This window comes from Corynebacterium sp. LaCa54, from assembly GCF_046717495.1.
Lineage (GTDB): Bacteria > Actinomycetota > Actinomycetes > Mycobacteriales > Mycobacteriaceae > Corynebacterium > Corynebacterium kefirresidentii.
Genome location: NZ_CP177115.1, coordinates 169762 through 393435, shown reverse-complemented (window position 1 = coordinate 393435; position 223674 = coordinate 169762). Strand labels below are relative to the sequence as shown.

At 61.3% G+C, this 223674-nt stretch carries 219 protein-coding genes, 10 tRNA genes, 1 other RNA gene, 8 pseudogenes and 2 riboswitches (1 of these 240 only partly in view); of the genes and pseudogenes, 95 read left to right on the top strand and 143 right to left on the bottom strand.

Going from position 1 to position 223674, the window contains the following annotated elements:
• The 3 genes in view from ACLI1M_RS02025 to ACLI1M_RS02015 are tightly spaced (at most 5 nt apart) and all read right to left on the bottom strand, a layout consistent with a single transcriptional unit that may run on beyond the window.
• Positions 1–181, bottom strand: the 5' end (the start) of a protein-coding gene (locus ACLI1M_RS02025) for a FecCD family ABC transporter permease (protein ID WP_248100350.1). 854 nt of this gene lie to the left of the window's left edge; 181 of the gene's 1035 nt are visible here — the first part of the coding sequence; the start codon lies at positions 179–181; the stop codon falls past the left edge of the window.
• Between the two features lie 5 nt (positions 182–186).
• Positions 187–1269: a FecCD family ABC transporter permease gene (locus tag ACLI1M_RS02020; RefSeq protein ID WP_248100351.1), complete on the bottom strand. Its 1083-nt coding sequence runs from the start codon at positions 1267–1269 to the stop codon at positions 187–189.
• Positions 1270–2217: an ABC transporter substrate-binding protein gene (locus ACLI1M_RS02015; RefSeq protein ID WP_248100352.1), complete on the bottom strand. Its 948-nt coding sequence runs from the start codon at positions 2215–2217 to the stop codon at positions 1270–1272.
• 100 nt (positions 2218–2317) lie between these two features.
• Here ACLI1M_RS02015 and ACLI1M_RS02010 point away from each other — a divergent pair, with 100 nt between their 5' ends.
• Positions 2318–3139 carry a siderophore-interacting protein gene (locus ACLI1M_RS02010; RefSeq protein WP_248100353.1) on the top strand — a complete coding sequence of 274 codons (822 nt, stop codon included), beginning with the start codon at positions 2318–2320 and terminating at the stop codon, positions 3137–3139.
• 72 nt (positions 3140–3211) lie between these two features.
• On the opposite strand, the gene rpsQ is transcribed toward ACLI1M_RS02010, so the two are convergent.
• From rpsQ to rpsJ, 11 genes are read right to left on the bottom strand one after another with little or no spacing between them, the layout of a single operon-like run.
• Complete coding sequence (gene rpsQ, locus ACLI1M_RS02005) at positions 3212–3520, bottom strand: 30S ribosomal protein S17 (RefSeq protein ID WP_023020554.1); 309 nt, start codon at positions 3518–3520, stop codon at positions 3212–3214.
• Between the two features lie 2 nt (positions 3521–3522).
• Positions 3523–3753 (bottom strand): 50S ribosomal protein L29, encoded by a 231-nt coding sequence (gene rpmC, locus ACLI1M_RS02000; RefSeq protein ID WP_005322842.1) that lies wholly within the window; start codon positions 3751–3753, stop codon positions 3523–3525.
• The gene (rplP, locus tag ACLI1M_RS01995) at positions 3753–4169 is read right to left on the bottom strand and encodes a 50S ribosomal protein L16 (protein ID WP_023020553.1); all 417 of its coding nucleotides are present in this window, start codon (positions 4167–4169) and stop codon (positions 3753–3755) included. Before rplP ends, rpmC begins: the two co-directional genes overlap by 1 nt.
• Positions 4170–4172: 3 nt before the next feature.
• A complete protein-coding gene (gene rpsC, locus ACLI1M_RS01990) occupies positions 4173–4916 on the bottom strand; it encodes a 30S ribosomal protein S3 (RefSeq protein ID WP_248100354.1) in 744 nt (247 codons plus the stop codon).
• Positions 4916–5278: a 50S ribosomal protein L22 gene (gene rplV / locus ACLI1M_RS01985; RefSeq protein WP_005276938.1), complete on the bottom strand. Its 363-nt coding sequence runs from the start codon at positions 5276–5278 to the stop codon at positions 4916–4918. The genes rpsC and rplV overlap by 1 nt, the downstream gene beginning before the upstream one ends.
• Before the next feature lie 3 nt (positions 5279–5281).
• Positions 5282–5560 carry a 30S ribosomal protein S19 gene (rpsS, locus tag ACLI1M_RS01980; protein ID WP_005276936.1) on the bottom strand — a complete coding sequence of 93 codons (279 nt, stop codon included), beginning with the start codon at positions 5558–5560 and terminating at the stop codon, positions 5282–5284.
• Between the two features lie 13 nt (positions 5561–5573).
• A complete protein-coding gene (gene rplB, locus ACLI1M_RS01975) occupies positions 5574–6410 on the bottom strand; it encodes a 50S ribosomal protein L2 (protein ID WP_023020551.1) in 837 nt (278 codons plus the stop codon).
• A 35-nt stretch (positions 6411–6445) separates the two neighbouring features.
• Positions 6446–6748: a 50S ribosomal protein L23 gene (rplW, locus tag ACLI1M_RS01970; protein ID WP_023020550.1), complete on the bottom strand. Its 303-nt coding sequence runs from the start codon at positions 6746–6748 to the stop codon at positions 6446–6448.
• Positions 6748–7401: a 50S ribosomal protein L4 gene (gene rplD / locus ACLI1M_RS01965; protein ID WP_005322847.1), complete on the bottom strand. Its 654-nt coding sequence runs from the start codon at positions 7399–7401 to the stop codon at positions 6748–6750. Before rplD ends, rplW begins: the two co-directional genes overlap by 1 nt.
• Complete coding sequence (gene rplC, locus ACLI1M_RS01960; protein ID WP_023020549.1) at positions 7398–8054, bottom strand: 50S ribosomal protein L3; 657 nt, start codon at positions 8052–8054, stop codon at positions 7398–7400. Before rplC ends, rplD begins: the two co-directional genes overlap by 4 nt.
• A gap of 23 nt (positions 8055–8077) precedes the next feature.
• Positions 8078–8383 (bottom strand): 30S ribosomal protein S10, encoded by a 306-nt coding sequence (gene rpsJ, locus ACLI1M_RS01955; protein ID WP_003848085.1) that lies wholly within the window; start codon positions 8381–8383, stop codon positions 8078–8080.
• Positions 8384–8738: 355 nt separating this feature from the next.
• Between rpsJ and ACLI1M_RS01950 the strand changes: the two genes are divergently transcribed.
• The 7 genes from ACLI1M_RS01950 to amaP are packed head-to-tail and all read left to right on the top strand — an operon-like array spanning position 8739 to position 12224.
• A complete protein-coding gene (locus tag ACLI1M_RS01950; protein ID WP_248100355.1) occupies positions 8739–9053 on the top strand; it encodes a hypothetical protein in 315 nt (104 codons plus the stop codon).
• 49 nt (positions 9054–9102) lie between these two features.
• Positions 9103–9582 (top strand): Asp23/Gls24 family envelope stress response protein, encoded by a 480-nt coding sequence (locus ACLI1M_RS01945; protein WP_086589073.1) that lies wholly within the window; start codon positions 9103–9105, stop codon positions 9580–9582.
• Positions 9583–9587: 5 nt separating this feature from the next.
• Positions 9588–9935, top strand: coding sequence for a hypothetical protein (locus ACLI1M_RS01940; RefSeq protein ID WP_049358636.1), 348 nt, complete (start codon positions 9588–9590; stop codon positions 9933–9935).
• Positions 9936–9937: 2 nt separating this feature from the next.
• Positions 9938–10132 (top strand): hypothetical protein, encoded by a 195-nt coding sequence (locus ACLI1M_RS01935; protein ID WP_005322852.1) that lies wholly within the window; start codon positions 9938–9940, stop codon positions 10130–10132.
• A complete protein-coding gene (locus ACLI1M_RS01930; RefSeq protein ID WP_248100356.1) occupies positions 10132–11097 on the top strand; it encodes a lysophospholipase in 966 nt (321 codons plus the stop codon). Before ACLI1M_RS01935 ends, ACLI1M_RS01930 begins: the two co-directional genes overlap by 1 nt.
• The gene (locus tag ACLI1M_RS01925) at positions 11090–11656 is read left to right on the top strand and encodes a DUF6286 domain-containing protein (RefSeq protein WP_248100357.1); all 567 of its coding nucleotides are present in this window, start codon (positions 11090–11092) and stop codon (positions 11654–11656) included. The genes ACLI1M_RS01930 and ACLI1M_RS01925 overlap by 8 nt, the downstream gene beginning before the upstream one ends.
• Positions 11649–12224 (top strand): alkaline shock response membrane anchor protein AmaP, encoded by a 576-nt coding sequence (amaP, locus tag ACLI1M_RS01920; RefSeq protein WP_248100358.1) that lies wholly within the window; start codon positions 11649–11651, stop codon positions 12222–12224. Before ACLI1M_RS01925 ends, amaP begins: the two co-directional genes overlap by 8 nt.
• On the opposite strand, the gene ACLI1M_RS01915 is transcribed toward amaP, so the two are convergent.
• A complete protein-coding gene (locus tag ACLI1M_RS01915) occupies positions 12213–12911 on the bottom strand; it encodes a hypothetical protein (RefSeq protein WP_248100359.1) in 699 nt (232 codons plus the stop codon). The genes amaP and ACLI1M_RS01915 overlap by 12 nt on opposite strands.
• 331 nt (positions 12912–13242) lie before the next feature.
• Here ACLI1M_RS01915 and ACLI1M_RS01910 point away from each other — a divergent pair.
• The 11 genes and pseudogenes from ACLI1M_RS01910 to ACLI1M_RS01860 form a co-directional block, all read left to right on the top strand.
• Positions 13243–13752 (top strand): annotated as a pseudogene (locus ACLI1M_RS01910) (ABC transporter permease); the annotation flags it as partial.
• A gap of 18 nt (positions 13753–13770) precedes the next feature.
• Positions 13771–14220: pseudogene (locus ACLI1M_RS01905) on the top strand (helix-turn-helix domain-containing protein); the annotation flags it as partial.
• Between the two features lie 19 nt (positions 14221–14239).
• Positions 14240–15459 (top strand): annotated as a pseudogene (locus tag ACLI1M_RS01900) (IS30-like element IS1513 family transposase).
• Positions 15460–15534: 75 nt separating this feature from the next.
• Positions 15535–16719, top strand: a complete 1185-nt coding sequence (locus ACLI1M_RS01895; RefSeq protein ID WP_248100434.1) for an Nramp family divalent metal transporter — start codon at positions 15535–15537, stop codon at positions 16717–16719.
• A gap of 20 nt (positions 16720–16739) precedes the next feature.
• Positions 16740–17129 (top strand): NUDIX hydrolase, encoded by a 390-nt coding sequence (locus tag ACLI1M_RS01890; RefSeq protein WP_005292595.1) that lies wholly within the window; start codon positions 16740–16742, stop codon positions 17127–17129.
• A 62-nt stretch (positions 17130–17191) separates the two neighbouring features.
• Positions 17192–17767, top strand: a complete 576-nt coding sequence (locus ACLI1M_RS01885) for a TetR/AcrR family transcriptional regulator (protein WP_005292598.1) — start codon at positions 17192–17194, stop codon at positions 17765–17767.
• On the top strand, positions 17764–18126 hold the full coding sequence (locus tag ACLI1M_RS01880) for a DoxX family protein (RefSeq protein WP_005292602.1): 363 nt from the start codon (positions 17764–17766) through the stop codon (positions 18124–18126). Before ACLI1M_RS01885 ends, ACLI1M_RS01880 begins: the two co-directional genes overlap by 4 nt.
• A gap of 88 nt (positions 18127–18214) precedes the next feature.
• Entirely contained in the window at positions 18215–18457 is a 243-nt protein-coding gene (locus ACLI1M_RS01875; protein WP_005292604.1) for a CopG family transcriptional regulator, read from the top strand.
• A 139-nt stretch (positions 18458–18596) separates the two neighbouring features.
• Positions 18597–19046: pseudogene (locus ACLI1M_RS01870) on the top strand (helix-turn-helix domain-containing protein); the annotation flags it as partial.
• 19 nt (positions 19047–19065) lie between these two features.
• Positions 19066–20285: pseudogene (locus ACLI1M_RS01865) on the top strand (IS30-like element IS1513 family transposase).
• On the top strand, positions 20266–21378 hold the full coding sequence (locus tag ACLI1M_RS01860) for an ABC transporter family substrate-binding protein (protein WP_248099153.1): 1113 nt from the start codon (positions 20266–20268) through the stop codon (positions 21376–21378). Before ACLI1M_RS01865 ends, ACLI1M_RS01860 begins: the two are co-directional and overlap by 20 nt.
• Before the next feature lie 229 nt (positions 21379–21607).
• Here the strand turns inward: ACLI1M_RS01860 and tuf are convergent, their stop codons facing one another.
• The 15 genes from tuf to rplJ all read right to left on the bottom strand — a co-directional run bounded on the left by tuf (position 21608) and on the right by rplJ (position 41206).
• On the bottom strand, positions 21608–22798 hold the full coding sequence (tuf, locus tag ACLI1M_RS01855) for an elongation factor Tu (protein ID WP_023020538.1): 1191 nt from the start codon (positions 22796–22798) through the stop codon (positions 21608–21610).
• Positions 22799–23190: 392 nt separating this feature from the next.
• A complete protein-coding gene (gene fusA / locus ACLI1M_RS01850; RefSeq protein ID WP_023020537.1) occupies positions 23191–25320 on the bottom strand; it encodes an elongation factor G in 2130 nt (709 codons plus the stop codon).
• Between the two features lie 322 nt (positions 25321–25642).
• Positions 25643–26110: a 30S ribosomal protein S7 gene (rpsG, locus tag ACLI1M_RS01845; protein ID WP_005322865.1), complete on the bottom strand. Its 468-nt coding sequence runs from the start codon at positions 26108–26110 to the stop codon at positions 25643–25645.
• A gap of 6 nt (positions 26111–26116) precedes the next feature.
• Positions 26117–26488: a 30S ribosomal protein S12 gene (gene rpsL / locus ACLI1M_RS01840; protein ID WP_005322866.1), complete on the bottom strand. Its 372-nt coding sequence runs from the start codon at positions 26486–26488 to the stop codon at positions 26117–26119.
• A 230-nt stretch (positions 26489–26718) separates the two neighbouring features.
• On the bottom strand, positions 26719–27270 hold the full coding sequence (locus ACLI1M_RS01835) for a hypothetical protein (RefSeq protein ID WP_023027806.1): 552 nt from the start codon (positions 27268–27270) through the stop codon (positions 26719–26721).
• Between the two features lie 26 nt (positions 27271–27296).
• Complete coding sequence (locus ACLI1M_RS01830) at positions 27297–28067, bottom strand: energy-coupling factor transporter transmembrane component T family protein (protein ID WP_248099154.1); 771 nt, start codon at positions 28065–28067, stop codon at positions 27297–27299.
• Complete coding sequence (locus tag ACLI1M_RS01825) at positions 28060–29487, bottom strand: ABC transporter ATP-binding protein (RefSeq protein WP_248099155.1); 1428 nt, start codon at positions 29485–29487, stop codon at positions 28060–28062. Before ACLI1M_RS01825 ends, ACLI1M_RS01830 begins: the two co-directional genes overlap by 8 nt.
• Positions 29488–29501: 14 nt before the next feature.
• Positions 29502–30113, bottom strand: a complete 612-nt coding sequence (locus ACLI1M_RS01820; RefSeq protein WP_248099156.1) for an ECF transporter S component — start codon at positions 30111–30113, stop codon at positions 29502–29504.
• Positions 30104–30234: riboswitch (TPP riboswitch) on the bottom strand. Its footprint overlaps the gene before it by 10 nt.
• 170 nt (positions 30235–30404) lie before the next feature.
• On the bottom strand, positions 30405–34400 hold the full coding sequence (locus ACLI1M_RS01815) for a DNA-directed RNA polymerase subunit beta' (RefSeq protein WP_200288280.1): 3996 nt from the start codon (positions 34398–34400) through the stop codon (positions 30405–30407).
• A gap of 107 nt (positions 34401–34507) precedes the next feature.
• Entirely contained in the window at positions 34508–38002 is a 3495-nt protein-coding gene (locus ACLI1M_RS01810; protein WP_200288281.1) for a DNA-directed RNA polymerase subunit beta, read from the bottom strand.
• Between the two features lie 384 nt (positions 38003–38386).
• Entirely contained in the window at positions 38387–39403 is a 1017-nt protein-coding gene (locus ACLI1M_RS01805; protein WP_248099157.1) for a DUF3068 domain-containing protein, read from the bottom strand.
• Positions 39404–39475: 72 nt separating this feature from the next.
• The gene (locus ACLI1M_RS01800) at positions 39476–39808 is read right to left on the bottom strand and encodes a HigA family addiction module antitoxin (RefSeq protein ID WP_023020529.1); all 333 of its coding nucleotides are present in this window, start codon (positions 39806–39808) and stop codon (positions 39476–39478) included.
• Between the two features lie 40 nt (positions 39809–39848).
• Positions 39849–39992 carry a type II toxin-antitoxin system RelE/ParE family toxin gene (locus ACLI1M_RS01795; protein ID WP_248099380.1) on the bottom strand — a complete coding sequence of 48 codons (144 nt, stop codon included), beginning with the start codon at positions 39990–39992 and terminating at the stop codon, positions 39849–39851.
• A gap of 214 nt (positions 39993–40206) precedes the next feature.
• Positions 40207–40596, bottom strand: a complete 390-nt coding sequence (gene rplL, locus ACLI1M_RS01790; RefSeq protein ID WP_005322882.1) for a 50S ribosomal protein L7/L12 — start codon at positions 40594–40596, stop codon at positions 40207–40209.
• 88 nt (positions 40597–40684) lie between these two features.
• On the bottom strand, positions 40685–41206 hold the full coding sequence (gene rplJ, locus ACLI1M_RS01785; protein WP_005322886.1) for a 50S ribosomal protein L10: 522 nt from the start codon (positions 41204–41206) through the stop codon (positions 40685–40687).
• Between the two features lie 313 nt (positions 41207–41519).
• Here rplJ and ACLI1M_RS01780 point away from each other — a divergent pair, with 313 nt between their 5' ends.
• Genes ACLI1M_RS01780 through ACLI1M_RS01765 form a run of 4 tightly spaced genes read left to right on the top strand, consistent with a single transcriptional unit; the run spans position 41520 to position 46556 of the window.
• Positions 41520–42824, top strand: a complete 1305-nt coding sequence (locus tag ACLI1M_RS01780; protein WP_248099158.1) for a cryptochrome/photolyase family protein — start codon at positions 41520–41522, stop codon at positions 42822–42824.
• A gap of 32 nt (positions 42825–42856) precedes the next feature.
• Positions 42857–43873, top strand: a complete 1017-nt coding sequence (locus ACLI1M_RS01775) for a pyridoxal-phosphate dependent enzyme (RefSeq protein WP_248099159.1) — start codon at positions 42857–42859, stop codon at positions 43871–43873.
• Positions 43870–45171 (top strand): FAD/NAD(P)-binding protein, encoded by a 1302-nt coding sequence (locus ACLI1M_RS01770; protein WP_248099160.1) that lies wholly within the window; start codon positions 43870–43872, stop codon positions 45169–45171. The genes ACLI1M_RS01775 and ACLI1M_RS01770 overlap by 4 nt, the downstream gene beginning before the upstream one ends.
• Positions 45168–46556, top strand: coding sequence for a Y4yA family PLP-dependent enzyme (locus tag ACLI1M_RS01765; RefSeq protein ID WP_248099162.1), 1389 nt, complete (start codon positions 45168–45170; stop codon positions 46554–46556). Before ACLI1M_RS01770 ends, ACLI1M_RS01765 begins: the two co-directional genes overlap by 4 nt.
• A gap of 85 nt (positions 46557–46641) precedes the next feature.
• Here the strand turns inward: ACLI1M_RS01765 and rplA are convergent, their stop codons facing one another.
• The 7 genes from rplA to ACLI1M_RS01730 all read right to left on the bottom strand — a co-directional run bounded on the left by rplA (position 46642) and on the right by ACLI1M_RS01730 (position 50051).
• Positions 46642–47346, bottom strand: coding sequence for a 50S ribosomal protein L1 (rplA, locus tag ACLI1M_RS01760; RefSeq protein ID WP_411706644.1), 705 nt, complete (start codon positions 47344–47346; stop codon positions 46642–46644).
• Between the two features lie 68 nt (positions 47347–47414).
• Positions 47415–47858 carry a 50S ribosomal protein L11 gene (rplK, locus tag ACLI1M_RS01755; protein ID WP_005327961.1) on the bottom strand — a complete coding sequence of 148 codons (444 nt, stop codon included), beginning with the start codon at positions 47856–47858 and terminating at the stop codon, positions 47415–47417.
• Between the two features lie 172 nt (positions 47859–48030).
• Positions 48031–48972, bottom strand: a complete 942-nt coding sequence (gene nusG / locus ACLI1M_RS01750; RefSeq protein WP_248099164.1) for a transcription termination/antitermination protein NusG — start codon at positions 48970–48972, stop codon at positions 48031–48033.
• A 126-nt stretch (positions 48973–49098) separates the two neighbouring features.
• A complete protein-coding gene (gene secE, locus ACLI1M_RS01745) occupies positions 49099–49431 on the bottom strand; it encodes a preprotein translocase subunit SecE (protein WP_023020522.1) in 333 nt (110 codons plus the stop codon).
• 223 nt (positions 49432–49654) lie between these two features.
• Positions 49655–49727: transfer RNA gene (locus tag ACLI1M_RS01740), tRNA-Trp, on the bottom strand.
• A gap of 139 nt (positions 49728–49866) precedes the next feature.
• Positions 49867–49938: transfer RNA gene (locus ACLI1M_RS01735), tRNA-Met, on the bottom strand.
• Between the two features lie 37 nt (positions 49939–49975).
• Positions 49976–50051, bottom strand: a tRNA-Thr gene (locus ACLI1M_RS01730).
• Positions 50052–50490: 439 nt separating this feature from the next.
• Here ACLI1M_RS01730 and deoD point away from each other — a divergent pair.
• The 4 genes from deoD to ACLI1M_RS01710 are packed head-to-tail and all read left to right on the top strand — an operon-like array spanning position 50491 to position 54838.
• The gene (gene deoD, locus ACLI1M_RS01725) at positions 50491–51216 is read left to right on the top strand and encodes a purine-nucleoside phosphorylase (protein WP_200288289.1); all 726 of its coding nucleotides are present in this window, start codon (positions 50491–50493) and stop codon (positions 51214–51216) included.
• A 15-nt stretch (positions 51217–51231) separates the two neighbouring features.
• Entirely contained in the window at positions 51232–52599 is a 1368-nt protein-coding gene (locus tag ACLI1M_RS01720; RefSeq protein ID WP_411706643.1) for an MFS transporter, read from the top strand.
• 10 nt (positions 52600–52609) lie between these two features.
• Positions 52610–53257 (top strand): deoxyribose-phosphate aldolase, encoded by a 648-nt coding sequence (gene deoC, locus ACLI1M_RS01715; protein ID WP_239208171.1) that lies wholly within the window; start codon positions 52610–52612, stop codon positions 53255–53257.
• 3 nt (positions 53258–53260) lie between these two features.
• Positions 53261–54838 (top strand): phospho-sugar mutase, encoded by a 1578-nt coding sequence (locus ACLI1M_RS01710; protein ID WP_248099168.1) that lies wholly within the window; start codon positions 53261–53263, stop codon positions 54836–54838.
• Here ACLI1M_RS01710 and ACLI1M_RS01705 read toward each other — a convergent pair.
• The 3 genes from ACLI1M_RS01705 to ACLI1M_RS01695 form a co-directional block, all read right to left on the bottom strand.
• Positions 54835–55419 carry a DUF2335 domain-containing protein gene (locus ACLI1M_RS01705; RefSeq protein WP_200288293.1) on the bottom strand — a complete coding sequence of 195 codons (585 nt, stop codon included), beginning with the start codon at positions 55417–55419 and terminating at the stop codon, positions 54835–54837. The genes ACLI1M_RS01710 and ACLI1M_RS01705 overlap by 4 nt on opposite strands.
• Positions 55420–55912: 493 nt before the next feature.
• Positions 55913–55994: transfer RNA gene (locus tag ACLI1M_RS01700), tRNA-Tyr, on the bottom strand.
• Positions 55995–56100: 106 nt separating this feature from the next.
• The gene (locus ACLI1M_RS01695) at positions 56101–57105 is read right to left on the bottom strand and encodes a polyprenyl synthetase family protein (protein WP_316327557.1); all 1005 of its coding nucleotides are present in this window, start codon (positions 57103–57105) and stop codon (positions 56101–56103) included.
• A 98-nt stretch (positions 57106–57203) separates the two neighbouring features.
• Between ACLI1M_RS01695 and ACLI1M_RS01690 the strand changes: the two genes are divergently transcribed.
• A complete protein-coding gene (locus ACLI1M_RS01690; RefSeq protein ID WP_411706642.1) occupies positions 57204–58493 on the top strand; it encodes a geranylgeranyl reductase family protein in 1290 nt (429 codons plus the stop codon).
• A 20-nt stretch (positions 58494–58513) separates the two neighbouring features.
• On the opposite strand, the gene ACLI1M_RS01685 is transcribed toward ACLI1M_RS01690, so the two are convergent.
• The 6 genes from ACLI1M_RS01685 to ACLI1M_RS01660 form a co-directional block, all read right to left on the bottom strand.
• Positions 58514–59203, bottom strand: coding sequence for a demethylmenaquinone methyltransferase (locus ACLI1M_RS01685; protein WP_023020512.1), 690 nt, complete (start codon positions 59201–59203; stop codon positions 58514–58516).
• A gap of 11 nt (positions 59204–59214) precedes the next feature.
• Positions 59215–60414: a glycosyltransferase family 4 protein gene (locus tag ACLI1M_RS01680; protein WP_239208776.1), complete on the bottom strand. Its 1200-nt coding sequence runs from the start codon at positions 60412–60414 to the stop codon at positions 59215–59217.
• A 60-nt stretch (positions 60415–60474) separates the two neighbouring features.
• Positions 60475–60945 carry a DUF3592 domain-containing protein gene (locus ACLI1M_RS01675; RefSeq protein ID WP_239208774.1) on the bottom strand — a complete coding sequence of 157 codons (471 nt, stop codon included), beginning with the start codon at positions 60943–60945 and terminating at the stop codon, positions 60475–60477.
• Positions 60946–62568: a 2-succinyl-5-enolpyruvyl-6-hydroxy-3-cyclohexene-1-carboxylic-acid synthase gene (menD, locus tag ACLI1M_RS01670; protein WP_411706641.1), complete on the bottom strand. Its 1623-nt coding sequence runs from the start codon at positions 62566–62568 to the stop codon at positions 60946–60948.
• A gap of 57 nt (positions 62569–62625) precedes the next feature.
• Positions 62626–63372, bottom strand: a complete 747-nt coding sequence (locus ACLI1M_RS01665) for a hypothetical protein (RefSeq protein WP_411706639.1) — start codon at positions 63370–63372, stop codon at positions 62626–62628.
• 78 nt (positions 63373–63450) lie between these two features.
• Entirely contained in the window at positions 63451–65853 is a 2403-nt protein-coding gene (locus tag ACLI1M_RS01660; protein WP_411706637.1) for an excinuclease ABC subunit A, read from the bottom strand.
• A gap of 348 nt (positions 65854–66201) precedes the next feature.
• On the opposite strand from ACLI1M_RS01660, the gene ACLI1M_RS01655 reads away from it, so the two are divergent.
• Positions 66202–66972 carry a hypothetical protein gene (locus ACLI1M_RS01655; RefSeq protein ID WP_411706636.1) on the top strand — a complete coding sequence of 257 codons (771 nt, stop codon included), beginning with the start codon at positions 66202–66204 and terminating at the stop codon, positions 66970–66972.
• Between the two features lie 3 nt (positions 66973–66975).
• Here ACLI1M_RS01655 and ACLI1M_RS01650 read toward each other — a convergent pair whose 3' ends face one another.
• A complete protein-coding gene (locus ACLI1M_RS01650; protein ID WP_411706635.1) occupies positions 66976–68016 on the bottom strand; it encodes an o-succinylbenzoate synthase in 1041 nt (346 codons plus the stop codon).
• Between the two features lie 75 nt (positions 68017–68091).
• Here ACLI1M_RS01650 and ACLI1M_RS01645 point away from each other — a divergent pair, with 75 nt between their 5' ends.
• The 9 genes from ACLI1M_RS01645 (at position 68092) to menE (ending at position 75136) form a co-directional block, all read left to right on the top strand.
• Positions 68092–68553, top strand: coding sequence for a DIP1984 family protein (locus tag ACLI1M_RS01645; RefSeq protein ID WP_023020504.1), 462 nt, complete (start codon positions 68092–68094; stop codon positions 68551–68553).
• Positions 68554–68846: 293 nt separating this feature from the next.
• On the top strand, positions 68847–69815 hold the full coding sequence (locus ACLI1M_RS01640; RefSeq protein ID WP_284835587.1) for a 1,4-dihydroxy-2-naphthoyl-CoA synthase: 969 nt from the start codon (positions 68847–68849) through the stop codon (positions 69813–69815).
• A gap of 15 nt (positions 69816–69830) precedes the next feature.
• Positions 69831–69980, top strand: a complete 150-nt coding sequence (locus ACLI1M_RS01635) for a hypothetical protein (protein WP_005322953.1) — start codon at positions 69831–69833, stop codon at positions 69978–69980.
• A gap of 91 nt (positions 69981–70071) precedes the next feature.
• Positions 70072–70260 (top strand): hypothetical protein, encoded by a 189-nt coding sequence (locus ACLI1M_RS01630; RefSeq protein WP_005322954.1) that lies wholly within the window; start codon positions 70072–70074, stop codon positions 70258–70260.
• A gap of 169 nt (positions 70261–70429) precedes the next feature.
• Positions 70430–71596 carry a metal ABC transporter substrate-binding protein gene (locus ACLI1M_RS01625; protein ID WP_316360513.1) on the top strand — a complete coding sequence of 389 codons (1167 nt, stop codon included), beginning with the start codon at positions 70430–70432 and terminating at the stop codon, positions 71594–71596.
• Positions 71597–71602: 6 nt separating this feature from the next.
• Positions 71603–72289: a metal ABC transporter ATP-binding protein gene (locus ACLI1M_RS01620; RefSeq protein WP_023020501.1), complete on the top strand. Its 687-nt coding sequence runs from the start codon at positions 71603–71605 to the stop codon at positions 72287–72289.
• The gene (locus ACLI1M_RS01615; protein ID WP_023020500.1) at positions 72286–73119 is read left to right on the top strand and encodes a metal ABC transporter permease; all 834 of its coding nucleotides are present in this window, start codon (positions 72286–72288) and stop codon (positions 73117–73119) included. The genes ACLI1M_RS01620 and ACLI1M_RS01615 overlap by 4 nt, the downstream gene beginning before the upstream one ends.
• Positions 73119–73946 carry a metal ABC transporter permease gene (locus ACLI1M_RS01610; RefSeq protein WP_023020499.1) on the top strand — a complete coding sequence of 276 codons (828 nt, stop codon included), beginning with the start codon at positions 73119–73121 and terminating at the stop codon, positions 73944–73946. The genes ACLI1M_RS01615 and ACLI1M_RS01610 overlap by 1 nt, the downstream gene beginning before the upstream one ends.
• A 56-nt stretch (positions 73947–74002) precedes the next feature.
• The gene (gene menE, locus ACLI1M_RS01605; RefSeq protein WP_411706634.1) at positions 74003–75136 is read left to right on the top strand and encodes an o-succinylbenzoate--CoA ligase; all 1134 of its coding nucleotides are present in this window, start codon (positions 74003–74005) and stop codon (positions 75134–75136) included.
• Here the strand turns inward: menE and ACLI1M_RS01600 are convergent, their stop codons facing one another.
• Entirely contained in the window at positions 75137–75808 is a 672-nt protein-coding gene (locus tag ACLI1M_RS01600; protein ID WP_034656208.1) for a metal-dependent transcriptional regulator, read from the bottom strand.
• Positions 75809–76022: 214 nt separating this feature from the next.
• Between ACLI1M_RS01600 and ACLI1M_RS01595 the strand changes: the two genes are divergently transcribed.
• The gene (locus ACLI1M_RS01595; protein WP_411706633.1) at positions 76023–76913 is read left to right on the top strand and encodes a 1,4-dihydroxy-2-naphthoate polyprenyltransferase; all 891 of its coding nucleotides are present in this window, start codon (positions 76023–76025) and stop codon (positions 76911–76913) included.
• Here the strand turns inward: ACLI1M_RS01595 and ACLI1M_RS01590 are convergent.
• Positions 76910–77236 (bottom strand): DUF4229 domain-containing protein, encoded by a 327-nt coding sequence (locus tag ACLI1M_RS01590; protein ID WP_411706632.1) that lies wholly within the window; start codon positions 77234–77236, stop codon positions 76910–76912. The two genes, ACLI1M_RS01595 and ACLI1M_RS01590, sit on opposite strands and share 4 nt — an antisense overlap.
• 38 nt (positions 77237–77274) lie before the next feature.
• On the opposite strand from ACLI1M_RS01590, the gene ACLI1M_RS01585 reads away from it, so the two are divergent.
• Entirely contained in the window at positions 77275–77574 is a 300-nt protein-coding gene (locus tag ACLI1M_RS01585) for a hypothetical protein (protein ID WP_411706631.1), read from the top strand.
• Here ACLI1M_RS01585 and ACLI1M_RS01580 read toward each other — a convergent pair.
• The 8 genes and pseudogenes from ACLI1M_RS01580 to ACLI1M_RS01545 form a co-directional block, all read right to left on the bottom strand.
• Complete coding sequence (locus tag ACLI1M_RS01580) at positions 77516–77776, bottom strand: helix-turn-helix domain-containing protein (protein ID WP_005327923.1); 261 nt, start codon at positions 77774–77776, stop codon at positions 77516–77518. The genes ACLI1M_RS01585 and ACLI1M_RS01580 overlap by 59 nt on opposite strands.
• Entirely contained in the window at positions 77777–78796 is a 1020-nt protein-coding gene (gene ccsB, locus ACLI1M_RS01575; protein WP_411706630.1) for a c-type cytochrome biogenesis protein CcsB, read from the bottom strand. It lies immediately after the preceding gene.
• Between the two features lie 94 nt (positions 78797–78890).
• Positions 78891–80522: a cytochrome c biogenesis protein ResB gene (locus ACLI1M_RS01570; RefSeq protein WP_411706629.1), complete on the bottom strand. Its 1632-nt coding sequence runs from the start codon at positions 80520–80522 to the stop codon at positions 78891–78893.
• Between the two features lie 7 nt (positions 80523–80529).
• Positions 80530–81333, bottom strand: coding sequence for a cytochrome c biogenesis CcdA family protein (locus tag ACLI1M_RS01565; protein WP_049377860.1), 804 nt, complete (start codon positions 81331–81333; stop codon positions 80530–80532).
• Positions 81334–81945 (bottom strand): TlpA disulfide reductase family protein, encoded by a 612-nt coding sequence (locus ACLI1M_RS01560; RefSeq protein ID WP_411706628.1) that lies wholly within the window; start codon positions 81943–81945, stop codon positions 81334–81336.
• The gene (locus ACLI1M_RS01555) at positions 81945–82553 is read right to left on the bottom strand and encodes a histidine phosphatase family protein (protein ID WP_239283012.1); all 609 of its coding nucleotides are present in this window, start codon (positions 82551–82553) and stop codon (positions 81945–81947) included. The genes ACLI1M_RS01560 and ACLI1M_RS01555 overlap by 1 nt, the downstream gene beginning before the upstream one ends.
• A gap of 22 nt (positions 82554–82575) precedes the next feature.
• Positions 82576–83877: a glutamate-1-semialdehyde 2,1-aminomutase gene (gene hemL / locus ACLI1M_RS01550; RefSeq protein WP_411706627.1), complete on the bottom strand. Its 1302-nt coding sequence runs from the start codon at positions 83875–83877 to the stop codon at positions 82576–82578.
• Between the two features lie 526 nt (positions 83878–84403).
• Positions 84404–84717: pseudogene (locus ACLI1M_RS01545) on the bottom strand (DMT family transporter).
• Between the two features lie 8 nt (positions 84718–84725).
• A riboswitch (guanidine-III (ykkC-III) riboswitch) is annotated at positions 84726–84792 on the bottom strand.
• Positions 84793–84823: 31 nt separating this feature from the next.
• On the opposite strand from ACLI1M_RS01545, the gene ACLI1M_RS01540 reads away from it, so the two are divergent.
• Positions 84824–85672: an NAD(P)-dependent oxidoreductase gene (locus tag ACLI1M_RS01540; protein WP_200288311.1), complete on the top strand. Its 849-nt coding sequence runs from the start codon at positions 84824–84826 to the stop codon at positions 85670–85672.
• 116 nt (positions 85673–85788) lie between these two features.
• The gene (locus tag ACLI1M_RS01535; protein ID WP_411706626.1) at positions 85789–86862 is read left to right on the top strand and encodes an HNH endonuclease signature motif containing protein; all 1074 of its coding nucleotides are present in this window, start codon (positions 85789–85791) and stop codon (positions 86860–86862) included.
• Positions 86863–86961: 99 nt separating this feature from the next.
• Here the strand turns inward: ACLI1M_RS01535 and ACLI1M_RS01530 are convergent, their stop codons facing one another.
• The 9 genes from ACLI1M_RS01530 to ACLI1M_RS01490 all read right to left on the bottom strand — a co-directional run bounded on the left by ACLI1M_RS01530 (position 86962) and on the right by ACLI1M_RS01490 (position 96030).
• Entirely contained in the window at positions 86962–88341 is a 1380-nt protein-coding gene (locus ACLI1M_RS01530) for a protoporphyrinogen oxidase (RefSeq protein ID WP_200288313.1), read from the bottom strand.
• Entirely contained in the window at positions 88342–89376 is a 1035-nt protein-coding gene (gene hemE, locus ACLI1M_RS01525; RefSeq protein WP_239208697.1) for a uroporphyrinogen decarboxylase, read from the bottom strand.
• 37 nt (positions 89377–89413) lie between these two features.
• A complete protein-coding gene (locus ACLI1M_RS01520) occupies positions 89414–89905 on the bottom strand; it encodes a tellurium resistance protein TerC (protein WP_239208699.1) in 492 nt (163 codons plus the stop codon).
• Positions 89902–90585: a hypothetical protein gene (locus tag ACLI1M_RS01515; RefSeq protein WP_239208701.1), complete on the bottom strand. Its 684-nt coding sequence runs from the start codon at positions 90583–90585 to the stop codon at positions 89902–89904. Before ACLI1M_RS01515 ends, ACLI1M_RS01520 begins: the two co-directional genes overlap by 4 nt.
• 9 nt (positions 90586–90594) lie before the next feature.
• Positions 90595–91578: a porphobilinogen synthase gene (hemB, locus tag ACLI1M_RS01510; RefSeq protein WP_411706625.1), complete on the bottom strand. Its 984-nt coding sequence runs from the start codon at positions 91576–91578 to the stop codon at positions 90595–90597.
• A 28-nt stretch (positions 91579–91606) separates the two neighbouring features.
• Entirely contained in the window at positions 91607–93283 is a 1677-nt protein-coding gene (locus ACLI1M_RS01505) for a uroporphyrinogen-III synthase (RefSeq protein ID WP_234288131.1), read from the bottom strand.
• Positions 93284–93491: 208 nt separating this feature from the next.
• Positions 93492–94379: a hydroxymethylbilane synthase gene (gene hemC / locus ACLI1M_RS01500; RefSeq protein ID WP_411706624.1), complete on the bottom strand. Its 888-nt coding sequence runs from the start codon at positions 94377–94379 to the stop codon at positions 93492–93494.
• A complete protein-coding gene (locus ACLI1M_RS01495) occupies positions 94380–95714 on the bottom strand; it encodes a glutamyl-tRNA reductase (RefSeq protein ID WP_411706623.1) in 1335 nt (444 codons plus the stop codon).
• Positions 95715–95787: 73 nt separating this feature from the next.
• The gene (locus tag ACLI1M_RS01490) at positions 95788–96030 is read right to left on the bottom strand and encodes a glutaredoxin family protein (protein WP_005323004.1); all 243 of its coding nucleotides are present in this window, start codon (positions 96028–96030) and stop codon (positions 95788–95790) included.
• A gap of 88 nt (positions 96031–96118) precedes the next feature.
• Between ACLI1M_RS01490 and ACLI1M_RS01485 the strand changes: the two genes are divergently transcribed.
• On the top strand, positions 96119–97156 hold the full coding sequence (locus tag ACLI1M_RS01485; protein ID WP_005327220.1) for an HAD family hydrolase: 1038 nt from the start codon (positions 96119–96121) through the stop codon (positions 97154–97156).
• Between the two features lie 86 nt (positions 97157–97242).
• Here ACLI1M_RS01485 and ACLI1M_RS01480 read toward each other — a convergent pair whose 3' ends face one another.
• The 5 genes from ACLI1M_RS01480 to ACLI1M_RS01460 all read right to left on the bottom strand — a co-directional run bounded on the left by ACLI1M_RS01480 (position 97243) and on the right by ACLI1M_RS01460 (position 100832).
• Positions 97243–97344 carry a 30S ribosomal protein bS22 gene (locus ACLI1M_RS01480; protein WP_003855542.1) on the bottom strand — a complete coding sequence of 34 codons (102 nt, stop codon included), beginning with the start codon at positions 97342–97344 and terminating at the stop codon, positions 97243–97245.
• 250 nt (positions 97345–97594) lie between these two features.
• Positions 97595–97783: a helix-turn-helix domain-containing protein gene (locus ACLI1M_RS01475; protein WP_005276651.1), complete on the bottom strand. Its 189-nt coding sequence runs from the start codon at positions 97781–97783 to the stop codon at positions 97595–97597.
• Between the two features lie 225 nt (positions 97784–98008).
• Entirely contained in the window at positions 98009–98800 is a 792-nt protein-coding gene (gene proC, locus ACLI1M_RS01470; protein WP_302259068.1) for a pyrroline-5-carboxylate reductase, read from the bottom strand.
• 73 nt (positions 98801–98873) lie between these two features.
• On the bottom strand, positions 98874–99893 hold the full coding sequence (locus tag ACLI1M_RS01465) for a tripartite tricarboxylate transporter TctB family protein (protein WP_411706622.1): 1020 nt from the start codon (positions 99891–99893) through the stop codon (positions 98874–98876).
• Between the two features lie 9 nt (positions 99894–99902).
• Positions 99903–100832: a Ppx/GppA phosphatase family protein gene (locus ACLI1M_RS01460; RefSeq protein ID WP_179387330.1), complete on the bottom strand. Its 930-nt coding sequence runs from the start codon at positions 100830–100832 to the stop codon at positions 99903–99905.
• A 33-nt stretch (positions 100833–100865) separates the two neighbouring features.
• Here ACLI1M_RS01460 and ACLI1M_RS01455 point away from each other — a divergent pair, with 33 nt between their 5' ends.
• Positions 100866–101792 (top strand): hypothetical protein, encoded by a 927-nt coding sequence (locus tag ACLI1M_RS01455; protein ID WP_411706621.1) that lies wholly within the window; start codon positions 100866–100868, stop codon positions 101790–101792.
• Here the strand turns inward: ACLI1M_RS01455 and ACLI1M_RS01450 are convergent.
• From ACLI1M_RS01450 to mshA, 4 genes are all read right to left on the bottom strand, one after another.
• Positions 101789–102496 (bottom strand): response regulator transcription factor, encoded by a 708-nt coding sequence (locus tag ACLI1M_RS01450; RefSeq protein WP_005327214.1) that lies wholly within the window; start codon positions 102494–102496, stop codon positions 101789–101791. The genes ACLI1M_RS01455 and ACLI1M_RS01450 overlap by 4 nt on opposite strands.
• Positions 102493–103755 (bottom strand): sensor histidine kinase, encoded by a 1263-nt coding sequence (locus tag ACLI1M_RS01445; protein WP_179387328.1) that lies wholly within the window; start codon positions 103753–103755, stop codon positions 102493–102495. Before ACLI1M_RS01445 ends, ACLI1M_RS01450 begins: the two co-directional genes overlap by 4 nt.
• Positions 103756–103818: 63 nt before the next feature.
• On the bottom strand, positions 103819–104565 hold the full coding sequence (locus ACLI1M_RS01440) for a phosphoglyceromutase (RefSeq protein ID WP_200435960.1): 747 nt from the start codon (positions 104563–104565) through the stop codon (positions 103819–103821).
• Positions 104566–104604: 39 nt separating this feature from the next.
• The gene (gene mshA, locus ACLI1M_RS01435) at positions 104605–105870 is read right to left on the bottom strand and encodes a D-inositol-3-phosphate glycosyltransferase (protein WP_411706620.1); all 1266 of its coding nucleotides are present in this window, start codon (positions 105868–105870) and stop codon (positions 104605–104607) included.
• Positions 105871–105936: 66 nt separating this feature from the next.
• Between mshA and ACLI1M_RS01430 the strand changes: the two genes are divergently transcribed.
• The 4 genes from ACLI1M_RS01430 (at position 105937) to ACLI1M_RS01415 (ending at position 111460) form a co-directional block, all read left to right on the top strand.
• Entirely contained in the window at positions 105937–107652 is a 1716-nt protein-coding gene (locus tag ACLI1M_RS01430; protein WP_411706619.1) for a long-chain-fatty-acid--CoA ligase, read from the top strand.
• A 1-nt stretch (position 107653) separates the two neighbouring features.
• Positions 107654–108139, top strand: coding sequence for a methylated-DNA--[protein]-cysteine S-methyltransferase (locus ACLI1M_RS01425; RefSeq protein WP_023020466.1), 486 nt, complete (start codon positions 107654–107656; stop codon positions 108137–108139).
• A gap of 70 nt (positions 108140–108209) precedes the next feature.
• Positions 108210–109919: a long-chain-fatty-acid--CoA ligase gene (locus tag ACLI1M_RS01420; RefSeq protein WP_023020465.1), complete on the top strand. Its 1710-nt coding sequence runs from the start codon at positions 108210–108212 to the stop codon at positions 109917–109919.
• 11 nt (positions 109920–109930) lie between these two features.
• Complete coding sequence (locus tag ACLI1M_RS01415) at positions 109931–111460, top strand: AMP-binding protein (protein WP_248099215.1); 1530 nt, start codon at positions 109931–109933, stop codon at positions 111458–111460.
• Here the strand turns inward: ACLI1M_RS01415 and ACLI1M_RS01410 are convergent.
• Positions 111457–112695 (bottom strand): YihY/virulence factor BrkB family protein, encoded by a 1239-nt coding sequence (locus ACLI1M_RS01410; protein WP_248099217.1) that lies wholly within the window; start codon positions 112693–112695, stop codon positions 111457–111459. The genes ACLI1M_RS01415 and ACLI1M_RS01410 overlap by 4 nt on opposite strands.
• Before the next feature lie 71 nt (positions 112696–112766).
• Here ACLI1M_RS01410 and ACLI1M_RS01405 point away from each other — a divergent pair, with 71 nt between their 5' ends.
• Entirely contained in the window at positions 112767–113243 is a 477-nt protein-coding gene (locus ACLI1M_RS01405; protein ID WP_238800542.1) for an S-ribosylhomocysteine lyase, read from the top strand.
• A gap of 142 nt (positions 113244–113385) precedes the next feature.
• Here ACLI1M_RS01405 and ACLI1M_RS01400 read toward each other — a convergent pair whose 3' ends face one another.
• Positions 113386–114492: a UDP-N-acetylmuramate dehydrogenase gene (locus ACLI1M_RS01400; protein ID WP_200288326.1), complete on the bottom strand. Its 1107-nt coding sequence runs from the start codon at positions 114490–114492 to the stop codon at positions 113386–113388.
• Between the two features lie 24 nt (positions 114493–114516).
• Here ACLI1M_RS01400 and ACLI1M_RS01395 point away from each other — a divergent pair, with 24 nt between their 5' ends.
• The 3 genes from ACLI1M_RS01395 to ACLI1M_RS01385 all read left to right on the top strand — a co-directional run bounded on the left by ACLI1M_RS01395 (position 114517) and on the right by ACLI1M_RS01385 (position 116802).
• Positions 114517–115008: a DUF2505 domain-containing protein gene (locus tag ACLI1M_RS01395; RefSeq protein ID WP_005327201.1), complete on the top strand. Its 492-nt coding sequence runs from the start codon at positions 114517–114519 to the stop codon at positions 115006–115008.
• 20 nt (positions 115009–115028) lie between these two features.
• A complete protein-coding gene (locus ACLI1M_RS01390) occupies positions 115029–115841 on the top strand; it encodes a hypothetical protein (RefSeq protein WP_023020459.1) in 813 nt (270 codons plus the stop codon).
• 109 nt (positions 115842–115950) lie between these two features.
• Entirely contained in the window at positions 115951–116802 is an 852-nt protein-coding gene (locus ACLI1M_RS01385) for a DUF2993 domain-containing protein (RefSeq protein WP_034655702.1), read from the top strand.
• Here the strand turns inward: ACLI1M_RS01385 and ACLI1M_RS01380 are convergent.
• The 8 genes from ACLI1M_RS01380 to ACLI1M_RS01345 form a co-directional block, all read right to left on the bottom strand.
• Positions 116799–117302, bottom strand: coding sequence for a deoxyribose-phosphate aldolase (locus tag ACLI1M_RS01380; RefSeq protein WP_248099219.1), 504 nt, complete (start codon positions 117300–117302; stop codon positions 116799–116801). The two genes, ACLI1M_RS01385 and ACLI1M_RS01380, sit on opposite strands and share 4 nt — an antisense overlap.
• Entirely contained in the window at positions 117302–117592 is a 291-nt protein-coding gene (locus tag ACLI1M_RS01375) for a DUF2516 family protein (protein ID WP_248099221.1), read from the bottom strand. The genes ACLI1M_RS01380 and ACLI1M_RS01375 overlap by 1 nt, the downstream gene beginning before the upstream one ends.
• A gap of 5 nt (positions 117593–117597) precedes the next feature.
• Positions 117598–118035 (bottom strand): CGLAU_01105 family protein, encoded by a 438-nt coding sequence (locus ACLI1M_RS01370; protein ID WP_200288330.1) that lies wholly within the window; start codon positions 118033–118035, stop codon positions 117598–117600.
• A gap of 19 nt (positions 118036–118054) precedes the next feature.
• Complete coding sequence (locus ACLI1M_RS01365; RefSeq protein ID WP_200288331.1) at positions 118055–119389, bottom strand: DUF445 domain-containing protein; 1335 nt, start codon at positions 119387–119389, stop codon at positions 118055–118057.
• A 250-nt stretch (positions 119390–119639) separates the two neighbouring features.
• Positions 119640–120014 (bottom strand): hypothetical protein, encoded by a 375-nt coding sequence (locus ACLI1M_RS01360; protein ID WP_200288332.1) that lies wholly within the window; start codon positions 120012–120014, stop codon positions 119640–119642.
• Positions 120015–120070: 56 nt separating this feature from the next.
• Positions 120071–120820 carry a succinate dehydrogenase/fumarate reductase iron-sulfur subunit gene (locus tag ACLI1M_RS01355; protein ID WP_023020452.1) on the bottom strand — a complete coding sequence of 250 codons (750 nt, stop codon included), beginning with the start codon at positions 120818–120820 and terminating at the stop codon, positions 120071–120073.
• Positions 120820–122835, bottom strand: a complete 2016-nt coding sequence (locus tag ACLI1M_RS01350; protein WP_200288333.1) for a fumarate reductase/succinate dehydrogenase flavoprotein subunit — start codon at positions 122833–122835, stop codon at positions 120820–120822. Before ACLI1M_RS01350 ends, ACLI1M_RS01355 begins: the two co-directional genes overlap by 1 nt.
• A 15-nt stretch (positions 122836–122850) precedes the next feature.
• On the bottom strand, positions 122851–123606 hold the full coding sequence (locus tag ACLI1M_RS01345; RefSeq protein ID WP_023020450.1) for a succinate dehydrogenase cytochrome b subunit: 756 nt from the start codon (positions 123604–123606) through the stop codon (positions 122851–122853).
• Between the two features lie 369 nt (positions 123607–123975).
• On the opposite strand from ACLI1M_RS01345, the gene ramB reads away from it, so the two are divergent.
• Entirely contained in the window at positions 123976–125385 is a 1410-nt protein-coding gene (ramB, locus tag ACLI1M_RS01340) for an acetate metabolism transcriptional regulator RamB (protein ID WP_200288334.1), read from the top strand.
• Between the two features lie 135 nt (positions 125386–125520).
• On the opposite strand, the gene lpdA is transcribed toward ramB, so the two are convergent.
• On the bottom strand, positions 125521–126933 hold the full coding sequence (gene lpdA, locus ACLI1M_RS01335) for a dihydrolipoyl dehydrogenase (protein ID WP_200288335.1): 1413 nt from the start codon (positions 126931–126933) through the stop codon (positions 125521–125523).
• 534 nt (positions 126934–127467) lie between these two features.
• Between lpdA and ACLI1M_RS01330 the strand changes: the two genes are divergently transcribed.
• The 7 genes from ACLI1M_RS01330 (at position 127468) to rfbA (ending at position 136224) form a co-directional block, all read left to right on the top strand.
• Entirely contained in the window at positions 127468–128844 is a 1377-nt protein-coding gene (locus ACLI1M_RS01330) for an alpha/beta hydrolase (RefSeq protein WP_023020446.1), read from the top strand.
• Positions 128845–128895: 51 nt separating this feature from the next.
• Positions 128896–129975: an alpha/beta hydrolase gene (locus tag ACLI1M_RS01325; protein WP_200288336.1), complete on the top strand. Its 1080-nt coding sequence runs from the start codon at positions 128896–128898 to the stop codon at positions 129973–129975.
• Between the two features lie 45 nt (positions 129976–130020).
• The gene (locus tag ACLI1M_RS01320) at positions 130021–131346 is read left to right on the top strand and encodes a M1 family metallopeptidase (RefSeq protein WP_248099223.1); all 1326 of its coding nucleotides are present in this window, start codon (positions 130021–130023) and stop codon (positions 131344–131346) included.
• A 120-nt stretch (positions 131347–131466) separates the two neighbouring features.
• Positions 131467–132948, top strand: coding sequence for an HNH endonuclease signature motif containing protein (locus ACLI1M_RS01315; protein WP_248099225.1), 1482 nt, complete (start codon positions 131467–131469; stop codon positions 132946–132948).
• A 73-nt stretch (positions 132949–133021) separates the two neighbouring features.
• A complete protein-coding gene (rfbB, locus tag ACLI1M_RS01310; RefSeq protein WP_248099381.1) occupies positions 133022–134017 on the top strand; it encodes a dTDP-glucose 4,6-dehydratase in 996 nt (331 codons plus the stop codon).
• Between the two features lie 2 nt (positions 134018–134019).
• Positions 134020–135375: a sugar nucleotide-binding protein gene (locus ACLI1M_RS01305; RefSeq protein WP_248099227.1), complete on the top strand. Its 1356-nt coding sequence runs from the start codon at positions 134020–134022 to the stop codon at positions 135373–135375.
• Positions 135376–136224 (top strand): glucose-1-phosphate thymidylyltransferase RfbA, encoded by an 849-nt coding sequence (rfbA, locus tag ACLI1M_RS01300; RefSeq protein ID WP_248099230.1) that lies wholly within the window; start codon positions 135376–135378, stop codon positions 136222–136224.
• 3 nt (positions 136225–136227) lie between these two features.
• Here the strand turns inward: rfbA and ACLI1M_RS01295 are convergent, their stop codons facing one another.
• Genes ACLI1M_RS01295 through ACLI1M_RS01285 form a run of 3 tightly spaced genes read right to left on the bottom strand, consistent with a single transcriptional unit; the run spans position 136228 to position 138795 of the window.
• Positions 136228–136842: an MBL fold metallo-hydrolase gene (locus ACLI1M_RS01295; protein ID WP_023020439.1), complete on the bottom strand. Its 615-nt coding sequence runs from the start codon at positions 136840–136842 to the stop codon at positions 136228–136230.
• Positions 136842–137927, bottom strand: coding sequence for an S-(hydroxymethyl)mycothiol dehydrogenase (locus tag ACLI1M_RS01290; RefSeq protein ID WP_248099231.1), 1086 nt, complete (start codon positions 137925–137927; stop codon positions 136842–136844). The genes ACLI1M_RS01295 and ACLI1M_RS01290 overlap by 1 nt, the downstream gene beginning before the upstream one ends.
• Before the next feature lie 52 nt (positions 137928–137979).
• Entirely contained in the window at positions 137980–138795 is an 816-nt protein-coding gene (locus ACLI1M_RS01285; RefSeq protein WP_248099232.1) for a GDSL-type esterase/lipase family protein, read from the bottom strand.
• Between the two features lie 101 nt (positions 138796–138896).
• Between ACLI1M_RS01285 and ACLI1M_RS01280 the strand changes: the two are divergent.
• Positions 138897–140563: pseudogene (locus ACLI1M_RS01280) on the top strand (AMP-binding protein).
• A gap of 66 nt (positions 140564–140629) precedes the next feature.
• Here the strand turns inward: ACLI1M_RS01280 and ACLI1M_RS01275 are convergent.
• Together ACLI1M_RS01275 and ACLI1M_RS01270 are read right to left on the bottom strand one after the other, a co-directional pair.
• Positions 140630–140705, bottom strand: a tRNA-Thr gene (locus ACLI1M_RS01275).
• An 87-nt stretch (positions 140706–140792) separates the two neighbouring features.
• Positions 140793–141992: a DNA polymerase III subunit delta' gene (locus ACLI1M_RS01270; RefSeq protein ID WP_411706618.1), complete on the bottom strand. Its 1200-nt coding sequence runs from the start codon at positions 141990–141992 to the stop codon at positions 140793–140795.
• Between the two features lie 37 nt (positions 141993–142029).
• Here ACLI1M_RS01270 and ACLI1M_RS01265 point away from each other — a divergent pair, with 37 nt between their 5' ends.
• Entirely contained in the window at positions 142030–143562 is a 1533-nt protein-coding gene (locus ACLI1M_RS01265) for an adenylate/guanylate cyclase domain-containing protein (protein WP_034655698.1), read from the top strand.
• A 12-nt stretch (positions 143563–143574) separates the two neighbouring features.
• On the top strand, positions 143575–144813 hold the full coding sequence (locus ACLI1M_RS01260) for a DUF418 domain-containing protein (RefSeq protein WP_248099234.1): 1239 nt from the start codon (positions 143575–143577) through the stop codon (positions 144811–144813).
• On the opposite strand, the gene ACLI1M_RS01255 is transcribed toward ACLI1M_RS01260, so the two are convergent.
• Both ACLI1M_RS01255 and topA read right to left on the bottom strand, forming a co-directional pair.
• Positions 144763–145344 (bottom strand): hypothetical protein, encoded by a 582-nt coding sequence (locus tag ACLI1M_RS01255; protein ID WP_248099235.1) that lies wholly within the window; start codon positions 145342–145344, stop codon positions 144763–144765. The genes ACLI1M_RS01260 and ACLI1M_RS01255 overlap by 51 nt on opposite strands.
• 18 nt (positions 145345–145362) lie before the next feature.
• Complete coding sequence (gene topA / locus ACLI1M_RS01250; protein WP_248099236.1) at positions 145363–148338, bottom strand: type I DNA topoisomerase; 2976 nt, start codon at positions 148336–148338, stop codon at positions 145363–145365.
• Between the two features lie 248 nt (positions 148339–148586).
• Here topA and ACLI1M_RS01245 point away from each other — a divergent pair, with 248 nt between their 5' ends.
• Complete coding sequence (locus tag ACLI1M_RS01245) at positions 148587–149216, top strand: DedA family protein (RefSeq protein WP_023020430.1); 630 nt, start codon at positions 148587–148589, stop codon at positions 149214–149216.
• A gap of 17 nt (positions 149217–149233) precedes the next feature.
• Here the strand turns inward: ACLI1M_RS01245 and ACLI1M_RS01240 are convergent, their stop codons facing one another.
• Positions 149234–149437 carry a cold-shock protein gene (locus tag ACLI1M_RS01240; RefSeq protein WP_023020429.1) on the bottom strand — a complete coding sequence of 68 codons (204 nt, stop codon included), beginning with the start codon at positions 149435–149437 and terminating at the stop codon, positions 149234–149236.
• 177 nt (positions 149438–149614) lie between these two features.
• Between ACLI1M_RS01240 and ACLI1M_RS01235 the strand changes: the two genes are divergently transcribed.
• Positions 149615–151978, top strand: a complete 2364-nt coding sequence (locus ACLI1M_RS01235; RefSeq protein WP_200288346.1) for a Zn-binding domain-containing protein — start codon at positions 149615–149617, stop codon at positions 151976–151978.
• Positions 151979–152001: 23 nt separating this feature from the next.
• Here ACLI1M_RS01235 and ACLI1M_RS01230 read toward each other — a convergent pair whose 3' ends face one another.
• From ACLI1M_RS01230 to ssd, 7 genes are read right to left on the bottom strand one after another with little or no spacing between them, the layout of a single operon-like run.
• The gene (locus ACLI1M_RS01230; protein WP_023020427.1) at positions 152002–152328 is read right to left on the bottom strand and encodes an Rv3654c family TadE-like protein; all 327 of its coding nucleotides are present in this window, start codon (positions 152326–152328) and stop codon (positions 152002–152004) included.
• A complete protein-coding gene (locus tag ACLI1M_RS01225; RefSeq protein WP_023020426.1) occupies positions 152321–152635 on the bottom strand; it encodes a hypothetical protein in 315 nt (104 codons plus the stop codon). The genes ACLI1M_RS01230 and ACLI1M_RS01225 overlap by 8 nt, the downstream gene beginning before the upstream one ends.
• Positions 152636–152691: 56 nt before the next feature.
• On the bottom strand, positions 152692–152880 hold the full coding sequence (locus ACLI1M_RS01220; RefSeq protein WP_023020425.1) for a DUF4244 domain-containing protein: 189 nt from the start codon (positions 152878–152880) through the stop codon (positions 152692–152694).
• A 24-nt stretch (positions 152881–152904) separates the two neighbouring features.
• Positions 152905–153501, bottom strand: coding sequence for a type II secretion system F family protein (locus tag ACLI1M_RS01215; RefSeq protein ID WP_248099238.1), 597 nt, complete (start codon positions 153499–153501; stop codon positions 152905–152907).
• Complete coding sequence (locus ACLI1M_RS01210) at positions 153498–154286, bottom strand: type II secretion system F family protein (protein WP_200288348.1); 789 nt, start codon at positions 154284–154286, stop codon at positions 153498–153500. The genes ACLI1M_RS01215 and ACLI1M_RS01210 overlap by 4 nt, the downstream gene beginning before the upstream one ends.
• Positions 154279–155457: a TadA family conjugal transfer-associated ATPase gene (locus ACLI1M_RS01205; RefSeq protein WP_248099240.1), complete on the bottom strand. Its 1179-nt coding sequence runs from the start codon at positions 155455–155457 to the stop codon at positions 154279–154281. Before ACLI1M_RS01205 ends, ACLI1M_RS01210 begins: the two co-directional genes overlap by 8 nt.
• Entirely contained in the window at positions 155454–156521 is a 1068-nt protein-coding gene (gene ssd / locus ACLI1M_RS01200; RefSeq protein WP_239207849.1) for a septum site-determining protein Ssd, read from the bottom strand. The genes ACLI1M_RS01205 and ssd overlap by 4 nt, the downstream gene beginning before the upstream one ends.
• A gap of 459 nt (positions 156522–156980) precedes the next feature.
• Here ssd and ACLI1M_RS01195 point away from each other — a divergent pair, with 459 nt between their 5' ends.
• Complete coding sequence (locus ACLI1M_RS01195; RefSeq protein ID WP_248099242.1) at positions 156981–157862, top strand: HAD family hydrolase; 882 nt, start codon at positions 156981–156983, stop codon at positions 157860–157862.
• Here the strand turns inward: ACLI1M_RS01195 and ACLI1M_RS01190 are convergent.
• Positions 157859–158575: an oxidoreductase gene (locus tag ACLI1M_RS01190; RefSeq protein ID WP_411706617.1), complete on the bottom strand. Its 717-nt coding sequence runs from the start codon at positions 158573–158575 to the stop codon at positions 157859–157861. The two genes, ACLI1M_RS01195 and ACLI1M_RS01190, sit on opposite strands and share 4 nt — an antisense overlap.
• Before the next feature lie 109 nt (positions 158576–158684).
• Here ACLI1M_RS01190 and ACLI1M_RS01185 point away from each other — a divergent pair, with 109 nt between their 5' ends.
• The gene (locus ACLI1M_RS01185; RefSeq protein WP_023020417.1) at positions 158685–159188 is read left to right on the top strand and encodes a phage holin family protein; all 504 of its coding nucleotides are present in this window, start codon (positions 158685–158687) and stop codon (positions 159186–159188) included.
• A 136-nt stretch (positions 159189–159324) separates the two neighbouring features.
• Positions 159325–160239 carry an alpha/beta fold hydrolase gene (locus tag ACLI1M_RS01180; protein WP_200288351.1) on the top strand — a complete coding sequence of 305 codons (915 nt, stop codon included), beginning with the start codon at positions 159325–159327 and terminating at the stop codon, positions 160237–160239.
• Here ACLI1M_RS01180 and ACLI1M_RS01175 read toward each other — a convergent pair.
• Genes ACLI1M_RS01175 through nth form a run of 4 tightly spaced genes read right to left on the bottom strand, consistent with a single transcriptional unit; the run spans position 160236 to position 163417 of the window.
• A complete protein-coding gene (locus tag ACLI1M_RS01175) occupies positions 160236–161432 on the bottom strand; it encodes a MarP family serine protease (RefSeq protein ID WP_200288352.1) in 1197 nt (398 codons plus the stop codon). The two genes, ACLI1M_RS01180 and ACLI1M_RS01175, sit on opposite strands and share 4 nt — an antisense overlap.
• 57 nt (positions 161433–161489) lie before the next feature.
• Positions 161490–162191, bottom strand: a complete 702-nt coding sequence (locus ACLI1M_RS01170; RefSeq protein WP_200288353.1) for an NUDIX hydrolase — start codon at positions 162189–162191, stop codon at positions 161490–161492.
• Positions 162188–162751, bottom strand: coding sequence for a TlpA family protein disulfide reductase (locus tag ACLI1M_RS01165; RefSeq protein ID WP_200288354.1), 564 nt, complete (start codon positions 162749–162751; stop codon positions 162188–162190). Before ACLI1M_RS01165 ends, ACLI1M_RS01170 begins: the two co-directional genes overlap by 4 nt.
• Before the next feature lie 9 nt (positions 162752–162760).
• The gene (gene nth / locus ACLI1M_RS01160; protein ID WP_200288355.1) at positions 162761–163417 is read right to left on the bottom strand and encodes an endonuclease III; all 657 of its coding nucleotides are present in this window, start codon (positions 163415–163417) and stop codon (positions 162761–162763) included.
• A gap of 341 nt (positions 163418–163758) precedes the next feature.
• On the opposite strand from nth, the gene glxR reads away from it, so the two are divergent.
• Positions 163759–164442 carry a CRP-like cAMP-activated global transcriptional regulator GlxR gene (glxR, locus tag ACLI1M_RS01155; protein ID WP_005323128.1) on the top strand — a complete coding sequence of 228 codons (684 nt, stop codon included), beginning with the start codon at positions 163759–163761 and terminating at the stop codon, positions 164440–164442.
• A gap of 175 nt (positions 164443–164617) precedes the next feature.
• Here the strand turns inward: glxR and ACLI1M_RS01150 are convergent, their stop codons facing one another.
• From ACLI1M_RS01150 to ACLI1M_RS01135, 4 genes are read right to left on the bottom strand one after another with little or no spacing between them, the layout of a single operon-like run.
• Entirely contained in the window at positions 164618–165433 is an 816-nt protein-coding gene (locus tag ACLI1M_RS01150; RefSeq protein WP_248099244.1) for an MBL fold metallo-hydrolase, read from the bottom strand.
• A gap of 18 nt (positions 165434–165451) precedes the next feature.
• Positions 165452–165910: a RidA family protein gene (locus ACLI1M_RS01145; RefSeq protein WP_023020409.1), complete on the bottom strand. Its 459-nt coding sequence runs from the start codon at positions 165908–165910 to the stop codon at positions 165452–165454.
• A complete protein-coding gene (locus ACLI1M_RS01140) occupies positions 165911–166069 on the bottom strand; it encodes a DUF4177 domain-containing protein (RefSeq protein WP_005323131.1) in 159 nt (52 codons plus the stop codon).
• 45 nt (positions 166070–166114) lie between these two features.
• Entirely contained in the window at positions 166115–166438 is a 324-nt protein-coding gene (locus tag ACLI1M_RS01135; protein WP_023020408.1) for a WhiB family transcriptional regulator, read from the bottom strand.
• 144 nt (positions 166439–166582) lie between these two features.
• On the opposite strand from ACLI1M_RS01135, the gene ACLI1M_RS01130 reads away from it, so the two are divergent.
• Entirely contained in the window at positions 166583–169072 is a 2490-nt protein-coding gene (locus tag ACLI1M_RS01130; RefSeq protein ID WP_200288357.1) for a transglycosylase domain-containing protein, read from the top strand.
• Positions 169073–169102: 30 nt separating this feature from the next.
• Here the strand turns inward: ACLI1M_RS01130 and ACLI1M_RS01125 are convergent, their stop codons facing one another.
• On the bottom strand, positions 169103–169567 hold the full coding sequence (locus ACLI1M_RS01125; protein WP_023020406.1) for a GatB/YqeY domain-containing protein: 465 nt from the start codon (positions 169565–169567) through the stop codon (positions 169103–169105).
• A gap of 33 nt (positions 169568–169600) precedes the next feature.
• Between ACLI1M_RS01125 and ACLI1M_RS01120 the strand changes: the two genes are divergently transcribed.
• Together ACLI1M_RS01120 and ACLI1M_RS01115 are read left to right on the top strand one after the other, a co-directional pair.
• Positions 169601–170491 (top strand): metallophosphoesterase, encoded by an 891-nt coding sequence (locus ACLI1M_RS01120; RefSeq protein ID WP_200288358.1) that lies wholly within the window; start codon positions 169601–169603, stop codon positions 170489–170491.
• A 78-nt stretch (positions 170492–170569) separates the two neighbouring features.
• Positions 170570–170646 (top strand) — tRNA-Pro (locus ACLI1M_RS01115).
• A gap of 34 nt (positions 170647–170680) precedes the next feature.
• On the opposite strand, the pseudogene ACLI1M_RS01110 reads toward ACLI1M_RS01115, so the two are convergent.
• Positions 170681–172045: pseudogene (locus tag ACLI1M_RS01110) on the bottom strand (CitMHS family transporter).
• A gap of 457 nt (positions 172046–172502) precedes the next feature.
• On the bottom strand, positions 172503–173951 hold the full coding sequence (locus ACLI1M_RS01105; protein WP_248099245.1) for an ABC transporter permease: 1449 nt from the start codon (positions 173949–173951) through the stop codon (positions 172503–172505).
• Positions 173952–174036: 85 nt separating this feature from the next.
• Here ACLI1M_RS01105 and ACLI1M_RS01100 point away from each other — a divergent pair, with 85 nt between their 5' ends.
• Positions 174037–174624 (top strand): hypothetical protein, encoded by a 588-nt coding sequence (locus ACLI1M_RS01100; RefSeq protein ID WP_248099246.1) that lies wholly within the window; start codon positions 174037–174039, stop codon positions 174622–174624.
• 91 nt (positions 174625–174715) lie between these two features.
• On the opposite strand, the gene ACLI1M_RS01095 is transcribed toward ACLI1M_RS01100, so the two are convergent.
• Entirely contained in the window at positions 174716–176266 is a 1551-nt protein-coding gene (locus ACLI1M_RS01095; protein WP_200288362.1) for a catalase, read from the bottom strand.
• Positions 176267–176371: 105 nt separating this feature from the next.
• Between ACLI1M_RS01095 and ACLI1M_RS01090 the strand changes: the two genes are divergently transcribed.
• Together ACLI1M_RS01090 and ACLI1M_RS01085 are read left to right on the top strand one after the other, a co-directional pair.
• Entirely contained in the window at positions 176372–176914 is a 543-nt protein-coding gene (locus ACLI1M_RS01090; protein WP_034655687.1) for an RNA polymerase sigma factor, read from the top strand.
• A gap of 284 nt (positions 176915–177198) precedes the next feature.
• Positions 177199–178605: a hypothetical protein gene (locus tag ACLI1M_RS01085; RefSeq protein ID WP_248099249.1), complete on the top strand. Its 1407-nt coding sequence runs from the start codon at positions 177199–177201 to the stop codon at positions 178603–178605.
• Positions 178606–178713: 108 nt separating this feature from the next.
• Here the strand turns inward: ACLI1M_RS01085 and ACLI1M_RS01080 are convergent, their stop codons facing one another.
• A complete protein-coding gene (locus ACLI1M_RS01080) occupies positions 178714–179745 on the bottom strand; it encodes an aspartate-semialdehyde dehydrogenase (RefSeq protein ID WP_411706616.1) in 1032 nt (343 codons plus the stop codon).
• A 32-nt stretch (positions 179746–179777) separates the two neighbouring features.
• Complete coding sequence (locus ACLI1M_RS01075; RefSeq protein ID WP_023020397.1) at positions 179778–181043, bottom strand: aspartate kinase; 1266 nt, start codon at positions 181041–181043, stop codon at positions 179778–179780.
• Between the two features lie 224 nt (positions 181044–181267).
• Between ACLI1M_RS01075 and ACLI1M_RS01070 the strand changes: the two genes are divergently transcribed.
• The gene (locus ACLI1M_RS01070; protein WP_200288367.1) at positions 181268–182146 is read left to right on the top strand and encodes a DMT family transporter; all 879 of its coding nucleotides are present in this window, start codon (positions 181268–181270) and stop codon (positions 182144–182146) included.
• Here the strand turns inward: ACLI1M_RS01070 and ACLI1M_RS01065 are convergent.
• Positions 182143–183270, bottom strand: a complete 1128-nt coding sequence (locus tag ACLI1M_RS01065) for a mannosyltransferase family protein (RefSeq protein ID WP_239204849.1) — start codon at positions 183268–183270, stop codon at positions 182143–182145. The two genes, ACLI1M_RS01070 and ACLI1M_RS01065, sit on opposite strands and share 4 nt — an antisense overlap.
• A gap of 219 nt (positions 183271–183489) precedes the next feature.
• On the opposite strand from ACLI1M_RS01065, the gene leuA reads away from it, so the two are divergent.
• The 7 genes from leuA to ACLI1M_RS01030 all read left to right on the top strand — a co-directional run bounded on the left by leuA (position 183490) and on the right by ACLI1M_RS01030 (position 193152).
• Positions 183490–185307, top strand: coding sequence for a 2-isopropylmalate synthase (gene leuA / locus ACLI1M_RS01060; protein WP_248099251.1), 1818 nt, complete (start codon positions 183490–183492; stop codon positions 185305–185307).
• A 44-nt stretch (positions 185308–185351) separates the two neighbouring features.
• Positions 185352–186128: a hypothetical protein gene (locus ACLI1M_RS01055; protein ID WP_248099253.1), complete on the top strand. Its 777-nt coding sequence runs from the start codon at positions 185352–185354 to the stop codon at positions 186126–186128.
• A gap of 108 nt (positions 186129–186236) precedes the next feature.
• Positions 186237–188420 (top strand): hypothetical protein, encoded by a 2184-nt coding sequence (locus ACLI1M_RS01050; RefSeq protein ID WP_248099255.1) that lies wholly within the window; start codon positions 186237–186239, stop codon positions 188418–188420.
• A gap of 51 nt (positions 188421–188471) precedes the next feature.
• Positions 188472–189872: an exonuclease domain-containing protein gene (locus ACLI1M_RS01045; protein WP_248099257.1), complete on the top strand. Its 1401-nt coding sequence runs from the start codon at positions 188472–188474 to the stop codon at positions 189870–189872.
• Positions 189873–189899: 27 nt separating this feature from the next.
• Positions 189900–191177, top strand: a complete 1278-nt coding sequence (locus ACLI1M_RS01040; RefSeq protein ID WP_239207834.1) for a Mur ligase family protein — start codon at positions 189900–189902, stop codon at positions 191175–191177.
• Positions 191170–191943, top strand: a complete 774-nt coding sequence (locus tag ACLI1M_RS01035) for a type 1 glutamine amidotransferase (protein WP_248099259.1) — start codon at positions 191170–191172, stop codon at positions 191941–191943. Before ACLI1M_RS01040 ends, ACLI1M_RS01035 begins: the two co-directional genes overlap by 8 nt.
• A gap of 108 nt (positions 191944–192051) precedes the next feature.
• Positions 192052–193152, top strand: coding sequence for an HNH endonuclease signature motif containing protein (locus ACLI1M_RS01030; RefSeq protein WP_248099260.1), 1101 nt, complete (start codon positions 192052–192054; stop codon positions 193150–193152).
• A 48-nt stretch (positions 193153–193200) separates the two neighbouring features.
• On the opposite strand, the gene recR is transcribed toward ACLI1M_RS01030, so the two are convergent.
• The 6 genes from recR to ffs form a co-directional block, all read right to left on the bottom strand.
• Positions 193201–193857: a recombination mediator RecR gene (gene recR / locus ACLI1M_RS01025; RefSeq protein WP_248099261.1), complete on the bottom strand. Its 657-nt coding sequence runs from the start codon at positions 193855–193857 to the stop codon at positions 193201–193203.
• A gap of 71 nt (positions 193858–193928) precedes the next feature.
• Complete coding sequence (locus ACLI1M_RS01020; RefSeq protein ID WP_023020386.1) at positions 193929–194297, bottom strand: YbaB/EbfC family nucleoid-associated protein; 369 nt, start codon at positions 194295–194297, stop codon at positions 193929–193931.
• A gap of 62 nt (positions 194298–194359) precedes the next feature.
• Complete coding sequence (locus tag ACLI1M_RS01015) at positions 194360–196651, bottom strand: DNA polymerase III subunit gamma and tau (protein ID WP_248099262.1); 2292 nt, start codon at positions 196649–196651, stop codon at positions 194360–194362.
• An 18-nt stretch (positions 196652–196669) separates the two neighbouring features.
• On the bottom strand, positions 196670–197251 hold the full coding sequence (locus ACLI1M_RS01010) for a hypothetical protein (protein WP_239207830.1): 582 nt from the start codon (positions 197249–197251) through the stop codon (positions 196670–196672).
• A complete protein-coding gene (locus ACLI1M_RS01005) occupies positions 197214–198485 on the bottom strand; it encodes an aminotransferase class I/II-fold pyridoxal phosphate-dependent enzyme (RefSeq protein ID WP_023020383.1) in 1272 nt (423 codons plus the stop codon). Before ACLI1M_RS01005 ends, ACLI1M_RS01010 begins: the two co-directional genes overlap by 38 nt.
• Before the next feature lie 60 nt (positions 198486–198545).
• Positions 198546–198644: signal recognition particle sRNA small type (gene ffs, locus ACLI1M_RS01000), an RNA gene on the bottom strand.
• Between the two features lie 179 nt (positions 198645–198823).
• Here ffs and ACLI1M_RS00995 point away from each other — a divergent pair.
• Positions 198824–198912 (top strand) — tRNA-Ser (locus tag ACLI1M_RS00995).
• Between the two features lie 90 nt (positions 198913–199002).
• On the opposite strand, the gene ACLI1M_RS00990 is transcribed toward ACLI1M_RS00995, so the two are convergent.
• The 3 genes from ACLI1M_RS00990 to gluQRS are packed head-to-tail and all read right to left on the bottom strand — an operon-like array spanning position 199003 to position 201834.
• The gene (locus tag ACLI1M_RS00990; protein WP_200288376.1) at positions 199003–199338 is read right to left on the bottom strand and encodes a hypothetical protein; all 336 of its coding nucleotides are present in this window, start codon (positions 199336–199338) and stop codon (positions 199003–199005) included.
• A 10-nt stretch (positions 199339–199348) separates the two neighbouring features.
• Complete coding sequence (locus ACLI1M_RS00985) at positions 199349–200929, bottom strand: cation:proton antiporter (RefSeq protein WP_248099263.1); 1581 nt, start codon at positions 200927–200929, stop codon at positions 199349–199351.
• A gap of 11 nt (positions 200930–200940) precedes the next feature.
• On the bottom strand, positions 200941–201834 hold the full coding sequence (gene gluQRS / locus ACLI1M_RS00980) for a tRNA glutamyl-Q(34) synthetase GluQRS (RefSeq protein WP_248099264.1): 894 nt from the start codon (positions 201832–201834) through the stop codon (positions 200941–200943).
• A gap of 33 nt (positions 201835–201867) precedes the next feature.
• Between gluQRS and ACLI1M_RS00975 the strand changes: the two genes are divergently transcribed.
• On the top strand, positions 201868–202542 hold the full coding sequence (locus tag ACLI1M_RS00975) for a queuosine precursor transporter (protein WP_369707467.1): 675 nt from the start codon (positions 201868–201870) through the stop codon (positions 202540–202542).
• On the opposite strand, the gene tgt is transcribed toward ACLI1M_RS00975, so the two are convergent.
• From tgt to ACLI1M_RS00945, 6 genes are all read right to left on the bottom strand, one after another.
• Positions 202527–203771 carry a tRNA guanosine(34) transglycosylase Tgt gene (gene tgt / locus ACLI1M_RS00970; protein ID WP_248099266.1) on the bottom strand — a complete coding sequence of 415 codons (1245 nt, stop codon included), beginning with the start codon at positions 203769–203771 and terminating at the stop codon, positions 202527–202529. The two genes, ACLI1M_RS00975 and tgt, sit on opposite strands and share 16 nt — an antisense overlap.
• A 2-nt stretch (positions 203772–203773) precedes the next feature.
• Positions 203774–206311 carry an MMPL family transporter gene (locus tag ACLI1M_RS00965; RefSeq protein ID WP_248099268.1) on the bottom strand — a complete coding sequence of 846 codons (2538 nt, stop codon included), beginning with the start codon at positions 206309–206311 and terminating at the stop codon, positions 203774–203776.
• A gap of 204 nt (positions 206312–206515) precedes the next feature.
• Positions 206516–206603, bottom strand: a tRNA-Ser gene (locus ACLI1M_RS00960).
• 90 nt (positions 206604–206693) lie between these two features.
• Positions 206694–206894 carry a CsbD family protein gene (locus ACLI1M_RS00955; protein ID WP_005323174.1) on the bottom strand — a complete coding sequence of 67 codons (201 nt, stop codon included), beginning with the start codon at positions 206892–206894 and terminating at the stop codon, positions 206694–206696.
• A gap of 51 nt (positions 206895–206945) precedes the next feature.
• Complete coding sequence (locus ACLI1M_RS00950; RefSeq protein ID WP_200289076.1) at positions 206946–207377, bottom strand: nucleoside deaminase; 432 nt, start codon at positions 207375–207377, stop codon at positions 206946–206948.
• Between the two features lie 25 nt (positions 207378–207402).
• Positions 207403–207882 carry a tRNA adenosine deaminase-associated protein gene (locus ACLI1M_RS00945; protein WP_239207824.1) on the bottom strand — a complete coding sequence of 160 codons (480 nt, stop codon included), beginning with the start codon at positions 207880–207882 and terminating at the stop codon, positions 207403–207405.
• Between the two features lie 39 nt (positions 207883–207921).
• Here ACLI1M_RS00945 and ACLI1M_RS00940 point away from each other — a divergent pair, with 39 nt between their 5' ends.
• Entirely contained in the window at positions 207922–208950 is a 1029-nt protein-coding gene (locus ACLI1M_RS00940; protein ID WP_248099271.1) for a prephenate dehydrogenase, read from the top strand.
• On the opposite strand, the gene ACLI1M_RS00935 is transcribed toward ACLI1M_RS00940, so the two are convergent.
• The 8 genes from ACLI1M_RS00935 to ACLI1M_RS00900 form a co-directional block, all read right to left on the bottom strand.
• Positions 208947–209987, bottom strand: coding sequence for a trypsin-like serine protease (locus ACLI1M_RS00935; RefSeq protein ID WP_248099273.1), 1041 nt, complete (start codon positions 209985–209987; stop codon positions 208947–208949). The genes ACLI1M_RS00940 and ACLI1M_RS00935 overlap by 4 nt on opposite strands.
• A gap of 2 nt (positions 209988–209989) precedes the next feature.
• Complete coding sequence (locus ACLI1M_RS00930) at positions 209990–210913, bottom strand: DUF418 domain-containing protein (protein WP_248099276.1); 924 nt, start codon at positions 210911–210913, stop codon at positions 209990–209992.
• A 420-nt stretch (positions 210914–211333) separates the two neighbouring features.
• A tRNA-Arg gene (locus ACLI1M_RS00925) sits at positions 211334–211406 on the bottom strand.
• Between the two features lie 120 nt (positions 211407–211526).
• Entirely contained in the window at positions 211527–212600 is a 1074-nt protein-coding gene (locus ACLI1M_RS00920; protein WP_411706615.1) for a GTP-binding protein, read from the bottom strand.
• A gap of 41 nt (positions 212601–212641) precedes the next feature.
• Positions 212642–214216: an SLC13 family permease gene (locus ACLI1M_RS00915; RefSeq protein ID WP_086588616.1), complete on the bottom strand. Its 1575-nt coding sequence runs from the start codon at positions 214214–214216 to the stop codon at positions 212642–212644.
• Positions 214217–214474: 258 nt separating this feature from the next.
• On the bottom strand, positions 214475–215839 hold the full coding sequence (gene mgtE, locus ACLI1M_RS00910) for a magnesium transporter (RefSeq protein WP_023020367.1): 1365 nt from the start codon (positions 215837–215839) through the stop codon (positions 214475–214477).
• A 138-nt stretch (positions 215840–215977) separates the two neighbouring features.
• Positions 215978–216286 carry a DUF202 domain-containing protein gene (locus ACLI1M_RS00905; RefSeq protein ID WP_200288386.1) on the bottom strand — a complete coding sequence of 103 codons (309 nt, stop codon included), beginning with the start codon at positions 216284–216286 and terminating at the stop codon, positions 215978–215980.
• A complete protein-coding gene (locus tag ACLI1M_RS00900; RefSeq protein ID WP_049359000.1) occupies positions 216279–216641 on the bottom strand; it encodes a YidH family protein in 363 nt (120 codons plus the stop codon). Before ACLI1M_RS00900 ends, ACLI1M_RS00905 begins: the two co-directional genes overlap by 8 nt.
• Positions 216642–216758: 117 nt before the next feature.
• Here ACLI1M_RS00900 and ACLI1M_RS00895 point away from each other — a divergent pair, with 117 nt between their 5' ends.
• The 3 genes from ACLI1M_RS00895 (at position 216759) to ACLI1M_RS00885 (ending at position 218237) form a co-directional block, all read left to right on the top strand.
• Positions 216759–217520 (top strand): hypothetical protein, encoded by a 762-nt coding sequence (locus ACLI1M_RS00895; protein ID WP_248099281.1) that lies wholly within the window; start codon positions 216759–216761, stop codon positions 217518–217520.
• Positions 217521–217548: 28 nt separating this feature from the next.
• Positions 217549–217932 (top strand): NUDIX hydrolase, encoded by a 384-nt coding sequence (locus tag ACLI1M_RS00890; RefSeq protein WP_239207816.1) that lies wholly within the window; start codon positions 217549–217551, stop codon positions 217930–217932.
• 80 nt (positions 217933–218012) lie between these two features.
• The gene (locus ACLI1M_RS00885; protein ID WP_239207815.1) at positions 218013–218237 is read left to right on the top strand and encodes a hemolysin III family channel protein; all 225 of its coding nucleotides are present in this window, start codon (positions 218013–218015) and stop codon (positions 218235–218237) included.
• A gap of 77 nt (positions 218238–218314) precedes the next feature.
• Here the strand turns inward: ACLI1M_RS00885 and ACLI1M_RS00880 are convergent.
• Positions 218315–218403: transfer RNA gene (locus ACLI1M_RS00880), tRNA-Ser, on the bottom strand.
• A 108-nt stretch (positions 218404–218511) separates the two neighbouring features.
• Here ACLI1M_RS00880 and hisC point away from each other — a divergent pair.
• Entirely contained in the window at positions 218512–219564 is a 1053-nt protein-coding gene (gene hisC / locus ACLI1M_RS00875; RefSeq protein WP_248099283.1) for a histidinol-phosphate transaminase, read from the top strand.
• Positions 219565–219957 carry a phage holin family protein gene (locus tag ACLI1M_RS00870; RefSeq protein WP_411706614.1) on the top strand — a complete coding sequence of 131 codons (393 nt, stop codon included), beginning with the start codon at positions 219565–219567 and terminating at the stop codon, positions 219955–219957.
• Here the strand turns inward: ACLI1M_RS00870 and ACLI1M_RS00865 are convergent.
• Positions 219954–220214: a MoaD/ThiS family protein gene (locus ACLI1M_RS00865; RefSeq protein WP_049358915.1), complete on the bottom strand. Its 261-nt coding sequence runs from the start codon at positions 220212–220214 to the stop codon at positions 219954–219956. The two genes, ACLI1M_RS00870 and ACLI1M_RS00865, sit on opposite strands and share 4 nt — an antisense overlap.
• A 58-nt stretch (positions 220215–220272) precedes the next feature.
• On the opposite strand from ACLI1M_RS00865, the gene ACLI1M_RS00860 reads away from it, so the two are divergent.
• Genes ACLI1M_RS00860 through ACLI1M_RS00845 form a run of 4 tightly spaced genes read left to right on the top strand, consistent with a single transcriptional unit; the run spans position 220273 to position 223340 of the window.
• The gene (locus ACLI1M_RS00860; protein WP_239207813.1) at positions 220273–221409 is read left to right on the top strand and encodes a molybdopterin molybdotransferase MoeA; all 1137 of its coding nucleotides are present in this window, start codon (positions 220273–220275) and stop codon (positions 221407–221409) included.
• Positions 221406–221885, top strand: a complete 480-nt coding sequence (locus tag ACLI1M_RS00855) for a MogA/MoaB family molybdenum cofactor biosynthesis protein (protein ID WP_239207812.1) — start codon at positions 221406–221408, stop codon at positions 221883–221885. Before ACLI1M_RS00860 ends, ACLI1M_RS00855 begins: the two co-directional genes overlap by 4 nt.
• Positions 221875–222336, top strand: a complete 462-nt coding sequence (locus ACLI1M_RS00850) for a molybdenum cofactor biosynthesis protein MoaE (protein WP_239207811.1) — start codon at positions 221875–221877, stop codon at positions 222334–222336. Before ACLI1M_RS00855 ends, ACLI1M_RS00850 begins: the two co-directional genes overlap by 11 nt.
• Positions 222333–223340, top strand: coding sequence for a ThiF family adenylyltransferase (locus ACLI1M_RS00845; protein WP_248099285.1), 1008 nt, complete (start codon positions 222333–222335; stop codon positions 223338–223340). The genes ACLI1M_RS00850 and ACLI1M_RS00845 overlap by 4 nt, the downstream gene beginning before the upstream one ends.
• 19 nt (positions 223341–223359) lie before the next feature.
• On the opposite strand, the gene ACLI1M_RS00840 is transcribed toward ACLI1M_RS00845, so the two are convergent.
• Positions 223360–223614: a PLD nuclease N-terminal domain-containing protein gene (locus ACLI1M_RS00840; protein WP_023020355.1), complete on the bottom strand. Its 255-nt coding sequence runs from the start codon at positions 223612–223614 to the stop codon at positions 223360–223362.
• Positions 223615–223674 lie beyond the last annotated feature (60 nt).

The following is a 223674-nucleotide window of genomic DNA, read 5'->3' as shown; positions in this document are numbered from 1 at the left end:
TCTCGCTGCCGCCGCCGGTGAGAACATCGATGACTTGACGTGGGCTCAGTTCCACGGAACCTTGCCCCAACAATACTAAGTACGCGATAAGGGCGATAAGGATAAATGCCAACGTGGAAGCGAGCACGCGCGCGTGCCGACGGCGTTGCTGCGCTGTTAAAATTGTGCTGATCGTGGTCATGCGTTTTACCCCCACGTTCTGCCCATTCCTCGGTGGGCACCCCAAATGAGGAAGGGTGCGCCCACTACCGCGAGGACGATGGACATCTCCAGCTCCGAGTTACCCACAATGAGGCGGCCGATGATATCGGCGGCAAGCACGGCACAACCACCTAAGAGCGCGGAGGGCAAAAGCATGGTAGCAACGCTAGGGCCCACCACCCGCCGCACGATGTGAGGAATGGCAAAGCCGACGAAGGCAATGGGCCCCGTTGCCGCCGTTGCACTGCCGGCCAGCACCACGACGCTGAGCGCCGCGCCCACCCGCGCGGTGGTGGGGGACCCGCCCAAGGCGAGGGAGGACTCCTCCCCCATAGCCAAAAGATCGAGGGGTCTGGCTGCCATCGCCGCGCACGCTAGGCCGATAACAAGCCCTATGCCCGCGATCGCGACGTCTTCTGGGCCGCGGCCAAAGGTGGATCCGATGGTCCACCGCCGCATGCTATCGAGGACGTCCGTGGAATAAAGGCCGATGATCATCGCGCCCGATCCCAAGGCGGCGGAGACGCCGGCACCTACCAGAACGAGCGTCAGAGGATCCTGAAACCGCCGCGATACGGCTAAGACCAGCAGCGTGGTAATACCCGCGCCAGCGAGCGCGAGGGTAGTCCGCATACCGGTGGAGGTAGCAATGCCGATGGCCGTGCCTATGGCAACAAAGAATGACGCACCCGCGGTAACGCCAATAAACCCTGGATCCGCCAGCGGGTTTCTGGTCCACGATTGCGCCAGTACACCGGCCACAGCAAGGGCCGCGCCGGCGAAATAAGCCAGGAAGGTGCGCGGCATGCGCAGGTTCCACACGATATCGTGGATATCCTGCTCCCCTGCTCCGTGCAGGGCGGCGATGACCTCCCCGGGCGGAATCGAGCGGGATCCTAGCGTCAAGGACGCCACCGCCAACACCAGGCTGGCGAGGATGAGGGCAACAAGGAGCAGCTTGTGACGAGGTGCCCGCGTCATTACCGGTGCGGCGGCGCCGGTGGCGGTAGGACTATCTGCGGTGTTATCCGTCTGGATTTTTTGGCCGACTTTCGTGGTTGCTGACAATTACAGCTTCTCTTCAAACTTATCTACTGCCCAGGGGATGGTCACCGGGTTCGGCATACTCATGGCATTACCGGTATCCGTATCCAGGTAGCGCACGCGACCATCCTTGACAACGTCGAGGCCTTGGAAGGTCTTATCCTTCTTCAAGGCTTCGGAGGAACCGTTGTAGTCCAGGACAAAGAGGTAATCAACCTGGTTAAGTTTTGCGTAATTTTCTGGGGCAATGTCAACGAAGAAGCTGCTGCCATCGCCCTGCAAGGCATCGGGGATCTCCATGCCAAGATCCTCGATGAATTGTCCGCGCCCGTCCTCCTCGGTGTAGAGGCCGATTTTGCCGTCATAAGGCATGACGATGGCCGCAGATTTATCCTGCAATTCCGTGTGCTCGCGGCGGAATTCCTCGAAGGCCTTTTCGGTGTCATCGATAAGCTTATCGCCTTCGTCTTCCTTACCCACCGCGTCTGCAATGGTTTCTACCTGCTTTTCCCAGGGCACCTGCCAGTCTTCATAGCCATCTGGCTTGACGGTGGTAGGCGCGATGTCTTCCAGGGATTCCTTCGTATGCGCATCCACGGCCTGGTTCACCGCAATGATCTGGGTGGGGTCTGCCGCGGTGATCTGCTCAAAGGTATCCGCGGTGAATCCGGTTGCGGTGTTATAAATCACCTCAGGCTTTGCATCGCCCAAAAGCTTCTCTGCCCAGGGGCCGACGCCGGAGGGATCGCCATCGCCCTCAGCACCCCACGGTGCCACCGCCACGGGAGTGATCCCCAGGGCAAGCAGCGTATCGGCGTCACCCAGGCCCAGGCTAGCCACCCGCTGCTCGCTGGAAGCGTCAGTAGTCTTAGCCGTTTCATCGCCTTCACCGCGGGAGCAGCCTCCTAAGGCTACGACTCCGGCAGAAAGCACTGCTACTGCACCCAAACTACGACGGCCGAAAATCTTCACCAGGCTAGCCCTTTCAAGAAGGAGGAAAATAACTTTGCTTAGCCTATACCGCAAAGAGTAATTTAGGCAAGCCTTAGTTTATTATGAGTATATTAGACGCATGAACTCTTCCCCACAATCCGCCACGATGCGTCAACACGAACTCATCCCCGTTATTCTGACCGCTAATAAACGGATCCGGCCGCGCCTGCACCGCCTGACGTTTTATGCCGAGGCATTCCGGACATACACCCTCTCCGGACCCGATGAATTCTTTGGACTCGTCATGCCACAAGCCGGACAGGAATTTAGGCCCTTCCCCGTCGACGGCATAAACCTCCGCTCGGCGGTAAGCGCGATTTGCGAGGAGAGGCGGCCGGACCTGCGCTGGTATACCATCCGCGCGCTCCATTCAGAAGAGGCCACAGTCGATGTCGACGTGGTCACCCACGGCGATTCCGGACCTGGCTCGCGGTGGATTCGCCGCGCACGAGCCGGCGATACGGCGGGATTCTTTACGTGCAACGACTTGTGGCGACCAACCGAGTCGGCACAACTTCTAGTCGCCGATGCATCCGCCCTGCCCGCCCTGCGGCACATCTTGGCCTACCAAGAAAACCATAACCCGGCGACGCTTCGAGCCACCGATGTTATGGCCGTGGTAACCAGCGAGGACGAGGTAGAGCCGGGCCTTGCAACTCGGTGGGAGACGAGCGTCCGCAGCCTGCGCATCATTTATACCCAGCCGCGTCAGGAGGCGGATGCTGTCGTAGCCGCTCTAAGAGCGGACTATGCCCGTGCGCCGGGGCCAGGGTACGTGTGGGCTTCCGGCGAGGGGGAGCTAGCAAAGAGCGTACGAGGCCTCGCGGTGAATGAGTGGGGCCTGGATACCACCGCCGTCACGTGGGTTCCCTACTGGTTTTATGGACGGGCCCGACCGTAGCGAAGCCTTAAAACGGCGAAGGCCCCTACCCCGAACCATAAGATTCGGAGCAGGGGCTGCGCTGGCTAGTTTTTACTTAGCCTTCTCGATGATCTCAACGAGACGGAAGTGCTTGTCCTTGGACAGCGGGCGGGTCTCAGCGATGCGTACGAGATCGCCGATGCCTGCGGTTTCTTCCTCGTCGTGCGCCTTAACCTTCTTGTTAGAACGCATGATCTTGCCGTACAGGGCGTGCTGCTTGCGGTCTTCCAGCTCGACAACGATGGTCTTGTTCATCTTGTCGGAAACTACATAGCCGGTGCGAACCTTAGGAGCGCCCTTGACCTTCTCCTTCTTCGGAGTAGGTGCCTTCTTGGAATCAGTCACGTTAGCCTCACTCATGATTAAGCCTCAGCTCCCGGAGCAACGGACAGGCCCAGCTCGCGCTCGCGCAGAACGGTGTAGATGCGGGCAATGTCGCGCTTAACCGTGCCGATGCGGCGGTTGTTGGTCAGCTGGCCGGTGGCCTTCTGGAAGCGAAGGTTGAACAGTTCTTCCTTCGCATCCTTCAGGCGGGACTGCAGCTCAGCATTGTCGAGCTCACGGAACTCGTGGGCGGGGGTACCGGTTGCCATTAGAACTGGTCCTCCTTCTTGATGATACGGACCTTGCAAGGAAGCTTCTGGCCAGCGCGGCGCAGAGCCTCAATTGCAACGGCATCGTTCGGATAGCTCATCTCGAAAAGTACGCGGCCCGGCTTAACGTTAGCCACCCACTTCTCAACCGGGCCCTTACCGGAACCCATACGAACGCCGAGCGGCTTCTGGGTCAACGGACGGTCCGGGAAGATGTTGATCCACACCTTGCCACCACGCTTGACGTGGCGGTTGATGGCAATACGTGCGGCCTCAATCTGACGGTTGGTGATGTACGCCGGCTCGAGAGCCTGGATAGCGTAATCGCCGAAGTTGATGCGGTTACCGCCCTTGGACACGCCGCGACGGTTCGGGCGGTGCTGACGGCGGTACTTAACACGCTTAGGAATCAGCATGGATTAGCCCTCCTGCTTCTGCTGTGCACGCTGGCGGCGCTGGCCACCGCGGCGGGAGCGACCATTGCGGTCACGGCCACGGCCCTGTGCCGGAGCGTTCAGTTCGGACTCGCGTACGCCACCGACGACGTCACCCTTATAGATCCACACCTTGATGCCAATGCGGCCGAAGGTGGTGTGGGCCTCTGCGGTGCCGTAATCGATTTCGGCGCGAAGAGTGTGCAGCGGAACGCGACCCTCGCGGTAGCGCTCAACGCGGGACATTTCAGCACCACCCAGGCGGCCGGACAGCAGAATCTTGATGCCCTTAACCTGTGGCTGGCGCATAGCGGACTGGATAGCCTTGCGCATTGCACGACGGAATGCGACGCGGTTAACCAGCTGCTCCGCGATGGAGTGAGCAACCAGGGTTGCGTTTGCGTCTACCTGCTTGACCTCGAGGATGTTGAGGGCAACCATCTTGCCGGTGAGCTTTTCCAGCTCGCGGCGGATACGGTCAGCCTCAGCACCGCGGCGGCCAATCACGATGCCCGGGCGGGCGGTGTGAATGTCGACGCGGACGCGGTCGCGGGTGCGCTCGATAACGACGTCGGCAATGCCGGCGCGCTCGAGGCCCTTGTTGAGGTAGTTACGAATCTTGATGTCTTCGGCTACGTAGTTCGCGTAGTCCTTATCGGCGAACCAGTGGGTCTTCCAGTCGGAAGTGATGCCCAAACGTAGGCCGTGAGGATGGATCTTCTGGCCCATTACTTGGCCCCTTCCTGCTGGCTTTCGACCACCACGGTGATGTGGCTGGTGCGCTTACGAATCATGAATGCACGACCCTGTGCACGCGGCTGGAAACGACGCATGGTCGGACCCTCGTTGGCATAAGCCTCGGAGATGACCAGGGTACGTGGGTCGAGGCCGAAGTTGTTCTCAGCGTTAGCGGCTGCAGAAGCAACGACCTTAGCAACTGGCTTGGAAGCACCCTGCGGTGCGTACTTCAGGATAGCCAGGGCTTCGCTTACGGACTTGCCGCGGACCAGATCGAGCACGCGACGTGCCTTCATCGGGGTGACGCGGACGTAGCGGGCCGTGGCGGATGCGGAGGTGATGGTCTCACTCATCGCTTATCGACGTCCCTTCTTGTCATCCTTGACGTGACCCTTAAAGGTCTTGGTTGGTGCAAACTCGCCCAGCTTGTGGCCGACCATGGAGTCCTCGATGAAAACCGGCACGTGCTTGCGGCCGTCGTGGACGGCGAAGGTGTGACCGATGAAATCGGGGAGAATGGTCGAGCGGCGAGACCAGGTCTTGATGACCTGCTTGGTGCCTGCATCGTTCTGAGCATCCACCTTGTTGAGGAGGTGCTCATCGACGAACGGGCCCTTCTTAAGGCTGCGTGGCATTGTTTACCTCCTCTTAGCGCTTCTTGTTCGGGCGACGACGGCGCACGATCATGTTGTTGGAGTAACGGTTCGGGTTGCGGGTGCGACCCTCCTTGTGACCCCATGGGGACACAGGGTGGCGACCACCCGAGGTCTTACCCTCACCACCACCGTGTGGGTGGTCAACCGGGTTCATAACGACACCGCGGACGGTCGGGCGAACGCCCTTCCAACGCATACGGCCGGCCTTGCCCCAGCGGATGTTCATCTGCTCGGCATTGCCAACCTCACCAACGGTGGCGCGGCAGCGGATATCCACACGGCGGATTTCGGAAGACGGCATACGCAGAACTGCGTACTTGCCTTCCTTACCCAGCAGCTGAATGGAAGCACCAGCGGAGCGAGCCAGCTTAGCGCCAGCGCCCGGCTTGAGCTCAACAGCGTGGATGGTAGAACCGGTCGGGATATTACGCAGAGGCAGGTTGTTGCCAACCTTGATATCTGCATTCGGGCCGGACTCTACGATGGTGCCCTGCTTCAGGCCTTTAGGGGCGATGATGTAGCGCTTCTCGCCATCAACGTAGTGAAGCAGTGCAATGTTTGCGGTGCGGTTCGGGTCGTACTCGATGTGAGCGACCTTTGCCGGGATGCCGTCCTTGTCGTTACGACGGAAGTCGATCAGACGGTAACGGCGCTTGTGGCCACCGCCGATGTGGCGGGTGGTAATGCGGCCGTAGTTGTTACGGCCACCAGTCTTGCTCAGCGGGCGCAGCAGGGACTTCTCCGGAGTAGAACGAGTGATCTCGTCAAACTCAGAAACGGAGGATGCGCGGCGACCCGGAGTTGTCGGCTTGTACTTACGAATAGCCATAATTCTTCCTTTTCCTTTCGGCTCTCCGGTGACGCTTAAGCGCCGCCGCCGAAGACGTCGATGGAGTCGCTGCCTTCACGGAGCGTCACATATGCACGCTTGGTGGACTTACGCTGACCGTAACCGGTGCGGGTGCGCTTACGCTTGCCTGCACGGTTCACGGTGTTCACGGAGTCGACCTTGACGTCAAAGATCTGCTCTACGGCATCTTTAATCTGGGACTTATTGGAGTCCGTGGAGACGTAGAACGTGTACACGTTCTGCTCCATCAGACCGTAGGACTTCTCGGATACAACCGGGGCGATGATGATATCGCGTGGGTTAGAAATCTTAGCCATTAGTTCTCCTCCTTATCCGCGCCGGTTGCGCGGTTGATGAAGGTGTGTAGCGCCTCAACGGAGAACACAACGTCATCGGAGTAGAGAACGTCGTAGGTGTTGAGCTGGCCAGCGTCCAGGATCTGAACGTTAGGCAGGTTATTAGCGCTACGACGAGCGTTGATGTCCTCGCGGCCGATGACCAGGAGCACGTTCTTGCGCTCGGTCAGGGACTCGAGGAAGGCCTTAGCCGACTTGGTGGACGGCTTCTGGCCCGGTACGAGCTCTTCGATGACGTGGATGCGCTCGTTGCGAGCACGGTCAGACAGTGCACCGAAGAGAGCAGCCTTGATCATCTTCTTAGGGGTGCGCTGTGCGTAGTCGCGCGGCTGTGGGCCATGGACGGTGCCGCCACCGGTGTAATGCGGTGCGCGGATGGAGCCCTGGCGTGCACGGCCGGTGCCCTTCTGACGGAAAGGCTTGCGACCACCACCGCGGACATCGCCGCGGGTCTTGGTTGCGTGGGTGCCCTGGCGTGCAGCAGCAAGCTGAGCGTTAACAACCTGGTGCATCAGAGCAATGGATGCCTCGGTGTCAAAGATTTCAGCAGGCAGGTCTACAGAGCCGTTGGTCTTACCCTCGGAAGTGTGGACGTCTAGCTTGAGGTTGCTCATGCGTGTGCACCGCCCTTCACTGCGGTCTTAACGGTGACGAGGCCGCCGCGCGCACCAGGGATAGCACCCTTGATGAGCAGCAGGTTGGACTCGGCATCGATTTTCTGAATCTTCAGGTTCTGGGTGGTCACGCGGTCCTGGCCCATACGGCCAGCCATGCGCTTGCCCTTGAAGACGCGGCCCGGGGTAGCAGCGCCGCCGATGCCACCAACGCGGCGGTGAGCGGCCTGGTTACCGTGAGCTGCGCCCTGGCCTGCGAAGCCGTGGCGCTTCATGGCACCAGCGTAGCCGTGGCCCTTGGTCTTGCCGGTGACGTCAACGAAGGTGATGCCCTCGAAGATGTCAACCTTGACCTCTTGGCCAACCTCATAAGCAGAGGTGTCGTCCATGCGGATTTCCGCAACGTGACGGCGTGGGGTTACGCCAGCCTTCTTGAAGTGACCACCAACCGGCTTATTTGCCTTGCGTGGGTCGATTTCGCCAAAGGCGATCTGGATGGCGCTGTAGCCATCGGTTTCGGGGGTGCGAATCTGGGTGACAACGCATGGCCCTGCCTCGACGACGGTAACCGGTACAACGCGGTTGTCCTCGTCGAAGACCTGGGTCATGCCGAGCTTCTTGCCCAGAATGCCCTTGATCTCGTTTTCACTCATTATTTGTTCTCCACCAAAGTCGCTTACTGGATGTTCACGTCGACGCTTGCCGGAAGATCGATGCGCATAAGAGCATCAACGGTCTTCGGGGTTGGGTCGAGAATGTCGATCAGGCGCTTGTGAGTGCGCATCTCGAAGTGCTCGCGAGAGTCCTTGTACTTGTGCGGAGAACGAATAACTGCGTATACGTTCTTCTCGGTTGGGAGCGGCACTGGGCCGACTACACGAGCACCGGTACGGGTAACGGTCTCGACGATCTTCTTTGCAGAAGCGTCGATAGCCTCGTGGTCATAGGCCTTCAGCCGAATGCGGATTTTTTGTCCCGCCACGCTTATCCTCTTCCTCGCTTCCCCACTTTCACATTCCCGGCGTTTCCGGGGCGTGAAGCGGTGGGAAATTGCTTCTCGATTTCTCTATAACGTTGTCCGGGCTTGGGGGCCTGACACAACGCCAGTGGTCTGACTGTCATGACGACCAAGAGTTGCGGTACATGGCAAGTGCCAGAACGCAGTGCTCTCGACGGGGTACAAGACCCGTAGTCAAAGTATTGTGAAGAGGACGGTTTTCACGCATTACACGTGGAGAGTGTCCAATTCGTCTACTGCCGCTGTTTATTTGCCATGCCCCTTCTCCGGTCCATCTTCTCGGGGTGTCACTGCTCTAACGCGGACCTAGCCCGATCGGATGACCTTCCAGTCAATGTTTCAAGTTCCCCTGAAACATGGCGACAACGAAGGTGTCATGTTCGCTTTACCAGCTCAGCGTCTCCCCAAGACTGTGCTTGACGACGTCCGTCGCTCGCACCACATCTCGGTTCTCGCTGCCCTGTTAAAGCAACCTTTGTATTTAAGCATGTTGGGCTGCGGTTTTTCAAGCCGCGTATTAAACCGTGCCAAAAATCACGTTTTGGATAATTTTGTTGCTCCGCACCCCACGATTGCCGGAGAAGTATCTAAGCTCGGTGTCATTGGCTATGGACAATTTGTCCTGCCTAGATAGTTGAATACCGCTTTCTCACAGCACTCGATAAAGAAAGGCACAAACACTTATGTCTGAAAACAAGACTCCTGCACAAAATACCGATAACCAGGTTCCGGCTTCCGAGGAGCGCGAGGTAAATAACAACCTGGAAACCCAGTACGGCACCACCACCATCGACGATGTCGTGGTCTCCAAGATTGCCGGCATCGCAGCCCGCGAGGTTTCCGGCGTGGATTCATTGGGTGGCGGCGGCGCCCGCATGATCGGCAATATTCGCGAGTCCTTCGGTGCTTCCGAGGACGTCCGCCAGGGCGTAGACGTAGAGGTAGCAGAAGGCTCCGCCCGCATCGAGATTGCAATTACGGCTGAGTACGGCGTGGCCATCCACGAGCTCGCTGAGGCTATCCGCCGCAACATCATGAATGCTGTAGAGCGCATGACCGGCCTGAGCGTCGAGCGCGTCAACGTTGTTGTTCACGATGTCAAGCTGCCGAAGGATGAGTCCGAGTCTGAAGACCAGGCTGCTTTGAACCAGGGTCAGGCCTAAGCCCAATGCCTGAGCCCCGAGCACATTTCGAGCTCGAGGTAAGCCACGCCCGCGCTATTGCAGAGGCCGTCACGAAAGTCCGCGGCGTCGCTGCACTCGACGGCGGTTCGTTCGGTTCGGTGAGTTTGTACCTCCCAGGCGAGCGCATCGTCGGCATGCGGCGACCCAATCCGCGCGATGATCGCCACCTGCAGATCAACATCCGCGTCGATATCAGCGCGGCGCCGGACCTTTATGCCTTGGCAGAAGATATCCGGTCCGCCGCACGTGGGGCATGTCCCGAACTGCAGCGCATTGACGTTGAGTTTTCTGACGCCGTGGATGGCTTATCCGCTGCTCCATCGAAGGAATAGATATGAAAAATTACACCACTTTGGGCATCATTTCCGGCCTTATTCTTGCCTTCTTTTTGTACCTAGGCTGGGGTCCTACTTTGCTCGCCGTACTCCTTGCTGCCATTGGCGGAATCGTGGGAGCACACTTTGATGGCCGTATCGATCTCACCTCTGTGTGGAATGGCCTCATTGGTAAGGAGAAAGGCCAAGGTTAATGACAGATAGTTCCACTCAGGGCCACACGCGTATCTCGCTGCGGACCATGGAACACATCGTTACCGCCGCGATCGCTAGCGTGCCCGGCACCAAGGCCATAGAGGCCAAGCTAGCGGGCATCGGCGGCCGCGGTTTTCCACGGGTCTCGGTCCAAATGGACTCGGAGCGCGAGGTAGCGGCCGTCAACGCCACTATCGGCGTGGTGTGGCCCTCGCCGGTTACTACGGTGGCGGAGCATACCCGCACCGCCATTTCAGAAGCCATCGCGGCACATACCGGTTATTCCACGACACGCGTTAATGTCACCGTTGGCGGTTCCGTTCCGGGCAATCGGGTCACAGCGGCAGAAGTGGAGCAGCGCCAGGTTGCTGCTGCCGTCGCGCCGCACATCACGCCCTCGCCGGTCTGGCAGCCGGTCACTGCCGAGTCGGTCAACGTACGCAGCATTGCCACGCCGCAGAAAACACCGGTGCGCAGCGTCACTGCCCTGGACTCCGACATCGCGGTGCGGTCTGTAAACACTCCGCGCGAGACTGAGGTACGCAGTGTCTCTGCTGACCTCCCTGACCACCACTTGCGCGAAGTCTCTTCCCCGGGCGAACCTGCGCTGCGGCCTCTCAAAGAGCCTAAGCCGGTACACGTTCACAGCGTGGCGGCACCGCGCCCAGCCAAGCTGGTCCCCAGCGGACAGGTTCGCCCGCTGTCGCGAAAAGTACAGGTATCAACTCCTCGGCCGCAGCCGCTGCGTGATATCGAGATCCGCCACGAATGGTCACCGCGCCGCGTGCAGACCCCTAAGTCCACGCCTGTGCGAAAGGTACAAGCCCCTCGACCACAAGCACTCAAACGTATTGAGGTCACCCCGGCCAACCCTCGCCCACTGCACGTGGATGCGCCGCGGCCGGAACCGTTGCGCGCCATTTCCATAAACCCCTACCGCCCACAAGGAGGCAACCATGGCTGAACAGCACATGCCTGAACACTTTGGGCAGCAGCCGAAGGCGTCTCCAGCGGCGCGAACGTGGGCTGTCATTCTAGGGCTGCTTCTGATCGTCGCGGGCGTCGTCGGCGTGCGCGAGACGTGGCTTGTAGGTTCCGGTTCCGATGCCCAATCATGGGTACAGCCAGTACTTAACCTCATCGCCACTGAACAGCTGCAGACCTGGATGATTTGGGCCGGTGTCGCATCCATTATCGTCGGCCTTATCTTCCTATTTGCAGCGCTAAAGACGCGCCGCACAACGCACCTGCAGCTGGCTTCCGATACCGCGTCCATGTGGATGCGGCCGGTAGATATCGCTCGCCTATCTTCGGCGACTGCTCGCCGCGTGCCGGGTGTTGCCTCCGCACAGACCTCAGCGGATAAAAAGACCGCTAAGGTCACCGTCAATGGTGATACCGACGATGCCGAGCTGCAGGGCCGAGTAGAGACCGCGGTTACGCAGTGCCTGGCGCACTTAAAGAATCCGCCACAGGTCACCGTAGCTGTAGAAAAGATTCCGGAGTTGGATAACAATGTCTAGAAAACTTGCTACTTTTGACCGTATCCTGCTCGGCCTGCTGGGAATTATCCTCATCGCTTTGGGCGTGTGGCCCATCCTTATCCACTTCAATGTGGAGTTTGCCAAGTATTTAGCCCTGTGGGTAGACCACGATGCATGGAAGACGTTGGCGGACAATGACTGGTGGGTCTGGGCGCTGGCCGGTGGTTCCGCACTACTGCTTATCGTAGGCCTGTGGCTCGTGGTAGCTAACCTGCGCCACCGTCGCTTTAATAACGTGGAGTCTGCATCGTCTAATGACAAGGGATCTATTACGACGTCGATGAACGCTATTGCCGGTGCTGTGGCCCAGGATCTGGATGGGATTAAGGGCGTCGAGCACGTGGAGCGGCTCGTGGCTTATGACCGCGCCCGCCCTACCCTGCAGTACACGGTCACGGCCAATCCGGATACCCCGGTGGAGCGCCTTACTGGCACCGTGGAGACCAATGAACGCGATTTCCGCGCGGCTTTCCCGGACGCGGATTTGGACACCATTTACAAACTGCAATTCAGCAAGGTTGGGCCTCTGAAGGACCTATCCGAATAGCGGGTTCGGGGTCTCTGCCACTAGGACCTCTTCAATGGCCCCCAAACGGGCCGATTCGCCGCCCCCGAGGATCACTTCCAGTTCCTCTCCGGGGCGGCATTTTTCTATTCGCTGCCAAGAATAATCCTGGCGAGTAACGCGGCGATTTTCCTTGGCAAATAGGTGTAACCCATGGTCAAGAACACCAATGGCCCCGGAGAAGCGAAGAACAAAGACGAAATCGCCTAACTCCTGCCGCTTCAGGCCCTTGAGGTCTGGGCGCTTAGTACTCAACCGCATGAGGCTGGTAACCACGCCAAAGCGGTGCTCGAAGCCTTCTGTATCACGAATGGTAAAAGGCCGGCCGGGCCCGGTTGGGCGAATGGAATCATATGCCCATACCACGGGTTGAGCTTGTGGACGGCGCACGATGACGTGGGTGGGCGTAGCAGTAATGCGGTTAGTGGGGGCTTCGGCAAGCACCAGCCACTCCCCTTCCGCAATGCGTCCGTTATCCAAGGGCAGAAGCGGTGGATGCACGGCCGCTTGTCGCTGCAACTCCGCTACCAGCTCCGCATCGCTCGCACCCCAACCGATGCCCCGATTAGCCAGCATGGCAAAGAAGGTGGCGAGGCTGAGGTCGGGTTGGCCTTCCCAGGCGCGACGGAGGGACTCAAGAGTGGGATCGATGCGGGTGGGGTCATCCATATCCGCCAAGACTACCCAGCGCCGGCGACAGGCAAGAGGTCGGGGCGCGGGCGAAGATATTCACCCCCGAGTTAATTTCATTCAATTAAATAAATACTATAAGTGTTCAACAATCGCGAACGCCATATCCCTGTTCATCGGCGCTTTATTGCACCATTTTCCCACCTCGCCACCTCCGCCAATACCTATCAAGTTAAAGGGGATTTACATCACGGGGCTAATTCGATTGTGTCCTGCACAACCGATTATTAAATTGGTCACATACAACGATTCGCTCGTTGGAACCACATTTGCATCCCGTTTCCTGCTTAACCACGCACGGAGAATCTCTATGACTAAATATCTGATCAAAAAGACCCTGGGCTGGTTACTCATGATCTTTTTGGCTACCAACCTCGCCTATCTCTTGGCGGCCAGCTTTCTGGACCCACGGTCCAATTACATCGGCCGCCGCCCGCCGCTTTCGGCGGAGGAAATCAATAACCTCCTCGAACCCTATAACCTCAGCCCCGATACCCCATTAGTGCAACGCTGGTGGACCTGGCTGACCAATATCCTCACCAAATGGGACTGGGGCCAATCCCCAGTGGGCGAGGTGGTGAACTCAGAAATTAGCTACCGCATCTGGGTCTCCGCGCAGCTGCTCTTGCTTTCTACTATTTTGTCCATCCTCATCGGCGTGGCCGTGGGTGTTTATACTGCTTCGCGCCAGTACAAGACCGGCGACCGCATCTGGCAGGGCATTTCCATCATCGCAATGAATACCCACGTGGTGGTCGCTTCTATCGCTGTGGTGTGGGGCGCGCTCAAGATCAACGAGCTCACCGGAAAGAAGATTTTCCGTGCTGTCAAGGGGTGAATGCGCCACTTCGACCGGGAGGTAGTTGTGACGCGTTGGACTCCGAAGGATGTTAAGGATGCTGCTGTTGAGCGCGTGGTGGCAGGCGAGGCAGTTAGCCTGGTCGCGCGTGATGTGGGTGTAGGCCCCGAATCGGTTTACGGTTGGTTGAGGGTAAGAGGTGTCGAACCTCCAGGCAGGCGTGCGAGTCGTTTGCGTGATCCGTTTGTCCGTGAGGCTGTTGGGTTGGTGCGTGCAGGTATGTCGATCAGTCAAGCAGCACAGACTGTTGGAATATCGACTGGCTTGCTTCACAGCAGGTTAAAGAAAGCTGGTGTAATCGAAGTGCGGCCTAGACGCGCCCACTTGTCACCTGATAAACGTGCCCAGGCCGTGGAGCGAGTGCTTGCTGGTGAGAGCTGTCAGACAGTGGCTGATGCTATCGGTATGCATCCTTCTACCGTGTATGGGTGGATAAGGAAGCAGCGGTATGCGAAGTTACGCCGGCAGCGACATCGTCGAACGCCTGATGAGGCGGTGGTGTCTTTGCCAGATACAGGCAAGAAGCTGGGTAAAGATTCTGTTATACCAGCACCGATGAAAACTCAAGCCGTTGATGGATTTCCTAGCGGCGTATTCGACAAACACGCCTTAGTAGGGCGTGGTCGCAGGCTTACTGTTGAAGACCGTGTTGCTATTGAAGCGGGATGTCGTGTCGGTGATTCGGCACGAGCCATCGCGCAGAAAATAAATAGGCACCACAGTGTCGTCGCTCGTGAAATCACCCGTAATGGTTGGAAGATCGTCGATGAGGACGGCACAGAGCAGCTGCGGTATAACGCCCACAACGCTGCTGTTTCTACTGCTGGTCGGATGGTGCGGCCAAAACTACGCAAGCTCGATGAAAGCCCAACGCTTCGGGGTGTAGTAGTCGATTGCCTTGCCCGCAGGTGGTCACCTGGGCGCATTAGTGCATGGCTTGAGCATGCTTTCAGCGATGATGAAAGCATGCGTATTTCCCACGAAGCGATCTACAGTGCCTTATACATTCAAGGCAAAGGCAGCCTGCGAGCCGAGCTTGAAGAAGTCATGAAGACTAAAGACGTACTTATCCGCGGCGGCTCAACACGCAAGCGTCGTGCCCGAAACGCTGGCGTGTTAACCGGTCGCCCTTGGATCAAAGGTGCTGAGATCACCCACCGCAGCCCGGAAGCTGATGACAGGGCTATTCCCGGGCACTGGGAGGGCGACCTTGTTATTGGTAAAGGTGGCAAAAGCGCGCTGATTACCCTAGTAGAGCGCACCAGCCGTTACACCCTGCTTGGACACCTTCCCGATGAGCACAGTTCACACACCGTGGTCGCAACCCTGCAGGACATGGTCAAAGACCTCAACACCGAGCAGCTAAAGACCATCACATGGGACCAAGGCGCAGAAATGGCTGTCACAGCACAAGTCCAGATTAAAGACGGCTGCCAGGTGTTTTTCTGTGAACCGCACTCACCGTGGCAGAGACCAACCAACGAGAACACCAACGGCGAGATCAGGCGCAGGTTCTACAAAAAGGGCACCGACTTTGCCACCGTCACACCCGAACATGTCGCGTGGGTGCAAAATGAGCTCAACGAAACACCCCGACAAATCCTCGGCGGCGCAACCCCACGTGAAATACTTAACGAACTATTCAAGCGTGGCGCATCCACCGCTTGATTCCGCCCCCTGGCTTGAACATATGGCGATGAAAACTAGACTTCAAGTAGTTGAACTTTTGGTATGGAGATGCCTATGCGTAAGACCTTAATCAGCCTCACCGGCCCCGCCTTCGTTGCTGCAGTGGCTTACGTCGACCCCGGCAACGTAGCCGCCAACATCAGCGCCGGCTCCCACTACGGCTACCTCCTGGTGTGGGTACTCGTCGTGGCCAACCTCATGGCCATGTTCATCCAGTACCACTCCGCCAAACTGGGCCTAGTCACCCACCGCTCCCTGCCGGAAATCATGGGCGAGCGTCTCTCCCGCCGCGCGCGCCTAGGCATGTGGGCCCAGGCCGAGCTCATCGCCGCGGCCACCGACCTCGCCGAAGTCATCGGCGGCGCCATTGCCCTGCAACTCCTCTTCAACCTCCCCCTGTTCGCGGGCGCGCTCATCATCGGCGCGGTCTCCATCATTCTCCTCATCTTCCAGAAGAAGAACCAGTGGTTCGAGGGGCTTGTCATCGGCCTGCTCCTGGTCATCTGCATCGGCTTCCTTGCCGGCCTCGCCATCGCCCCGCCCGACCCCGCCGACGTGGCCGGCGGCCTCATCCCCCACCTAGAGGGCAAGGACAGCATCCTGCTGGCCGCCTCCATGTTGGGCGCCACCGTCATGCCGCACGCCATTTACCTACACTCCTCCCTGACCAAGCAGCGCTACCCCGACCTGGAAATCCCCCACGTGCTGGCCGGCACCCGCGCGGACATCGCCGTGGCGCTGTCCATCGCCGGGCTCGTCAACGTGGGCCTGCTGGTCCTGGCGGGCTCGGCCCTCTACGGCGTGGACGGCACAGAGACCATCTCCGGGGCCCACACGGCGATTGCCAGCCACCTCGGCCCGCTGGCCGGCGTTCTCTTCGCCATCGGCCTGCTGGCCAGCGGCCTCGCCTCGACGTCAGTGGGCGCCTACGCCGGCTCCGAAATCATGGACGGCCTGCTTCACATCAAGGTCCCCCTACTAGTCCGCCGCCTGGTCACGCTCATCCCGGCGCTGGTCATCATCGGCTGCGGGGTCGACCCCACTATGGCACTGGTGGTCAGCCAGGCACTTCTTTCCCTGGGCATCCCCTTCGCCATCATCCCGCTTTTCCGCTATGCCGGCTCCCGGGACGTCATGGGTGAGTTCGCCGCGAAACCCTGGTCTATGGCCGTGGGCTGGACGCTTGCCGCGCTGGTCATCGCACTCAATCTCGCCCTCGTGCTCCTGCCGCTGCTCTAGGCCGCCTACAATCAGCAGCCATGATTGAAGTAGCAGCCGTCGTCATCCGCAACCCACAAGGCCACGTGCTTACCGTGCGCAAGAAGTCCTCCACCAAGTACCAACTGCCCGGCGGCAAGCCCGAGGCGGGCGAGGCGCTTGTCGACGCCGCCCTGCGCGAAGTTGCCGAAGAAGTAGGCCTCACCCTCGACGCCGAGAGCCTCAACAAACTCGGCACCTTCGACGCTCCCGCCGCCAACGAACCGGGCGAGGTCGTCGTCGGCACCATCTTCACCTACACCCGCACCGTCACCGCCGACGAACCCCATGCCGCCGCCGAAATCGGCGACACCGCCTGGGTCAACCCAGCAGCCCCCGACCGCGAGCTTGCACACCTGCTGCGCGACCGCGTCTTCCCCACGCTGGCCTAGCGCCAACTGTCAACACTTCGGCGTCATTGACCTCGAAACCATCAAGAGCTACCCTTTTGAACATGTTCACTGAACACGTTCACTCATCGCGCTCGGCCGCCAAAGCTGGCACCGTCAGCAAGGTCCTAGCCACCGCCTACGAACTCTTCCTCACTCAGGGCTACGCCACCACCAGCATCCGGACTATCGCATCCGAAGCTGGCGTTAGCGTGGGAACCGTCATGGGAGTCGGCGACAAACAAACGCTGCTCATCCGCACCATTGGCCAACACATTTCAGAACTCCACGATGACATCCGGGGACAATCCGATAGCCTTCTCGATGTCCTGAGACCTTTCCTCCAGATGTTTACCGGCCACGAAGAGCTCTCCCGCGCCTTTGGCGCAGCACTCATCCAACAAGGCAATCAAGGCGAAGCGCTCACCGCACTCAAAACGCTCCTGACCGATGAAATCACCCTGCGACTCGGCACCAGGCTCAGCAGCGCCGATGCGGCCGAGTACGCCGACCTGCTGTACAACGTCTACCTCGGCTTACTCATCGGCTGGGCCGCCGGAATCTACGACACCGAGCACCTCACATCCCAAGCCGCCTCATCGATCGAACGCCTCAACACCGCATTCGGAGTAACCCAATGATCCTAGAATCTTCCCCAGCCTGGCCCTCCCTTCTACTAGCAGCCATTCTGCTTGGCGACGCCGCCCTCTCCCTCAAACCAGTCCCCTTCATCGAAGCCTGCCTCAGCGGCGTCAAACTCCCCAAGGACTGGTGGTGGGCGCTCATTGTCATCAAGTGCCTCGCCGCCGTAGGACTCATTGCCGGCCTCTGGTTCCCCGGCGTAGGAATCACAGCCATGATTGGAGTCATCGCCTATTTCTGCGCGGCCGCAGCAGCCCATGTCCGCGCCCACTTCCTCGGTAGCGCATTCTGGATCAACTGCTTAGGCATGCTCGCATTCTCCATCGGAGTACTGATCCTGACGCTCGCACTGAATTAAGACACCAGTCAACCTTTCACGGCTTCCTGAAGGCAGATACATCATTGCACCTCTTGAATGATGACTTGATGCTTTCTACCCTAAAGGTATGCGCACGACGATAAACCTCCCGCCGAAACTCCTTGAAGAAACGAAGGTCCAAGCCAAAGCCAACAATGTCACTTTGAGCTCATACGTCGAAGAGGCGGTCCGCGCTGCCCTCAAGAAGGAAGCCCGCATCAGTACCGAAGACACCCCCGTTAACCTGCCCTCCTTCGATTGCGGCGGACCGGCTCTAGTTGATCTCAGCAACAAAGAAGCTGTGTGGGCGGTACTCGATGATCATTCCTGATGTCAACATTCTCGTTTATGCCTTCCACTCCGCTGCACCGCAACATAAACCCGCTCAACAATGGCTAAGTAGTGCTCTAAATCGGCATGAAACAATTGGACTCCTGGATGTTGTGGCAGGGCGTGCTGTCAAGGGGTGAATGCGCCACTTCGACCGGGAGGTAGTTGTGACGCGTTGGACTCCGAAGGATGTTAAGGATGCTGCTGTTGAGCGCGTGGTGGCAGGCGAGGCAGTTAGCCTGGTCGCGCGTGATGTGGGTGTAGGCCCCGAATCGGTTTACGGTTGGTTGAGGGTAAGAGGTGTCGAACCTCCAGGCAGGCGTGCGAGTCGTTTGCGTGATCCGTTTGTCCGTGAGGCTGTTGGGTTGGTGCGTGCAGGTATGTCGATCAGTCAAGCAGCACAGACTGTTGGAATATCGACTGGCTTGCTTCACAGCAGGTTAAAGAAAGCTGGTGTAATCGAAGTGCGGCCTAGACGCGCCCACTTGTCACCTGATAAACGTGCCCAGGCCGTGGAGCGAGTGCTTGCTGGTGAGAGCTGTCAGACAGTGGCTGATGCTATCGGTATGCATCCTTCTACCGTGTATGGGTGGATAAGGAAGCAGCGGTATGCGAAGTTACGCCGGCAGCGACATCGTCGAACGCCTGATGAGGCGGTGGTGTCTTTGCCAGATACAGGCAAGAAGCTGGGTAAAGATTCTGTTATACCAGCACCGATGAAAACTCAAGCCGTTGATGGATTTCCTAGCGGCGTATTCGACAAACACGCCTTAGTAGGGCGTGGTCGCAGGCTTACTGTTGAAGACCGTGTTGCTATTGAAGCGGGATGTCGTGTCGGTGATTCGGCACGAGCCATCGCGCAGAAAATAAATAGGCACCACAGTGTCGTCGCTCGTGAAATCACCCGTAATGGTTGGAAGATCGTCGATGAGGACGGCACAGAGCAGCTGCGGTATAACGCCCACAACGCTGCTGTTTCTACTGCTGGTCGGATGGTGCGGCCAAAACTACGCAAGCTCGATGAAAGCCCAACGCTTCGGGGTGTAGTAGTCGATTGCCTTGCCCGCAGGTGGTCACCTGGGCGCATTAGTGCATGGCTTGAGCATGCTTTCAGCGATGATGAAAGCATGCGTATTTCCCACGAAGCGATCTACAGTGCCTTATACATTCAAGGCAAAGGCAGCCTGCGAGCCGAGCTTGAAGAAGTCATGAAGACTAAAGACGTACTTATCCGCGGCGGCTCAACACGCAAGCGTCGTGCCCGAAACGCTGGCGTGTTAACCGGTCGCCCTTGGATCAAAGGTGCTGAGATCACCCACCGCAGCCCGGAAGCTGATGACAGGGCTATTCCCGGGCACTGGGAGGGCGACCTTGTTATTGGTAAAGGTGGCAAAAGCGCGCTGATTACCCTAGTAGAGCGCACCAGCCGTTACACCCTGCTTGGACACCTTCCCGATGAGCACAGTTCACACACCGTGGTCGCAACCCTGCAGGACATGGTCAAAGACCTCAACACCGAGCAGCTAAAGACCATCACATGGGACCAAGGCGCAGAAATGGCTGTCACAGCACAAGTCCAGATTAAAGACGGCTGCCAGGTGTTTTTCTGTGAACCGCACTCACCGTGGCAGAGACCAACCAACGAGAACACCAACGGCGAGATCAGGCGCAGGTTCTACAAAAAGGGCACCGACTTTGCCACCGTCACACCCGAACATGTCGCGTGGGTGCAAAATGAGCTCAACGAAACACCCCGACAAATCCTCGGCGGCGCAACCCCACGTGAAATACTTAACGAACTATTCAAGCGTGGCGCATCCACCGCTTGATTCCGCCCTCCACCCCGCTATTGATAGCCCAGAGAAGTTTGACAAGGCCTACCTGGGCAAACTGAACCCGCAGTACGGCGCCGGCCCATTCAAGGTAGACAACGTGGACTTCAAGGGTGGGACCCTCACCCTCGTGCCAAATGAGAAGTGGTGGGGCGATAAGCCGAAACTCAAGAAGGCAAGCTTCCGCGTCATGGAATCCCAGGCCACCATTAACGCCTTCCAAGCCGGGGAAATTGACGCGGCTGGCGTGGCCGATAAGAACAGCCTCACCATTGCCAGTGAAATGGGCGAGGACATCGATATCCGCGCAGCATTGCGCCCTGCCAATGTCATCCTCACCCTCAATTCCAAGGCGCCACAGCTCAAGGATGAGGATGTGCGCCACGCCGTCTTCTCCGCCATCGACCGCGATCAGCTGGCCGAGATCCGCTATAACGGCCTGGGCTATGAAGAAGAGATGCCGGGCTCGCTTACCCTCTACTCCACCCAGGAGGGCTACAAGGACAATATCAAGGACGTCATCAAGTTCGACCCCGAGCAATCCAAGAAGCTGCTCGAGGATGCCGGATATCAACAAGGTGATGACGGAATCTTTGCTAAAGACGGCGAAAAACTATCCCTGCGCTATATCCTCATCGGCGACGATGAGGTATCCAAGTCCCTTGCCGCCGCACTTCAAAAGATGCTCAAGGACGTCGGCGTTGACCTCAAGATTGAAGAGCGCCCTTCTGCTGAGTTCTCGAAGGTAACCTCTGAGCGAGACTTCGATCTCTTCCTGTCCGCCATTGCTTCCTCCGATCCATTTGGAGTCGCCTACTTTGGCCAGTACTACGCCAGCGATTCCACACTAAATATGTCCAGCACTGGCACCAAGGAATTTGATAAGAAGATTGAAGAGCTGCAGAAGCTTCCTTCCCAGGACGAACAAATCGACCGCGTGAATGAGCTCGAATCGGAGGCCTTCGGCCACTACGGTATCCTCCCCTTCGCCAACGGTCCGCAAATGGTCGGCGTAAAGAAGGGCCTGGCCAACTACGGTGCCAACGGCTTCGCCATCCTCCCCAAGGAAGACATCGGCTGGGAAAAGTAGCAACTCCCTGCACGCCTAAAAGCGCAATGCGCTGAAGCCTCCCGCAGCATCAATCAAACAGGATGCAGCGGGAGGCCTCTTTTATAGGCCAGCACCGCCCGGCCAAGGCAGCAACGGCTATTGCCGACGCTCGTGCATCGCGGAGAAAGTGGGTTAAGGTCAAAAAATCCGCCCCACCGAAAGTGAAGCGGATTTTTTATAGCCCTACTGAGCGGTTACTGGGTATCGACTAGTCGATAACCTTGGTAACGCGGCCAGCGCCGACGGTGCGGGAGCCTTCGCGGATAGCGAAGCGCAGGCCCTCGTCCATAGCGACCGGCTGGATGAGCTCAACGGACATCTCAACGTTGTCGCCAGGCATAACCATCTCGGTGCCCTCTGGCAGGTGAACAACACCGGTAACGTCCGTGGTACGGAAGTAGAACTGCGGACGGTAGTTGTTCATGAACGGGGTGTGGCGGCCGCCCTCTTCCTTCTTCAGGACGTAGACGGAACCCTCGAACTTGGTGTGCGGGGTGTAAGCGCCCGGCTTGATAACAACCTGGCCACGCTCAACGTCCTCACGCTTGGTACCACGCAGAAGCAGACCACAGTTGTCGCCAGCCTCGGTGTAGTCCATCATCTTGCGGAACATCTCGATACCGGTAACGGTGGTGGTCTGGGACTTCTCCTGGATACCGATGATCTCAACGTCCTCGTTGACGTTCAGACGGCCACGCTCAACACGGCCGGTAACAACGGTGCCGCGGCCGGTAATGGTGAAGATGTCCTCGATAGGCATCAGGAACGGCTGGTCGGTAGCGCGCTCCGGATCCGGGATAGCGTTATCGCAGGCTTCCATCAGTTCAACGACGGACTGTACCCACTTGTCATCGCCCTCGAGAGCCTTCAGAGCGGAGATGTGAACGATAGGAGCTTCCTCATCGTAGTCCTGCTCTGCGAGCAGCTCACGGATCTCCATCTCAACGAGCTCGATGATTTCCTCATCATCAACCATATCGCACTTGTTCAGTGCAACGAGGATGTAAGGAACGCCAACCTGGCGAGCAAGCAGAACGTGCTCGCGGGTCTGCGGCATCGGGCCATCGGTTGCAGCAACAACCAGGATAGCGCCGTCCATCTGAGCAGCGCCGGTAATCATGTTCTTGATGTAGTCGGCGTGGCCCGGAGCGTCAACGTGTGCGTAGTGGCGCTTCGGGGTGGAGTACTCAACGTGGGAGATGTTGATGGTAATACCGCGCTCCTTCTCCTCAGGAGCTTTGTCGATCATATCGAACGCGAATGCCTGGTTCTCCTCAGGGTACTGGTCAGCCAGAACCTTGGTGATCGCTGCGGTGGTGGTGGTCTTGCCGTGGTCGACGTGTCCGATGGTGCCGATGTTCACATGCGGCTTCGTACGCTCGAACTTCTCCTTTGCCACTGTATGTCCTCCTGGACTATATGGTGGCTACGACCTTCGCAGCCACGTGGTTGACAGTTGTCATTGGCACCCGACCCACAGTATGTGGGGCAAAGCGCTAATGACGCTTTCTTTACGTGCCAGTTACACGATCCTAGATTTATGCCACGGTTTTTTCAAACCGCCGTTATAGGAGGTAACCCCGCGAAATATCGCGGCCATTTCCCTCGACAAGAATCTTCTAAAAAGGATCCTGGGAGGGTAACGGCCGGCTCAATTCACAACCTAAATGGTTAAGCTGCAAACTCAGCCCGCCGCTACCCTGGCCCAGTTGTCCCGCTCCGCGGCGGGTCTGGCATCTACTGGCGAAGATTACCAGCCCGGACAAACCGCGGGTGGAGCGGGGCTACTGCTTAGTTAGCGCTGCCGGTGCGCTCCTCGATGATCTCCTGTGCAACGGAGGATGGAACCTCTGCGTAGGAATCGAAGACCATGGTGAAGTTTGCGCGGCCAGCGGTGGAAGAACGCAGGTCACCGATGTAACCGAACATCTCGGACAGCGGCACCTTAGCCTTAACGACCTTCGCGCCGGAACGGTCCTCCATAGCGAAGACCTGGCCACGACGGGAGGAGATGTCACCGTTAACGGTGCCCATGTACTCCTCAGGGGTGACAACCTCAACGGCCATCATCGGCTCCAGCAGAACTGGCTTTGCCTTGGCCATTGCTTCCTTGAAGACCTGGGAGCCGGCCAGCTTGAAGGCCATCTCGGAGGAGTCGACGTCGTGGTAAGCGCCGTCTTCCAGGGTGGCCTTGATGTTAACCATCGGGAAGCCTGCCAGGTAGCCGTACTGCATTGCGTCCTGGATACCAGCGTCAACGGAAGGAATGTATTCCTTCGGAACGCGGCCACCGGTGACGGCATTCTCGAATGCGTAAGTTGCGGACTCGCCCTCTTCCAAGGTCTCTGGGTCCGGGTTGTACGGCTCGATGGTGCAGATAACCTTTGCGAACTGACCGGAACCACCGGTTTGCTTCTTGTGGGTATACTCCATGGACTCAACCTTCTTACGGATGGTCTCACGGTAAGCAACCTGCGGGTTACCGATGTTCGCCTCAACCTTGAACTCGCGCTTCATGCGGTCAACAAGAACGTCGAGGTGGAGCTCGCCCATGCCGCCGATAACGGTCTGGCCGGTCTCCTCATCCAGCTCGACGGTGAAGGTTGGGTCCTCAGCTGCGAGCTTCTGGATAGCGGTACCCAGCTTCTCCTGGTCAGCCTTGGTCTTCGGCTCGATGGAAACCTTGATAACCGGATCCGGGAAGTCCATGGACTCGAGGATGATCTGGTTATCCTTGTCACACAGGGTGTCACCGGTGGTGGTCTCTTTCAGACCGATAACAGCATAAATGTTACCGGCGTCTGCCTGCTCAACAGGGTTTTCCTTGTTGGCGTGCATCTGGAAGAGCTTACCGATGCGCTCCTTCTTGCCCTTGGTGGAGTTCATAACCTCGGTACCCGGGGTGACCTGGCCGGAGTAGACGCGGGTGAAGGTGAGCTGGCCAAAGAACGGGTGAGCAGCAATCTTGAATGCCAGTGCGGAGAACGGGGACTCAACGGAAGGCTTACGGGTAAGCTCCTTGTCCTCGTTTCCTACCTCGTGGCCGATAACCTCGCCGACGTCCAGCGGGCTTGGCAGGAAGTCAACCACAGCGTCGAGCAGTGGCTGCACGCCCTTGTTGCGGTAGGCGGTACCGCAGTAAACCGGGTAGACCTCGGAGTTGATGGTGAGCTTACGGATGCCGGCCTTGAGCTCGTCAATGGTCAGCTCCTCGCCGCCGAAGTACTTCTCCATGAGCTCTTCGTCGGACTCAGCAACGGTCTCAACCAGCTTCTCGCGGTATTCTTCCGCCTTGTCCTTGAGGTCCTCTGGGATTTCCTCGTAGGTAGGCTCAGCGCCGGTCTCGACCTTGCCACGCCAGGTGATTGCCTGCATATTCAGCAGGTCGACAACGCCGTCGAAGTCATCCTCAGCGCCGATAGGCAGCTGCATAACCAGCGGCTTAGCGCCCAAGCGGTCAATGATGGTCTGAACGGTGAAGTAGAAGTCAGCGCCCAGCTTGTCCATCTTGTTAACGAAGCAGATACGCGGAACATCGTACTTAGCAGCCTGACGCCACACCTGCTCGGACTGCGGCTCAACGCCTTCCTTACCGTCGAAGACTGCGACGGCGCCGTCAAGAACACGCAGGGAACGCTCAACCTCAACGGTGAAGTCAACGTGACCCGGGGTGTCAATGATGTTGATCTGGTTGTTATTCCAGAAGCAGGTCACGGCAGCGGAGGTAATGGTGATGCCGCGTTCCTTCTCCTGCTCCATCCAGTCAGTAGTGGACGCACCGTCGTGGGTCTCGCCCACCTTACGGTTGATACCGGTGTAGAAGAGAATACGCTCGGTGGTCGTCGTCTTACCAGCATCGATGTGGGCCATGATGCCGATGTTGCGGACCTTGTTCAGATCCTTAAGCACTTCTTGTGCCACGTTTATACCCCAACTTAATAGTCGTCGACGCCGTGACCAGGTTTCTGGCTATGACGCCTGCATGGATAAGGTCTTTTAATTTTTGCCACTATTGGCCGTCCTAGGTGCACGCATGCCCCTAGACTTCCATCGCTTCAGTGTACTGGACACTCCACGATGCCGCTGGACCGGGCGGGCATACCGCCCAGAAATCACACCCATTAGGGCAAAAAATGACCCAAGCAAGAGATATGTAGTTTTGTGTCGCCGCCGGAGAAAACCTGCCGGCAGCCAGCGCGAAACTTTCTTCTCGTTGCTTGGGCCATTGAAATGAGTGCTGAAATTACCAGCGGTAGTGAGCGAAGGCGCGGTTAGCCTCAGCCATCTTGTGAGTATCCTCACGACGCTTAACGGAAGCGCCGAGGCCGTTGGAGGCATCCAGAATCTCGTTTGCGAGACGCTCAATCATGGAGTTCTCGCGACGCTGGCGGGTGAAGGTCACCATCCAGCGCAGTGCCAGGGTGTTTGCACGGTCAGGGCGAACCTCAACCGGCACCTGGTAGGTAGCGCCACCGACACGGCGGGAGCGAACCTCAAGGTCTGGGCGGATATTGCCCAGTGCCTTCTCCAGGGTGCCAACCGGATCGGTACCGGTCTTCTCGCGGCAAGCCTCGAGAGCGCCGTAGACGATACGCTCTGCGGTGGACTTCTTGCCGTCCTGGAGAATCTTGTTGACGAGCATGGTTACCTGCTCGGAGTTGTATACCGGGTCCTTGACTACAGGACGCTTCGGAGCAGCATTCTTACGCATTGTTTATTACTGTCCCTTCTTTGCGCCGTAACGGGAACGTGCCTGCTTACGGTCCTTGACACCCTGGGTATCCAGAGCGCCGCGGATAATCTTGTAACGAACACCAGGAAGGTCCTTCACACGGCCGCCGCGAACGAGGACCATGGAGTGCTCCTGCAGGTTGTGGCCCTCGCCCGGAATGTAGGCGGAAACCTCAATACCGGTGGTCAGGCGAACACGAGCAACCTTACGCAGTGCGGAGTTCGGCTTCTTAGGAGTGGTGGTGTACACGCGGGTGCATACACCGCGACGCTGCGGGGAACCCTTCAGCGCAGCGGTGGAAACCTCTTTACGCTTATCGTGGCGGCCCTTGCGGACCAGCTGCTGAATAGTTGGCATTTAACAGTCTTTCTGTCGAATTGCACCAATACCGAAGGAAAAACCAAACATGCAAAAATGGGCGCTCTTTCCCGGGGCGCTGCCGCATGTCCAGAACTCTTCCCAAGGTCGGTGCCTTGTTAAGGATCAGACTCTTCACCGCGCGCCAGCAAGGCACGCATAGTGAACTGCCGTTTAGACTAGCAAACCGATTACGCTTTATACAAAACGCGATCGGCACCTTCTTCCTGCTAGGACCATTCCCAAACTAAATCAGCCTCAGCAGCCTTGGTGGCAAAGTAGTCCTTTTCCTGTGCTTCCCAGGTTTCAAACCACTGCTCGTAGTCGGGCTCGCGGGCGATGGCGCGTTCGCGGCGTTGGTCCCGGGGGCCGTCGATAAGCACGCTAACTACCGTTCCCCTCTCCTTTGCGGCTGCGATATTGGCCGGGGTTACGGAGCCCACCCCTTCCACGATGAGATCATCGCGCACGTCGAGGCTAGCCCAGTCTCCAGGGCTGTCCGCCTCCCAATCCCAGCGCCAATAGCCGGGATTCATGGTGCGCAATACCTGTTCTGCCACCATGTCAGAGCCCTTGTCCAGGCCGTGCCAGCCGGGGTAGAACTCATCGAGGTGTACCACGCGCCAGTTGGTGCGCTCGGCCAGCGCGGCGGAAGTCCAGGTTTTTCCGGCACCCGAAGGGCCGTCGATAAGCACGGTCACTGGCTTAAAGGCACGCTTTCTGGCTGCCGCCAGCTTGACGACGTCCTCTAGAAGGCGCTCTTGTTGGCTATCAAAGTCCATGGTCGCTCAATCACTGCTTTCGCGGTTTATAGGCCGAAGAATCTCCAGGCCCCAGTGAGTACCGAAACTACCACCGGTACAAAAGCGAGGACAGTACCTATGGCCATAATCCACCCATCGCGGGCGTGCAGCCGGGAGGAACGCGCCCACGTGCGTGCCCCTCCTCCGGGTGGGGTGCGCCCAAATCCGCGCGCCTCCATAGCCGTGGCCAATTTGCCACCGCGGCGCAGCGCGATGACCAATAGCCCGAAGGACATAGTAAGCAGATGCTTCAGCTTGCCGACGTCCGTCAGCCCCCTCGCCCTGCGCGCCATCCCCAGCGACTGCCAATCAGATTGAAAAAGCGTCATCATGCGCACACCGGCCACTGCACCAATGACAAAACGCGAAGGCAGCTTCAAGATCTGCGAGAGAGCATCACCCAGCTCCGTAGGGTCGATATCACGGGCGAGCACCACCATGGGCAAAGCTACGGCAAAGACGCGCAACGTAATAGCAATGGCCAGGCTAAGGGAATTTTCGGTGACATGAATAAGCCACCAGTGGAAGTATTCGGTGCCGCTGGGCTCACCATAAAGCAGCATGGAAATGCCGGAAATCGGGGCGACCAAGAAGAGGAACCATCCGGCCTTAAAGACTCGCGCCCACGATACCCCGCATAACGGGGCGAAACTCAGAGTAAGCACTAACGATACCGCTGCCGAAACCCAGTCAATGGACGCCAAAATGGGAGTGACCCAGATAAACATCATAAACACTCGGGTAAGCGGATTGGCTCCGTGTAAAAGGTTAGGCACCCTCCACCTCCACATGATGATCCCCTAAAGCCTGGATAAACAAAGGATCGTGAGTAATGGAGGCAACGGTGGTGCCACCATCGGCTAGCTCGCGTAGCAAGCGCACCAGCTCCACAAAGGTCTGCGGGTCCTGTCCAAAAGTAGGCTCGTCAAGAAGTACTACCTCAGGTGACGTTACCAACGCAGTAGCTACCGAAAGGCGGCGCTTCTCGCCTCCAGAAAGCGTGAAGGGATTAGCCTCCAAAAGGTGCTCCAGGCGCAGGGAATCCACCAATTGGTCTATGCGCTCTTCCGGGGGTTTTACTCGCATGACTTTTGGTGCCACGCGCAGCTCTTCCGCTACGGTGCGCGAAACGAACTGGTGCTCCGGGTTTTGGAATACGAATCCAATGCGGTCTGCCAACTCACGAGATTTCCACCGAATCGGTGGCCCTTTCACCCCACGGCGCACAAAGTCTGCCACTCCGATCTCGCCGAAGATAGCCGGCAGCAAGCCCGCCATGGTCATCAACCATGTCGATTTTCCTGCACCATTAGGACCTGTAATCACAGTCGAAGCGCCCGCCGGCAGGGAAATCGTGCGCGGTGGGCCGAAGCGAGTAACCAAATCCTTGCTCCAGAGCGCAGCGTCTCCTTCCCTAGCTGCGCCATCACCCAACTCGCGCGCCTGCGGGAGCTCTTCGACACGGCGGCGTCGTGCTATCTGCTCAAAGGGACCATCGGCCACGATGCGCCCATGCGCAATTTCCACGGCACGGTCAAGCAATCCTTCCCATGCCGTATGCTGGTGTTCTACCACCACAAGGGTAGCCCCAGTCTCTTCTACCAGTGCAGAAACGGCGCGAACCACATCGCGTGCGCCGGCAGGGTCAAGATTGGCAGTGGGTTCATCGAGCAGCACCACACCGGCACCCATAGCGATTACCCCCGCTAAAGCAAGGCGTTGCTTTTGCCCACCAGACAGGCGCTCGGTGGGGAAATCCAAATCTACGAACGGGCCGACCAGATCCTTGGCCGCGGCTACGCGGCGCCAAATCTCTTCCCTCGGATACGCTAGGTTCTCGCAGCCGAAGGCAATATCGTCTCCCACCCGAGCTGAGATAACCTGCGAATCTGGGTCTTGCAACACCAGCCCTACGGGAATGGAATGTCCCGGTTCTTCCACTGCGCCAGTGGAATCTTCCAAGAGGATCTCTCCGGTGCGGGTTCCCTCTTCATCGGAACCCAGTACCCCGGCTATAGCAGCTAGGAAGGTGGATTTTCCGGATCCAGAGTCGCCGCAAAGCAATACCCGCTCGCCCGGTTCAATAACCAGGTCAATATCAGCTAACGCTGGCTGGGTGCGCCCGGAATGCGTCCAGCCAAAACCGCGGGCGGTAATTTTTGTGGGCCTTCCCGCCAGAGTGGAAAAGTCAGTCACAGTGCCAATACGCCCTAAGCGCGCTGTTCGCGGCCTGCGGCGAAACGATCCAAAGCGCCTGTCTTCGCTAGCGCCTTCACCACGAAAAAGCCCAAAGCACCGGCGAGGAGCGCACCGGAGATAGTCAGCGTAACCAAATAAATCATTTGGAACTCGAAGGAGCGAGCCAAGTTACCGGAAAGGAATAGCTCGAGAATAAAAGCACCCCAGCCAGCCGCCATGCCGGCTAATACCGAAACTCCAAAGCCAAACCTGCGGTACAGGAAGATAGCCAGGATGATTTCCACGCCTAGCCCTTGTGCCAAGCCGGAATACAGGGTTTCAATGCCCCACTGGGAACCCAGCACTGCGGACACAGTGGCCGCTAGGACCTCAACGTATACAGCTGCACCTGGCTTGCGGATGATAAGGCCACCCAGCACGCCACCAATGAGCCAAATGCCGGTGGCTATACCGCCCAAGCCCGGGGTAATAGCATCCATAGCTTGGAACCAAGCATAGCCCACTGCGTTCCAACCCAAGAATACGAAGCCGCAAGCTACACCCAGAACAGATGCAACCACGATATCGACCACGCGCCAATTCAAACTGCGCTTCGGGGCAGCGGACGCACTTGTAGTAGACATAATTTTCCTCCCTCTCGCCGGCATTATCCGGATCAGGTTCTACGGTTCACCGCGCATGTGGCGGCATCTCAGCCAGTCTCGGCTACACAATGGCAGCTGACAAGCACCCGTGATGTGTGCATTTTTCAACTACTTAGGCAGCGCTCCCCTAAAGGCGCCTTGCCAAAAGCTGCATTCATACTAGCAGAGCAGTTTAGCGGTACACCCTAAACATGGAAACAGCCCCGCCTTCCTGTCATTCAGGAAGGCGGGGCCATCAATATCCCGCGTTAACGCAGATTCAGCTGCACCCTAGAAAGTGAAGTCCTCATCCAGCGGCACGGAGGCACCGGTGAACTCACCGAAGCCGTCATCGCCATAGATGGAATCGCCGTAAGTCGGAATCGAGTATGCAGCGTTGCGCGCAGCCTCGGTCGGCTTGACGGAAATATTGCGGTAGCGGGAAATACCGGTACCGGCCGGGATGAGCTTACCGATAATCACGTTCTCCTTGAGACCGATGAGCTTATCGGAGCGCTTGTTAATAGCGGCGTCCGTAAGCACGCGAGTGGTCTCCTGGAAGGATGCAGCGGACAGCCAGGACTCGGTAGCCAAGGAAGCCTTGGTAATACCCATGATCTCCGAGCGCAGCTGAGCCGGCTCGCCACCTTCTGCAACCTGAGCAGCATTGAGCTGCTTAGCTTCAGAAAGGTCGATGAGGTTACCCGGCAACAAGTCCGTAGTACCCGCATCAATGACGGTACCGCGGCGCAGCATCTGGCGGATGATGATCTCGATGTGCTTATCGTGGATAGCCACACCCTGGGTACGGTACACAGCCTGCACCTCGTTGATGAGGTGCTGCTCCACGCCACGGCGGCCGAGGACCTCGAGCACGTCGTGCGGGTCAGCCGCACCGCGCATCAGGCGGTCACCGGTCTCGACGTGGTCGCCGTCCTTGAGGGAACGCTCGATCATCGCATCCGGGTTGGACTCCATCGGGCGACGGACCTGAGCCAGGCCCTGACGCTTGGAGAGCTTCTCATAGACCACATCATCCGAACCGTCATCCGGGGTGATGGTCAGGGTCCAGAAGTTGCCCTCATCGGACAGGGATACGGTGCCGTCAACGGAAGCGATAGGAGCGCGGTTCTTCGGGTTACGGGCCTCGAAGAGCTCCTGAACACGCGGCAGACCGCCGGTAATATCGCCACCGACACCACCCTGGTGGAACGTACGCATGGTCAGCTGGGTACCCGGCTCACCAATGGACTGTGCCGCCACGATGCCGACGGCCTCGCCGATATCGACCAGCTGGCCGGAAGCCATGGACTTGCCGTAGCACTTGGCACACACGCCAGCCGGGGTCTGGCAGGTCAGCACGGAGCGAACCTTGACCTCAGTAACCTTGGAGTCCAACAGCTTCTGGGTGAGTTCCTCGGTGAGGTCGGAGCCGGCCTCGGCCACGACCTCCCCGTTGGCGTCCTTGACATCGGTCGCGAGAACGCGGCCGGATGCGGAGGTCTCCCACAGCTCGGAGAGAACCACCTTGTCGCCGGAAACCTCGCCGATGGGGACGCGAACGCCCTGGCGGGTGCCACAGTCCTCTTCGCGGACGATGACGTCCTGGGCCACGTCCACCAGACGACGGGTGAGGTAGCCGGAGTCAGCGGTACGCAGCGCGGTATCGGCCAGACCCTTACGGGAACCGTGGGAGTTGTTGAAGTACTCCAGCACGGACAGGCCTTCACGGAAGGAGGTCTTAATCGGACGGGTGATGTAATCACCGTGCGAGTTCACAACCATGCCCTTCATACCGGCCAGCGTCCAGATCTGACGCATGTTACCGGCCGCACCAGACTTCACAATCATCGGAATCGGGTTGTGGTCAGGGTACATGTTCTCGACGGCCTCACCGACGGTATCGGTAGCGTCCTTCCACAGCTCAACCAGGCGATCGTAGCGCTCGCGCTCGGTCAGAGCACCCTGCTCCCAGTACTTACGCTCGATGCGCTCTGCTTCCTTCTCATAAGACTCGAGGATCTCGGTCTTATTCGGCAGAACCAGAACGTCAGACATAGTGATGGTCACGCCAGAACGGGTTGCCCAGTAGAAGCCGGCATCCTTCATGTTGTCCAGCACCTGAGCCACGGTGATCATCGGGTACTTATTGGCCAAGTCATTGACCACGTCACCGATGAGTACCTTGTTGCCAGAGCCGCCGCCCTTACGGACCATGATGCCCTCGAGGTACGGGTAGTTCCATGGCAACAACTCGTTGAACATGACGCGGCCAATGGTGGTGTAGCCCATCCATGCCTGGCCCTTGGTCCAGCCATCTGGGAACTGCTCCTCCTCGATCTCCTTCGGCGGGCGAAGGTGATCGATGCGGACCTTGATCGGGGCCTGCAGGCCAACGGTGCCGCGGTCATAGGCCATGAGGGCCTCGGCGTAGGAGGAGTAAACGCCGGTTGCTGGCTTGTCCTCTTCTGCCTCGCGGAAGCGGCCGTTGCCACCGATCTCGTCCTCGGACTTGTCCATCGTTAGGTAGTACAGGCCGGTAACCATATCCAGACGCGGCATAGCCAGTGGCTTACCGGATGCCGGGGACAGAATGTTATTGGACGCCAGCATCAAGACGCGGGCCTCAGCCTGTGCCTCAGCGGACAGCGGCAGGTGGACTGCCATCTGGTCACCGTCGAAGTCGGCGTTGAACGCCTCACAAGCCAGCGGGTGCAGCTGAATAGCCTTACCCTCAACCAGCTTCGGCTCGAAGGCCTGAATGCCCAGGCGGTGCAGCGTAGGTGCACGGTTGAGCATCACAGGGTGCTCAGAAATGGCCTGCTCCAGAACGTCCCACACCTCTGGGCGCTGGCGCTCAACCATGCGCTTGGCGGACTTGATGTTCTGGGCATAGTCGTTTTCTACCAAGCGCTTCATGACGAACGGCTTGAATAGCTCGAGCGCCATGAGCTTCGGCAGCCCACACTCGTGCAGCTTCAGCTGCGGTCCAACGATAATAACGGAACGGCCGGAGTAGTCCACGCGCTTACCCAGCAGGTTCTGGCGGAAGCGGCCCTGCTTGCCCTTGAGCAAGTCAGACAGGGACTTCAGCGGACGGTTGCCCGGGCCGGTAACCGGACGGCCGCGGCGGCCGTTATCGAAGAGTGCGTCCACAGACTCCTGCAGCATGCGCTTCTCGTTGTTCACGATGATCTCTGGAGCGCCCAGATCGATCATGCGCTTCAAACGGTTATTGCGGTTGATCACGCGGCGGTAGAGGTCATTCAGGTCGGAGGTAGCAAAGCGGCCACCGTCCAGCTGCACCATTGGGCGCAGCTCTGGCGGGATAACCGGGATGGCATCCAACACCATGCCGGCCGGATCGTTGCCGGAGCGCAGGAAGGCAGCAACGACCTTCAGGCGCTTGAGGGCACGCATCTTCTTCTGGCCCTTGCCATTGTTGATGATCTCGCGCAGCTCCTCGGCCTCAGCCTCGAGGTCGAAGTTGCGGACCAGGGTCTGGATGGCTTCTGCGCCCATGCCGCCGGTGAAGTAATCCTCGTAGCGGTCAACCAGCTCTTCGTAGATGGTCTCATCGATGATCATCTGCTTTGGAGCCAGCTTGATGAAGGTATTCCAGATTTCATCCAGGCGGGCGATTTCGCGCTCGCCACGCTCGCGGATGTGCTGCATTTCCTTATCGGCAGCGTTCTTTACCTTCTTACGGGCATCGGCCTTGGCACCGGCTGCTTCCAGCTCAGCCAGGTCAGACTCCAGCTTGGAGGCGCGCTCTGCGATCTCGGACTCGGTATCGTCCTCAACGTCCTTCTTCTCCAGGAGCATTTCTGCTTCCAGGGTGGACTGATCGTTGTGGCGAGCCTCTTCATCCACGGAGGTGATGATATTGGCGGCGAAGTAAATGATGCGCTCGAGATCCTTCGGAGCCAGGTCCAGCAGGTAGCCCAAGCGGGAAGGAACGCCCTTGAAGTACCAGATGTGGGTTACCGGAGCGGCCAGCTCAATGTGGCCCATGCGCTCACGGCGAACCTTGGACTTGGTGACCTCAACGCCACAGCGCTCACAGATGATGCCCTTGTAGCGGACGCGCTTGTACTTACCACAAGCGCACTCCCAGTCACGGGTGGGGCCGAAGATGCGCTCACAGAAGAGGCCGTCCTTCTCCGGCTTCAGAGTGCGGTAGTTAATGGTCTCAGGCTTTTTGACCTCGCCCTTGGACCAGCGACGAATATCGTCTGCGGTGGCCAGACCGATGCGGAGCTCGTCGAAGAGATTTACGTCAAACACGTAATGTCTCCCTTTCATCCTCGTTGTCGAGGAATTGATGGCTTTGTATGAATGGAACGTTTACGCCCTACCACGGGGACTTACCCCGCGGTGGACCAAGAAACTAATTAGGCGATGTCAGCGGAAGAGCCCTCATCGCGGGACAGGTTAATGCCAAGCGATGGGCTATCCATGTCATCGTCATCAGAGCCAGACAGCTCCATCGGCGTGCCGTCGGTGGAAAGAACTTCCACGTTCAAGCACAGGGACTGCAGCTCCTTGAGCAACACCTTGAAGGACTCAGGGATGCCCGGATCTGGAATATTGTCGCCCTTAACAATGGCTTCGTAGACCTTCACGCGGCCGACGACGTCATCGGACTTGATGGTCAGCAGCTCCTGCAGGGTGTAGGCAGCGCCGTATGCCTGCATTGCCCACACCTCCATCTCGCCGAAGCGCTGGCCACCGAACTGGGCCTTACCACCCAGCGGCTGCTGGGTAATCATGGAGTAAGGACCGGTGGAACGGGCGTGAATCTTCTCATCGACCAAGTGGTGCAGCTTGAGCATGTACATGTAGCCAACCGAAATTGGGTACTTGTACGGTTCGCCCGAGCGGCCGTCGAAAAGCGTGGCCTTGCCGTGCTCATCCACCAGCACATCGCCGTCGCGGTTAGGACGGGAGGAAGCCAGCAGGCGCTCGATCTCGTGATTGGTAGCACCGTCGAAGACCGGGGTCGCGGTCAAGGAATCCGCAGGAACGTCATAGAGCTCCTCCGGCAGGGTCTTGAGCAGCTCGGCGTTCTTCGGATCCTCGGTGTCAACCTTCCAGCCGGCGTGTGCCAACCAGCCCAGGTGAACCTCGAGGACCTGGCCGATGTTCATACGACGTGGCACACCGTGGGTGTTCAGCAGGATGTCTACCGGGGTGCCGTCTTCCATGAACGGCATATCCTCTGGCGGCAGAATCTTGCCCACAACACCCTTGTTGCCGTGGCGGCCGGCCATCTTATCGCCGTCCTGGATCTTGCGCTTCTGGGCCACGTAGACGCGAATCATCTCGTTGACGCCAGGGGCCAGATCGTCATCATCATCGCGGGAGAAGCGGGCAACGCCAATGACCTTGCCTACCTCACCGTGCGGCACCTTCATGGAGGTATCGCGAACCTCGCGGGCCTTTTCACCGAAGATGGCGCGCAGCAGGCGCTCCTCCGGGGTCAGCTCGGTCTCGCCCTTCGGGGTGACCTTACCCACCAGGATGTCGCCGGCGCGGACGTCGGCACCGATGCGGATGATGCCGCGCTCGTCCAGATCGCTCAAGACGTCTTCAGAGACGTTCGGAATCTCGCGGGTGATTTCCTCCGCGCCCAGCTTGGTATCGCGAGCATCGATCTCGTGCTCTTCGATGTGGACGGAGGTCAAGATATCCTCTTCCACGATGCGCTGGTTGAGGATGATGGCGTCCTCGTAGTTGTGGCCTTCCCACGGCATGAAGGCAACCAGCAGGTTGCGGCCGAGGGACATCTCACCATTGTGGGTACCAGGACCATCGGCCAGAACCTGGCCGGCCTCTACGCGCTCGCCCATAGAAACCAGCGGGGTCTGGTTGTAGTTGGTGCCCTGGTTGGTGCGCTCGAACTTACGCAGGATGTAGGTGTCGCGCTGGCCCTCATCATCCATGATGGTGATGACATCAGCGGTGACGTTTTCTACCACACCGGCCTTCGGGGTGATAACAACGTCGCCAGCGTCATAAGCAGCGCGCTGCTCCATGCCGGTACCTACCAGCGGAGCCTCGGAGCGAACCAGCGGCACGGCCTGCTTCTGCATGTTCGCACCCATCAGGGCACGGTTAGCATCGTCGTGCTCCAAGAACGGAATCATGGCGGTACCCACGGACACCATCTGGCGTGGGGAGACGTCAACGTAGTCCACACCAGAGGCATCGGTAAGTCCAATATCGCCGTCCTTTAGGCGGACCTCAATACGCTCGCCGGTGAGGTTGCCCTCTGCATCCTGCTCGACCTCAGCCTGAGCAATAGCGAAGCGATCCTCTTCATCAGCGGTGAGGTACTCCACCTGATCGGTAATCTTGCCGTCCACAACCTTGCGGTACGGGGTCTCGATGAAGCCAAAGGCATTCACGCGGGCATAGGAAGCCAGCGCGCCAATCAGGCCAATGTTCGGCCCCTCAGGAGTCTCAATCGGGCACATGCGGCCGTAGTGAGAAGCGTGAACGTCTCGCACCTCAATGCCGGCGCGCTCACGGGACAGACCGCCCGGGCCCAGCGCGGACAAACGGCGCTTGTGAGTCAGGCCGGACAGCGAGTTGTTGTGGTCCATGAACTGGGACAGCTGCGAGGTGCCGAAGAACTCGCGGATAGCAGCAGAGACCGGGCGCACGTTAATCAGGGAGGTCGGAGTGATGGACTCCGCGTCCTGGGTGGTCATGCGCTCGCGCACAACGCGCTCCATACGGGACAGGCCCACGCGGACCTGATTCTGGATGAGCTCGCCTACGGTGCGCAGGCGGCGGTTACCAAAGTGGTCGATGTCATCCGTGTGCAAGGAGATCATCTCGCCGTTTGGCGCCTTCATCTCGCGCTCGCCTACGTGCAGGCGGACCAGGTACTCGAGGGTGACGGCAATGTCTTCCTCGGTCAGGGTCATCAGACCATCGTGGTCGCCGCCCAGACCCAGCTTGCGGTTGACCTTGTAGCGGCCGACCTTTGCCAGGTCGTAACGCTTCGCACGGAAGAAGGAGTTATCCAGCAAGGACTGTGCCAATTCACGGGTTGGCTGCTCGCCTGGGCGCTGCTTACGGTAAATCTCCAGCAATGCCTCATCGGTATTTGCCACACCATCAGATTCCAGGGTGGACATCATAAGCTCGGAAAAGCCGAAGCGATCCTTGATCTGCTCCTCGCTCCAGCCCAGTGCCTTAAGCAGCACGGTAACCGGCTGGCGGCGCTTGCGGTCAATGCGCACGCCGACGGTATCGCGCTTGTCGACGTCGAACTCCAACCATGCACCGCGGGAAGGAATAACCTTCACGGAGTGCAGCGGACGCTCGGTGGACTTATCGATCGAGCGATCGAAGTACACGCCCGGGGAGCGCACCAGCTGAGAGACGACGACGCGCTCGGTACCGTTCACGATGAACGTGCCCATATCCGTCATCATCGGGAAATCGCCGATGAAAACGGTCTGCGACTTAATCTCTTGGGTGTCGTTATTGATAAACTCTGCGGTCACGTACAGCGGCGCGGAGTAGTTGATGTCCTTTTCCTTGCACTCATCCACGGTGTTTTTCACCGGTTCAAAGCGCGGCTCCGACAAGGACAGGGACATATTGCCCGAGTAGTCCTCAATCGGCGAGAGCTCTTCGAGGATGTCCTCGAGGCCGCTCGTTACGCGGGCATCATCGCCACGCGCAGCCTGCTCGCGCTCGCGCCATTCCGGCGAGCCGACGAGCCAAGCAAAAGAATCAAGTTGTACGTCAAGGAGACCCGGCAGGGCGATGGGCTCGCTAATTTTTGCAAACGAGTATCGCTTCGGGGCTCCGGGGATATTGGCCACTGACTTGGTCTGGCGGGAGACTGCCAAGATGGGTCCTTCCAGCACCTCACGCGGATTGCCTGCTCGCCCTGGCCGACGAGCCGCAAAACCGCTGGTAATTCTAGCATTCGGTCTACTGTGGAGTGTCTGGGTTCAGAATGCACAAAATCACCTTGTCAAGTCGGTTTTGCCATCACCGGCCTGAAAGGCTAAATGTGCACCGAAGATCCAGATTCCAGCGCAACGAAATAGCTTATAGGAAAAGACCTGTCATGTAAAGACACACCACTATTGGGGCGTGTCGCTACCACGCTAGGGGGCAAGTTCGTGCTCGCCGCGGCGCTAACGCGTCCACACCGCGCAACTCCGCGCGGTAACCAGTGAGCACCCTACCACTAAAATCTCTCTATACCGCAACCCTGCCGGCGATCGAGGCTCCTAGCTGCTCTTTTAGCGGCTCACCGGCACCGCGCTTCCACCGTTGTGCGCGTGGTGGCCACACCGGCGGGCGTGCTTATTCTTTCCGCCAAATAGCCCCAGCGCACCGATGATTCCTAGTAACGCAAGCAGCGCGCCTACTCCAATGACTATCCAGCGGACAATCTCCGCCACGCGATCGCGCGGGAATTCTGCGGCTTCCTTCAGCAGCTCTTTTTGGTCCTCTTCGGAGGTAGAACTATCAAAGACGAAGGCACGCACGCGCCCCACGCCTTCGCGGTCTGCGTAGTAGTCATCGATGTCTACATCCATGCCCACCACGAGTCCGGTTTGTTGGTCTACATAGAAGTCACGGTTACCGGAGTGGGTCAAGTACCCCTGTTCCTCGCCGCCGCCCTCCTTGGGCAGGCTGGTGGTATTCCCATCGGCTGCATAAAGCTGCGCTACGTTCGTCGGCTCAATTTCTTGGTGATAGCGATAGACCGTACGGCCATCCATCGTGGTTTCTTCTTCAAAGACCGCATCGACGGCCTTGCGCAGGGTCGGGTCAAAGACTGGGTAATTGGTCTTTTCGGCATCCGCGGGGAACTTGAGCCAGTAGCCGTCTATGGTCACCGTATCTGATGGAGTCGCGAGCGTATGGCTCAACGAGGCCTCCCCCATAGCTTCACCACTCAGGCGGTCCACCGGGTAGGTCCACACCTGGGCCTGGCTCAAGTCGTTTAAGCCTTCGCCCTCGCCGCGCATACGCGTCTCACCGATGCGCACGGTAGCCTTCTCTTCGTCCGAGGGCTCTTGGATATCCATGTTGATCTGGTAAGTCATGGGGCCTGAATACGGCGCGGAACCATCCTTGGACAATTGCTGGGAATCCGCGGAATCATCGTGCAATGTCCAGGTGCTGTTTTTCAGGTTCAGCGGCAGCCGCGGGGAAAAATCCAAAAATGCCGGCGCCACAACACCAGCGGCGATCAACGCGACACCGAGGCCTAGGAGCAGGACGGAAAAAATGCGGGACTTGGGCAGCATGGGGGCTAATTCTACAGCCCTTGGCGGAAATTCCTGGTTTCTACAGGCCACCCCGCCGTGCCGGATTGATTTCTAAGCAGTGTGCTTATTCCAAGCAACGATACTGCTAGTATCCGTGGTTTGGCGCGCGCACCAAAGATCAAACTCTTCCTGCAGTCCCAGCCAAAACTCCGCCGAATTGCCAAAATAGGCAGAGAGACGAAGCGCCATTTCCGCACTAATCCCAATGCGTCCACGGACCAGCTTTGAAATTTGGGATTTGGAGCTAAAAATATCCCTGGCTAAGCGGTATTGAGTAAGTCCGAGCGGCTCCAGAAACTCCTCGCGCAGAACCTCCCCAGGGTGTGGAACGGATATGATATCCGAAGCTTCCTCTCCCTCATTTGTGATAATCGATGAAGTCAACGTCCACAGCTCCTTTCCCTGTCCATCGAAAGACTACTCTTCACTGCGCGTTAACGCGGATGGAATAAAATCCGTCCCACTGCCCTTTCAGTCTCTCCAAACGATTTGCTGGTGGAATCCTTAAATCAGCTAGGGAAACGGACCGGTCAATCATGATGAGTTTGCGGCGCAGGATCTTCCGCAGTTCAGGAGGTACATACTTTGGCGCCTTACCATCTGTGTGAAAACGCTCTAAGCTACCCTCCTAAACTCCACAACGCCATGGTGTCATACTTTGACACTATTGGCCATTGCTGCACTCCACGCACTACGCTCGCAAACACAAAACGAGGAAATCCCCAGCTCCCACCGCGTGCAGCGGTAGAAGTGGGGATTTAAAAGCGGAAAGCTCAGTGAAATTACTTGAGCTCGACGGAAGCGCCAGCCTCTTCCAGCTTGGTCTTAGCAGCCTCAGCGTCGTCCTTGGAAGCGCCCTCGAGGATAGCCTTAGGAGCACCCTCGACCATTTCCTTAGCTTCCTTCAGGCCCAGGCCGGAGACGATCTCGCGGACAGCCTTAATAACGCCAATCTTCTTAGCGCCAGCGTCGGTCAGAACGACGTCGAACTCGGTCTTCTCCTCAGCGGCACCAGCGCCGCCCTCAGCCGGAGCGCCAGCTGCAACAGCAGCAACCGGAGCAGCAGCCTCAACGTCGAATACCTCTTCAAATTCCTTAACGAATTCGGACAGTTCGATGAGGGTCATTTCCTTGAAAGCTTCAATGAGCTCGTCCTTGGTGAGCTTAGCCATGATGGCAAGTCCTTTCTGTGTTGTGTGAGCGCTGCACCTACATTAGGCAACGCGCACGGTGTTGTAATTGTGCGTCTTTTGTGACGACTTAAGCTTCTGCTTCCTTCTTGTCCTGCAGGGCTGCGACGGTACGTACAGCCTTGGTTGCAGGAGCGTTGAAGAGAGCGGCTGCCTTCGCCATAGAACCCTTCATAGCGCCAGCCAGCTTTGCGAGGGTGGTCTCGCGGTTGTCCAGCTTGGCGATGGCCTCAACCTGGTCGGCAGACAGTGCGTTGCCGTCCATGTAGCCACCCTTGATGATGAGTGCCTTGTTGTCATCAGCGAACTTGGTGATGACCTTCGCAGCATCCACTGCCTCGCCCTTGATGAACGCAATTGCGGTCGGGCCAGTCAGCAAATCATCAAGACCTTCGATGCCAGCTTCCTTGGCAGCGATCTTGAAAAGGGTGTTCTTGGCGACGGAGTATTCAACGTCAAATCCCAGATCGTTACGCAGCTCCTGCAGCTGGGATACGGTCAGGCCGCGGTACTCGGTCAATACAACAGAGTTAGCGCCAGCCAGCTTCTCCTTCAGCTCTGCCAGGTCTGCAGTGTTCTTTGGGTTTGCCATTGTCTCTCGCCTCCTTCCAAAACATCTCTTTTATTATTCCGCCGGGACCTTCCTTATTTCGGTTACCCGAAATAACAAAAGCCCCGTGCAAGAGCACAGGGCGCGCGACATAAGAGAATGCCGCGAATAATCGCAAAGTGTCTCCTGCGTGGGCCGCCTCCTAGGATGGAGAACCTTCGATCCAAATGGATGACCAACGGTCTTCGGTGAACTTTGACTCGGCCTGAAGCGGCCGTTCAAACTTCGTGGAAAACACTACCTTCCCACCAACGGTTTCTCCAAATCCCCGTTTTCGCCGCGTAGGATAGCCGACATGACCTGCCTGATGTGGTTTCGCGATGACCTGCGCCTACACGATAACCAGGCCCTTCGCCGCGCGGCCGAAGCCGCCTCGCTTACAGGCGTTCCCTTGATCGCCGTCGTGCTCGACGAGCCGGCATATCCGGGCACCCGCCCACTGGGCGGCGCCACCACGTGGTGGCGCGAGCGCTCCCTTTATGCCCTTGCACACGACCTCGCCGAGCACGGCGTGGAGCTCATTCGCGTCGCCGGTGATGCCCGCGTGGAAATCCCCCGCCTAGCCGCCGAACTCGGCGCCACTACCGTCACGTGGACGCGCCGCTACCACGGCCCGCTGCGCGAGGTTGATGCCGCCGTCAAGGAAAACTTGACTGCTCGTGGCATTACCGCCACTTCTTCACCCGGCTTCACCCTGGTCGACCCCTGGGAGGTCACCAATGGCCAGGGCCAGCCCTATAAGGTCTTTACCCCCTTCTCCAAGGCCGCCTCCTCCCAAGTGGCAGGCGATGAACCGGAGGGGGTGCCGGAGATGGGGGCGTCGGCAAGCATTGCGTGTTCCTGGCCCAAGCCCACCGAGCCGGCGTGGGCCGCATCCCTGGCCGAGCACTGGACGCCCGGGGAAGCCGGAGCGCGGGAGCGCCTAGCCCAGCTGGATCTGGCCAACTACGCCAAGGAACGCGATATCCCCGCGCTTAATGCTACCTCTCTACTTTCTCCCCACCTGCGCTTCGGCGAGGTCTCCCCGCGCGAAGTGTGGTTCGCCGCGGCCGAGGAGCCGGAGTGCGCCAAGTTCCATTCCGAGCTACTGTGGCGCGACTTTGCCTGGCACCGCCTCTACCACCTGCCCAACCTTGCTACCGAAAACGTACGGGAAAAATTCGACCGCTTCGATTGGTCCTGGGATGACCCACGCCTGACAGACTGGCAGTCCGGTACGACGGGCATTGCGCTTGTCGACGCCGGAATGCGCGAGCTATGGGCCACCGGCTATATGCACAACCGCGTACGGATGGTGGTGGGATCCTTCCTCACCAAGAACCTCGGTATCCACTGGCGCCTGGGCGAGGAATGGTTCTGGGATACGTTGGTAGATGCCGATGCCGCCTCCAACCCCTTCAATTGGCAGTGGGTGGCTGGCTGCGGCGATGACGCCGCACCATTTTTCCGCATCTTCAACCCCGAAACCCAAGCCAAGCGCTTCGACCCCGACGGCGAATATGTGCGCCGCTGGGCACCCGCGCTGTCTGGCCCACCCATAGTGGACCTAAAGGAATCGCGCCAAGCCGCCCTCGACGCCTATGCGGAGATCAAGGACTAGGTCGGCGGAAGAGGCAGAAATAAAGGTCTACCATGGGGCCAATGATGAGCCCTAGGATTTATTCTCAAGCGCACCCGCCCATCGGCAATACCCCACTCATGCGAGTGGAGGCGATCAATCCTCGGCCGGATGTCCACCTCTATCTCAAACTCGAACAGTTCAACCTCGGCGGCTCTGCAAAAGACCGTACCGCCCGAGCACTAATCCAATCGGCCCTTGCCGCCGGCGATATCCGCCCAGGGTCGACGTTGGTGGAATCTTCCTCCGGCAACCTGGGCATGGCTCTAGCTCGCCAGGCCCCACTGCAGGGGATGAAGTTCCACTGCGTGGTGGATCCGCGCGTCAACGCTTCTACGGTGGCCACCATGCGGGCCTATGGCGCACACGTGGAATTGCTCGACCACCCAGATCCCGAAACCGGCGATTGGCTTACCGCCCGCCGCACCCGCGTGGCCGAGCTATTGGAAGAGATCCCCGATTCTTTCAACCTCAACCAGTATTCCAATGAAGCCGCCTTTCACGCCCACGCGGAGGGCACTATGACTGAGATCCTGGATCAACTCGGGCAGGCACCCAGCCATGTGCTCGTGGCTATGAGTACCACCGGAACCCTTGGCGGCTGTGTCCGCAAACTTTCCGAGGTGGGAGCCAGTACCCAAACAATCGGCGTTGATGCAGAGGGCTCCGTACTTTTCGGCGGTGAGCGTGGCACCCGCATGCTGCCCGGCTATGGCGCAGGTATCGTGACCGACCTATCCACCAAATTTTCGCCCTCCTCCGTCGAGCGGGTCCCCGATCTCGAGGCCATCGTGGCCGCCCGCAGGCTCGCCCGGGCCGAGGGTTTGCTGCCGGGTGCTTCCGGCGGTGCTGTTATCGCAGCCTTCCAGCGCCTCGCGCCTTCCCTGCCGGCGGGGGCGGAGGTGGTTGCCGTGCTACACGACGCCGGCCAGCCTTACTTAGACACTATCTATAACGATTCCTGGGTATGCGAAAACTTCGGCATTTCACCTGCGGAACTTGCCGCGCGCAGCGAAGGGACGGCGCAGTGACTTCCCCTAAGCCTGCCCGACGCATTGCCATCATCGGAGGCGGCCCGCGCGGTCTCTGGGCCGTAGAGGAACTCATCGAGCGCGCCCGCATCCCCATTTATGTCACGGTCTTCGACCCGTATCCGGCCGGTGCAGGCGCTGTCTACCGCCCGCAGCAGCCGCCGCACTGGCGCCTCAACGTCAACTGCGCCATCGTCACCACCGCCCACGATAATTTCAACGCATGGCGCGCCCGCCGCGGTGGGGACACCACCGATGCCTTCCCACCGCGCGCCGAAGTGGGCCAATTCCTCGCCGATACCTGGTCCGCCGCATTGCAGCGCGCGCCGGCGCACATCCGCATCCGCCACCTGCCGCACCGCGTGAGCGAAGTGAGCAGCGACGGAGAAGGCTTCGTGGTCGATGGCACCTCTTTCGACGACGTCCTAGTCTGCACCGGACACGACCATTTGCATGCTGGTTCCTTGGTCCACGAAGCTTCGCGTGTGCCCGTCACCGGTCTTTATTTCGGCGCCGACCTCCCTAGCGCTCCACGGCGAGTCGGCGTACGCGGTGCCGCCTTAAGCTTTATCGATGTATGCCTGCTTTATGGCGATACCGCCGAGGTCATTTATCCGGTGAGCCGCAGCGGGCGATTTATGGAGGTAAAGCCTTCTCCGGAGACACCGCTGCCGGAGGTTTCGACGCAGTGGCGGCAGGCCTGTGCGCATATCACTAACGCCACAGACTTGCGCAAGATCCTCATCGGGGCCGCAGACGAGTTCGGCGACTTCACTAGTGCGGAACTAACAGCCGTTATTGATGGTCAGGATTTCACCGGCGATGCGCTCGCTGAGCTCGAGGCTTCCCTACGTGCGGCCGAGGGCACTGGTCCTCTGACTCCGGCCATGGCCGTGGGCGCGGCTTTTCGTGGGGTCTTCCAAGACTGCGTCGATTGGCACCAGGCGCACGGCCCAATGCCCGGGTTCCGCGAGCTCTCACGCACCCTCGAGCGGGTGGCCTTTGGCCCGCCACCGGTCACAGCCAGGCGCCTGCTCGAGCTCATCCACTCCGGGGTGGTGGATACCCAGTATCTAGGCACTCCTGAGCAGATAGATTCCTGGCGGGAGAAGGGCGGCGTGGACCTGCTTATCGACGCCACTGTGGCTCCCCAAGCCACCCCCTCCCCCTTCCATAACGTTCCTGGTGTGGTGGAAATTGGCCGCATGAATGAGCTCTCCCTGCCCGGGCATGACTCTCTTAACCGTTTAGTACACGATGACATCCCCCGCTGGGCGGAGAAAGTAGGAAACCCATGACCACCCCTCCCATTGCCCCACTGCCGGTCCACGGCACCGTGCCGCTGCGTGCCCGATGGGAACGGTGGTTGCAAGAGCTCGTGGAGAACCCGCAAGAAGTGACCGCACTAACCTCGCGCTATGGCTCTCCGGTGAACGTGCTCAATCCCGCGCCACTGCGCCACAATGCCCAAGAGCTACTAGACGCCGGTGCTTCGCACGACGTGAAAACTCGGGTATTTTTCGCCCGCAAAGCCAATAAGGCGCTGTGCTTTGTTGATGCCGCTCGCGAGAGCGGACTCGGCGTGGATGTAGCCAGTGAGAACGAGCTACGCCAAGTACTCGAGCGCGATGTAGCCCCAGAGCGCATCATCCTCAGCGCTGCTATCAAAAGCGATGGTTTGCTCCGCCTCGCGATTTCGCGTGGCGTTACTATATCGTGCGATTCTCGCGCAGAATGCGGCCGCATCGCCGCCATCGCGCGAGCTTTAGAAACCACCGCCCGCGTAGCGCCACGCCTTGCTCCAGATCCAGACGCCTTACCACCGACCCGCTTCGGGGAAAGGCTGCCTATATGGCAGGAAACGGAGTGGCCCGCAGATCTTCGTGCGGTGGGTGTACACGTTCACCTGCATGGCTATAGCGAGGCGGATCGCCGCACCGCCCTTGCAGAGGCCATTGCTCTAGTCGAGCACCTACGCGCAATGAACCAACCCGCTAATTTCATCGATATCGGCGGCGGCGTGCCCATGAGCTATTTAGAATCCCGCGAGCAGTGGGAAAACTACACAGCACGTATCTCTGCGCAACGAGCTGGTACCGGTGCCCCCTTTACCTGGAAATCGGATCCGCTCTCCAATACTTATCCTTTCTGGCAGGAGCCGACACGCGGTCAGTGGCTGAACCAACTTCTCTCCGGTGAGGTCCCCGGCTACGGCAACGCCGGTGGTGCCCTGCGCGAGCGGGACATCGCCCTCCATCTAGAACCGGGCCGCAGCCTCCTCGACGGCTGCGGTGTCATCCTCGCCGAGGTGAGCTTTCTCAAAGAACGTTCTGATGGCCTGCCCCTTATCGGTGTGGCGATGAATCGCACGCAGTGCCGGACCGCCGCGGATGACATCCTGCTAGACCCCCTCCTCGTGCCTACAGCCGGTTCAGCAAAGGAGGTCTCCCGCGAGCGACGTACCGGCTTTGTAGTCGGTGCCTACTGCATTGAAGACGAGGTGATTCTGCGCCGCGAAATGGACTTTCCAGCGGGCATTGCCGTAGGAGATACCCTCGCCATTCCCAACACGGCCGGATATTTTATGCACATCCTCGAGTCTGCTTCGCACCAGATCCCCTTGGCTCGAAACGTCTACTACGACGGCGGCGAATGGGTGCCAGACGATATTGACGCCACATAACTACTAGTGGCTCGAGATATAGAAAAAGGGCTTCGAGGAATTGCCTCGAAGCCCTTTAGCCTTAAACGCAGTGCGTCAGAACTGCTTAAGCGGTGTAATCCTTGACCACGGAACCGTCAACCGGGATGCCCGGGCCGGAGGTGGTGGAGATGGTAGCGCGCTTGATGTAAATGCCCTTAGCGGAAGAAGGCTTCAGGCGCTGGATCTCATCCATGAGTGCGCCGTAGTTCTCAGCCAGCTTCTCAGCATCGAAGGAAGCCTTACCGATGATGGCGTGCAGGTTAGCAGCCTTATCAACGCGGAAGGAGATCTTGCCGCCCTTAACCTCAGAGATTGCCTTAGCAACGTCTGCGGTAACGGTGCCGGTCTTCGGGTTCGGCATCAGACCACGTGGGCCCAAGACGCGGGCAACGCGGCCAACCTTGGCCATCTGATCCGGGGTTGCGATAGCAACGTCGAAGTCGATGTTGCCCTCGTTGATCTGCTCGATCAGTTCAGCGGTGCCGACGATGTCAGCGCCAGCTTCCTGAGCGGCGGTAGCCTTCTCGCCCTCAGCGAAGACAGCAACGCGAACGTCCTTACCGGTGCCATTAGGCAGGGAAACGGTGCCGCGAACCAGCTGGTCAGCCTTGCGCGGGTCAACGCCCAAACGGAAGACAACATCAACGGTGGCGTCGAAGTTCTTGGAGGAGGTCTTCTTAGCCAGCTTGGTGGCCTCGATCGGACGGTACAGGCGGGACTTATCTACCAGTTCCGCAGCGGCCTTATAAGCCTTAGACTTAGTGCTCATTTAACAATTCCTTTTCTGGATTGGTGTGGTGTTCGGCGGGCCGTAGCTGGCCCTACCACATAAAGTTTTTACTTCTCCGGTGCGCCATCAACGGTGATGCCCATGGAGCGGGCGGTACCGGCGATGATGCGAGCGCCGTTCTCGATGTCACGTGCGTTCAGGTCCGCAAACTTGGTCTCTGCGATTTCCTTGCACTGGTCCCAAGACACAGAGCCGACCTTGTCGGTGTGTGGAACGCCGGAGCCCTTCTTGATGCCAGCGGCCTTCAGCAGCAGCTTAGCTGCCGGCGGGGTCTTCAGCTTGAAGTCGAAGGAACGGTCCTCGTAGACGGTGATCTCAACCGGAACCACGTTGCCACGCTGGTTCTCGGTAGCGGCGTTATAAGCCTTGCAGAACTCCATGATGTTGACGCCGTGGGCACCCAGTGCCGGGCCAACTGGCGGTGCCGGGTTAGCGGCGCCTGCCTCGATCTGCAGCTTGATGAAGCCAGATACCTTCTTCTTAGGAGCCATCGAATTACCTCTTTCCTGTGTTACCGGGATAGCCGCCACGATGAATAACGGGATCCCGTCCGGATGCTCACCTTCAGTGGGCCACCGGAGGATGAAACGTTTTTCTTATACGCACGCCCAAGGCGCACGGCGTTCTAGTTTAGAACACCGTGCGCCCTGCACAAAATCACTTTTAGGAGATGCGCTCGATCTCGGTCGGCGACAACTCCACTGGGGTCTCGCGGCCAAAGATGGATACCAAGCCCTGCATCTTGCCGGTCTCTGGGTCGATCTCGGAAATGGTGGCGGAGACTGCGGCCAGCGGGCCGGACAGGATGGTCACTGCCTCGCCTACCTCGAAGTCGTGGGCGTACTTCTTTGCCACTTCCTTTTCTGGCATGGCCACGACCTGCTCGCCCTCGGCCTCATTCGGGGCGGCATCGCCCTTGGTGGACGGTGCTTCGTTCGGCATCAGGAATTTAGCCACATCGCGGGTCTTAACCGGGGTGGCGTTGCCCTCGTTGCCCACGAAGGAGGTCACACCAGGGGTTTCACGGATGACGGACCAAGCGGCGTCATTGAGTTCGGCGCGGACGAGGACGTAGCCCGGCAGCAGCTTGCGCTTCACAATCTTCTTCTTGCCGTCCTTGTTCTCGAGCACCTGCTCAATAGGAACGACAACCTCAAAGATAGAGTCCTCCACCTCGAGGGTCTGGGCACGCATGTCCAGGTTGGTCTTTACCTTGTTTTCGTAACCGGAGTAGCACTGAATGATGTACCACTGGCCCGGCTGCTTCTTCAGCTCGCGGGTAAACGCACGCAGGCGCTTGCGGTAGGCGGCGTCTTCGGACTCATCCTCGCCAGCCTCTGGAGCTGCGGTCTCTGCCGCTCCTTCGGCCTCCGCCCCCTCGGCGTCGGCCGCTGCCGTTTCCGGTGCCTCGGCTGCCTCAGCAGGCTCAGCTGCGGCGTCGGTGGACTCTGCTGCTTCTTCTGCTGCGGGCGCGCTTGGGGTAGCGTCCTCCTGCTGTGCTTCTTCAACGGAGCTAGCGTGCTCTGCCGCCTGCTCCTGCACGTTGGCCTGCATAGCCTCCTCGAGGGAAGTGCCTACGGTTTCGACGTTATTCTCGTCGCTCATGATTCTTACTCCAAAAATTCCTCGGCGCGTTGCGTAGGACCAGCCTACCCGCCCGCGTATGGGCAAAAAGTATCCCGCCGTTCCTTCAGCGGAAACAGCGGGATAAAAGATTATGCGGCTATCTTACTAATCAGAGAGAACCTGCTCAACTCCGAGACCAGCCAGAGCGTCCACGCCCCACACCAAAACGGTCATGACGATGAGGAACGCAAAGGTAATGAGGGTGTACTGCAGCATCTCCTTAGCGGTCGGCCACACCACTTTCTTCATCTCAGTTGCCACCTCGCCAGGGAAAGCGGCTACGCCACCACCTGGGGTGTCATCGTGATTCTTATCCTCTACGCGGACGACGTGCTTATCGGCGTAATCCGCGGAGGACGTGGTAGCCGCACCAGAGAGCTGACGCTTACCGGTCGGGCGCGGTGCACCCGAATTCTTCGGCTGCTGCTCATCGCTCACAGCTAACCCTCCTTGGGAACTAAATCTAATAGGGCGCTTAACGCGCACCTCCATAACTTTGTCAACCCTAGCAAAGCTTGCACTGCATGAAAAGCTGACCACCGCATTTATAAGACGTGGCCTTGGATACATTGGGCGAGCACAGCGGCGAGCAAGGCTCGACCGGGAAAATATGGCATGAACAAACCCCGCCACCTGAAATCAAGTGACGGGGTTTACTGTGCAGGGGCGACAGGACTCGAACCTGCAACCTACGGTTTTGGAGACCGTTGCGCTACCAATTGCGCCACGCCCCTATTCTTTTATCTCTTAATGCCTCAGCATCAAGCGTTGAAGACCTTACCAGAGCCATAGTTCCAATCTGAAACCAGGCGGGTCTGCAAAGCCTTCAGCGCGGTAATAAAAAAGCGCCCTGCGGGCGCCTTTCTTTCCCGGTAGCGATGGCGAGAATTGAACTCGCGACACAGCGATTATGAGTCGCTTGCTCTACCACTGAGCTACACCGCCATATTCACCTTGGGGAATTTCTTCCTCCGAACATGAATGGAGCCCCCTGACAGAATCGAACTGTCGACCTTTTCCTTACCATGGAAACGCTCTGCCGACTGAGCTAAGGGGGCACATCCTAGCGTTGAACACATCGCTATTTCGTTGTGCTCTCCGTTGCGGACTCCAATAATCTAACCTGCTTGCAACGTTTTACACAAATCGCCACGTCAGAGCGTAAAAATGCATAGACCTTGTGAGGCCTTTTCGCACCTTTTGAATGCTGTTAGAGAAACGGCATGGCAGTCCACCGCTGCGGACTGCTCGGCCACGCTTTTTACCGTGTACCGGCAGCCGTGCGAAGGCATGTGGATTGGGGGGTGTGGGAAAAGGGGCGTCGGCAAGCGTGGCAATGCTTACTGCGTGCAGTGACCTCGGCACGGATGCTGGTGGCTGAGTCCAGTGAGGCTCTCCACAGTTGTTGACCAGCCGCAAATACGGCCATTGACTCGGGGTCCTGAGGGTTTAAGCTTGGTCTATAAAATCCCCCACCCCATACCGAGGAGCGAAGCTATGTCCGCTACCGATATTGCCACCCCACACATCAACCCGCAGGGCGCGCCCATTGCAGAAACCATCTTGCTGCCCGGCGACCCACTGCGCGCACAATTCATCGCCGAAAACTTCCTGGAAGACACCGTCCAGTTCAACGGCGTGCGCAATATGCTGGGGTTTACCGGCACCTATAAAGGCAACCCCGTTTCGGTCATGGGCACCGGCATGGGTATTCCCTCCATCGGCATCTACTCCTGGGAGCTCATCCACAACTACGGCGTAAAGAAGCTCATCCGCGTCGGTTCCATCGGCGCTATGCAGGAAGACATCGAGCTACACGATGTCATCGTCGCCTCCTCCGCCTCCACCGATTCCAATTTCTTGAGCCAGTACAACCTGCCGGGCAGCTACGCTCCGACCGCCTCGTGGAAGCTCCTCAAGGCTTTGGTGGATGAATCCGAGAAGCAGCAGGCACACATTCACGTGGGCAATATCTTGAGCTCGGATATCTTTTATAACTTTGACCAATCCGTCAACGAACGCTGGGCGCACATGGGCGTGCTCGGCGTAGAGATGGAATCCGCAGCGCTTTATGCCACCGCGGCCGAAGCCGGCGTCGACGCGCTGGGGCTTTTCACCGTATCCGACAACCTCGTGCACGGTACCAAGCTTTCCGCCGAAGAACGCCAAACCGCTTTCCGCACCATGATTGAACTCGCGCTGCCGCTTAACGCGCTCGACTAAAAGGACGCCTTCCCCGTGACTACTTCTACTACTTCTGCTTCCCCGCAGGACAAGCGGCCAGGCTCCGCGGTAAACCCCAAGGTTGCCGTCCCCATCCTGCTCTTCGTCTTCGTCTTCTCATTGGTTATTGATAACGGCTTTAAGACGATGACCATGCCGATTGCCCAGGCGCTCGACCTTTCCGTTAAGACCGCCTCCCTGCAGGCTTCCCTCGCCGGCGTCATCATCGGCATCGGCGCCGTGGTCTATGCCGCGCTGGCGGATTCCATTTCCATCCGCAAGCTCATGCTCACCGGCGTCGTCCTCATTGCCGTGGGATCGATCTTAGCCTTCGCCTTTTCTAGCTTCTGGCCCATGGTGCTGGCCGGTCGCCTCATTCAAACCGCCGGCCTCGCCGCCGCGGAGACGCTTTATGTCATTTACGTGACCAAGCACTTGAGCGAGGCCGATCAAAAGACCTACCTGGGCTTTTCCACCGCCGCCTTCCAAGCCGGCCTGCTCATCGGCGCGTTGACCTCTGGCTTTATTTCCACCTATGTCTCGTGGACGGCGATGTTCCTCATCCCGCTCATCCTCATTCTGACCATCCCACCAATCATCAAGCTGGTGCCAGAAGATGAGGCCGTGGAGGGACACCTCGATGTGCTCGGCCTATTTTTCATCGCCGTCTTTGCCACTGGCCTGACCTTATTCATGCAGGAGTTCGACTGGGTATATCTCATCGTGGCTGTCCTCGGCGTGGTGGGCTTTGTTTACCACATCGGCCACGCCAAGTATCCCGTGGTCACCCCGGAGTTTTTCACCAACGGCCGCTACGTGTGGACCATCCTCATGGTCTTCTTCGTCTATTCCACCCAGATGGGCTTCATCTTCTTGCTGCCTTTTGCGGCGCATGACCTGCACGGCATGAATATCGATAAAGCCTCCCTGTTGATGATCCCGGGCTATATCTGCGCCATCCTCATCGGCATCTTCTCCGGAAAGATCGGCACCGTTTTATCCTCCCGCGCCACCATCTACACCGCCTTCGCCTTAGTTGCCGGCGCACTGGTGATGGCCGCGCTTTTTGTGCAACTCCACGTCGCTATTCTCATCGCAGCCATCGTGGCCTTCGCCTCCGGCTTTTCACTGATGTACGCGCCGCTGGTTAATACCGCGCTGCGCAATATCAGCGCCGTCAAGTCCGGCATCGCCATTGGTTTTTATAACCTGACCATCAATATCGCCATCCCGCTGGGCATTGCCTATACCGCCAAGCTGCAGGACCTCGCCAGCTATAACACCGTGCTGTGGATCCTGGCCGCCGTGGCTGCTATTGGCATTGCCCTATACGTAGTTTCTGACCTCAAGATGGCCCGTTCCGAATCCCGCCCAGCCCGTTAAGGAGAAAATTATGACTTCCCGCACCGACGTTGCATCCATCATCGATCACACCCTGCTCAAGCCGGAGGCCACCCCGGAACAATTCCGCGCCCTGGTAAATGAGGCAGCCGAGCTGGGCACCTACTCCGTATGCGTTTCCCCCTCCGCCTTGCCCATCGAGGTTCCTGACTCCCTGCACATTGCCACCGTCGTCGGCTTTCCCTCCGGTGCCGTAAAGCCGGAGATCAAGGCCGCTGAGGCAGCCCGCGCGGTTGCCGATGGCGCCGAAGAGGTGGACATGGTCATCAATATCCCGCTAGCCATTGAGGGCCGCGCCGAGGATCTGCAGGCCGAAATCCAGGCCGTGCGCGATGCCATCCCGGGCAAGGTTCTCAAGGTCATCATTGAATCCGCCGCGCTTTCCGAAGACGCCATTGTCCTCGCCTGCAAGGCCGCTGCAGCCGCCCAGGCGGACTTTGTCAAGACCTCCACTGGTTTCCACCCGGCCGGCGGTGCCTCTGTACATGCCGTAAAGCTCATGCGCGAGACCGTAGGCGATAAGTTAGGCGTGAAAGCCTCTGGCGGCATCCGTACCGCACAGGACGCCCTAGCCATGATTGAGGCTGGCGCGACCCGCTTGGGCCTGTCCTCCTCCGCCAAGATCCTCGAGGAGCTCTAGTCCATGTCGAACGCCGCCGTAGATTATGACTACGCCCGTACGTGGGCCGAGCACGACCCTGATCCGGATACAGCCCGCCGGGTAAACACCTGGATTGAGGAGGGCAATACCGCTGAGCTCGCCTCCGCCTTCGCCGGCCCCCTGGCCTTTGGCACCGCGGGCCTGCGCGCCGCCGTGGGCCCGGGTGAGTCCCGCATGAACCGCGCCGTGGTCATCCGCACCACCTACGGGCTCATCACATGGCTCAAGCAGCAGGTCGATACCCCAGTCGTGGCCATTGGGTGCGATGCCCGTCACGGCTCCGCGCAATTCCAGCGCGATGCGGCTCAGGTCATCTCCGCGGCCGGCGGCCGGGCCCTGGTTCTGCCCGCACAAAACCCCACCCCGCTGACCGCTTTCACGGTACGCAAGCTCAAGGCGGATGCTGGCATCATGGTTACCGCCTCACATAACCCGCCGGCCGATAATGGCTACAAGGTGTACTTGGGCGGCCGCATCGCCACCGGCCCTGCGGAAGGCGTGCAGCTTATCTCACCCGCCGATGCCGAAATCGCGGAAGCCATCGCCGCGGCACCTCATGCCGATGAAATCCCGCTTTCTGCGGCGAATGTCGAGAACGTCGATACCCGCGCCGACTACCTCGACCGCGCGGCACAACTCGTAGGCGAAAGCTCCGATGTCACCATCGCGCTCACGGCCATGCACGGCGTTGGTGCTGCCTTGGGCAAAGAACTTCTCACCCGCTGTGGCTTCCGCGTCTCGCTAGTTCCTGAGCAGACCCAACCGGATCCGGATTTCCCCACCGTCTCCTTCCCCAACCCGGAAGAGCCCGGCGCCCTTGATCTGGGTATCCGCCACGCTGAGGAGATCGGCGCCGATATCCTTATCGCTTATGACCCCGACGCCGACCGCTGCGCCGCCGCCGTACCTACTGCTTCTGGCTCCTGGCGCCAGCTCACCGGCGATGAAACCGGTGCCCTTTTGGGCGACTATCTGGCCCGCCGCGGGGCGACCGGCAATTTTGCCAATTCCCTCGTCTCCTCCCGCCTGCTCGGGCGCATCGCCGCGCACTACGGCCTCGGCCACGAGGAGACGCTGACCGGCTTCAAGTGGATCGCACGAACCCCGGATCTCGCCTTTGGCTACGAGGAAGCCATTGGATTCTGCCCCGATCCCACCGCTGTCCGTGACAAGGACGGCATCGCTACCTCCGTAGTGCTCGCCAGCCTCGCGGCCGAGTGCAAGGCCGCAGGAACCACCCTGCTGGAGCGCTTGGAGGGCATCTATGCCGCCGTTGGGGCCCTGTATACCCAACCGCTGACCTTCCGTGTGGATGACCTCAGCATCATCGCTCAAGCGATGGATAAGGTCGCATCTACCCCGCCCACCGAACTGGCTGGCTCGCCCGTGGCGAAGGTAGAGAAATTCGCCCAAGGATCCAAGTTCTTCACGGACAACGATGACCGCGTCATCGTTCGCCCCTCCGGCACGGAACCGAAGCTCAAGTGCTACCTCGAGTCCCCCGACGCCGACCGCCTCGATGCTATTGCGGCCGACCTGCGCGCCTACTTCGAGATTTAAACCCCTCCCCGCTCCACGCTCTCTAACTGGTCCTTCTGAGATTGCTTAGGGCCAATGAGGGTGCGGACTAGTGGGCTTGCTGCCGCCAGGCCCACCGCCGCAGTACCAACTATCGATTCCGGTGGGTCAAAAAGAACGAGTATCGCCGGTATAAGGATGAGCGCGCCGAAAATGACACCTACGGCCGTAAAGAGCCGTACTTTTGATTCAAATATCGCGTACTCGAAAGATTCTGCTGTAACTTTCCTATCGAGGACAATATCTGCATGAGCGTCCTCCATAATCCGATCGCCTGCGCCCGGCTGAATGTCATTGTGCTGTTTGATTATCTGTGGATGCGGAGTTGGCCCCTGATGCGCCCACACAGCAATTTGGTCGTCAAGGTTAGAAAGTCTATTTACGCCAGGGAGCGCTCCTCCAACTGGTGGGAAATCGCTGCGTTTATTTTCCGGTGCGCCCGATAACTGCGAGTCCGATTGCGCAGATGCGCTTGCTGCGCTGCCTGCGCTACTCGCTGGCTTTGAAATAGGTGAATCTCGTTTACCCCGTCCAGCATCGTTCGGATCTTCTTCATATCCCATATCCTATCGCTAAACCTCATACCTTCATCTCTACAGTGACTTTCTGTGACTGATGGTATGGCTACCGAGCACGCCTGTTTGTACACAGCACCTTAGGAAGGTGTAGTTTGCTGGTCCTGAAGGCCAAAATGAGAGGAGTTAAAGATTACAGAACCCCGCCATTCATCCTTAACAGTTCTGCTAAAGATTGCAGTTGGTATTTCATCATTGCTCTGCCTCGGCTATTTCATTGGCGGTTTGAATGCGGTATACGTTGCCAAGGCCCTGGCGGGATCGGATTCCACCTCATTGCCGGATATTTCTCGTAGGTTAGGAAATGGATTTTTCTACTTCACGGCCGCTGGGATATTCCTAGCTGTATCCCTCATCGGTGCCTATGCGGTGTTCCACAGGGCTCAAAGGTCCCGCAGACAGGAGCCCTGCCGGTAGCACCCGTCTCACGACTGCAGGTACGACGAAACCCCGCAAGCATCTGCTTGCGGGGTTCATTCTGTGCCAGGTAGAAGATTCGAACTTCTGAAGGCAATGCCGGCGGATTTACAGTCCGCTCCCTTTGGCCGCTCGGGCAACCTGGCATGCACTGTGTGGTGCGAGTAAGTACTTTACTACGAACCACCCACCTACCTACAAATCGCCAGCACATAAGGGGAAAAGACGATAGAGGAGGGCGTCGCCAAGCAGCTAGCCCACGCGGCGCACAGTGTAATCCGCCAATTGGCGCAGGGCCTGGCTGGCCGAATTCTCCGGCAGCACGGCGAGCTGCTCCTCTACCACGCGCAAGTAGGCAGTGATGTCCTCCAGCGCCTTCTGTCGGCCGCCAGATTGGCGCAGGAGCTCAATGGCACGCTCCACCTCGGCGTCGGAATGCAGCGGCCCAGTGAGCAGCTCACGCAGCTTATCGCCCACCTCACCCTCTTCTTCCAAGGCATAGAGAACCGGCAAGGTAAATACGCCCTCGCGCAGGTCCGTGCCCGGGGTCTTGCCGGATTCCTTAGGGTCGGAGAAGATGTCGATGACATCGTCCACAATCTGGAAGATCATGCCGATGGCACCACCAATGCGGTGCAGGGCTGCGGCATGCTCGGCCGAGGCACCGGAGTGATAGGCGCCCAAGTAGCCCGCAGAGGCAATGAGCACGGCGGTCTTTTCGCGGATAACCGCCGTATAGTGCTCCACGGCATTAGCCTCGCCCGCGCCGATGGTCTCGCGCATCTGGCCGGTAACCAGCTCTTCAAAGGTATCGGCAAAGTGGCCTACGGTGTGGGTATCCAGCTCGCTCATCAGGCGGGAGGCATGCGCCAAGAGCGCATCGCCGGCGAGGATGGCCACGGAATTATTCCACCGCGAATTCGCGGATTCCACGCCCCTACGGCGGTCTGCCTCATCCATGACATCGTCATGATAAAGAGTGGCCACGTGCACCATCTCCACGACGGTGGCGGCCTTAACAACCTCTTCGCAGCCCGGACGCGAACCATACTCGGAGGCCAATAGCGCCATCATAGGGCGAAAGCGCTTGCCACCGGCCTTGGACAGGTGGCTGACCTTATCCTTTAAGAAGTCCTGGCCGCGGTCGATTTCACTGCGCAGCTTGTCTTCTACTGCTTCCATGCCCGCACCAATGCGCTCGTTGAGCTGCGGATCACCAAGATCCACGTGCGTGGCATGCGATTGACCGTGAGTCATTAAATAGTGTTCCTTGCAACTAAAAGCCAGAGATAATCGATTACCTACCGTAGTCCAATCCGCGCCCCTAAACACACTCGAGGGGGCGAACTCATGCAATGATAGTCCTCATGTCGGAGCAGATCGATTCCCAAACCTATGTCGAGGTCGCCATCATTGGCGCTGGACCTGCCGGAGCCGCCGCCGCGATTCACGCCGCACGCGCGGGCTTTGACACCCTCCTTATTGATTCCGCGACGTTTCCCCGCGATAAAACCTGCGGTGACGGTCTCACACCGCGCGCGATGCATCAGCTCGACGAGCTGGGCCTTAAGGTCAACGCCTCCTACCGCAATCGCGGCCTGAAGCTGCACGGATACGGCGGCGATATTACCGCGCCGTGGCCGAAGACCTACCCTTCCCAGGTGGGTACGGCCCTGCCACGCTATCGCTTTGATGCCCTGCTTGTCGACGCCGCCGTAGACGCCGGCGCCACCCTTATCACCGGCACCCCCGCTACCGATCCCATGCTCGAAGGAAACCGCGTGACGTCTTTCCGCGTGGGCGAAGCCACCGTACACGCCACGTGGGTCATTGTGGCCGATGGCGTGCGCTCTACCTTTGGCAAGAAACTTGGCCGCACCTGGCACCGCGAGGAAGTCTATGGAATCGCCGCACGCTCCTATGCTTCTTCCACGCATGCCGATGAGCCCTGGATGCACTCCCACGTGGAGCTTAAAGACGAAGACGGCGAGGTGCAGCCGGGCTACGGGTGGATCTTCCCGCTCGGCCTTGAGCTCGGCCAGGTCAACATCGGCCTTGGCGCGCTCTCGACCGCGCAGCGCCCCGCCAAGATCAACACCAAGAAGCTGCTCGAGTTCTACGCCGCCCAGCAGCGCCCCGAGTGGGGACTAGGGGGGATTGAACACGTCACCTCTGCTCTACTGCCCATGGGCGGCGCTGTTTCCAACGTGGCCGGTGCCAATTGGATGCTCATCGGCGATGCCGCCGCCTGCATCAACCCCCTCAACGGCGAAGGCATCGATTATGGCTTGGAGACTGCCGCGCTTGCCGTGGATCTACTCGGCCCAAAGGATTTCACCCTCGCCTGGCCAGCCGTCCTGCGCGAACATTACGGCGAATCCTTCCTCCTCGCCCGCACGGCCGCGCGCCTTTTGACCTACCCGCAGTTCCTCCCGATTGCCGGTCCGCTGGCCCTGCGCGGGCCCATCGGCCGCATGCTCATGCCGGCCGCCGCTCGCCTGATGGGAAACCTCATTACTGACGATGACCGCGACCTTATCGCGCGCACCTGGCGCGCTGCTGGCCGCACCGTATCGTCTCTCCGCCGCGATACTCCCCTGTGGGATTCCACCGCGGCTTGGTCCCCGTCCCCCTCATGTCTCTAGGCGTGGGCCCAGGCCCGCACCTAGGCGGGCTTGACCGCCGAGTGCAGCGCCACGATGCCAAAGGTAAGGTTCTGCCAACCAGCCTCGGCCCAGCCATTGCGATTGATAGCCGCCGCGAGCTCCTCTTGCCCCGGCCATGCACGAATGGACTCCGCGAGGTAGATATAGGCATCCGGATTAGAAGAAACCACGCGCGCCACCGGCGGCAACAGGCGCATTAAGTATTCCTTGTACACGGTGCCAAAAATCGGCACCACCGGGGTGGAAAATTCCGCCACCGCTAGACGCCCGCCTGGCTTGGTCACGCGCGCCATTTCACGCAGCCCGAGCTCAAAGTCGTGGATATTGCGCAGTCCATAAGAGATGGTCACCGCATCAAAAGTATTATCCGCAAACGGCAGCTTCATGCCATCGCCGGCCACCTTGGGTACGTCACGCTCACGGCCAGCGGCCAACATCCCGCGGGAGAAATCGCACGCCACGCACCACGCACCGGACTTGGACAATTCCACGGTGGATACGGCGGTGCCGGCCGCAAGATCGAGGACCTTCTCCCCCGGCTGTAGGTTTAGTCGCTCGCGGGTACGCTTGCGCCAGTGCGCGTCCTGCCCGAAAGACAAGACGGTATTGGTGAGGTCGTACTTCTCGCCCACGGCGTCAAACATGCGCGCCACATCGAAGGGCTTTTTATCCAGATCTGCCTTAGACACAAATGATCAGTTTAGGCCACGCGGGCGCCGAGGGCACGAGCCGCCCACCGCGGCAGCTCCGGGCGCTGCCCCAGAATGGTCAGGGGCACCCGGCGGGTATCCTCCAGCACCTCTTCGTAATAGCCCACGAGCTGCTCGCACAGCGCCTTCCACGTCTTGGAAGAAATGGACTCGCGGGCATTATCGCGCATCTCCTGATGGATCTCTGGATTGAGCAGCGCATCCACCGCATTGGGGAGGTCTTCCACAAAGGTCTTCACGTCCAACAAAAGCCCGTTATAGCCCTCCTCAATGAGGTCTACCGGACCACCGGCACGCGGCCCAATGGTCGGCACGCCGGAGGCCTGCGCCTCTTGGATGGACTGGCAGAAGGTCTCAAACTCACCGGCATGGACAAAAACGTCCAGGGAGGCATAGGCCGCTGCTAGTTCTTCGCCGGACAGAGCGCCAGTAAACACGGCCCCAGGAAGCTGGGCTTCCAATAGGGGCCGCTCCGGCCCATCGCCCACGATGACCAGCTGGATATCTTCGCGTCCATTGAGCGCCGATAACCGGTGCACACCCTTTTCCGCAGCCAAACGCCCAACGAAGCCGACGATATTCTTCGTGCCGCTCGGCTCCCAGCTGCGGCGCAGCTCAGCAGAGCGCTTGGATGGGTGGAAAAGCTCCGCATTCACGCCGCGTCCCCAATGGCGCACGTTTTTAATGTGGTGCTTTTCCAGATCCCGGATGGTCAGCGAGGACGGTGCCAGGGTCATCTGGCAGGAGTTGTGGATGGTGCGCAGCCACTCCCAGACGCCATAGGCCAGCGCGGAAGCATGGTATTTGGTGGCGAAACCGGCGACGTCAGTCTGGTACAGCGCCACGGCCGGCACGCGTTGCTGACGGGCGGAGAAGGCACCTGCCGCGCCGAGTACGAAGGGGCTGGCTAGGTGGATGATATCCGGCTTGAAATCACGCAGCGCCTCATCCACCGCCGTTGTAGGAACTCCCACCGGAAGCGAATCCACCAGCGGCACGCGCACGGTGGGCACGCGGTAGATGGGGAATCCGAGGTAGTCCGGAATTTCCTCTTGGCCTTCGCGGGCGCCCGGCGCGATAACAATGGCCTCCTGCCCCGTCTCGTGCAGATGCTCCAAAACGCGCAGCACTGAGTTGGTCACACCATTGACATTGGGAAGGAAGGATTCAGCCACGATCGCAACACGCATGCCACCATAATGACCTATTTTCTTAAGTTAATGGTGAAGCTAGTGGAAAATCTTGGTTAATTATTTCTCCGCACGGCGGGTAAAGAAGCTAATCAGCTTCCACAAAGCGGCCGCAATAAGTGTAGCCACCACCCCTACCGAAGCCGCTGGGATGATAGCCAGCGTCCACTTACGGCCTTCTACCTTGACCAGATCAGGGTCATCGAGGGCGTATTGCACCCACACCTGCTGCCCCTCACCCAGGCCGCTGGGATAAAGCAGCCCGTGCTTCGGGGTGTGGTAAATCCCCTCACTGTCTTGGAAATCCACCGTGGTGCGCAGCATTCCCACGTCTTTGACCGTGGCCAGAGCACGCGCGGGATGGGCGGCGATGGCGTGATCATTAAGCGCCGGTCCGATGACCATGCCTACCGCACCCACGAGTGCGGCCAGATACAACGCCAGCGTCAGCTGGTGCAGGCGGCGACGATAGACCGCAGCCGTATAGCGCGGCACCACGGCTGCATGCGGTTTATGCTGCGGCGAAGCCACTTACTGGCCCACCTTTGCGGTCAACTTCTCAGTGAGCGCCCGGCGCGTGGCACGGGTGGTCTTTGCTTCCACGATGGTGATACCGGTGGAGTATTCCTTAAGTTCCGCCAGCGTATCCAGCAGCTCCTGCGGGGTAGTGACCTCGCGGTAGTCTGCCTCGTAGGCTTCTGCCAGCTTGCCGACGTCCACCCCATGCGGCGTCCCAAACGCCGGCTCGAATGACGCGCGCAGCGCATCGGCCCCCTGCTCAAGGGTCTCGAAGATGCCGCCACCATTGTCATTGGCTACGACGATAGTGAGGTTTTCCGGCCGCGGTTGGTCTTCCGGAATGAGCAGGCTATTCGCATCATGCAAGAAGGTGACATCACCCATCAGCGCCATAACGCGTGGGGCACGCCAATTGGTGGGATCCAGCGATTGCGTGGCCAAGGAAATACCGATGGCCTGGGCAATGGTTCCGTCAATACCGGCCGCCCCGCGCGGCGAGTACGTATCGACACCGTCGAAGGGCAGGCCCACTAATGCAGCATCGCGCACCGGGTTCGAGGCGCCAAGGACCAGGGTGTCGTTGACGGAGAGCGTATCGCCCACCGCGGCCGCCACGTGCAGCCCGGTAAATCCCAGTTCCTCGTCCTCAAGAGTCTCGCGCACGGCTTGCCCCGCCATGTCGGTAGCACCCTCGCAGATCTTCATCCACTCGCGGCTCGGCTCGCCGGTGACCTTGACGGTGGTGCCAAGGCGGGCGTCCTCACCACGCTGGTTGGTGAAGTCCTTGGTGCGCGAGAGCACCACCAATTCAATATCCGGATCATTCATCAGCGCCAGCACACCGCGGTGCAGCGTCGGATGCCCGACGACGATGACCTGTTCCACCTTGGTATTGACCACATAATCGTTCGCGGAGACCTGCGCCTTGCGGAAGATATGCGCCGCCGCTGGATGCACCGGATGGTACGGGCCCGGCGCGCTTGGCTCTGCGATGGTCGGCACGTCTTCTAAGCCTTCTACCTCCCAGGCTTCATCACCGGCAATGACCAGTGTGTTCTTGCTCAAGTCCACCGCTACTTCGCCGTGGTCCACAAAGGACGGTGCAGGCTCGCGCACGCCGTCGCCGGAGGTACGGGCGGGCAAGGCGGCGTCGACAAGCGGGGCATCAAAAGCCACATTGATGTGTACTTGCAGGTCTGCGCGGAAGCGCTGGGACATCGCCTCCAGATCAGCTGCGCTGGTGACCTGGGTGGTATCCGCATAGACGCCAAAGATGCCCTGCTGCTCGATGGTCTGCGATGCCCCCGTGCCCACCAGGCGCTCCGGCCGATCCGCGCTAATGATCGCCAGCGGCGTATGGGAATAGTGTGCCTCCACCACGGCCGGCAGGGTATTGGCCACGGCAGTTCCCGAGGTCATCACCACGCCCACGTGGCGGCGCTGCACTCGCGCCATGCCTAGGGCGGTAAACGCTCCCCCGCGCTCATCGAGGCGGGTGTGAACGCGGATATCATCACGTGCTAAAAGCGCCAACGACAGCGGCGCGTTGCGCGAACCAGGGCACAAGACGACATCCGTGAGGTGGCGCGCCAGTTGGGCGGCTACCTTCTCAGCCAACTGCATCGATTCATTCATGCCGCCCGATTTTACCTGCCCGCGCGCCATTTCCCTTACCGGGCAGGTGGCTGGCACTTAGTTCTGAGTGCCCTGCTGGCCAGCCGGCTGCTCGCCGCCGCCCAGGAGGTCATTGAGGAGGCCCTCTACGTCCACATCGGCACCTTTATCCAGCTGGTCTTGCACCTCTGGCGGTAGTTCGGTCGGAATATCGGAGGGCAGCTCATTTTGGAAATCCGGCAGCTTCGGTAGCTTATTGGAATTTTCATCCTGCGTATCCGGCTCATTGGTCTGCGTCACGGTAGTGGGAACCTGCGTGGTCAGTGTCTCCGTCACGGGCTCTGGATCCGGCTTATCTGCCTCGTCCGCGGCATTGCGCCACAGGAAAAACAGCACGGCCGCAGCCAGTACGGCTAGCACCGCAATAGCCGCGAAGACGCCGGCCATGGCGCCGCCACCGCCGCTTTTCTTTTTCCGCTTTTCCGGCTGGTCCGGATCATAGTTCGACGGCACCGGCTCGTACTCGGGCTGCTGCGCGTATTGCTGGCCATATGCCTGCCCGGCCGGCTGCTGATAGTTCTGGCCGTAGCTTTGCTGCTGACCGTAGCCCTGCTGGTAGCCGGCGGCCGCATCGAATTGACGCGTCTCATTCTGCGGCTGCTGCTCGCCTGGGAAGTACTGCTTGGGGTGCTCGCGGCGCGCGTGGTCGCGGCTGGAGCCGGCGGCATTATCGGGCACGCGGCCTATCTGGCGCGTGGCATCATCCGCCGGGCTGGACCAGCTGCGGGTTTCATTATTATCGCCATGAGGGCCTTTAGTAGTCATACCCTCTACCTCTACCCCATTTTGCTGTGAGATCCTAGAGAGGACTCCCACAGCTAACGGGCAGCGGAGGCTCGCCGCTTAGTGCGCTTGGCGTGCGCTCAAGGCGCGGCCGGTGGCGGTATCCTCTGCGGCGACCTGCGCCGGGGTGGCATCCGCGATGATGCGGCCGCCATCTTCGCCAGCGCCCGGGCCCATCTCGATGATGCGGTCCGCATGCGCCATGACCGAAAGATCATGCTCGACGACGATTACCGTATGGCCCGCATCCGCCAGCTTGTGCAGTTCGGTATTGAGCAGGTCGATATCGGCTGGGTGCAGGCCCGTGGTGGGCTCGTCCAGCAGGTAGACCGTGTGGCCGCGGCGAGAGTTACGAGAACGCTGCAGCTCCGTGGCCAGCTTGATGCGCTGGGCCTCTCCGCCGGACAGCTCCGGCGCGCCTTGACCCAAGCGGAGATAACCCAGGCCGACGGCCTGCAGTGTGGCGATAGCGCGGTAAATCTTTTCTTCTTCGGCGAATACCTCTGCGGCTTCGTCGACGGTGAGCTCCAAGATATCCGCGATGGTGCGGCCCTGCGAGGTCACCTCCAGGGTCTCGTCGTTAAAGCGCGCGCCGCCGCACTCCGGACAGGTGGTGTACGAGCCCGGCAAGAAGACCAGCTCCACCTCGATCTTGCCCGCGCCGCCGCAGGTGGGGCACTGGCCTTGCTTTACGTTGTAAGAAAAGCGCGAGACCGTCCACTTGCGCTGCTTGGCCTCGTCGGTGGAGGCGAAGAGCTTGCGGACGTTATCGAAAAGCCCGGTATAGGTTGCCAGCGTGGAACGCGGGGTACGGCCGATGGGCTTCTGGGTAATCTGCACGACGCGCTTTACTCGGTCAAAGCCCTCCGTGCTCTCTACGGACCAGCCCTTGTCCTCGGTCTCTTCCTCATCGGAAACGGCCGTGGCGGACTGTCGCAGCAGGCCAGCCAGCACCGCGCTGACCAGGGTGGATTTACCCGAACCGGAGACACCGGCGACCGCCGTGAATTGGCCCAAGCCAAAATCCACATCCAGGTTGTCGATGCTGCGTGCGTTGATGCCGCGCAGGGCGAGGTGGGAGGAGGGGGTGCGGGGGTCGTCGGCAAGCGCGAGCGTGCGGTGAGCCAGCGCATTGGCGGTAGGGGTGTCCGCGTCATAGTCTTCGACTGGGCCCGAATAGACCACGTTGCCGCCGCGCTCGCCGGCCAGCGGGCCGACGTCAACGAGCCAATCCGCTTGCGCGACCAAATCCATGTCATGCTCCACCAAGAGCACAGAATTGCCGGCCGCGATGAAACGGCGACACATATCCATGACCGCGTCGCGCTCATCGGGGTGCAGGCCGGCCGAGGGCTCGTCGAGCACGTACGCCACGCCAAAGAGGCCGGAGCGCAGCTGCGCCGCCAAACGGATGCGCTGCATCTCGCCGCCGGACAGGCTTTGCGTCGGCCGATCCAGGCTTAGGTGCGCCAAGCCGAGCTCGAGCGCCGAGGTCAACGCAGGCAGAATCTGCCGCAGGAGCAAATCCTCGGCCGAATTCTCCTCCGGGTTCTGCTTGCTGAGCACCTCATGCACCCTATCCAGCGGCAGCGCGCCCAGCTCATCAATCGGCATGCCCGCATAGGTGACCTTCAGCGCGGCCGGGTTGAGGCGGCGGCCGCCACAGGTCTCGCACTCGCGCGATTCCATATAGGACAGGGTGCGCTTGCGCAGGGTATCCGATTGGGTCTCCGCAAGCGTCTTATTGAGGTAGCTGGCCACCGAGCGCCACGTGCCCTCATAATTGCGCTGAATCTGATCCTTGCCACGCAGCGGCTTCACCGTGACGACGGGGCGCTCTTCCGTGAAGAGGATCCAGTCGCGGTCTTCTTGCGGCAGGTCCTGCCAAGGCGAATCCAGGTCATAGCCCAGATTCATCAGGATGTCGTGGAAGTTCTTGCCGGCCCAGGCGCCGGGCCATGCTTGGATGGCGCCTTCTTCGATAGAGAGGGTGGGATCCGGGACCATGGAGTCCTCGGTCGGCTCGTGGACCACGCCCGTGCCGTGGCACTGCGGGCACATGCCCTCTGGGGTATTCGGAGAGAAAGAATCCGAGTACAGGCCCTCCGGGTTATCCCCGGCGCGCGAATAGAGCAGGCGCACGCTATTCGAGAGCGCGGAGACGGTGCCAACCGTGGAGCGCGCACCGCCGCCGGAGGTGGATTGCTGCAGCGCGACCGTCGGCGGTAGGCCCTCTACCTGGCTGACCTGCGGGTCGACGGCCGAGCTAATGAGGCGGCGGGCGAAGGGCGCTACCGATTCGAGATAGCGGCGCTGGCCTTCACCGTGAATCGTGCCGAACGCCAGCGAAGACTTGCCGGAACCAGACACTCCCGTGACCGCAACGAGCTTGCCGCGGGGCATATCGACGTCGACGTTGCGCAGGTTGTGCAGGTGGGCATCGCGGACCTTGATAGTAGACATGTCCTCTAGCGTACGCACAGGTGGTGGGTTGGGCAGTCTGAAGCCTGACAGCAGTTTTTAACGGCTCTCTCTAGCGGTTCACCGGCTTTCAACGATTTCGTCCACCCATATGGCGAAAACCGTCGACGGTTTAGGTGTTCTAGATGGACGAAATCGTTGAAACTAGGAAGGTGGAACCTTTCCGGAAGATTTCCAGTCCAATGAGTCATGTGGACGAGAAATGAATTACTAGATTTAGGCCTTACTGACTATCAAATCCGCAGCAGGATTAGTGGGGGAACACTTTTGCGCTTGCGGCGCAACTGTTATATCGCTGCAGAGGCGAGCGCGAAAGATAAAGTAGCCGCGGTGGCGCAGCTTTATCCGGATGCGGTGTTTTCGGGGACGGCGGCGCTCGCGGCCTACGGCTTATGCGAGGTGCAGCTGCCGGCGGTGATCCGGGTGGATAAAAACTGCCGGATTCGAGCGGATGATGTGGTGTATACGGTGAGGTCGCGGCCGGTGCCGGCGAATCGGATAAAGGGTGTAAGGATGGCGTTGCCGGCACAGGCGGTAGCAGATGCATTGAGCTTCGAGCGCTGCAGCGAGTGGCTGCTGAAAGAAGCGCTGGCGCAGGCGTATCGCGGGCTCAACGGAAGGGGGAGGTTCGCGGCCGATTTAGAGCTGGTGATCAGTAAGAAAAGGGACGCGGTGCGCGAGTTAGCAGAAATGGCACCGGTGGGGACGGCGTCGAAATGGGAGCAGCGGATGTACCACGAGATGCGGCGGGTGGGGCTCAAGCCGGTGCCAAATTTCCGGCTTGGGCCGTATACCTGGGATTTAGGCTTCGAAGCGGGGACGACGGTGGTGGACTTGGACTCGCTTTATTATCACGCGCCGGAGAATAATCACCGGGAATTCCTCATCGGGACGTGGAAGACCAATCACGCGGTGCAGCACGGATGGGCGCCGCTGAAGTTTACGGATGAGTGCACCGACTACCACCTCAAACTAGTGGTGGAGACGGTGCAGGAAACGGTGGCGCATCGGCGCAGCGTGCGCGGGCTAAAGAGCCGGCCGCAAAAGGTGCGTCGGGCGCTGGCGACCCCGGCGTGGAGGTTTCACCAGAGTTTGCTCTAGGCCCTAGTCAGAAGGGTGCGATTCAGAAAGGTGCGGCCAGCAGGCGCGAACGCGGTCGAACCACCAGTCGCGGCGGTCGGCGGGGGCGGCGAGCGCAGCGAGACGGTCTGGGTCGGGGGCGAGGATATCGGCGGGAAGGTGGCCGTCGATAAGCGGGCGCGGGGCGGTGACGTCTTCTTCGAAAAGGGAGCCGGTGGCAAGGCCGGCGGCGGCTGGGGTGACGTCGATGTCTTCATCGTCGTAGATGCGCGGGAGGGCGGCGACGGCCGCGAGGCCCATGTTGATGCCAATGGAGGTGTCGAGCGCGGAGGCCACCGTGATGTCCATGTGGCGCTGGCGCAGGTGTTGGGCCACTTCGAGGACGCGGCGTACGCCGCCAAGCGGGGCGGGCTTGACCACGGCGACATCCGCGGCCTGCAACTCGGCGACGCGATAAGGGTCGGCGACCTTCCGGATGGATTCATCGGCGGCGACGCGCACAAAGAGGCCGGCGCGCATAAGGCGGCCGCGGACCTGGGCGAGCTCCTCGGTGGTGGCGCAGGGCTGTTCCATATAGTCCAGCGGCATCATCATCTGCGCGGCCTCGACCGCCTCATCGACGCTCCAGCCGCCGTTGGCATCCACGCGCAGAATAGGGATATCGCCGCGTTGGGTGACGGCGTCGCGGACGGCGCGGACGCGAGCGGCGTCGTCGGCAAGCGTGTGCCCCTTCTCCGCCACCTTGATTTTGAAGGTGCGGCAGCCGGGGTAGCGCTCCACCACGGCCGGGACCTCGCTGGCGGGCACGGCCGGGATGGTGGCGTTGACCTCGATGGAATCGCGTACCGGCTCTGGAAAGCCCTCGTAGGCGGCCTCGAGCCCGGCGCGCAGCCACGCGGCGGACTCGGCCGGGCCGTATTCCAAGAAGGGCGCGAACTCGCCCCAGCCGGCCGGGCCCTCGATGAGCAGGGCCTCCCTCGTGGTGATGCCGCGGAAACGCACGGCAAGCGGGAGGGAGACTACGTGGGCGCGGTCAAGGACGTCATCGATATGCATGGTCTTCATGGTAGCGCCCGCCGGCCATTGACCCCTCCCCCGCTCTGCGCTACTTTGGAAACCTATACCAATAAAGGAGGAATTATGCTGCTAGCTGAGGCATTGGCGGAGCGCGCCCAGGCACAGGAGCGCCTCAATAGCCTGCACGAGCGGCTGCTCACCGTGGCCCGCGTGCAGGAGGGCGATACCCCGGATGAGGATCCGCAGGAGCTGCTGCGCGAGCTCGACGGCGTGGCCGGGCGCATCGATGAGCTGGTGCAGGCCATCAATGCGACGAATATCGCCACCGCCTTTGATGAGAAGAGGAACTTGATGGAGGCCCTCGCGCTTCGCGACGGCCTCTTGCGCAAGCGCCGGATCTACCACGACCTGGCGCAGCGGGCGGGCACGCGCTCGGATCGCTATTCCCGCACCGAGATCAAGTTTGTCTCTACCATCCCGGTGGCGGAGCTGCGCAAGCGCGTCGATGATTTGTCTAAGCAGTACCGTGAGCTGGATACCCGCATCCAGCAGCTGAACTGGAATACCGAACTGAAAAACGGATAGTCATATCGCGCGCTGCTTAATGCGCGCGATGGTAGCCCACACACCTGCAGCGAGCAGGCCCCCACCCTGGAGGGGAAAATCCTGGGACCCTGGCCCCCTTTAGCGCTTTAAGGGGCGGGGAGTTCAAGTCTCCCCATGGCATGGAGTACCGCGCTGGTATGGCGTACACGGGTATTGTGCGGGGCAACAACCTCGCAGTATCGCGTATTGATTATTACCGGCCTGCTGGGCAGCGTGTGTGGGTGAGGGTTGGGAATGGGGACTATTCTTCTTTTGCCACTAAGCTGGCCTTTATGAGCGAGCAGAAAAAATACAGCACCGATAATCCCTTTCGGCCGGAACTGTGGCATTCCGTAGAGGGGTTTGAAGACCTCACGGATATCACCTATCACCGGCTCAACGGCGAGGGCCGCAAGAACGGCATCGTGCGCATCGCCTTCGACCGCCCAGAGGTGCGCAATGCGTTTCGTCCGCATACCGTAGACGAGCTCTACCGCGCCCTCGACCACGCCCGCCGCACGCCGGATGTGGGAACGATTTTGCTCACCGGCAATGGTCCCTCCGAAAAGGACGGCGGCTGGGCGTTTTGTTCCGGCGGCGACCAGCGCATTCGCGGCCGCTCCGGGTACCGCTACGCCACCGAGCACGCCCATGATGACGCCACCGCGGATGAATCCACCGTGGACACCGCCCGCGAGAAGGTGGAAGGCGGCCGCCTACATATCCTCGAGGTCCAACGCCTTATCCGCACCATGCCCAAGGTGGTTATCGCCGTGGTCAATGGTTGGGCGGCCGGCGGCGGACACTCGCTGCACGTGGTCTGCGATATGACGGTCGCCTCCCGCCAGGAGGCGCGCTTCAAGCAGACGGACGCGGACGTGGGTTCCTTCGATGCCGGCTATGGTTCGGCCTACCTAGCTAAGATGGTGGGCCAGAAATTCGCCCGCGAGATCTTCTTCTTGGGTCGCACCTATGATGCCCAGCGGATGTATGAGATGGGCGCGGTCAATGAGGTTGTCGATCACGCCGACTTGGAAGACGCCGCAATCCAGATGGGCCGCGAAATCAACGGCAAGTCCCCAACAGCCCAGCGCATGCTGAAGTTCGCTTTCAACCTGACCGATGACGGCCTCATGGGCCAGCAGGTCTTCGCCGGCGAGGCGACCCGCCTGGCGTACATGACCGACGAGGCCGTCGAGGGCAAAGAAGCATTCCTCGAAAAGCGCGACCCGCAGTGGGAGCAGTTCCCGTATTACTACTAGCCAGGAGTTAGCACGATGTGGATTTTCGCCATCGGCTTGGCCACACTTGCACTGGCGGGCGTCATCGTCTCGCGAGTGTGGATGCTCAAGCGTATCAAGGATGCGCAGGACAGCGGGGAGCGTCCCTTCGATCAGGAGGACACCCCGCGCAATCCATACATGTAGCGGAGTAAATGGCGTGGGACGCCCTCGGACCGGAGTGAGACATCTCAAGCAATTGTGGACATGCCCATAGTTAATACTTAAAGTGTCGAACATGAAACTCTGCAACTCATTCGTCATGCTCGCAGCACGCGTCGCCCTGGGCGTAATTCTCATCGCCCAGGGCTGGCAAAAGTTCTCCGAATGGACCGTCGCCGTCGCGGGCCTGATGCTCGCCGCCGGCCCCGGCATACGCTCCCTGGATCAGCTCCCCTTCAGCAAAAAGGCAAAAGTAGCCAAATAAGGCCACCGCTTCCTAGCCTCTCACTTCACTCATTGAAGTGAGAGGCATTTTTAAATTTTGGCAGCTTAAGGAAGAGATAGGACCACCTAAGTTCATTACGTTGAACAATCTAGTTCAAGGGTGCTAGTGTTTGTTGAGTTCACTTCTCCTAATACAAAGGAAGTTCATTATGAACTCAAATCACAGCACCCCACGCCGGCCCCTACAGCGCATTCTCGCAGGCACCTGCGCCCTCGCACTCGGCGCCAGCCTCGCCGCTTGCAGCGCCTCGAAGGAATCCATCGACGCTGCAAAGCCGAAGGACGGCGACACCGTCAAGGCCGTGGCCACGACTACCCAGATCTGCGACTACCTCACCCAGGTAGCCGCCGGCGGCCTCAAGCTCCACAAGGTCGACTCCCAGGGTGCGGAGACCAACTCCGGCGAGGGCCCAGTGACCCTCGACCTCACCTGTTTGCTCGCCCCCAACGCCAGCGCCCACGAGCACGAGATGACCCCGCAGCAGATGCAGGCGCTCTCCCAGGCCGACTACATGTTCGTCAACGGAGTCGACCTCGAGCACTTCCTCGACCAAGCCGTGGACTCCTCCGGCTTCCACGGCGTCATGGCCGTGACCTCGGGCGTCAAGAGCGAAGGTATGGGCGATGGCAACGGCAAGTACACCATCGACGAGGGCATCGAACACGTGAGCCCGCGCCCGTGGCCTTTCCCGGGGGAGGACGGCGAGGCCCCAGAATTCAAGTACGACCCGCACGTGTGGACCTCCCCGAAGCAGGCCAAGATTCAGGTCGACAACATCGTCAACACGTTGTCCCAGGCCTCCCCGCAGGCCAAGGACGCCTTCACCGCCGCCGGCAAGAAGTACACCGACCAGCTGGAGGACCTCGACAAGTGGGCCAGCGATTCCATGTCCGCAGTTCCTGAGCAAGACCGCGTGCTCTTCTCTTCCCACGACGCCTTCGGCTACTTCTCTAACGAGTATGGCGTGAAATTCATCGGCTCCGCACTGTCTGACTTCAACCACCAGCAGGACGCCACCTCGAGCCACATCGATGAGCAGGTAAAGAAGGTCCGCGAGTCCGGTGCCAAGGCCATCTTTGCGGAGAATTCCAACAGCTCGAAGTCCATCGAGGCCATCGCCCGCGCCGCAGGCGTCAAGGCGGTTACATCCGACGACGCTTTGTACGGCGACTCGCTAGGTGTGCCAGGCAGTGAGGGCGAGACCTACATCGGATCCATCGTCCACAACATCAACACCCTGGTCAGCGCCTGGGACTCCAAGCAGCAACCGTTGCCAGAATCGCTGCAGGAATTCGACTTCGCCAAGCGAAAGTAGCTCTTTATGTCTTCCCCATTAGTCACTCTGCACAATGCCACCTGCGGCTATGGCGCCCGGGATATCCTCACCGACGTTGACCTTGAGATCCGCGCGGGCGAGGCCGTGGCGCTCCTAGGTTCCAACGGCGCGGGCAAATCTACCCTGCTCAAGGCAATCACTGGCCTGGCTGCCTTGCGCGGCATGGCCACCATCGACGCCTCGCTCGGATACGTCCCGCAGTACCAAGACTCCGACCTGAGCTTTCCCGTCACGGCTTACAAGGTCGTGGAAATGGGCCTTTTGCCCTCAGTGAGCTGGTGGCACAGGTGCACGAGCATGCGTAGCTACCGCGACTGCGTACTCAATGCCCTGCGACAAGTGGGGATGGAGCACCTCGCCGAGACGCGGTTTGGCCAGCTCTCGGGTGGGCAACGCCAGCGCGTGCTCATCGCGCGCGCGTTGGTTTCGGCCCCGGAGCTGGTGCTTCTCGACGAACCCTTCAACGGGCTTGATCAAGAAAGTCGCCGAATCCTGATTCAGATCATTGCGGATCTCAAGGAAGCAGGAATCGCCCTGCTCGTCTCCACTCACGACCCCATCTTGGCGCAGCACACCTGCGACTGGGCGGCGTTTGTGATCGACGGCAAGGTCCGCACCATGGGAACCGAGGAAGCAGTGGAAACCTATATGGAGCAAGGCGCGCGACTGTGATAGAGCAGATTCTCTTCGCCCCGTACCTGCGCAATGCTTTCCTCTTCCTGCTGTGCCTATCGATTGCGGGAGCTGCCATTAGCGTCCTCGTTAATCTCCGCCGCATGGAATTTACGGTGGAAGCCCTCGTGCACTCGGTTTTTCCGGGCATCGTGGTAGGGCTCATCGTGGGCGGCATCCCGGGCATCGTGCCGGGTGCGGCCGCGGTGGCCACGGTGACGGTGCTGGTGCTGGCTTCTCTGGGTTCTGGGCAGGGCCAGTCAGCGCAGAAGCTGGATATGGAAGCCGGAACGGCCGTGGTGCTGACCTTTATGTACGGCATCGGCGTGGTCATCAGTTTGGCCTATGGCGACAAGTCCGGGCAGCTGGAGGCCCTCATGTTTGGCCGGCTTCTCGACGTCACGCAGTCCAGGCTGGCAACCTCCGTCACGCTCTGCGTGATTGCGGCACTACTCATCCTGACAACCTGGCGCATGCAGATTCTCGTCGCTTTCGATACCACAGCGGCCCGCGCCATGGGCATCAACGTGGCGGCTTATGAGCTCATTGCGAATATCGCGGTTGGCCTAATCGTGGTGGCGGCTAGCTCGGCAGTGGGTGTGTTGCTGGTTATCGGTTTTATTGTCATTCCAGGCCTCTCGGCGCGCTTGATCGCAGGATCCCCGCGCAGCATGTGCTTCTGGGCTGCGGGTTTGTCCACGCTGGCAGTGGTGGTTGGATTTGCCATCATGCTGTCCCAAACCACGCACCAGATTTCGCCGCAGGCAATCGTCAGCTTGATGCTGGTTGCCACCGTGCCGCTAGCGGGCTTGAAGGGGGTATTTAGCTAATGGGACTGTCTCATCTTGATCCAGAGATCCTGCGGATGCCCCTCCTTGAGGCCATCGCTGTGGGATGTTTATCTGGCTTAGTTGGAACCTTGATGGTCATGGGCAAGCGCGTCTTTTTCGCTGAGAGCCTGTCGCACGGAATCTTCCCCGGCGCGGTGCTCGGTGTAGTAGTGGCCAACCTTCTGAGCTTGGATCTCTCCACGGGTTTGATGGTGGGGGCGGCACTGTTCTGCCTGCCTTTGGCCTGGCTTATGCGGTGGTTGAGTACCGTCGAGGGCATTTCTTCGACCGCTGCCGCCGGCGTGACGCTCACCTTGGGATTTTCCCTGGGCATCTTGTTGCTGCGCTGGTTCCAACCGCTACCTATCCACGTGGATAGCTTTCTCGTGGGCTCGCTGACCACTGTCAATGCGCAGGATGTCTGGTTTGTCGGCGCCCTGGTGGTGGTCAGCCTTGGCGTGCTGGTGGCATTTCGCCGGACGTTGGTCTCCTTCTACTTCGACCAGACGTCCTTCCGCGCACAAGGCGGAAAGCCCGGCCGCTATGACTTGCTTACCCTCACGCTTATCAGCGTGACCATGGTGGTGGTGATTCCCGCAGTGGGCACTATCTTGTCCCTGGCGCTGCTGGTAGCCCCGGCGGCGGCGTTGCAGCCGTGGATCAAGCGCCCGACCCAGCTCATGCTCGGTGCCGGTATCGCGGGCATTGCGCTGGCATGCGGCGGGCTCTGGCTGGCGGCCGCACTCAGTTTGTCGGCGGGCGGCTGCATCGCGGTGCTGGCGGGTGTGTTCTATTTGCTCAGCATGGGGCTGCGCGCCTTGCTCTAAACGCCCGGCGCGCCGCCTCCCGGGACGAGCGATATGCCCGGGTAACCTGATTATTCGTGACTCATATCCTCGCCCCACTCCCAGTCGATCCCCGCAATCCCGCAGGAATTTTGGATGACCTCGAGAAGGCCATCGCTGGGCAGTCCACGCTCTTACCCCTTCCCGCAGCGGACCGCACGCGGACGGAATTGCTGCGCAACCACATGCGCGCGGGCGAATCGATTGCTGAGGACATTGCTTTGGTGGTGTCCACCTCGGGTTCCACGGGCACACCGAAGGGTGCGCAGCTAAGCCCGCTTAACCTGGTGGCGAGTGCGGATGCCACCCATTCTTTCCTGGGTGGCCCCGGCCAATGGCTACTGGCCATGCCCGCCCACCACATCGCGGGCATCCAGGTGCTCGTGCGTTCGTTGGTGGCGGGTGTGGAGCCACTGTGCCTCGACCTGTCCCAAGGCTTTAACATCACCGAGTTCGCCCGCGCAGCAGAAGAACTCGCCCACACCGAGGACCGCATGTACACCGCGCTCACACCGATGCAGCTGCACAAGGCACTCGATTCGCTGGACGGCATCCAAGCACTGCGCCGTTTCAACTCCATCCTGGTAGGTGGAGCAGCGCCACATCCCCAGCTATTGGAATCTGCGCGCAAGCTCGACATCACCGTGGTAACCACCTATGGCTCCTCGGAGACTGCGGGCGGTTGCGTCTACAACGGCACTCCCCTGCCCGGCACCGAGGTGCGCATCGGGGAAGATAACCGCATTTTCCTGGGCGGGCCGACCATTGCGCAGGGCTACCGCAATGTGGAATCGCGCGACTTCGTCGGTGGCTGGTTCGCAACTTCCGACGCCGGGGAGCTCGACGCCCACGGTCAACTCACCGTCACTGGACGTCTGGACAGCATCATCAACTCGGGCGGGTTGAAGTTGCACCCAGAACAACTGGAACAGCTCTTGTTGCAGGTACCGGGCGTCGACAGTGTATGCGTGGTGGGCATCCCTGATCCACGTCTTGGCCAGATGATCGCCGCAGCTTACACCGGCTGGGCCTCGCGCACCGACATCCTCGAAGCGCTCGATGACCTGCCTCGGTGGCAGATTCCGCGCGAGATTATCCGCATTGCTGAGATGCCGCTGACCGGCCCCGGCAAGGTGGACCGTCGTGGTGTCGCAGGGCTCTTTAAGAACTGATTAGACTTCGTTAGCGCGCACCGTCACGTCGGCGGCCGCGACTTCCGCAAGAGAGAACTCCTCGTCCCCTGCGTGCAGGTTGAGCAGGCCCGCAACGCGGGAATCGACTACGACCTCGACGCCCAGGCCGACGCCATGGCTGTCGAGGTAGCGCAACAGCTCGGTGTCTCCGTCGCATACCCGCTCGATGGTGACAGGGGTGTGAAGGGGGACGTCGTCAAGCGTGAGCGTGCCAAGGTCCTCGATGCTGCCCTGCGCGTCGGGGATGGGATCGCCGTGGGGATCGCGCTGAGGATGGCCCAGGTGCTGATCGAGTCGATCGATGAAGCGATCGGAGCATGCATGCTCGAGGAGATCGGCATCCTCGTGAACCTCGTCCCAGGTGTACCCCAGCTCTTTGACCAAGAAGGTCTCGAGGAGACGATGGCGGCGGACCATGCCCATGGACAGTGCCTGGCCCTCTGGGGTCAGCGAAACGCCAGCGTAGCGCTCATGTTCCACCAGCCCTTGGGCAACGAGACGCTTTACGGCTTCCGACGCCGTGGGCACCTTTTGGTTCAATCGCCCCGCCAGCTCCTTGAGCGCGATGGGCGCGCCGCCGGAGTGCTCGGAGAGGTCCCACAGGACTTTGAGGTAGTCCTGGGTACGTTCAGGGAGATCGCTTAAATGCATGACATTCATCGTAGTAAAGGCCTTGCCCCGCGAGCGATTCACATGATAACTTTAAGAAAGTTCAACGCATTGAACTTTTGTCACGGGTGTGGCCCACAGCCGTCCTTTCTTGGGTACGTACGACGCGCTTCCGCCATACCCGTGGCTTTTATATATCCGCCGTGTACGTCCCTTGTGCACAGCATGCCCGCGGTGGCGTGGCACAATAACTGACATGTCACTTTCTGCCTATCCCGCAACTGCCAAAGACTGGCTCCAAGGCGCACGCCCGCACACGTGGGCTAATGCCTTCGCCCCAGTCATCGCTGGTACTGGTGCCGCAGCGGCTGCCGACGGCGCGCACTTCGGCCGCGCGCTCCTCGCCCTCATCGTGGCGTGGGCACTTATCATCGGCGTGAACTATGCCAATGACTATTCCGATGGCATCCGCGGCACCGACGATGACCGCACCGGTCCGCAGCGCCTCACCGGCGGCGGCCTGGCCCGCCCGCAGCAGGTGAAACTCGCGGCCTTCGCCGCCTTCGCCGTGGCCGGGCTCGCCGGCATCGCGCTCTCCTTCGCGGCGCATGCGTGGTGGCTCATCCTCGTCGGCGCGCTATGCATCGCCGGCGCGTGGTTTTATACCGGTGGCAAGAACCCGTATGGCTATCGCGGGCTCGGCGAGGTCGCCGTCTTTATCTTCTTCGGGCTCGTCGCTGTGCTCGGCACCGAATTCACCCAGGCCGGCCGCCTGTCGTGGTCGGGCCTCGCGCTGGCCGTGGGCATCGGCGCGATGAGCTCCGGGGTGAACTTAGTCAATAATATCCGCGATATTCCCTCCGACGCCGAAACCGGCAAGATTACGCTCGCCGTACGCCTCGGAAACGAGAAGGCACGCCTGCTCTTTACGGTGCTGCTCCTTCTGCCATTCCTGCTGACCATTGGCATTGCCTTCAGCAGCTGGCTCGCACTCGCCGGCTTGGTCTACTTCCCCTTCGCGCTGCGTGCCATTCGCACCGTCAATCGCGGCGCTCAAGGACCAAAGCTTATCCCCGTGCTCGGCCTGACCGGCCGCGCGATGCTCCTGTGGGCGATTATCGAGGCCGCCGCACTCATCCTCGTCTAGTCCTGCGCGCCGCGGCCTTCCAGCTCCGCCTGCACCCAGCGTTTGTGGGCCTTGCGCTGAGCGGAGTACTCGGCCAGCGTCTGGGTGGCCTCTATGCGCCACTTTTTAAAGATCAGCATCGATAGCGGCAGCGCCACGAAGAGCGCCAACAGTGCCGAGACGAGCACCGGGATGGGAAAACCGATGGCGATGGCCAAAAGCTCAATCACCACGGTCAATGCGATAAATAGCACTACGCGGGCGAGCCCGTACTTCCACAGCGCCGCGCGCGAACGGCGGCGCAGTTCTGGGTCCGGCTTGGGTGGCTCAGGGTTATGCGTCATGGGGGTTGATTGTACGCGGTGCAGGTAGAATCGCACGCATGGGCCGAATCATCCTCCTCCTACTCTTTGTTCTCGCTGCCTACCTCGTCTGGAAGGCCTTCGGGCCCTCGACATGGAAAAAGCACGAGGTGGACCAACCCCGCGCTATCAAGGGCCCCGACGATGACGAGGAATTCCTCTGGAACTTGGAAAAGGAGCGCTTCAAGCAACGCCGCGCACAGGAGGCAGAAGAAGAAAACGCCGCCAGCGCCGCAAACGCGACGCCGACGGCGAGAAGGACTAGGCTTCCTTCGGCACGAACCGCATCTCTAGGCCTAAGGCCTCGGCCACGGCCGTGATCTTTTCCCACCGCACGCCCGCACCACCGTGTTCGATGGTGTGGAGGGTGGAGCGGGAGATACCGGCGGCGTCGGCAAGCTGCTGCTGCAAAATGCCCAACTCGCGGCGCCGCTCGGCAAATTGGGCGCCTAGGCCCAAAATCACGGCATTATCGCCGGCCGGCTTTCCCTGCTTATGGCGCGGGCTCGTATGCTCCGCCATCTAGTTCAGCCCCGCATAGGAATGCAGGCCGGAGACGACCATATTGATAAAGATCAGGTTGAAGACCATCAGCGCCATCGCCATGACGTTGATCCACGGCGCCGCCTTGCGGAAGGCCGGCGTCGCACGCGCATGCAGGTACGCGGCATACAGGATCCAGGTGGCAAAGGACACGGTCTCCTTCGGGTCCCAGCCCCAGAAGCGGCCCCAAGCGGACTCAGCCCAGATGGCGCCCAGGATGATGCCCAGACCCAAGGTCGGCAGGGTGATAACAGCCAGGCGGTAGGCCAGCTGGTCAATCTTCGCGGCCGAAGGCAGCGGGCGGGCCACCGCACCGAAGAAGCCATGCTCGGCATGCTTCGGTTGCGCCATACGGAACAGCGTCAGCAGCGAGACAATGCCGGAGATAATACCGATGGACGCGCCCAAAGAAACCACGGTGACGTGGATGGGCAGCCAGTGCGACTGCAGCGCCGGCACCACCGGGGCGGACTCGGCATAGAGCTTGGTGGAACCATAAAACATCAGCGCGAGGGTCGGGGTGAGCAGCCACGGCCACACGGTGCGCCATTCCTTGCGCTGCATAGCCATATTGCCCACCAGCAGCACACCGAAGCTCACCATCAGCACGTACTCGTACAGGTTGCCAAACGGGAAGCGGCCGGTAGCCAGGCCACGCAGCACAATCGCCGCGGCGTGCAGGGCAATGCCCACCCACATCAGCGCGCTGGTCATGCCGCCGAGCTTATCGGCCTTGCGCTCCTTTTCCTGCAGCTCATCGGCCGTGATTCCGGAAGAGGACTGGGCAACCTCGCCGGCATAGCTGTGCTTGTCGACGCCCCCAGCGCCCGCCCCCACCAAGACCTTCGCGGCCTCGGACTTCACGGCGCGGCGGCCCTCGATGATGCCCTGCATGCGGCCGTAGTAAAACAGCGACAAAAAGAGCGCGACGCAGTACACCACAAAGGCGGTCTGCACCGCGATATCCGAGAAATTAGACAGATTCTGATCGATCTGCATGAATGCTCCTAGCCTTCACACGTGCGGGGTAAGTGCTGATTACCTTACTCAGCGAAACGGCCCAATCCAACTTTTGTTGGATCGGGCCGGGGCGCTAGTCATCGGTATAAAGTTCGTCTTCTTCGACCTCGTCTGGGTCCGGCAGCTCCAGCAGCGCTCGGTGCAGCTCGTGGAACTCCTCGGACCAGCCGGCGCGGTCGGTGCGGGCGAGGCCGCCCATCTCCACGTCGGTGCCGCCAGCCGCGTTCGGCCGCAGGCGGATGTAGACGCGGCGGCGCTTAATCACCAGCGATCCCACCAGGGAAATGAGCATCACCAGCGCGGAGGCCAGCACCCACTTCTGGAAAGGATCATAAGAGACCTGGTAATTGGCGAACTCGCTGGCGCCGTCGAAGGTGATCTTCGTGCCATCGTCCAGGGTGACGTCCTCGCCCTGGTTGAGGTTCACGCGGTCAATCTTTTGCAGCTGGCCGGACTGCACCAGGTTCGGGTCCAGCGAGAAGAAGGACTGCGGGGTGCCGGTGTCCAGGCCGGCATCGCCGCGGTAGATATCGATGGCCATCGCCGGATCCTGCAGCCCGGGGTATGCGGACTGCAGCAGCTTGCCGTTCTCGCCGGCCCACTCGGCCGTGGGCGCAAACAGGCCCTGGATGGCGATCTGGTTCTGGCGGCGGTCATAGAGATCCGGGTGCATGCCTGCCGGTGGGTCGAAGCGCATCGCGCCGGAGGATAAGAAGAAGGTCGTGTCATTCGGCTGGAACTGAATGGTCTGGGTGCGCTTTTCGCCATTGGGCCATTCCACCGTGACCGTCGGCGCGTAGCCGTGGCCCTGCAAGTAGACGCGGTTGTGCGCCAAGCGCAGCGGGTGGTTGACCTTAAGCTCATAATCCTTCCACTCGGAGTCATCCTTGTAGATGTCCTCGCCCTCCGCGTAGGAAACGTTGGAGGTAAACATCTCCGCCTGGCCGTTGGGCAGGTATTCGGCCGCGAAGTCATGGGCGATGAGGCAGAAGGGGTGGAGACCGGTGCCGTCGAAAAGCGGGCCGGCGCGGAAGGAGTCAAAGTTGGACGTGGAGGTATTGCAGAACTCCGTGGACTGATCCAGGGTCTGGCCGCCGCCCTGCGAGCCGGACTCGGTAACCACGATGACCTGGCCCTCGTAGTTGACCAAGCGGCCGGCGGCGACGGTGACCAAGATGGCCACCAATGCCACGTGGAAGATCAGGTTGGCCAGCTCGCGGCCGTAGCCGCGCTCTGCGGAGAAGGTGTGCACGCCGGCGCGGTCTTCCTCGGGGGAGTACTCGGCCACGCGCCACTTCTTCAGGCGCTTTTTGATTTCCGCGGAGAGCTCTTCCTCGCTCTTATCCGAATGCCCCTCGGCCGCCAGTGGCAGCTTGTGGAGGTACTTCGGCGCGCGTGTTGGCGGGGTCTTCCACGCCTTGTAGTGATCCCAGGAGCGCGGCAGGATGCAGCCCACTAGGGAAATGGCCAAGAGAATGAAGATGGCCTGGAACCAGACGGAAGAAAAGACGTCGAAAAGCTGCAGCTTGTCGTAGATCTTCGCCACGTTGCCGTTGGACTCGATGAAGTCCTGCACGTTCTGCTCGTTGAGGTCACGCTGCGGCAGCAAAGAACCGGGAATCGCGGCCAGCGCCAGCAAGAAAAGCAGCGCTAGCGCGGTGCGCATACTGGTCAGCCAATGCCAGGCTTTGCGGAAATATTTCACGTCTCTCCTAAATCAGGGTTGCGCCAAAGTTGCCGGTCCACTGGCGGATGAGGCTAATGAACTCGCCCCACAGGCCGGTTACCAGTGCCAAGCCGACGAGGATCATGGCCACGCCGCCGATTATCTGGATGGTATGCGAGTGCTTGCGGGCCCACGAAATCGAGCGCATCGCCCGCGCGGAGCCCAGCGCTACCAGCAGGAACGGCAGGCCCAAGCCCAAGCAATAAAAGATGATGAGCAGCACGCCGCGCGCGGCCGTCATGCCTTCGGTGCCGGCCGATACGGAAATAATGGCGGCCAGCGTTGGGCCCAGGCACGGCGTCCAGCCCAGCGCGAAAATCCCGCCCAGCAGCGGCGCGCCCAGCCAGGTGGTCCAACGCTTCGGTGCCATGCGGGTGTCCTTCTGCAGCGCCGGGATCGCGCCGAGGAAAACCACACCCATCAGGATGGTCACGCCGCCGCCGATGCGCATGAGCGTTTCCTCATTGAGCCGAAGCGCGGAAATCGCGCCGAATACGGAGACCGTCGCCAGCAGGAAAACCACGGTAAAGCCCAGGATGAACAAGGCGGCAGCCAGCACCACGGCCCATTGCCTGCGCTTGCCGACGCCCACCCCCAACTCACCGTCGAACGTAACCTCGCCGCCCACCACACCGGCTAGGTAGGAAATATAGCCGGGCACCAGTGGGATGACGCATGGGCTGGCAAAACTCACCAACCCCGCCACGGCGGCCGCGAGCAGGCCCAGAATGAGTGGGCCGGAGGTCGCGGCCTCGGCAAAGGAGTTGCCGATGCTCGCTGCGTTATCCATTTATTCCTTTTCTAGTTTGTCCACTACGTCCATCACGTCTTTGGCGGTGATGGACCGCAAAAAGACCGTAGCCGGGCGGTGCTGTTTATCCAAGACGATGGTGGTCGGGACCACGGAGGTGGGCACACCACCCAGGGCCGCCGCGGTCTTAAACGGCGGATCGTAGATGGAGGGATACTTCAGCCCGTTGTCTTCGAGGAAGTCATTGGACACCTGCGGGTTATAGTCGCGCACATTGATGCCCAAGACAGTGCCAATCTTCCGCTTCTGTAGCTCGGAGTGGACCTCTTGGAGGTCATCGGCCTCGGCGCGGCACGGGGCGCACCACTGGCCCCAGGAGTTGAGCACGACGATTTCGCCCTCAAAGTCCTCCAGGGAAATGGTCTTTTCCGTATCGCGCACATCCTCGCCGGAGAAGGTGCGCAGCGGCTTGCGCTCGGATTCCTCGTAGTTGATGACCTTTTCGCCGCCGGGCGTGATGAACTCGAAGTTTCCGCCGGTAGCAACCGCGTTTTGCGCGTTATCGGCGTCCTGCGAGCACCCGGCAAGCGGCAGCGCGATGGCTGCCGCGGCCAGCACCGCGCCGATCGCGCGTTTGCGTTGTAGTGCCATTAAATCTCCTGGGCCGGCGAGGAGTAGAAGATATCGGTGACCTGGTTGTCATCGAAAAGCAGGGAGGTAACCGAGGCCAGGTCGCATTCGCGGTTCCACGGCGCGTGCGGCAGGCGCTGGCCCAGCACGGTGCGCTGCACCATCACGATGGGCAGCTGGTGGCTGACCAAGATCGCCTCGTGGCCGGCCGCGGCGGTGCGGGCGCGTTCGATGGAGCCCAGCATGCGCTCGGCAATCTGCTCATAGGGCTCGCCCCACGAGGGCTCCAGCGGGTTGACCAGCAGCGGCCAGCGGCGCGGGTTCCACAGCGCGGAACGCAGGCCTTTTGTGCGCAGGCCCTCGAAGCGGTTGCCGGACTCGATGAGCGTCTTATCGACGTCCACGTCTAGCCCCGTTACCTGCGCAATCGGCCGCGCGGTTTCCTGGGCGCGCTGCAACGGCGAGGCCGCCAGGTAAGTCACGTCATGATCGCGGAAAGACTCCGCGGTGCGCGCCGCCATGGAATGCCCGCGCGAGGACAGGTGATAGCCCGGGATGCGACCGTAGAGGATCTTCTCCGGGTTGTGGACCTCGCCGTGGCGCACGAGGTGAACGATGGTGCGTGTCATGTCTCTCCTTAGTGTGCGGGATTTAGTGCGCGGGACGCGCGGCGGCCGCGGCCTGGGCGGCGGGCTTGAGGGCGGCTTCGATGAGTTCGAAGTCGGCGTCGGTAAGTGCATCCGAGACAAACCAGGTCTCGAATGGGCTTGGTGCGACGTAGATGCCGTTATCCAGCAGGGCGTGGAAGAACGGGGTGAAGCGGAAGGTCTCGGCCGCCTGCATATCGGCGAAGTTGCGGCCCTCGCCCTCGGCAAAACGGATGGAGAACATCGAAGACGCCCGCTGGATGTGGTGCGCTACGCCCTCGGCCGACAGCGCGGAAGAAATCATGCCGGTCAGGCGGTCCGCGTTGGCCTGCAGGCGCTCGTAGAGCGATTCATCGGCCAGCTCCAAAGACTTCAGGCCGGAGGCCATGGCCACCGGATTACCGGACAGCGTGCCGGCCTGGTAGACCGGACCGTCCGGGGCGAGGTAGTCCATAACCTCGGCGCGGCCGCCGAAGGCAGCGGCCGGCAGGCCACCGGAGACGACCTTGCCGAAGGTCACCAGGTCCGCCGCCACGCCGTCGACGCCGTACCAGCCCTTATAGGAGGTGCGGAAGCCGGTCATGACCTCGTCGAGGATGAGGAGGGCGCCGTCTTCATGGGCGACGTCGGCAAGCGCGGCGTTGAAGCCTTCCTCTGGAGCCACGGTGCCCATGTTGCCGGCCGAGGCTTCCGCGATAATGCAGGCAATCTCGCCCGGGTGCTGCGCAAATGCCTCGCGCACGGCCTCGATATCGTTATAAGGAACGACGATGGTATCGGCCGCTGTCGCGCCCGTAACACCCGGGGAATCCGGCAGCGCAAAGGTCGCCACGCCGGAGCCGGCCGAGGCCAACAGCGCATCCACATGGCCGTGGTAGCAGCCCTCGAACTTCAGCACCTTGGTGCGGCCGGTGTAGCCGCGGGCTAGGCGCACCGCAGACATGGTGGCCTCGGTGCCGGAGTTAACCATGCGCACCTTATCGGCCGCGGTGCGCGCGACGATGGCCTCGGCGAGCAAAGCCTCACCCTCGGTAGGCGAGCCGAAGCTCAAGCCACCCGCAGCGGCCTGCTGCACGGCCTCCACAATCTCTGGGTGGGCATTGCCGTGAATCATCGGGCCATAGGAGCTGACCAGGTCAACGTACTCGTTGCCGTCGGCATCCCACAGGCGCGAGCCCGCACCGCGCTCAATCACGCGGGCCTGGCCACCCACGGAGCCAAACGCGCGCACCGGCGAGTTCACCCCGCCCGGAATCACCTTGGAGGAACGCTCAAACCACTGTTGCGACTGGGAAGTATTAGGCATATCTGACATTCTAGCGATTCGCGCGCTATACAAAAGTTGGAGTGCGCGATTCACAGTCAGCCGCTAAACTTCGGGGCGTTGCACTTTTCAATTCGGGGGGATTTTCAATGCAGCGCACTGTCATTTTCGCCATCCTGGTCGCTTTCTGCCTCGCCGGTTGTGCCCGGCCCGCGCCCGAACGGCCGCTGCCTACCTCGGTAGGTGCCGCCCCGCTTGCCGACGCCCCCTCCTGGCAGCCCCCTCCCCACCCTCTCACCCCTCGCGACCTGCCGCAGGAAGACACGGCGCCTCCTTCGCCGCCGGCCGCGGACCCTTCGCCGTCAACCGCGGCGCCCGCACCGCGACCGGCAGCGCCACGCCCTCCCGCGCGGGATAAGAGCGGACTGCCGAACCTCAACATTCCGCCGCATGAGGTCCGCGGGCGCATCGAGGACGCGGTGCCTGATATGCCGGCAGTGCCCGCCGTGCCTGCGCCCGCCCCACCGCCTGCGCCGCCGCTGCCTCCCGCGCCGCGGATTCCGGGTCTCTAACTCACCGCTTTCAGCCCCACGATGCCGCCGATGATCATGGAGAGGAAAAACACCTTCCACACCGTGGCGACCTCGTGCCCGGCCGCGAAGGAATAGATAACCGCCCCGACGTGCCAACACCCGCCCACACCGCATAGGCCGTGCCTACCGGGATGCTGCGCATCGCCCACGCCAGCCCGCCCATGGAAATCGCGCAGGCCACGAGGAAAATAAGCGAGGGCCACAAACGCGTAAAACCTGCGGATTTATCCAATGCCGCCGCCCACACGGCCTCGACTGCGCCGGAGAAAATCAAGATGAACCACGCCATAACTGCTTCCTGGCCGTCTTGTCGCGTTGCCGGGTACGGCTCCCCCCGTCCGGGGCTCGCGCAAGACGCGGCGAACCTGCACCCAATGATGGCACACTGGGAAACCATGAGGATTGCATTTCTTGGAACTGGCCGCATGGGAACCGAACTAGCCCGCCGCCTGCTCAATGAGCAAGACGGCATCGAATTGACCGTCTGGAACCGCACCGCCGAGCGTGCCCAGCCGCTGGTGGAGGAAGGCGCCGAGCTTGCCGCCTCGCCCACCGAGGCCGTAGTGAACGCCGAGGTCATCATCACCTCGCTCTTCGGGCCTGACGATGTCCGCGAGGTCGTCGTCGAGCCGCAGCTCATCCCCGCCGGCGTGACCTGGATCGATACCACCACCGTCTCGCCCAACGATGCCCGCGAATTCGCCGCCGCCGTGGAAACCTACGTCCACGCCCCGGTCGTCGGCACGCTCGGCCCGGCCCGCGAGGGCAAGCTCGGCATCTATGTGGGCACGCCTGACGACGCCCGCCGCGAGCAAGCCATGTCCCTCGCCGAGTCCTGGGCGGGAGAAGACAAGCTCATCGGGGTGGAGGCGGCGGCCACGGCGGCCATCGGAAAGCTGCTGGCGAACCTCGCGCTCGCCGTCACCGCCGAGGGCCTGCTCGAAGCCCTGCAACTCGGCGAGTCCGAGGGCCTAGACTCCGAGGTTGTGCTGCAAATGCTTGATATCACCGGTCTGTCCTTCATCGCGAATATGAAGGCGCCATTTATCACCGGCGAGCGCAATACCGACCCGGGCGATTTCACCGTCGACGCCCTGGCTAAGGACGCGAAGCTCATGGAGATGACCTCCACCAAGCCGCTGCCCGCCCTGACTGCCGCCATCGGCCGCTTCGAGGAAATGCAGGCGATGGGCCACGGCGACCAAGACTTCTCCTCCATCTTCGTCTTCCGCAATAAGGGCTAGTTATCCACAGGCCCGCAGCGAGTGCGGGCCGAAATTCGCCCTTCCGGCCCTAGTTATCCACAGATTCGCGCGCTCACCCTCGCACAGATTGCGCGCGGTGGCTTAGGCTGCGGGGCATGACAGCTCTTCAGACCTATCTCGCGGCCTTGGCGCCCGGCATCGATATCGTTGCCGGGTGCGCTGGCATGTCTGAAGACCAGCTGTGCGCCGCCGGCGCGCCCAATAAAACGGCCCTCACCTTGCTCACGCTTGCCGACGCCCTCTTTGCCCCCACCTCCTTTACCCGCCTCCAACGCCAGGCGGTTAACGCCGCGCGCGACCGCGCCCACCCACTGCCCACGCTGGAGGTAATCGAGCGCTACGCTTCCCGCGCCAAGACCAAGCGCGATGCCTGGCGCCTGCGCGTGGAGTTGTGTCGCACCGCCGCCGATACCGATGAAATGGAAAAGCTAGCGCGTAAAAAGCTGCGCGAACTCAATCCCCCGACCCCGCCACGCCCCGGCGTGCGCATCCGCCGTCGCAAGGACGCGCCGTGGACCCTCGCTATTACCGGGCCTTCCTCGCTCATCGCGGACTTGGAATCCAGCCTGGACGAGGACGCGCCTCTCGATTCCGTTGCGGAGCTCTTCTCCCCTTCCGGCGCCGTCCCAGCCACCCGTCCAACCATTACGACGAATGCAATTATCACGCTCGACGAACTCGACCGCATCATCGATGGCGACGGCGAGGAAATCACCATCCAGCTCACCAACGGTGCCCGCCTCACCGGCGCGGAACTTGTCTCGCGCACGCTGGCAGAGCGCGGGCTTATCACCCTCGTCCATCCCTACGAAGGTGCGGTCAACCTCTACCGGACGGAACGCATGGCCAGCGAAAAGCAGCGGCTCATGGCTGCCGCCGAAAACCCTGTGTGCCCGTGGCCCGCGTGCAACTACCCGGCGGATAAATGCCAGGTGCATCACCTGCAAGCGTGGCGACACGGCGGCGAGACCAACATGTCAAACCTCGCCACCTGCTGCCCGTACCACAATGGTGCCAATGACGATGACCCGAATGCCCCGCCTGTCCGCGGGCGACTCGTTCGCCGCCGAGGTCGCGTGGTATGGCAACCGCCATGGGCCGATACCGCCGCATCGCCGTCCAGCCCGAACGAGCCAGTGCAACCGACCCCGCCGGATCCACCGCACTAGCACTCATGCCGCTAGGCAGCAGGATGCCCTGCTGCCACTTTGGCATGCCCGCACCACGCCACAGCGTATGACCCGGAATGCACGAATCGTGCGGCACCGCTAGCCGACGATGCGCGCGGCGGCGGCGCGGGCATCCGCAATGACGTTGGGCACTCCAACGCCGCCGGCCCAGGCGCCGGTGACATCGACTCCCGGCGTCGCCGCGAGGGTACCGCGTGCGCCGGCCACAGTTTCGAGGTGCCCGGCGTCGTAGCGCGGCAGGCCGCCGAACCAACGCTGGGTGAAGATCTCCGCGACACCCGCGGCGCGGCCGTCGAAGCCGGTGAGTCGCTGGAGGTCATCGAGGGCATAGTCGACAAGGTCGTCTTCTTCGGCGCGGACGATGGCGTCGTCGCCAAAGCGGCCGAAGGAGGCACGTACGAGGGCACCGCCACGCTCAGCCAAGTGCGGCCACTTGCGGGAGGAAAGTGTAAAGGCCTTGGCGTGCACATCGTCTTGGTCGGTGGCCACGAGAATGCCGGAATTCTGCGGCAAAGCGTTTCCCGAAGGGTCTGTATCGGACTCGAATTTCAACCCCACGACGGCCGACGCTGCCAACTTCACTCCCTTCAGCCGTCCCGCCGCTTGCGGGGCGACCTTGCTAAGAAGGCGCGCCGCGGTCGGAGCCGGGGTAGCTACCAGCACGCGATCAAACGGCGCCGCATCGGCCGGTGCTCCGGCCAGGCGGAATTGCTCGCCCTCGCGAGTGATGCCGGAGATAAAAGTATCGAGGTAGATCTTGGCGCGGGATTGCTCGGCCAGTGCCTCATAAAGCTGCGCGTAGCCGCCGCGAAAAGTCTGGAAGACGGGGCCGCCGCTGCGGGGCGCGGCCGCGCGGGCCTCCTCCAGCGTGCGGACCGCGGCCGAGAGAGTCACTGGGCCGCGCTCGGACAGCGCGTCGAGGGTCTCCGCCAGCGCCGGGATGGTCGCGCGCAAACCCAGATCATCGGCCGAACAGGAGTACACGCCGCCGAGGAGGGCGGAGATAACGTGGTCGACGAGGTCGTCGCCAAACTGCTGGCGCACCAGCTTGCCTGCGGAAACGTCGCTGCCCGCCGTCCACTCGAAGGGCTCCTCATTGTCGATGCGGCGCGCGGTCTCGGCCGAGACCAAATGCGCGACCGGCTCCGAGTGCGAAGGAATGCCCATCATTCCGCCGCGCGGCAACGGCTTGAGCTCGCCGGAGTACACCAGCGAGTGCAGACCGGAGGGCTCGACCAAGCTATCGCCGAGACCGAGGGATTCGATAAATTCCACGGCATCGCGCCGGCGGGCGAGGAAGGCCTCGGCGCCCATGTCGGTCGGGCCGTCGTTAAACGGCACAGAGTACAGCTTGCCACCGATCCGGCCGGCGGCCTCGAAAACCTCGACGTCGTGGTCGCGCAGCTCGTAAGCGGCCGTCAAGCCCGCCAGGCCGGCACCGATAATCGCAATACGCATTTAGCCCTCCTCGTGGATGATGGAAACGGCGCGGGTGATTGCTTCCGCGTCAGTAGTTGGCAGGACCCCGTGGCCGAGGTTCCAGATGTGGCCGTCAATATCGCCGCGCTCGCGCGCCCGATCGACCTCGCCGCGGATGGTGCGTACGGCCTGGCGCACGGCGTCGTCGCCGGCAAAAAGCATGGCCGGGTCAAGGTTGCCCTGCAGCACGCGGGCGCTCACGCGCTCGGCCGCGGCATCCATGGGCACGCGATAGTCGACGCCCATGACCTCCGACCCCGCCTCCGACATTGCTGGCAAGAGCTCGCCGGTGCCGACGCCGAAGTGGATGCGCGGAATATCTACGCCGGCCAGGATTTCTCGCGAATACGGCAAAACGAATTCGCGGTAGTCGCGCTCGTTGAGGTAGCCCGCCCAGGAATCGAAAAGCTGCATGGCGTCGATGCCGGCGTCGACCTGCACCTGCAGGAAGCGGGTGATGGTAGGCACCAGGCGGCGCATGAGCAGATGCCAGGTCTCCGGCTCGGCGTGCATGAGGGCCTTGGTGCGCTCGTGGTTCTTAGACGGCCCGCCCTCAATGAGGTAGCTAGCCAGCGTGAACGGCGCACCAACGAAGCCGATAAGCGCTTGGGTTTCGGTGAGCTCGGTCAGGATGCGGGCGATGCCTTCGGTGACCTCGGGGACATCGGCCTCTAGCAGCGGCAGCTTGCCGACGTCCTCCCTACTCCGCACCGCCTGCTCCATCACCGGCCCGCGACCCGGCACGATGTCGACCTTGACGCCGGCGGCTTTGAGCGGGACGACGATATCGGAAAATAAAATGGCAGCATCAACGTCATGGCGGCGCACCGGCTGCAGGGTAATTTCTGCTAGCAGTTCTGGCATGAAGCAGGAATCGAGCATGCTAATCCCCTCGCGGGCGGCGCGGTATTCCGGCAGCGAACGGCCAGCCTGGCGCATGAACCAGACTGGGGGTCGGGAGGGGGTGCGGCCGAGGGCGGCGTCGATAAGCGGGGCACGATTAAGTCGAGACATGCCCCAATTATGAATCAAAAGTTGGAGTGGGGGCTAATTAGCCACGCAAGCTGCGGTCCTTAATAAAGCGGTTGGACTGCGGCTGGAAAAGCAGCGCGAGGGCGATGATCAAGGAAATGGGGATAATCAGCAGGCTAAGCCCGCCAATGCCAAGCGCCAGGGCGGCGATATTATTAAAGAGCGCGATGGCGATGACAATGGTGATGATGCGGCGCGCCCACTTGGACCCGCTGGCCAGCTGCGCGGCAAAGAGCGCCAGCACGACGGCGCCGACGGTATTGGTCACCGCAACAAATAGGCGATTTGAATGAAGATACTCCGCGACCTGCGGGTTCTGGGGCTCTACCTGCGGCCCGCCCGAGCCGAAGATGCCCACCAGGCCGCTGACCAGCATGAGCACGGCGCTGACGACGAGCACCCAATAGGCCCAGCGCAGCGGCCGCGGCCAGGCGTCGAGGTTCTGGCTGGCGGAGGTATTTCTGGCCGCGCGGTTATAGTCCCGGGGTCCGGGCCGCTCGGTATTGCTCATCGCTTGTCCTCCCGGTCAGTGCGCTTGCTACGCTGGTCATCCTTGGCACGCTTGCGTTCTTGCTCGGCGCGCTTCTTCTCGCGCTGCGCTTGTTCGAGTTCCTTTTCCAGCTCGCGCATCTGCTCGAGCTCGCCGGTGTAATCCAAGGTATCGACCCGCACGGAGAAAATCAGGCCGAGCACCGCCGCGACGCCGACCAGGATCTGCACCATGCCATCGGCAGCAAAGAGCCAATCGGGCACATCAGCGCCGGCCGGGGTAACCATGAAGGTCAGCAGGATGCGGAAGCCAAAATACAGCGAGAAAGCGAACCACACGCGCCGCGAGGTACCGGCCCGCTTGCCGCGACGCGCCAAGGACCGCAGCAGGAAGGCCAGCAGCACGATAATCGCCAAGGAAATGGCTGCCGAAAGGGCGACGGAGGCGTAGGCGGCGGTGCGGAGGAAGGCGTCGGAAAGCTGGGCTTCATCGACGCCGGCCGGTGCGGACTTGGCCATCTCCTTGGCCTGCGACATGAGTACGTCGTGGTTGAGCAGCGTCAGCACCACGTTGAGCACCTGGTGCACGGCCTCGCCGCACAGCGCGCCCATCCACAGCCACAGCATGTACGCCACGGATTCCGGGCGTTGCGTGCGCGGCGAGCGCGGAGCAGGGGCGGACGACGGGGGCGTAACAGTCACAGGGATCCTTTACTTGAGCAGGCGGGCGGCTTCGGTAGCGAAGTAGGTGAGAATCTGGTCGGCACCGGCGCGCTTGAACGCGGTCAGGGACTCGAGCATGATGGCCTCGCCGTCAATCCACCCATTGGCGGCCGCGGCCTTGACCATCGCGTACTCGCCGGAGACCTGGTAGACCGCAACCGGCACGGGAGAAGTCTCCGCCACGGCCGAAAGCACATCCAAGTAAGGCAGGCCGGGCTTGACCATGACGAAGTCCGCGCCTTCTTCGATGTCGAGCTCGACCTCGAGCAGGGATTCGCGGAAATTGCGCGGATCCTGCTGGTAGGTGCGGCGGTCGCCCTCGAGGGAGGAGCCGACGGCGTCGCGGAACGGGCCGAAGAAGGCGGAGGCATACTTGGCGGAATAAGCCATGATGGCCACGTCCTCGTGGCCGGCCTCGTCGAGGTCGGCGCGGATGGCGGCCACCTGGCCGTCCATCATGCCGGACGGGGAGACGATGTGGGCGCCGGCGCGGGCCTGGGAGCGGGCCATGTCTTGGTAGAGCTTGACGGATTCGTCGTTAAGCACGCGGCCCTTGTCATCCAGCACGCCGCAGTGGCCGTGGGAGGTGAATTCGTCGAGGCAGGTATCGGCCATCACGATGAGGTCATCGCCGAATTCCTCGCGCAGGCAGGAAATGCCGCGGTTCAAAATGCCCTGCGGGTCCCACGCGACGGAGCCGGTATCATCCTTGTCTTCCTCGAGCGGAACGCCGAAAAGATCGACGCAGGTCACGCCGGCTTCTAGCGCCTCTTCGGTCGCGCGGCGCAGGGAATCAAAAGTGTGCTGGTAAACGCCCGGCATGGAGGGAATCTCGCGCGGGGCGTCGAGACCGTCCACGATGAACATGGGCAAAATCAGGTCCGAGGGGCGGACCTGGCTTTCGGCCACAAGGTTGCGCATCGCGGGGGTGGTGCGCAGGCGGCGTGGGCGGCGGGCTGGGAAGGTGCTCATTGGGTACTCCTTAGAGCGAGACTAAAACTTATGCCTTGTCGACCTTAGTAGCCTTCTTGCGCGAGCGGCGCTTCTTCCTCGGCGCGGGAAGGTTTCCGGCGGCGCGGAGGGCGGCGACGTGGTCTGCGAGGGCGTCGACAAGTGCGGGTACGTCCGCGACCTCGGGCACGACATCAACGCGCAAGCCCATCTCTTCCGCGGCCGCTCTTGCCGACGGCCCGATACACGCAATGATCGTCCGCTGGTGCGGTTTGCCCGCAATGCCCACCAGGTTGCGCACGGTGGACCCAGAGGTGAAGGCGACGGCGTCGAAGCCGCCGGTCTTGATCATGTCGCGGATCTCGGCCGAAGGCGGGGCGGCGCGGACGGTGCGGTAGGCCACGACGTCATCGACTTCCCAGTCGAGGGCCTTGAGCCCATCCACGAGGGTATCGGCCGCGATATCGGCGCGCGGGAGCAGGACGCGGCCGACGGCGTCGATATCTTCCACGAAGTTGGGGAAGACATCGAGCAGGCCCTCGGCGTTCTGCTTTTTCTTGTGCGGTAAAAGCTCCGGGACCATGCCCTTGGCGCGGATGGCGGCCGCTGTCTTGGTGCCCACGGCCGCGAGGTGGACGCCGGCGAAATCGCGGGCGTCGAGGCCCAGCTGGGCGATCTTATCCCACACCGCGTTCACTGCGTTGACGGAGGTAAAGACGATCCACTTATAGCGACCCTCAACGATTCCCTTAATGGCGCGGTCCATCTGTGCCGGATTGCGCGGCGGCTCGATGGAGATGGTGGGCACGTTTTGGGGAATGGCTCCGTAGCCGGCCAGGCGCGCGGACATCGGGCCAGCCTGCTCCTTAGTGCGCGGCACGAGCACGCGCCAGCCGTAGAGGGGACGGTTTTCCCACCAGGAGTATTTGGTGCGGTCGTCGATGCTGCGGCCGAGGGTGACCACGAGCGGGCCGACAAGGTCAGCGTCGAGCTTGCCCATGGTGCCCAGAGTGGTCTCGTAGGTGCGCTGCAGGCGGGTGGTGCCGTGCACGGTGACAAAAGCCTCGGTCTCGGCCGGCATGCCGCGTTGTTGTAGCTCTTCGGAGATGACCGGCAGGTCCTCCTTCGTGGCCTGCAGAACGATGGGCTGCGTGGCGTTGGCCAATGCGTCCCAATCGGCACCGTTGGTGACATCGGCCTCGGTATAAGTCGAGCCGAGTGCAATGCCAGCAAAGGACGGCACGGTCGACGGCAGGGACATGCCCGGCACGACCTGGAATTCCAGGCCTGCGGAGGCCACGGCATTGATTTCGGCCTTGATGGACTCGCGGTGCAGCGGGTTGCCGGTCACGAGGCGGATGACATCTTCGCCGTCGGCCTCAACCAAGCATTCACGCAGCTGTCCGACGATATCCTCTCCCGGTTCATACAGCACCGCCGCCGTTGGCGGGGCGGGGCGGGGCGGCTTGCGGCGCGCGCCCTTGGCCTTGGCGTCGGCGCACATTTGGGCGTATTCAGCCTCGGCGGCGTCGAGAAGCTCTTGCGGAACGGGCAGGGCGGCTGCGACGGCATCGCGCACCCCCTGCATGACCTCTGGATCGGTCACGGCGATGGCACTATTTGCCAGAACCTCGCGGGCGCGGACGGTCAGCAGGTCGGGATTACCTGGACCAGCGCCCACAAAGACGATCTTGCCCAATTGGGTGTCTGGCGCGGCATTGCTCATAAAGTTCTTTTCTAAATTCGGGCGCGCGGCACCGCGCACGGACATGATCGCATGCGGTGTGGTTCCCCGCGCCGGCGGTGGGTGACACGGTCATAACGGCCAAAATCCCAGGCCTTAAGTCCTGGGATGCCCTTAAAGGGGGCCGGATCATTGCGGGACAATGATTTGTGGTATCTACACCTTAAATTATTAGCGCCTAAAGGCGAAATTACTTGCCCAGCAGCTCGGCCGCACCACCGGCGAAAAGCTCGTCGGAAACGCGCGCGCCGAGCTCGGCGGCTTCGGCCGCAGGCCCGGAGGCGGTGGCAGTAAGCTGACGCGAACCATCGAGCGCAAAGACGCCACCGCGCACGGTGAGCTGGTCGCCGTCCCAGCGCGAGGTGGCGGCCACCGGCGCGGTACAGCCGGCCTCAAGGCGGGCCAGCACGGCGCGCTCACCGGCCGCGGCGGCCGAGGCGCGGTCGTCGACAATGGCGTCTAGGGCCGCGGCAGCCTCGGTGCCGGCCACGGCCTCGATGGCGAGGGCGCCCTGGGCCGGCGCCGGCATGAATACGGAGGGTTCGAAGATTTCGGTGGCGCGGTCCGCGTAACCGCCGCGCAGCAGGCCGGCGTAGGCCAGCAGGACGGCGTCGAGCTCGCCGTCGGTGACCTTGGACATGCGGGTATCGATATTGCCGCGCAGCGGGCGAATCTCCAGGTCCGGGCGGAGGGCGGCGAGCTGGGAGATGCGGCGCGGGGCGGAGGTGCCCACGCGCGCGCCCTGCGGCAGCTGCGCCAGGCTCAGGCCATCGCGGGCGACGAGCGCCTCGCGGGAATCCTGGCGCTGCGGCACGACGAGGCGGAAGCGATCATCGGGCGCGGTGGGCAGGTCCTTAAACGAGTGCACGGCGATATCGCATTCACCGGCATAGAGGGCCTCGCGCAGCGCCTGGGTAAATACGCCGACGCCGATGCGCTCGACGGGCGCCATGTTGACGTCGCCGGCGGTGGTAACGATGTGGAGTTGGGAGTCAAAGCCGGCGTCGATAAGCCAATCGCGCACATGGCCGGCCTGGGTGGTGGCGAGCTTGGAGCCGCGGGTACCAATCTGAAACATTTAGGCCTCCTTAGTCATGGTGGGCAGTTCATTGACGGCCACGGACACGCCGGAGCCTTCCAGCTGCAGGCCAAAGAGTTCCTGCAGAGCGTTCTCGCTGCTGACGCTGCTTTCCGACGCCGCCAGCTTCTTCGCCCGCACCGTCGGTTCATGCAGCAGTTTATCGGCCACGCGCTTAAGGGCGCGCTGGACGTCCTCGAGCTGCTTGCCCGCGAGCTCGGGGTGCTTGTGCTGCAGGCGCGCGGCCTCGCACTCGACGAGATCGGCCGCGCGGCGGTGCAGGGCGCTTACGGCCGGGGCGACGTCGCGCACGCGCTGGGCCGAGGTATAGGCCGCCAGTTCTTCGTCGACGATGTGGCGCGCCTGCACGTGCGGGCTGGTGCCGGCCGCGACATCGGTATCGGCGGCCGAAAGCGACTTGCTCAGGCGCTCGATATTGACCAAGTCCACGCCCTCGGCCGCGGCGGCGGCATCGTCGATATCGCGCGGCAGGGAGAGATCGATGAGCATGAGATCGCGGCCGGCGGGGAGGTCGGCGGCCTCGATGGTGAAGTTATCGGCGCCGGTGGCGGAGATGGCAAGGTCGACGTCGGAAAGCGCGGCGGCGCGCTCAGCAAAGTCCACGACGCGGGTGGCAACGCCCGCCTCCTCGGCGTGGCTGGCCAGGCGCTCGGCACGCTCGCGGGTGCGGTTGGCCAGCACCAGCTCTTTGACGCCCAGCCGGCCGGCGTGGGTGGCGGCGAGGGACGCCATGGCGCCCGCACCAAGGATTAGCGCGGTCTTGCCGGTCAGGTCCGCGGCGTCGAGGCGCTGCAGGGCCTGGTCGAAGGCGAAGGACACCATGGAGGCGCCGGCCTCGTCGATATCGGTCTCGGAGTGGACGCGCTTGCCGGCCCGAAGCGCGGCCTGCGCCAGCGCGTGAATGCGCGGGCCGACCGTGCCCTGCTCCGAGGCGGACTGGTAGGCGCTGCGTACCTGGCCGATGATCTGCTGCTCGCCCATCACCATGGAATCCAGGCCGGAGGTCACGGACATCAGGTGCTCGGCCGCGGCGTCGGCATAGCGCACGTAGAGGTAGTTGCGCAGCTCCTGCTCGCCCACGCCGGAAACCTGGGTGAGCACGCGCACGACTTCTTGCACGCCGGCGTGGAAGGAGTTGGTGACGGTGTAGACCTCCATGCGGTTGCAGGTGGAGATAATCATGGCCTCTGATAAAGGCTCGGCCGCCACGAGTTGCCCGCAGGCGGAATCCTGGACCGCACTATCCATGCTCAGCTTTTCCAGCAGCACCACCGGCGCCGACTGGTGGGACATGCCCACGACGAGCACGCTCATGCACAACACTCCTCAACCCTTTGATTGATTTTAATCCTCCAAAAGACTACCCGTCGGTGTCGCGGATCCCGAATCAACCAGCCAGCTCGGCCGCTAACTCCTCGTTGTCTACCTCCCAGCAGGCAAACTCTTCGCCGTCGATGACCACAACGGGCACGCGGTCGCCGAACTCCATGGCCAGCTCCGCGTCCTCATCCACGTTACGCACGGCAAGTTCCGCGCCGGCCTGCTCGACGACGGGGGTGATCTGCTCCCTCACGCGCGCGCAAGAACCGCAGGTGGTGCGTACCATGAGCTCGACGAGATGCTGGGACATTTTCTCCTCACAAGGACGGCGGCGGTCGAAACCATTACTATGGACACGTTAGTCCACCCCGCGTTTGCGAAAGCTGTTTGTCCCACTCGTGTCCGCTACCACTCCCCCAGGGTTCCCCGAATCCCCCCGCGATTTCTTGGCCAACTGGACCGCCTCGCGCGGTAACCTGCGCAATTTCTTGGAGACCCAGGCGCTCGCCCCGTTGGACGAGGAATCGCAGCGCACCGCCGGTGAAGCCGCGGCCGCCGCGGCGCTGGAGGAATTCGGGCTGGAGTTGGAGGATTTTGCCTCCGGCGTGGACTCGGTGACCGGCTCCTATGACGCGGCTGGCGCGCAGCGCATCACCGCCCAGGACCCGGACGTGCCGGTGGATGTGGGCGCGGCAGCGTTTTTCGACGTCGACAACACCCTCATCCAAGGCTCTTCCCTCGTGGAATTCGCCTTTGGCTTGGCGCGCAAGCGCTACTTCCGTCTTTCTGAAATCCTGCCGATTGCGTGGAAGCAGCTCAAGTTCCGCGTCTCCGGCAGCGAAAATGCCAAGGACGTGGCCGCCGGCCGCGCGCAGGCACTGGAGTTTGTCAAAGGCCGCAGCGTCGACGAGCTGGTGGATTTGTGCGAGGAGATCGTGGATGCCTCGCTAGCCCGCCGCGCCTACCCCGGCACCACGCAGCTGGCGGAGATGCACCTAGCCGCCGGCCAGCAAGTGTGGCTGGTCACCGCCACGCCGGTCCAGCTGGCGCAGGTGCTCGCCCGGCGCTTCGGGTTTACGGGCGCGCTCGGCACCGTCGCGGAGGTCAAGGACGGCAAGTTCACCGGACGGCTGGTCGGCGATATCCTCCACGGGCCCGGCAAAAAGCACGCCGTGGCCGCGCTCGCTACCATCGAAGGCCTCGACCTCTCGCGCTGCACCGCGTATTCGGATTCGGCCAACGATGTGCCGATGCTGTCCATGGTCGGCACCGCCGTGGCCATTAACCCAGACCGCAAGCTGCGCGATATTGCTGGCGACCGCGGCTGGCTGGTGCGCGACTATCGCTCCGTGCGCCGCGCCATCCGCACCTATGGCCTCCCTGCGCTGGCCACCGCCGCCTTTTCCTATGGCGGCTGGCGCTACTACCGGCGGTAGCCAGGGCGGTAGAGGGCGCAGGGGGACGTCGGCAAGCATGCAAAAACCCTCCGCACAATGGCGGAGGGCAAGAAGCGGGCTGGGGTTTACTTGCCCAGCTTACGACGCTGCACGCGGGTGCGGCGCAGCATCTTGCGGTGCTTCTTCTTGGACATGCGCTTGCGGCGCTTCTTAATGACGGAACCCATGGAGTCCTCACTTTCGTGTAGTACGTACTGTCAAACTTGTCAGCGCTAAAACGGCGAAGGTGCACTCTTGCCGCCGTGGCCACACGGACCGCGGGCCACATCAGCGAGCCGACACGAATGCACACCATCTTACCCAGCACCCAGCCCGTGACCAAAAAGTGCCCGCGACAACAACAGTGAGAAACAACAGCGCCCACCACCGCTGACCACGAGGGCCAACAGAGGTGGGCGCTGTCTGTGCGGCGCGAGCCTAGGCTCCGTAGACGGAAGCCTCCAGGTACTCGTTGACGGCAGACTCGTGAACGCGGAAGGAGCGTCCGACGCGAACAGCCGGCATTTCGCCTGCGTGAACCAAACGGTAGACGGTCATCTTGGAGACGCGCATAATCTCGGCGACCTCCGCGATCGTCAGAAAGGTTCCCTTTTCTTCATTTGCCATATATATCTAACCCTTCAGCTCGTTACGCGCTGTAGGCTTCCCCTCCCACAGGACTTCACGCACGTGCTTGCCCTAGCCTATCGTGAAACATGTGACTAATGCGACCCAAGTGCCAAATTTTTTCACAGCATTCATTAGGGTTTCCCCTAAAAGCGCTGCTTAACACCCGCCCCAACACTCCCGGGTGGGTACACCCCCACCACGGGGAGGTCGCACACGGCGGCGCTAGCCGAGCTCCTTGGCCTTGTCAGAGCAAGCCTCTGCCGCGCGGTAGAACGCGCCGCGCAGGCCGGACTCCTCCAGCTCGCGGACGGCGGCCGCGGTGGTGCCGCCCGGCGAGGTTACGCCAGCACGCAGCTGGGTGGCCGAGCGGCCGGAGCTAGCCAGCATCTCACCAGAGCCGGCTGCGGCCTGGGCGGCAAGCTTCTCAGCGACGTCGCGGGGAAGCCCGAGCTGCACGCCGGCATCGACAAGCGCTTCTGCCACGAGGAAGAAATAGGCCGGCGAGGAGCCTGCCAGCGCGGTGGCGGCGTCGATATTCTTCTCCGGGATGACCGCTACCTCGCCGACGGCCTCCAGCAGCTCGCGCACGCCCTCCATCTGGGCGTCGCTCACGTGCTCACCGGCCGCGCAGGTGCACATGCCGCGGCGCACCAACATGGGGGTATTGGGCATAACGCGCACCACCGGCACGCCTTCGCCCGCCGCACCCTGCAGCTGCTCTAGCGTCAGGCCCGCGGCCATGGACACGACCACGGCATCCTTGGCTGGTTCAAGGCCTTCGAGCAGATCCAGGATGGCGTAGGGCTTCACGCACGCGAAGATATAATCCGCGCCGTCTACCGCCGCCGCATTATCGCTGGTGGTGGCGACGCCATAAGTCTCTTTGAGTTCCTGGCTGCGTGATTCGGTGCGGTTGGTGACCGTGATATCCGAGCCCGCAAAACCCGATGCTACAAGTCCCGAGGTCAAAGCCTCACCGATCTGTCCGCCGCCTAAAATTGCAATCTTTGTCATAGTCTCCACCATGCCAAAAATGCGGAACCCCGGCTACCGCGTGGGGTAACCGGGGCGTCGACAAGCGAGGGGCTTAGAGCATAACCAACAGCAGCGGGCCGAAGGTCAGGATAAGGCCGGTAAAGCCGGCCAGGAACATGGAGAACCCATCGCGCGCGGTGCGCAGGGCGTGCGTCACGCCCACCATAATTGCGGTGACGCACAGCGCCAGGATGGCGACGACCAGGCGCGGGAAGCTATCCCACAGAATTTCAAAGCCCTTGAAGATGACAATCGCCAGCAGGATGCCCGCGACAATCATCAGCAGGATGGACACTGGGTTGAGCTTCTCGTGCTCTTCCTCGATCCACTCTTTGTCGTCCTCGACCTTGGGCAGGTTGCCGGTTTCCTCGGCATCCTTAGCGACGCCCGCCTTCTTCGACGCCGGCACCGCCGCGGCGGCCGCTCCAGCGCCAGCTGCCGCAGCTCCCGCTCCGGCTGCCTTCGCGCCCTTGTCGGCCTTCGGCTTTTCGGCAACGGGCTTCGCGGCAGCTGCCTCAGCCCCGGCAGGCTTGGCGGCAGCAGTCTTGGCATCCTCCTCCTTCGCCTTACCCACGCGCTGGATTACCGCGGTGTCATCCGCAGAAGGCTGATTCTTCTTCGGCGCCTCCTGTGCCGCGGCGGCAGCAGACTTGGCTGCGGGCTTGTCCGCGGATTTAGGAGCAGCCTTTGGTGCTGCCTCTGCGGCGGTCTTTGGTGCAGCCTTGGGTGCAGCCTTCGGCGCGGCAGGCTGAGCGGCGGTCGTGGCTGCGGACTGAGAAGCTGGCTTGTCGGCGGACTTCTTTGCGGAGTCCGCATCGGTCGCGTCGGCAGCCTTGGGGGCGCGGATGACGGGAGCGTCCTCGTCGATGGAGACGGAGGTGTGCTTGGCCTCGGCAGGTGAAGCCTTGACCTTCTTGAGGTTGCCGGTTAGCTCGGCAACGGAGATGCCGCCTTCATCGAGGCTGCGGCGGTGGCGGCGCGAACGCTTTTCGTCCTTGCCGCCCTTCTCGCCGCGGGCCTTTTTATCGCGAGCCAGCAGCTCTGCCACGGTCAACTTGTTCTTGTCAGCCATGATCTCTTCCTATTCCAATCCCTTGTCGGTCCGGCGCAAAATGACGCCCTCACGCAGCGCCCACGGGCAGATTTCCAGCTTCTCGATGTCCAAGGCCCGCATGGATGCCTCGGCCACTAGAGCGCCGGCAACGATTTGGTGCGATCGGTTAGAACTTACACCTTCTAGGTCTGCTCTGTCTGCCGCAGTCATGCGAGAGATGAAGGAAATCAACTGGCGCAGACCCGGTGCAGTCAACGTGCGCTTGACGTATGGGCCGGCAGACGAAGGTGCGGCACCGGTCAGGCGGGCCAGCGTACGGAAGGTTTTGGAGGTACCCACGGCAAGGCCAGCGGGGCCCATGGCCTTCATCTGCTGGGCGGCGTCTTCAAGCTCTGCATCAATGAAATCGCGCAGCGCGCTTACCTTTTTCTTCTCTGGCGGGTCGGTGTCGAACCAACTATGGGTCAACCGGCCAGCGCCCAGGTCGAGGGAGAAGGCAAGGTCGGGGTGCTCGTCGGTACCGGTGGACAGCTCTAGCGAGCCGCCGCCGATGTCCAGGTTGGTAATACGGCCGGCGGACCAGCCATACCAGCGACGGGCAGCAAGGAAGGTCAGCTGGGCTTCTTCCACGCCGGAGAGGATCTGCAGGCGTACGCCGGTCTGCTTTTCCACCTCATCGAGCACGGCCTCGGAATTGGGCGCAGAGCGCACCGCCGAGGTAGCAAAGGCGATAAATTCAGCGCAGCCCAGCTTATCGCCCAGCTCGCTCGCCTCCGCTACGGCGCTGACCAGCTTCTTTACACCCTTTTCATGGATGTTGCCCTTCTTGTCCAGCTGTTCTACCAGCCGGAGCGGGGTCTTCCAATCGCTCATCGGAGTGGGCCGTCCGCCCGTCGCGGCATCGACCGCAACGAGGTGGACGGTATTGCTTCCGACGTCTAATACACCTAATCGCACACTAATAGCGTAGTAGGTCTACCGTGGTTAGGTGTGAATCGCCCAAAATCTGACACGGTATACCTAGGTTTTCCCGCGAGCTCGCCCGCGGCGGCGTCGATAAGAGCGGGCCGCGAAGAGGCCCCCGATTTCCCGCGGGAGTGGTTCGAATTTACCAACCCGAACGACCCGCACCACGTCTTTTCCATCGACCTGACATGGGTGGAATCGCACTACAGCTGCCAATTTGGGACGTCGGCATGCCGGGGCATCGATAAGAGCCAGCCCGAGGTGGGCTGCTGCGTGCATGGCGCCTATATGGCCGATGAGGAAGACCGCGATCAGCTTTACGACGCCGTCTCGCGCATGCCCGCCAAGTATTGGCAGCTGCGCCCAGCGGGGGTAGATGAGTTCCTCGCGCAGGACGCTACGGACGAGTTGGAGCCATGGCTGGAGTGGGACGAGCTCGACGGCGAGGACGGCGAACCGGAACCGGCGCTGAAGACCCCCATTGTGGATGGCGCGTGCATCTTTGCCAACCGCGCCGGCTGGGCAACGGGTACGGGCTGCGCGCTGCACCAGTGGGCGGTCGATGCCGGCGAGGAGCTCACCGTGGTCAAACCCGAGGTGTGCTGGCAGCTACCGCTGCGCCGCTACGAGGATTATGAAGAGCGCCCGGATGGCCAGGAGATTTTACGCACGCAGATTGGCGAGTATGACCGCCGCGGTTGGGGCAATGGCGGCGAAGACTTTGATTGGTACTGCTCGGCCGATGCCGCCTGCCACGCCAACCCGCTGCCGATGTGGCAATCGCACGAGGACGAGCTGGTAGCGCTCATGGGCCGGGAGTCCTATGAGATCTTGGCCGCGCACTGCAAGGCCCGCGCCGCGGCGTCCGAGCACGGCGTCCAGCTCACGCAGCACCCGGCCAGCGTGAAGGCCGGGAGCCTACAGGCAGGAAGCCAGCAGGCGGAGAGCTAGAGCTCGAATTTATAGCCCAGGCCGCGCACGGTAACCAGGTGCTTCGGGCGGGAGGGCTGCTCCTCGATCTTGGAGCGCAGGCGCTTGACGTGAACATCGAGCGTCTTGGTGTCGCCAACATAATCGGCGCCCCAGATGCGGTCAATGAGCTGACCGCGGGTAAGTACGCGGCCGGCGTTGCGCAGCAGGTACTCCAAGAGGTCGAATTCCTTAAGAGGCATGGATACCGGCTCGTCCGCGACGGTAACGGTGTGGCGCTCCACGTCCATCTTGACGCGGCCGCCCTCAAGGATCTGCTCGGCTACTTCTTCCTCCGCCTCGGTATCGGCACCGGCGCCGGAATCGTGGCCGCGGCGCAACACCGCGCGGATGCGCGCGATGAGCTCGCGGGAGGAATAGGGCTTGGTCACGTAGTCATCGGCGCCCAGCTCAAGGCCGACGACCTTGTCGATCTCGGAATCCCGCGCGGTCACCATGATGACCGGAACGGACGAGGTAGTGCGCAGCTGCTTGCATACCTCGGTGCCAGACATGCCGGGCAGCATGAGGTCTAGAAGGACGATATCGATATCGTTAGCGGCAAACTTTTCCAACGCGGTGGGGCCATCGTGCGCGATGATCGGCTCGAAGCCCTCCTTGCGGAGGAGAAATGCCAGCGGATCTGCCAGCGACTCTTCATCTTCAACGATGAGGATGGTGGTCATTGTGCTTTATCCTTTCGACGTGCTGCAACGCGTGCTACTGCCCGCGGGAGCCCAGGCGCCGCCGCAGTGACGGCATCCTTTTTCTCATTATCCTTCATGCCAGCATCCTGCGCTGGCTTTTCTTCCCTGTAGATAGGCAACTCAATAGTGAATGTAGAACCCGTACCGGGCCGGGACCACAGTTTGATGTTGCCGCCGTGGTTGGCCACCACGTGTTTAACAATTGCTAATCCTAGGCCAGTGCCTCCGGTCTGCCGCGACCGGGCTTGGTCTACGCGGAAGAAGCGCTCAAAAACACGTTTTTGATCATCCGGTGCGATACCGATGCCGCGGTCTGTGACGCGAATGAGCACGACCCCACCGTCCACCACTTTTTGGGAGACCGATACCGGCATCTTCTCCGGCGAATAGTTAATTGCGTTGGAGACGAGGTTAGACAGGGCGGTAACCAACAGGGACCTATCTCCTTTGACCTGCACGCCTGCGGAAGCGCCGCGGTTGAGTTCGATGGAGCGAGCCTCCGCAGCCAGTTGGTTGCGCGAGAGCGCTTCCTCGATGAGGTCATCGACGGCCAACGGTTCCATCTCTGGCAGCGCTTCAGCGCCTTGCAGCTTGGACAAGGAAATAAGTTCGCTGACCATATCGGCCATGCGGTTGGCTTCCTTGTAGACCTTGTTGCCAAAGTACTCGACGGTTTCCTGGTCACCGGGGTCTTGGAGCAGGGCTTCGGCCAGCAGGGCAATGCCGCCGACGGGGGTCTTGAGCTCGTGGGAGACGTTTGCCACGAAGTCGCGGCGTGCGGATTCCATGCGGACGTTTTCGCTCTCATCGGTGCCGTAGATGATGACAAAGCGGCCGTCGTTAAGCGTCAGCGGCTTAATGACCGCCTTGAACTGAGTGACGCGGTGCCCCGTGCGGCGCTTGGGAATGGCCAGGTCGACGGTGCGGGTCTCCTTGTCCTCGAAGACCTCCTGCGCGGTCTGCCACACGTCTGGGTTCACGGCGCGGTCATGCACCAGGGACATCTCGTGGGCGGCGGGATTGGACATGACGATTTCTTGGTTGCGGTCCAGCACCGCCAGGGCCGTCGGCGAGCCTTGTACGGCCAAATGCAGCACCTGGCTGACCGTCGTCACTTGGTTGGCCTCGGCATCGGTGGCTTGGCGGTAGCGCGCAATGCGCCCGCGCAGCCAAGAAATCACCGGCAGCGCCAGCCCGCAGGCCACCACGCCGGCGGCAAAGGAAAGAATCAATTCCACGTGTCTACCCTATCCACCACAAAGTCCCCAGGGAATGCTCCCCGGGGACTGTGGCGCAGTTTCTTACTTACCGCCCTGCGCAGCAACGGCGGCGGCACCGGCAGCGGCGGCTTCCGGATCCAGGTAGGTGCCACCTGGATTTACTACGGAGCCGTCCTCGGTGATCTCATACACCAGCGGGATGCCGGTTGGGATGTTCAAGCCGGCAATATCGTCATCGGAGATATTGTCCAGGTGCTTGACCAGTGCGCGCAGGGAGTTGCCGTGCGCGGCGATGAGTACGGTTTCACCCTTCTTGGCGCGCGGGAGGATTTCTTCCTCGAAGTACGGCACGAAGCGGGCGACGACGTCCTTCAGGCACTCGGTCTGCGGGACCTTGTCCAGGTCCGCGTAGCGCGGGTCATTGGTCTGGGAGTACTCGGAGTCATCGGCCAACTCTGGCGGGCGCGTGTCATAGGAGCGGCGCCATGCCATGAACTTTTCCTCGCCGTACTCTTCCTTGGTCTCGGCCTTGTTCAGGCCCTGCAGGGCGCCGTAGTGGCGCTCGTTGAGGCGCCAGTCGCGCACCACTGGAATCCAGTGGCGGTCGGCGGCGTTGAGAGCGATGTTTGCGGTGCGGATAGCACGGCGCAGAAGAGAGGTATAGAGTACATCGGGCAGAACGCCTTCCTGCGCGAGCAGCTCACCGCCGCGCTTGGCTTCCGCCTCGCCCTTTTCGGTCAGATCTACATCGACCCAGCCAGTGAACTGGTTGGACTCGTTCCACTTGGATTGGCCATGGCGAAGAAGAATCAGCTTTCCGTTAGTCATGCCTCCAGCATGCCATGAAATTATTACCGGCGTCGGGGTTTAATCCCCAATCGCCCGCCGTTGATGGCAATCCGGGACCTCGATGCGGCTGGCCTCGTCATAGATTTCTGCGAGCGCGGCGGCGGAGCTGGCCCAGCTAAAGCGCGCAGCGTGGGCGACGGCGGCTTCGCCCATGGCGATGCGCATGGGGTCGTCGTCAAGCAGGCGGGCCAAGGCATCGGCCCAGTCGGATGGGTCATGCGAGTGCACCAGCAGGCCGGTCTCCCCTTCGGCCACAGCGATGGGCAGCCCGCCGACGGCCGCGGCTACCACCGGCGTGCCAGAGGCCTGGGCCTCCAGCGACACTAGGCCGAAGGACTCGTTATAGCTAGGCACCGCCACGATATCAGCCGCGCGGTAGACCCCCACCAGCTCCTCGGGCGGGCGGGCGCCCAAAAAGCGCACGCGCTTATCGACGCCCAACTCACGCGCCAACTCCCTATAGGCCTCCGGCGCCGTATTAGCCCCCGATGGTCCGCCACAAATGACCACGCGCAGGTTGCGGGTCGGTTCGCGGCGGAAGAGCTCGGCCGTGGCGCGAATGAGGACCTCTGGGCCCTTGAATTTTTGCAGGCGCCCGACAAAAGCCACCACCTTGGTGTGCAGCGGAATACCCAACTCGCGGCGGGAGCGCTCGGTATTGCGGTCCGTGCCAGGGGTGAAAAGCTCTACGTCGGCGCCGGGCGAAACTACGCGGATGATGTCGCGCTCGGCGTCATAGTGCTCGGCCAGGTCGCGGGCCTCCTGCTCGGTATTGACCACGAGCAGGTCCGCGTTATCCACCAGTTGCTGCTCGCAGATGCGGCGGGCCTCGGACTCCAAGGTGTCATCCGCGGTCCGGGAGGCGTTTTTCACCGCGGCAAGGGTATGGGCCGTGTGGATGAGCGGAATACCCCAGAGATCCCGCAGTAGCCAGCCCACCTGGCCGGAGAGCCAGTAGTGCGAGTGAATAAGGTCATATTTCTTGCCCTGCCACTTGGCAAATTGCACCATGCCACCCGCGAAAGCGGCCAGCTGGGTCGGCAGATCCTCTTTATCCAGGCCCTCGTACGGCCCGGCGACGATATTAATGACGCGCAGGTGGGGCTCAACCTCAATGATTTCGCCCTGGCTAGGCCGAGTGGCGCGCGTGTAGACGTCCACCTCGATCCCCCGGCGAGCCAGTTGGCGCGCACTATTGAGGACGTAGACGTTCATGCCGCCGGCGTCCCCCGAGCCGGGCTGTTCAATCGGCGAGGTATGCATAGAGATCATGGCGATGCGCATGGCGCTCAATTCTACCGGCGCTATACTGGCCCCTGCCAGAAACCTACGCCACCGAAAGGTAAAGTTTTGTCCGCATACGAATCACAGGCTTGGCTCCAGTATTACCCGGAATGGACACCGCACCACCTCGAGTACGGCGACACCACGTTGCTGGATATCTACGACAATAACCTTGAGGTCAACGCCGATAAATCGGCCACCTACTTCTTCGGCCGCACCCAAACGTATGCGGAGCTAGACCGCCAGGTTCGCGCAGCGGCCGCGGGCTTGAAGGCTTTCGGCGTGCGGCCAGGTGACCGCGTAGCCATCGTCGCGCCCAACTCGCCGCAGTACATCGCGGCGTTTTATGCCATCTTGAAGCTCGGTGCGCAGGTGGTACTACATAACCCGCTCTACACCGCCCATGAGCTGGAAGGACTCTTCCAAGATCACGGCGCACGCATCGCCATCGCCTGGGATAAGGCCGCGCCGACCTTGGAGAAGCTGCGCGCGACCACCAACCTGGAAACGGTCGTGTCCATCAACATGATCAACGCCATGCCCACCCTGCAGCGCGCCGCTTTGCGCCTGCCTATTCCGCCGCTCAAGTCCAAGCGCGAGCAGCTATCTTCCCCGGCGCCAAATACCGTGCCGTGGGAAACTTTGGTGGGCAACGCAATCGGTGGCGACGGCAGCGATATCACCACGCCGGAAGACGTGGACAAGGACACCATCGCGCTCATCATGTATACCTCTGGTACCACCGGCGCCCCGAAGGGCGCCATGCTCTCGCACGGGAACCTGTTTTCCAACCTCCTGCAGGGCAAGGCGTGGGTGCCGGGCTTGGGCGATAAGCCCGAGCGCATGCTCGCCGCCCTCCCCTTCTTCCATGCTTATGGCCTGACCATGAACGTGACCCTGGCGCAGTTTATCGGCGGCGAGCTGGTTATCCTGCCTAAGCCAGATATGTCGCTCATTATGCAGCTGATGAAAAAGCACACCCCGACCTGGGTGCCGGGTGTGCCGACGCTCTACGAGCGAATCGTCAAAGCCGCCGACGAGCAGAAGATTCCTATCAAGGGCGTGCGCGCAGCCTTCTCCGGGGCTTCTACCTTGCCTTCGGACACGGTCAAGAAGTGGGAGAACTATACCGGTGGCCTCTTGGTGGAAGGCTATGGCCTGACCGAATGCTCGCCCATCATCGTGGGCAACCCTATGAGCACCGACCGCCGCCCCGGCTACGTGGGCATCCCCTTCCCGGATACCGAGGTGCGCATCGCCAACCCAGATAACCTCGATGAAACCCAGCCCGATGGCACCGAAGGCGAAGTTTTGGCGCGTGGGCCACAGATTTTCAAGGGGTACCTCAATAACGAGGAGGCCACCGAGGCCGCATTCCACGGCGAGTGGTTCCGCACCGGTGACATGGGCGTTATGGAAGAAGATGGCTTCATCCGCCTGGTTAGCCGCATCAAGGAGATCATCATCACCGGCGGCTTCAACGTATATCCGGGCGAGGTGGAAGAAATCTTGCGCGAGCACCCGAGCATTGATGACGTCGCCGTGGTAGGCCGGCCACGCGAAGATGGCTCCGAGGACGTCGTCGCCTGCCTCGACTTGGCCGATGGCACCGCTCTCGACCCGGAGGGACTCAAGGAATACTGCCGCGAACGCCTTACCCGCTACAAGGTCCCGCGCACCTTCTACCACTTTGAAGAGCTGGCTAAGGATCAGATGGGCAAGATCCGCCGCCGCGAGGTCCAGGCAGACCTCATCCGCCGCCTCGAGGCCGAGCAGAATTAACTTGTTCCGCCTAATCGATAGCCCCCTCGGACCCCTGCGTTTGCAGGCGAGCCCGCGGGGGGTTTCCCGCGTCGAATTCACCGCGGCCAGCACCCTGCAGGAAGCGGTGGGCGGTGTAGAGGAAGGGGGCATCGAAAAGCGCAGCGCGGACGTGCTCGACGCCGCCCAGGCACAGCTCGCGGAGTATTTCGCCGGCCAGCGCCGCGCCTTCGAGCTGCCCCTCGACCCGCCTGCGACGACCGACTTTCGCGCCGCAGTGCATGCGCAACTGGCCGAGATTGGCTATGGGGAGACGGTCACCTACCGCGACGTCGCCAAGCTGCTGGGCCGGCCCGGCGCGACGCGGGCCGTGGGCAGTGCGTGCGGTGCCAATCCCCTGCTCATCGTGCGGCCATGCCACCGGGTGCTGCGCAGCGACGGCGGGCTCGGCGGCTATGCGGGCGGTCTGGAAGCCAAACGTTTTTTGCTGACACTGGAAGAAAACTAGAGGGCTTCTTCACGTTTTCTCTATACTGATTTTTTAAAACTAATTATTTACCCAAACGAAAGGTTTTTGCGTGTCCGCTTCCACCTCCCGAGCTTGGCTCGATCACTACAGCGAATGGACCCCTCACACGCTGGACTACGGTAATAAAACCATCGTCGACTATTACCGCGATAACCTGCGGGTCAACGCCAATAAACCCGCCACCTATTTCTTCGGCCGCACGCAGACCTACGCGGAGCTCGACGCCCAAGTGCGCGCCGCCGCGGCCGGGCTCAAGGCTTTTGGTATTCGCCCAGGCGACAAGGTGGCCATCGTGCTGCCCAACTGCCCTCAGCACGTCGCGGCCTTCTATGCGGTGCAGCTACTTGGTGCCACCGTGGTCGAGCACAACCCACTTTATACCGCCCACGAATTGGAAGGCCTTTTCCGAGATCATGGTGCCCGCGTAGCAATCTCTTGGGATAAAACCGCCTCCACGCTGGAAAAGCTGCGCTCGACTACCCCGCTAGAGACCATCGTCTCCGTCAACATGGTCGATGCCATGCCACCACTCAAGCGCCTCGCGCTCCGCCTGCCTATCCCACCGCTAGCTGCTAAACGCGAGCAGCTCACCGAGCATGCACCAAACACAGTAGCGTGGTCTACCCTGATCGGCTCAGCTATTGGCGGCGACGGCAGCGCCCTAGAAATGCCACGCATCAGCCAGGCTGACGTCGCGCTCATCCTTTACACTTCCGGCACCACCGGAAAACCCAAAGGCGGAATGCTCTCGCACGGTAATCTCATAGCTAATTGCGTCCAAGGCCAAGCTTGGGTTCCAGAAATGGGAAAGCACAAAGAGCGCTTCCTCGCCGCATTACCGATGTTTCACGCCTACGGCATGACCACACTGTGCATTTTTAGCGTGTACATGGGCGCCGAGCTTATCTTGCTTCCTTCCCCACAAATGCCGCTCATCCTGGACATCGTGAAAAAGCGCACGCCTACCTGGCTGCCAGGGGTTCCCACCCTCTATCAGAAGATCATGGACGCAGCCGAAGACAAAGACGTGGACTTAAGCGGCATCCGCAACGCTTTTTCCGGTGCCGCTACACTGCCCGTAGAAATCGTGGAACGGTGGGAGTCCATGACCGGCGGACGACTCGTAGAAGGCTTTGGCATGACCGAGTGCTCCCCCGTGTTAATTGGCAACCCAATGAACGGAAAGAATCGCCCTGGCTATGTGGGGCTCCCATTCCCAGATGCCGAGGTACGCATTGCCAATCCGAAGAATCTGGATGAAACCCAGCCTGATGGCCAGCCAGGCGAGTTGCTCGCGCGTGGTCCGCAAATTTTCCAAGGCTATTTTGGCAACCAAGAAGCAACAGAGGAGTCCTTCCATAACGGCTGGTTCCGCACCGGAGACATGGCAGTCATGGAAGAAGACGGCTGGGTCCGCCTAGTCAGCCGCATTAAGGAAATCATCATCACCGGCGGCTTCAACGTCTACCCCGCAGAGGTAGAAGAGGCAATTGCAGAGCACCCCGACGTGGTGGATGTCGCCGCCGTGGGCCGCCCGCGCCAGGATGGCTCCGAGGATGTCGTCGGCTGCGTTACCCTGCGCGATGGCGCCGTGCTCGATCCCGAGGGCTTGAAGGAATTCTGCCGCGAGCGCCTCACCCGCTATAAGGTGCCGCGCACCTTCTATCACTTCGAAGATCTGGCGCGCGACCACCTGGGCAAGATTCGCCGCCACCAGGTGCGCAAGGACCTACTCGAGCTGCTGGAGGCAAAGGCCTAAACTTAGCGGCTATGGCAGAAATTCACTATGGCGCTACCTTGACAGATTTCCTCGCGGCGGCCGTCGCGAGGTTTCCGCAGCGCCCCGCCACCTACTTCGCCGGCCAGACACTGACCTATGGCGAGCTCGATGCCCAGGTGGCAGCCGCGGCTGGGGCCCTGCGCGAGATGGGCGTGCAGCCCGGCGACCGCGTGGCGCTCCTGTTGCCCAATTGCCCGCAGCACGTGGTGGCATTCTTCGCCATCCTGCGCTTGGGCGCGGTGGTGGTGGAGCATAACCCGCGCTATACCGCGCACGAGCTCACCCCGCTGCTCGCCCACCATGGCGCCCGCGTGGCTATCGCCTGGGACGACATCGCCCCCACCGTTTCCGCGCAGGTAGAGACCACCATTTCCGTTTCCCTTAGCGAGCCGCTTCCCCTCAGCGGCACCCCGGTGGAGACGCACCCCGCCACGCTTGCCGACGCCGCCCTTATCCTCTACACCTCCGGCACCACCGCCCGCCCCAAGGGCGTGGTCTTAACCCACGGCAACCTCGCGGCGAACTGCCTGCAGCTAGAAACCCAGGCCCCGCTGCGCGCTGGCCACGAGCGCTTCCTGGCCGCGCTGCCCATGTTTCATTCCTATGGCCTGACAATGAGCGTGTTGCTCGCGGTGCGGTGTGCGGCCGAGATCATCCTGCTTGCCGCTCCACACACCGACGCAGTGACGGAAGCGCTTGCCACGCGCCGCCCCACCTGGATGCCGGGCGTGCCGACCATCTACGAGCGCGCCATGGCGGCCGCGCCCACCGCCGCTGGCTCATCCGCCCCCACGGATCTCGGCGGGGTGCGCTATTCCATCTCGGGCGCGGCCTCGCTGCCCTCGCGCATCATCGATCCCTGGGAAGCACGCACCGGTGGCATGTTGGTGGAAGGTTATGGGCTTACAGAAACCTCTCCTGTGCTGACCATCAATCCCCTTGATGACACCCGGCGCGCCGGCACCATCGGCCTGCCTTTGCCGGACACACAGCTGCGCATCGGCGATCCTCACGACCTCAGCCGTACCCAACCAGATGGCGTGGCCGGCGAGATCCTCGCCCGCGGCCCGCAGGTTTTTGGCGGCTACCTTGCCGACGCCCCCGCCACCGCCGCCGCCTTCCACGAGGGCTGGTTCCGCACCGGTGACATGGGCGTGCGCGAACCCGATGGCCATATCCGGTTGGTGGACCGCATTAAAGAAATCATCATTACCGGCGGCTTCAATGTTTATCCCGGCGAGGTGGAGGAGGCTTTAACTTCCCACCCCGATATCGCCCAAGCCGCCGTCGTAGGCACTCCCCGCTCCGATGGTTCTGAGGACGTCGCTGCCTGCGTGGTCCTGTCTCCTGGTGTCCGGCTCGACGAAGCCGCCTTGCGCGAGCACTGCCGCGGGCTGCTGGCGCGTTATAAGGTACCGCAAAGATTCTTTGCCATGGATAAGCTTGCCGGTGATCAGCTAGGCAAGCTGCGCCGCCGCGATGTCCGGCGCGATCTCCTCGCCCGCCTTCACCGCGACTAGTCCGCGTCGTTTTCTGCTCTGCGCACCGCTTGTTTGTAAATGCACTCGGACCGTTCTTCCAGGTCATGTTGGGCACGGGCTTGGGATTTGGCGGCGGCATCGGAACGCGGCGGGGCCTGAATATGCCGCGCGGCGTGCAGACCCAGTTGCAGTTCTTTGGCGCGCAATACCTCCGCATCGATTTTGATACCCAAAATGAGCATCGTATTAGATAGCCATACGGCCATGAATACGGCCATGATGAGGCTGAAGGCTCCGTAGACGCTGGCCCCAGCAAAGCGCTGGGTATACAGCGCGAAGGCTCCCCACACCACGACATTGGTGCTAAGCGCCACCACGGAACCGAGAGTTATCCAGCGGAAGCGCGCCGGCCGCACATTCGGGGAAAAGTGGTACAGGATGGCAATCAACGTCAGCACGACCACCACGGTGAGTGGGAAGCGCAGCCAATTCCACACCGGCATAAAGATGCCGCCCAAAAAGTCCGCGGTGCCTTGCATCTCTAGCTTGCCGGCCAGCGGTTCGACCACACCGCTGACAATGGTATCGCGCAGCAGGTTAGCAAAAAGCACGATCACCGCGCCGATGACCAGGACGATAGTAAGCCCCCACATGAGTGCCCAGGTGCGGATTATTCCGCGGCCCTCTACCCGCCCGTAGACGGTATTGGCGGTGCGCGAGAAGGCACGCACATAGGCCGAGGCGGCAAAAAGAGAAACCAGCACGGATACCACCAGCGCGAAGGTGCCTTGGGCTGTGGAGCCAATGATGGAGCCCACGAGGTGCTCGGCCTGCTCCGTCATCGAACTGGGCACGTAGTCTGCAATGAACTGCGAAGTTAAATCGTGTACCTCGGCACGCCGCGAGGAGAAGATGAGCGTCGCTATCGAATAGGCCGCGAGCACCGTAGGGGCAAAGGCCATAAGCGTGAAGTACGTCATCGTGGCGGCGCGATCCATCAAGGCATCGTGGAAGAAGTCCGCCCACACGCGGCGGAGCACCAGCCCCCAGCTTTCCTTACGCAGGCGGTTGCCGCGGGCCAACGGATCGACATTTTCGGTGTGGCCTTCAATCTTGACCATGGTGGGCGCAGTGCTCAGCACGATTTTATCCGCGCCCTCATAGACGGATTTGCCCACCGGAGTAGCCGCAGTGCTCGGCGGTTCGCCGGAAGACGAATTGCCAGGGGTGCGTGCGGCGCCAGGAACCTCGGCGGAATCGTCCAGTGTGCTCATATTATCCCAGCGTATGCGGTAAAGAATCTATTTCAGGAAGTGACACTCAGCTGTGATTACACTGGAGAAGCATGACTGAACAGAATGAAAAGAAGCTCAACGTTAAGTCCTTCGAACTCGACCACCGCCTAGTCAGCGCCCCGTATATTCGCGTGGCCGACCGCACGGATTTGGGCGGCGGCGTCGAAATCATCAAGTATGACCTGCGCTTCTGCCAGCCGAACCAGGATCACCTGGATACCAAGGCGCTGCACTCGGTGGAGCACATGATGGCCAATTTCATGCGCAATTACACCGATAAGCTCATCGGTTTTGCCCCGATGGGCTGCCGCACTGGCTTCTACGCCATCACCAACGGCATGGAGCAAGATGAGCTGCTGCGCGCGGTGGAAGGCGCGCTCAACGATATTCTTAACGCTACCGAGGTACCGGCCGCCAACGAAGAGCAGTGCGGTTGGGGTGCGCACCACAGCTTGGAGGGCGCGCAGGAGGCGGCCCGAGCATTCTTGGGCGCTAAGGATGAGTGGCTCCAGGTCATGGCCGCCTAAGCTAAGCGGATCCACCGGCACGGTAGGTGCCGAATTGAAAAAGCAGCCACGATAGACCCCGAAAACCGTGTGGTTAAGGGCGCTATCGTGGCTGCTTTGTAGGTTTTAGGCCCTAGAGCCCGGAGCGAAAAGCAGTCGCGTGCTACTCGTCGAGGGAAAGGCCAATCCAGACGGGTTCGGGCACGAGCTCCACATCGAAAGCATCGCGGACACCGTCCCGGATGGTGCGGGCGAGGTCCACGATATCGGCGGCCTTAGCCTCGCCGCGGTTGGTCAGCGCTAGCGTGTGCTTCGTCGAGAGCGTGGCCCGGCCGGAGCCCGGGTAGCCCTTGGCAAACCCGGCGCGGTCAATGAGCCAGGCGGCGGAGAGCTTTTCCCGGCCGGTCTCTGCAGAGGGGTGGCGGGGCATGGAGTCTGCGGTGGCGTCGCCAAGCGAGGCACGGACCTTGGCCTGGACGGCGTCGGCAAGAGCGGAGTCCACCACCGGGTTGGTAAAGAAAGAGCCAGCGGACCAGGTGTCATGGTCGGTGGCGTCGAGCACCATGCCCTTGCCGCGGCGCAGCTTGAGGACCTGCTCGCGGACCTCGGCCACGGGGCGGCGCTCGCCCGGATTCTGGGTGAGCTGGCCAAAGCGCAGCGGGCGGGAAAGGCCCTCGGTATCGAGCCGGAGCTCCACCTCAAGGACCACGGCGCGGCCGGTGAATTTCAGGTTGGAATAGCGATACGCTAGCTCCAGATCGGAGGCGGGGACCCACTCATCGCTATCGGTGCGGCGGTTATAAAGGCGCACGCGGGTAAGTACCTCGGAGATTTCTGCGCCATAAGCGCCCACGTTTTGCACCGGAACCGCACCCACCGTGCCGGGGATGCCGGACAGGCACTCGATGCCACCCAGGCCAAGCTGAACGGAGCGAGCCACCACATCATCCCAGTTGGCACCCGCCTGCGCGCGCACCAGACCGGATTCGGTGTCCATGGACACCTCATCAAAGTCGAGGATGACGGCGACGACATCCACGGAGCCATCGGCCACCAAGAGGTTGGAGCCGCCGCCAACGACTATGAACTTCACCGCAGCGCGATCCAGGGCGCGGACAACGGACACGGCGGCATCCGGCTGCGAGCAGCGCAGTGCGGCCTGCGGTTTTCCACCCACACGCAGCGTAGTCAGATCCGCAAAGGTGGCGGTAGAGTCCAGTTCCACGCCGTCGATCGCTGTGAGCTGTTGCGTCAAAGATTTATCAAGCACGCCTACCAAGGTAGTCTGTTAAGCATGTCAACCCGTAGTGAAAACACCGTAACCATCAATCAGCCCATCGAAAAGGTGCACAAGGCGCTGCTCACCAAGGAATACTGGGAGTACATCGTGGCCAACCTCTCCCCCGAGGCGGGCCAGGTGCACGACTTCAGCGATAACGTAGCCACCCTCTTCGAGGTTCTGCCGACCACCCTGCTGCCAGAGGCAGTGCGCGCCATGGTCTCCCAGGACCTGAAGGTCAAGCGCGTGGTTACCGTGGGCGAGCTCAACGGTGAGGCTGCTGACGTTAACTACACCGCAGATGTCAAGGGCACCCCGGTTGATTTCAAGGGCGATATCTCCCTGGCTGGCGAGGGCGAGATGACCAAGCTGTCCTACGTCAACGAGATTTCCGTCAATATCCCGATGATGGGCGCCGCCATCGAGCCGAAGGTGGGCGAATCCCTGGCTGAGCTCTTCGATAACGAAGGCAAGCTCACCGAGCAGTGGATCTCTGAGAACGCCTAAGTTCTACAGCACCGAAATCTATGGCCGACCACGCACATAATCTGCGCGCTAGCGCAGCTGCGGGTCGGCCTTTTGGCGTTATTACCCGCGGCACTACCAATCACAACCGCCTGCGCCGCTGCGATAGATGGATGCTCGCGCACCCGGAGATTTCCACGCTGCTGCGACACGTGGAAAAGCCGCTCGCGCTCGATGTAGGCTACGGGGCTTCGCACGCCACCACCGTGGAATGGGCAGGGTGGCTGCGCCGGGCGAATCCGCAGGTAGACGTCCGGGGGCTCGAAATCCATCCGGACCGGGTCCTGCCGCCGCGCGACGGCGTGCGCTTCGAGCTGGGCGGCTTTGAACTGGCCGGCTACCGGCCACAGCTGGTGCGCGCATTTAATGTGCTACGCCAATACGACGTGGACCAGGTCCAGGAGGCCTGGCAGACGGTGTGTTCTCGGCTGGCCCCCGGTGGCTTCTTTGTGGAGGGCACCTGCGATGAGCTAGGCCGGCGCGCGGCCTGGTTGCTGCTGGACGCCCACGGCCCGCGGACTCTCACCCTGGCGTGGGACCCGTTCGATGTGGCGCGCCCCTCAGACATCGCCGAGCGCCTGCCCAAAATCCTCATTCACCGCAACGTTCCCGGCGAGCCCATCCACGAGCTGCTTAAGGCCGCCGACGAGGCCTGGGACCACGCGGCGGGGTGGGCGCCCTACGGCCCGCGCGTGCGTTGGCGCATGGCACGAGCCGCGCTTGCCGACGCCCCCTTTACTATCCACACCATCCGTCGGCGCCTGCGCGATAATGTGCTGACCGTGGACTGGGAGTCCGTCGCGCCACGGGACTAACCGCGCCGCGCGGTGATGACAGCTGGGGCAGCTGTGAAGTGCCTAGCAATGTGCCCGAGAACTCCCGCAAACTTTGCCCCGCGCCGTCTCATGCGCCACACTGGTACGCATGGCTTCGAAGAAATCGGCAGGTTCACTCGCCTGGAAAATCATCATTGGCATCCTCGTGGCACTACTCGTGCTCATCCTCTTGGCCGAGTTCGGCCTGCGCTGGTTCATCGGTCACCAGATGACCTCGCAGTTTAACCAGGCTGCCGAGGAAGAGGGTATCCAGGTCAAAGAAGATCCCTCCGTCAGCTTTGGCGGCAGCCCGCTGCTCGTAGGGCTGTTTAAGGGCTCCATTTCCCAGATGGATATGACCACGCCGTCCACCCTGCAAATCGATGGCACTGATATCAAGGGCCAGCCTGCCTCCGAGATCCACGTAGAAGATATGAGCACCGACCAGGAGAATCCGGTGGCCGGCAAGCTGCGCGCTTCTACCACCGTGCCGGATGACTACCTGCTGGCGTCCTTCCAGAAGGGCATTTCCGAGCAGGCCGGCAGCGAAAAGGTGGGCAATATGGTGGTTACAGAGATTAACGCCAACGAGCAAGACCACGTGCTGGACGTGAAGTTTGCCGGCGGCCTTGCCAACCTCTCGCTAGAGCCCACCGCCCACGATGGAAAGCTCGATATCCGCGCCACCGAGGCCTCCATCTTCGGCCTCGAGCTGCCGGATCAGGCCACCGAAGCTATCTCTTCCGCCCTGCAGAACGGCATGTCGGATCAGTTCGTGGGTTCTGACATGAACGTCGATTCCGTAGAGGTGCTCGATGGCGAGCTCAAGCTCACCATCACCGGCACCGATGTCCCGATGAACGACATGGATAAGTTCGCCGGCGGCGGTGACTCCGCGGGCCAGGGCGGCGCCACGGGCAATGGCGCGCCGCAGCAGGACGCGCAGGAGAAAGCCGCCTAAACCGCGGGAGCGGGAAACTCGAGGACCGGAAGTGTGGCAGCGGCCAACTCCGGTCCTTTTTTCTTGCCTTCTTCACCGGCCGCGGATTCCGCGTAATCCGCGGCCTTGCGGCTGCGCACAATGAGGCGCTGGTAGCCGGCTTGATGGGCGGCTTTAAGGGTGGCGTCGGCAAGCGGGGCGTCCGGCACGATGAGGCCCAAGCGGGCCGGATCCGGGCAGGCCTCGCGGATGGCAATGAGCTCGGAGAGCACGGCATTGGCATCCGCTACGCTCGCATCGAGGCTGACCCACACCTCGCTGGCGCCCGATTGGATGGCCAGGCGCGCCTCGGAGGCCTTGATGAGAGTGTGGTGGCGGCCGGTGGGATACCCCGCGACAGAAATAATATCGGCCGCGCCCGCGCCTGCGGCAAGGGAAACATGGTGCGGGGAGACAAGGACGGTGTTATCGGCGGCGCGCTCCTTGACCGTCGCGGCCGGGGCGTCAAGCAAATTAAGCATTAGTAGCTGTAGTCGCCGTTGATAATGGCCTTGAGCTGCGGGCGCACATCAAACCAGTACACGCCGGTAATGACCGCGCCGATCCAAGACAGAAAAGCCAAGCCGGTGGCCATCGCTACCGCGGAGCCGGCCAGCAGGCCTACCCACACCCACTTACCTTGACGGTCGCCGGCTCGGAAGGCATCCTCGCGCGTGGTGGCGGCGAGGACCGCGCCGACAATGGCGGTCAGGGCGAGGATGCGCAAAATATAGGCATCCAAGTAGTACGCAATTTCAAAAAGTGAATTCATGCAGGTTAATTCTGTGGGTCGTCGGTGTCGATTACTTCGCCATCGATAATATTATCGCCCTGCGAAGGAGCCGAATCCTGGCCAGGGCGCGCCGCATTCTTCTTTTCCGCGCGGCGGGCCTGGGCGGAATTATAGGCGTCCATGACGCCCTCGCGGGTCTCGTTATAGGCGGTGGAGAACTTGCCCTTAGCGGCGTCGAAAGCAGCGGACTCACGGGTGCCATCGGCGGCCTTCTTCACAGTGGCACCGAACTCCTTCGCGGTGGCAGTGGCCTTATCCACCAAGCTCTCCTTGCCGGAGGCGCCATAGGGGCTTTTGGCCTCGGCGCCATGAGCGTGCTGGGCGCGCTCCTCCTGCAGGCGGCCGCCGAAGTCCTTGGCTACGTCAAAGGCAGCGCTGCCAGCATCCTTCAGGGAATCAAAAATCTTCTTATTATCGCTCATTGTTCATTACTCCTTTTTTCTAAGCGCCAAAGATAAGGTGATTGACCGCGAATATCACCAATCCTGCCAGGGAACCGACGACGGTGCCGTTCAAACGAATAAATTGCAGGTCCTTGCCCACCATGAGCTCGATATTTTGGGAGGCTTCCTCCGCATCCCAGCGCTTGATGGTCTCGGGGATAATCGCAATGATTTCCGGGGCAAATTTCTCCACCGCGTAGCGCGCGGCTTTGTCTACGAGCGCATTTGCCTGGGCTAAAAATTCGGAGTCCTCGAGTAGGCGGTGCGCCAGCTCCTTGACCTTGGCCGTAATCTTTTGGCGCAGGAAAGACTCCGAGTCATTGAGCTGGTCAATGAGCGTGGTGGAGACCGTGCGCCACATGGCCGCGGGTGCCTGCTGCGCTTGCTCAGAGGCGAGCATCTCTTGCTTGATGCCCTCGATGCGCCCGCGCATGTCCTCATCCCACTGCAGATCGGAGGCCAGCTTGGACAGGTTGCGGCGAATGGCCAGGCGGGCCTCATGGTTGCCGTTGCGGCGGACCTCATCGGCGAATTCTACGAGCTCGGTATAGACCTTCTCCCCCACCATCTCGCGGGCAAAGCGCGGCGCCCAGCCCGGCATGCGCTCATCGATGGCGGTGACCACCGTGGACTCCATGCTGAGAATCTTGCCGTGGGCCCAATCGATGAGGTCATCCTCCAGGGGGCGCGCCTTGCCGTCTGCAATATAGCCCTCCAGCAGTCTGCCCAGCGGCGGGCCCCACTCGGGCTCGGCTAGGCGGTCCATGACCTGGGTGCGGATGAAATTCTCTGCCTCTTCCGCATCCAAATCCGACACCACGCTGGCCGCACGCTCACCAATCCACGCGGAGACCTCCTCCGCCTTGCCGGGCTCGACTCCCTGGCGTGCCAGCCACAATGGCAGCTCCGCCTCGCGCACCTTGGCGCTCAGCGCATCTGCGGTCAGGAAGTTTTCCTCCACAAAGTCACTCAGGGCATCGCCCACGCGGTCCTTATTATTCGGAATCAGCGCCGTATGTGGGATGGGCAGTCCCAACGGCCGGCGGAAAAGCGCGGTCACTGCAAACCAGTCCGCCAGGCCACCCACCATGCCGGCCTCCGCCGCTGCACGCACGTAGCCCACCCACACAGGTGCCCCGCTTTCCGACGCCTGCCACCACGAACACCCCAAAAAGATCACCGCGGCACCAATCAGGAACGACAGCGCAATCGCCTTCCACCGCCGCAAGTCCGCCCGCCGGGCCTCCTGGTTACCAGCCTGCGGCACGGGAGCAGCACCCGACGATGCCGATGTCGTAGCCGTTTCGAGGCCTTCGTCCGCGCGGTGGGTCATGAGTTCTCCTTGGGGTTGTGAAGGTGCTTTCGAGCTTCATTCTCTAACACTAGTGCCAGCAACGAACATGCTCGGTGGCAGTCGTCGTTGCAATGATGTCCTGAATCGCCGCCTGGTCCATCTGACATTGCCACTTGGGTACTGAGAGATCACGCAACCCCCGCCTCCTTGCATGGATTGCATGCTGTGGAGACGGGGGTGACGTCGAGTCAGTACAGAAACTTAGGCATTGCCTGGTACAGCAAGCGCCTTAGTTAGCTCGGCCAGTTTCCTTGCGGTACTTGCGGTAGTAGCGGCGGCCATAGTGGACGGTGCTGAAGGCGGCGATAGCCACAACGGCTAGAGCGATGATGCCGATGATGGTGGTCAGGGTGTAGTCACCCTCGCCGGCGGTGCCCAGCGGGGTATCCCACACGCCGAGGCCCCAGATGAGGATTCCGGCAGCCGGGAGGCAAGACAGGATCAGACCCATGCCCACCCAGGTGGAGGTGCGAATGAGGGAAGAATGAGGAGCACCGAAGGAAACTGGGTCGTAGCCTTCAATGTAGGCGTCCTGAATCTTTCCGGAGAACTCCGGGTAAGTCTCGCTGGTGTAGTCAGCGACTGCGTGGGTGTTATCGCTCATGGCGGAGTCTTTCTGTCTTTCTCTCGTTCCTTGTATTCCTACGGAATAACCTTAGCTTAGTCGTCCTTGCCACGGAAAGCAGCACGTGCACGTTCGCGGGTAACCGCGGATACTGCGGTCAGGGGAACGCCGGCCGGGCAAACATCAGCGCACTCACCGTAGAGGGAGCAGTGGCCGAAGTTGGCTTCCAGGTCATCGACCATGTTGCGGGCACGGCGGCCACGCTCTTCCTTACCCAGCGGCATGAGGGACAGGTGCACCAGCTTCGCACCGGTAAACAGGTGTGCAGCACCATTCGGGCAAGCAGCAACGCAGGCGCCGCAGCCGATGCAGGCAGCGTGGTCCAGCGAGTACTCGGAAGTCTCATGGTTGACGTGCAGGGTATCCGCATCCGGAGCGGTACCAGCATCCATGGAGACGTAGCCGCCCTGCTCCATCACGTGATCCAGTGCCGCACGGTCGACGATCATGTCCTTGATAACCGGGTAGGCAGCGGAACGGAATGGCTCCAGCTTGATGGTCTGTCCTTCGGTGAAGTTGAACAGGCGCTGCTGGCAGGCCGGGGTGTTCTGTCCAGGGCCGTGTGGACGGCCGTTGACGGTCAGACCACAGGTACCACAAATGCCCTCACGGCAGTCAGAGGCGAAGGCGAAGGGCTCCTCGCCGCGCTCAATGTAGCCCTCGTTGACGTGGTCCAGCAGCTCCAGGATGGACATCTGCTCAGAGGCATCGTCCACCTGGACGGTCTCGAAGTGGCCTTCTTGGGTCGGTCCGGCTTGACGCCAGATCTCAAGTGTCAGTTTCATTACTTGTAGTTCCTTGTCATCAGCGGGATCGAATCAAAGTACAGCGGCTCAGCGTGGCGGATGAACTCGTTCTTATTAGCGCCCGGCTCCCAGGCGGAAACGAAGCACCAGTTCTCGTCGTCGCGTTCTGCCTCGCCGTCCTCGGTGAGGTGGTCCTCGCGGAAGTGGGCGCCACAGGACTCGTCGCGGTCCAGAGCGTCAACACACATGAGCTCGCCCAGGTCCAGGTAGTCGGCAACGCGCAGGCCGTATTCCAGCACCTGGTTCATGTCGTTGGCCTCGCCCGGGATGCGGACATTAGCCCAGAAGTCCTCGCGCAGCTCACGGATCTTGGTGATGGCTTCCTTGAGGTCTTCCACGTTACGGGACACACCGCAGCCGTGGTACAGGATGTCGCCTAGCTGGCGGTGGTAGTAGGAAGGACCGTGCGGGTTCTCGCCGCGCACGCCCATGAGGCGGTCGATGCGCTCTTGGGACTGGGCCAGGGTTGCCTGTGCCTCTGGGGAATCCTCCGCCAGCTTCTCCTCATTGAGGTGGTCAGCCAAGTAGTTCGGGATGGTAAACGGCAAGGTGAACCAGCCGTCAACGGAAGCCGAAAGCAGGGAGTTAGCACCCAGGCGGTTAGCACCGTGGTAGGTCCAGGAGCACTCACCGGCAGCAAAGAGGCCGTCGATGGAGGTCATCTCGTTGAAGTCGGTCCACAGGCCACCCATGGTGAAGTGGCAGGTCGGAGCGATACGCATCGGAGTCTCATAGGCGGACTCACCAATGGCCTCTTCGTACATCTCGATGAGGTTGGAGTAGCGCTCGCGAATCTTGTCCTTACCCAGGCGCTCGATGGCGTCGCGGAAGTCCAGGTACACCGAGTTGTGCAGCGGGCCAACGCCCAAGCCAGCGTTAATCTGCTGGGAGATGGCGCGGGAAGCAACGTCACGCGGAACCAGGTTGCCGAATGCCGGGTAGCGGCGCTCCAGGAAGTAGTCGCGCTCTTCTTCCGGAATGGTATTCGGGTCGCGGTCGTCGCCCTCCTTCTTCGGGGACCAAATGCGGCCGTCGTTACGCAGGGACTCCGACATCAGGATGGTCTTGGACTGCCAATCGGAGTTGACTGGCAGGCCCGTCGGGTGGAACTGCACGAAGGCTGGGGAAGCCAGGTAGGCACCGCTGTCGTACGCACGCATCATGGCGCTGGCGTTGGAGTTCTTAGCCAGGGTGGACATGTGGTAGACGTTGCCGTAGCCGCCGGTACCCAGCACAACTGCGTGGCCGGTGAAGGCCTTGAGCTCACCGGTGATCAGGTTGCGGGTAACGATGCCGCCAGCGCGCTTCTTTCCATTGTCGTTGTAAACGATGATGTCCTGCAGATCATTGTGGGCAAAGAGCTCCACGTTGCCCAGACCAATCTGGCGGTAGAGCGCAGAGGTGGTGGACAGCTGCAGCTGCTGACCTGTTTGGCCACGGGTGTAGTAGGTACGGGAGACCTGCACACCACCGAAGGAACGGGTAGCCAGGGTGCCGCCGTACTCGCGAGCGAATGGTGCACCGATGGCGTTCATGTGGTCAATAACGCGCACGGATTCGTTGGCCAAGCGCCAGCAGTCGGACTCGCGGCAGCGGTAGTCGCCACCCTTGACGGTGTCCTTGGTGTGGCGGTAGGCGGAGTCATTGTCCACCTTCTTGGCACGGGAAGCGTTGACACCACCCTGCGCGGCGATGGAGTGCGCGCGGCGCGGGGAGTCGTGGTAGGTAAATACCTTTACCTTGTAGCCCAGCTCGCCCAGTGCGGCCGCAGCGGCGCCGGCGGATAGGCCGGTACCGACAACGAGGACCTCAAACTTGCGGCGGTTCAGCGGGGAAACCAGCTGCATGTGGTCCTTTTGGTGGGACCACATATCCTTCATTGGCACGCCGTGCGGCTCATTGGATTCCAGAATGTTGCCGGCAGATACGCCCGGAACGATGGACTGCGGATGCGAGAACTTGGGGTGCTCGCGCTTGAGTTCAGTATTAGTCATGGGTTTCTAACTCCTTTAGCTGACCAAGCCCAGGGCAACGGACAAAGGCATAACGATGTTGCCGATGCAGACAACGGCCGGGATGACGTACGCCAGGATCAGGAAGGTCTGACGCCACTTCGCACCGGTAATACCCAGGTCAGAAGCAGCGAGGCGAATGCCGTGGGTGAGGTGCAGGAACAGGAAGCACATGGCGATCACATACACGATGGTGACCGGCCAGCGGCTAAAGGTTGCGATCATATTGGCCTTCACCGCACCCTCCACAAAGTCACCTGGGGCGATGGGCTGTACGCCCAAGGTCAGGTCCAGCAAGTGGAAGATGATGAACAGCAGCAAGACGATGCCGGTAACCAGCATGGACTTGGTAGCGAAGGAATCAAGGCCGCCCATCAGGTTGCTACGGCGGAACTTGCCGCGGGACGCCTTGGAACGTGCGGTGAGAGCAAACGCACCATAGATGTGGGCGATGATGGCAACCAGCAGGACTGCGCGGATGATCCACAACGCACCCTCATGCGGGAACAGTGGCTCGCCCATGGAGCGCAGGAATGCACCATATTCATCAAGAGCCTCGTCGCCGCCCTCAGCCGGCAAGTACAGCTTCAGGTTGCCGGCCATGTGGCCGACGACGAAAAGTGCAAATAGCAGGCCGGTGACGGCCATGATGAGCTTCAGAACCCAAGAGGGCACTCCCGGCTTCTGACGGATTGGTTCGTTAGTAATGTGGCCGTGAGCTACTGCCTCACGGTCGGGATTTCTTAAAGTCATGACACCTCCATTGTCGTCCTCACCTTAACTGGGCTTAACCGCTGGTTACCAGTCAATTCCGGCGGCGTTTCATCTAACGGTACGGCGGTACGGTTAAACTCAGAATTCTTTTAGGTAAGGGTTGCCTTAGATGCCCGGATTCAAAACGTCACTACCTTGGCTGCTCGCAATTTCGCAATATTGACGTTGCGTAAATCTTCCACCAGTTGTGAACTTGGTCACCCAGTGTTACGGGAGTGACCCCCTTACCCCTTTATGTGTCAAACTTTCGCATGAAACACACATATTCCCCACAGGAGGGTGAATATTCTTCGCAAGATCTTTGCGATTAAGGTGCACACCCGCAGGCCACCCAGTAACCTTTCCGGCATGAGCAAGACGTATGTGGGATCCCGCCTTCGCCAACTTCGCCGTGAGCGCGATCTCAGCCAGGCTTCCTTAGCCGCCACGCTGGGCCTTTCGGCCAGCTACGTCAACCAGATCGAGCACGACGTTCGGCCACTTACCGTTCCGGTCCTCCTTCGCATCACCGAAGTCTTCGGAGTTGACGCCACCTTCTTCTCCCGCGACGATGACTCGCGCCTCCTCGCGGAGATCCAGGACGTCATCCAGGACAAGGAGCTGTGCCCCTCCCCCGTCGAGCTGCAGGAGCTCTCCGAGCTGGTCTATAACCACCCCACCGTCGCCCGCACGCTGGTGGATGTCCACCGCCGCTACCGCAATGTGCGCGATAAGCTCTCACTCGCCACCGATACCCGCCGCACCACCGAGGCCACCCAGGCACTGTCCATGCCGCACGATGAGGTGCGCGATTTCTTCTATGCCCGCCAGAACTACTTGGACGGCCTGGACCACCATGCGGAGCAGCTTGCCGACGCCCTCTCGGTCACCCAATTCGGCATCCGCGACACCGAACATGCCCTAGCCCAGCGCCTGCGCGATCTCCACAACGTAGACATTCACATCACCTCACAGATGGATGGCACGCTGCACAGCTTCGACCGCGAGACCGGCGAATTTCGGCTCGCCTCGCGCTTAAGCGAAGGGCAACGCGCCTTCCGCATGGCCGCGGAGCTGAGCTTCCTCGAGGCTGGCGAGGAGATCGCATCTTTGGTAAAAAATGAGCCGTTTACCTCGGATGCCTCGCGTAACCTAGCGCAACGCGGATTGGCCAGCTACTTCGCCGCCGCCACCGTGATGCCCTATACCCTGCTACATTCTGAGGCTGAACGCTCCGGCTACGACGTGGAATACCTCTGCCAGGTCTTCGGAGTGGGCTATGAATCCGTCGCCTCTCGGCTGTCCACCCTGCAGCGCGATAACCTGCGCGGCATTCCTTTTACCTTCGTCCGCGTCGACCGCGCCGGAAACATGTCCAAGCGACAATCCGCCACCGGCGTGCACTTTTCCAATAATGGCGGCACCTGCCCGCTGTGGAATGTCTACGAGACCTTCACCCAGCCGGGCATTATTTCCCGTCAGTTGGCCCAGATGCCCGATGGCCGCAATTACCTGTGGATCTCCCGCGCGGTACAGCACCATCAAGGCCGCTTTGGCGATACCAATAAGCTTTTCGCCATTGGCCTGGGCTGCGAGGCTCGCCACGCCGACCGCACCGTCTACGCAGAAGGTCTCGACCTCAAAGATCTCTCTTCTGCTACCCCTATCGGCTCCGGTTGCCGCACCTGCCCGCGCGAGAATTGTGCGCAGCGCGCCTTCCCACCCATTAACGAGGTCATCAGCATCGATGCCCACCGCTCAGCGGTGGCACCGTACTAGTTACACATCACCACGACGAGCCTTTTCGGGGGCGTAGACATACAAAACGGCACCGCGGCCCCTTTGCCCGGTGGGCGGGGGACGGCGCGGTGCCGTGGGTGTTGCGCTCAAGGCGACGTCGCCAAGCGCCCCTGCTTAGAGGTTAATCATGTGGCCACCGATGCCCTCGGCAGCTTCCTTCATGGCCTCAGAGAGGGTCGGGTGGGTGTGAACGTTGCGGCCGATTTCCTCAGCGGTGAGGTCGAAGCGCTGCGCCAAGGTCAGCTCCGGCAGCAGCTCGGAGACATTGGAGCCCACCATGTGGCCGCCGATGAGCTCGCCATACTCGCCATCCGCAATGAGCTTTACAAAGCCCGCGGTCTCGTTGAGACCGGCAGCCTTGCCGTTGGCGGAGAACGGGAAGGTAGCGACCTTGATATCGCGGTCCACGAACTTCTCCTTTGCGGCCTCTTCGGTGTAGCCGAAGGAAGCGACCTGCGGGTTGCAGAAGGTAGCGCGCGGCATGTTCATGTAGTCACCCAGAAGCTGGGTCTCCACGCCGGCGATGGTCTCTGCGGCGACAACGCCCTGTGCCTCAGCAACGTGTGCGAGCTGCAGCTTCGCGGTGACGTCACCGATGGCGTAGATGTGGTCCACGTTGGTGCGCATGGTGTCATCGATGGCAATAGCGCCGCGCTCGGTGAGCTCAACGCCGGTGTTCTCCAGGCCGAAGCCCTCGGTACGTGGGGCGAAGCCGATGGAAATCATGGCGCGGTCCACCGTGAGGGTGTCCTGCTTGGAGCCATCCTTGGACTCGACCTCAACGGTGACATTATCGCCGTTGTCCTTGACGGAGGTGGTCTTGTAGCCGGTCAGCAGCTTAACGCCAAGCTTCTTGTACTCCTTAGCAATGGCCTTGGAGACATCCTTGTCCTCGTTCGGCAGAACGCGGTCCATGAACTCCACGATGGTGACGTCCACGCCGTAGTTGGACAGAACATAAGCAAATTCCATGCCGATGGCGCCAGCGCCGACGATAACCATGGACTTCGGGGCCTCATCGTTGAGGATCTGCTCCTCGTAGGACACGATGTTGCCGCCGAGCTCTACGCCCGGCAGGGACTTGACCACGGAGCCGGTAGCGATGATGCAGTCATCGAAGGTGACGGTCTTGCCCTTGTCATCGCCGTCAGTGATTTCAATAGTCTTCTCATCTTTGAAGGAGCCAAGGCCGTTGATCTCGGTGATCTTGTTCTTCTTCATCAGGTAATGAACGCCCTTGACGATGCCCGCGGAAACCTTGCGGGAACGCTTGTGGGCTACACCGAAGTCGAAGGAAACATCGCCGGAGATGCCGAAGTCCTTTGCTTCATGGTTGAAGGTGTGGGCAACCTCAGCGTTCTTCAGCAGTGCCTTGGAAGGGATGCAGCCTACGTTGAGGCAGACACCACCCCAGTACTGCTTCTCGATTACGGCAACTTTCTTACCAAGCTGAGCTGCACGGATGGCGGCCACGTAGCCGCCAGGGCCCGCGCCGAGTACTACTACGTCATAATGTTCATTAGTCACGCCCTACAGGATACGTAACTTTCCCCTCCATGTCGCGCATTGGGTCACACTCTTTTGCCCGTGTACCCCACGCTTCGGGGGTAAAACGCACAAAGGCCCTGCACGGTGACGTCGGCAAGCGCGCGACGTCGTGCAGGGCTATGGGCTCGGTATTTTAGAACAGGCCGAGAGCCAGGGCAGCGTTGGAGGACATGGAGGAACCCATATGCAGGAACTGGCCCAGAACTTCGTTGATGGATACGAGGATGGAATCGAAAACGTTCATTTTTCTTCTTTCTGTTTTTGCCTAGAGCGAGGGATGGGCCCGCGGATGGGACCGCACTATTCACACGTTTAGAACTAACGGGAATTGTAGCGCCGCCGTTACATGAGCGCTGGGTTAGCGCTGCGTTCAGAATTATGACACACAAACCACATGCGTCACAGGTTTTGCTACATTAAAAGGGCTATTAAGGCATAGAGTCTTGCTAACACTCCCGCTATGCGGAACGATACCTACTGAGAAGATTCTCTTAACTCGAGGAAGCTAAAAATATGCATACTTTGCGCTCTATCGGCTCCAGCGTCGCAGGCATCGCCATCGCGGCAGGAGTCCTCTCCGCCCCTATCGCCTCCGCCGTCGAGCCGGCCAAGATTCAGGGGGACGCCACCCCATCCACCATCCGCGAGGTAAACCTCACTGACTCGGCAGATCCGGAAAATATCAACTACGCCATCACCACCGAGGGCGAAAACCGCGTGGTAGATATTGCCGGACTAAAGGACAAGGACAAGTGGAAGGGTTATGCCTTCGGCCACAAGAGCGCCCAGGGCAACCACTACGGCAACCACGTCAAGGTCATGACGGCTACCTCCGCCGCCATGGGTGGCCGCGAGGTCCCGCTTGCGGTCATCTCCCCAGACGGCAACTTTGAAAAGAAGCGCCCCACCCTGTACCTACTCAACGGCGCGGGCGGCGCTGAGCAGGGCATGGACTGGATCACCGCCACCGCGAAGCGCGACGTCAACCCAGAGCAAGAGGGCGTGCAGGACATGGTGGATTTCTACACGTCCAAGGACGTCAATGTGGTCATCCCACAGGCCGGTGCCTTCTCCTACTACACTGACTGGGTTTCTACGCCGGATGCCGGCTACCTCAAGGGCCCACAGAAGTGGGAGACCTTCCTGACCAAGGAGCTGCCAGGCGCTCTAGAGGATCATATCGGAGGCAATGGCAAGCGCGGCATCGCTGGCATGTCCATGGCCGCTACCTCCTCCCTGCTGCTGGCGGAGCACAACCCGGGCTTCTACAACGCGGTGGGCTCCTTCTCCGGCTGCGCGGCTACCTCTCGCCCGCTGCCGCGCCTGTACACCCAGCTGACTGTCAACCGCGGCGGCGGCTCGGCCGATCAGATGTGGGGCGCTATGGGCAGTGAGTACAACGTGTACAACGACGCATTGGTCAATGCCACCCCGAAGAATTTGGGCCCATCCGAGACCTACGTCTCCGTGAATAGCGGTTTGGGCGGTGCCAATGACTGGGGCGCTAAGGGATCGTCCACCCTCATCGTGGAGGGCGGCGTCATCGAGGCTGCTATGAGCTCCTGCACCCACGATCTCAAGGCCAAGATGGATTCCCAGGGCATGAAGGCGGATTGGAACTTCCGCAATACCGGCACCCACTCCTGGCCGGGCTGGCGCGATGACATCTTCTCCTCGTGGAAGACCTTCGAGCGTGGCTTTAACAAGGACGCCGCAGAAGCTCCGGCCGAGCCGGAAGTAAAGCCCAACGAGCTTTCCATCGATGCGCCGCAGGCTCAGGAAAATGCGCAGATCAAGGACGCCCCGAGCGCCGCTGACCAGTCCCCTGATAAGGACTTCGTCGAGGGCAAGGAAGCCGAAGCTCCAGAGGCTGCCGGCGCTGCGGAATAAGTAGCGCAGAAGTATAATCAACGAGTTCATTAACTACAGGAAAGAAGCACAATGAAGCGTCTTAGCTCCATCCTGGCCGCCACCGCAGTGTGCGCAGGCTTGGCTAGCGCCCCGATGGCGGGCGCCGCACAGCTCACCCCGCAGCAGGTAGCAGGCAACGCCGCCCAGTCCACCCTGGCCCCACTAGAGGTCACCCCGGAGTTGGAGCAGCAGACCTGGTACCAGAAGTACAAGGACGATCCGCGCGTCGATAAGCTGCAGGCCACCTCCCCGGCTATGAACGGCCGCAAGATTCCGCTGGCTGTCATTCGCGCGACGGATGAGAACCGCCCGACCATCTACCTGCTTAATGGCGCAGGCGGCGCGGAGCAGGACATGGACTGGCTGAAGCTTTCCGATGCCGTGGATTTTTACCACTCCAAGAACGTCAACGTGGTCATCCCGCAGGCTGGTGCCTTCTCCTACTACACCGACTGGGTATCCGAGCCGAACTCCCAGTATCTTAAGGGCCCGCAGAAGTGGGAAACCTTCCTCACCAAGGAACTGCCGGGCGCTATCGAGGGACACATCAAGGCCGATAACCACCGCGCCATCGCGGGTATGTCCATGTCCGCTACCTCCTCCCTGCTGCTGGCAGAGCACAACCAAGGCTTCTATGACGCCGTTGGTTCCTACGCCGGCTGTGCGGCTACCGCCTACCCGGTAGAGCACAAGGCCGTTGAGCTCACCGTTAACCGCGGTGGCGCTTCCGCAGAGCAGATGTGGGGCCCCTTCGGTTCCCCCACCAACCGCTATAACGATGCGATGATGAACCACGAGAAGCTGCGCGGCACGGAGCTGTACATCTCCTCCGGTTCCGGTCTGGCCGGCAAGGAGGATACCTTCTCCTATAACGTGGCTAAGGGCTACAACCCTGCCGCCGCTGCTTTGGGCTCCGCTAAGCTGCAGGTGGAAGGCGGCGCCATCGAGGCTGGCGTGAACTACTGCACCCACAACTTCAAGGCCAAGTTGGACCAGGCTGGCATCCCGGCTACCTATAACTTCCGCAATACCGGCACCCACTCCTGGCCGCACTGGATTGCGGACCTCAAGGATTCTTGGCCGGTCTTCGAGCGCGCTTTCAATAAATAAGCTCGTTTCTTTCCGCGGCTAAAAGGGCGGTAGGCTTGCAGCATTATGAAGTTGCTTCCTACCGCCCTTTCGCGTACCCACACTGACCCTTATACCGGCGTGGATTTTAACCTCGGATTTGAGGTGTCCCACTACACGCTGGATCTGACCTACCGCGTGGAGCCCAACTTGCTCCACGGCGAGGCCGTTTTAGCAATCCGAGCGACCGCCGATTTAACGTCTTTGACCTTGGATTTGGGCGGGGCGATGGTGGCTCGGCGCGTGACCACGAAGGGCGCACCGCGGGTGGCAAAGTTCCGCCAGTCTTCGGGTAAGCTGCGCCTGCGCTTTGCCGATAATATCGCCGCCGGGACGGAGTTTGAGCTGGTTATTCGCTATGGCGGTAGCCCTCGCCCCATCCGCACCACCTGGGGCGAGATTGGTTGGGAAGAAACCGAGTCCGGTTCGCTGGTGGCCAGCCAGCCCAATGGCGCGCCGAGCTGGTTCCCCTGCGACGATACACCGTCTGAAAAGGCGCTCTATGACATCATCATTACGGCCGATGATCCCTTTATCGTTGTGTCTAATGGCGACCTCGTCTCCCGCAGGGCGGGCGGCTCCACCACGCGCTGGCATTACCGTACCCGCCAGCCCATGGCCACCTACCTGGCTACGGTGCAGGTAGGTGAGTTTTCCAGCTTTGCCTTGGGCCCTTCCACTCGGGCTTGGGCTCCAGCCACGCTGCGCGAGCGGGTGCTGAATGAATTTGCCCAGCAGCAGGAGATGGTGGACTTCTTTACCTCCATTTATGGCCCCTACCCGTTTGCGGATTACCAGGTGGTCATCACGGAAGATGAGTTGGAGATTCCGCTCGAAGCGCAGGGGCTTTCTATCTTTGGATCCAACCATGTGAAGGGAGACCACGCCTTCGAGCGCCTCATTGCCCACGAACTTTCCCACCAGTGGTTTGGTAACTCCGTAGGCCTGAGCGAGTGGAAGGATATCTGGCTCAATGAGGGCTTTGCCTGCTACAGCGAGTGGTTATGGGCCGAGCACAAGGGCGAGACCACCGCGAGCGAGGCAGCACGTTCCCACTACAACGTTCTAGGCCGCAAGGCGCAGAACCTCACCGTTTCCGATCCGGGTGCGCGCGATATGTTCGATGACCGCGTGTATAAGCGCGGTGCTTTGACCGTGCACGCCATTCACCGCCTGCTTGGCGACGCCTTCTTTAGCACCCTCCGCAGCTACCTCACCGAGCACCAGCATTCGGTGGTGGAGCCTTCCATGGTGCTAGATTCCTTCCGCGCCGCCGCTCCTGATGCCGCGCTTTTCGACGCCACCGTAGACGCTTGGCTCAACCACACGGCCCTTCCTTCATTCCCGAGTTAGTGGTTTTGGCCCTGCGTTTGTTTGGGGATTGTCTAATCTATTGACCAATCCCTTCTTTCCTGTTGACGGGGTGTTTTATCTAGGTAGAATAGAACATGTAAACGAACAGGAGGGGGGATTATGCAGACCACCAAGCACGCGGAGATAGACTCCGCCATCGCCCAAGTTGCCGCCGGGTTAACCCAACTGCGCGCCCTCATGCAGGATCCCTCCGACCTCTCTTTCGAGCTTCTTCACCCTCATTTCGAGCACTTGGAAAGGGCCCTGGGCAACAAGGCCGCTATTGACGCTGCCTTCGCCTTCATCGCGGAGCGCGATGACGCCGGCCGCCGCGTGGGCTCCTCCAAGGCCAAGGACTACCTGACCGCCCGCCTAGGTCTTAGCGAGTCCGAAGCCGCCGCCCGTCTGCGCAATGGGCGCAACCTATTTGCCCCTATCCCCGAACCGGAGCCCACTCCCCCACCTGCTGATCCCGATGCTGATGACGCCACACGCGCACAGGCCGAGGAAGAAGCCCGCCGCCGCGCCGACCGCGAGCGCCGCGAAGAGGAAAAGCGCCGCAAGAAGCTTTTCGAAGAAGAGCCTATCCCTGAGCGCATCCTTAACCTCATCGAGAATGAGCTGCGCAGCCTCAGCAAGTACGCCATCCCCGGCCCAAGCGAGCTGCGCAACCAGGCCCTCGAGCAGGCCAAGCGCCGCTCCTTCGATTCCTTACGCGAGTGGCTGCGTAAGGCAGTTCGCAAGGCGAATAAGCACGCCCTCAATCCTGCCGGCGAGCCCGATCCGCACGCCGCTACCCGCAAGCGGCGCTTTAGCATCTCCCGCCAAGATGCTGACGGCGGTGTGCATATCTCCGGATACCTCGACGCCTCCGCGGCCGCCATCCTTGCCAGTGCCTTTGCTCCCGCCAAAAATAAAGGCAGCGCCGATCTCAGCGCCGAGGATGATACCCGCACTTATGCCCAGCGCATGGCGGACCAATTGACCGCTGCCTTGTCGAGCTACCTTTCTGCCACCCAAAAGGACTCAGCGGGCCTTGGTTCTTTCTTCGTCGCCACCACCTTGGAAGAACTGGAGGCGATGGGCGGCGATACCCGCTTCGCCACCAGCACCGGCATCGAGCTTTCTCCGCTCGATCTCCTCCGCTTGGGTGCCGCGCAGCACGATTTCTTCTGTGCGGTGGATGAGAAGGGCTTTCCCCTCGAACTTGGCCGCACCAAACGCACCGCTTCCCTCTGGCAGAAGCTCGCCCTCGCGGCCTCCGAGCTTGTCTGCACCCACCCCGAGTGCCACCGCCCCTGGCAGGACTGCGATGTCCACCATCTGCAGGCTTGGTCTCACGGCGGCGCCACCGACCTAAAAAATCTGACGCTGCTGTGCCGTCGCCACCACGTGGACAATAACGATTACCGCGATGGCCGCAACGGAATGGGTCACGCCGAACGGGACCCCGGCACCGGCCGGGTGGGCTACCGGGCCGCGCACGCGAGCGGGCTATCGCCCACAGTAGAGGTCAACGACCACCCCGCCGCGGAACAAGCCCCGGGACGCAGGCTCACGGATCCGCCCTCGCCACCACCGTCTCCCCCGGGCGCGGCCTGACCTCTTGCGCGCGGGCCCGCGGCCTGCCACAGCAGCCCGTCCGACTGCCCTACACTGGATAACCATGCAAACGATGCTCGTCACTGGCGGCGCCGGTTTTATCGGCGCCAATTTCGTGCGCCTCATGCGCCAGGCGCGCCCCGATACCCGCGTTACGGTGCTTGATAAGCTCACTTACGCCGGAAACCGCGCCAACCTCGACGATCTGGATATTGACTTCGTCGAGGGTGATATCGCCGATTCTGCGACGGTAGAACCGCTCGTCGCTGCCGCCGATGTAGTAATTCACTTCGCCGCCGAATCCCATAACGACAATTCTTTGCGTGACCCCTCCCCCTTCCTCCACACGAATATCGTGGGCACGTTCACGCTGTTGGAGGCGTGCCGGAAGCACGATACCCGCTTCCACCATGTCTCCACCGACGAGGTTTTCGGTGATCTCGAGATTGGGGCAGAAACCAAGTTTGACGAGAACACCGCCTACGCCCCCTCCAGCCCGTACTCCGCCACCAAGGCAGGTTCTGACCACCTCGTGCGCGCATGGGTGCGTTCTTTTGGGCTGCGCGCCACCATCTCGAATTGCTCCAATAATTATGGGCCGTATCAGCACATCGAGAAGTTCATTCCCCGCCAGATCACCAATATTCTCTCCGGCCGCACGCCCAAGCTTTATGGGACGGGCGAGCAGGTCCGCGATTGGATTCATGTCGATGACCACAACGAGGCAGTGCTCGCCATCCTAGAGCGCGGCCGGATTGGAGAGACCTACACTATCGGCGCGGATCAGCCGGATATCAGCAATAAGCAGGCCATCGAGCTTATCTGCGAAATTATGGGCCACACCCGCGATGGGCGCGCCCTCTATGAGCACGTCGCGGACCGCCCCGGCCATGATCAGCGCTACGCCATGGATGCCACCAAGCTGCGCCGCGAATTGGGCTGGGCCCCGCGGTTTACAGATATCCGCGCCGGCCTCCAAGACACCATCGCGTGGTACCGCGATAACGAAGACTGGTGGAAGCCCGAGAAAGAAGACGTAGAGACCCGCTACAAGCAGCAAGGACAGTAGACATGCACATAACTGAAACCGCCATCCCGGGACTACTCATCATCGACCTCGACGTGCACGGGGACAATCGCGGCTGGTTCAAAGAAAATTGGCAGCGGGAAAAGCTCACCGGTCTCGCGCCCGAACTCGCGAGCTTTCAGCCGGTGCAGAACAATATTTCCTTCAACCACGCCGGCGCTACCCGTGGGCTGCACGCCGAGCCTTGGGACAAGCTCATCTCGGTGGCGCAGGGCAAGATTTTTGGTGCGTGGTGCGACCTGCGCGAGGGGTCGGAGAGCTTCGGCGAGGTTATTACCCACGAGATTGGGCCGGAGACGGCGGTGTTTGTGCCGCGAGGCGTCGCCAATGGCTTTCAAGCGCTGGAGGATACCTCTTATAGTTACTTGGTCAATGAGCACTGGTCGGCCGAGGCGCGCTATGCCGCGGTGAACCTCGACATCGTGGACTGGCCATTAGAGCTCACCGAGATTTCGGAGAAAGACAAGCAGCACCCCAGCCTCGAAGAGGTGAGCCCGATGCCCGCCCGGCGCATCCTCGTCACGGGTGCGAATGGGCAGTTGGGGAGGGCGCTGAAGCGCCTGCTTGGCGACGCCGAATTTTGCTCCCACGCCGACTTCGACATCACCAATCCGCCAGAGCGAAATTGGAAGCAGTACTCGACCATCATTAACTGCGCGGCATATAACGACGTCAACGGCGCCGAAAACGACCGCGCCGCCGCGTGGGCCGTCAACGCGGAAGGGCCGGCAAAGCTGGCACGCATCGCCGCAGAAAACCAGATCACGCTGGTGCATGTCTCGAGCGACTATATCTTCGATGGGGCGAACGAGGTCCACACCGAGGCGGAGTTGCCGTCGCCGCTCAGTGCGTACGGGGCGTCGAAAGCCGCGGGTGATACCGCCGCGCAGACTGCGCCGCAGCACTACGTCATCCGTACTTCCTGGGTCTTTGGTGATGGCGAGAATTTCATGTCCACCATGCGCCGGCTGGCTAATAAGGGCGTGGAGCCGAAGGTCATCCATGACCAGCGTGGCCGCCCCACGTTTGCCGAGGACCTAGCCAAGGGCATCGTGCACCTGCTCAAGTCCGACGCGGACTACGGCGTGTATAACCTATCCAATTCGGGCGATACCGTGGGCCGCGATGAGATTGCCATGGCGGTATTCATCGGGCTCGGCCACGATCCGTCCGAGGTCACGCCAGTGACGACCGAGCAGTACCGCGAAATCGCGGGACCGGAGGCGCCGCGGCCCAAGGAATCGACGTTTGCGCTGGATAAAATCGAGGCCACCCGCTTCAAGCCGCAGAATTGGCGCGCGGCCCTTGCCCTGTACCTAGCGCTCTACCCGGAGGATTAAATGAAAGGCATCATCCTGGCCGGCGGTTCCGGCACGCGGCTCTACCCGATTACCAAGGGCATCTCGAAACAACTCATGCCCATCTATGACAAGCCGATGATTTACTATCCGCTGACCACGCTCATCCAGGCGGGTATTCGGGAAATCCTCATCATCACCACCCCGGAGGATGCGGGTGCCTTCCAACGCCTCTTTGGTGACGGCTCCCAGCTCGGACTCATGATCGATTATGCGGTCCAGCCGCGGCCGGAGGGGCTCGCGCAGGCCTTCTTGATTGGCGAGGATTTTATTGGAGACGATAGCGTCGCACTGGTGCTCGGCGATAATATCTTCCACGGCTTCGGCGGCGAGCTCACCCACTGCCAGGATCCGGAGGGTGGCATCATTTTTGCTTACGAGGTCTCGGATCCGCAGCGCTACGGCGTGGTGGAATTCGACGCTGCGGGGCATGCGCTCAGCATCGAAGAGAAGCCGGAGGTTCCGCGGTCGAATCACGCGGTGGTGGGCTTGTATTTCTATGACAACTCCGTCGTGGACATTGCCAAGGGCATCCAGCCCAGCGGCCGCGGCGAATTGGAAATCACGGCCGTCAATGAGGAGTACCTGCGCCGCGACGAGCTGAATGTTCAGCGGCTGCACCGCGGTAGCGTCTGGCTCGATACCGGCACGGTGGACTCTATGAGCGAGGCTTCCGCCTATGTTGAGGTGATGCAAAAGCGCACCGGGATCGTTATCGGATCGCCCGAGGTTGCTGCCTATGAGGCGGGCTTTATCGACCGCGCCCAGCTAGAAGCACTCGCCGAGCCGCTGCTTAAGTCCGGCTACGGCGAGTACCTGCGGGCGTACTAACGGCTAGTAACCGCGCTCGATGTATTCGTCGAGGCGTGCGGCCTCGGCACCTACCGTGGTGGCGTCGCCATGCCCCGGCAGGACCTTGGTGTCCTCCGGCAGGGTGAAGACCACGTTCTTCAGCGACTCGATGATCACATCGAAGTCGGAGTACTTGCGGCCAGTGGCACCAGGGCCGCCATTGAAGAGCGTATCGCCCGACAGCAGCGTCTCGCCCACGTGCAGCACCACGCAGCCCGGCGAGTGGCCTGGGGTGTGGTAGACCGTGATTTTCTCGCCGCCGATATCGAATTGACCGCGATCCGCCAGCGGCGTATATGGGGCATCGCCGTTGGATTCCTGCCACAGCATGTCATCGTCCGGGTGCAGGTAAACCTCGGTATCGAAGCGCTTGGCGGCCTCGGGGGCGAGCTCGCAGTGGTCATTGTGCGCGTGGGTGAGCAGGATGCCTTCCACGTGGCGATCGCCTACCAGCTCCGCTACGGCATCGAGATCGTGAGAGGGATCCACCACATAAACATTGGAGTCATCGCCCACGACGTAGACGTTATTATCCACGTCCCACTCGCCGCCGTCGAGGCGGAACTTGCCAGAAGTAACCGTGCTATCGATGCGCATTAGAACTCCACCACCGAACGCAGGACCTTGCCGGACTTCATGGTGGCGAAGGCCTGCTCGACGTCGTCAAGCGCAATGCGCTCGGAAACGAACTTTTCTAGCGGGAAATTGCCGGCCTTGGATAGCGCTACATAAGCGGGGAAATCGCGCTCCGGGAGGCAATCGCCGTACCACGCTGGCTTGATGGAACCGCCGCGGCCGTAGAGGTCGATGGCGGGGATATCCACGTGGTCGGTGAGGTTTGGCACGCCCACCATGACCATGCGGCCGGCGTGGTCGCGGGAGTAGAAGGCCTGGCGCCAGGTGGGCTGGATACCCACGGCGTCGATGGAAACGTCGGTGCCGAAGCCGCCGGTGAGCTCGCGGACGGCGTCGATGACTTCCTGTTCCGACAGGTCCTTGGAGCAGATAGTATCGGTCGCGCCGAATTCGCGGGCGGTTTCCAGCTTGGATTCGTCAATGTCCACGGCGATGATCCTTGCCGCGGCTGCCAGCTTGGCACCCGCAATGGCGGCCATTCCGACGCCGCCGCAGCCGAAGACGGCTACGGACTCGCCGAGCTGGATGTCACCGGTATTCACGGCTGCGCCGAGGCCCGCCATGATGCCACAGCCCAACAAGCCTGCAGCGGCTGGGTCAGTGTCTTCCACCTTGGTGCACTGGCCCTCGTGGACCAGGGTCTTTTCCGCGAAGGAACCGATGCCCAGCGCAGGAGTGAGCTCGGTGCCGTCCTCGAGGGTCATCTTCTTCGAGGCGTTGTGGGTATTGAAGCAGTACTTTGGCTCGCCCTTCTTGCAAGCGCGGCACTCGCCGCATACGGCGCGCCAATTCAAAATGACGAAGTCGCCCTCCTCCACGTGGGTGACCGCAGAACCTACGGTCTCCACCACGCCTGCGGCCTCGTGGCCGAGCAGGAACGGGAAGGCGTCTTCAATATCGCCATCGCGGTAAGCAAGGTCGGTGTGGCATACGCCGCAGGCCTGCACGCGCACGATGACGTCATTAGGGCCGGGGTCGGGGACAACAATATTGACGGTTTCGACTTCCGCGCCCTTGGAACGGGCAATAACAGCTTTTACAGTCATGCGCCCGAGCGTACCGATATTTTCAAAATCGGCACATTAATGAAAATATTTTTTAAGAGCGGGCAATGACATTGGCCGCATGCTCGTGGCCGCGCTGGTTCATGTGGATGGGCAGGTTGCCGTCGCCTGCGCTAAAGTCCACTAGACCAGCCCACATGCGCTGGTTTGCATCGGCGCACATGCCGTTATTGCGGGTGGAAGGTTTCATGTCCAGGAATTGCACGCCGGTACGTGCCGCCAGGTCCACCTGCATCCACTGTGCCTTATTCTCAAAGTCCTGAATGCCGGGCAGGAAGGTGGAATCAGCCGGGCGCGGACCGAAGTGGAAGAGGCAATAGTACGGGCCAGAACCGATGGTGGGGTAGCCAACGATCTGCACGCGCGCATTCGGAGCCGCACGCTTGATGCGCTCAATCTGCGGTGCAGTGTGGTCCGCAAACTGCTTGCGAATCTGCGGCAGGTTGAGCTCGCGGTGGTTATAGGTGTCATTGAAACCGGTAGTGATTACCACACGGTTGGTAGCCGGAGTCAGCGCGCCGCTACGAATGGCCGCATCCACCTGCTGGGAAACCTGCGGGCCGCGAGACATGGACACGGCACCGGAGTAGGAGAAATCACGCACCGGAAGGCGCAGCTTGGCACCGGCACGCTTGGCGTAGTTATTGGAGGTAGGGCAATCCACGCCCACACCCTTAGAGGGATCGAAACGGTGAGCAAAGTAGGAGCCGGCATCTGGATCCGCGAGGACAGAATCGCCGAAGGCTACTAGGTTGCGCTCCGCGGCGGAAGCTTGTGGCGCAACCGCCACACCCACTACGGCCAGCGCGGAAGCCACCACGGAGAGGACTTTGAGCTGCAGAGATTTCATGAGATCCTTTTCTAGAAACACCAGTAACTTCAGGTAACTGTAGTCACTTCTGTAATTTCGAGTTGGAGGCAACACCGCGCGCCTCTCTCACGATATCGTCCATGGTTACCTTTTTGTTATCTTCGCTTTTTGGAGCTACCCCAACCGTGAATTTTTCTGATTTCACATTCCACGCAGCAGCCCTCGGCCGGTTTGTGCCGGCACTTTATAACGCCGGACTCATCAGCCACCAAGGCGGCGCGAAGGCCCAGCTCAGTTTGCACCTAACCCGGCCCGCTACCGCTTCACCACCGCGCGTGAAATTGAGCAGGGATACCTCACCTGCCCGGAGCGCCTAGCGCTTATCGACGACGACGGCACCCTCACCTACCGTCAGCTGCGCACCCACGCCTAGGGCTTCGCCCGCTACCTCCGCTCGCTGAACCTGCCCGAAATCCGCCTTGGCGTAATGGCGCGCAACGGCCGCGGCATTATCATCCCGCTCGGCGCCAAGGGCTATGCGGGCGCTTCCATTTACCTGCTCAACGTGGGCTCCTCGCCGGAGCAGTTGGCTGGATGTATCGAAGAAAACGGCATCAACGTGCTCGTGGTAGACGATGAGTTCATCGACCGCGTGGATACCGATATCCCCGTAATCATCGCGCACGATACCGGGGCTAGCGAGCTGCCGAAGTTAGACAAGATTGTGAAGAATCCACCGGCCGTGGAGCTGCCGCGCTTCCCCAAGCACGGCCCGATCGTGCTCATGTCCTCCGGCACCACCGGCATTTCGAAGGGCATTGTGCGGCCGGAACCGACCCTGCCGGTAGTGCTGGCCTCCATCGTGGATACCATTCCATGGCGCGCCGACCAGCGCCTGCAGATCACCGCCTCCATCTTCCACACCTGGGGATGGGCCTGCATCAATATCGCACTCGGACTGCGCAATACCATCGTCACCCGCCGCGTATTCGACGCGGAGCAGGTGCTTGACGATGTCCAGCGCTACCGCCTCGATGGCATGATCTCCTCCCCTATCTTCTTTAAGCGCTTGGTAGAGCGGGATCCGGCCGGTGAGTTCGATGCCTCGAGCCTGAAATTCATCGCCTCGGCCGGCAATGCGCTGACCCCGGAGGTGGTCAAGGAGACCAATGCGCGCTTCGGCGCCATCCTCTGCAATGTATACGGTTCCACCGAACTCGCCCTGGCGACGACCGCCACCATGGACCAGGTGGCCGCCAACCCCACCATCGCTGGGCGCGTGACCTCCGGCACGAAGCTGCGCATCCTCGATAAGGAAGGCCACCCGGTGCCGCGCGGCGAGGTGGGCGAGATTTACCTGACCAACTCCACCGCAATGACCGGCTATACCAACCCCAACCTGCGGCTCAATAAGGTGGACGGGCTCATCTCCATCGGTGACTTGGGCTATATCGACGAGCATGATTTCTTGCACGTGGTCGGCCGCGCCGATGACATGATCATCGTCGGCGGCGAGAATGTTCACCCGCAATCCGTTACCGAGGTCCTCGAAGCCATGCCCGGCATCCACGAGGTCCATGCCGGTGGCGTGGAAGATGGCGAGACCTTCCAGCGCATCGCCGTGTGGGCGGTGCCTACTGCCGACGCCACCGGAAAGGCCCTCACGGCCGACGCCATCCGCGAGTGGGTCCGCACCAAGCTCGCCGATCACTCCGTGCCGCGCGATGTGCACTTCCTATCCCAGCTGCCGCGCAACGCCACCGGCAAGGTGGTCCCGCGCCTACTGCACAACCACGGCGAGGCTTAACGCTCTGCACCCACTGCCGTGCCCACAACGGCGAAAGGCCGCAGGCTAGATAACCTGCGGCCACTGTGGAGCCGCCTGCGAGAATCGAACTCGCGACCTTTTCATTACGAGTGAAATGCTCTACCGACTGAGCTAAGGCGGCACGCTGCTTGGCATATGCCAGTGCAGCAAGAGAAAGTTTAACCTAGGGGCGCCGCGGAATAGAAATCGGCCCCGACTACGCACCCGCTTATAGGCACGCGCGACGCAGTCGGCCCACCAACCCGTCGAAGGCAATCTGCGTGCCGACGTTTTGTGTGAGCTGCTCGCGGCACAACGTGATGGCGGCCTGGCAGTCCAGCAGACCTTCCTCACTCACGCGTTGCGCTAGCTCACCAGAAAGACCGGCGAAGTCCGGGTGGGTCAGGTCCACCTGCGCGCCAACTTTCTGCATGAGCGCATCGCGGTACACACCGGAGAGATCGATAAGAACTAAGTCCAAGTTGTCGATAACTCGGCGTTTCGCTCGCTTCTTGTGTTGGTCCTGCAGATCCTTAATGGCGGATCGGGCATCGCGCTGCGCTTTAGCCGCGCCTTTGCCCTTCGCACCTACGCCGAGGGTCTGCTCCAGCTTCGCCAGTTCGGCTTCTTCTTGTTCCTTATGCGATTCCTTCGCCTCCGAGTCGACCAATTTCAGCAGCGAGGTGACCGCCTGAAAGCCTTGGGAGCCGTGGAAGACCTCTTCTGCCAGGTTGATGGCCACCGCGCGGCGCTTTTGTACCGCCGGGTCGTTGACGAGGCGCCGCGCCCTGCCGACGTGGCGGAGGGAGGTGAGGGCGGCCAAGTGGGCGTCGTGATCCGAGGCGCCCTCGCTGACCAGCTGGGCGGTAATACTCTCCACCGACGGGGAGGGAATGTAGAGGTGGCGGCAGCGCGAGCGGAGGGTCTGGGAGAAGTCCTCGGGGGCGTCGGAAGGAGCGCACATGATGATCACTGTGCGCGCCGGCGGTTCTTCCACGGTCTTGAGCAGGGCATTCGCACCGTTGTTATTGAGGCGGTCGGCATTGTTGAAGATCACTACGCGCCAGGGCGCCACCGTGGGCAGGCTCGCGGCGCGGCCGATGACCTCGCGCACCGTATCCACCGGAATGATGACTTCCTGCGGATCCACCAGCACCAAGTCAGTATGCTGCTTCGCATCCAGCACTGCCTGGCAGGCCTCGCACCGGCCGCAGCCCGGCTCTTCCGAGTCCGTGCACATGAGTGCGGCCGCAAAATCGAGGGCGGCCAGGGATCGGCCGGAGCCCGGCGGGCCGGTAAATAGCCAGGAATGGCTCATTGCCCGCGGGTCTGCCCCCGGCGTCCCCCGAGCTGCCCGAGCGGCATCCAGGATGGTGCGGGCCACGCCTGGGGTATCTGCCAATCTTTGCGCAACGCTTCCGGTATTCACTCGCCCTAGCCTACTGGTCTTACTAAAGTATGAAGACATGAACAGACTATTGCGCGGCGCACGATGGCTCATGGGAACCCAATGGCCGGTCTACGCTGCCTTAGTCCTCGGTGCGAACCTCATCGGCGCCATCGCGATCATGACATTCGTCCTCTATTTCCTTCCTATGCCGGAAATCAAGGACTTTGCCGCCGAGCTGCCAAGCTTGATGGGTGTCGCCGCGGTGTACCTCATCTTCGCCGTGATTATCGGAATTGCCGTAACCCTCCTGCTCTTCCGCCCGGTGCTGGACTGGCAGCGCAACCCGGACGAGCACGATCCAAATATGGTGCGCAACCTGGTGCTGCGCATCCCCGTCTACCAGTCCGCAGTGGCGGCCGCGGTATGGCTCATCGGCATCATTTTGGCCGTGGTCATTTCCGGGCGCGAATCCGGCCGCTTGGGGCTTGTCGTAGGCGTATCCGCTACCTTGGCCGGCTTGGTGGTTATCATCCTGACCTACCTGCAGGCAGAGCGCCTTGTGCGCCCAGTTGCCGCCCAGGCGGTGGCGCGGCGCTTTGAGGATTCTACGCTCGAGCCACCCATCAAATACCGCCTGATATCCACCTGGCTGATGACTTCCGGGGTGCCGCTCATCGGCATCCTTCTGGCGCTGATTGCCCAGCTCACCGGGCTTTTCCCTGGAACCGCCGGCGATCTTGTTCCCGCCATTACCGCCTTGGCGCTTACCGCTCTGGCTACCGGTTTTATCGGCACCAGCTTTGCGGTAATGAGCGTCGTAGACCCGATTGTGGAGCTACAGAACGCCATCAATCGGGTGCGCCGCGGTGAGACCAATGCCGAGGTCGATATCTATGACGGATCCGAGCTAGGCGTGCTGCAAGCCGGTTTCAATGAAATGATGCGTGGCCTGCGGGAGCGCAACCGCGTGCGCGATATTTTCGGCCGCTACGTCGGCAGCGAGGTGGCCCAACGTGCGTTGGAGGAGCGCCCAGAATTAGGCGGCGAGGATCGCAAAGTGGCGGTGCTTTTTATTGACGTCATCGGTTCCACCACGTTTGCCGTTAACCACTCCCCCGAAGAAGTTGTGGAGGAGCTCAATAAGTTCTTCGAGCACGTCGTCAAGGTGGTGCACCGCAATAAAGGAATTATTAATAAATTCCAGGGCGATGCAGCCCTCGCAGTTTTTGGCGCTCCCCTCAACGTTTATGATTCCACCTCCATGGCCCTGCAGGCCGCCCGCGATCTGCGCAGTGAATTGCGCGGACTCGAGTTGCAAGCCGGCATCGGCGTGGCCGCGGGGCACGTTGTCGCCGGGCACATCGGCGGCGCCGATCGCTTTGAATATACCGTCATCGGTGATGCCGTCAACGAGGCCGCGCGCCTGACCGAGCTGGCCAAGGACACCCCGGGCCAAGTATTGACCAACGCCGCCACGCTCAAAACCGCTAACGAGGCCGAGCAGGCCCGCTGGACTATGATGAAATCCATTGAGCTGCGCGGCCGTCACCGCATGACCCAGCTGGCTCGCCCTATCCGCGCTACCCTGGCAGAACGTTCCGAGGTATAAAGAGGTTTTTAAGTGAGCTCAGCTCCCCGGCCCCGCATGATCGTGCCCGATGTGGCGCGCGGCATGGCCCTTCTAGGCATCGCCATGGCCAATATGACCACGGCGTGGATCATCACCACCGACCGGCCAGCAAGTTATTTCGGCGGCATCATCGATGGCAGCGTGTGGGATAAGGCGGCCGTCGTCTTCGCCGCCTTCTTTGTCCACAACCGCGGCCTGCCCATGTTTTCTACACTGCTGGGCTTTGGCGTGGGGCTCATCGCGCTGAGCCTGTGGCGGCGCGGGTTTCCGGTGCAGGGGGCGCGCAGGGTCATCGCCAAGCGCTATGCCTTCTTGGCAGTGATGGGAGCGGCGCACATGGTGCTGCTGTTTTGGGGCGACATCATGTTCTTCTATGGCGTGGCCGGAATCGTGATTGCATTCCTGCTGCGCAAGCGGGATTCCTCCCTCATGCGCGTGGCCTATATTCTATTCGCACTATGCGCGCTGGGCGGGATTGTGGCCTTCATTTCCGGCGCGCTGGATCCCCTCGGCGTGGTGGCCACGGAGGGCATCGGCACCATCGAGTCCTACCCCGATTTGCTGCTCAGCCAGCTTGTCACCCTAGGCAGCCAGGCCTTGGCCACGCCGATCATTTTATTGATGTACCTGCCCGTCATGCTGGTGGGCTTTGTGTGGGCGCGCCAAGGCGTGCTTGCCGACGTCCCCTCTCACCGCCCCACCCTCCTGCGCTGGGTGGCCGTCGCGGTGATCATTACCGTGGTTATCGGTACCTTGTGGTCTCTGAGCACGCTTGGGGTCATCGAGCAGCGCTGGGCGAATGCGGCCAATAATGCCAACTCTTTCCTCGGCGTCTTCACTGGCCCCGGCATCCTAGCCGGACTCGCGTTGGTGCTGCAGCCAGAGCAGGAGCGACTCGCGGCCGGCGCACCGCTGCCCGCAGTATTATGGCCCTTTGCGGCGCTGGGCAAGCGCTCCATGAGCGGCTATGTGGGGCAGTCCATCCTCTTTTTCTGCCTCGTGCACCCGTTTATGCTGAACTTCGGTCACGAGCTGGGCGCCTTCGGCCAAGCGGTGATGGCCTTCGCGGTGTGGTTGGCCACACTCATCTTCGCCTGCGTGCTGGAAGCCTGCGGCCGCCGCGGCCCCTTCGAGGCGGTGCACCGCCGCCTGTCCTATGGTCCGACGATGCAGCCGCAGTTACCGGGTGCGGTGAAGGCCGTCAATCAGCAGCAGATGGCCGATAACTAGGGCGCCGGTTTCGGCCGCGCACACTAGCCGCGCCTTGTGCTTGCGCTGCTTCAGCGCCGCACGCAAGGCGGTTAGCCCCTCGGCCGCGACGAGCACATTAGCGCCGTGACTCATGCCTTTGCCGGCGTCGGTGCGCAGCACTGGGTCGCCCGCCAGCGCCGAGGTGGCAAGCACGGCCGCGCCACCCACTGCCACTGCGGCGGACGTCGGCTGGCTACGGGTAGCGGCAACGCCCGCACCCCATGCGGCCGCGCGCAGGCCCCAGCCCAGGGCATCGTTGCGCGCGCCGCGGCGATACAGGCTCCAGGCATAGGCGGCGTGGTTCGCCGTTAAAGCCGCCACGCCCAGCGCCGAAGGACGAGTCAGGGTGCGGGCCTTTTCCACTTGGGCGATGACCCCGGCTAGGATACCGGCGCCAACGGCGGGCTCCTCGCGGACCGAGGCGATAAGCTGCGGCTGTGCGCTGATATCGGATACGGCGCGCCGCAGGGCCGCAGCGCCTTCCTGGGTGCGGGCAAGAAAATCGTTCATGCCCGCCACCTTACGTGGTTATTTCTTGCGCGAGCCGGCCTTCACCACGTTCTTCGTGCCGGGGGAAGGTTTCTTGGTTGCCTTCTTGCCGGCCTTCTTCGTGGACTTTTTGGTGGCCTTTTTAGTCGCCTTCTTCTTGGTCGTCTTCTTAGAGGACTTCTTGGTGGACTTCTTCTTGGTCTCGCCGGAAGCTTCCTTGGCGCGGCGCTCGGAGAGGAGCTCGTTCGCGCGGGCGTCGGTAAGCTGCTCCGGGTCATCGCCGCGGCGCAGGGAGGCGTTGGTGGTGCCGTCGGTGACGTACGGGCCGAAGCGGCCATCCTTCACGGTCATGGGCTTGCCGGAGACGTCATTATCGCCTAGCTGCTTGATCGGCGGCTGGGCCGCGGCGCGGCCGCGACGCTTGGGCTCGGCATAGATGCGGCGGGCCTCGTCCAAGGTAATGGTGAAGATCTGCTCTTCCTTGGCCAAGGAGCGCGAATCAGTCCCCTTCTTCAAGTACGGGCCGTAGCGGCCATTTTGGGCGGTGATCATCACGCCGTCATCCTCGCCCACTTCGCGCGGCAGGGACAGCAGCTGGAGGGCTTCTTCGAGGGTCACCGTAGAGGGCTCCATCGAGCTAAATAGCGAGGCCGTACCCGGCTTCAGCTTGTTCTCGATGTACTCCTTGACGCGCTTTTCCTTCTGCTTCCCGGCAGTTTTGGTTTCCCAGTTCTTAGCGCGCTTGCCTTCCTCGGCGCGTTGCTTGTCTTCCTCGGCCCGCTCCTTGGCGACGACCTCTTCGGCCTCACCCTCGGCCTTCTCCCGCTCATCATCGCGGACCACCTCGGTGACATACGGGCCGAAGCGGCCCTCCTTAGCCACAATCATGCGCCCATTTGCCGGGTTTTCACCCAGTTCGCGGCCGCCCTGTGGGGTGGCAAAGAGTTTTTCCGCCAGCTCCTCGTTCAAGCCGTCCGGAGTGACGGTTTCAGAGAGGTTGGCGCGCTGGTACTCGATGCTGCCGTCGTCATTGGTGCCGACGGCGCGCTCGATATACGGGCCATAGCGACCCACGCGGACGAAGACATCACGGCCCTCGGTATCGGTGTAAAGGCGCAGGGAGTTGACCTTGCGGGCATCGATGGCTTCTAGGTTGACGTCGATAAGCGATTTCAAGCCACCGTGGCGGGCAATGGAGGCCGCCTTTTGCTCGTTGGCCTCGGCGTTGCCGAAATAAAAGCCGTTGAGCCAGGCGGTGCCGTCCTCGATACCGGTAGCAATCTGGTCCAGCTCATCCTCCATAGAAGAGGTGAAGTCATAGTCGACCAGCTCGGTGAAGTTCTCCTCCAACAGTCCCACGACGGCAAAGGCAACCCACGATGGCACCAGCGCATTGCCGCGCGAGACCACATAGCCGCGGTCCTGGATGGTCTTGATAATGGACGCATACGTGGACGGGCGGCCGATGCCCAGGTCTTCCATCTTCTTGACCAGGCTGGCCTCGGTATAGCGCGCCGGCGGGTTGGTGGAGTGGCCCTCGGCGGAGACCTCCTTGGCGTTCAGGGCGCGACCCTCTTCCAAATGTGGCAGGTGGGTCTCGCCCTTCTTGTCACCCTTGGCGTCATCTGCGCCATAGGCCTTCAGGAAGCCCGGGAAGGTAATGGTGCGGCCGGTGGCGGAGAATTCCACGTCATAGCTGCCATTATCCGTGGTGGCGGTGCCGGCCACGGTGACCTTCATGGAGGTTCCCTTGACATCGGCCATCTGGGAGGCGACGGTGCGCTTCCAAATCAGGTCATAGAGCTTAAACTCCTCCGCGTCCAATTGACCGGAGAGCTGGCCCGGGGTGGCGAAGGACTCGCCGGCTGGGCGAATCGCCTCGTGAGCCTCCTGGGAGTTTTTCACCTTGCGGTCATAAACACGCGGGGAATCAGAAACGTACTCTGCGCCATAGATGCTGGTGGCGGAGTTGCGCGCAGCTGATAGGCCCTGCTTGGACAGCGAAGTGGAGTCAGTACGCATATAAGTAATGTGGCCGTTTTCGTACAGGCGCTGCGCAATGCGCATGGTGCGCTCGGAGGTAAAGTGCAGGCGGCGGCCGGCCTCCTGCTGCAGCGTAGAGGTCATAAACGGCGCATAAGGCTTGCGCGTATAAGGCTTGTGCTCGACACCAGCGACCTGCATGTCCGCGCCGCTCAGTGCGGTTTCTAGCGCCTTGGCCTGCGGCTCGGTGATGACGATGACGTCTTTGCTCTTCACGTTTCCGTGGTCATCAAAGTCGCGGCCCAGGGCCACGCGCTTGCTATTGACGGCTGTGAGGCGGGCGTCGAACGTAGCGGGATTATCCGCATCCGCAGCGCCGGTATCTAGCGTGGCGGCTAGATCCCAATAATCCGCGGGGATGAACGCCATGCGCTCGCGCTCGCGCTCGACGATGACGCGGGTAGCCACCGACTGCACGCGGCCTGCAGAAAGCCGCGGCATGACCTTCTTCCACAGCACTGGGGAGACCTCGTAGCCGTAGAGGCGGTCCAGGATGCGGCGGGTTTCCTGGGCGTCGATAAGGTTGTAATCCAGATCGCGCGTATTATCCGCAGCTTCCAGGATGGCCGATTTGGTGATCTCGTTGAACACCATGCGGCGCACCGGAACCTTGGGCTTTAAGACCTCAAGCAGGTGCCAGGCGATGGCCTCGCCCTCGCGGTCGGGGTCTGTCGCGAGGTAGAGCTGATCGCACTGCTTCAGCTTGGATTTTAGGTCCGCGACTTTCTTCTTCTTATCGGGGCTCACCACATATAGCGGGGCGAAGTCGTCCTCTGGGTTCACGCCAAGGCGCGCCCAGGATTCCTTCTTATACTTAGCCGGTACGTCCGCAGCGCCGCGGGGAAGATCGCGGATGTGGCCTACGGAGGCCTCCACGATGTACTTATCTCCGAGGTAAGGCTGAATCTTCTTCGCCTTCGTCGCCGACTCGACGATCACCAAGGTCTTTCCCGGCCCGGCTGCTTCTGCCACTTCGACTTCATCCCTTTCGATGATGCGAACAATAAGGTATGCACGCTTTCAGCAATCGCCCCTAGCGTACACAGTTGATCTGTGTTTCCTTTCTCGCACCATATACGCGGTTCTGCCAAAAGGCCGTTTTCAGGGGCACTATGTACCCCCACGGAACGGGTCTATACTGGCCTACTTAGAATGCCCAGTAACTGTGAAAGCATTGTGGGGCACGATAGCACACCTAAGCCGACACCCGGGGAGGATTCATGGTCGACACAATCACTATGTGGATCGAAACCGTCATGTCCACAGAGTGGATCTACCCGCTGGTCGCCGCGCTGATCTTTGGTGACTGCTTCTTCCCCGTCCTGCCGTCAGAAATCCCGCTCAATATGGCCGGCGCCTGGTCCGGCTCGCAGGGCTTCCCCCACCTGCCCACCATGTTTTTCGTGGCGCTCATCGCCGCCATGATGGGCGATAATCTCTGTTTCCTGCTAGGCACGCGGTTCATGCCCTTGCTTAAGCGCGTGCCAAAGGGATCTAAGGCCTACGAAGGGCTGAACTGGGTCAAGCGAAATATGCGCCGCGGCGGAGGGGCCGCCATTATTATCGCCCGCTTCATCCCTTCAGCCCGCTTGTTTATGACCATCCTGCTGGGGTCCATGAGGTTCCCGTGGATCGTCTTTGTTTTCTTCGACACCATCGGCGTCGCCCTCTGGGCTGGCGAGGCGCTGGCCATTGGTTATCTCGGCGGCATGGCCTTTTCTAATTCGCCAGTACTCGCCGTGGTGGTCAGCATCATCGCAGCCATCATCATCGGCGTGGGCCTGCAGAAGCTGCAGAATAAGTTCACCGAGTGGTGGGATACCCGCCGCGGCTACGCGGAGACGCCGTAGCGGGGAGAACAGGCCGCCTAGATGACGGACACGGACTGGGCCTGATCACCCTTCGGGCCGGAGCCAACCTCGAAGGTGACCTGCTGATTTTCCTCTAGGGTGCGGAAGCCGCTGCCCTGAATCTCGGAGTAGTGGACGAAGATATCGCCGGCGCCATCCGCGCGCTCGATAAAGCCGTAGCCCTTTTCAGAGTTAAACCACTTAACGGTTCCTTGTGCCATGGTGTGCAGTCCTTTTCTTGCTTATCGGTGCAGCGATTCCGCACCAAGGGGGTTCGGTAAATGCGTCCTTTAGCAGTACCTTAAAGTGTAAACACCGCACCAAGACATCATTGGCCTTATATCAGTGTGACACGTTCCACGCCAAAGCGATAGACCAAACCCACAAGGGGGTAAAAATTGTCTCACCCGGAAACAGATAATCCCCTGGGAACAGAGCTCCTCGAATTCATCCAGCGCCGCCTCGATGAGTCCACTCTCACCTTTCACACCACCCTGCCCCCTCAGCGCACCCAGTATGCGCAGTGGCCGGAGTGGGTACTGCCGCAGTTGCGGGAGAAGCTGGTAGAAGGGGGCGTCGGCAAGCTGTATCGGCACCAGGCTGAACTCGCACAGGCCGCCTGGAAAGGCGAGGATGCGGTGATTGCTACCGGCACTTCTTCAGGAAAATCCCTGGGCTACCAGCTGCCCATTTTGAGCCGGCTGGCGCAGGAGCCGACCGCTTGCGCGCTGTATCTCACCCCCACTAAGGCACTGGGTTCGGATCAGCTGCAGGCGGTGCTGGAGCTGTGCCGGGGGATTCCGGCGCTCAAGGGTGTGGTGCCCGCGCCCTATGACGGCGATACGCCGCAGGAATCCCGCGCGGGTGTGCGCGATCATTCGCGGTTCATTTTTTCCAACCCGGATATGGTGCATATGTCCCTGCTGGCCGCGCATGCCCGGTGGGCGCGGCTGCTGCGGCACCTGGAATTCATCGTCATCGATGAATGCCATTCCTACCGGGGCGTATTCGGCGCCAATGTGGCGCTCGTGTTGCGGCGGCTGCTGCGCTTGTGCGCGCACTATGGCTCGCGGCCGACGGTTATCTATGCCTCGGCCACCATGAAGGACCCGGGCCGGCATGCACAGCGCCTCACCGGCCGGCCGGCCCGCGCAATTACGGAGGACACCGCCCCCACCGGTGCGCGCACCGTAGCCCTGTGGGAGCCAGGCTTCATCGAGGGCGCCGAGGGTGAGCACGGGGCGCCGGTGCGCCGCGCCGCCACCACCGAAGCGGCCGAGATGATGGCCTCTTTCATCGCCGAGGGTGCGCGCACCATGACCTTCGTGCGTTCGCGCCGCTCGGCCGAGGTGGTGGCCATGCGTGCGGCCGAGGTGCTCTCCGGTAGTTTGGGCCGGCCCGATTTTGCCCAGCGCATCGCCGCCTACCGCGCGGGTTACCTGGCCGAGGACCGCCGTGCATTAGAGCGCGCGCTTGACGACGCCTCCTTGCTCGGCGTCGCCACCACCTCCGCGCTCGAGCTGGGCATCGACGTCGGTGGGCTCGATGCCGTGGTCACGGCCGGCTTCCCGGGGACCGTCGCCAGTTTTTGGCAGCAGGCCGGGCGCGCCGGCCGCCGCGGGCAGGGCTCGCTCGTAGTACTCATCGCCCGCGATGAGCCGATGGATACCTATCTGGTCCACCATCCCGAGGCGCTGCTGGGCAAGCCGGTGGAGGCCAGCGTATTCAACCCGGCCAATCCCTATATCCTCTTCGGCCATGTCTACTGCGCTGCGGTAGAAAAACCACTGGATGATGCCACGATTGCTGCCTGGGGAGCCCAGGACGTGGTCCATCAGCTGGCCGAGTCTGGCCTGCTGCGCCACCGCGAGCGCGGGTGGTTCGCCGTACCCATTCCTGCCCACTCGCCGGAGGAACTCTCCCCGGAGACGGCGCATACCGCCGTTTCCTTGCGCGGCGGGTCAGGCGAGGAAGTGATGATCGTGGATTCTTCCGACGGCCGCCTGCTCGGCACCATCGATGCCGCTCGCGCCACCAGCCAGGTGCACCCCGGCGCGGTGTACCTGCACCAAGGCGAAAGTTTTGTCATCGAGGAACTCATCCTCAGCGATTACCTGGCGCTCGCCCGCCCCGAGGCCCCGGATTATTCGACGACCCCGCGCTCCACCACGGATATCCGCATCCTGCGCGAGGCCGATAACCTGGTCAATTATTCCCCGGGCCTGTGGGTAGCCGACGTGGAGGTAGAGGTCACCGATCTCGTCACCGGTTACCAAGTGCGGCTTGCCGATGGCACCATTGGTGACGACATCCCCCTCGATCTCCCCGAACAGCGCCTGGTTACCCGAGCCGTGGCCTATACCATCGATCCGCTGGCACTTTCCGCCATGGGCGTGACGGCCTCCGATACGCCCGGCACCCTACACGCGGCCGAGCACGCCGCCATCGGCTTACTGCCGCTTATCGCCACCTGCGACCGCTGGGATATCGGCGGCGTATCCACCGCACTGCACCCCGATACCCAGCTGCCCACCGTTTTTGTCTATGACGGCCATCCGGGCGGTGCCGGCTTTGCTGAAGAAGGCTTCCGCCGCTTCCCCGAATGGATAGAGGCCACCTTCGAGGCGGTGCGCTCGTGTCCTTGCGAATCCGGTTGCCCGTCGTGCGTGCAATCACCGAAGTGCGGCAACGGAAATAATCCGCTCAGCAAAGATGGTGCTATCAAGCTACTCGGCGCGCTGGTCACCATGACGCAGGGCTAGCCGCGCTGCCTCCTTCCGCTGGCTCACACCGGCCCGGCCTTGGCCTGGGTAGAGCGGCCGCGCACTGCCGCGGTGACGATGACGTCGCGACCGGATTCGGTGCAGGTTTCTAGGGTGGCGCCATTCAGGGCGGCGGTATCGCCCGCGGCGGTGCAGGCATCCTCGCCAGTAGCAAGTGCCCAGGCGCCAGCGACCGCAGCGAGGTCGGCGGCCACTTGCGCCTCGTGGCGTGCGGCTACGCGCGAGCCCACCGCCGCCACGATAAGCAGCAGGCTCACGATGGCGACAATGATGCCGGCCGCAGCGATGGTGGCATAGCCTTCCTCGCCCCAGCGTTGCGGCTTACTCATTTCCGCCCACCTCGGCGGGAAAGACTGCCTCGGAGCGCATGGTGCCGATGGGGGCTTCCACGCTTACCGACGCCTTCACCAGCCCACCGCTTTCCTCCACGCTGACTTGGGCATCTTCGCGCGCGGGGTGGTATTCGACGCCGATGGCATGCGCACGCGCGGCCGCACCCGCCATGTCCACAGCGGCGATATAGGATGCCAGCGTGGCAATAGCACCCACGATTCCCGCCGCGACCAAGACTAGGGAGCTTAAAGCTAAGGCGGCCTCGATGGTCACGGAGCCATCGTCATCAAATACCTTGTGCATTATTCCTCCTTTCTGCCGGCGGGAATGGTCCCGCCGGCTGGGGTTACGTAGAGCTGCTAGCTGGGGGTATTAGAGAGGGCGTCGGTTATGATGCCTTCGATGGCATCCACCACGCCGCCGCCGTTGATGACCATGTAGAGCACCCCGGCAAGCGCCGCTGCTGCTAGAGAGCCCATGGCATATTCGATGGTGCTCATCCCCTCGTCATTGCGGATGAGCTGGGGATACTTAGTAAGTGCGTGCATGATTAGTGTCCTTTCAAGTGAGGTTTAGAGAAGTTGCGCGCCCAGGCTGATTACTACGGGCGCAAGGCCTAGAACGATGAATGCCGGCAGGAAGCACACCGCCAGCGGGAGGGCAATGAATACTCCTGCGCGCTCCGCCTGTGCTGTGGCGTGGGCGGATGCTTCCGCGCGAAAAGAAGTACAGATTCGATGACATCCGGCCGCAATGGTGGCGCCGGATTGGCCCGACATGATGACAAGCTGTGCTAAGTCCTCCAGCCCCACCTGGCCCTTCATATGGCCCCACGCGGACTGCGTGGAAACTCCAACGCCTAGCAGCGCGGAGACGGTCTCCCACAGGTCCTGCGTCTGAGCGTCCGCGGTGCGAGCGACCGCGGTGGCGGCTCCGTGCACGGACAGCCCTGCGGCCAGGCACGCTGCGAAGAGTTCGACGTCGCCAGCTACTATCAGCGGGTCCAGCGGTGCTGCGGGCTTGAGCTTGCTTATCAGTCCCCCACGCGCTTTCGGGCCATCGCGCGGGGTCTTGGCGGTGGTCTCAGTCGCACTGGTAACTGCCAGCCGGCCAGTGTGCGGTGGGAGGCCAACGAGGGCGGCCAAGGCCACAAAGATGAGCGGGGTCATGCAGCCGCCTTCCGAATAATGACGCGCGACCAAGCGAAGCCGCCGCAGGCCAGCGCCACGCCTACCACGAGAAGGACACCGCCCAGCCCGCCGCCGAAAAGAAAGCCGAGCGAGTTAGCGCCCATGGCCCCGCCCATGGCGATGCCGGCTATTGGCAAGCACGCGAGCACCGTGGCGGTCGCTTGGGGGCCTTGCAGACTAGCGGAGGTGGATTGCTGGTGGCGTCGAGAAGCATCGAGGCGGCTTTGGGCTTGGTCGAGCAAGCTGGCCACCGCAATACCGTGGTAAGTGGAAAGCTCCAGCAGGTGGCCTAAGCGGGAAAGCTCCGGCAGGGCCTTTGTATCCTCCGCATCCGTGAGCGCCATGTGGGGCGGCGCGCCACGCGCAGCGAGGGCGGCCGTTGCTTCCAGTGCGGCGGATACCTCCCGCGGGGTAGTTCCCGGCAGGGCCTCCACCCCGCGGGCAAGTGCCCCAGCCAGGGTCGCCCCTGCCCGCAGGTCCGCGGTGACCACTCCCAAATAGGCGGCCAGCCCTTCGCGGCCGCGCCGCTGCGTACGCGCGGCCACGAGGTCTTTGGTGTACCAGGACACGCACCAGGCGATTATGGCGGCGGCGATAGCGACGCTGATGCGACCCACTGAGTAAAAGACCAGGCTGCCGCAAAATACCGCCCCCAGGATGACCACGGAGCTAGCTCGTGTCTGGCGCGTTGCGGAAGCTAGGCGGCCGGCGATAGAGGGCGCGGGCAGGAGCAGCGCGGCGGCGAGCAGGAGGAAACTAAGCATGGCTGGCCTTCCCGGCGCGCTCGCCCAGAAGTTGTGCGGAAAATTCCGCAAAGCCATCCGCCGGCCCGTCTTCGGCACTCCAGATGATGCGCGGGGTAACCGGGTTTCCCTCGAGCACGCCAATATGGGCAAGGCGGCGGCCCTGCGGGGTGCGTTCCATGGTCAGCACCATGTGTACGGCCGCTGCCAGTTGTGAGTGCAGTGCCACGCGGTCCAGGCCGCCAAGGGCGGCGAGGGCCTCCATGCGGGCGGGGACTTCAAAGAGCGAATTGGCATGGAGCGTACCGGCGCCGCCGTCGTGTCCGGTGTTGAGGGCGGCGAGGAGATCGACCACCTCGCGGCCGCGGATCTCGCCTACCACGATGCGGTCTGGGCGCATGCGCAGCGCTTGTCGGAGCAATTGTGACATCGTGACCTCGCCGCTTCCCTCCGCGTTGGCCCGGCGCGAGACCACGCTAACGCAGTGTGGGTGGTGCGGGGAGAGCTCGGCGGTGTCTTCGATGACGAGGATGCGTTCGCGCTCGGAGACGGTTCCCAAAAGTGCGGATAGCAAGGTGGTTTTGCCGGAGCCGGTTCCACCTATAACCAGGAATGAGACTCGCTTGTCCACCACAGCGCGCAGCAGCGTAGCGATATCTTCTGGCACCGTGCCGTTGTCTACTAGTTGGGGCAGGGTGGTCTGGGCTTGGCGCAGTACGCGCAGGCTCAGGCAGGTTCCGGCCACCGCAGGCGGGCTCAGCAAGGCATGGACGCGCAGGACGACGCCATCAGGGCGGCTAACGCGGCCATCGGCATAAGGTTGAGCATCATCGAGGCGCGTGCCGGAGGCTGCCGCCAGTCGGCTGGCCAGTTGGCGGACTTCGCCATCATCGCGGAAGGTGATGTCAGTGCGTTCGAGACCCTCGCCGCGGTCCATGAATACCGCATGCGGCCCGTTAACAACGACATCGGTAACCCCCTCTCGCCCCAGCAATGCATCAAGCGGGCCCATTCCGGTGGCGTCCTGGCGCAGGCGGCGTAGTAGGTCGAGTACCGCGACGTCACTAATCACGCCGGCTTCTGCGCGGATGCGCCGAGCCAGGGCTGCCGCATCATGCACCAAGTCGGGCTCGGCGGCGATGATACGCTGCATCTTTTCCAGCGTTTCCTGTGCTACTTTCTGCTCACTCACGCGCCTACCTCCTCGAGGACCGCGTGTGCAGCCTTGCGCAAGGGTGCCGGGAGGCGCTGCGGGAGGCCGCCGATTTCCACCGCGCGCGTAAGGCCCCGGGCGGTTGGCAGTTCTGCCAATACCGTGCTGTGGATGATGCTTTCTACTTCCGCCGCGCTTAACGATGCCCACTGGCGTTGCCGCAGCACCACCACACAGCTGCGCCGCGCAGCCCCGAAGCGCGCAATAAGTTGCGCGGCCGATGCAGCCGAGCGCACTTCTGCGGCCACCACTATAACCACGTGGGTACACGCATCCGGAACGGTCTCCGGGGTGCAATCCACCACGCATAGCCCTTCGCCCGCGTGGGCCGCGCCCACTACTCGCGCGAGCAGGTCCTTTTCCAGGCGGAAGGGATCCGCGACGGTACTGCGCGCGGTCGAGAGCACCGCTACCCCATCCGGCGTAGTGGGCAGCGCGCGGTAGAGATCGGCGGCATCGATACTGCCATCGCCCACGGTAAGCTCCGGCCAGCGCGCCCCCGCTTCCGCCTCTACGCCAAGCAGGAGGTCGAGGCCACCGGAGTATGCGTGGGCGTCGATAAGCAGGGCGCGTCCATCCGCAGCGCACTGGGTGCGGGCCAAGGCGGCCGCGAAGGTAGAAGCCCCCACCCCGCCGCTCGCCCCAACCACGGCGATGGTGGCGCTACCCGGTCGCGTGTCCTGCGGGGTGCCCGCGGCCGCAATGCCCGCGAGCAGCTCCTTAACCTGGGCGGGAATGATAAAGGCGCTCTCCGCGTGACAGGCTAATGCCGCTTCATAGTCAATCGGTCCAGGGTCCGCGGCAAGGAATAGTACTGGCACAGGCGCGGTGTAGGGGCGTTGCGCTGCCGCCACCACGCGGGCCATGAGGGAATCAACCAGGACCGCAAAGGCGCCTGGCAGACTGCGCGGGACGTCGCGGGGATCGGTTACGGTAAGCACATCGTGGCTGGTAGCAGCCGCGGCATGGATAGCCTCGGCGCGCAGTGCTTCGTCACCGACGGCAACGACGATGGCAGCGGAATCAGGATGTAATGCGTTCATGCCTCATAGCCTGAAGCATCCGTGCAACCGCAGCGAGGGCTCTCCGGTGGCACTGTGGATAACCCGCGATAAGTCACCGTGTGGTCCTGATTTGGTTGCCACTTCAACTAAAAACCTGTGGATAACCTCGTATCACATGGCGCTAGATATAGGTGACGGCCCGTGCATCGGGGGGTGTGCGCACGGGCCGTCAGTAACCCGGCCTCGGGGGGTGAGCCGGGGCAGGCCGCACAGTATATCGGGGCCTTGCACGCATTATTATGACATGTTCGCCACCCAACCACAACAGCTAACAGCAGTTTTTCAACGGCCATGGCGCTGACCTGCACCGAATGCGTGTTCACTACTTTATCCCCCGCATGGGCTGCCAATCCCACTTTATTGACACGCCAACCACCATTAACTGCAGCCACTTCAACACCACTAAGCGCGAAGGGCGGCTACACTCGGCAGCACACCATGACGAATTCCCGCGAATCCTTTCCTCCCCGCCCCGCTAGCACGAGTCGCGCCGGCGGCGAACACGCACGCACCGCGGCGTTTTTCGATCTCGATAAAACCATCATCGCCACCTCCTCGGCCTATGCCTTTGGCCGCGAGTTTTTGCACAACGGGCTCATCTCCCCGGCCGAAGCACTGCAGCTCTCCCTGGCGAAAGCCAGCTATATGTTTTCCGGCCTCTCCAGCGAAGGCATGGACGCTAGCCGCGATCAGCTCACCACGATGGTCACGGGGTGGTCCGTGGAGGAAGTGCGCTCCATCGCCCGAGACACCATGCACCACGTGGTCACTCCCTCCATCTATGCCGAGGCCCGGGAACTTATCCGTGCCCACCGCGCCGCAGGCGACCACGTGGTCATTGTCTCTGCCTCCGCTGCCGTGCTGGTAGACATCATCGCGGAGGAGCTCGGCGTCGAGCACGTCATCGCCACCGAATTGGCAGAAAAAGACGGACGCTTTACCGGCGAGGTGCTCTTCTATTGCAAGGGCCCGCATAAGGCGGAAGCACTAGAGCGCACTGCCGCTGCAGCAAACATTGATCTTAATGCCAGCTATGCCTATTCGGATTCCGCTACGGATATCCCGATGCTGGAGAAGGTTGGCCACCCCGTCGCGGTCAACCCGGACAAGCAATTAAAGCGCCACGCCATCAGCCATGAGTGGGATATTCGATCCTTTAAGGACCCAGTGCCGCTCCTGCCTGCGCCATCCGCTAAAGAAATCGGAATCGGCGCCTCCGTGCTGGCGGGGACCGTGGCGGCTATCGGCGCCGGGCTGTGGCTTGCCCAGCACCCTGACCGCCCCAGCTTCCCCAAGCGCGGGCCACGGCATACCTCTTAAGCGGCTCGCGCAATCGCGTCGGCCTCTGCACCACCGGTTGCCCAGGCAGCGAGGTGGGTAAGGAGGGCGTCGGCAAGCGCGGTGCGGTAATTATCCACCGCATCGGCATACTCAGCGCGGTGGCGGGTGTAGTAAACCTCGGGCACGGCGAAACCGCGCGGGTCAAAACCCGTATGCACAGCGGCAAGGCGGGAAGCAACGCGAGCGACGAGGCCGCTGCGAGGGCCGAAAAACTGCCCTGCGGCGATCTCGGCATGGACCACGCTCGGTAGAAGGCGATCAAAGGCGGGACCATTACCCTGCGCGATAAGCCGGCCCAGCCCTTGCAGTCGTGCGCTTTCACCGGCTGGGATACCGGTGCCACCGGCCGCGACGTCAATGCGCGCTAAAACCTGCAACGGCGCGCGGGCAAAGGAGCGCACCGTGGTGTCCAAGAGCTCCGGCGCGGCCACAGAGTAGGCGCTTACGGCGCTGGCCAACGGCCCTTCTTCCACATTTTCTGGGCCCGGATGTGGGGGGAAGGCGTAGCCATCAAGCGCCACGCTAGAACGGGCACCGCGCATAAGTGACTCGGCAGAAATAACCTCAAACTTTCGCAATCCTGCAGGTCGGCGGTGTGCACGGGCAATGGCAGCGGCGGCTTTTTCTGCACTTTCTTTCACCCCCGGCAGGCGAAACAGCGGGGATAACGCGTCAATTTCTGACATATACATTAGGATAGCCGTGGAAGTCCCTACGTATGCGTGGCACCATGGGAGAAATAGTGATTCCATTATTATTAGGGACATTACAAGGTTTAGATAAACGCGAGGAGAATTAATCGTGAGCAACGATGGACTGTATACCGACGGTACTGATCAATTTGCACCGAAGGTGAACTCGATCCCATTGAGTGACGTGGATACGTCCTCGTCCGAGACCTCGGTAGGCCAGCTGGTCTCCAACGCCACCGAGCAGATGTCCCAGCTCGTACGCTCCGAGGTGGAGCTGGCTAAGACCGAGCTGGCAGAGTCCGCAAAGAAGGGCGGAATTGGCGCTGGTCTCTTCGGCGGCGCTGGCACCATCGCGCTGTATAGCTCTTTCTTCTTTTTCTTCTTCCTGGCAGAGCTCCTCGCCATCTGGCTGGACCGCTGGGCAGCGTTCCTGATCGTCTTCTTGATCATGATCGTCCTCGCCGGCATCCTGGCCTTTGTTGGTCTGAAGAACGTCAAGCAGGTGAAGGCGCCGCAAAAGACCATTGACTCCACCAAGGAGCTCAAGAACCTGGTTCCGGGCAAGGCACAAAAGTCTCTGGACCGAAAGACCACCCACGGCCTCTACACCTAAACCGGCAGGCGCCACGCACACGCAGCACGCCACGCAGTCGTGCTCCCCTCTATCCGCCCTAGCTAGCCTGGGGCGGATTTTGTGTACTTTCCCCTATCCTCTACCGTTTCTGCCCCAACTATAGAAAGGCGGCACCATGGCCTTTGCACCCCTGCCTCCCTCAACGGTGGAGCTGGAGGGACCTTATGCGCATGACTTCGTCCATACCCGCGGCATCCGCCTGCACGTGGCCACGGCGGGAGAGAGCACGCAGCCACTAGTGGTACTCATCCACAGCGCCTTTGGTGGGTGGTTCGACTACCAAGACGTCATTGCGCCGCTTGCGCAGCGCGGCTTCCACGTCGCGGCGGTAGATATGCGCGGCTTTGGCATGTCCGATAAGCCACCTATTGATGCGGGGCAAGATATTCGTACCTTGGTGGGCGATATCAGCGGGCTCATCCAGGCCATGGGCCACGACGATGCCTTTGTGGTCGGTGCCGATACCGGCGGCGCGGTGGCTTGGTGCTTAGCCGCTGAGCGCCCCGAGCGGGTGCGCGGCTTGGCTTCCATCTCCGCCGCTCACCCGGTGGATCTGCGCCGAGCGATTGCCGCCCGGCCGTGGGATTTTGGGTGGATTAACCTGCGCTCGCTGCTGTGCCGCCTACCCCGCGTTACCCGCGCCCAGAACCTGCTACTTAGCCCGCGCGCCTACCGCAAGGAGTTGGAGCTGGATACGGGGCCTTCGCTTAACGGAGCCACCTTTGACCGCATCCTCGATCTACGCCTGCGCGCCTCCCGGATCGGCAGCGTTCGGCGCGGAATCATGTGGAACCACCGTATGCGCACCGCCGTTGTCCCCCTGAACTGGGTGGAACTGACAGTGGAACGACCCGTCCTTTTCATCCACGCCCAACAACGGCTGTGGAATCCCGTGGTCCGTCGCGCCGCCTTGCGCGCCCGCCACGGTTTTACCGCCACGACCGTGCCCGGTGCGAAGAACCTACCTCACGTGGAAGCACCGGCGGAGTTCGTCTCTACGCTGGGGGCGTGGCTCCAAGAATATACCTAGTGGGCCACGCACTCACCGGTATCGACCGGGTGGGTAAGCTGCGCGACGTCCCCGATCTGACTGTTGACTTCATCAGCGGTGAGCGCATAGCCCGTCTCAGAGTCATCCACCGAGGCGCCAAAGACCACGCCTAGGACCTCGCCGGCCGTATTGACCAGCGGGCCGCCGGAATTTCCTTGCTGGATGTTGCCACGAACGGTGTAGGAATCGCGCTCCACATGCCCGTGGGAGTAAATATCCGGGCCGGAAATGGTGATGCGATCGCGCACACGCGCCATCTCGGCGTCGAAAGGCCCAGAATGTGGGAAGCCCATGACCATCGCATCATCGCCCGTCTGGGCCGGGGTCTGGGCCCACGGCAGCGGATCGATGCCGAGGTCGCGCGAATGCAACACCGCCACGTCCACGTCTGGGTTGTAGTAGACCACGGTCGCATCCTTAAGCCCCAGCTTGGTATCAAGGCGCACGGTCTGCGTGCCGGCCACCACGTGGGCATTGGTGATCACGTAGTCATCGGCCGTTACGAAGCCGGAACCCATGAGGCGGCGGGAGCACTCTTCGGCGTCGCCAAGCACGTGAATGATGGAGGGCCGCATGCGGCGCACCAGCTCCGGATCCTGCACGTCTGGGTCCGGCTCTTCTACCTCCTCGGTGCTAATAGAGTTTTGCCACGGCGACACTAATGGCGGCAGGCCGGACTCATTAAGCATTGCCGCCACACCATTGGGCAGCGCCGCTACCCGCGCCGGCGCGGCCGAGTTGAGGTTGCCCAGAATGCGCGAATCGCGCAGGCCCTGACCGGCCGCACCACCCAAGTTGGTGGCCACAGGGATAGAAATCAGCCAAATAACCACCAAGGCGGCAAAGGCTTGGAATACCGCACCCACCGCAGAATCGAGGCGCTGCGTCTTGCGCGCCTTCATGCGGTCGCGCACGCTGCCGCCCAGAGAGGAGCCGATGAGCTGCCCGATGCCCACGAATAGCACCAAAATCCCTACCAAAAGCAGCAAGCGCAGCGAGGGCTGCTCCACCAGGCGCAATGCGGCAGGTGCCACGGCAATGCCCAGCACTACCCCAGCACCCACTCCGATGGAGGCCAAAACTGCCGCGAGGGCACCATTGCGCCACCCACTAAGTAGCGCCAACAGGACGGCGACCACAATCAGGCCGTCAACGATAAGCGCAGGAGTCATGGCTATGGATTCTTTCTATTTGGGGGTTAAGACGTACACGTACCGCGGCACAAGCGGTTAGGACATCTTCTCATTATTGCGGGAGTTTTTGAGGGAGTCACGCAGGTCCATGACTGAATTATTATCCCAAGGAACGCTCCACCCAGAGTGCTGCAAGAGGGCCGAAAGCACGCCGGCGGTAAACCCCCAGATGACATAGCCATTGGCATGAAATGCTGGTCCTTGCCATTTTCTAAAGCCCACCACGAAGCGATTGTGTGGATCGACCAATTCCCGGATGGGAACGAGAAAGACGTCATCGGTTTCATCAGGGCTGGCGGGATAGACCTCCCCCGGCTGGTTCCAATGCGCCAGGATCGGGCTCACGGGATTGCCGGTGGCACGGATATGCAGTTGGCTCCACTGCTCCAGCGGGGTCACGGAATTACGCTGCAGGTCCGTTTCTTCCCAGGCTTCCCGCAGCGCAGTATCCACTAGCGAGGTATCACCGGGATCTCGGCGGCCGCCCGGGAAGGCAATTTGTCCGGAGTGAGAACGCATGGACGGCGAGCGGTGCGTGAGCAAAATGCTGCCCTCCTCCGCGCTTTCGCCGCTAAGCAGCATGAGCACGGCTGCTTCCCGTTTGACCGGCACCTGCGCAGTAGTGCCATTGAGTGACGAGGCCTGCCGGTTGCCAATGAGCTCTTGCACCTGGCTCGGGTCTACCCCCAACGCTGGCTTGAGCCATTCTGGTGTGTACTCGGGACGAAGTTGGCTCATGCCGCAATCGCCTCTTTCACGGCCCGTTCAATCTCCGCTGCGGAGCTAAAGGGCTGCGCAAATTGCTTGCGTACTTCGCCGTCCTTGAGCACCACTGTCACCGGAACTACGCCTGGCAGGCTTAACTGACCGGCAAATTTATTATCCGCATCCTGGAAGCTCGGCAGATCCACTCCCACGTCATTCAAGAAAGCCGCACCGTTTCCCGCGTTCTTATCCGCGTGCACACCCACGACCTGCCATTCTGGGTGCGTCTCCGCCACCTTTTGCAGATAGGGAAGCTCCGCGCGGCACGGCTCGCACCACCACGCCCACACGTTGACCACGCTCACACCTTCATCGGCACGCTTTCCGGTGGCCTTACCGCCCAAGCAATCCAGCTCTACCCCAGCTACGGTGCCGGCTGGACAGTCTGGACGCTGCGGAACTTCTTGCGGAGCAGCCTCGGTTAGCAACGCCTCCTCGGCTTCGTCCCCACCCCGCAATTGCGAGACCCCCACTACGGCGATAACGGCAATGAGGATCGCGGCAATCACCGTGCCAAGGACGTAGTTCTTCATGCCTTAAGCCTAGCGCCCACTAGCCGCTGGACACATATCCCGCAGCACGCATGCACCGCACTCCGGCGTGCGCGCATGGCATACCTGGCGCCCATGAAAGATGACGCGGTGAGAAAACATTGTCCACTCTTCTTCTGGCAGGAGCTTGGCGATGTCCCGCTCAATCTTTAGCGGCGTCGTCTCCCCTGTGAGCCCGAGCCGCTGCATGAGGCGGCCGAAGTGCGTATCCACCGTCAGCCCCGGAATCCCAAAGGCATTCCCAAGCACCACCAGCGCGGTCTTACGCCCCACGCCGGGCAGGCTGGTGAGCTCTTTAACCGTGCGGGGAACCTCGCCTGCATAATCTGCCACCAGCTTCTCCCCTATGCCTAAAAGGTGTCCCGCCTTAGCTCGTTGAAAACCCAACGGGCGCAGGATGCGCTCCAGTTCCGACCGCTGCGCTGCTGCATAATCTGCGGCCTCGGGGTAGCGGGAGAAGAGTTCAGGGGTCACCGAGTTCACGCGCTCATCCGTGCACTGGGCAGAAAGCACCGTGGCTATCAAAAGCTGCAGCGGGGAGTCATAATCCAAGGCACAACGCGCATCTGGATACTCCTGTGCCAAACGCCTATTTATCTCCGGTGCCCGTAGCTCCGGCGCGCTGGCCGCTGACAGTGCTGAATTCATGGCATAAAGCTTAGTAGACTAGGAAAACATGATTTCACTTGTGATTCTGGTACCGCTTGCGATCGCCCTTTTCGCCCTCCTGATGGAAAAGCTCGAGGCAGTTGTTTTCGCTGACTAAGCCGCAAACTCGCTGGCCGGAGTTGTGCCTCTAGCACGATCAGAGTTTCTATAGTGTGACAAAAATTCACTGAAGTACCAAAAGTGACCAATTACACTGTAAGATGAAACTCGTTACACAGTGACCCCGCTTGTTCCGCATTGTCGAGTGCATGAAAGACCGCACCCAGATGTGGCGCAGGCGCATCTATGGACTTTCGTAGTCGACATCCAAGGAGTAAAACGTGGAAGGCGTACAGGACATCCTCTCCCGCGCCGGAATCTTCCAAGGCGTTGATCCCGTTGCAGTGCAGCACCTCATCGAGCAGATGGAGACCGTGCGCTATCCGCGCGGAACCACCATCTTCGACGAGGGCGAACCTGGTGACCGCTTGTACATCATCACCTCGGGCAAGATTAAGCTCGCTCGCCACGCCCCGGACGGCCGCGAAAACCTCCTGACCGTCATGGGCCCATCCGATATGTTCGGCGAGCTGTCCATCTTCGACCCGGGCCCGCGCACCTCTTCCGCAGTATGCGTGACCGAAGTTCAGGCGGCCACCATGAACTCCGAGCTGCTCAAGAAGTGGGTTGGTGACCACCCCGAAATCGCACAGCAGCTGCTACGCGTCTTGGCACGCCGCCTGCGTCGCACCAACGCCAACTTGGCCGACCTCATCTTCACGGATGTTCCCGGCCGCGTGGCAAAGACTTTGCTGCAGCTGGCCAATCGCTTCGGCGTCCAGGAAGGCAGCGCCCTGCGCGTAAACCACGATCTCACCCAGGAAGAGATTGCCCAACTGGTCGGCGCCTCTCGTGAGACCGTCAACAAGGCGCTCGCCACCTTTGCCCACCGCGGTTGGATCCGCCTCGAGGGCAAGTCCGTGCTCATTGTCGATACCGAGCACCTCGCCCGCCGCGCTCGCTAAGTAAGCGCGAGCTCGCCACACCCCCGCTTAAAGCGGGGGTTTCGCTGGTTTTCGCCCCCCTTGCCCAGCATTACGTGAAGGCCAGCCCCACTTCCCTGGTGCACCAGCGCAGGGGCTAAAACAATTAAGCCCCTTTTCCTACTAGGAGGAAAAAGGGGCACATAGGAGATACGGCTTATTTAGTCTTGCCGTCCAAATACTTCAGCGCGGTGCGAGTGGACTGCTCCGCAGCGTGGCGCAGTACCGGATCCACATCATCGTACATCTCGTTGACCAGGGTATTCAGATCTACATCCTCACCCAAGCGGGAGCGGATCTCCTTAATCTGATCAAGGCGGTAGTGGCGGCGGTCGATATACTTGCGAGCTACCTGGGACGTGTCATCCAAATCTGGGCCGTGCCCTGGGAACAACGCGATATCCTTACCGCGCTCCTCTAGGGTATCCAAGGTGTGCAGATAGTCGGCCAAGTTTCCGTCCGTCTCCGAAAGCAAAACGGTGTGACGGCCTGCGATGGTGTCACCGGAAATAATGCCTTCGAGACGGGAGTTTCCTACTTCACCGCTCCACACAAAAAAGCAGGTGGAGTCCGCGGTATGGCCAGGGGTGTGAACAACCTCGAGGCGAGGGGTGATGCCGTCGAGGGAGATATGCTCACCATCCTGCAGCGCCTCGGCACCGTTGCAGTAACTCGGATCGAATGCGCGAATGGGGGCGCCGGTCATCTGCCGCAGGCGCTGCGCGCCAGATGCGTGATCATCGTGGCGGTGAGTAATCAAAATCAATGCCACCTCACCTGCGTTGCGGTGCACAACGTTGAGATGGCCTTCATCCTCTGGACCCGGGTCTACGACGATCGCCCGGGAGTCTTCAGCGGCGCGAATAATCCACGTATTCGTACCCTCAAGGGCGGTGTAGCTGGGGTTATCACAAAGGACTACGCCAACGGATTGGCTGACGGGACGCAATTGACTATATGCAGGGTGCTCCATAGTTACTAGCCTATCCGATCAAGCAGCAATTTCTACGATTAGTTCGATCTCTACCGGCGCGTTTTTAGGCAACGCAGCCACACCAACGGCGGAGCGAGCATGCGTTCCGGCATCCCCAAAGACTTCACCAATGAAATCCGAGGCGCCATTGATAACTGCTGGCTGATCTGCATAGCCCGGATCAGAAGCCACGAACCCCACAATCTTTAGCACGCGGGAGATATTATCTAGGCCCACCTCAGCATCGATGGCGGCGAGCGCATTGAGCGCCGCGATACGGGCCTGTTCTTGGGCTTGTTCCGTAGTGATTTCGGCACCAACCTTGCCGGTCAGCGGCAAGGTTCCCTCCACGAGGGGAAGCTGACCGGAGGTCCAGACCTGATTTCCTACGCGCACGGCCGGCACATAGGAAGCTAGCGGCTTGGCGACGCCCGGTAGCTCGTACCCCAGCTCCCGCAAGCGAGCATGAAAGCCCATTTACTCTGCCACCTCGCGCTTGAAGTAGGCCACGACGTTTTCTGGGTTCGGGCCAGGGGTGACGGTAACCAGTTCCCAGCCGTCTTCACCCCAAGAATCGAGGATCTGCTTCGTAGCGTGGGTAAGAACAGGTGCGGTTGCGTATTCCCATTTAGTCATGGGTCCCATTCTAACTATTAAATACGCCCCACGCCGTCAAAATTCTTAAATCCCGACGAGTTCGCCGCCCTCAGCCAAGTAGTGCGCCCAATCCGTGATGTGAGGGTTCTTGCGCAGCAATGCACGGCGCTGACGCTCGGTCAGCCCGCCCCAAACACCAAACTCGACGCGGTTATCCAAAGCATCGGCACGGCATTCGGTCAACACCGGGCAGTGGCGGCAGATGACCGCCGCCTTGCGCTGTTCTGCACCGCGCACAAAGAGGGCATCCGGGTCACCTTTACGGCATTTAGCCTGGGTAACCCACTCACCACGCTCGGGATTTCGGGCTGTATTAGACATTCCAGCAGTCTTCACACGAACGGTCATGGGTGAGTGTGCTCCTTCCCAGACGGAATACTATGTAACGCGCCTAAGTCTATTCACCCAGGTAGAAGATTGTCTAACACGTCACACTTTAGGGGGTGCGAGTGATCTTCCACCCACCGAGGGCGACCACGTAGTGTATGGGGCGTGACTGTCATCAAATCTTTGGCCAAGATAGCCCTGTCTACGGTCTTGGTAGGCGCGCTGATCGCCCTGGCCCTTGCCCCCTTCGCGGGCATTTCCGGGGTAGCGATTGCCCGTACTAACGAAACCATGCAATCTGACCTGCAAGATCTGACGGCCGGTAATATCCCTGGCGTCACCACTATTAAAGATGCCAAGGGCAAGGACATGGCCTATGTCTTCAGCCAGCGCCGCCACCCGGTGGAGGGAAAGAAGATTTCTAAAGCCATGAAAAACGCCATCGTCTCCATTGAGGACGAGCGCTTTTATGATCACGAAGGCGTAGACTTCCAGGGCAATTTCCGTGCACTGTGGACCAACCTGACCTCGGGTGGTGTCTCTCAGGGTGCTTCTACCATCGATCAGCAGTACGTAAAGAACTACTTGCTGTTGGTTTCTGCTACCACCGATGAAGAGCGTGCCGCGGCCACCGAGCAATCCATAACCCGCAAGCTGCGCGAGATGCGCATGGCTACCAAGATGGATGAGGAGTTAGATAAGGATGACATCCTCACCAACTATCTCAACCTGGTGTCTTTTGGTAACCATGCCTATGGCGTCGAGGCCGCAGCCCGCACCTATTTTGGCACCCACGCCTCTGAGCTCACGGTGCCACAAGCAGCAATGCTGGCGGGCATGGTCCAATCCTCTGAGCGTCTCAACCCCTATACCAACACTGGCGAAGTAACCGAAAGGCGCAATCTCGTCCTGCAATCCATGGCGGATAACGGCTATATCAAGCAGCAGGAAGCGGATAAGTATAAGGGGGAAAAGCTGGGCGTCGGCAAGAAGCCCCAAACGCTAGCCAATGGCTGCATCGGCGCGGGTGACCGCGGTTTCTACTGTGATTATGTGCTGAAGTACCTGGATAAGAAGGGCATTAGCGAAGAACAGCTGGCGCGCGGTGGCTACACCATCAAAACCACGCTGGATCCAACGGTGCAAAATAAGGCCCTTCAGGCCGTGCAAAGCCACACCAACCCGGACGCCCCGGGCGTGGCGGAAGTCATGGACGTCATCAAACCCGGTAAATCGGATCGCAAGGTGCTGGCCATGGTCTCCTCCCGTGACTATGGCTTGGACTTGGACAAGAATGAAACCATCCTGCCGCAGCCCTATTCCCTGGTAGGCAACGGCGCCGGCTCCGTGTTTAAGGTCTTTGCCGCCGCGGCCGCGCTTGAGGCAGGCTATGGCATTAAAAACACCGTGGATGTGCCCACCCGCTACGAGGCGGAAGGCCTTGGTCACGGCGGCGCCGCCGGCTGCCCGGCGGACCGCTACTGCGTGGAAAACGCTGGCGCCTATAAGGCCACCATGACGCTGCAGGAAGCACTGGCCCACTCGCCCAATACGCCTTTTATCAAGCTCACCGAGCAGGTAGGCGTAGCCCCCATCGTTGATATGGCCGTGCGCTTGGGCCTGCGCTCCTACGATGACAAGGGCAGCTTTGATAAGGACACCTCGATTGCCCAGCACACCAAGGAAGCCAATTCGGGTTCCTTTACCCTGGGCCCAGACCAGGTCAACCCGCTGGAGCTAGCCAATGTGGGTGCCACGCTGGCCTCGGATGGCAAATGGTGTGAACCCAACCCCATCGCCCAGATCACCGATAAGGAAGGCAACGAGGTCTACCTTAAAGAAACCCCTTGTGAGCAGGCGGTGGATAAGGACGTGGCCCGCGCCATGAGCAATGCTTTGTCCGAAGATGCCAAGCAGGGCACGGCCAAAGATGCCGCCCAGGCGGCCGGCTATTCCAGCCCTATCGCGGCAAAGACCGGCACCACCGAGTCCAACCAGTCCTCTGCTTTCTTGGGATTCAATGAGGGCATTTCCGCCGCTCCTTATATTTATAACGACGGCACCTCCACCGTCCCGCTGTGTACTGGCCCGGTGCGCCAGTGTGCGGGTTGGGGCAACCTCTACGGCGGCCTGGAGCCGGCGCAGACCTTCTTCAGCATGGCCTCCCAGCTGCCGATAGCAACCAAGGCTGGTCTGCCGAATTACAATAAGAAATACGATAACGGCACCACGGCCGATAAGACCCTAGATGGCCTGCGTGGCAAGTCCGAGGCCGAGGCGCGCCAGGCCTTGGAAGCTAAGGGCTATGTGGTCAAGACTTCCCGCGTCATCGGCGGCGATGTGCCTTATGGCCGCGTAGTTCGCGCCATTACCGGCAAGGACGGAAAGAAGAAGGGCGCAGAGATTACGCTGCAGCTTTCCGACGGCGCCGGGGCCTCCCAATCCCCCTCCTCCGGCGTGGCCGATGCTAACTCCACCGGCACGCAAAATAGCACCGGCGGCGCTAATACCGACGGTGCTACTAGTCCGGGCCGCTCGACTGGCGGCACAGGCGGTGACGGTGGAGGGGGCGGATTCTCGCCGGAAGACTTTGGCATCCGCCAAGAGGACATCGATAACTTTGCCAACGATATCCGCAGCCTGCTTGGCCGCTAGGCTCCGCCGCCCAGTGTGGTCTCGCCCGCTCTAGCTCAGCTGGGCTTTGACCTCAGCGGACAGGCGCTTGCCGTCCGCTTGGCCGGCGGCCTTGGCATTGGCCACCTTCATTACGGCACCCATCTGCTTCATGGTGGGTGCTTCGCCGTTTTCGGCTTCGACCTCGGCGATGGATTCCTTCACCAAGGCCTGCAGCTCGGACTCGTCTAGCTGGCGGGGCTGGTAGGCCTCGAAGAAGGGGACATCAGCAAGCTCGGCTTCAGCCAACTCCGGACGCCCATTTTCCTCATAGACCTCGGCGGACTCGCGGCGCTTTTTGATTTCGCGCGCAATTACCTTAAGGATATCGGCGTCCTCCAGCTCGTGCCGGGAGCCGTTAGTCTCCTCGGCCTGGATGGCGGCCAGCAAGGCACGGATGGCGCTGGTGCGCTGCTTCTCCTTCGCCTTCATTGCGGTTTTCAGATCTGCACGGATGGTTTGTTTTAGCTCGCTCATGCCTATCAATGTACGCCAGGTAGGGTGGTAGCCGTGAAACTTTTACGTATTCTTGGCGGCCTCACCGCTGCGGGCCTGGGCGCCGCAGCATGGGGCTATAGCGAACTGACCAAATTCGAGCTCAAGGAATATACGCTCCCTCTCCTGCCCAAGGGCACTCTGCGTGGCAAGCCGGAATTTCGGTTGCTCCACCTTTCTGATCTGCACATGATCCCGGACCAAGAGACCAAGATTGCCTGGGTCTCCGCCCTCGACGCCCTGGAGCCGGACCTCGTAGTCAACACCGGCGATAATCTCTCAGATCAGCAGGCCGTACCCGATACGCTGCGCGCTCTCGGTCCGCTGCTGGCCCGCCCCGGCCTCTTTGTCTTTGGCACCAATGACTACTGGGCCCCGCGTCCGGTCAATCCCTTCAAGTATCTGCTGGGCAAAAAGCGGGAGCCTTCCTATGTGGATCTGCCCTGGCGCGGTATGCGCGCCGCCTTTATGGAGCACGGATGGCGCGATGCCAACCAGGCTCGGCATGAGTTTAAGGTGGGCAACGTCCGTCTTGCCGCCGCCGGCGTGGACGATCCGCATCACGATCTAGATGACTACTCCGAAATCGCCGGCCCACCCAACGAGGATGCTGATTTGTCCCTGGCCCTCCTCCACGCTCCCGAACCCCGCGTGCTGGAGAAGTTCGCGGCCGACGGCTACCAACTCTCGCTCTCTGGTCACACCCACGGCGGCCAAATTTGCCTGCCGGGATCCCGTGCACTGGTAACCAATTGCGGCATCGACCGCGACCGCGTGCAGGGGCTCCACGATTTCGGCCCGATGAAAATGCATGTCTCCAATGGCTTGGGCACCTCCAAATTTGCCCCCGTACGCATCTTCTGCCGGCCCTCCGCCACGCTGCTAAAAATCACTGAGGTGGACTAAACGCAACCACCTGCCGTTTTGTTGATTGCGCTTAGCTTGCGTTAAAGTATCGAGGTACCGCTTTTCAAGGCGGAACGCCGGGATATGGCGCAGGTTGGTAGCGCGCTTCGTTCGGGACGAAGAGGTCGCAGGTTCAAATCCTGTTATCCCGACCATGAGCCCGCAGCTGTGCTGCGGGCCTTTCCTTTACTAGGCCAACATTCCCATAAACAGCGCCGCGGCCACCAAGATGGCGGAAAATAGCCACGCAATGGGGAAAGCCAGCTTGAGATATTTACCCATCTGGCCTTCCGCTAGCCCCAACGCCAACCATAATGCGGGTGAGAACGGCGAGACGAAGGTGCCCACCACGTTACCAATGATGAGCGCGCAAGCCGCACCCATACCGCTGACCCCAAAGCTTTCCACGGTTCCCTGAACAATAGGAAGAACTGAGAAGTAATAGGCATCCGTCGAGGTCAACAAGTCAAGCGGTACACCAAAGAAGCCCACAATAACGTGGAGATGCGGCGCGACACCCTCCGGCAAGACGTTAACTAGCGTCAGGGCGATTTCTTCAAGCATCTTCGTTTCATTGAGAACGCCCAAGAACATGGCCGCGGCAAGAATGACGCCCGCCATGGCCAATGCATTAGGCGCATGGCGCCGTAGGGCCTCGCCTTGTTCCATGGAACCGCTGAAATTAATGGCTAGCGTGATAGTAGTGGCCACGAGGAAGGCTGGGGCGGGCGGAACTACGCCCGATAGCAGAGCCACTAAGACCGCAAGGGCTACGACAACGTTGACCACGGTAACCCAGCGTCCCGTGCGGAAGTGGTAGCCCAATTTATGTTGTTCACGTACCTGTGCAGCAGCGAATTCATCGGCAAATTAATTCACGTCTACTGCCGTGCCGCCTGCTATTTCGCCGCTTTCGCGCAAACCCGCTATGCGGCGCTTTTCCCGCCACCCCAAAAGCGCAGCCAAAACGAAGACCAGCACAATCGCTACGCCCTGAATGGGCAAAAGTTGCACCCAGATGGCATTGGGCTCTTGATCGACTACGGCGCCGGCCCGGCCAAGCGGGCCGCCCCAAGGAACCATATTCATTATGGAGGCGGCCATCGCCACAATGGTGATAAGCACGTAGCGCGACATATTCAGCGCACGATAGAGCGGGAGTAGCGCGGGGATGGTGATAAGGAAGGTGGTAGAACCAGATCCATCGAGGTGCACTACTACGCCGATCGCCGCAGTGCCCAACGTTACGGCCATGATTTTTCCGCGGGTAGCCTTGATGAGCGCGCGGATAACCGGAGTAAATAGGCCAACATCTTGCAATATGCCAAAGAAGATGATGGCAAAGATAAACATCACCACAACGTTGATGACGGAACTTAAGCCTTCACTGAAAAAGTCAGATATTTCGCCTAGACCAAATCCACATACTAGGGCACCAACTACAGGCACCAATGTCATGGGAATGATGGGGTTTACCCGGCCGCGAATTAAAATTCCCACCGTCACGAAAATGACCAAAAGGCCTACGGTCGTAAGGCCGAGCGGGGTCTGCATAGTGCTCCTTTACAAGTTGACGTCCCGCCGTGCCGCACGTGACACAGATAGACGGGGCGTGACTCAGATTAAACCCTGGCCACCGGCAGCACTACCACTACCTCAAAAAAATTCACACCACTTTGAATTGAATTGTCTATAGATAAGTGTCGTCAAAAAGGTATGCAAAGCGTGAAAACTACCCCACCCCGATAAAACGGCGGCCGTTGTGCACGGATTCTTGCGCAGAAAATGCAGATAAATACCCCATATATGGGAAACGACGCGGTGCCCCTACAGCGCCGCGTCGTCCCTATTCCCTATCACTCACAACGGATTGGAGAAACCGTTTGCCTACCCCCTAAGTAGGCTTTGTGAGCAAGACCAACTGTAGCATTCACACAATGCAAACGGTAGCGGACACCAAGATTCCCAGTTTCCACCAATATTTTTTATTCTTAGGTCTGCATTTTCAGACCTAATTGACCGAATCTTTAGTTTTTACTGTGGACAAGGCCCACCATTTTGCACTTAACCCAACGAGAGTGACAGCCAACAATACCGCAATCCCAGCCCAGAGGACGGCTTGTTCGCCTTCGTTGCCCGCCACCGTGACAGCCGCGGTAGTCCAATTCAGCGGCAAAAGATTAGAAATAACTTGCCATACCTTAGAAACCCCGGCAATTGCGGCGGATTTCCACAACCAGCCCACCAGCGCGGTCTGGCCGATGCCAAAGAGTGCCGCAAGAATACTGCCGGCAGTAATACCGCACAGGCCTAGCAGGCCACGCGTAATGGCCGTCATAGACAGCGCGCCCAGGAGAAGCGCCACCCCAGCCCAGGCCGCCGCCACGGGAGTAATACCAGTGGCAAGCACGAAGAGGAGGATTTCCCCGATGGCCACCGCAGCCAGCGTTCCGCCAGCCACCATTAGCCAAGGGCGGAACCCTACGTGCCAGGCCACGCCAGCTGCCGCACCTGCGAGCAAGACCAAGGCGGAGATCAGCAGCGCCACAATAGGACTCAGCAAATGCGTCGGGCCTTGGGATGCAGTATGCACCGGCGGCAGGGCACGCTGAATATCGCCCACGTTCGTCTGATTTTGGGCCGCCATGCCGGAGAGCTTGCCGGCGCCGTCGTCAAGCTTGTCCACGCCTTCCTGCGCCTCACCGACGCGCTTGCTAAGCTCCGCTATACCCTCATTGAGCTCTTGCGCGCCCGATACCGCCTGATTCACGCCATCGTGATAGGCGTAGCCATTGACTGCCAACTGATTGGACAGATCGCGCGAGCCGTCCTTGAGCTTCTTGAGCTGGCCAGTTACCGAATTATCCAGGCGGAAATTATTCACCTGCGCGCGGAGATCACCCAGCTGCGCGCGAATATCCTTCGCTTCTTTGGATTTATTGCCTTCTAGATCGTGCATCGTGCCATCGATGGCCTGCAGGATCTGCCCCTGGACGGCCCCGAGGCCGACCACCTGGTCCACAGCGCCACCTACGCCATTGGCCAGCTCCGTGGCGCCGCCACCGAGCGTATTGGTTCCAGACTGCAGCTGATTGAGGCCGGATACCAGTTCTTGGGAGCCCGTCGCCAGCTTGTCGACGCCCCCTCCAAGCTCATCCGCCCCCTTGTTGAGCTCCCCCGTGCCGTCGTCAAGCTGCTTGGCGCCCGATTTAAGCATGCTTGCCTGTGCCTGGGCGCGGCTGGCTGCTTCGGCGGCTTCTTTCACCTCTGGAGAGGAAGAATTTTCCCGTGGCGCGCCAAACGGCTGCGCGGCGCTAGACCAAGCCTGGGCAGGTTCCCACTGCGCGAGGCCCGCCACCGTAGCTCCGATAACCAACGGCAGGGCAAGCAAGAAGATCAAGAGGACGCTGCGCCACCGGGAGGGAGACGCAGCGTCTGGGGAAGCAAGGCGTGAGGTCATGGTAATGAACCTATCCTTGCAGGTCACTCCCCTGCTGCAGGCGCGCCGAGCACCCCACATTGCCGATTACTCTAGAATATATGGCATGCCCCACATTTATTCCCTAGCTCCTTCCCGTTACCTTGCCACCGCGGCCTTCGTGCCGCTGTGCTTTGGCCTTGTTGCCTGCTCCAACGACGCCGATACGTCCGCAGAACCCGAGTTTTCCGATGCCGCTGCTCTTAGCTCCTCCGCCGAGGAGACCTCCTCCGAAGAAGCCACGAGTGAGGCCACCACGTCGGCAGCCGCAGAGACCACCGCCGAGGCTGAACCTACTTCCGTAGAAGCAGCTCCCTCCTCATCCCCCGCAGAAGCAGGCGATAAAGAGGGCGAAGACCAGGCCGCCGCGCCCGCCGATACAGGCCAGGGCGATTGCTCCCCAGAAGCGCTACAACCCACGGCCCCCAGCATGACAAATATCCGAGTCAGTGACTGCGATGGCCAATGGGCGCACTTCGGCAAGGACAGCACGGACTGGACAGCTTGGGCGCGCTACGACAATGGCCAGTGGGTAGCCATTGAGCCCATTGGCCAAGCCGCCTCCGGCATGACCGCCCCGTGCTACGACGTAGACAAGTGGGCCGCCGAGGGGGCGCCCGCTTTCCTTACCGAAAATATGCGCCGCTGCGACTAGCCGCACAGCATAACTTCGCCCCCGTACCGTGCTTTATAACTGCGCGATACGGGGGCGGAGTTTTTAGTGCGGAGGGACTGCCGCGGAAGGATTACTTCTTCTCGGCGTAGACCTCACGCACGCGCTGGCCAAGGGCTGGGTGCACCTTAGTCCAGTAGTCGTAAACGCGCTCCTCGGTTTCCTCAGATACACCTGCCATAGCATTGGTGATATTGGTAACCAAGCGCTCCTTGGCGGCGTCATCATAGACGTTTTCGTACAAGTCGCGCGCCTGCACGAAATCATCATCTTCGGAGTGGCGAACGTACGGTGCACGCACCAGATCGCCGCCGTAGGACTCCGGATTGATATAAAGCTCCGCCGCGGTGGTGGTCTCGAGCTGGGAGCGGTCATTCACAGCGGCGTCGTCAAGCACGCCAGTGCCCTTTTCATAGCGGTTCGGTGAGTACACCGGATCCTCCGGGGCATTGAAAAGGAACTGCATGCTGCCCTCGTGCTGATAAGTATTGACCTCATCCACATTCTGCGGCTGGTTGACCGGCAACTGCTGGTAGTTCGGGCCAATGCGGTAGCGCTGCTGGTCAGCGTAGGCGAAAACGCGTGCCTGCAGCATCTTATCTGGGGAGAGGCCAACACCCGGCACGATATTGGATGGATCGAGCGCCACCTGCTCAATCTGCGCAAAGAAATTGCGTGGGTTGCGGTTGAGCACGAAGTAGCCCACATCGTGCAGCGGGTAATCCTTCTTGGACCAGACCTTGGTTAGGTCGAAAGGATTAAAGCGATAGTTCTCCGCCTCATCCAGCGGCATGATCTGTACCTTGACGTCCCAGACTGGGTAATTGCCCTCCTCGATGGCGTTGTAGAGGTCCTCGCGGTGGCAATCCGGGTTCTGGCCGGCGGTCGTGGTGGCCTCCTCGTCGGTGAAGTTCTCTACGCCCTGGCGGGTCTTAAAGTGGTACTTCACCCAGAAAGCCTCGCCTTCTTCGTTGACCCACTGGAAGGTGTGGGAGCCGTAACCATTTTGGTGGCGGGTCGACTTCGGCGTGCCGCGGTCACCCATGAGGTAGGTGACCTGGTGGGCAGACTCCGGGTTGCGGGTCCAGAAATCCCACTGCATATCCGCATCGCGCAAACCATTGGTGCCCAGACGCTTCTGGGAGTGGATGAAGTCAGGGAACTTCTGGCCATCGCGAACGAAGAAGACTGGGGTGTTATTGCCCACGATGTCCAGGTTGCCTTCCTCGGTATAAAAACGCAGCGCAAAGCCGTGTACATCGCGCCAGGTATCCGGGGATCCCTGCTCACCGGCGACGGTGGAAAAGCGGCCCATCATCGGGGTGACGGTGCCCTTCTGGAAGACCTTGGCCTTGGTATAGGCGGATACATCTTCCGTAATGTGCAGCTCACCGAAGGCGCCGTGGCCCTTAGCGTGCGGGGTGCGCTCCGGCACGCGCTCGCGGTTGAAGTGGGCAAGCTTTTCAATGAGGTGGATGTCATTGAGCACCACTGGTCCCTGCTGGCCGGCAGTCACCGAGGTGTTCTCGGAAGGAACTGGTTGGCCAGACGGGCGGGTGGTATTGCCCTTGCCAGCGGGGCGCTGGCCCTTGTTCAGGATGTCATCAGCGGTGAAATCAGTCATTTTGCCTCCTGGCAATCAGTGGATATGTACCACCAGTGTGGCAAAAGAATCACCGGTTGTCAGGGGTCTAAAAGGAGTGTAGGGGCTACTGGTAGATTCATTCAGGTGACTCACCACTCCGCAGCAGATGACGCCCGCGTCACCGACCTTGCCCTTCGGGCCGGTCGCGGTGACCGTGCGGCGCTGACGGAGTTTATTAAGGCTACCCAGGATGATGTGTGGCGTTTGCTAGCGCATTTAGGCGGGCCGGAAGGCGCCGACGATCTCACCCAAGAGACCTATCTGCGCGTGATCAGCGCCCTGCCACGCTTTGCAGCCCGGTCCTCGGCACGCACGTGGTTGCTGTCTTTAGCCCGGCGGGTGTGGGTGGATAATATTCGCCACGATATGGCCCGGCCGCGCAAATCTGCCACCGAATACGAAGACGCCATGGGTGCTGCACCAGAAGAGTCCACGGCATGGAGTGAATGGATAGATGCCCGCGCGCTTATCGACGCCCTCCCGGCCGACCGCCGCGAAGCCCTCATTCTCACCCAGGTGCTGGGCTACACGTACGAGGAGGCGGCCAAGATTGCTGGCGTGCGGGTAGGTACTATCCGCTCCCGCGTCGCGCGCGCCCGCAAGGATCTGATCGCAGGGACAGGTTAATACCCCCATACCGGCCCCTTGAGGCGGCGAGATAATTTCACCTGCAAATTGTTACGCTCTGGTTACCTTGCACCCCAAGAGCCCCAGTTTTTGGCATTTAGCTGCAGATTGAGCACCAGACGCTGGGTGAAGGAGGCCACAATTAGGGCGATTCTTGCCCGAAAGATTTGTCCAATGTGTGGTTTATTAGATCTGTACACACGTGATAAATCGACCGTCGATCCGGGCCCGCGCGATCCCAATGCCGGGCCCGGCGCGTGTGAGTAAGAGAGTTTCTCCCTTTCATGTTAAAACGCGCAATCGGAATTTCCATGGCGTTTATCGGCGTCGTCGTGGGCGCGGGTTTCGCTTCTGGCCAAGAAGCTATGCAGTTCTTCGTGGCCTTTGGCAAGTGGGGCTTGTGGGGCATCGCCCTAGCCGCTGGCTTGATGATGATCACCGGCGTGTCCATCCTGCAGCTCGGCTCGTATTTCCAGGCCGAGGAACATACCGCTGTCTACGACAAGGTCGCATCGCCGTTTACCGCCAAGATTTTGGACTGGTCCACCCTGGTGACCCTATTCGCCATCGGCTTCGTCATGTTCGCCGGCGGTGGTTCGAATATCAATCAGCAATTCCCGTCCATACCTGTATGGGTAGGCGCCACCGCGATGCTGATTCTGGTACTGCTCGTCGGCCTGATGGATGTTGACCGCGTGACCGCGGTCATCGGTACCATCACCCCGTTCATCATTATCTTCGTGGTGATTGCCACCGGCTACACCATTCTCAACGCAGATGTTGATTTTTCTTCCCTCAATGACTGGGCAGTAGCTAACGTCGATACCTCGCTACCTAACTGGTGGCTGTCTGCGTTGAACTACACCGGCCTGAACGTTATGACGGCTGTGTCCATGTCCATCGTCATTGGCGGTAACTTCCTGGATAACCGCGCAGTCGGCATCGGCGGCCTCATTGGTGGCCTGCTCTACCTGATCCTTTTAGCCCTGCTGGTCTTCGCCCTCTTCTTCGAGGCCGAGACCGTCAACGGCGAGGATATGCCGGTGCTGGCCCTCATCACGAGCATCCACCCGGTATTCGGCGTGTTCATGACCTTCATCATCTACGGCATGGTCTTCAATACGGCTATCGGTATGTTCTACGCCTTGGGCAAGCGCTTGACCCGCAATAATCCCAAGCGCTTCTACCCTGTCTACGCTGTGTGCTGCATCATCGGCTTCGTCCTGTCCTTCGTGGGCTTCCAGACGCTGGTCAGCAATGTTTACCCAATTCTGGGCTACCTGGGTCTGTTGATGATCGTGGTGATGGTCTTCAACCGCATTAAGAAAGGCAGCAAGCTCTCGGATGAGTCCGACCGCCGCATGCGCGCGCACGAGCTGGTTTCCCGCCGCCTGGATCCGCGTAAGCGCTTCACCAAGAAAAATGAGCGCGAGCTGCGCAAGCTGGCTGCGGCGTCCAATATGGAAACCACCGAGTTCGTCACCAATATCGCCGAAGAGATCCACGAAGAGCTCGAAAACGATGACGATCTTGATTACGACCGCGAAGATCCGGAGCCATCCGTGACCTACGTGCAGCACACCAAGCCGGAGGTTCCGTCCTCCGATAGCGACCTTGACTTTGGCAAGAAGGATGCTGCCGCTGATAGCGGCAAGGCTACGGGCACCGCCAAGCCAGTCTCTGAGGACTAGCCTTCTCGCCCACGTCAATCAAGATAAAAGCTCGGCGCCCTCCTTATCCCGTAACGAGGAAGGAGGGCGCCGAGCTTTTTGTGTAACCTGCGACGAAGCGGAACCTGCTTAAACGAGTAGCTCCGCGATCTGGATGGTGTTGAGCGCGGCCCCCTTGCGCAGATTATCGCCGGCGACAACGAGCACGAGGCCCTTATTATCGTCCACCGTCTGGTCCTGACGGATGCGGCCTACCAAGGATTCGTCGATGCCGGTGGCAGCGAGCGGGGTGGGGACGTCGGCAAGCTTAACGCCCGGGGCACCGCTCAAAAGCTCGGTGGCCTGCTCGGGGGTGATTGCCTTGTCGAACTCGGCGTGGATGGTCAGGGTGTGGCCGGTAAAGACCGGGATGCGCACGCAGGTACCTGCAACCTTCAGCTCCGGAATGTCTAGGATCTTGCGGGATTCGTTGCGCAGCTTTTGCTCCTCATCGGTCTCTAGGGAGCCATCATCCACGAGGTTGCCGGCCATCGGCAGCGCGTTATAGGCAATGGGCGCCACATACGGGCCAAAGTCCTCGTCATTGAGTGCAGAGCCATCGTGGACCAAACCCACATTGTGCTCGCCAACGGAATAGACCTGCGCGGCCAGCGCCTGCACGCCGGCCAGGCCGGAGCCGGAGACCGCCTGGTAAGAGGACACACGCAACTTGTTCAGGCCCGCGGCATCGTGCAAGACCTTCAGCACCGGCATAGCGGCCATGGTGGTGCAGTTCGGGTTCGCGATGATGCCTTTGGGGGTGTTCTTGGCTTCCTGTGGGTTGACCTCGGAGACGATGAGGGGAACCTCTGGATCCTTGCGGTAGGCCGAAGAGTTATCCACCACGGTCGCACCGGCCGCGGCGAACACTGGAGCCCATTGCTTGGAGGTAGAACCACCGGCAGAGAACAAGGCGATATCAACGTCGGCGACGGATTGCTCGGTAACCTCGGCGAGGTCCTCAACGGTAATCTGCTCGCCGCGGAATTCGAGCTCGGTGCCGGCGGAGCGGGAAGAGGCGAAAAAGCGCACCTTATCGGCCGGGAAATTGCGTTCTTCCAAGATGGAGCGCATAACGCGGCCGACCTGGCCGGTAGCGCCTACTACTGCAACAGTGGTCATGACTATAAATCCTCTGTAGTTGCTGTGGGTGTTTAACGTCCGGTTCCAGCATAAACCGTGGCTTCTTCTTCGCCACCAAGCTGGAATTTCTCGTGCAGTGCACGGGCGGCCTTTTCCAGGTCAGCCTCGCGGGTGAGCACGGAGATGCGGATTTCAGAAGTGGAGATGAGCTCCATATTGACGTTGACGTCGCGCAGGGCCTCGGTAAACTCTGCGGTAACGCCCGGGTGGGATTTCATGCCGGCGCCGACGAGGGAGACTTTCCCCACTTGGTCGTCATACAGCACATTGGCCCAGCCTCCTTCAGATTTCAGCTTGCTCAGCAGCTCCATGGCACGCGGGCCGTCGGCACGCGGGCAGGTGAAGGTGATATCGGTGGTGCCGTCCTCCAGGGAGGAGACATTTTGCAAGACCATATCGATATTGATCTCTGCATCGGCAATGACGCGAAAGACCTTCGCAGCCTCCCCCGGGCGATCCGGGATGCCCAGGACGGTGACCTTTGCCTCGGACTTATCGGTTGCTACACCAGTTAGTACTGCTTCTTCCACGGGGATATCCTCCATCGATCCGGTAACTAGGGTGCCGGGGTCATTTGAATAAGACGAGCGAACTCGCAAGGGTACATTGAACGCGCGGGCGTACTCCACGCTGCGTAGGACCAAAATCTTGGAACCTACCGCGGCCATCTCCAACATCTCCTCAAAGGAGAGCTTGTCTAGCTTCTGCGCGTCTGGGACGATGCGCGGGTCTGCGGTGTAGACGCCGTCGACATCAGAATAAATCTCACACACATCCGCCTTCAGCGCGGCAGCAAGTGCCACCGCGGTGGTGTCGGAGCCACCGCGACCCAAGGTGGTGACATCGCGCGATTCCTTATTAACGCCCTGGAAGCCGGCGACGATACAAATCTTGCCTTCGTCCAAAGCCTCGGTCAGGCGGCCCGGGGTGACGTCCACGATGCGGGCATTGCCGTGGCGCTCGGTGGTGAGCACTCCGGCTTGGGAGCCGGTAAAGGACTGGGCGTGGGCACCAAGCGATTCCACTGCCATGGCCACCAGAGCATTAGAGATTCGCTCGCCGGCGGTGAGCAACATATCCATCTCTCGCTGCGGCGGGACAGGATTGACCTGGGCGGCAAGGTCGAGCAGCTCATCGGTGGTATCGCCCATGGCGGAACACACCACGACAACGTCGTTGCCCTGCTTCTTGGTGGCCACGATGCGCTCCGCAACGGCGCGGATGCGGTCTGCGGATTCGAGGGATGAGCCGCCATACTTTTGCACGATCAGGGCCACGGTAAGGATGCCGCCTTTCGTCGTTCAAGGCATCCCTGGCGTGTGTGTACACGCCCGGAAATACCTGTCGTTCATTAGTCAAAGACCCATGCTACCCCGCAGGGTCTTTGCCCTCATCATAATTCCTAGACAATGCTTAATTTTTATTCACACGCCCCCAATGTTAAGCGCACCACACGCTCGCTTCCTCAGCGCAGAAAAACGCGCGCCATGCAGGGAAGAATATGCATATAGCAGGATTTTTTACTACCGTTGAGCGGGTGTTAAGCAACCTCCTCGCCATCTTTTTCGCGCTCGCATCCGCGCTGACGGTTGCTTGGGGCACGGTCATCCGCCACCGCATTGCCCTCGACGCCGATGATTCGGTCATGCGCGCCGCCATGTCCAACCCCTTGTGGTGGGTGGGCACCGCGGCCGCCATTGGCGCCTATGGCCTGCAGGTCATCGCCCTCGGTTTTGGTACCTTGCTGGTGGTCCAGCCCATCTTGGTGCTGTCCTTAATGTTTACCCTGCCGCTTTCGGCGTGGTATTCCGGCCGCAAAATGCCTTTCCACGAGGTCTTTTGGTCTATTGCATTGACCATCGCGGTGGGCATCATGGTCGTCTACGGCCGTCCGGTCGCAGGAAACCCCCGCCCGGAATGGAGCGATTGGTGGCCGGCGCTCCTTGTAGGGTTGGTCACCCTCGCCCTACTTGCTGCGGTAGCCACGAAGCTACCGGATAACCGTCCCTTAGCGTTGGGCACGGCCTGCGGCGTCATCTACGGCTTCGTCGCCCTGCTATCAAAGGCCGTGGTGGACATTTTCACCCACGAAGGCCTTGCCACGCTACTGGCAAGCTGGCAGTTCTACGGCCTCATCGGTCTCGCGCTCACCGGCACCGTAGTGCAGCAATATTCCTTTAATGCCGGCCCCCTAGCCCATTCCCTGCCGGCCATGACCATCTTTGAACCCATCGTGGCCTTCGGCTTGGGCTACATGGTGCTGGGAGAGAAATTCCTCATCGATACGGCCGTCGGTTGGGCAATTATGCTCATCGCCCTTACCGTTATGGTGCTCTCCACCATCGTGCTCTCCCGCAGCCCGGTAAGCCAGCGCGGCTAAATGGCCCACTCAAATACGCCGAGCATATAGGCCGAAAACCACGCCCCGAACAGGGCCCAGGCGCCAACCGCCACGCTTGCCGACGTCCCCTTTTTCACCCACGGCAACAACACAATCACCGCCGGCAGGAGCAGCCGGGGCCGCGAGTGCATAATGCCATCAGAAAGCAGCACGTTCGCCATCAGCACCGCAGAGAATAGCCAGGCCGCTAACGGCAGGCGGCGCCATGCCAACACAAGGAAAACCGGGGCAGCGATCATCACGCCGGCGCTGAGCAGATATCCACCGTTAGTAGCCCCGCTAAGCGTCTCCCAAAGCCAGATAACCGTGGCTTTGCCGCCATCAAAGCTGGAGTTCCAATGTTCTTTCTGGATCCCAAAATAACCGCCAACTTCTTTGAGATGGCTGCTCGACCACCACAAATACCCCACCAGCGGCACGACCGAAAACACCACCGCGGCCCAGGCCCGCCAGTTCTTTCGCGCCCGCAGCAGCACCATGAATGCAAAGACCGCAACGAGATCCACCGCGGTAAGACGCACGAGTCCGGCTACAAAAATTAGTGCCGCGGCAGCCCACCATCGCTCATCTACGAGCGCCACCACCGCCCATATGGCCAGGGCCCCAAAAAGTGCCTCGGTATACGGCATGGAAAACACGATGGACATCGGCGCACAGGTCACCATCACAGCACTGAGCACCTGGGCCCACTTCCCCATGCCCATGCGCGCAGCCAAGGCCATCACACCGGCAGCCAGCGCGATGCTAAAGAGCACATTGAGCGCAATGGCCGTGCCCGCTTCGTCGGTACCAAAGATGCTGCTTAACCCACGCACGAGGAAGGGGAATCCCGGGAAGAAGGCCATGGTCGTCTCATGGACCGGCCCATCCGTAGAAATATCCGCACCAAAGTACCCGCCGCGGGCGATTTCTACGTAGTGCTTAGCGTCCCACTTATTGAGCAGCCCCCACAGCTTATCGTCCTGCGCGGCGGCCACCGCTGCGAGTACGCCTACGCGCAATGCGGCTCCAATGAGTGCAACGAGTGCGGCAGGCGCCCACAAGGAACGCAATATGGATGATGTTTGGGGCTTGGCATGGCGGGGATTAGACACGAAAGGCATGGTACCCCACCACCACCGCGTCTCATTGAATGAAATCTCTTGCCGCACAGTGAGAAAGCCTGTAGTGTGACCGATATGACACAGCGGAATGACCTACTCCTTATCTGCCGCGGCGGGATTTCGGCCTAAGCACTGGCCAGCGCCCCGTCGCGGAGTCCGGCTACCCAAGCCCAGCTGGCCGTCTTTCCCCATAGACACCAGAAAAGGAAACCGCACCCCATGTCCCCCACCGACTCTTTTATCAGCGCCCCGCGCGACATCACCACCCCCACCGGCCCACGCCGCGAAGGACAACCCGCGTGGAATAAGCAGCGCGGCTCCGCCATGCCCCACGAGCGCTATCAACCCTTCGCCGTCGAGGTAGAAAACATCGACCTGCCGGACCGCACATGGCCTAGTCAGAAAATCACCCACGCTCCCCAGTGGTGCGCGGTGGATCTGCGCGATGGTAACCAAGCGCTGATTGATCCCATGAGCCCAGAGCGCAAGCACCGCATGTTCGACCTGCTGGTCAAGATGGGCTACAAAGAAATCGAGGTGGGCTTCCCCTCTGCCTCCCAAACCGATTTCAACTTTGTCCGCGAAATCATCGAGGGCAATAAAATTCCCGATGACGTCACCATTCAGGTCCTGGTACAGGCCCGCGATCACCTGATCCGCCGCACCTTTGAAGCTTGCGAGGGCGCCAAGAACGTCATCGTGCACTTTTATAACTCCACCTCGAAGCTGCAGCGCCGCGTAGTCTTCCGCAAAGACAAACCTGCCATTAAGAAGCTGGCCACCGATGCTGCCACACTCATTAAGTCCATCGCCGCCGACTACCCAGATACCACTTGGCGCTGGGAATACTCCCCCGAATCCTTCACCGGTACCGAGCTGGACTTCGCCCGCGAGGTCTGCGATGAGGTGGTAGACATCATGGATCCGTCCCCAGAGAATCCAATGATCATCAACCTGCCATCCACCGTGGAGATGATTTCGCCCAATATCTACGCCGATTCCATCGAATGGATGCACCGCAATCTTGCCCGCCGCGAGGACGTCGTGCTCTCACTGCACCCGCATAATGACCGCGGCGAGGGAATCGCCGCCGCCGAACTTGGCTTTATGGCGGGCGCGGACCGCATCGAAGGCTGCCTTTTTGGCAACGGCGAGCGCACCGGCAACGTAGATCTCGTCACTTTGGGCCTGAATATGCTCACCCAGGGTGTGGACCCGCAGATTGATTTTTCCGATCTGCCGCAGATTCGCGAAACCGTTGAATACTGCAACCAGCTGCGCGTGCCGGAGCGCCACCCCTATGGCGGCGAATTGGTCTTTACTGCGTTCTCCGGTTCCCACCAGGACGCAATTAATAAGGGCTTGGACGCGCTGGCAGCCACCATCCGCCCCGGCGCGAATAATACCGAGGTCTCGTGGGAAGAAATGCGCGAGGCCATCTGGGAGGTTCCTTACCTGCCCATCGATCCAAAGGACGTGGGCCGCGACTACCAGGCGGTCATCCGCGTCAACTCCCAGTCTGGCAAGGGCGGCGTTGCCTACATCATGAAGACCGATCACGGCATCAATATGCCTCGCGCCATGCAAGCGGAATTTTCCAGCGTGGTCCAGGAAATCACCGACTCCGAAGGCGGCGAGGTCAATTCCAAAAACATGTGGGATATCTTTGCCACCGAGTTCCTGGACCGCGAGGATCCGCTGACCCTGGAGTCTTTCCATATGGACAATGCCCCAACAGAAGATGGGGATGCATCGGTGACCGCCACCGTGGCTTTCCACGGGGAAAAGTCCACCGTCTCAGGCAGCGGTAACGGACCCATTGCGGCTTATGCCAACGCCCTGGAATCCCTGGGCATCGACTTCGAGGTCATGGAATACTCCCAGCAGTCCCGTTCCGCCGGCGACGACGCCGAGGCCGCCTGTTATATCGCCGCCGACGTCAACCAGAACAAGGTCTGGGGAGCGGGCATCGCCGGGTCCACCACGCGGGCTTCCATCAACGCGATTAACTCCGCCGTCAACCGCGCCCTGGCCTAGGCCTGCTCGCCGGCGCCGCGGCCCGGCGTGGTAGAAGGGTGGGTATGCCTTCTTCTACCTACCTCATACCGCACCGTGGCTTGGGCGCCGTGCAGGCCCTGCCCATCTACGATGCGCAGACGAAGGAAAACCGAGAGTTCACCGTCACCTTGGCACCCCGCCCAGACGGCGGGTTGGAGGTGCGTACCGACTCCACCATCGGGCACATCACCAGCGCCGACCGCGCGGAGTATCCCGAAATAGATCTACTATTTCGCGCCGGGCTGACCCCTGCAGCCACCGCCGCGCCGCAGCCCGATGGCTCTCTGTCGCTACTGCTGCCCCGGCCGGGCCTTTGCCTGCCGGCGAATAATCCGCCAGCGGGCCCGTGGACAATGCTGGGCTATGCCCCACCCATCGACATCGCCGATCTTCCCGCGGATCTGGACATTCCCGCCCACGCCCGCATGCACGTATTGGTTACGCTCTCGCCCAGCAGCACCGGTTCCGGCACCGATGCTTATATGGGCCCGCAGTTTGTGGGGCGGTTGGAAGGGGTGGACGTCGCCAAGCAGGGCATAACCCTGGCCCATGCCTATCATGCGCCGCGCAACACCGGCCGCGTGCTCAGCATCTACGCGGGGGCGCCGCTGCCGGATTCGAAGGAAGCCTCGCTTGCCGACGCCGCCCCTACCTCCCCCGCCGCCACGGAAACCTTCGAAACTACGAGCTTCCGCGCCATAAGCACCGATGACCCCGCACCCCGCCGCCGGTGGTGGCCCGCCGTCATGGCCCTACTGGTGATTGCAGCGCTCATCGCCGTGCTCATTTTTATTCTGTAAAACTTTCGGGCAGGGTAACACCCTTGTTCACCAGCCGGGGAAATTGGAAATGGCCCACGGCAGTGCCTAAAATACAGTGTTACTATTACCCCCTATCGAAAGGCCCCAATGACTTCGCTGGATTCCGCCACCTACGTGGTCCCTGACCACGGTTTTGGCGTGATCCATAATCTGCCCATCGAGGATGTTTCGCCAGAAGTTTTCAGCGAACTGCTCGAGTCCACCGCCGCAGAAGGCGGTTACCTCTCTGCGGAGCTCGGCCCCCGCACCGCCCAGGACGGCTTCGCGGTGTGGATCGGCGATTCTCTCCTTGGCCGTCTCAGCGCCGCCGATTCCCAGGCCTACGCACTCTTTGACTGGGTTCTCAGCGCCGGCCTACGCCCACGCGCCACCGCCCACGTGAGCATGACAGATGCCTCCGGCGAAGAGTGGCCCACGCTCAACCTGCTCCTGCCGGCACCGCACCTGTGCATCCCCGCCAATAACCCGCCGGCGCAGCGCTGGACCATGCTGCCGGGCGAGGCTGCCGCCACATTGACGGAGTTTTCCAAAGACGTCACTGGCTTTCCGCACACCGACGAGCACTACCTCGTCTCCTTGCGCACCCGTGGTTTCCTGCGGCGAAATACCGTTGATGTCTATGTCAATAGCATCTTCTTAGGCTCCCTCCCGCGCGATGCCGCCCGCGAGATTGCCCCCGCCGTGCTCGACTGCACCAAATCCGGCCGCCTCGCCATTGCCCACGGCTACTTCCACTACGACGCCGATGACCGCCCCGCGCTGACCATCTACGCGCACAACGCTGCCAATAGGCACCACGCCGGCCTAGTTCTGGGCGTTGTCGCCGGTGGCGCCGCCGTCATGTCCGCGGCCACCGCAGCCCGCGCACAGGCCGCAACCAGCGTTCCCAGCGGCCCCACTGCCGGAATCTCTGCCGCTGGCACCTCCTCCACAAGTGGTTTTGCCATCACCTCTGCCGCCAATGCCGCCGGCGTTTCTGGGGCCGTGACCTCGAATCTGCTGGCCGCAGCCGGTGTCGCCGTGCTAGTTGGTGGCGGCACCACCGTGGCTACCCACATGCTTAGTGAGGACGAAGCTCTTTCGGACACCCACTCGCATTCCACCGCGCCTGCTCCGAAAAGCAATCATTCCACCGACGATTCTTCCCATTTCGATGGCATTGGTCCCAAGCGCCCCGCGCACCCCGCCACGCCCCGCATCCACGATGCTGGCCCCACCAGCGGTGTCGCCGCGCCATCCCGCGCGGATTCCCCGACCCAGCACCCGCTTGCCGACGCCCCCTCTGAGACACCACCGCAGCACCGCCACGCCCCCGCGCCCCAACCGTCTAAGCAGGCGCGGCCGACGCACACCCCTCAGACTGACCGTGCCACGACCCCTGCCGCCGGCCACCACGGCAAGCACCGTGGTGAGGACCATGGCGAGCACCACCGCCAGGATTCCCAGGCAATTTCCCGCGCCACCTCCGCCGCAGCCGCTGCCGCCGCCGCTACGGCTAATAACGTCGAATCGACCCCGGCTTCGACTCCGGCCGCGGCGCCATCTTCCAGCTCTGAGCCGGCGCCGCAGCTAGCGGCGAAGGAACCGACTGCAACCTCCACGTCTTCGTCATCGGCCGAGCCTTCCCAGACAACGCAGACCACGGAGCCCGCGCAGACCACGGCATCTACGGATTCTGCAACTTCGACGTCACCATCGAAGGCCACGACGTCGACGGAGGCTACCGCACCTGCCGAGCCGTCCGACCTACCTACTTCAAATACGCCTACTTCGGAAAAGACTTCGGCTGAAACGACCACAACTGAAGCCGGCGCCACCACCTCGACGGATAAGCAGACGCCACTGCCCGCACCAGAGTCCTCAGAGCCAACGCCTGCGGAGCCGACTGCGCCTACAACGACATCTTCGTTATTGACCTCGGAGCCCCAGGCTGAGCCGGCACCGGATACCACCGTGCCAAGCACCACTATCCCAGGTTCCGAACTCGAGCCAACGCCAGAGCCGGAAACTACTGTCCCAACGACGACCATCCCTGGCTCGGAAATCGTGCCCACCCCGGAGCCAGAACCAGAGGTCGAACCGGAACTGCCCACGGCAGACCGCGGCGCGCCGGACGGCTCGGATGACCCCCTCGTACCGCTCGAACCAGAAGAACCGACAGAGCCGAAAGAGCCGAAAGAGCCGGCTGAACCGCAGCAGCCAGAGACACCGGGGCACCCTGAGGAACAAACAACCCCGCCGAAGGTCATTGTCGTCGTTGTAGAAGATTAAGCGGCGCGCCCTGTCCCCCTGCACGAAATGCGGGATACTACACTGAGTTTAATGAACAACACACCTGGCCCCTCCCCGCAGCACCCGTCGGCGTCGGCCCCAGCGCCGTCGCCCGCGACGGTAGCTTCGCGCCACGCGGCCAGGTCCACAGCGCCCAAACCAGGCATGGAACAGCGCCGCACTAAGCCCCGCCGCGCGATCCGTGCCTCCGGAGAGCCAGACGCCCCGAAACCCAAGCCGAAACCGAAACCGCACCCACCGGCCCAGCAACAGCCACAGCAGGCCGACTCGCCCAATGAGGAAGCGGACTTTCCCTATGTGGCGCTGACCATCCAGACCACCGGCATCCATCCCAGCACCGGGCGCATCGTTACTATCGACGCCATTACGTTCAACGACGCCAGCGAGCAGGGCCAGCAATTCCACGCCGTCCTCAAGCCCGATATCGATGCCGGGCCGCGCCACCTCCACGGGCTGAGCACCACCGATATTGAGCAGGCGCCAGCTTTTGGCAAGATCCTCAAATCGCTGGACAAGCTTATTGACGGCCGCACACTCATCGTCCACGACCTCCCCTATACCTGGGGTTTTCTCGTCGCCGAGGCCCGCCGTGCCATGATGGCCGCCGCCCGCCAAAATCGCGCGCGCAACCGCGGCCGCAACAAGGGCCGCCGGCGCCGCCAGAAGGTCGGACACGTACCCACCCCCGTCCGCATCATCGATACTTTGGGCACCTCCTATGCGCAGCAGGTGCGGTCGAATGATGTGCGCTTAGGGGGTGTCGCTAAGCAGAGCGGCTTGGACGCTTCGCCACAGGCCTCGGTGGAGCGCGCCAAGCGGCCCGAACCCGAGACTTCGCGCGAACAAACCGAACTGCTCATCGCGCTCTACCGCAAGCAACGAGGTGGCACGGTGCGCAGCTATGCGCCCGAGGACGTGCGCGCCGACCGCTTCGGCCTGCAACGCTCCCACGTGCGAGTCGACGCTGCCGAAGCCCCCGCCCAACACCACAACCCCGGCAAATACGAGCCGGGCAAGGAACTGCGCCGCGGCATGGAAATCGTGGTCGCTCCGGAAATCCTCGAGGACCCGGACGCCATCATCGCCGCGCTCATGCGTGAGGAGCTCAATTATTCCGAAAAGCTCACCCGCGAATCCTCGCTGGTCGTGTGCAACGTGACCACTGACCTGGTGGGAAAACCCATGCACGCCCACCGCAAGGGCATTCCGCTGATGTCCGATACCGCGTTTCTTGACGCCCTCACCCGCATCGAAGACGCCGTGCCGGAACCCGAATCCGGCAAACCCACGCCCCGGCCCCAACGCTCATCCCACAACAACAAAAAAGGCGGCGCTAAGAACCAAAAGCGCCGCCGTCGCCGGGGCGGCCGCGGTGGTCGCGGCAGGGGCCGACGAAATTCTGGCGGCTCGGCGGGGAAAAAGAACGACTAAGCCGCCCGCGCGACTACCCTAGGGGACATGAGTTTTAGAGTCCCGGGTGCGCTGAGGAAGTTGCGCACCACCACCGCCACTACCGCCGCGAAGCTGGCCACCACCGCTTCCCGCGCCACCGGCCGTGGCGCCGGCGGAATGATCGGTGGTCTAATCGCCAATGCCATTGACCCTTCCATCATGACCAACCTGGGCGGTGGGCGCCCGGCCGTGCTAGTGACCGGCACCAACGGCAAGTCCACCACCACCCGCATGCTAGCCGCCGCAGTCCGCGCCGAGCACACCGTAGCCACCAACGACGGCGGTGACAACATGGATGCCGGCATCATCTCCGCACTCATGGCCGGCAAGGACGCCTCCCACCTGGTACTCGAGGTGGACGAGCTCCACGTGCCCCACGTAGCCGATAACCTGAACCCGCAGGCGCTAGTTCTGCTCAACCTCACCCGCGACCAGCTCGACCGCGTGGGCGAGATTAATAAGATCGAGCGGGCTCTGCGCGGCGCTGTGGAAGCCCACCCGGACATGCTCGTCATCGCCAACTGCGATGACGTTCTGATGACCTCCGTGGCCTATGACGCCAAGAATGTCATCTGGGTTTCGGCCGGCGCCGGCTGGCTCGGCGATTCCGTTACCTGCCCGCGCACCGGCGGGCACGTCGTGCGCACCGAGGATGACTGGTACGCCGTCAAGCCGCTTGCCGACGGCCGCGAATTCCGCCGGCCGCAGCCAACGTGGGGCGTCGATAAGCATGGCATTATCACCCCCACCGCTAAACGCCCCCTGAACCTGGCGCTGCCTGGCCGTGCTAACCGGGGCAACGCGGCCCAAGCCATCGCTGCCGCCGTCGCAGGCTTCGGCGTGGACCTCGACAAAGCCATTGCGGCCGCCGAAAGCATCGATGATGTGGCCGGTCGCTACTCCACCATTCACTGGCGCGGCCGCGAGATTCGCTTGCTGCTGGCCAAGAACCCGGCCGGCTGGCAAGAAGCGCTGTCCATGGTGGACCGCAGCGCCGATGGCTTGATCATCGCCACCAACGGCCAGGTGGCCGATGGCATTGACATGTCCTGGCTGTGGGACGTGAAATTCGAAGGCTTCAATGGCCTCAGCGTGAAGGCCGCCGGCGAGCGCGGCACCGACCTGGCGGTGCGCCTGGTCTACGCCGATATCTCCCACGAGCTCATCCCGGATCCGCTCGATGCGCTCGCCGCCTGCCCGGAGGGTCGCATCGAGGTCCTCGCCAACTACACCGCCTTCCGCGATTTGAAGAAGGCGCTTTCCAAGGAGGCCACCAATGCTTAATATCGGCCTAGTGCTTCCCGACGTCCTCGGTACCTACGGCGACGACGGCAACGCCCTCGTCCTGCGCCAGCGCGCCCGCATGCGCGGCTTCGAGGCAGAGATTCACCCCATCCGCTTGGGCGAGCCCGTGCCTGAGACACTGGATATCTACACCCTCGGCGGCGGCGAAGATACCGCGCAAATCCTAGCCGCGGACCACCTGATTTCCGATGGCGGCCTGAGCCGCGCCGCCAACGCCGGCCGCCCGGTCTTTGCCATTTGTGCTGGCTTGCAGGTCCTGGGCGAGTCCTTCCGCGCCTCCGGCCGCATCATCGACGGCGTCGGCCTGCTCGATGCCACCACGGCCGGCATGCAGGACCGTGCCATCGGCGAGGTGGCTTCCAAACCCACCCACGCTGGAGTTACCGCGGACCTCACCGAGCCGCTGACCGGTTTTGAAAACCACCTGGGCGCCACCATCCTTGGCCCCTCCGCGCAGCCCCTCGGCACGCTCACGCGTGGCAATGGCAATGCAGACCAGGCCGCCACCGCCGACCTTGCCGATGGCTCCACCCAGCGCACCTACGAAGGCGCCGTCCAAGGCAGCGTCATCGCCACCTATATGCACGGCCCGGCACTGGCCCGAAACCCGCAGCTGGCCGATCTCCTCCTCGCACAAGCGATGGGCGTGGCCCTCGCGGACCTCGAGCCGATTGAGATTCCGGCCGTCGACCGCCTGCGCGTCGAACGTTTCAACGCCTCTGAGCCCCCGCGCTCCCAAAGATAGGCCAAAACCTGTGGATAACTTCACCCGGCGGCCCTGAAACCCCGAGTTATCCACAGGCTCGGCCGCCTGCCCTTGTAGCCGCCTGCCCCCGCCCATAGGCTGCGGGGCATGACGTTATTGGAGCAGCTGGGCGACATCGCTAAGCGCGGCGTGGATCTTCTCGAAGAGGCCCACGCCGCCTCCAGCCTGCCCCTGCCCGCGGACCAAGCGCGCACCCTGCGCCGGACCGCCGCGGCCTTTCTCTCGCCCACCAGCCATTCGCGCTACCAAGCCCGCGCACTGGCCGCCGCGCGCCGCAATCACCACTGCCTAGAGACCCTCGCGCTTATCGCCCGTCGCTCGCGCAGCATTAGCGACCCCACCAAGCGCTGGCAATTCCGCGAGCAGCTCTGCGCCACCGCCGGCACCACCGCGCACGTCTCGCGCGCGGCTACCCGTCTGCTGCGCGAACTCAACCCTCCGCCCGAGCGCGAAGACGGCGGACGCCGGATAATGCACGGGGAGAAAACCACCCTGAGTTTCACCGGCCCCGCCGCACAAATGGCCGATATCTGGGCCGCCGCTAAATCCGACCCGCTAGCCTGGCTTAACGGCTCCCGCGCCGCCGCGCCCGCTACCGTGACCACCAATGTCATCATCGAGCTGCCGGATTACCTGAAAATCCTCGCCGGAAACGGCGAGGATATCCGCCTCGCTATGACCAACGGCGTCACCATCACCGGCGCCGAATTAGTCCGCCGCACCCTAGCCGGCGCGGGACTCTTCACGCTCATCCATCCCGAGCGCGGCCCGGTCAACCTCTACCGCACCCGGCAGGCCTCCGCCAAGCAACGCCGCATGCTCCAGGCCGAAGGCGCCCGCTGCGCCTGGCCCGCTTGCCGACGCCCCGCCTCCGAATGGCAAGCCCACCACCTCCTGGAATACTCCCGCGGCGGCCACACCCATCCTGAGAACATGACGCTATTGTGCCCGTATCACAACTCCATCAACGGGCTGCCGGGCCGCGGCCGGATGGCGCGCATTCGGGGCCGGATCGCCTGGCTCCCGCCCGCTAGCCAGGACAGGCATACACACATAGGGCACAGCAACGAACCCGACAACAGGCGCAGCGGTCGCAGCAGCAGACGCAGCACTATGACAAACGACGCGCACGGCCCGCCGGTATTCACCGGCCGAGCGCGAACCGGGCCTACGGCCGCCGTGCCCTAGCCGCTGTAGCTCCGCATTCGCCCAGTACTGGCCGAGGCGCGAAACGTGCTATATGGCCAGGCGGCCGGAAAGCGCGCGAGACAAGGTGAGCTCGTCCACAAACTCCAAATCGCCTCCGAGCGGCATGCCGGAGGCCAACCTGGTGATCTTCAAATCAGGGAAGTCGCGCAGCAAGCGCACCAGGTATGCAGCGGTAGCCTCGCCCTCCGTATTGGGGTCGGTGGCGAGAATGACTTCGTGGATGGTGGGGGTGGCGTCGTAAAGCGGGGCTTCGGGGGTAGAGTCTGCAAGCTCGCGGTCCGGCAACACACCGCCTAGGCGCTGCAGCAGTGTGGAGATATTCAAATCACGCGGACCCACATTCGCCAGCGGATCCAGCGCGCCGCCCAAGACGTGATAGCGGCCCTCATACTCGCCCGTGCGCTCAATGACCTGGATATCCTTGGGTTCCTCGACCACGCAGATAGTAGAGGCGTCGCGCTGCGAGTTAATGCAGATGCGGCAGACATCCTCACGCGAAATATTGCAGCAAATGCGGCAGAAGGTCACGCCGTCGCGCACCGCGCCCAGCGCGTTTTGCAGCCGCTCGATGTCCTCGGGTTCCATGTGCAAAACGTGAAACGCGATGCGCTGCGCCGACTTCGGGCCGATTCCCGGCAGGCGCGAAAACTCGTCGATGAGGTCTTGCAGAGGTCCTTCAAACATCAATTACTCCCAAAATCGGCAAAAGCCGCCGCCCCACCCCGGGGCAACGGCCTTATATCGTATCGCGCGGGCTACTGGTTGCCGCCGAAGACATCCTCAAAAGACGGGCCGCCCTGACCACCCATGCCCTGGGACAGCGGGCCAATCTTTTCCTGTGCCAGGCGTCCGGCCGCAGCGTGGGCCTCCTTGAACGCACCCATAACCAGGTCCTGCAGCGTATCGACGTCCTCTGGATCCACGATGGACTTATCAATCTGCAAGTCCACGAGCTCGGCGCCGCCAGTCATGGTCACCTTGACCAGGCCATTGCCTGCCTGGCCCTCGACGTTGGTAGCGAGGATTTCTTCCTGCGCCTTCTGCAGATCCGCCTGCACCTGCGCGGCCTGCGCGATGAGGTCGTTCATGTCATTTGCCTGCTGCATTGGGTCTTGGTCAGCCATGGTGTTTCCTTTCTAAATCAACTTTAAATTTCGCTACCGCCCGAGTGTACCGTGCTCGCCGCCTAGGCACGCCGCGCGCCTAGTTCCCGCTCCAGCAATTCCATAGCTACCTCGGTAGCGCTGCGATGATCCATTTCACCGGTGGACTGCGCGGCCTCCATCATGTCGCGTTCTTCGTCATCGCGGGTATAGGCCGGCGGTTCCTCGGGCGGTACCTCATCGGGCTCCGGCTCGGGTTCGGGCGGCAGCGGCACGCCGTTGCTGAACTGCGATTCATCGCGCTGCTTGGCGGCCTGCGTCGCCCGTGCGATGCGCGAGCGCCAGCCCGGCGTGTTTTCCTGCTTACTCTCCGCCTCCTGGTCGTCGGCAGGCTCGCGCGCGGGCTGATTCGGTGTCCACGCCTCCTTGCGCTGCGCCGGCCGTGGGGCATTGAAACCGGCGGTCTTCGGATCAGTGCCTACCACGCAGGTCACGGCCACATCGCGCTGGAACTCCTCCTTGAGTACCTCCACGATAACGGCGTTATTGGCGGGCGCATTGATTCGCTCGGCAAGGGCACCGGTGGTGTGTCCCAGCGTTAGCGTGCCATCGCGGAAGCCAAGCACGCGGGCTTCGGCAAGCATAATTTCCGCTACCTTATTCCGCTTTCCGACGCTCCCCCTCAACGCCACCCATTTCTCCCTCACGGTTTCCGCAAAGTCGCCTTCCGGCTCTTGCGTTGCCTGCGGTTGCGCCGTTTCCGACACTCTTTCCGACGCCGTCTCCGCAGCGGGCTGGCCCCCAGATCGCGCCGTTGCTTCCTGGGCGGATTCCTCCGCGCGGGCCGGTACGGGTTTCTCCAATGGCTCGCGCTGCTCCTGCCGCTCCTGCTGGGCCGGCGCCGACTGCGGTATGCGCCGTTCGCGCTGCCACGGATCCTGGGACTCTTGCGGCTCCGGCTCCGGCTCCGACTGCGGCTGCGGCTCTACCTGCGGCTGCTGTTGTTGCTGCGGGGTTTGCTGCTCGGCGGACGATTGCGCGGTCTTAGCCGGGGGCTGGGTTTGCGTTTGCGGCTGAGGGGCGGGCTCAGAGCCAGCGGAGTGCTGCTCCTGGGACTTGGCGCGACGGCGCGCGATAATGGCGGCCGCAGCGGACTGGGGGTCTTGGGCACCTGCGACAGCTGAGGTTGCCGCGGCGGCACCGCCCGGGGTCGCAGGGCCGGCAGGCACGGGCGCTCCGGGCACGGCCGCGGGGACGGTGGCGCCGGTGGCCGCGGGGCCGGTGGACCCGATAAGCAGGTGCGCGCACATGATTTCCAGCAGCAGGCGCGGCGACGTCGCGCCGGTGAGATCGCTGATGCGGTCGTTGACCGTGGAAGCCAAGTAGGTCAGCTGCGGGCCGGAAAAACGCTGCGCCTGGGCGGTAAGCACAGAAGCGCGGTCGGTGGGCGCGGAGACGAGGCCGGCCTCGATAGCGCCGGGCACAGCCTGCAGGATCATCAGATCGCGCAGGCGGTCGAGCAAATCGATAGCGAAGCGACGCGGGTCGTGGCCGGCCTCGATGACATGGTCCACCATCGCGAAGAGGCCGGGTTTGTCTTGGTTGGCGAGGGTGTCGATGGCGTCGTCAAGCAGCGAAACATCGGTGACACCCAAAAGCGGCCGGGCGAGGTCATAGGTCAGGCCATCGGGCCCGGCACCGGCCAGCAGCTGGTCCAGCAAGGACAACGTATCGCGCGGGGAACCACCGCCCGCCTCAATGACCATGGGGTATACGGCGTCCTCGACATGCACGCCCTCGGCCGCGACGGTGCGCTGCAGCAAGCCCTTCATGGCCGGCGGGGTCAGCAAGCGGAAGGGATAGTGGTGGGTACGCGAGCGAATGGTGCCGATAATTTTCTCCGGCTCCGTGGTCGCGAAGATGAAAATGACGTGCTCCGGCGGCTCCTCCACTACCTTGAGCAGCGCGTTAGCGCCGGAGGGCGAAATCATATGCGCCTCGTCGATGATGAAGATGCGGTAGCGCGATTCGGCCGGCGCGTAGTAGGCGCGATCGCGCAGCTCCCGCATGTCTTCCACGCCATTATGCGAGGCGGCGTCAAGCTCCGTCACGTCCAAGTTTCCGGGGCCGCCGGGGGCCAGGGAGACGCAGGAATCGCACTTGCCACACGGCGTCGAGGTCGGCCCGTGCTCGCAGTTGAGCGAACGGGCCATAATTCGCGCCGAGGAGGTCTTGCCGCAGCCGCGCGGGCCGGAAAAGAGATAGGCGTGGTTGATGCGCCCCGCATCGAGGGCGGCGGATAGCGGCGTGGTGACCTGCTCTTGGCCCACGACCTCCGCAAACGTTGCTGGACGGTATTTCCGGTATAAAGCCACGGTTAGCCAGTTTACCGGCTAACCCTCGCGCGACCAGTCCAGCAGGTCAATGCCCTGCTCGGCCACTGCCCCCTGCAGCTTGCCGACGCCCTCTTCTACCCCAAACGCATATTCCGAATCTGTCAGCATGACCAGCTGCAGGATGAGGGTCAGGCGGCCCTCTTCGCGAAACTGCGGGGTCTGCCCGCCCCACAGGTACGGCGCGATGAAGAGTCCGTGGTGCACGGTAATTCCCGGCGCGTCGAGGATGGACGGCAGCATCACGCCCGGCTGCGCCGGAAGCAGACCGTCGGCCTTCTCGAAAGTATCGGCCGCGGCGTTTACGGCGGCAGCCACCTCGGGCTGCCCGGTACGCGCCACCGTCAACAGCTCGCAGCGCACATCGGTGCCGTCGTCCTGGCTCTGCAGGCCGGTGTCGGTGTTATTGAAGGTGGTGGTGAGGGCGAGCGATTGGGCGTCGGCAAGCGCGGCGAGGCCTAGCCGGCGCTCATCGACGTAGCGGAACTCCAGCGGCGCCGGGATAATCTCGCTCAGCCACAGGGCAGACTCGTCGGCGTTGATTTTAGGCCCCCAGCTTCTCCACGGCGGCAAGCAGCACACAGGTAGCGACGCCGTCCATCGCGGCCTCAACCTCTTCCTGCGGCGGCAGGGTTGGGGCGAGGCGGATATTGCGGTCATTGTCGTCCTGGCCATAAGGGAAGGCCGAGCCCGCCTGGGTAAGCAGGATGCCGGCGTCGCGCGCAAGCTCCCAGACGCGGTTGGCGGTGCCGTCGACAACGTCGAGGGAGATGAAGTAGCCACCCTTCGGGTTGGTCCACTGCGCCACCTCGTACTCGCCCAGGCGCTTTTCCAGGATGCGCAGCACCGCATCGAACTTCGGCTTAATCAGCGCGGCGTGGCGGCGCATTACCGCGCGCACCCCTTCTGCGGAGCCGAAGAACTCGTGGTGCGCGAGCTGGTTGATCTTATTCGGGCCGATGCCGCGAATGCCGGCATGCTCTAGGTACCACTCGAGGTTATCCTCCGAGGTGCCGAAGAAACCCACTCCCGCGCCCGCGAAGGTGATCTTCGAGGTGGAAGACATGGCCCAGAAGCGGTTCGGGTTGCCTTCTTCCGCGGCGATATCCAGAATCGGCAGGATTTCCGGGAATTCTTCCGTCAAGGTATGCACGGCGTAGGCGTTATCCCACACGATGCGGAAATCCGGTGCGCCGGCCTGCATGCGGGCGAGGCGGCGGGCCTTGTCCTCAGAAATCACGGCGCCGGTGGGGTTGGCGAACATCGGCACCACCCACATGCCCTTGACTGTCGGGTCCGCCACCAGCTTTTCGACGGCCTCTACATCCGGCCCGTCTTCTTCCATCGGCACCGTCACCAGCTCGAAGCCAAATTGCTCCGTGATGGCAAAGTGGCGGTCATAGCCCGGCACTGGGCAGATCCACTTGAGTTTTTCTTCCTTGCTCCACGGCTGCGCGGAATCATTGGTGCCGAAGAGGAACGCCCACGAAATCAGGTCAAACATGATGTTCAGGGAGGAAGAATCTGCGGCCACGAGCAGCTCGGGGTCCATGTTGGTCAGCTTGCCCCAGATGTCGCGCAGTTCCTTGATGCCCTTTTGGTTGCCGTAGTTACGCAGGTCGTTTCCGGCCGCGTCGGTGTAATGGCCCAGGCCTGGCAGGGCGAGGAGATCGTTGGAGAGGTCTAGCTGCGCCTTCGCTGGCTTGCCGCGGGTCAAATCCAGTTTCAGGCCCTTAGCTTTAAGGTCCTCGTAGTCCTTACGGACCTGAGCGGCGAGCTCAGTTAGTTCGGACGATTCCAAAGTAAGAAGCGACATGCGTATGTCTACCTTCCATGTATAGGGCGACTTTTAGCCCCCAATAGTAACGCACGCCATACAAAAAGGGGACCCCGCGCACCCGTCAGAGCCTCCTGACCCTTGCTGCATTCCTGCCCTGGGGGAGTTCAGAGGATGGACGCCACGCGGAATCCTGCCCCATACTTTAACGCCCGAGCGCCGGTTTAGCCAAATGGGACTCCGGCCGCGCAGCCCTCCGCCGCTCGCGGGTACCGCTCTCGATACCTAGCCACCACACAACGGTTAAAATTCCCCGAAAACACGACCTGACCTGGCGATTGGTAAAATAATTGCCACGGCTGCTAATGTTTCTTCTCGGAGGATTCGACTAGCGGCCTATGTCACACGCCTGGAACGCGTGCGGGGTTCACGCCCCTCGTGGGTTCAAATCCCACATCCTCCGCCACAAGAAATCCCGGCTCCTGCTGCATAGCAACGGAGCCGGGATTTTTGTTATACCTGCGCTTGGCCGCGCTAGCCGACGCCGCGCTAGCCGCTAATCGATGACCGACGGTTCGTAGCCGTCTTCTTTTAGCCACGCAATATGCGGCGGGGTGTTCATGCCCCACTCAGTGCGCGCCCAGAGGAAGGCCTGGGCGACCTCGGCCTCGGGATAGCCTCCGTCGCGCAGGTACTGCCGGAAGCCGTTCGGGCCCGAGTCCTTGATCCACAGCCAGACGTAGTCGTCGAGGGAGTCGTCGGCAAGCAGGCCTTCGAGCCCGGCCGGCACAAACTCGCGCTCGGCGCGCACGCGATCCGCCAGATCCTGGTCGAGGAAGTCATAGAGGTAATCCAGCGCGTCCTCAAGCTGCGCATAATCGAAGGCATTCATGCCGCCCAGCCTAGTGGCGCTTGGTGCCCAGGACCATGCGGTCGATTTCTTCCAGCACCTCGTCCACGATGGCCGGGTTATAGGCGCGATAGCCGCGCATGCGCAGCAGCTCCTCCTGTGCCGCCGTCAGAGCGGTCCGGCGGGCCTCCAGAGCTACGTGGCGGAACTGCCAGGCGCGTTGCTTGCGGGAGTCTTCGGAAACATCCTCGCCATCACCAATCCGGTCTTCCAGCCATTGGATAACGTTGGCGGAAATTTCCGGATCCACCTTTTCGGCGTCGGGCGCGATATGCCCATCCGGCCGGAAGTTCGACAGTGCCTCGATGCTGGCCGCACGCGCACGGCCAACCACGGCAGCGCGCATCTTATCGCTGGCAATCTGGGAGGCTTCCGTGAGGTCGAGTCGCTCCATCAACCACGGCAAGAGCAGGCCGGGCACCACCATCGTGGCCAGCAAGACCGTCAACGCGATGACGGCGAGCTCATGGTGGAAACTAAACACGCCCGCCGGGATGGACAAAACCAGCGCCAAAGTGACAAGTCCACGCATGCCGGACCACGTCATCAGCAGTACCTCTTGCAGGCGCAGCGGCGCAACCCGTGGGCGGCCGCGGGAGACGTTGATGCGGTAATAGGCATACATCCACACCAAACGGACAACAAAGGCCACGAGGGACAAGATGACGCCCACGACCACCGAATGCCACAGGTCCGAGCCCACTTCGCCGATGGCGGTATTGACCGTCAGGCCAATGAGTCCGAAGGCCACGCCAGTAAAGAGCAGTTCGATGGTCTCCCAGAAGGACTGACCGGATAGGCGGTCCTCGGCCTGGATATCGGCCCGGGAATTAAGTTCTACGGCCGCGATGACCACGGCGATAACGCCGGAGGCACCGAGTTCCTCCGCGATGAGGTAGACGGCAAATGGCGTCACCCAGGTCAGCGCGTTGCGCGCGGTGACGTCATGGACGTGGGTAATAAACAGCGCCACCAGCCGGCCGACGACCCACCCCAGGCCGCCCGCGACGAATGCGGAGTAGAAGAAGTTGAGCACACCACCGCCGAAGGAGAGCTCATCGCCTTGGGTCACGGCCGTCAGCGCGAGATTGAAGGCGACGATAGAAGCGGCGTCATTAAACAAGCCCTCGGTCTGCAAGGTGGTGATGATGCGGCGCGGGATGCCGGCGGGCTCGGCCACGGCATCGACTGCGACGGGGTCCGGTGGGGCGATGGCCGCACCGATGAGGATGGCGGCGGCCAGGCTAATGCCGGGTAAGAAGGCGTAGGCCGTGGCACCGACGGCCAGCGTGGTGGCGACAACCAACAGCACGGAAAGGCTCAGGATGGTCACCCATTGTTCGCGGATAACGCCCCACGAGGTGCGCCGGGCCAGCGCCCACAGCAGCGGCGGCAGGAAAATCGGCAGGATGAGCTCGGTGGGCGGCTCAAACCTGGGCAGCCCCGGCACGAAGACGGCGCAGGCGGTGATGATCGTCAGCAACGCCGGCCACGGCAGCCCAATTTTGTCGCCAATGGCGACGACGAACACGGTCAGCAGCATGAGCCCAATGAGCACCAAAAGAACGTCCATGGGCCCAGATTTTACCCGTGCCAGGTATAGGGATCAGGAGGCAAGCGATCGGGTTCGAATTGCGCGAGCAGCTCTGCGGCGCTGTCGGCTTCATATCCCAGGGAGGCCGCCAGCTGTTTGACGACGTCCCCCACCTCCCCCATTTCCCGCATGGTCACCGCACCGTCGCGCTTGGCTAGGCGATCGCCAGATTCATTGAGCACGAGCGGGACGTGGATATACTCCGGCGCTGCGATGCCGAGCAGCGAGGCCAGGTAGGCCTGGCGCGGCGCGGAGGAGAGCAGATCATCACCGCGGACGACTTGGTCGATACCTTGGAACGCATCGTCGACGACGACGGCCAAGTTATACGCCCAGCCGGTGTCTTGGCCGCCGCGGCGCAGGATGAAGTCATCCACGTCGCCGGTATAGGTGCCGTGGAGGGCGTCGTGGATGGTGAAAGTGGGGACGTCGGCAAGCAGGCGAAGGGCGGGCCGGCGATTCTGGGCCGCAAGCTCGGCACGCTTGGCCGCGCGCTGGTCTTCGGTGAGGTTGCGGCAGGTGCCCGGGTACTGGCCGGGGATGGCGTGCGGGGCCCGGGAGGCTTCGCGGATGTCCTTACGCGAGCAATAGCACTCGTAGGTGGGCAGCTGGTCCAAGGCTTGCTCATAGGCAGCGTCGCGATCGTGCTGGTAGATGACCTCGCCGTCCCAGTCCAGTCCGAGCGCGCGCAGGTCCGCCAGCTGGCGCTCGGCCGATTCCTGGGAGGAGCGCTGCTTATCGATGTCCTCCACGCGCACCACAAAGCGCCGCCCCGTCGAGTGGGCAAAAAGCCACGCCAGAAGCGCCGTGCGGAGGTTGCCGAAGTGCAGATCCCCCGAGGGGCTCGGCGCGTAGCGGCCGGCGCCGGTGGTCGCAGAATTCATGCCCACAGTCTACGGGCTGGCACAATGGCGGGCATGGAAAAAACGAACGGCGCTGAAGTGCGCTTCATTCCCGTCCGCTCTACTCTCTACCCTTGGCTGGTCACCGTGTTTGTGGTGACCTTCCTGATTTCCAATATCAACGCCACCAAGGGCGTCCAGCTCGGCCCGCTGGTGACCGACGGTGCCTTCTTTCTATTCCCGCTGGCCTATATCGTCGGCGACGTGCTCTCCGAGTGCTATGGCTTTAAATCCACCCGGCGCGCGGTCTACATCGGCTTCGCGATGGCCATCTTGGCGGCCGTGTGCTTCTATATCGCCATTTGGCTGCCGGCGGCCGATTTCTATGAGGGCCAGGAGGCCTTCGCGGCCACGCTTGGCCTGATGCCGCAGATTCTGGCCGCCTCGCTAGCCGGCTATCTCGTGGGCCAGCTACTCAATGCCTGGACGCTGACTGCGATGAAGAAGCGCTCGGGCGAAAAGGGGCTTTTCGCGCGCCTTATCGCCTCTACCGTGGTGGGCGAATTCGGCGATACGCTGCTGTTTTGCGCCATCGCCGCGCCGGTAATCGGCGTGGATACGGTGGGTGGTTTCATCAACTACGTCATCGTGGGATTCGTGTGGAAGACCCTGATGGAAGCCGTCATGCTGCCGGTGACGGCCATGGTTATCTCGTGGGTTAAAAAGCGCGAGGACTACTTGCCTGCGTAGTAGCGGCCGAGGAATTCATCGCGGTAGGCCTCGTAGTAGCCGCCGTCGATGGCGGCGCGGATATTATCTACCAGGCGAATCATGAACTCCACGTTGTGGATGGTGCACAGCGTACCCGCAAGGAATTCCTTCGCCTTGAGCAGGTGCTGCAGGTAGGCGCGGGAATAGTTCTCGGATACGTAGCCGCCGAATTCCTCGTCGACGCCAGCGAAATCGCGCTTAAAGCGCGCATTGGTGAGGTTCATGCGGCCGTCGAGGGTGTAGACGCCGCCGCGGCGCGCCAAGCGGGTCGGCGCCACGCAGTCGAAGGTGTCGGCACCGGCCTCGACTGCGGTGAAAATATCATCCGGCTCGGAGATGCCGAGCAAGTGGCGCGGCTTGTCCTCGGGTAGCTCATCGCAGACCCAGCCAACGATGGTGCCCAGGTTTTCCTTCTCCAGCGCGCCGCCGATGCCAAAACCGCCAAAGCCGCGCTTGCCTTCCTCGCGGGCGGTGCGATCGAGGTCGAGCAGGCCGCGGGTGGCCTGGCGGCGCAGGTCCTCATACTGCGCGCCCTGAACGACGCCCCACAGGGACTGCTTCGGCCGATGGGTGCGCTCGCGAGTGAGGCGGTCGTGCTCATCCAGGCAGCGCTTAGCCCAGCGGTGCGTGCGCGCGACGGATTCTTCCTGGTAGGTACGCGTATCAACGAGCGTGGTCAGCTCGTCGAAGGCGAACATGATGTCTGCCCCCAGCCCGTGTTGGATCTGCATGGACTTCTCGGGGGTGAAACGGTGCTTGGAGCCGTCGATAACGGATTTGAAATCCACGCCGTCCTCGTCCACCTGCGCCATGCGCTCTTTCTTTGCCGCGCGGATGTCCTTATCGCTAAGTTCCGCGATATCCATCGCAAGGACCTTCTTGAAACCTACGCCCAGCGACATCACCTGGAAGCCGCCGGAGTCGGTATAGGTCGGGCCGTGCCAGTTTTCAAACTCCGCCACGCCGCCGGCCTCGTCCACAATGTCGTGGCCTGGCTGCAGGTAAAGGTGGTACGCATTCGACAAAATGGCTTGCGCGCCGGTGGAGCGAATCTGCTCCGGAGTCAGGGTCTTTACCGTGGCTTTAGTGGCCACCGGGATGAAGGCCGGGGTCTGAATATCGCCGTGTGGGGTGCGGATGACACCGCTGCGGCCGTGCTTGCCGGGACCTTCGGGCAGGCGCTTGCCGATGTCGAAGCTCAAGTCCATTTCTATTCTTCTTCCTTGTCTGCAGGGATAGGGGCTGGGGTGGCGTGTTTAGCTTCCCATTCTTCTTCCAGGGCGGTGCCTTCGATGTCCAGGGTGGGCAGAATCTTGGCCAGCCACTTTGGCATCCACCACGTCGCGCGGCCCATAAGGAACATGGTGGCGGGGACGAGGGTCATGCGGATAAAGAAGGCGTCGAAAAGCACGCCGGCGGCCAAGGCAAAGCCGAAGATCTGGATAAATGGCAGCGGCTGGTTAATAAACGCCACGAAGACCGAAATCATAATGATGGCTGCGGCCGTTACCACGCGGGCGCCTTGGGTAAAGCCGGTGATGGTGGCCTCGTCGACGGCGCTATAACGCCCGCCGGTGCCCTCCGGGTGGCGAGAAATGTGCTCGCGCATGCGGGTGACCAGGAAGACCTGGTAGTCCATCGCGAGGCCAAAGGTCACGCCGATGAGGAAGATGGGCATGAAGGAAATCAGCGGGCCCGGCGCGGGCACCAGGTTCCACAGGCCTTCCTGCCAGACCAGGACGGTCAGGCCGAAGGCGCCGCCGACGGACAGCAGGAAGCCCAAGCCCGCAACCAGCGGCACCAAGATGGAGCGGAAGACCAACAGCAGCAGCACAATGGCCAGACCCACGACGATGGCCAGGTACGGCACCATGGCTTCCTCGAGGCGCTCGGTGATATCGAGCTGCACGGCCGTCAGGCCGGTCAGGCCGATGTCGGTACCGGTGGCGTCCTCGATCTCGCCGGTGGCCGAGCGCAGCGCGTGCGCGACGTTCACCGTTGCAGCGTCCGTGGGCGCGGTTTCAGGGGTAACCATGATCTGTGCGGCGCGCTTGTCCTGGCTCAGGCCGACAATCTGCGCGTGCTTCACCCCGCCCAAGCCCTTGAGCTGGTCCGCGGTGTAGAGGAAGGACGCGAGCGCGGCCTTATCCTCTGCGGAGGTGTCTACCACCTCAGCGGCCGGGGCGATCTCCGGCTCGGCTGAGGGCTGGTCCCCCTGCGGCTGCTCAGGCATCTCCTCTTCGGGGGCAGCATTCTCGGCCGCATCCTGCTCGGGAGCGGGGGCTGGTTCGGGTTGGGACTGGGCGTCGACAAGCGGGGCCAAGGCGCCGGATTCCGCGTTGACCGTGTGGGCATCGACCACGGCGAGGAAAGGACCGTTGACGCCGGGGCCAAAGCCTTCGGACATGATGTCGGCGGCCTTGCGCTGGGTGGTATCGGGGTTCGACGTGGTATCGGCCGGAAGGGCAAGCTCCATCTGGAGTACCGGCGCGGTCATAGCCCCCAAGGAGAGCACGACCAGCGCCATAGCCAGGCCGGGCACCTTCTGGACTAAACGCACCCACCGGTTGCCCATGGTGGGCCCGCGGCGGCGCTTGCCCTTGCGGGTCGGGGTGCCGGCCACACCGGGGATTCGGCCATTGAAGGCCTTATCGCCCAGCAAGCCCAGCATCGCAGGGATGAGCGTGAGCGAGACCAACACGGCGATGGCGACGGTGCCGGCGGCGGCCAAGCCCATGGCCGTGAGGAAGCCAATGCGCGCAATGATGAGCGCGAAGAGCGCGGTAAAGACCGTCGCGCCGGCAAAGACCACGGAGGAGCCGGCCGTACCCACCGCCATGCCTGCGGCATCGGGCCCATCCATGCGGCGGCGCTCGGCGCGGTAGCGCGAAAGGATAAACAGTGCGTAGTCGATGCCCACAGCCAGGCCGATCATGATGGCCAGAACCGGGGTCATATTATTGAGCTCAATCCAGTGGGTGGCGATGAGCATGCTGAGCGCGCCGAGTCCCACGCCAATGACGGCGGAGACCAAAGGCATTCCCGAGGCCACCAGCGAGCCGAAGGTGAAAATGAGCACGAGGAAGGCGACGCCCAGGCCGATAATCTCGGAGGTGGAATTGACTGCGATCTCATCACCAAATCCGGCGCCATTGCCTTCGACGATAAGGCCGCGGTCGCGGGCGATATTCATCGCCTCCGTGACGGTGTCCTTATCTGCTTGCTCCACGCTATAAGGCGACTCGGCGTCAAAATTGAAGGTGGTATATGCGATGGTCTCATCGTCATTTACCATCGCGAGGTTATCCGCGTCAGCGCGGGCAGATGCTTCCGGCAGCCCCATATCCGTGAATTGGTGGATGACCTGATCTTGCAGACGGGGCGAGACCTCAAGCGGGTTGCCAAAGCGCGTGGTATCGCCCATCTTCAGGTTGTCTTCGAGGTAGGAGATGGTGGCGTCGATGGCCTCGCGGTTTGCTGGATCAGAAAGCTTCTGGCCATCTGGGGCCTTGAAGACCACGTTGACCGAGGGTGAATTGGCAGGGTTGCCGCCCTCTGGGAAGAGGTCCATGGTCTTATAGGTGGCGTCGATAGACGGGGTTCCCTTGATGGAGAACTCGCTCGTCATCGGTTTCATCAGCAAAGCGGCGGCACCGCCAACGGCGGCGAGCAGCAGCAGCCATGCCACGATGACCTTCCACTTATGGAGGAAAGACCAGCGCCCAAGACGATAAAGCAATGTAGCCACGGGTAGATGTACCTTCGCATTCACGTGGGGGACGGGGTGAACTTCGCCCTAGTGTAGTGGCCGCACCCTATAATCCCCTATCGCGAAGCCACCTGCGTCCCAGTTTTCACAGCTGGCGGCCAGCCGGGCCCCTCCCCCCGTGCCCCGCGGCCTAGCCGGGAAAAAGAAAATCCCGGCCTGCGCAAACAGACCGGGATCTCGGTGCGGTGGCGGCGGGATTTGAACCCGCGGTTGGGGGTTACCCAACAATCGCTTTCGAGGCGATCACCTTCGGCCGCTCGGACACGCCACCGCGTTCCAGATTACGGGAGTGCGCCCGAGCGACAAAATCGCTGCGCCAGCGGGGTGCCAGCGCAGCGATATGCAGAAATACGGATGAGGATTAGTCGTCCTTCAGGCCGCCGATAACCTCGTTAGCCTTGTCCTTGATACCCTCGGCAGCGTCGGACAGCTTGTCCTTAGCCTCGGAGGTGACCTGGTCGGCCTTGCCCTCGTTAGCTACGTCCTTGTTATCGGTAGCTTCGCCGTAGGCTTCCTTTGCCTTGCCTACGAGGCCATCCTTCTTGTTTTCCAAATCGCCCATAATCACTCCTTTGAGTAGACGGATAATGTATGAGCACCAGTGTACGCACTTTCAGCGCAGGTCGCCGAAGAAGTTTCTGAGCAACATCGCGCATTCCTCTTCCAGAACGCCGCCGCGAACCTGCGGGGCAAAGGGGGCGGTGGGGGCACGCAGGACATCGATAAGCGAGCCGCACGCGCCGGTCTTGGGTTCAAAAGCGCCGAAGACTACGGAAGAAACGCGCGCAGCCTGCAAAGCACCGGCGCACATGGCGCAGGGCTCTAGGGTGACGACAAGTTCGCAGCCGGAAAGGCGCCAGCCGTCTCCATAGACGCGCACTGCTTGGCGGATGGCCTCTACCTCGGCGTGGGCAGTGGGATCGGCGCGTTGCTCGCGGCGGTTTACTCCGGTGGCGAGTTCGGCTCCGGTGGCGTCAAAAAGCACCGCACCCACCGGTACATCGCCTGCCGGGGTGCACTTGGCGACGTCCAGGGCGCGGCGCATGCGGGCCTCTGCGCGCTGGAGGGGCTCAGGCGTTATCAATGACGTCTTCCAGTTCATCGCCGAAGCCGAGCTCGCCGGCGATGCGCAGCAACATATCAGAAGGCCAGTCTTCGTCATTGTCGATGATGTAGCCCACCTGATCCTCGGATAGGCCGAGATCGGCGAAGATATCGAAATCGCCCTCGCCATAAGGGTCGGCCTCTTCAGGGTCCACATCCGGGATTTCATGGTCGTTGATATCCATGAAATCGGCCGCAAAGTCATCATCAACGCCATAGGTGGCATCCGAAATGAGCATCTTCACCCCGCCCGGCACGGGGCGCACGGCGATGAAATAGGCATCCTCCACGCACAGCAGCGCGAACGCAGCGCCCTCAGAGCGCAGGCTGCGCACCGCATTGATGGAGGTCTGCGGATCCTCGAAGTCATCGTTGAAGCTGCGCACCAGCCACTGGCCCGTATTACGGGCGACGGTTACTGCGAAGGAGTAATTTTCGTTGCTCATACCTCGTGAGATTAGTCGTGTTGTGCCACAATTGTCACCGTGAGTTCTCAAGATGTTCAACGCCCTATCTGCATTATTGGCCTCGGCCTCATCGGCGGCTCTTTGCTGCGCGATCTAGCCGGATATAAACACCCCGTTTTTGGATATAACCACTCCACTTCTGGCGCCCGCACTGCAGTAAAGCAGGGCTTTGACGTCACCGATGATCTTCCCGCTATTTTGACCCGCGCGGAAGCCGAAGATGCGCTCATCGTCATCGCTGTTCCCATGACCGCAGTGGGCGAGGTCCTCGATGCCATCCAGGAGCACGCGCCTAGCTGCGGCATTACAGATGTGGTTTCCGTAAAGACCGCGGTGCGCCAGCAGGTCCTCGAACGCGGCATGGAATCGCGCTACGTGGGCGGGCACCCGATGGCGGGCACCTCCAAATCCGGTTGGGATAACTCCCAGCGGGATCTCTTCCGCCGTGCGGCGTGGGGCATCACTTATGACTATGCCGCCGAGTGCGAGGCGCGTGGGGAAAAGATTCCTAAGCAGTGGATTGAGACCTTTACCGAGGTTGTACGCATGACGCAGATGGTGCACGCGGAGGCGGTTCCTATCCGCGTGGCTAACCACGATGCAGCGGTGGCGCGCATTTCCCACCTGCCGCATGTCTTCGCCGAAATTCTCGCTGTAGTGGGCGATAACGGCGGAATCTTGGCGCAGTCCCTGTCTGCCGGTTCTTTCAAGGACGCGACGCGCGTGGCCGGTACGCAGCCGGAGCTAGTGCAGCAGATGTGCGAAACCAATGCCCCGGCGTTGGTGGAGGCTTTGGACGAGGCCTTGGATCTGCTTCGCGACGCCCGCGAGAAGCTCGACTCCCCCGAGCCTTCCATCGCCGAGCTTTCCGACGCCGGTTATCGCGCCCGCACCCGTATCGATGCCCGTTCTGGCGCGCGCAAGGAATCGGTCTCCCCGGTCAAGATTTCTTCCCGCCCGGTGCTGCGCCTACACCCAGGCGGCCCGAATTGGGTGGCGCAGCTGCGCCAGTCCGAGTCCCTGGGTGGGCGCATCGAGATTTTCTAGCGCTTGCGACCCCGTAGGCCGGGAATGCGGGATACTACCGCGGCGGCAATAAGACCTAGCACTGCTATTTCGGCATAAAGCCAAGCGTGGTCGGCGCTGGTCTGCGGGGTTTTCGGCGGTTCGGGAGTGGTTTCCGCGGTGAGAATCGCTTCCTTATCGCGTCCGCTTACCACTCCCTCGATCCAGTCCTTGGTGCCGGCCAGCGTGGTAATAGCCGCGCTAGGTGAAGGCAGGTCTGGGTCCCCGTTCGCGGTGCCCGCCGTGGCGAGTCCGGCGAGTTTACCGTCGACAAAGAAGGGGCCGCCGGAGTCACCGCCTTGCATACCGGCTCGGCCGGTGGAGTGAACATCAAGGATGGCGCTTTCGATAAGCGGCATCGGGCCATCGGGCGCCCCGCTCGGCATCGCCCCACCCGGCATCGCCTCGCCGGCTGGCACGCTTTCTGTACCCTCCGGTGCTTTAAGCCCCGGCATAGCCTCGGCCGCGGGAACGCTTTCTCCGCCATCGGTATCCTCACCGGTGCTCGCGGCAGCGTCCGCGCCGGCAGGTCCGGCGGGGCTACCGCCGAGGAGCTCGGCCACCTCCATTTCCGCTTGGGGCAGCTGACCGCGGCGCGCCATAGAAGAACTACTGCTCCAGCCGTAGAGTGTGCCGCGTTTGCCCGGTTCCGGAACTTGGGTGGAAATCTCTGCGGGCTTTGTATCGGTGACAGGGGCGGTGAGGTGGAGAAGGGCGGCGTCGGAAAGCGGGGACAGTGCCCAGGAATCAGTGTCGTAGGTGGTTCCGTTAATGCGGGCCTGGGTGCCCGTGTTATTCACAGACTCGAGGCAGTGACGTGCGGTGAGCACCCATTGGACGGCCACGAGAGTACCGGTACAATCACCGAAACTACCCACGCGTCCTATCTTGAGTTGAGCGACGGTGCGGGCCTCCGGGGAGTCCGTTGCTGGATCACCGTGTTCGAGCGCAGTGGCCGGGGCGGCAGTCAGTGCAACGATGCTGGCGGCGAGCAAGGCGGGGAAAATTTTGTGCTGCATGATTAGTCCTTCTTTCCGGCAGGAACGGCGATGGCAATAGCTTTGGCGACGGCCCATTCGGCCGGCCCCTTCCCTATCAGGCGGCGCCACAGGGTTGCGATAACGAGGAAGAGGGCAATGAAGGCACAGGCCCAGGCGGTGTTGTGCAGGGCGATGTGGCTTTGCCAGTAGTAGGCGGTGAGCACGTGCAAGATGTAGATGCTCAGCGACATCGCACCCAGCGCAGCAAAGGGATAGACCAGCTTGGGCGCAGCTCGACCAGCAAGCAGGCAGAGGTGTAGGACGACTGCAGCGACGGCAATGGACAGCATGATCTCACCCACGACGCCGGTGTGGCCGGTAAAACGTAGCCAGCCAGGAATGTCCGTAGTAAAGCGGAAGTAAAAACCGATAGCGGCAACGATGCCGGCTATCGCAGTGGAAACCCACTGCGCAGCTGCGCGTTGCTTGCGAATATAGATTTCATAGAGCAGCATGCCGGCGAGGAAATATGCGATATAGGCCAGCAGTGGGTAGACCTGCGGTAGGGTCAGCGGAGCGTATTTCACGGTCGCGGCTACGGTGGCGGCAGCGAATAGGATTAGCTTCCAGGCCCAGTGCAACGGGGGAACCCAGCACAGCAACATCATGGTGATGCCAATTACTACTAGGACGACCTGAATCTCACCTCCAAGGGGCAGTAGAGCGAGGCCGATGAGTGTAATTATGCAGCCGCGGGCGAGGATGCGCAGAAGCGTCGTCACCGTGAAATTGCGGGCAATAATCATCAATGTGATGCCCGCCAAAATGGCAAAAAGCGCGGCGGGCAGGCCGTTGAGAATGACTTTGGTATGCCACACGAGGGAGGCCATGTGCAGGACTATCATGCCAATAATGGCAAGTGAACGGGCTATATCAAGCCCAACGATGCGCGAAGATGCGGACACCGAGCGTTCTCCTTCAAGACAGAGGGGAGCGCGTTGCCGCAGTCCCCTTATTAATAAAGACTTTCTTTTTCTACTAAGCCTGTTTGGAAGGTTGCTGTGAACGTTTTATACGTGTCCTGCATTTTATAAAGGGATTACTTAAGACTTTTTACTGCAGCGAAAATCCGCCTAATCGCGGAAGTTATCATCGCGATATTTGCGCGACCGAGAGGGATCAGCAGCAAGCTTGAGAAGCGGGGCGCATATTAGACTAAGCCAACTCCGCCCAGAAGGAGCCACAGGCTCCCAGAACCGAGCCATAGTGCGAGGCCAAGGACAATGCCAGCAATGAGCCCCGGCAGCAATGAGGAAGACTTCATAGACGGGCACCTGCGAAATAGATTAGATACAAGAAAAGCCGCCCGAAGGCGGCTTATTTTGTGCGCCCGGAGGGATTCGAACCCCCAACCTTCTGATCCGTAGTCAGATGCTCTATCCGTTGAGCTACGGGCGCAGACCGTTGGTAAGCAGTGCGTGTGCTCTGCTGTGCAACGAGAAATAACTATACCCACGGTCTGGGAAACTACCAAATCCCCAGTTCACTTGGTGTTTACCCACGAGAAGCAGGAAGGCTTTAGGAAGGAATGAGGGCGGCAACTTCGGCGTCGGAAAGCAGGGCGTCCCGGAAAGCTTGCAGGGTGGCCTCGTGGTCGAAGTCAATGCCGATGAGAACAATTTCAGCACCAGGGGTCACGCCATTGGCCGCCCAGAGGGACGCGGGCATGATCTGGAGGTTCGGGCCGGCTTGCTGCCAGGCGTGCGCAACGCGCAGATCGGTATCGATCCAGCAATAACCCTTGGAACGCACCAGACCGGTGCTGGCCCGCAGGGCGGCAAGTAAGCGCTCGCGGTTAAAGGGCCGATCCGCACGAAAGACCACCGAGGAGATGCCATATTCCTCGGTCTCGGGAGTATGTGGGTTGGCCAGTTCTTCGGCGTAGCCGTGATAGGCGGCAGCGGTAGCTGTGTCATACAAGTGGGCATCGAGGACGAGTCGCGGGTCGATGACACCGTTGGTAACAATCACGACGCGGGCACGGGGGTTCATGGCGCGCACGGTAGCGATGACCCGTTCGGTTTCGGCAGCATCAACCAAATCAGTCTTGGTGATGAGGATAAGGTCAGCAAACTCAACTTGGTCCACTAGGAGGTCAGCCACGGTGCGGTCGTCGCCAGGCGTGGCTTCGATGTTCTGGGACGCGAGACTCTTGCCGCGGCGTAAGTGCGTCAGGAAGGTCGAGGCGTCAACGAGGGAAACCATGGTGTCGATAGACGCGGCTTCGGCAAGCGTCGTGCCATCCTCAAACTCCCACTCAAAGGTGGCCGCAACGGGCATGGGTTCGGAAATGCCAGTGGACTCGATGACAATCTGATCGAAGCGGCCGGAGCGGGCGAGTTTGCCCACGGATTCGATGAGATCCTCGCGCAAGGTGCAGCAGATGCAGCCATTGGATAGCTCGACAAAGCGATCCTCGCCGCACTCAAGGTGGCCCTCGCCGGCAACGAGGGCGGCGTCAATATTGACCTCGGAGAAGTCATTGACAATGACGGCCAGCTTGCGCCCTTCGCGGTTGGCCAGCAGATGGTTTAAGAGCGTGGTTTTTCCGCTGCCTAAAAATCCGGACAGCACGGTAACGAGTGTAGCCATTCCCTAATGATAACGTTTTTCATTAGGGAATGGCTACGTCCCTAGATGGAGAGGCCGAAGATAGGCACTGCCAGCAGATACACCGTAAGGGTAATGAGGAAGATGCCGATGATATTGAGTCCGAGACCGCCCTTGATCATCTCGCCAATCTTGACGTAGCCAGAACCATAGGCAATGGCGTTCGGCGGGGTAGCCACGGGGAGCATAAATGCACAGGTTGCCGCGAGCGCCACTGGGATGGTGAGCAGAAGAACGTTGATATCTCCCTCCGCGGTCAGGCCAACCCCCACGGCAACGCCGCCCATGATTGGAATGAAGGTGGCAGCCGTTGCGGTATTAGAGGTGATCTCAGTCAGGAAGAGCACCAGTGCGGCTACGGCGGCGACGATAAGGACAACTGGGAGGACGCTCAGTCCCTTAGCCATCTCACCGATCCACAAAGACAGTCCGGAAGAATTAAAGACCGAGGACAGCGACAGGCCGCCACCGAAGAGCAAGAGAACGTCCCACGGCATCTCATTGGCAGTCTTCCAGTCGAGCAGACGAGTGCGGCGCTGATTATCCGCCGGAAGAATAAAGAGCACGATGCCGGCAGCGATACCCACGATGGCATCGTCATAGTTCTCAAATTCCTTAAGCACCAGCGGCAGGATTACCCACGCTGCGGCGGCCAGAACAAAGATGACGCCGGTCATAATCTGGGGACGGGTCCAAGGGCCGAGAGCCTTAATTTCATCGTCGATAAGCTCGCGGCCGCCCGGAATATCCTTCATCTCTGGCTTGAAAATGGTGATAAGTAGTGCCCAAGCAATCAGCAGGAAGATCACGGCGAGCGGCACACCGACCGCCATCCATCGACCAAAGCCAAGGGTAACGCCCCAGGTATCGGCCATATACGCGTTCAGGAAGGCATTCGGCGGGGTGCCGATGAGCGTGCCCAGCGAACCAATGGACGCGGAATAGGCAATGCCCAGCATGAGGGCCGTGGCAAATTTCTTTTGCTTCTCCCAGCCACCTACGGTCTCTGCGGTCAGCGCGAGCACCGAGGTGCCAATAGGCAGCATCACCACGGCCGTAGCCGTATTAGAAACCCACATGGACAAAAATCCGGTGGCCAGCATAAAGCCCAAGATGAGGCGCTTGGGAGAGGTACCAATCACCTTCACCACATAGAGGGCCAAGCGGCGGTGCAGGTTCCAGCGCTGCAGGGACAGCGCGATAAGGAAGCCACCCATGAACAAGAAAATGGTGGCGGAGGCATACGGGGCGCCTACCTCCTTGATTGATCCGACGCCAGCTAGTGGGAAAATAACCAACGGAAGCAGCGCGGTGGCAGCGAGCGGAATAGCTTCAGTCATCCACCACACGCCCATAAGGATCGTCACCGCTGCAACAGCGCGGATGGCACCAAGCGTGTACTCGGCTTCCGGATCTGCGCCAGAGGAGCCTTGGACTGTCTCGATGGCATTGGAGGGGAAGATAAAGAAGACAAGTACCGCCAATGCCAAGCCCACGAAGAGGCCAATAAACTGCCGGCGCCATTCGCCGCGTGGGACTTTAGGGGCTTCGTCACCTTCGGTGTGGGCGGTGGATTCGTGAGTATGCGGGGTGGTCATACCGCGCGCTCCTTCACTAAGAGAGGACTGTGCTGAGGGATATGCTCCGCACTTCCCAGGTTATTAGCTGGCCTAGACAGCAAATAGAAAGTTATCTAATTCACTGCGAAGCATGCACTGACCATACAAAACATGTGACGCAGAAACCATATCCCGTCACAATAAACCACCCCCGCACCCCCGAATAGCACACACCGCACCTGCCTAAAACCAGAAATGGCTCCACCACTCCTCCACCCGCGATCGATGAAGGATGGGTTAAATGCCCAGGACGGTCTTAGCAATGAGGAAGTAAATAATGAGGCCCGTAGCATCACAGAAGGTAGAGATAAACGGGTTAGAAAAGACCGCCGGATCGGCACCGATGGTCTTAGCCACGATGGGCATCAGCCCGCCTACGGTCGCAGAAATCGAGCAAATCAAAAACAGCGTCGAACCGATGACCAGGCCGATGCTCATGCCATAAACCAGCGTAGCCAGGCCCAGTCCCGCCAAGCCGAGCACGGCACCTAGCAACATGCCGACGCGTAGCTCGCGCCACAAAACGGCCACGAGATCGCGGGTGCGGACATCGCCCAGCGCCAAAGCACGGGTCACCGTGGTGGCAGCCTGATTGCCGGTATTGCCACCGGTGCCGGTCAGCAGCGGGATAAATAGTGAGAGAACCACGGCCTTGGCCAGCGTGCCTTCAAAGGAGTCCAATACTTGCACAGTCAACAGCGCAGAAACTGCCAGTACGAGCAGCCATACGATGCGCGAGCGCACCAGCTTGAGTAAAGGCGTGGATAGGTACGGCTGTTGAAGGGCCTCGGTACCGCCAGCACGAGCGGAGTCCTCGCTATCTTCTTCCTCCACAATGTCCGTAGCGTCATCCCACGTCAGCAGACCAACCAAGCGGTGCGAATCATCCACGATAGGCAGTGCAAGAATGTCCAATGGGAGGAACCAACGCGCGGTTTCTTCCGCGTCAGCACTAGCACGGGCAAAAATGGGGTCGTGCATAATATCGGCCATGGTCAGCGCGGCATCAGCGGTGAAGATTTCGCGCAAGCTCACCACTCCCACAAGACGCCTATCCTCGCGGGTAATGGGCACGGTGTAGATAGTTTCCAGCTCATGTGCGGTCTCCCGCAGTTTAAACAGTGCGTCCCTAACGCTCATGTCCGGGTGGATTCCAGGCACCTCGGGGGACATTCGGCGCCCCACCGATCCCTTGACATAGCCCAACACCACGCCCGTGACATCGCGCTTGGATTGAGTCAGTGAGCGCAGCAGCCGGTCCGCAATCTCCGCAGGCAGCTCATCCAGCAAAGCCACGCGGTCTTCCGGATCAAGCTCGTCGAAGAACTCATAGACATCAGCATTGCCCAGCTCATCGATGATATCGGCCTGATGCTTTGCATCGAGGGCATCAAAGACGACGATTGATTTCTGGCGCGGCAGCAAGCGCAGGGCCAAAGCCGACCGGACGGCATTTTGCCGCTCGACGACGGCGATGAGTTCCTGCAGGGGCACCCTCTCCAGGAGTTCCTGGAGGCGCGGGGCCTTGGTGGGGTCAATGGCGTCTTCTTGCTTGAGCCATGCCTCGACAATATCGCTAGCCCGCTCGGTGGTCTCCGCCATGGCCTACCCGCCTTTCCAGCCCCAGGTTATTGACTTCAGCCTTCTTAGACTACGCCATTTTCCCAGAAAATCCGCCAGAGATCCTCCCTGGCCGCATGACGACGCCCAGAAGCCACCTCAATGACGACACCGGGATGACTACAGGAATAGACCCCACAGGGCGAAGGCTGCCAGCAAAGACACCAGACCGGCAGTACTGGCCAAAATGATTGCATGCGGAAGGGGAGCCTGGGAAGACAGGGCGACGTCGACAAGCGAGGCACGTTGCCACACCGCCAAGACCAGCGCCAGCACCCCGGCGGCAAGGAGGACGAGCGGCAAGAAGACGTGCACACTCACCGCCCGCATCACGCCTAGCAACACTAAGGAAAGCGCCAAAAGGGTGCGCTGCCAAGACAGGCGCGTGCGCTCTGGTTGCAGACCAGGATCAAAGGGCTGGTTAGACAAGGAACTCGCCTACCAAAAGCGCACCAGCCACCACCACGATTACAGCAACAAGGACCGGAAGGCCGAAACTAAATGGTAGCGATCGATTCTCTCGCATTGCGCGCTCTGATTGCTTCCAATGCCCCCACGCCACCACGGGCAAGATTATGGCGACTATCAGCATGAAGACCGATACCGCGGCACGCAGGGTGCCTGGCAGCGGAACGTCAAAGGCCTCAAGTGCTACTCCGCCAGCAATCAACGCCAGGGAAGTGCGAATCCACGCCAGGAACGTGCGCTCATTAGCGAGCGTGAAACGCGGATCAGGGTCGGTGCCAACTGCAAACACCGAACGGGGAAACCTCGAGTCACTCATGGGCACCACTTTATATTCATTTGTCTCTTGCGTCGCGACAAGCCCACGCAACGCTTCGCCTTTCCGTAGCCTCATAGGCACAGGCCAGCCCCCTGAGCCAAGGAGCATCCATCCCCTATGAACCTGCGCTTGTGCAACTACGTGCCATCCTCCCCGCACGAGGACGAGTTTTTCAGCAAAGAGAACATCAAGCGCGTCAGCACCCCAAATACCCGCCCCGATGCCACCGGCTTGCGCGAGACCGTTTTTAACAACGGCCCGTGCCCCTCCAAGAACCATACGAAATTCGACTTCCTCTTCCAGCTCTTCCATATGGGTAGCATCGTAATTCTGGGATTCTTCCCCTTTGCTCTTACCGGGCTCGATTTCCGCATCGCCTTGCTCATCAGCCTGTCCATCATCGCATTCGGCATTTCCAAGCCCGTTCGCTGGCTGGCCTCGACCCACAATGAGCGCACTCTGCTCCGCACAGCGTGGGCCAATAACTGGCTCGAGTTTTATCCCGTGCTGGTGGGAAACTTCTACCACTGTGATACCAAGGAAGAAAAGAACCCTGTAGGCGATGACCACTATTACTTCCACCGGGCGCGCATCATGGTGTTCTTTCCTGATGGCTCCACGGAAGTACTACCAGAGCTCGCAACCGTGAAAGCTGTCGACTATCCGCCTGAATTGATGAGGTCAGATGGCACTGCCATTGCGGAAAACCCCGACGATCTGCGTGTGAGCCCCAGCGTTAATAATGGCTGGACACTACTTGCCGTGCTCGCCGGTGACCCGGTATCCGCCGGTACTCCCGACATCGGCTTGAAAGAGCAACAAATAGAAGCAGCGCTTGCCCAAGTGGAGCGCGAGTGGGCACCCGGCATTCTGAACTAACCCGCCGCAGCGAGTTATAGTCGGGCCCATGATTGAAGTTGCCGCCGTAGTTTTCCGTAATTCCTTTGGCCATGTCCTCACCGTGCGCAAGGATTCGTCCACCAAGTTCCAGTTACCTGGCGGCAAGCTTGAGGCTGGCGAAACCCCCGCACAGGCCGCAGCCCGCGAGGTCGCAGAGGAAATCGGTGTGGAGGTCCGCCTCCCGGAGCTTTCCCCGCTCGGCACCTTCGACGCGCCGGCCGCCAACGAACCCGGCGAAACCGTGCGCGGCCACATCTTTACCTATCCTCGCCCAATCCTTGCCCGCGCAGCCGCAGAGATTGCGGAAGTCGCATGGGTAGACCCCACCAACCCAAATCGCGAGCTCGCCCACCTACTGCGCGACGAGGTCTTTCCTGCCCTAGAATCCTAAGGCCCTGCTTGATCCCTTAAGAATTTCCTATTGCAGCTCCTGGGAGGGCAACCTAGAGTTATTTTCATCAGAATTGAGTGATGAAAGGACTGACCCCCATGCCGCAGCAATCCACACTGGGACCTATCGTGACGATTACTTTCCTCGTCCTAGGAGTCATTAGCTCTGTTATCGCCATTCTCATGGTGCCTGCCCTCTTCCACGAGGTCACTTCCCTGCGCGCTGCGGCTTTTACCGGAAGCTTCATCTTCGGCACCGGCATGCTCACGCTCTTCCGCCGCTGCGCCAAGTACCAGCGCAAATAGCAGATTTCTCCGCTTCACGGCGCCGGCGAGAATAAAACCCGAATAAAAAATCCCGAGCACACTCGCTCGGGATTAATTGGCGGAGATGAGAGGATTCGAACCTCCGGACCCCAGAAGGGTCAACTCCTTAGCAGGGAGCCCCATTCGGCCGCTCTGGCACATCTCCACGGTTCACAAGGAACCTCGTTTGAGAATACCTGCCTACCCCGTCGCTGCCAAACTAGCCCCCTGCTTTCGCTCCCGTAGCAAAGGCGCAGGCCCTACAGTGGTAGGCATGATTCGCCCCGATCTGAAAGCCATCCCTGCCTATGTCGCTGGTGCGCGCAACGATGACGCACTCAAGCTTTCCTCTAACGAGACGGCTCACCCGCCCTTGCCAGAAGCGGCCGCGGCCATGGCAGAGGCAGCCGCACAGGCTAATCGCTACCCGGATATTGCGGCCACCGCACTGCGCGAGGACCTAGCCGCGCACCTGGGCGTGGATCAGGAGCAGGTGGCGGTGGGCACCGGCTCATCCGCACTGTGCCAACAGTTGGCTGAAATTGCCGCCACCCCTGGCGAAGAAATCCTCTTCCCATGGCGCTCCTTCGAGGCCTACCCCATCTTCGCCCAAGTGGTGGGCGCCCACCCCATTCCGGTTCCGCTCAGTACAGACCAGCGCGTGGACCTTCCTGCCATGGCGAAGAAAATCACGGATAAAACCAGGCTCATCTTCGTGTGCAATCCCAATAACCCATCGGGTACCACGATTACCAAGGCCGAGTTCGCCGCATTCATGGATGCCGTGCCTGCCGACGTCCTCGTAGCCCTCGACGAGGCCTATATCGAATACAACCGCGCCACCGACACTCCGCTGGGCACGGAGCTGGTGGGTACCTTTCCCAACCTGGTGTGCCTGCGCACCTTCTCTAAGGCTTATGGCCTGGCCGGGGTCCGCATCGGTTATGCCTTCGGCCCGGAAAATATCATTGAAGCCCTCAATAAGGTGGCTATCCCCTTCTCCGCCAGCACCGTGGCACAGGTTGGCGCCCGCGCGGCACTGGCGGCGCAGGATTCGCTGCGGGAGCGTACCGAGGAGACCGTCGTCCAGCGCGAGCGCTTAGAAGCAGCCCTGCAGGACTGGGGCGTGCCGCATTCCGAGGCGAATCACGTGTGGCTGCCGGCTCAGAATCTTGCCAGTCTTGGCACTCCGCAGGAGATAGCCGCCCGCCTCGCCGAACGCGGCGTGCTCGTTCGCGCCTTTAGCGAGGGAATTCGTATTACCGTTACTACCGAGGAAGAAACCGACACTTTGCTTAAGGCATGGAATGCAACCGTAGGAGGCTAAATGCGATCGCTTATTAACTTCGCCCTGAATGTCTTTGCCATTGCGGTGGCGCTGTGGGCCGTGGTCACTGTCATTCCCGGAATCTCCATCACTCCGGCCGAAACCGGAAATTTCATCGCCATTGCCATCGTCTTCATCATCATTAATGCCGTAGTCACGCCGGTGCTGCGCGTCCTTGGCGCACCGCTGACGTGCCTGACACTCGGGCTGTTCTCCCTCGTCATAAACGGCGCAGCGCTCATCATCGTGGAGTGGGCGCTCAATACGCTTGACCTCGGGATTGGCCACCTTGTCATCGACTCTTGGGGCGCCGCGATTATCGTCGCCATCGTGCTGTCCATCGTCAGCAGCGTCATCAATTTCTTTACTAGTCCGCTGCGCCAGCGCGATTAGCCGCCCGCAAAAGGTGGCAGAACGTCCACGCGGGTCACGCCGGCCAGGGGAGAATCCATGGCGGTGTTCCCAGCGCCGTCGATAAGAAAGCTACAGCGCCCCAGCACTTCTTTCAGGCTCATGCCGGCCGCAGTGGTGCCGGTATGGTCCTTGCCCAGCTGCACTACCAAATCACCCAAGGTAGCGGGGGCGTCTACCTGCTCAGAAGCCACCCCCGCGGCGGCGCGTGCGGCAGCGAAATAGTGAACGGTCAACATGCCTTCTACTATGCCTACGCACCCCTGCCGTGTCGAGACCGTGGGTAAACTAGCCGTCATGCGCACACCTGAAGCCCACGCGCGTGAAGTCGCCGCGGCCCTGCCCGTACGTCACGTAACCACCGTGGCCCTCAATCAGGCACAGGAAATGGTCTTAGCTGCGGATATCCGCGCTGATTTCCCTTCCCCGCGCTTTGATAATTCACAAATGGATGGCTACGCCCTCCCCCAGTGTGCGGCCGGGACTTACCAGGTAGGCCCCACCATCGCCGCCGGTACAGAGCCCGCCCAAGTGCTCCACGGCTCACTCAACGCGGCCTGCCCCATCATGACCGGCGCCAAGGTGCCGGAAGGAACTGCAGCCATCGTGCCCATTGAGCACTGCGAACCACAAGAATTCCTCGCCCCGGGTGACCGTGTCACCGTGCCGGAGACCTCACCTGGGCAATTCATCCGCCGCGCCGGCTCGGACTTAGAAGAAGGCGCCCTCCTGGCGGCCCAGGGCGATAAACTCACGCCGGTCCGCTTGGCCGCCCTTGCTTCCCAAGGCATCGCCGAGGTGGAGGTCTACCGCCCCGCCCGCATCCTGATTTGCACCGGCGGAGCAGAAATCGGCAGTGGTAGCGCCGCCATTCCTGACGCCAATGCGCCGTTATTGACGGCATTGGCCCGCCGCGCCGGCATCGACGTCGCGGGCTATACCACCACCGATGATGACCCGGAGGCCCTAACCCACGCTTTCGCAGACGCCATTGCGCAACATCACCCGGACGCCATCATTACCTCGGGCGGAATCTCTGCTGGGAAGTTTGAAGTAGTACGCCAAGTGCTCGATGGCTGGTTCGGCCATGTGGACCAGCAGCCCGGCGGGCCACAGGGTATCGCTACTTTCCACGGCACGCCGGTAATCTGTCTGCCGGGAAATCCCCTCTCCACGTTGGTAAGTTTCCGCCTCTTCGTTGCTCCGGCGCTGGGTTGGGCACCGGAGTCTTTCCGCGTTCCGCTCGCGGCAGGCATTGAAGGCCTCGCGCACAAAGAGCAATTTCGCCGTGGGCGCGTCGATTCCCACGCCCATATCCTCGGTGGTGCCAGCTCCCATCTGCTCGCCCAAGCGGCCGATGCCACCCATCTCATCCGCATCCCAGCCGGCCAACGCCTTGCGGAAGGCCAGGAAGTTGAGGTCTACCCACTATGAGCCCACAGCGCACCGCCATCGTCATCGTCGCTTCTACCCGCGCCGCCGCAGGAATCTACGAGGATCGATCCGGCCCCATCGCGGTGGAATTCTTGCGACGCAAGGGCTTTGACTGCCCCGATGCACGCATCGTCCCCGATGCCGATATTGCCGCCGCCGTTGCTGCCGCCTTCGCCGAAGAGCCCTCGGTCATCTTGACCTCTGGTGGCACCGGCCTGACTCAAGATGACAAGACGGTAGAAGCTGTCGCGCCGCATATCACCCGCGAGCTGCCTGGCATCGCAGTGGCCTTCTGGCAGAAAGGCTTGGAAAGCGTGCCCACCGCGGTGGCTTCCCGCGCGATTGCCGGTGTTAATGACTCCACCTTTGCTATGACGCTGCCTGGTTCCACCGGCGGGGTAAAAGACGGCTGTGCGGTTTTGGATAAATTAATTGTTCCGATCGTCGATATGTTAGAAGGAGTACATGAGCACTGATCCCTCCTATGTGGCCGAACAGACCGGCTGCACCATTGGCACGCTTTTGGGCGATCAGCCCCTTGAATCCCACCTTGCCGCTGCCAAGGAAGAGACCGCCACGGCCGCCATGGGTGCCGTTGTCACCTTTGAAGGCGTCGTCCGCGATCATGATGGCGGCCGGCCGAATGTCACCCTTCTTTCCTATAGCGCGCATCCAACCGCACCGGAAAAGCTGCAGGAAGTCACCGATTCTGTCGCGGCTAACCACCCAGTGCGCCTCTGGGCCGCCCACCGCACGGGGGATCTCAAGGTTGGTGACCTAGCCTTTGCCGTAGTTGCGGCCGCCGCGCACCGCGGCGATGCCTTTCGTGCGGCCGAAGAATGCGCCGATCGCGTCAAAGCCGAGGTCCCTATCTGGAAAGAACAAAGCCACGGCGATGGCTCCACTCACTGGGTGGGGCTGGAATGAGCATCCGCTATGCCCGCCAAGAAGCGCTCTGGGGCGAGGAGGGACAGCGCAAGCTCAGCGCAGCCCACGTGGCTGTTATCGGCGCCGGCGGCCTAGGCTCCCCCGCCTTGCTCTACCTGGCCGGTGCGGGCGTAGGCCACATTTCGCTTTTCGACGACGACGTGGTCTCCCCTTCCAACCTGCACCGCCAAGTCATCCACACCACCGCGGCCATTGGCACGCCGAAGACTGATTCCGCCGCGGCCGCCGTCCGCGCGCTCAATCCGGAGGTGGACATCACCTGCCATGGTCGCCTCGAAACGGCCACCGCCCTCGAGCAATTGCGCGGCTGCGACGTGCTCCTCGATGGCACGGATAATTTCGACGCCCGCTACCTGTGCTCTTGGGCCGCCCATAGCTTGGGCATTCCGCACATTTGGGCCTCTATCTTGGGATTCGATGCGCAAATGAGCGTCTTTTGGTCGGGCAAGGGCCCCGTGTACGAGGATGTCTTTCCCACTGCCCCTGCCCCAGGCGAGGTTCCTTCGTGCTCCCAGGCCGGCGTTCTGGGGCCGATCGTCGGCGTGGTGGGATCCGCGATGGCCTTGGAAGCCTTAAAAATCATTACCGGCGTCGGCACCCCGCTTATGGGCACGCTCGGCTACTACGAGGCCCTTTCTGGGACGTGGGAGTATATCCCCATCCGTTCCACCGGGGCGGAGCCTACCCAGCCGGACGATGCCCCCGAGGTCCGCGAGATCCCTGCTCACGCCATGCTTATCGATGTCCGCACAGACCCCGAGCGCGCCCAGTCTACCATTCCTAATTCAGCGCATCTTCCCCTCAACCGCATCCTCGCCGGTGAAAACCCCGATATCGCACGGGACGAGGTAGCCGTTATATATTGCGCCAGCGGCATCCGCTCCGCCCAAGCCGTCCACGCTCTGCGCGAGCGCGGATACTTACAGGTGGTTTCCCTGCGTGGCGGTATTAACGCGTGGTTGGAACAACAAGGAGCGTCTTAACGCGCCCCCGGCGAGTCGTCTAGACCCTTCTATTCTTGTCTTCTTTTCCGCGAACAAAGAGGAACCAGATCAGCGGTCCTAAGAAGGGCAGTGTGAAGGTAGCGACGATAAAGAGCACCTTCGCCGCAAGCGTGTACCCAGAAAAAATGATAGAAATTAAGGCCGCTATCCAGAACGCGACGAGCAAAAGGATGGGAAGGAACCCGAGGAACCACCACGTATCGTTAGGGTTAGTAGATTCCGCTGCTGCTAGGTAAAACTCCGAAGTGCTCATAGTGTCCTTTCGCCGAGTGATTTTTATCTTCGCTACAGAGCTTGACCACAATCACATCTC

Excerpts from the sequence above, each read along its gene's own strand:
- ACLI1M_RS02010 (WP_248100353.1), top strand. The coding sequence starts at position 2,318 with ATGAACTCTTCCCCACAATCCGCCACGATGCGTCAACACGAACTCATC.
- rpsQ (WP_023020554.1), bottom strand. The coding sequence starts at position 3,520 with ATGAGTGAGGCTAACGTGACTGATTCCAAGAAGGCACCTACTCCGAAG.
- rpmC (WP_005322842.1), bottom strand. The coding sequence starts at position 3,753 with ATGGCAACCGGTACCCCCGCCCACGAGTTCCGTGAGCTCGACAATGCT.
- rplP (WP_023020553.1), bottom strand. The coding sequence starts at position 4,169 with ATGCTGATTCCTAAGCGTGTTAAGTACCGCCGTCAGCACCGCCCGAAC.
- rpsC (WP_248100354.1), bottom strand. The coding sequence starts at position 4,916 with ATGGGCCAGAAGATCCATCCTCACGGCCTACGTTTGGGCATCACTTCC.
- rplV (WP_005276938.1), bottom strand. The coding sequence starts at position 5,278 with ATGAGTGAGACCATCACCTCCGCATCCGCCACGGCCCGCTACGTCCGC.
- rpsS (WP_005276936.1), bottom strand. The coding sequence starts at position 5,560 with ATGCCACGCAGCCTTAAGAAGGGCCCGTTCGTCGATGAGCACCTCCTC.
- rplB (WP_023020551.1), bottom strand. The coding sequence starts at position 6,410 with ATGGCTATTCGTAAGTACAAGCCGACAACTCCGGGTCGCCGCGCATCC.
- rplW (WP_023020550.1), bottom strand. The coding sequence starts at position 6,748 with ATGGCTAAGATTTCTAACCCACGCGATATCATCATCGCCCCGGTTGTA.
- rplD (WP_005322847.1), bottom strand. The coding sequence starts at position 7,401 with ATGAGCAACCTCAAGCTAGACGTCCACACTTCCGAGGGTAAGACCAAC.
- rplC (WP_023020549.1), bottom strand. The coding sequence starts at position 8,054 with ATGAGTGAAAACGAGATCAAGGGCATTCTGGGCAAGAAGCTCGGCATG.
- ACLI1M_RS01950 (WP_248100355.1), top strand. The coding sequence starts at position 8,739 with ATGACCTTCCAGTCAATGTTTCAAGTTCCCCTGAAACATGGCGACAAC.
- ACLI1M_RS01945 (WP_086589073.1), top strand. The coding sequence starts at position 9,103 with ATGTCTGAAAACAAGACTCCTGCACAAAATACCGATAACCAGGTTCCG.
- ACLI1M_RS01940 (WP_049358636.1), top strand. The coding sequence starts at position 9,588 with ATGCCTGAGCCCCGAGCACATTTCGAGCTCGAGGTAAGCCACGCCCGC.
- ACLI1M_RS01935 (WP_005322852.1), top strand. The coding sequence starts at position 9,938 with ATGAAAAATTACACCACTTTGGGCATCATTTCCGGCCTTATTCTTGCC.
- ACLI1M_RS01930 (WP_248100356.1), top strand. The coding sequence starts at position 10,132 with ATGACAGATAGTTCCACTCAGGGCCACACGCGTATCTCGCTGCGGACC.
- ACLI1M_RS01925 (WP_248100357.1), top strand. The coding sequence starts at position 11,090 with ATGGCTGAACAGCACATGCCTGAACACTTTGGGCAGCAGCCGAAGGCG.
- amaP (WP_248100358.1), top strand. The coding sequence starts at position 11,649 with ATGTCTAGAAAACTTGCTACTTTTGACCGTATCCTGCTCGGCCTGCTG.
- ACLI1M_RS01915 (WP_248100359.1), bottom strand. The coding sequence starts at position 12,911 with ATGGATGACCCCACCCGCATCGATCCCACTCTTGAGTCCCTCCGTCGC.
- ACLI1M_RS01895 (WP_248100434.1), top strand. The coding sequence starts at position 15,535 with ATGCGTAAGACCTTAATCAGCCTCACCGGCCCCGCCTTCGTTGCTGCA.
- ACLI1M_RS01890 (WP_005292595.1), top strand. The coding sequence starts at position 16,740 with ATGATTGAAGTAGCAGCCGTCGTCATCCGCAACCCACAAGGCCACGTG.
- ACLI1M_RS01885 (WP_005292598.1), top strand. The coding sequence starts at position 17,192 with ATGTTCACTGAACACGTTCACTCATCGCGCTCGGCCGCCAAAGCTGGC.
- ACLI1M_RS01880 (WP_005292602.1), top strand. The coding sequence starts at position 17,764 with ATGATCCTAGAATCTTCCCCAGCCTGGCCCTCCCTTCTACTAGCAGCC.
- ACLI1M_RS01875 (WP_005292604.1), top strand. The coding sequence starts at position 18,215 with ATGCGCACGACGATAAACCTCCCGCCGAAACTCCTTGAAGAAACGAAG.
- rpsG (WP_005322865.1), bottom strand. The coding sequence starts at position 26,110 with ATGCGTAAGAATGCTGCTCCGAAGCGTCCTGTAGTCAAGGACCCGGTA.
- rpsL (WP_005322866.1), bottom strand. The coding sequence starts at position 26,488 with ATGCCAACTATTCAGCAGCTGGTCCGCAAGGGCCGCCACGATAAGCGT.
- ACLI1M_RS01835 (WP_023027806.1), bottom strand. The coding sequence starts at position 27,270 with ATGGACTTTGATAGCCAACAAGAGCGCCTTCTAGAGGACGTCGTCAAG.
- ACLI1M_RS01820 (WP_248099156.1), bottom strand. The coding sequence starts at position 30,113 with ATGTCTACTACAAGTGCGTCCGCTGCCCCGAAGCGCAGTTTGAATTGG.
- ACLI1M_RS01805 (WP_248099157.1), bottom strand. The coding sequence starts at position 39,403 with ATGCTGCCCAAGTCCCGCATTTTTTCCGTCCTGCTCCTAGGCCTCGGT.
- rplL (WP_005322882.1), bottom strand. The coding sequence starts at position 40,596 with ATGGCTAAGCTCACCAAGGACGAGCTCATTGAAGCTTTCAAGGAAATG.
- rplJ (WP_005322886.1), bottom strand. The coding sequence starts at position 41,206 with ATGGCAAACCCAAAGAACACTGCAGACCTGGCAGAGCTGAAGGAGAAG.
- ACLI1M_RS01780 (WP_248099158.1), top strand. The coding sequence starts at position 41,520 with ATGACCTGCCTGATGTGGTTTCGCGATGACCTGCGCCTACACGATAAC.
- ACLI1M_RS01775 (WP_248099159.1), top strand. The coding sequence starts at position 42,857 with ATGGGGCCAATGATGAGCCCTAGGATTTATTCTCAAGCGCACCCGCCC.
- ACLI1M_RS01765 (WP_248099162.1), top strand. The coding sequence starts at position 45,168 with ATGACCACCCCTCCCATTGCCCCACTGCCGGTCCACGGCACCGTGCCG.
- rplA (WP_411706644.1), bottom strand. The coding sequence starts at position 47,346 with ATGAGCACTAAGTCTAAGGCTTATAAGGCCGCTGCGGAACTGGTAGAT.
- rplK (WP_005327961.1), bottom strand. The coding sequence starts at position 47,858 with ATGGCTCCTAAGAAGAAGGTATCTGGCTTCATCAAGCTGCAGATCGAG.
- nusG (WP_248099164.1), bottom strand. The coding sequence starts at position 48,972 with ATGAGCGACGAGAATAACGTCGAAACCGTAGGCACTTCCCTCGAGGAG.
- deoD (WP_200288289.1), top strand. The coding sequence starts at position 50,491 with ATGTCCGCTACCGATATTGCCACCCCACACATCAACCCGCAGGGCGCG.
- deoC (WP_239208171.1), top strand. The coding sequence starts at position 52,610 with ATGACTTCCCGCACCGACGTTGCATCCATCATCGATCACACCCTGCTC.
- ACLI1M_RS01710 (WP_248099168.1), top strand. The coding sequence starts at position 53,261 with ATGTCGAACGCCGCCGTAGATTATGACTACGCCCGTACGTGGGCCGAG.
- ACLI1M_RS01705 (WP_200288293.1), bottom strand. The coding sequence starts at position 55,419 with ATGGGATATGAAGAAGATCCGAACGATGCTGGACGGGGTAAACGAGAT.
- ACLI1M_RS01695 (WP_316327557.1), bottom strand. The coding sequence starts at position 57,105 with ATGACTCACGGTCAATCGCATGCCACGCACGTGGATCTTGGTGATCCG.
- ACLI1M_RS01690 (WP_411706642.1), top strand. The coding sequence starts at position 57,204 with ATGATAGTCCTCATGTCGGAGCAGATCGATTCCCAAACCTATGTCGAG.
- ACLI1M_RS01680 (WP_239208776.1), bottom strand. The coding sequence starts at position 60,414 with ATGCGTGTTGCGATCGTGGCTGAATCCTTCCTTCCCAATGTCAATGGT.
- menD (WP_411706641.1), bottom strand. The coding sequence starts at position 62,568 with ATGAATGAATCGATGCAGTTGGCTGAGAAGGTAGCCGCCCAACTGGCG.
- ACLI1M_RS01665 (WP_411706639.1), bottom strand. The coding sequence starts at position 63,372 with ATGACTACTAAAGGCCCTCATGGCGATAATAATGAAACCCGCAGCTGG.
- ACLI1M_RS01660 (WP_411706637.1), bottom strand. The coding sequence starts at position 65,853 with ATGTCTACTATCAAGGTCCGCGATGCCCACCTGCACAACCTGCGCAAC.
- ACLI1M_RS01650 (WP_411706635.1), bottom strand. The coding sequence starts at position 68,016 with ATGAAGACCATGCATATCGATGACGTCCTTGACCGCGCCCACGTAGTC.
- ACLI1M_RS01645 (WP_023020504.1), top strand. The coding sequence starts at position 68,092 with ATGCTGCTAGCTGAGGCATTGGCGGAGCGCGCCCAGGCACAGGAGCGC.
- ACLI1M_RS01640 (WP_284835587.1), top strand. The coding sequence starts at position 68,847 with ATGAGCGAGCAGAAAAAATACAGCACCGATAATCCCTTTCGGCCGGAA.
- ACLI1M_RS01635 (WP_005322953.1), top strand. The coding sequence starts at position 69,831 with ATGTGGATTTTCGCCATCGGCTTGGCCACACTTGCACTGGCGGGCGTC.
- ACLI1M_RS01630 (WP_005322954.1), top strand. The coding sequence starts at position 70,072 with ATGAAACTCTGCAACTCATTCGTCATGCTCGCAGCACGCGTCGCCCTG.
- ACLI1M_RS01625 (WP_316360513.1), top strand. The coding sequence starts at position 70,430 with ATGAACTCAAATCACAGCACCCCACGCCGGCCCCTACAGCGCATTCTC.
- ACLI1M_RS01620 (WP_023020501.1), top strand. The coding sequence starts at position 71,603 with ATGTCTTCCCCATTAGTCACTCTGCACAATGCCACCTGCGGCTATGGC.
- ACLI1M_RS01610 (WP_023020499.1), top strand. The coding sequence starts at position 73,119 with ATGGGACTGTCTCATCTTGATCCAGAGATCCTGCGGATGCCCCTCCTT.
- ACLI1M_RS01600 (WP_034656208.1), bottom strand. The coding sequence starts at position 75,808 with ATGCATTTAAGCGATCTCCCTGAACGTACCCAGGACTACCTCAAAGTC.
- ACLI1M_RS01595 (WP_411706633.1), top strand. The coding sequence starts at position 76,023 with ATGTCACTTTCTGCCTATCCCGCAACTGCCAAAGACTGGCTCCAAGGC.
- ACLI1M_RS01590 (WP_411706632.1), bottom strand. The coding sequence starts at position 77,236 with ATGACGCATAACCCTGAGCCACCCAAGCCGGACCCAGAACTGCGCCGC.
- ACLI1M_RS01585 (WP_411706631.1), top strand. The coding sequence starts at position 77,275 with ATGGGCCGAATCATCCTCCTCCTACTCTTTGTTCTCGCTGCCTACCTC.
- ACLI1M_RS01580 (WP_005327923.1), bottom strand. The coding sequence starts at position 77,776 with ATGGCGGAGCATACGAGCCCGCGCCATAAGCAGGGAAAGCCGGCCGGC.
- ccsB (WP_411706630.1), bottom strand. The coding sequence starts at position 78,796 with ATGCAGATCGATCAGAATCTGTCTAATTTCTCGGATATCGCGGTGCAG.
- ACLI1M_RS01565 (WP_049377860.1), bottom strand. The coding sequence starts at position 81,333 with ATGGATAACGCAGCGAGCATCGGCAACTCCTTTGCCGAGGCCGCGACC.
- ACLI1M_RS01560 (WP_411706628.1), bottom strand. The coding sequence starts at position 81,945 with ATGGCACTACAACGCAAACGCGCGATCGGCGCGGTGCTGGCCGCGGCA.
- ACLI1M_RS01555 (WP_239283012.1), bottom strand. The coding sequence starts at position 82,553 with ATGACACGCACCATCGTTCACCTCGTGCGCCACGGCGAGGTCCACAAC.
- hemL (WP_411706627.1), bottom strand. The coding sequence starts at position 83,877 with ATGCCTAATACTTCCCAGTCGCAACAGTGGTTTGAGCGTTCCTCCAAG.
- ACLI1M_RS01540 (WP_200288311.1), top strand. The coding sequence starts at position 84,824 with ATGAGGATTGCATTTCTTGGAACTGGCCGCATGGGAACCGAACTAGCC.
- ACLI1M_RS01535 (WP_411706626.1), top strand. The coding sequence starts at position 85,789 with ATGACAGCTCTTCAGACCTATCTCGCGGCCTTGGCGCCCGGCATCGAT.
- ACLI1M_RS01530 (WP_200288313.1), bottom strand. The coding sequence starts at position 88,341 with ATGCGTATTGCGATTATCGGTGCCGGCCTGGCGGGCTTGACGGCCGCT.
- hemE (WP_239208697.1), bottom strand. The coding sequence starts at position 89,376 with ATGTCTCGACTTAATCGTGCCCCGCTTATCGACGCCGCCCTCGGCCGC.
- ACLI1M_RS01520 (WP_239208699.1), bottom strand. The coding sequence starts at position 89,905 with ATGAGCAATACCGAGCGGCCCGGACCCCGGGACTATAACCGCGCGGCC.
- hemB (WP_411706625.1), bottom strand. The coding sequence starts at position 91,578 with ATGAGCACCTTCCCAGCCCGCCGCCCACGCCGCCTGCGCACCACCCCC.
- ACLI1M_RS01505 (WP_234288131.1), bottom strand. The coding sequence starts at position 93,283 with ATGAGCAATGCCGCGCCAGACACCCAATTGGGCAAGATCGTCTTTGTG.
- hemC (WP_411706624.1), bottom strand. The coding sequence starts at position 94,379 with ATGTTTCAGATTGGTACCCGCGGCTCCAAGCTCGCCACCACCCAGGCC.
- ACLI1M_RS01495 (WP_411706623.1), bottom strand. The coding sequence starts at position 95,714 with ATGAGCGTGCTCGTCGTGGGCATGTCCCACCAGTCGGCGCCGGTGGTG.
- ACLI1M_RS01490 (WP_005323004.1), bottom strand. The coding sequence starts at position 96,030 with ATGTCCCAGCATCTCGTCGAGCTCATGGTACGCACCACCTGCGGTTCT.
- ACLI1M_RS01480 (WP_003855542.1), bottom strand. The coding sequence starts at position 97,344 with ATGGGTTCCGTCATTAAGAAGCGCCGCAAGCGCATGTCCAAGAAGAAG.
- ACLI1M_RS01475 (WP_005276651.1), bottom strand. The coding sequence starts at position 97,783 with ATGGCAAATGAAGAAAAGGGAACCTTTCTGACGATCGCGGAGGTCGCC.
- proC (WP_302259068.1), bottom strand. The coding sequence starts at position 98,800 with ATGACAAAGATTGCAATTTTAGGCGGCGGACAGATCGGTGAGGCTTTG.
- ACLI1M_RS01465 (WP_411706622.1), bottom strand. The coding sequence starts at position 99,893 with ATGGCTGACAAGAACAAGTTGACCGTGGCAGAGCTGCTGGCTCGCGAT.
- ACLI1M_RS01450 (WP_005327214.1), bottom strand. The coding sequence starts at position 102,496 with ATGACCACCATCCTCATCGTTGAAGATGAAGAGTCGCTGGCAGATCCG.
- ACLI1M_RS01440 (WP_200435960.1), bottom strand. The coding sequence starts at position 104,565 with ATGACTAACGGAAAGCTGATTCTTCTTCGCCATGGCCAATCCAAGTGG.
- mshA (WP_411706620.1), bottom strand. The coding sequence starts at position 105,870 with ATGCGCATCGCCATGATCTCTATGCATACCTCGCCGATTGAACAGCCC.
- ACLI1M_RS01415 (WP_248099215.1), top strand. The coding sequence starts at position 109,931 with ATGGCAGAAATTCACTATGGCGCTACCTTGACAGATTTCCTCGCGGCG.
- ACLI1M_RS01410 (WP_248099217.1), bottom strand. The coding sequence starts at position 112,695 with ATGAGCACACTGGACGATTCCGCCGAGGTTCCTGGCGCCGCACGCACC.
- ACLI1M_RS01405 (WP_238800542.1), top strand. The coding sequence starts at position 112,767 with ATGACTGAACAGAATGAAAAGAAGCTCAACGTTAAGTCCTTCGAACTC.
- ACLI1M_RS01395 (WP_005327201.1), top strand. The coding sequence starts at position 114,517 with ATGTCAACCCGTAGTGAAAACACCGTAACCATCAATCAGCCCATCGAA.
- ACLI1M_RS01390 (WP_023020459.1), top strand. The coding sequence starts at position 115,029 with ATGGCCGACCACGCACATAATCTGCGCGCTAGCGCAGCTGCGGGTCGG.
- ACLI1M_RS01385 (WP_034655702.1), top strand. The coding sequence starts at position 115,951 with ATGGCTTCGAAGAAATCGGCAGGTTCACTCGCCTGGAAAATCATCATT.
- ACLI1M_RS01380 (WP_248099219.1), bottom strand. The coding sequence starts at position 117,302 with ATGCTTAATTTGCTTGACGCCCCGGCCGCGACGGTCAAGGAGCGCGCC.
- ACLI1M_RS01375 (WP_248099221.1), bottom strand. The coding sequence starts at position 117,592 with ATGAATTCACTTTTTGAAATTGCGTACTACTTGGATGCCTATATTTTG.
- ACLI1M_RS01370 (WP_200288330.1), bottom strand. The coding sequence starts at position 118,035 with ATGAGCGATAATAAGAAGATTTTTGATTCCCTGAAGGATGCTGGCAGC.
- ACLI1M_RS01365 (WP_200288331.1), bottom strand. The coding sequence starts at position 119,389 with ATGACCCACCGCGCGGACGAAGGCCTCGAAACGGCTACGACATCGGCA.
- ACLI1M_RS01360 (WP_200288332.1), bottom strand. The coding sequence starts at position 120,014 with ATGAGCGATAACACCCACGCAGTCGCTGACTACACCAGCGAGACTTAC.
- ACLI1M_RS01355 (WP_023020452.1), bottom strand. The coding sequence starts at position 120,820 with ATGAAACTGACACTTGAGATCTGGCGTCAAGCCGGACCGACCCAAGAA.
- ACLI1M_RS01350 (WP_200288333.1), bottom strand. The coding sequence starts at position 122,835 with ATGACTAATACTGAACTCAAGCGCGAGCACCCCAAGTTCTCGCATCCG.
- ACLI1M_RS01345 (WP_023020450.1), bottom strand. The coding sequence starts at position 123,606 with ATGACTTTAAGAAATCCCGACCGTGAGGCAGTAGCTCACGGCCACATT.
- ramB (WP_200288334.1), top strand. The coding sequence starts at position 123,976 with ATGAGCAAGACGTATGTGGGATCCCGCCTTCGCCAACTTCGCCGTGAG.
- ACLI1M_RS01330 (WP_023020446.1), top strand. The coding sequence starts at position 127,468 with ATGCATACTTTGCGCTCTATCGGCTCCAGCGTCGCAGGCATCGCCATC.
- ACLI1M_RS01325 (WP_200288336.1), top strand. The coding sequence starts at position 128,896 with ATGAAGCGTCTTAGCTCCATCCTGGCCGCCACCGCAGTGTGCGCAGGC.
- ACLI1M_RS01320 (WP_248099223.1), top strand. The coding sequence starts at position 130,021 with ATGAAGTTGCTTCCTACCGCCCTTTCGCGTACCCACACTGACCCTTAT.
- ACLI1M_RS01315 (WP_248099225.1), top strand. The coding sequence starts at position 131,467 with ATGCAGACCACCAAGCACGCGGAGATAGACTCCGCCATCGCCCAAGTT.
- rfbB (WP_248099381.1), top strand. The coding sequence starts at position 133,022 with ATGCTCGTCACTGGCGGCGCCGGTTTTATCGGCGCCAATTTCGTGCGC.
- ACLI1M_RS01305 (WP_248099227.1), top strand. The coding sequence starts at position 134,020 with ATGCACATAACTGAAACCGCCATCCCGGGACTACTCATCATCGACCTC.
- rfbA (WP_248099230.1), top strand. The coding sequence starts at position 135,376 with ATGAAAGGCATCATCCTGGCCGGCGGTTCCGGCACGCGGCTCTACCCG.
- ACLI1M_RS01295 (WP_023020439.1), bottom strand. The coding sequence starts at position 136,842 with ATGCGCATCGATAGCACGGTTACTTCTGGCAAGTTCCGCCTCGACGGC.
- ACLI1M_RS01290 (WP_248099231.1), bottom strand. The coding sequence starts at position 137,927 with ATGACTGTAAAAGCTGTTATTGCCCGTTCCAAGGGCGCGGAAGTCGAA.
- ACLI1M_RS01285 (WP_248099232.1), bottom strand. The coding sequence starts at position 138,795 with ATGAAATCTCTGCAGCTCAAAGTCCTCTCCGTGGTGGCTTCCGCGCTG.
- ACLI1M_RS01265 (WP_034655698.1), top strand. The coding sequence starts at position 142,030 with ATGAACAGACTATTGCGCGGCGCACGATGGCTCATGGGAACCCAATGG.
- ACLI1M_RS01255 (WP_248099235.1), bottom strand. The coding sequence starts at position 145,344 with ATGAACGATTTTCTTGCCCGCACCCAGGAAGGCGCTGCGGCCCTGCGG.
- ACLI1M_RS01245 (WP_023020430.1), top strand. The coding sequence starts at position 148,587 with ATGGTCGACACAATCACTATGTGGATCGAAACCGTCATGTCCACAGAG.
- ACLI1M_RS01240 (WP_023020429.1), bottom strand. The coding sequence starts at position 149,437 with ATGGCACAAGGAACCGTTAAGTGGTTTAACTCTGAAAAGGGCTACGGC.
- ACLI1M_RS01230 (WP_023020427.1), bottom strand. The coding sequence starts at position 152,328 with ATGAGTAAGCCGCAACGCTGGGGCGAGGAAGGCTATGCCACCATCGCT.
- ACLI1M_RS01225 (WP_023020426.1), bottom strand. The coding sequence starts at position 152,635 with ATGCACAAGGTATTTGATGACGATGGCTCCGTGACCATCGAGGCCGCC.
- ACLI1M_RS01220 (WP_023020425.1), bottom strand. The coding sequence starts at position 152,880 with ATGCACGCACTTACTAAGTATCCCCAGCTCATCCGCAATGACGAGGGG.
- ACLI1M_RS01215 (WP_248099238.1), bottom strand. The coding sequence starts at position 153,501 with ATGACCCCGCTCATCTTTGTGGCCTTGGCCGCCCTCGTTGGCCTCCCA.
- ACLI1M_RS01210 (WP_200288348.1), bottom strand. The coding sequence starts at position 154,286 with ATGCTTAGTTTCCTCCTGCTCGCCGCCGCGCTGCTCCTGCCCGCGCCC.
- ssd (WP_239207849.1), bottom strand. The coding sequence starts at position 156,521 with ATGAACGCATTACATCCTGATTCCGCTGCCATCGTCGTTGCCGTCGGT.
- ACLI1M_RS01195 (WP_248099242.1), top strand. The coding sequence starts at position 156,981 with ATGACGAATTCCCGCGAATCCTTTCCTCCCCGCCCCGCTAGCACGAGT.
- ACLI1M_RS01190 (WP_411706617.1), bottom strand. The coding sequence starts at position 158,575 with ATGTATATGTCAGAAATTGACGCGTTATCCCCGCTGTTTCGCCTGCCG.
- ACLI1M_RS01180 (WP_200288351.1), top strand. The coding sequence starts at position 159,325 with ATGGCCTTTGCACCCCTGCCTCCCTCAACGGTGGAGCTGGAGGGACCT.
- ACLI1M_RS01175 (WP_200288352.1), bottom strand. The coding sequence starts at position 161,432 with ATGACTCCTGCGCTTATCGTTGACGGCCTGATTGTGGTCGCCGTCCTG.
- ACLI1M_RS01170 (WP_200288353.1), bottom strand. The coding sequence starts at position 162,191 with ATGAGCCAACTTCGTCCCGAGTACACACCAGAATGGCTCAAGCCAGCG.
- ACLI1M_RS01165 (WP_200288354.1), bottom strand. The coding sequence starts at position 162,751 with ATGAAGAACTACGTCCTTGGCACGGTGATTGCCGCGATCCTCATTGCC.
- nth (WP_200288355.1), bottom strand. The coding sequence starts at position 163,417 with ATGAATTCAGCACTGTCAGCGGCCAGCGCGCCGGAGCTACGGGCACCG.
- ACLI1M_RS01150 (WP_248099244.1), bottom strand. The coding sequence starts at position 165,433 with ATGGAGCACCCTGCATATAGTCAATTGCGTCCCGTCAGCCAATCCGTT.
- ACLI1M_RS01145 (WP_023020409.1), bottom strand. The coding sequence starts at position 165,910 with ATGGGCTTTCATGCTCGCTTGCGGGAGCTGGGGTACGAGCTACCGGGC.
- ACLI1M_RS01140 (WP_005323131.1), bottom strand. The coding sequence starts at position 166,069 with ATGACTAAATGGGAATACGCAACCGCACCTGTTCTTACCCACGCTACG.
- ACLI1M_RS01135 (WP_023020408.1), bottom strand. The coding sequence starts at position 166,438 with ATGACCGTTCGTGTGAAGACTGCTGGAATGTCTAATACAGCCCGAAAT.
- ACLI1M_RS01125 (WP_023020406.1), bottom strand. The coding sequence starts at position 169,567 with ATGAGCGAGCTAAAACAAACCATCCGTGCAGATCTGAAAACCGCAATG.
- ACLI1M_RS01105 (WP_248099245.1), bottom strand. The coding sequence starts at position 173,951 with ATGACCTCACGCCTTGCTTCCCCAGACGCTGCGTCTCCCTCCCGGTGG.
- ACLI1M_RS01100 (WP_248099246.1), top strand. The coding sequence starts at position 174,037 with ATGCCCCACATTTATTCCCTAGCTCCTTCCCGTTACCTTGCCACCGCG.
- ACLI1M_RS01095 (WP_200288362.1), bottom strand. The coding sequence starts at position 176,266 with ATGACTGATTTCACCGCTGATGACATCCTGAACAAGGGCCAGCGCCCC.
- ACLI1M_RS01085 (WP_248099249.1), top strand. The coding sequence starts at position 177,199 with ATGTTAAAACGCGCAATCGGAATTTCCATGGCGTTTATCGGCGTCGTC.
- ACLI1M_RS01080 (WP_411706616.1), bottom strand. The coding sequence starts at position 179,745 with ATGACCACTGTTGCAGTAGTAGGCGCTACCGGCCAGGTCGGCCGCGTT.
- ACLI1M_RS01070 (WP_200288367.1), top strand. The coding sequence starts at position 181,268 with ATGCATATAGCAGGATTTTTTACTACCGTTGAGCGGGTGTTAAGCAAC.
- ACLI1M_RS01065 (WP_239204849.1), bottom strand. The coding sequence starts at position 183,270 with ATGCCTTTCGTGTCTAATCCCCGCCATGCCAAGCCCCAAACATCATCC.
- leuA (WP_248099251.1), top strand. The coding sequence starts at position 183,490 with ATGTCCCCCACCGACTCTTTTATCAGCGCCCCGCGCGACATCACCACC.
- ACLI1M_RS01055 (WP_248099253.1), top strand. The coding sequence starts at position 185,352 with ATGCCTTCTTCTACCTACCTCATACCGCACCGTGGCTTGGGCGCCGTG.
- ACLI1M_RS01050 (WP_248099255.1), top strand. The coding sequence starts at position 186,237 with ATGACTTCGCTGGATTCCGCCACCTACGTGGTCCCTGACCACGGTTTT.
- ACLI1M_RS01045 (WP_248099257.1), top strand. The coding sequence starts at position 188,472 with ATGAACAACACACCTGGCCCCTCCCCGCAGCACCCGTCGGCGTCGGCC.
- ACLI1M_RS01040 (WP_239207834.1), top strand. The coding sequence starts at position 189,900 with ATGAGTTTTAGAGTCCCGGGTGCGCTGAGGAAGTTGCGCACCACCACC.
- ACLI1M_RS01035 (WP_248099259.1), top strand. The coding sequence starts at position 191,170 with ATGCTTAATATCGGCCTAGTGCTTCCCGACGTCCTCGGTACCTACGGC.
- ACLI1M_RS01030 (WP_248099260.1), top strand. The coding sequence starts at position 192,052 with ATGACGTTATTGGAGCAGCTGGGCGACATCGCTAAGCGCGGCGTGGAT.
- recR (WP_248099261.1), bottom strand. The coding sequence starts at position 193,857 with ATGTTTGAAGGACCTCTGCAAGACCTCATCGACGAGTTTTCGCGCCTG.
- ACLI1M_RS01020 (WP_023020386.1), bottom strand. The coding sequence starts at position 194,297 with ATGGCTGACCAAGACCCAATGCAGCAGGCAAATGACATGAACGACCTC.
- ACLI1M_RS01005 (WP_023020383.1), bottom strand. The coding sequence starts at position 198,485 with ATGTCGCTTCTTACTTTGGAATCGTCCGAACTAACTGAGCTCGCCGCT.
- ACLI1M_RS00990 (WP_200288376.1), bottom strand. The coding sequence starts at position 199,338 with ATGAATGCCTTCGATTATGCGCAGCTTGAGGACGCGCTGGATTACCTC.
- ACLI1M_RS00985 (WP_248099263.1), bottom strand. The coding sequence starts at position 200,929 with ATGGACGTTCTTTTGGTGCTCATTGGGCTCATGCTGCTGACCGTGTTC.
- gluQRS (WP_248099264.1), bottom strand. The coding sequence starts at position 201,834 with ATGAATTCTGCGACCACCGGCGCCGGCCGCTACGCGCCGAGCCCCTCG.
- ACLI1M_RS00975 (WP_369707467.1), top strand. The coding sequence starts at position 201,868 with ATGGAAAAAACGAACGGCGCTGAAGTGCGCTTCATTCCCGTCCGCTCT.
- tgt (WP_248099266.1), bottom strand. The coding sequence starts at position 203,771 with ATGGACTTGAGCTTCGACATCGGCAAGCGCCTGCCCGAAGGTCCCGGC.
- ACLI1M_RS00955 (WP_005323174.1), bottom strand. The coding sequence starts at position 206,894 with ATGGGCGATTTGGAAAACAAGAAGGATGGCCTCGTAGGCAAGGCAAAG.
- ACLI1M_RS00950 (WP_200289076.1), bottom strand. The coding sequence starts at position 207,377 with ATGCGCCGCGCCCTGGACGTCGCCAAGTGCACCCCGGCAGGCGATGTA.
- ACLI1M_RS00945 (WP_239207824.1), bottom strand. The coding sequence starts at position 207,882 with ATGAGCAACGAAAATTACTCCTTCGCAGTAACCGTCGCCCGTAATACG.
- ACLI1M_RS00935 (WP_248099273.1), bottom strand. The coding sequence starts at position 209,987 with ATGCAGCACAAAATTTTCCCCGCCTTGCTCGCCGCCAGCATCGTTGCA.
- ACLI1M_RS00920 (WP_411706615.1), bottom strand. The coding sequence starts at position 212,600 with ATGGCTACACTCGTTACCGTGCTGTCCGGATTTTTAGGCAGCGGAAAA.
- ACLI1M_RS00915 (WP_086588616.1), bottom strand. The coding sequence starts at position 214,216 with ATGACCACCCCGCATACTCACGAATCCACCGCCCACACCGAAGGTGAC.
- mgtE (WP_023020367.1), bottom strand. The coding sequence starts at position 215,839 with ATGGCGGAGACCACCGAGCGGGCTAGCGATATTGTCGAGGCATGGCTC.
- ACLI1M_RS00900 (WP_049359000.1), bottom strand. The coding sequence starts at position 216,641 with ATGAGTGACTCGAGGTTTCCCCGTTCGGTGTTTGCAGTTGGCACCGAC.
- ACLI1M_RS00895 (WP_248099281.1), top strand. The coding sequence starts at position 216,759 with ATGAACCTGCGCTTGTGCAACTACGTGCCATCCTCCCCGCACGAGGAC.
- ACLI1M_RS00890 (WP_239207816.1), top strand. The coding sequence starts at position 217,549 with ATGATTGAAGTTGCCGCCGTAGTTTTCCGTAATTCCTTTGGCCATGTC.
- ACLI1M_RS00885 (WP_239207815.1), top strand. The coding sequence starts at position 218,013 with ATGAAAGGACTGACCCCCATGCCGCAGCAATCCACACTGGGACCTATC.
- hisC (WP_248099283.1), top strand. The coding sequence starts at position 218,512 with ATGATTCGCCCCGATCTGAAAGCCATCCCTGCCTATGTCGCTGGTGCG.
- ACLI1M_RS00870 (WP_411706614.1), top strand. The coding sequence starts at position 219,565 with ATGCGATCGCTTATTAACTTCGCCCTGAATGTCTTTGCCATTGCGGTG.
- ACLI1M_RS00865 (WP_049358915.1), bottom strand. The coding sequence starts at position 220,214 with ATGTTGACCGTTCACTATTTCGCTGCCGCACGCGCCGCCGCGGGGGTG.
- ACLI1M_RS00860 (WP_239207813.1), top strand. The coding sequence starts at position 220,273 with ATGCGCACACCTGAAGCCCACGCGCGTGAAGTCGCCGCGGCCCTGCCC.
- ACLI1M_RS00855 (WP_239207812.1), top strand. The coding sequence starts at position 221,406 with ATGAGCCCACAGCGCACCGCCATCGTCATCGTCGCTTCTACCCGCGCC.
- ACLI1M_RS00850 (WP_239207811.1), top strand. The coding sequence starts at position 221,875 with ATGAGCACTGATCCCTCCTATGTGGCCGAACAGACCGGCTGCACCATT.
- ACLI1M_RS00845 (WP_248099285.1), top strand. The coding sequence starts at position 222,333 with ATGAGCATCCGCTATGCCCGCCAAGAAGCGCTCTGGGGCGAGGAGGGA.
- ACLI1M_RS00840 (WP_023020355.1), bottom strand. The coding sequence starts at position 223,614 with ATGAGCACTTCGGAGTTTTACCTAGCAGCAGCGGAATCTACTAACCCT.